Origin of the sequence: Pseudomonas kermanshahensis, from assembly GCF_014269205.2 — a bacterium.
Lineage (GTDB): Bacteria > Pseudomonadota > Gammaproteobacteria > Pseudomonadales > Pseudomonadaceae > Aquipseudomonas > Aquipseudomonas kermanshahensis.
In genome coordinates this window covers 3,773,398-3,999,957 of record NZ_JABWRY020000001.1, presented here as the reverse complement: position 1 = coordinate 3,999,957, position 226,560 = coordinate 3,773,398, and the positions used below count along the sequence as shown (strand labels likewise).

Annotated in this window: 195 protein-coding genes, 7 tRNA genes, 3 rRNA genes and 4 pseudogenes (2 of these 209 cut by a window edge); 125 read left to right on the top strand and 84 right to left on the bottom strand. The window is 62.6% G+C overall.

The window, feature by feature from the left end; translation table 11 throughout:
• Nucleotides 1–1,151, top strand: the 3' end of a protein-coding gene (locus tag HU764_RS18020) for a sensor domain-containing diguanylate cyclase (RefSeq protein ID WP_186682371.1). The gene continues 1,255 nt to the left of window position 1, outside the view; the window shows 1,151 of its 2,406 coding nt (coding positions 1,256–2,406); its start codon lies beyond the left edge, outside the window; its stop codon occupies nt 1,149–1,151.
• Between the two features lie 125 nt (nt 1,152–1,276).
• On the opposite strand, the gene dacB is transcribed toward HU764_RS18020, so the two are convergent.
• The 8 genes from dacB to HU764_RS17980 all read right to left on the bottom strand — a co-directional run bounded on the left by dacB (nt 1,277) and on the right by HU764_RS17980 (nt 10,413).
• The gene (gene dacB / locus HU764_RS18015; protein ID WP_186682369.1) at nt 1,277–2,734 is read right to left on the bottom strand and encodes a D-alanyl-D-alanine carboxypeptidase/D-alanyl-D-alanine endopeptidase; all 1,458 of its coding nucleotides are present in this window, start codon (nt 2,732–2,734) and stop codon (nt 1,277–1,279) included.
• Between the two features lie 197 nt (nt 2,735–2,931).
• Nucleotides 2,932–3,276: a YggL family protein gene (locus tag HU764_RS18010; protein WP_027596660.1), complete on the bottom strand. Its 345-nt coding sequence runs from the start codon at nt 3,274–3,276 to the stop codon at nt 2,932–2,934.
• Nucleotides 3,277–3,288: 12 nt separating this feature from the next.
• A complete protein-coding gene (locus HU764_RS18005) occupies nt 3,289–6,951 on the bottom strand; it encodes a transporter substrate-binding domain-containing protein (RefSeq protein ID WP_186704089.1) in 3,663 nt (1,220 codons plus the stop codon).
• 8 nt (nt 6,952–6,959) lie between these two features.
• Entirely contained in the window at nt 6,960–7,577 is a 618-nt protein-coding gene (locus HU764_RS18000; protein WP_186682365.1) for a response regulator transcription factor, read from the bottom strand.
• 282 nt (nt 7,578–7,859) lie between these two features.
• Complete coding sequence (locus HU764_RS17995; protein ID WP_027596658.1) at nt 7,860–9,191, bottom strand: deoxyguanosinetriphosphate triphosphohydrolase; 1,332 nt, start codon at nt 9,189–9,191, stop codon at nt 7,860–7,862.
• Nucleotides 9,192–9,390: 199 nt separating this feature from the next.
• A complete protein-coding gene (locus HU764_RS17990; protein WP_085274197.1) occupies nt 9,391–9,720 on the bottom strand; it encodes a hypothetical protein in 330 nt (109 codons plus the stop codon).
• On the bottom strand, nt 9,717–10,091 hold the full coding sequence (locus tag HU764_RS17985) for a phage holin family protein (protein WP_027596656.1): 375 nt from the start codon (nt 10,089–10,091) through the stop codon (nt 9,717–9,719). Before HU764_RS17985 ends, HU764_RS17990 begins: the two co-directional genes overlap by 4 nt.
• 10 nt (nt 10,092–10,101) lie before the next feature.
• On the bottom strand, nt 10,102–10,413 hold the full coding sequence (locus HU764_RS17980; protein WP_027596655.1) for an ElaB/YgaM/YqjD family protein: 312 nt from the start codon (nt 10,411–10,413) through the stop codon (nt 10,102–10,104).
• 313 nt (nt 10,414–10,726) lie between these two features.
• Between HU764_RS17980 and HU764_RS17975 the strand changes: the two genes are divergently transcribed.
• The 5 genes from HU764_RS17975 (at nt 10,727) to HU764_RS17955 (ending at nt 14,104) form a co-directional block, all read left to right on the top strand.
• Entirely contained in the window at nt 10,727–11,935 is a 1,209-nt protein-coding gene (locus tag HU764_RS17975) for an ammonium transporter (protein ID WP_027596654.1), read from the top strand.
• Nucleotides 11,936–12,007: 72 nt separating this feature from the next.
• On the top strand, nt 12,008–12,247 hold the full coding sequence (locus HU764_RS17970; protein WP_099430055.1) for a glutaredoxin family protein: 240 nt from the start codon (nt 12,008–12,010) through the stop codon (nt 12,245–12,247).
• Nucleotides 12,248–12,355: 108 nt separating this feature from the next.
• Nucleotides 12,356–12,787, top strand: a complete 432-nt coding sequence (locus tag HU764_RS17965; protein WP_186704090.1) for a D-Ala-D-Ala carboxypeptidase family metallohydrolase — start codon at nt 12,356–12,358, stop codon at nt 12,785–12,787.
• A gap of 72 nt (nt 12,788–12,859) precedes the next feature.
• On the top strand, nt 12,860–13,168 hold the full coding sequence (locus tag HU764_RS17960; protein WP_027596652.1) for a hypothetical protein: 309 nt from the start codon (nt 12,860–12,862) through the stop codon (nt 13,166–13,168).
• A 51-nt stretch (nt 13,169–13,219) separates the two neighbouring features.
• Nucleotides 13,220–14,104, top strand: coding sequence for a pseudouridine synthase (locus tag HU764_RS17955; protein ID WP_186704091.1), 885 nt, complete (start codon nt 13,220–13,222; stop codon nt 14,102–14,104).
• 135 nt (nt 14,105–14,239) lie between these two features.
• Here HU764_RS17955 and HU764_RS17950 read toward each other — a convergent pair whose 3' ends face one another.
• Both HU764_RS17950 and acnA read right to left on the bottom strand, forming a co-directional pair.
• Nucleotides 14,240–15,805: a methyl-accepting chemotaxis protein gene (locus HU764_RS17950; protein ID WP_027596650.1), complete on the bottom strand. Its 1,566-nt coding sequence runs from the start codon at nt 15,803–15,805 to the stop codon at nt 14,240–14,242.
• A 308-nt stretch (nt 15,806–16,113) separates the two neighbouring features.
• Entirely contained in the window at nt 16,114–18,858 is a 2,745-nt protein-coding gene (acnA, locus tag HU764_RS17945) for an aconitate hydratase AcnA (RefSeq protein WP_186704092.1), read from the bottom strand.
• A 222-nt stretch (nt 18,859–19,080) separates the two neighbouring features.
• On the opposite strand from acnA, the gene rlmM reads away from it, so the two are divergent.
• From rlmM to pdxB, 3 genes are all read left to right on the top strand, one after another.
• Nucleotides 19,081–20,145: a 23S rRNA (cytidine(2498)-2'-O)-methyltransferase RlmM gene (gene rlmM, locus HU764_RS17940; RefSeq protein WP_186704093.1), complete on the top strand. Its 1,065-nt coding sequence runs from the start codon at nt 19,081–19,083 to the stop codon at nt 20,143–20,145.
• Nucleotides 20,146–20,219: 74 nt separating this feature from the next.
• Nucleotides 20,220–20,462 (top strand): sulfurtransferase TusA, encoded by a 243-nt coding sequence (gene tusA / locus HU764_RS17935; RefSeq protein ID WP_027596647.1) that lies wholly within the window; start codon nt 20,220–20,222, stop codon nt 20,460–20,462.
• A 60-nt stretch (nt 20,463–20,522) separates the two neighbouring features.
• Entirely contained in the window at nt 20,523–21,665 is a 1,143-nt protein-coding gene (pdxB, locus tag HU764_RS17930; RefSeq protein ID WP_099430052.1) for a 4-phosphoerythronate dehydrogenase PdxB, read from the top strand.
• Nucleotides 21,666–21,718: 53 nt separating this feature from the next.
• Here pdxB and HU764_RS17925 read toward each other — a convergent pair whose 3' ends face one another.
• Nucleotides 21,719–21,892 (bottom strand): PA1571 family protein, encoded by a 174-nt coding sequence (locus HU764_RS17925; RefSeq protein ID WP_186682357.1) that lies wholly within the window; start codon nt 21,890–21,892, stop codon nt 21,719–21,721.
• 211 nt (nt 21,893–22,103) lie between these two features.
• Between HU764_RS17925 and HU764_RS17920 the strand changes: the two genes are divergently transcribed.
• From HU764_RS17920 to HU764_RS17905, 5 genes and pseudogenes are all read left to right on the top strand, one after another.
• Entirely contained in the window at nt 22,104–23,867 is a 1,764-nt protein-coding gene (locus HU764_RS17920) for an ABC transporter transmembrane domain-containing protein (protein ID WP_186704094.1), read from the top strand.
• 92 nt (nt 23,868–23,959) lie between these two features.
• Nucleotides 23,960–24,745, top strand: a pseudogene (locus HU764_RS28155) (methyl-accepting chemotaxis protein); the annotation flags it as partial.
• A 165-nt stretch (nt 24,746–24,910) separates the two neighbouring features.
• On the top strand, nt 24,911–25,678 hold the full coding sequence (locus tag HU764_RS28150) for a methyl-accepting chemotaxis protein (RefSeq protein WP_420876205.1): 768 nt from the start codon (nt 24,911–24,913) through the stop codon (nt 25,676–25,678).
• A 378-nt stretch (nt 25,679–26,056) separates the two neighbouring features.
• Entirely contained in the window at nt 26,057–27,625 is a 1,569-nt protein-coding gene (mqo, locus tag HU764_RS17910) for a malate dehydrogenase (quinone) (protein WP_186704096.1), read from the top strand.
• 149 nt (nt 27,626–27,774) lie between these two features.
• Nucleotides 27,775–28,833 (top strand): IS110 family RNA-guided transposase, encoded by a 1,059-nt coding sequence (locus HU764_RS17905; protein ID WP_186683367.1) that lies wholly within the window; start codon nt 27,775–27,777, stop codon nt 28,831–28,833.
• Between the two features lie 410 nt (nt 28,834–29,243).
• Here HU764_RS17905 and HU764_RS17900 read toward each other — a convergent pair.
• Both HU764_RS17900 and HU764_RS17895 read right to left on the bottom strand, forming a co-directional pair.
• A tRNA-Pro gene (locus tag HU764_RS17900) sits at nt 29,244–29,320 on the bottom strand.
• An 81-nt stretch (nt 29,321–29,401) separates the two neighbouring features.
• Nucleotides 29,402–29,623: a YgdI/YgdR family lipoprotein gene (locus HU764_RS17895; protein ID WP_027596642.1), complete on the bottom strand. Its 222-nt coding sequence runs from the start codon at nt 29,621–29,623 to the stop codon at nt 29,402–29,404.
• A 185-nt stretch (nt 29,624–29,808) separates the two neighbouring features.
• Here HU764_RS17895 and moaB point away from each other — a divergent pair, with 185 nt between their 5' ends.
• Nucleotides 29,809–30,348 carry a molybdenum cofactor biosynthesis protein B gene (gene moaB, locus HU764_RS17890; RefSeq protein WP_027596641.1) on the top strand — a complete coding sequence of 180 codons (540 nt, stop codon included), beginning with the start codon at nt 29,809–29,811 and terminating at the stop codon, nt 30,346–30,348.
• A gap of 22 nt (nt 30,349–30,370) precedes the next feature.
• Nucleotides 30,371–31,558 carry a molybdopterin molybdotransferase MoeA gene (locus tag HU764_RS17885; protein WP_186703873.1) on the top strand — a complete coding sequence of 396 codons (1,188 nt, stop codon included), beginning with the start codon at nt 30,371–30,373 and terminating at the stop codon, nt 31,556–31,558.
• On the opposite strand, the gene HU764_RS17880 is transcribed toward HU764_RS17885, so the two are convergent.
• Nucleotides 31,547–32,794: a glycosyltransferase family 4 protein gene (locus HU764_RS17880; RefSeq protein WP_186703869.1), complete on the bottom strand. Its 1,248-nt coding sequence runs from the start codon at nt 32,792–32,794 to the stop codon at nt 31,547–31,549. The genes HU764_RS17885 and HU764_RS17880 overlap by 12 nt on opposite strands.
• A 314-nt stretch (nt 32,795–33,108) precedes the next feature.
• Between HU764_RS17880 and yegS the strand changes: the two genes are divergently transcribed.
• The gene (gene yegS / locus HU764_RS17875; RefSeq protein ID WP_186703868.1) at nt 33,109–33,996 is read left to right on the top strand and encodes a lipid kinase YegS; all 888 of its coding nucleotides are present in this window, start codon (nt 33,109–33,111) and stop codon (nt 33,994–33,996) included.
• Here yegS and HU764_RS17870 read toward each other — a convergent pair.
• The 3 genes from HU764_RS17870 to HU764_RS17860 form a co-directional block, all read right to left on the bottom strand.
• Nucleotides 33,980–34,639, bottom strand: coding sequence for a response regulator (locus tag HU764_RS17870; RefSeq protein ID WP_099430045.1), 660 nt, complete (start codon nt 34,637–34,639; stop codon nt 33,980–33,982). The two genes, yegS and HU764_RS17870, sit on opposite strands and share 17 nt — an antisense overlap.
• Nucleotides 34,629–35,525 (bottom strand): sensor histidine kinase, encoded by an 897-nt coding sequence (locus HU764_RS17865; RefSeq protein WP_085274206.1) that lies wholly within the window; start codon nt 35,523–35,525, stop codon nt 34,629–34,631. Before HU764_RS17865 ends, HU764_RS17870 begins: the two co-directional genes overlap by 11 nt.
• 371 nt (nt 35,526–35,896) lie before the next feature.
• The gene (locus HU764_RS17860) at nt 35,897–36,403 is read right to left on the bottom strand and encodes a histidine kinase (RefSeq protein ID WP_186703867.1); all 507 of its coding nucleotides are present in this window, start codon (nt 36,401–36,403) and stop codon (nt 35,897–35,899) included.
• Nucleotides 36,404–36,753: 350 nt separating this feature from the next.
• On the opposite strand from HU764_RS17860, the gene HU764_RS17855 reads away from it, so the two are divergent.
• Both HU764_RS17855 and HU764_RS17850 read left to right on the top strand, forming a co-directional pair.
• Nucleotides 36,754–37,689 (top strand): chemotaxis protein CheV, encoded by a 936-nt coding sequence (locus HU764_RS17855; RefSeq protein WP_027596634.1) that lies wholly within the window; start codon nt 36,754–36,756, stop codon nt 37,687–37,689.
• 55 nt (nt 37,690–37,744) lie between these two features.
• Complete coding sequence (locus HU764_RS17850) at nt 37,745–38,545, top strand: MOSC domain-containing protein (RefSeq protein WP_186682350.1); 801 nt, start codon at nt 37,745–37,747, stop codon at nt 38,543–38,545.
• Nucleotides 38,546–38,645: 100 nt separating this feature from the next.
• Here HU764_RS17850 and HU764_RS17845 read toward each other — a convergent pair whose 3' ends face one another.
• Nucleotides 38,646–40,574, bottom strand: a complete 1,929-nt coding sequence (locus tag HU764_RS17845; protein WP_186682348.1) for a transglycosylase SLT domain-containing protein — start codon at nt 40,572–40,574, stop codon at nt 38,646–38,648.
• Nucleotides 40,575–40,794: 220 nt separating this feature from the next.
• On the opposite strand from HU764_RS17845, the gene HU764_RS17840 reads away from it, so the two are divergent.
• Nucleotides 40,795–42,723: an ATP-binding cassette domain-containing protein gene (locus HU764_RS17840; RefSeq protein WP_027596632.1), complete on the top strand. Its 1,929-nt coding sequence runs from the start codon at nt 40,795–40,797 to the stop codon at nt 42,721–42,723.
• A gap of 128 nt (nt 42,724–42,851) precedes the next feature.
• Here the strand turns inward: HU764_RS17840 and HU764_RS17835 are convergent, their stop codons facing one another.
• The gene (locus HU764_RS17835; RefSeq protein ID WP_099453382.1) at nt 42,852–43,292 is read right to left on the bottom strand and encodes a universal stress protein; all 441 of its coding nucleotides are present in this window, start codon (nt 43,290–43,292) and stop codon (nt 42,852–42,854) included.
• Between the two features lie 110 nt (nt 43,293–43,402).
• On the opposite strand from HU764_RS17835, the gene HU764_RS17830 reads away from it, so the two are divergent.
• The 7 genes from HU764_RS17830 to HU764_RS17800 all read left to right on the top strand — a co-directional run bounded on the left by HU764_RS17830 (nt 43,403) and on the right by HU764_RS17800 (nt 51,759).
• A complete protein-coding gene (locus HU764_RS17830; protein ID WP_027596630.1) occupies nt 43,403–43,840 on the top strand; it encodes a hypothetical protein in 438 nt (145 codons plus the stop codon).
• A gap of 514 nt (nt 43,841–44,354) precedes the next feature.
• On the top strand, nt 44,355–46,502 hold the full coding sequence (gene fadB / locus HU764_RS17825; RefSeq protein ID WP_186703866.1) for a fatty acid oxidation complex subunit alpha FadB: 2,148 nt from the start codon (nt 44,355–44,357) through the stop codon (nt 46,500–46,502).
• A gap of 21 nt (nt 46,503–46,523) precedes the next feature.
• Nucleotides 46,524–47,699: an acetyl-CoA C-acyltransferase FadA gene (gene fadA / locus HU764_RS17820; protein WP_027596628.1), complete on the top strand. Its 1,176-nt coding sequence runs from the start codon at nt 46,524–46,526 to the stop codon at nt 47,697–47,699.
• Nucleotides 47,700–47,776: 77 nt separating this feature from the next.
• The gene (locus tag HU764_RS17815; RefSeq protein ID WP_027596627.1) at nt 47,777–48,028 is read left to right on the top strand and encodes a DUF1653 domain-containing protein; all 252 of its coding nucleotides are present in this window, start codon (nt 47,777–47,779) and stop codon (nt 48,026–48,028) included.
• A gap of 100 nt (nt 48,029–48,128) precedes the next feature.
• On the top strand, nt 48,129–50,738 hold the full coding sequence (gene topA, locus HU764_RS17810) for a type I DNA topoisomerase (protein WP_186682343.1): 2,610 nt from the start codon (nt 48,129–48,131) through the stop codon (nt 50,736–50,738).
• Between the two features lie 221 nt (nt 50,739–50,959).
• Nucleotides 50,960–51,475 carry a DUF6586 family protein gene (locus HU764_RS17805; RefSeq protein ID WP_027596625.1) on the top strand — a complete coding sequence of 172 codons (516 nt, stop codon included), beginning with the start codon at nt 50,960–50,962 and terminating at the stop codon, nt 51,473–51,475.
• Between the two features lie 50 nt (nt 51,476–51,525).
• Nucleotides 51,526–51,759 carry a hypothetical protein gene (locus HU764_RS17800; RefSeq protein WP_004376430.1) on the top strand — a complete coding sequence of 78 codons (234 nt, stop codon included), beginning with the start codon at nt 51,526–51,528 and terminating at the stop codon, nt 51,757–51,759.
• Between the two features lie 50 nt (nt 51,760–51,809).
• Here HU764_RS17800 and sulA read toward each other — a convergent pair whose 3' ends face one another.
• Nucleotides 51,810–52,286: an SOS-induced cell division inhibitor SulA gene (sulA, locus tag HU764_RS17795; protein ID WP_027596624.1), complete on the bottom strand. Its 477-nt coding sequence runs from the start codon at nt 52,284–52,286 to the stop codon at nt 51,810–51,812.
• Nucleotides 52,287–52,299: 13 nt separating this feature from the next.
• Nucleotides 52,300–52,908 carry a transcriptional repressor LexA gene (gene lexA / locus HU764_RS17790; protein WP_027596623.1) on the bottom strand — a complete coding sequence of 203 codons (609 nt, stop codon included), beginning with the start codon at nt 52,906–52,908 and terminating at the stop codon, nt 52,300–52,302.
• Between the two features lie 206 nt (nt 52,909–53,114).
• On the opposite strand from lexA, the gene HU764_RS17785 reads away from it, so the two are divergent.
• The 3 genes from HU764_RS17785 to nagZ are packed head-to-tail and all read left to right on the top strand — an operon-like array spanning nt 53,115 to nt 55,411.
• Nucleotides 53,115–53,825, top strand: a complete 711-nt coding sequence (locus tag HU764_RS17785) for a TetR/AcrR family transcriptional regulator (RefSeq protein WP_027596622.1) — start codon at nt 53,115–53,117, stop codon at nt 53,823–53,825.
• 40 nt (nt 53,826–53,865) lie between these two features.
• Entirely contained in the window at nt 53,866–54,390 is a 525-nt protein-coding gene (locus HU764_RS17780; protein WP_186682341.1) for a L,D-transpeptidase, read from the top strand.
• Nucleotides 54,391–54,412: 22 nt separating this feature from the next.
• Nucleotides 54,413–55,411 carry a beta-N-acetylhexosaminidase gene (gene nagZ, locus HU764_RS17775; protein ID WP_186703872.1) on the top strand — a complete coding sequence of 333 codons (999 nt, stop codon included), beginning with the start codon at nt 54,413–54,415 and terminating at the stop codon, nt 55,409–55,411.
• A 179-nt stretch (nt 55,412–55,590) separates the two neighbouring features.
• Here the strand turns inward: nagZ and HU764_RS17770 are convergent, their stop codons facing one another.
• The 3 genes from HU764_RS17770 to mfd are packed head-to-tail and all read right to left on the bottom strand — an operon-like array spanning nt 55,591 to nt 62,971.
• Nucleotides 55,591–58,938: a DEAD/DEAH box helicase gene (locus tag HU764_RS17770; protein ID WP_186703865.1), complete on the bottom strand. Its 3,348-nt coding sequence runs from the start codon at nt 58,936–58,938 to the stop codon at nt 55,591–55,593.
• 1 nt (nt 58,939) lies between these two features.
• A complete protein-coding gene (locus HU764_RS17765) occupies nt 58,940–59,512 on the bottom strand; it encodes a CsiV family protein (RefSeq protein ID WP_099453388.1) in 573 nt (190 codons plus the stop codon).
• Between the two features lie 9 nt (nt 59,513–59,521).
• Nucleotides 59,522–62,971: a transcription-repair coupling factor gene (gene mfd, locus HU764_RS17760; protein ID WP_186682254.1), complete on the bottom strand. Its 3,450-nt coding sequence runs from the start codon at nt 62,969–62,971 to the stop codon at nt 59,522–59,524.
• Nucleotides 62,972–63,138: 167 nt separating this feature from the next.
• Between mfd and HU764_RS17755 the strand changes: the two genes are divergently transcribed.
• From HU764_RS17755 to sthA, 3 genes are all read left to right on the top strand, one after another.
• On the top strand, nt 63,139–64,602 hold the full coding sequence (locus HU764_RS17755; protein WP_027596617.1) for a glyceraldehyde-3-phosphate dehydrogenase: 1,464 nt from the start codon (nt 63,139–63,141) through the stop codon (nt 64,600–64,602).
• Between the two features lie 194 nt (nt 64,603–64,796).
• Nucleotides 64,797–65,795, top strand: coding sequence for an FAD:protein FMN transferase (locus HU764_RS17750; RefSeq protein ID WP_186682252.1), 999 nt, complete (start codon nt 64,797–64,799; stop codon nt 65,793–65,795).
• A gap of 201 nt (nt 65,796–65,996) precedes the next feature.
• Nucleotides 65,997–67,391, top strand: a complete 1,395-nt coding sequence (sthA, locus tag HU764_RS17745) for a Si-specific NAD(P)(+) transhydrogenase (RefSeq protein WP_027596615.1) — start codon at nt 65,997–65,999, stop codon at nt 67,389–67,391.
• Nucleotides 67,392–67,439: 48 nt separating this feature from the next.
• Here sthA and HU764_RS17740 read toward each other — a convergent pair whose 3' ends face one another.
• Both HU764_RS17740 and HU764_RS17735 read right to left on the bottom strand, forming a co-directional pair.
• Entirely contained in the window at nt 67,440–68,156 is a 717-nt protein-coding gene (locus tag HU764_RS17740; RefSeq protein WP_186682250.1) for a glycerophosphodiester phosphodiesterase, read from the bottom strand.
• Between the two features lie 30 nt (nt 68,157–68,186).
• Nucleotides 68,187–68,771, bottom strand: a complete 585-nt coding sequence (locus HU764_RS17735) for a PilZ domain-containing protein (protein WP_099430031.1) — start codon at nt 68,769–68,771, stop codon at nt 68,187–68,189.
• Nucleotides 68,772–68,864: 93 nt separating this feature from the next.
• On the opposite strand from HU764_RS17735, the gene HU764_RS17730 reads away from it, so the two are divergent.
• Genes HU764_RS17730 through HU764_RS17720 form a run of 3 tightly spaced genes read left to right on the top strand, consistent with a single transcriptional unit; the run spans nt 68,865 to nt 72,104 of the window.
• Nucleotides 68,865–70,115, top strand: a complete 1,251-nt coding sequence (locus tag HU764_RS17730) for a lipoprotein-releasing ABC transporter permease subunit (protein ID WP_027596612.1) — start codon at nt 68,865–68,867, stop codon at nt 70,113–70,115.
• A 7-nt stretch (nt 70,116–70,122) separates the two neighbouring features.
• A complete protein-coding gene (gene lolD, locus HU764_RS17725) occupies nt 70,123–70,806 on the top strand; it encodes a lipoprotein-releasing ABC transporter ATP-binding protein LolD (protein ID WP_172960376.1) in 684 nt (227 codons plus the stop codon).
• Nucleotides 70,807–70,862: 56 nt separating this feature from the next.
• On the top strand, nt 70,863–72,104 hold the full coding sequence (locus HU764_RS17720; RefSeq protein WP_027596610.1) for a lipoprotein-releasing ABC transporter permease subunit: 1,242 nt from the start codon (nt 70,863–70,865) through the stop codon (nt 72,102–72,104).
• A gap of 137 nt (nt 72,105–72,241) precedes the next feature.
• Here HU764_RS17720 and HU764_RS17715 read toward each other — a convergent pair whose 3' ends face one another.
• Together HU764_RS17715 and cinR are read right to left on the bottom strand one after the other, a co-directional pair.
• On the bottom strand, nt 72,242–73,594 hold the full coding sequence (locus HU764_RS17715) for a heavy metal sensor histidine kinase (RefSeq protein WP_202885428.1): 1,353 nt from the start codon (nt 73,592–73,594) through the stop codon (nt 72,242–72,244).
• The gene (gene cinR / locus HU764_RS17710) at nt 73,591–74,271 is read right to left on the bottom strand and encodes a two-component system response regulator CinR (protein WP_186682246.1); all 681 of its coding nucleotides are present in this window, start codon (nt 74,269–74,271) and stop codon (nt 73,591–73,593) included. The genes HU764_RS17715 and cinR overlap by 4 nt, the downstream gene beginning before the upstream one ends.
• A 161-nt stretch (nt 74,272–74,432) precedes the next feature.
• Here cinR and HU764_RS17705 point away from each other — a divergent pair, with 161 nt between their 5' ends.
• On the top strand, nt 74,433–74,954 hold the full coding sequence (locus HU764_RS17705) for a cupredoxin domain-containing protein (protein WP_186703863.1): 522 nt from the start codon (nt 74,433–74,435) through the stop codon (nt 74,952–74,954).
• A gap of 67 nt (nt 74,955–75,021) precedes the next feature.
• Nucleotides 75,022–75,852: an NADPH-dependent 7-cyano-7-deazaguanine reductase QueF gene (queF, locus tag HU764_RS17700; RefSeq protein ID WP_186703862.1), complete on the top strand. Its 831-nt coding sequence runs from the start codon at nt 75,022–75,024 to the stop codon at nt 75,850–75,852.
• Between the two features lie 107 nt (nt 75,853–75,959).
• Here the strand turns inward: queF and HU764_RS17695 are convergent, their stop codons facing one another.
• Both HU764_RS17695 and HU764_RS17690 read right to left on the bottom strand, forming a co-directional pair.
• Nucleotides 75,960–76,223, bottom strand: a complete 264-nt coding sequence (locus tag HU764_RS17695; protein WP_186703861.1) for a DUF4404 family protein — start codon at nt 76,221–76,223, stop codon at nt 75,960–75,962.
• Between the two features lie 122 nt (nt 76,224–76,345).
• On the bottom strand, nt 76,346–76,909 hold the full coding sequence (locus HU764_RS17690) for an HAD superfamily inactivated hydrolase PcrP (protein ID WP_186682238.1): 564 nt from the start codon (nt 76,907–76,909) through the stop codon (nt 76,346–76,348).
• A gap of 191 nt (nt 76,910–77,100) precedes the next feature.
• On the opposite strand from HU764_RS17690, the gene HU764_RS17685 reads away from it, so the two are divergent.
• Nucleotides 77,101–77,808: an MlaA family lipoprotein gene (locus HU764_RS17685; protein ID WP_186703860.1), complete on the top strand. Its 708-nt coding sequence runs from the start codon at nt 77,101–77,103 to the stop codon at nt 77,806–77,808.
• Nucleotides 77,809–77,851: 43 nt separating this feature from the next.
• On the opposite strand, the gene HU764_RS17680 is transcribed toward HU764_RS17685, so the two are convergent.
• A complete protein-coding gene (locus tag HU764_RS17680; RefSeq protein WP_027596603.1) occupies nt 77,852–78,151 on the bottom strand; it encodes a PilZ domain-containing protein in 300 nt (99 codons plus the stop codon).
• 270 nt (nt 78,152–78,421) lie between these two features.
• Between HU764_RS17680 and rssB the strand changes: the two genes are divergently transcribed.
• Together rssB and rssC are read left to right on the top strand one after the other, a co-directional pair.
• Nucleotides 78,422–79,606, top strand: coding sequence for a two-component system response regulator RssB (gene rssB / locus HU764_RS17675; RefSeq protein WP_027596602.1), 1,185 nt, complete (start codon nt 78,422–78,424; stop codon nt 79,604–79,606).
• A complete protein-coding gene (gene rssC, locus HU764_RS17670) occupies nt 79,603–80,085 on the top strand; it encodes an anti-sigma factor antagonist RssC (RefSeq protein ID WP_027596601.1) in 483 nt (160 codons plus the stop codon). Before rssB ends, rssC begins: the two co-directional genes overlap by 4 nt.
• Before the next feature lie 111 nt (nt 80,086–80,196).
• On the opposite strand, the gene HU764_RS17665 is transcribed toward rssC, so the two are convergent.
• The 4 genes from HU764_RS17665 to dusA all read right to left on the bottom strand — a co-directional run bounded on the left by HU764_RS17665 (nt 80,197) and on the right by dusA (nt 84,692).
• The gene (locus HU764_RS17665) at nt 80,197–82,062 is read right to left on the bottom strand and encodes an alkaline phosphatase D family protein (protein ID WP_186703859.1); all 1,866 of its coding nucleotides are present in this window, start codon (nt 82,060–82,062) and stop codon (nt 80,197–80,199) included.
• A 179-nt stretch (nt 82,063–82,241) separates the two neighbouring features.
• Entirely contained in the window at nt 82,242–83,168 is a 927-nt protein-coding gene (gene tal / locus HU764_RS17660; protein WP_186703858.1) for a transaldolase, read from the bottom strand.
• Nucleotides 83,169–83,395: 227 nt separating this feature from the next.
• Nucleotides 83,396–83,656 carry a hypothetical protein gene (locus HU764_RS17655; RefSeq protein WP_186703857.1) on the bottom strand — a complete coding sequence of 87 codons (261 nt, stop codon included), beginning with the start codon at nt 83,654–83,656 and terminating at the stop codon, nt 83,396–83,398.
• A gap of 25 nt (nt 83,657–83,681) precedes the next feature.
• On the bottom strand, nt 83,682–84,692 hold the full coding sequence (dusA, locus tag HU764_RS17650; RefSeq protein ID WP_186703856.1) for a tRNA dihydrouridine(20/20a) synthase DusA: 1,011 nt from the start codon (nt 84,690–84,692) through the stop codon (nt 83,682–83,684).
• A 358-nt stretch (nt 84,693–85,050) separates the two neighbouring features.
• Here dusA and HU764_RS17645 point away from each other — a divergent pair, with 358 nt between their 5' ends.
• Entirely contained in the window at nt 85,051–85,635 is a 585-nt protein-coding gene (locus HU764_RS17645) for an SEL1-like repeat protein (RefSeq protein WP_186703855.1), read from the top strand.
• 345 nt (nt 85,636–85,980) lie between these two features.
• On the opposite strand, the gene HU764_RS17640 is transcribed toward HU764_RS17645, so the two are convergent.
• The 4 genes from HU764_RS17640 to HU764_RS17625 all read right to left on the bottom strand — a co-directional run bounded on the left by HU764_RS17640 (nt 85,981) and on the right by HU764_RS17625 (nt 88,189).
• Entirely contained in the window at nt 85,981–86,418 is a 438-nt protein-coding gene (locus tag HU764_RS17640; protein ID WP_186703854.1) for an acetyltransferase, read from the bottom strand.
• 213 nt (nt 86,419–86,631) lie between these two features.
• Nucleotides 86,632–87,333, bottom strand: coding sequence for an arsenical resistance protein ArsH (gene arsH / locus HU764_RS17635; protein ID WP_186682226.1), 702 nt, complete (start codon nt 87,331–87,333; stop codon nt 86,632–86,634).
• A gap of 9 nt (nt 87,334–87,342) precedes the next feature.
• Nucleotides 87,343–87,813, bottom strand: a complete 471-nt coding sequence (locus tag HU764_RS17630) for an arsenate reductase ArsC (RefSeq protein WP_186703853.1) — start codon at nt 87,811–87,813, stop codon at nt 87,343–87,345.
• A gap of 28 nt (nt 87,814–87,841) precedes the next feature.
• Nucleotides 87,842–88,189, bottom strand: a complete 348-nt coding sequence (locus HU764_RS17625) for a metalloregulator ArsR/SmtB family transcription factor (protein ID WP_099453403.1) — start codon at nt 88,187–88,189, stop codon at nt 87,842–87,844.
• Nucleotides 88,190–88,777: 588 nt separating this feature from the next.
• Here HU764_RS17625 and HU764_RS17620 point away from each other — a divergent pair.
• From HU764_RS17620 to HU764_RS17575, 10 genes are all read left to right on the top strand, one after another.
• Nucleotides 88,778–89,065 (top strand): DUF3077 domain-containing protein, encoded by a 288-nt coding sequence (locus tag HU764_RS17620; protein ID WP_027596591.1) that lies wholly within the window; start codon nt 88,778–88,780, stop codon nt 89,063–89,065.
• A gap of 248 nt (nt 89,066–89,313) precedes the next feature.
• A complete protein-coding gene (gene sfnG, locus HU764_RS17615; RefSeq protein ID WP_186703852.1) occupies nt 89,314–90,408 on the top strand; it encodes a dimethylsulfone monooxygenase SfnG in 1,095 nt (364 codons plus the stop codon).
• 130 nt (nt 90,409–90,538) lie between these two features.
• Complete coding sequence (locus HU764_RS17610; protein ID WP_186703851.1) at nt 90,539–91,138, top strand: DUF2491 family protein; 600 nt, start codon at nt 90,539–90,541, stop codon at nt 91,136–91,138.
• A gap of 12 nt (nt 91,139–91,150) precedes the next feature.
• The gene (locus tag HU764_RS17605) at nt 91,151–91,576 is read left to right on the top strand and encodes a DUF350 domain-containing protein (protein WP_027596588.1); all 426 of its coding nucleotides are present in this window, start codon (nt 91,151–91,153) and stop codon (nt 91,574–91,576) included.
• A 16-nt stretch (nt 91,577–91,592) separates the two neighbouring features.
• Nucleotides 91,593–92,321 (top strand): DUF1190 domain-containing protein, encoded by a 729-nt coding sequence (locus tag HU764_RS17600; RefSeq protein ID WP_225935667.1) that lies wholly within the window; start codon nt 91,593–91,595, stop codon nt 92,319–92,321.
• A gap of 2 nt (nt 92,322–92,323) precedes the next feature.
• Nucleotides 92,324–93,481, top strand: coding sequence for a glutathionylspermidine synthase family protein (locus HU764_RS17595; RefSeq protein ID WP_186703850.1), 1,158 nt, complete (start codon nt 92,324–92,326; stop codon nt 93,479–93,481).
• A 264-nt stretch (nt 93,482–93,745) separates the two neighbouring features.
• Nucleotides 93,746–94,228, top strand: coding sequence for a formate dehydrogenase subunit gamma (locus tag HU764_RS17590; RefSeq protein WP_027596585.1), 483 nt, complete (start codon nt 93,746–93,748; stop codon nt 94,226–94,228).
• Nucleotides 94,222–95,781, top strand: coding sequence for a formate dehydrogenase beta subunit (locus HU764_RS17585; RefSeq protein ID WP_186703849.1), 1,560 nt, complete (start codon nt 94,222–94,224; stop codon nt 95,779–95,781). Before HU764_RS17590 ends, HU764_RS17585 begins: the two co-directional genes overlap by 7 nt.
• The gene (fdhF, locus tag HU764_RS17580) at nt 95,778–98,657 is read left to right on the top strand and encodes a formate dehydrogenase subunit alpha (RefSeq protein ID WP_186703848.1); all 2,880 of its coding nucleotides are present in this window, start codon (nt 95,778–95,780) and stop codon (nt 98,655–98,657) included. Before HU764_RS17585 ends, fdhF begins: the two co-directional genes overlap by 4 nt.
• On the top strand, nt 98,654–98,857 hold the full coding sequence (locus HU764_RS17575) for a formate dehydrogenase subunit delta (protein WP_186682214.1): 204 nt from the start codon (nt 98,654–98,656) through the stop codon (nt 98,855–98,857). Before fdhF ends, HU764_RS17575 begins: the two co-directional genes overlap by 4 nt.
• Before the next feature lie 130 nt (nt 98,858–98,987).
• Here HU764_RS17575 and HU764_RS17570 read toward each other — a convergent pair whose 3' ends face one another.
• Complete coding sequence (locus HU764_RS17570; protein ID WP_186682213.1) at nt 98,988–99,851, bottom strand: universal stress protein; 864 nt, start codon at nt 99,849–99,851, stop codon at nt 98,988–98,990.
• Nucleotides 99,852–100,005: 154 nt separating this feature from the next.
• Between HU764_RS17570 and HU764_RS17565 the strand changes: the two genes are divergently transcribed.
• On the top strand, nt 100,006–100,623 hold the full coding sequence (locus HU764_RS17565; protein ID WP_027596580.1) for a MiaE family protein: 618 nt from the start codon (nt 100,006–100,008) through the stop codon (nt 100,621–100,623).
• Nucleotides 100,624–100,657: 34 nt separating this feature from the next.
• On the opposite strand, the gene HU764_RS17560 is transcribed toward HU764_RS17565, so the two are convergent.
• Entirely contained in the window at nt 100,658–100,978 is a 321-nt protein-coding gene (locus HU764_RS17560) for an ElaB/YgaM/YqjD family protein (RefSeq protein WP_027596579.1), read from the bottom strand.
• Between the two features lie 127 nt (nt 100,979–101,105).
• On the opposite strand from HU764_RS17560, the gene HU764_RS17555 reads away from it, so the two are divergent.
• On the top strand, nt 101,106–101,369 hold the full coding sequence (locus HU764_RS17555) for a hypothetical protein (protein ID WP_027596578.1): 264 nt from the start codon (nt 101,106–101,108) through the stop codon (nt 101,367–101,369).
• A gap of 5 nt (nt 101,370–101,374) precedes the next feature.
• Here HU764_RS17555 and HU764_RS17550 read toward each other — a convergent pair whose 3' ends face one another.
• Nucleotides 101,375–101,854 (bottom strand): LEA/WHy family protein, encoded by a 480-nt coding sequence (locus HU764_RS17550; protein WP_027596577.1) that lies wholly within the window; start codon nt 101,852–101,854, stop codon nt 101,375–101,377.
• A 136-nt stretch (nt 101,855–101,990) separates the two neighbouring features.
• Here HU764_RS17550 and HU764_RS17545 point away from each other — a divergent pair.
• The 7 genes and pseudogenes from HU764_RS17545 to zapE form a co-directional block, all read left to right on the top strand.
• Nucleotides 101,991–102,497: pseudogene (locus tag HU764_RS17545) on the top strand (RNA polymerase sigma factor); the annotation flags it as partial.
• Nucleotides 102,498–102,501: 4 nt separating this feature from the next.
• Nucleotides 102,502–103,374, top strand: a complete 873-nt coding sequence (locus tag HU764_RS17540; protein WP_225935666.1) for a FecR family protein — start codon at nt 102,502–102,504, stop codon at nt 103,372–103,374.
• 174 nt (nt 103,375–103,548) lie between these two features.
• A complete protein-coding gene (locus tag HU764_RS17535) occupies nt 103,549–105,930 on the top strand; it encodes a TonB-dependent receptor (protein WP_186703847.1) in 2,382 nt (793 codons plus the stop codon).
• A 182-nt stretch (nt 105,931–106,112) separates the two neighbouring features.
• On the top strand, nt 106,113–107,192 hold the full coding sequence (locus tag HU764_RS17530; RefSeq protein ID WP_085274169.1) for an extracellular solute-binding protein: 1,080 nt from the start codon (nt 106,113–106,115) through the stop codon (nt 107,190–107,192).
• 147 nt (nt 107,193–107,339) lie between these two features.
• On the top strand, nt 107,340–107,657 hold the full coding sequence (locus tag HU764_RS17525) for a hypothetical protein (RefSeq protein WP_186703846.1): 318 nt from the start codon (nt 107,340–107,342) through the stop codon (nt 107,655–107,657).
• A gap of 22 nt (nt 107,658–107,679) precedes the next feature.
• Nucleotides 107,680–108,828 carry a PQQ-dependent sugar dehydrogenase gene (locus HU764_RS17520; protein WP_085274170.1) on the top strand — a complete coding sequence of 383 codons (1,149 nt, stop codon included), beginning with the start codon at nt 107,680–107,682 and terminating at the stop codon, nt 108,826–108,828.
• A 174-nt stretch (nt 108,829–109,002) separates the two neighbouring features.
• Entirely contained in the window at nt 109,003–110,109 is a 1,107-nt protein-coding gene (gene zapE / locus HU764_RS17515) for a cell division protein ZapE (protein ID WP_186682208.1), read from the top strand.
• Nucleotides 110,110–110,192: 83 nt separating this feature from the next.
• Here the strand turns inward: zapE and HU764_RS17510 are convergent, their stop codons facing one another.
• The 6 genes from HU764_RS17510 to trhP form a co-directional block, all read right to left on the bottom strand.
• On the bottom strand, nt 110,193–111,191 hold the full coding sequence (locus HU764_RS17510) for an alpha/beta fold hydrolase (protein ID WP_099453418.1): 999 nt from the start codon (nt 111,189–111,191) through the stop codon (nt 110,193–110,195).
• Nucleotides 111,192–111,266: 75 nt separating this feature from the next.
• Nucleotides 111,267–111,704, bottom strand: coding sequence for a YqaA family protein (locus HU764_RS17505; protein WP_186682207.1), 438 nt, complete (start codon nt 111,702–111,704; stop codon nt 111,267–111,269).
• Nucleotides 111,704–112,132: a DUF411 domain-containing protein gene (locus tag HU764_RS17500; protein WP_186703845.1), complete on the bottom strand. Its 429-nt coding sequence runs from the start codon at nt 112,130–112,132 to the stop codon at nt 111,704–111,706. The genes HU764_RS17505 and HU764_RS17500 overlap by 1 nt, the downstream gene beginning before the upstream one ends.
• Before the next feature lie 14 nt (nt 112,133–112,146).
• A complete protein-coding gene (locus HU764_RS17495; RefSeq protein ID WP_186703844.1) occupies nt 112,147–113,016 on the bottom strand; it encodes a copper resistance protein B in 870 nt (289 codons plus the stop codon).
• Nucleotides 113,009–114,700 (bottom strand): copper resistance system multicopper oxidase, encoded by a 1,692-nt coding sequence (locus HU764_RS17490; RefSeq protein WP_186703843.1) that lies wholly within the window; start codon nt 114,698–114,700, stop codon nt 113,009–113,011. Before HU764_RS17490 ends, HU764_RS17495 begins: the two co-directional genes overlap by 8 nt.
• A 78-nt stretch (nt 114,701–114,778) precedes the next feature.
• Nucleotides 114,779–116,113, bottom strand: a complete 1,335-nt coding sequence (trhP, locus tag HU764_RS17485) for a prephenate-dependent tRNA uridine(34) hydroxylase TrhP (protein ID WP_186682201.1) — start codon at nt 116,111–116,113, stop codon at nt 114,779–114,781.
• Nucleotides 116,114–116,243: 130 nt separating this feature from the next.
• On the opposite strand from trhP, the gene HU764_RS17480 reads away from it, so the two are divergent.
• Complete coding sequence (locus tag HU764_RS17480) at nt 116,244–117,308, top strand: AI-2E family transporter (RefSeq protein ID WP_027596563.1); 1,065 nt, start codon at nt 116,244–116,246, stop codon at nt 117,306–117,308.
• Between the two features lie 121 nt (nt 117,309–117,429).
• Here HU764_RS17480 and HU764_RS17475 read toward each other — a convergent pair.
• From HU764_RS17475 to HU764_RS17465, 3 genes and pseudogenes are all read right to left on the bottom strand, one after another.
• A pseudogene (locus tag HU764_RS17475) lies at nt 117,430–117,884 on the bottom strand (REP-associated tyrosine transposase).
• A 211-nt stretch (nt 117,885–118,095) separates the two neighbouring features.
• Nucleotides 118,096–118,923, bottom strand: a complete 828-nt coding sequence (phnX, locus tag HU764_RS17470; RefSeq protein WP_027596561.1) for a phosphonoacetaldehyde hydrolase — start codon at nt 118,921–118,923, stop codon at nt 118,096–118,098.
• A 34-nt stretch (nt 118,924–118,957) separates the two neighbouring features.
• On the bottom strand, nt 118,958–120,064 hold the full coding sequence (locus HU764_RS17465; RefSeq protein ID WP_186682199.1) for a 2-aminoethylphosphonate--pyruvate transaminase: 1,107 nt from the start codon (nt 120,062–120,064) through the stop codon (nt 118,958–118,960).
• A gap of 134 nt (nt 120,065–120,198) precedes the next feature.
• Here HU764_RS17465 and HU764_RS17460 point away from each other — a divergent pair, with 134 nt between their 5' ends.
• The 13 genes from HU764_RS17460 to HU764_RS17400 all read left to right on the top strand — a co-directional run bounded on the left by HU764_RS17460 (nt 120,199) and on the right by HU764_RS17400 (nt 139,514).
• Nucleotides 120,199–121,062 (top strand): LysR substrate-binding domain-containing protein, encoded by an 864-nt coding sequence (locus HU764_RS17460; protein ID WP_186682197.1) that lies wholly within the window; start codon nt 120,199–120,201, stop codon nt 121,060–121,062.
• A gap of 64 nt (nt 121,063–121,126) precedes the next feature.
• Nucleotides 121,127–122,161, top strand: coding sequence for an AraC family transcriptional regulator (locus HU764_RS17455; protein ID WP_186703842.1), 1,035 nt, complete (start codon nt 121,127–121,129; stop codon nt 122,159–122,161).
• Between the two features lie 72 nt (nt 122,162–122,233).
• Nucleotides 122,234–126,706, top strand: coding sequence for an NEL-type E3 ubiquitin ligase domain-containing protein (locus tag HU764_RS17450; protein WP_186703841.1), 4,473 nt, complete (start codon nt 122,234–122,236; stop codon nt 126,704–126,706).
• Between the two features lie 112 nt (nt 126,707–126,818).
• On the top strand, nt 126,819–131,375 hold the full coding sequence (locus tag HU764_RS17445; protein WP_186703840.1) for an NEL-type E3 ubiquitin ligase domain-containing protein: 4,557 nt from the start codon (nt 126,819–126,821) through the stop codon (nt 131,373–131,375).
• Nucleotides 131,376–131,464: 89 nt separating this feature from the next.
• Nucleotides 131,465–133,111 (top strand): acyl-CoA synthetase, encoded by a 1,647-nt coding sequence (locus HU764_RS17440; protein WP_186703870.1) that lies wholly within the window; start codon nt 131,465–131,467, stop codon nt 133,109–133,111.
• 12 nt (nt 133,112–133,123) lie between these two features.
• The gene (locus tag HU764_RS17435; protein WP_186703839.1) at nt 133,124–133,891 is read left to right on the top strand and encodes an SDR family NAD(P)-dependent oxidoreductase; all 768 of its coding nucleotides are present in this window, start codon (nt 133,124–133,126) and stop codon (nt 133,889–133,891) included.
• A gap of 12 nt (nt 133,892–133,903) precedes the next feature.
• Nucleotides 133,904–135,097 carry an acetyl-CoA C-acyltransferase gene (locus tag HU764_RS17430; RefSeq protein WP_186682185.1) on the top strand — a complete coding sequence of 398 codons (1,194 nt, stop codon included), beginning with the start codon at nt 133,904–133,906 and terminating at the stop codon, nt 135,095–135,097.
• 8 nt (nt 135,098–135,105) lie between these two features.
• Nucleotides 135,106–136,233 carry an acyl-CoA dehydrogenase gene (locus HU764_RS17425; protein WP_027596554.1) on the top strand — a complete coding sequence of 376 codons (1,128 nt, stop codon included), beginning with the start codon at nt 135,106–135,108 and terminating at the stop codon, nt 136,231–136,233.
• A 13-nt stretch (nt 136,234–136,246) separates the two neighbouring features.
• Entirely contained in the window at nt 136,247–137,020 is a 774-nt protein-coding gene (locus tag HU764_RS17420; RefSeq protein ID WP_099429973.1) for an enoyl-CoA hydratase, read from the top strand.
• 523 nt (nt 137,021–137,543) lie between these two features.
• Nucleotides 137,544–137,948 carry a TraR/DksA family transcriptional regulator gene (locus HU764_RS17415; protein WP_027596552.1) on the top strand — a complete coding sequence of 135 codons (405 nt, stop codon included), beginning with the start codon at nt 137,544–137,546 and terminating at the stop codon, nt 137,946–137,948.
• 181 nt (nt 137,949–138,129) lie between these two features.
• Nucleotides 138,130–138,324 carry a hypothetical protein gene (locus HU764_RS17410; protein ID WP_186682183.1) on the top strand — a complete coding sequence of 65 codons (195 nt, stop codon included), beginning with the start codon at nt 138,130–138,132 and terminating at the stop codon, nt 138,322–138,324.
• Between the two features lie 510 nt (nt 138,325–138,834).
• On the top strand, nt 138,835–139,305 hold the full coding sequence (locus HU764_RS17405; protein WP_027596550.1) for a hypothetical protein: 471 nt from the start codon (nt 138,835–138,837) through the stop codon (nt 139,303–139,305).
• Nucleotides 139,302–139,514 carry a hypothetical protein gene (locus HU764_RS17400; RefSeq protein WP_027596549.1) on the top strand — a complete coding sequence of 71 codons (213 nt, stop codon included), beginning with the start codon at nt 139,302–139,304 and terminating at the stop codon, nt 139,512–139,514. Before HU764_RS17405 ends, HU764_RS17400 begins: the two co-directional genes overlap by 4 nt.
• Before the next feature lie 12 nt (nt 139,515–139,526).
• On the opposite strand, the gene HU764_RS17395 is transcribed toward HU764_RS17400, so the two are convergent.
• From HU764_RS17395 to HU764_RS17365, 7 genes are all read right to left on the bottom strand, one after another.
• Nucleotides 139,527–139,892: a Na+/H+ antiporter subunit G gene (locus tag HU764_RS17395; RefSeq protein ID WP_186682180.1), complete on the bottom strand. Its 366-nt coding sequence runs from the start codon at nt 139,890–139,892 to the stop codon at nt 139,527–139,529.
• A complete protein-coding gene (locus HU764_RS17390) occupies nt 139,889–140,167 on the bottom strand; it encodes a K+/H+ antiporter subunit F (RefSeq protein WP_003259015.1) in 279 nt (92 codons plus the stop codon). The genes HU764_RS17395 and HU764_RS17390 overlap by 4 nt, the downstream gene beginning before the upstream one ends.
• Nucleotides 140,164–140,652 carry a Na+/H+ antiporter subunit E gene (locus HU764_RS17385; protein WP_027596547.1) on the bottom strand — a complete coding sequence of 163 codons (489 nt, stop codon included), beginning with the start codon at nt 140,650–140,652 and terminating at the stop codon, nt 140,164–140,166. The genes HU764_RS17390 and HU764_RS17385 overlap by 4 nt, the downstream gene beginning before the upstream one ends.
• Complete coding sequence (locus HU764_RS17380) at nt 140,649–142,328, bottom strand: monovalent cation/H+ antiporter subunit D (protein ID WP_186703837.1); 1,680 nt, start codon at nt 142,326–142,328, stop codon at nt 140,649–140,651. Before HU764_RS17380 ends, HU764_RS17385 begins: the two co-directional genes overlap by 4 nt.
• Nucleotides 142,325–142,669 (bottom strand): Na+/H+ antiporter subunit C, encoded by a 345-nt coding sequence (locus HU764_RS17375; protein WP_003250128.1) that lies wholly within the window; start codon nt 142,667–142,669, stop codon nt 142,325–142,327. Before HU764_RS17375 ends, HU764_RS17380 begins: the two co-directional genes overlap by 4 nt.
• Nucleotides 142,669–145,584: a monovalent cation/H+ antiporter subunit A gene (locus tag HU764_RS17370; RefSeq protein WP_027596545.1), complete on the bottom strand. Its 2,916-nt coding sequence runs from the start codon at nt 145,582–145,584 to the stop codon at nt 142,669–142,671. The genes HU764_RS17375 and HU764_RS17370 overlap by 1 nt, the downstream gene beginning before the upstream one ends.
• A gap of 150 nt (nt 145,585–145,734) precedes the next feature.
• Entirely contained in the window at nt 145,735–146,685 is a 951-nt protein-coding gene (locus tag HU764_RS17365) for a DMT family transporter (RefSeq protein WP_186682177.1), read from the bottom strand.
• An 83-nt stretch (nt 146,686–146,768) separates the two neighbouring features.
• Between HU764_RS17365 and HU764_RS17360 the strand changes: the two genes are divergently transcribed.
• Nucleotides 146,769–147,332: a helix-turn-helix domain-containing protein gene (locus HU764_RS17360; protein WP_099429969.1), complete on the top strand. Its 564-nt coding sequence runs from the start codon at nt 146,769–146,771 to the stop codon at nt 147,330–147,332.
• A gap of 25 nt (nt 147,333–147,357) precedes the next feature.
• Here HU764_RS17360 and HU764_RS17355 read toward each other — a convergent pair whose 3' ends face one another.
• The gene (locus HU764_RS17355; RefSeq protein WP_186682175.1) at nt 147,358–147,906 is read right to left on the bottom strand and encodes a cysteine hydrolase family protein; all 549 of its coding nucleotides are present in this window, start codon (nt 147,904–147,906) and stop codon (nt 147,358–147,360) included.
• Between the two features lie 82 nt (nt 147,907–147,988).
• Between HU764_RS17355 and HU764_RS17350 the strand changes: the two genes are divergently transcribed.
• Complete coding sequence (locus HU764_RS17350; protein ID WP_186703836.1) at nt 147,989–148,972, top strand: GlxA family transcriptional regulator; 984 nt, start codon at nt 147,989–147,991, stop codon at nt 148,970–148,972.
• Between the two features lie 107 nt (nt 148,973–149,079).
• A complete protein-coding gene (locus HU764_RS17345) occupies nt 149,080–149,442 on the top strand; it encodes an antibiotic biosynthesis monooxygenase (RefSeq protein WP_027596540.1) in 363 nt (120 codons plus the stop codon).
• On the opposite strand, the gene HU764_RS17340 is transcribed toward HU764_RS17345, so the two are convergent.
• Both HU764_RS17340 and HU764_RS17335 read right to left on the bottom strand, forming a co-directional pair.
• Nucleotides 149,439–150,209, bottom strand: a complete 771-nt coding sequence (locus HU764_RS17340) for an alpha/beta hydrolase family protein (RefSeq protein ID WP_186703835.1) — start codon at nt 150,207–150,209, stop codon at nt 149,439–149,441. The genes HU764_RS17345 and HU764_RS17340 overlap by 4 nt on opposite strands.
• Entirely contained in the window at nt 150,193–151,305 is a 1,113-nt protein-coding gene (locus tag HU764_RS17335; protein ID WP_186703834.1) for a DUF3182 family protein, read from the bottom strand. The genes HU764_RS17340 and HU764_RS17335 overlap by 17 nt, the downstream gene beginning before the upstream one ends.
• A gap of 227 nt (nt 151,306–151,532) precedes the next feature.
• Here HU764_RS17335 and HU764_RS17330 point away from each other — a divergent pair, with 227 nt between their 5' ends.
• The gene (locus tag HU764_RS17330; protein WP_186703833.1) at nt 151,533–153,341 is read left to right on the top strand and encodes an aminopeptidase P family protein; all 1,809 of its coding nucleotides are present in this window, start codon (nt 151,533–151,535) and stop codon (nt 153,339–153,341) included.
• A gap of 59 nt (nt 153,342–153,400) precedes the next feature.
• Here the strand turns inward: HU764_RS17330 and HU764_RS17325 are convergent, their stop codons facing one another.
• Together HU764_RS17325 and rhtA are read right to left on the bottom strand one after the other, a co-directional pair.
• A complete protein-coding gene (locus tag HU764_RS17325; protein ID WP_027596536.1) occupies nt 153,401–153,682 on the bottom strand; it encodes a hypothetical protein in 282 nt (93 codons plus the stop codon).
• Nucleotides 153,683–153,872: 190 nt separating this feature from the next.
• Nucleotides 153,873–154,760, bottom strand: coding sequence for a threonine/homoserine exporter RhtA (gene rhtA, locus HU764_RS17320; RefSeq protein WP_027596535.1), 888 nt, complete (start codon nt 154,758–154,760; stop codon nt 153,873–153,875).
• 573 nt (nt 154,761–155,333) lie between these two features.
• Here rhtA and HU764_RS17315 point away from each other — a divergent pair.
• The 6 genes from HU764_RS17315 to HU764_RS17290 all read left to right on the top strand — a co-directional run bounded on the left by HU764_RS17315 (nt 155,334) and on the right by HU764_RS17290 (nt 162,439).
• Nucleotides 155,334–156,870: ribosomal RNA gene (locus HU764_RS17315) — 16S ribosomal RNA — on the top strand.
• A 77-nt stretch (nt 156,871–156,947) separates the two neighbouring features.
• Nucleotides 156,948–157,024 (top strand) — tRNA-Ile (locus tag HU764_RS17310).
• Between the two features lie 6 nt (nt 157,025–157,030).
• Nucleotides 157,031–157,106 (top strand) — tRNA-Ala (locus HU764_RS17305).
• Between the two features lie 228 nt (nt 157,107–157,334).
• Nucleotides 157,335–160,227, top strand: a 23S ribosomal RNA gene (locus tag HU764_RS17300).
• A gap of 128 nt (nt 160,228–160,355) precedes the next feature.
• Nucleotides 160,356–160,471 (top strand): 5S ribosomal RNA (rrf, locus tag HU764_RS17295).
• The 16S, 23S and 5S rRNA genes sit together here with 2 tRNA genes alongside, the layout of an rRNA operon.
• 153 nt (nt 160,472–160,624) lie before the next feature.
• Nucleotides 160,625–162,439 carry an ABC transporter ATP-binding protein/permease gene (locus HU764_RS17290; RefSeq protein WP_186704210.1) on the top strand — a complete coding sequence of 605 codons (1,815 nt, stop codon included), beginning with the start codon at nt 160,625–160,627 and terminating at the stop codon, nt 162,437–162,439.
• 32 nt (nt 162,440–162,471) lie between these two features.
• On the opposite strand, the gene HU764_RS17285 is transcribed toward HU764_RS17290, so the two are convergent.
• Complete coding sequence (locus tag HU764_RS17285; protein WP_186704209.1) at nt 162,472–163,176, bottom strand: SOS response-associated peptidase family protein; 705 nt, start codon at nt 163,174–163,176, stop codon at nt 162,472–162,474.
• A 100-nt stretch (nt 163,177–163,276) separates the two neighbouring features.
• On the opposite strand from HU764_RS17285, the gene HU764_RS17280 reads away from it, so the two are divergent.
• Entirely contained in the window at nt 163,277–163,705 is a 429-nt protein-coding gene (locus HU764_RS17280) for a LexA family protein (RefSeq protein ID WP_027593988.1), read from the top strand.
• 7 nt (nt 163,706–163,712) lie between these two features.
• Here HU764_RS17280 and HU764_RS17275 read toward each other — a convergent pair whose 3' ends face one another.
• Complete coding sequence (locus HU764_RS17275) at nt 163,713–164,915, bottom strand: MFS transporter (protein ID WP_186683136.1); 1,203 nt, start codon at nt 164,913–164,915, stop codon at nt 163,713–163,715.
• A gap of 135 nt (nt 164,916–165,050) precedes the next feature.
• Between HU764_RS17275 and HU764_RS17270 the strand changes: the two genes are divergently transcribed.
• Nucleotides 165,051–166,325 carry a Y-family DNA polymerase gene (locus tag HU764_RS17270; RefSeq protein ID WP_186704208.1) on the top strand — a complete coding sequence of 425 codons (1,275 nt, stop codon included), beginning with the start codon at nt 165,051–165,053 and terminating at the stop codon, nt 166,323–166,325.
• 113 nt (nt 166,326–166,438) lie between these two features.
• Here the strand turns inward: HU764_RS17270 and HU764_RS17265 are convergent, their stop codons facing one another.
• A complete protein-coding gene (locus tag HU764_RS17265) occupies nt 166,439–167,722 on the bottom strand; it encodes an arsenic transporter (protein ID WP_027593985.1) in 1,284 nt (427 codons plus the stop codon).
• A 240-nt stretch (nt 167,723–167,962) separates the two neighbouring features.
• Between HU764_RS17265 and HU764_RS17260 the strand changes: the two genes are divergently transcribed.
• The 5 genes from HU764_RS17260 to HU764_RS17240 all read left to right on the top strand — a co-directional run bounded on the left by HU764_RS17260 (nt 167,963) and on the right by HU764_RS17240 (nt 173,137).
• Nucleotides 167,963–170,203, top strand: coding sequence for a TonB-dependent siderophore receptor (locus tag HU764_RS17260; protein WP_186704207.1), 2,241 nt, complete (start codon nt 167,963–167,965; stop codon nt 170,201–170,203).
• A gap of 173 nt (nt 170,204–170,376) precedes the next feature.
• Nucleotides 170,377–170,664: an iron transporter gene (locus tag HU764_RS17255; protein ID WP_186704206.1), complete on the top strand. Its 288-nt coding sequence runs from the start codon at nt 170,377–170,379 to the stop codon at nt 170,662–170,664.
• Nucleotides 170,661–172,181: a PepSY-associated TM helix domain-containing protein gene (locus HU764_RS17250; protein ID WP_186704205.1), complete on the top strand. Its 1,521-nt coding sequence runs from the start codon at nt 170,661–170,663 to the stop codon at nt 172,179–172,181. Before HU764_RS17255 ends, HU764_RS17250 begins: the two co-directional genes overlap by 4 nt.
• A complete protein-coding gene (locus tag HU764_RS17245) occupies nt 172,178–172,510 on the top strand; it encodes a DUF3325 domain-containing protein (protein WP_186683130.1) in 333 nt (110 codons plus the stop codon). The genes HU764_RS17250 and HU764_RS17245 overlap by 4 nt, the downstream gene beginning before the upstream one ends.
• Before the next feature lie 87 nt (nt 172,511–172,597).
• Entirely contained in the window at nt 172,598–173,137 is a 540-nt protein-coding gene (locus HU764_RS17240) for a histidine phosphatase family protein (protein WP_085273221.1), read from the top strand.
• 12 nt (nt 173,138–173,149) lie between these two features.
• Here HU764_RS17240 and HU764_RS17235 read toward each other — a convergent pair whose 3' ends face one another.
• Nucleotides 173,150–173,935, bottom strand: a complete 786-nt coding sequence (locus HU764_RS17235) for a sulfite exporter TauE/SafE family protein (RefSeq protein WP_027593979.1) — start codon at nt 173,933–173,935, stop codon at nt 173,150–173,152.
• 121 nt (nt 173,936–174,056) lie between these two features.
• Complete coding sequence (locus HU764_RS17230; RefSeq protein WP_085273222.1) at nt 174,057–174,662, bottom strand: helix-turn-helix domain-containing protein; 606 nt, start codon at nt 174,660–174,662, stop codon at nt 174,057–174,059.
• Nucleotides 174,663–174,777: 115 nt separating this feature from the next.
• Between HU764_RS17230 and HU764_RS17225 the strand changes: the two genes are divergently transcribed.
• The 3 genes from HU764_RS17225 to HU764_RS17215 all read left to right on the top strand — a co-directional run bounded on the left by HU764_RS17225 (nt 174,778) and on the right by HU764_RS17215 (nt 177,537).
• Nucleotides 174,778–175,914 carry an NAD(P)/FAD-dependent oxidoreductase gene (locus HU764_RS17225; protein WP_186704204.1) on the top strand — a complete coding sequence of 379 codons (1,137 nt, stop codon included), beginning with the start codon at nt 174,778–174,780 and terminating at the stop codon, nt 175,912–175,914.
• Nucleotides 175,915–175,926: 12 nt separating this feature from the next.
• Nucleotides 175,927–176,304 carry a RidA family protein gene (locus HU764_RS17220; RefSeq protein ID WP_027593976.1) on the top strand — a complete coding sequence of 126 codons (378 nt, stop codon included), beginning with the start codon at nt 175,927–175,929 and terminating at the stop codon, nt 176,302–176,304.
• A 168-nt stretch (nt 176,305–176,472) separates the two neighbouring features.
• Entirely contained in the window at nt 176,473–177,537 is a 1,065-nt protein-coding gene (locus tag HU764_RS17215; protein ID WP_099429949.1) for a YkvI family membrane protein, read from the top strand.
• A 77-nt stretch (nt 177,538–177,614) separates the two neighbouring features.
• Here HU764_RS17215 and mcpA read toward each other — a convergent pair whose 3' ends face one another.
• The gene (mcpA, locus tag HU764_RS17210) at nt 177,615–179,501 is read right to left on the bottom strand and encodes a methyl-accepting chemotaxis protein McpA (RefSeq protein ID WP_186683126.1); all 1,887 of its coding nucleotides are present in this window, start codon (nt 179,499–179,501) and stop codon (nt 177,615–177,617) included.
• A gap of 141 nt (nt 179,502–179,642) precedes the next feature.
• Nucleotides 179,643–180,521, bottom strand: coding sequence for a LysR family transcriptional regulator (locus HU764_RS17205; protein WP_186704203.1), 879 nt, complete (start codon nt 180,519–180,521; stop codon nt 179,643–179,645).
• Between the two features lie 102 nt (nt 180,522–180,623).
• Here HU764_RS17205 and HU764_RS17200 point away from each other — a divergent pair, with 102 nt between their 5' ends.
• Entirely contained in the window at nt 180,624–181,052 is a 429-nt protein-coding gene (locus tag HU764_RS17200; RefSeq protein WP_027593972.1) for a PACE efflux transporter, read from the top strand.
• A gap of 65 nt (nt 181,053–181,117) precedes the next feature.
• On the opposite strand, the gene HU764_RS17195 is transcribed toward HU764_RS17200, so the two are convergent.
• The 5 genes from HU764_RS17195 to HU764_RS17175 all read right to left on the bottom strand — a co-directional run bounded on the left by HU764_RS17195 (nt 181,118) and on the right by HU764_RS17175 (nt 185,688).
• Nucleotides 181,118–182,182 (bottom strand): hypothetical protein, encoded by a 1,065-nt coding sequence (locus HU764_RS17195; RefSeq protein ID WP_186704202.1) that lies wholly within the window; start codon nt 182,180–182,182, stop codon nt 181,118–181,120.
• 188 nt (nt 182,183–182,370) lie between these two features.
• Nucleotides 182,371–183,051, bottom strand: coding sequence for a GntR family transcriptional regulator (locus tag HU764_RS17190; protein ID WP_027593970.1), 681 nt, complete (start codon nt 183,049–183,051; stop codon nt 182,371–182,373).
• Nucleotides 183,052–183,066: 15 nt separating this feature from the next.
• Nucleotides 183,067–183,771, bottom strand: a complete 705-nt coding sequence (locus HU764_RS17185) for an FCD domain-containing protein (protein ID WP_186683123.1) — start codon at nt 183,769–183,771, stop codon at nt 183,067–183,069.
• 44 nt (nt 183,772–183,815) lie between these two features.
• Entirely contained in the window at nt 183,816–185,126 is a 1,311-nt protein-coding gene (locus HU764_RS17180; protein ID WP_027593968.1) for a C4-dicarboxylate transporter DctA, read from the bottom strand.
• 247 nt (nt 185,127–185,373) lie between these two features.
• Nucleotides 185,374–185,688, bottom strand: coding sequence for a helix-turn-helix domain-containing protein (locus HU764_RS17175; RefSeq protein WP_186683120.1), 315 nt, complete (start codon nt 185,686–185,688; stop codon nt 185,374–185,376).
• A gap of 164 nt (nt 185,689–185,852) precedes the next feature.
• Here HU764_RS17175 and HU764_RS28145 point away from each other — a divergent pair.
• The 3 genes and pseudogenes from HU764_RS28145 to HU764_RS17165 all read left to right on the top strand — a co-directional run.
• Nucleotides 185,853–186,284: pseudogene (locus HU764_RS28145) on the top strand (PAS domain-containing protein); the annotation flags it as partial.
• 126 nt (nt 186,285–186,410) lie between these two features.
• The gene (locus HU764_RS17170) at nt 186,411–187,520 is read left to right on the top strand and encodes a methyl-accepting chemotaxis protein (protein ID WP_371097562.1); all 1,110 of its coding nucleotides are present in this window, start codon (nt 186,411–186,413) and stop codon (nt 187,518–187,520) included.
• A gap of 12 nt (nt 187,521–187,532) precedes the next feature.
• Nucleotides 187,533–189,227, top strand: coding sequence for a putative bifunctional diguanylate cyclase/phosphodiesterase (locus HU764_RS17165; protein ID WP_186683118.1), 1,695 nt, complete (start codon nt 187,533–187,535; stop codon nt 189,225–189,227).
• A gap of 70 nt (nt 189,228–189,297) precedes the next feature.
• Here HU764_RS17165 and HU764_RS17160 read toward each other — a convergent pair whose 3' ends face one another.
• Together HU764_RS17160 and HU764_RS17155 are read right to left on the bottom strand one after the other, a co-directional pair.
• Nucleotides 189,298–194,124, bottom strand: coding sequence for a dermonecrotic toxin domain-containing protein (locus HU764_RS17160; protein WP_186704201.1), 4,827 nt, complete (start codon nt 194,122–194,124; stop codon nt 189,298–189,300).
• Between the two features lie 75 nt (nt 194,125–194,199).
• Entirely contained in the window at nt 194,200–195,987 is a 1,788-nt protein-coding gene (locus HU764_RS17155; protein WP_186704200.1) for a sigma-54-dependent Fis family transcriptional regulator, read from the bottom strand.
• Nucleotides 195,988–196,210: 223 nt separating this feature from the next.
• Between HU764_RS17155 and HU764_RS17150 the strand changes: the two genes are divergently transcribed.
• Genes HU764_RS17150 through HU764_RS17125 form a run of 6 tightly spaced genes read left to right on the top strand, consistent with a single transcriptional unit; the run spans nt 196,211 to nt 202,128 of the window.
• Nucleotides 196,211–197,305 carry an ABC transporter ATP-binding protein gene (locus HU764_RS17150; protein WP_186683112.1) on the top strand — a complete coding sequence of 365 codons (1,095 nt, stop codon included), beginning with the start codon at nt 196,211–196,213 and terminating at the stop codon, nt 197,303–197,305.
• A complete protein-coding gene (locus tag HU764_RS17145; RefSeq protein WP_186683110.1) occupies nt 197,305–198,402 on the top strand; it encodes an ABC transporter ATP-binding protein in 1,098 nt (365 codons plus the stop codon). The genes HU764_RS17150 and HU764_RS17145 overlap by 1 nt, the downstream gene beginning before the upstream one ends.
• On the top strand, nt 198,399–199,262 hold the full coding sequence (locus HU764_RS17140; protein WP_099453466.1) for a carbohydrate ABC transporter permease: 864 nt from the start codon (nt 198,399–198,401) through the stop codon (nt 199,260–199,262). The genes HU764_RS17145 and HU764_RS17140 overlap by 4 nt, the downstream gene beginning before the upstream one ends.
• Nucleotides 199,263–199,265: 3 nt before the next feature.
• On the top strand, nt 199,266–200,066 hold the full coding sequence (locus HU764_RS17135; RefSeq protein WP_027593960.1) for a carbohydrate ABC transporter permease: 801 nt from the start codon (nt 199,266–199,268) through the stop codon (nt 200,064–200,066).
• A gap of 12 nt (nt 200,067–200,078) precedes the next feature.
• Nucleotides 200,079–200,351 (top strand): DUF2160 domain-containing protein, encoded by a 273-nt coding sequence (locus tag HU764_RS17130; RefSeq protein ID WP_186704199.1) that lies wholly within the window; start codon nt 200,079–200,081, stop codon nt 200,349–200,351.
• Nucleotides 200,352–200,388: 37 nt separating this feature from the next.
• A complete protein-coding gene (locus tag HU764_RS17125; protein WP_027593958.1) occupies nt 200,389–202,128 on the top strand; it encodes an ABC transporter substrate-binding protein in 1,740 nt (579 codons plus the stop codon).
• Between the two features lie 188 nt (nt 202,129–202,316).
• On the opposite strand, the gene folD is transcribed toward HU764_RS17125, so the two are convergent.
• Entirely contained in the window at nt 202,317–203,171 is an 855-nt protein-coding gene (gene folD, locus HU764_RS17120) for a bifunctional methylenetetrahydrofolate dehydrogenase/methenyltetrahydrofolate cyclohydrolase FolD (RefSeq protein ID WP_027593957.1), read from the bottom strand.
• 270 nt (nt 203,172–203,441) lie between these two features.
• On the opposite strand from folD, the gene HU764_RS17115 reads away from it, so the two are divergent.
• The 11 genes from HU764_RS17115 (at nt 203,442) to HU764_RS17065 (ending at nt 213,118) form a co-directional block, all read left to right on the top strand.
• Nucleotides 203,442–203,518 (top strand) — tRNA-Arg (locus HU764_RS17115).
• Between the two features lie 40 nt (nt 203,519–203,558).
• A tRNA-His gene (locus tag HU764_RS17110) sits at nt 203,559–203,634 on the top strand.
• Between the two features lie 52 nt (nt 203,635–203,686).
• Nucleotides 203,687–203,771, top strand: a tRNA-Leu gene (locus tag HU764_RS17105).
• A 36-nt stretch (nt 203,772–203,807) separates the two neighbouring features.
• A tRNA-His gene (locus HU764_RS17100) sits at nt 203,808–203,883 on the top strand.
• 207 nt (nt 203,884–204,090) lie between these two features.
• Nucleotides 204,091–204,390: a DUF6388 family protein gene (locus HU764_RS17095; RefSeq protein ID WP_099453469.1), complete on the top strand. Its 300-nt coding sequence runs from the start codon at nt 204,091–204,093 to the stop codon at nt 204,388–204,390.
• A gap of 247 nt (nt 204,391–204,637) precedes the next feature.
• Nucleotides 204,638–205,951 (top strand): trigger factor, encoded by a 1,314-nt coding sequence (tig, locus tag HU764_RS17090; RefSeq protein WP_085273229.1) that lies wholly within the window; start codon nt 204,638–204,640, stop codon nt 205,949–205,951.
• A gap of 91 nt (nt 205,952–206,042) precedes the next feature.
• The gene (clpP, locus tag HU764_RS17085) at nt 206,043–206,684 is read left to right on the top strand and encodes an ATP-dependent Clp endopeptidase proteolytic subunit ClpP (RefSeq protein ID WP_027593952.1); all 642 of its coding nucleotides are present in this window, start codon (nt 206,043–206,045) and stop codon (nt 206,682–206,684) included.
• 108 nt (nt 206,685–206,792) lie between these two features.
• Nucleotides 206,793–208,076, top strand: a complete 1,284-nt coding sequence (gene clpX, locus HU764_RS17080) for an ATP-dependent Clp protease ATP-binding subunit ClpX (protein ID WP_033699106.1) — start codon at nt 206,793–206,795, stop codon at nt 208,074–208,076.
• A gap of 166 nt (nt 208,077–208,242) precedes the next feature.
• Nucleotides 208,243–210,639, top strand: a complete 2,397-nt coding sequence (lon, locus tag HU764_RS17075; protein WP_186679027.1) for an endopeptidase La — start codon at nt 208,243–208,245, stop codon at nt 210,637–210,639.
• Nucleotides 210,640–210,791: 152 nt separating this feature from the next.
• Nucleotides 210,792–211,064, top strand: a complete 273-nt coding sequence (locus HU764_RS17070; protein WP_027593949.1) for an HU family DNA-binding protein — start codon at nt 210,792–210,794, stop codon at nt 211,062–211,064.
• Between the two features lie 182 nt (nt 211,065–211,246).
• The gene (locus HU764_RS17065) at nt 211,247–213,118 is read left to right on the top strand and encodes a SurA N-terminal domain-containing protein (protein ID WP_186679025.1); all 1,872 of its coding nucleotides are present in this window, start codon (nt 211,247–211,249) and stop codon (nt 213,116–213,118) included.
• Between the two features lie 73 nt (nt 213,119–213,191).
• On the opposite strand, the gene HU764_RS17060 is transcribed toward HU764_RS17065, so the two are convergent.
• Nucleotides 213,192–214,232, bottom strand: a complete 1,041-nt coding sequence (locus HU764_RS17060) for a patatin-like phospholipase family protein (protein ID WP_099453473.1) — start codon at nt 214,230–214,232, stop codon at nt 213,192–213,194.
• 162 nt (nt 214,233–214,394) lie between these two features.
• On the opposite strand from HU764_RS17060, the gene HU764_RS17055 reads away from it, so the two are divergent.
• From HU764_RS17055 to HU764_RS17045, 3 genes are all read left to right on the top strand, one after another.
• Nucleotides 214,395–214,673 carry a hypothetical protein gene (locus tag HU764_RS17055; protein WP_027593946.1) on the top strand — a complete coding sequence of 93 codons (279 nt, stop codon included), beginning with the start codon at nt 214,395–214,397 and terminating at the stop codon, nt 214,671–214,673.
• Between the two features lie 14 nt (nt 214,674–214,687).
• Entirely contained in the window at nt 214,688–215,455 is a 768-nt protein-coding gene (locus HU764_RS17050; RefSeq protein ID WP_186703378.1) for a CHAD domain-containing protein, read from the top strand.
• Nucleotides 215,456–215,572: 117 nt separating this feature from the next.
• Nucleotides 215,573–216,370 carry an acyl-CoA thioesterase gene (locus tag HU764_RS17045; protein ID WP_027593944.1) on the top strand — a complete coding sequence of 266 codons (798 nt, stop codon included), beginning with the start codon at nt 215,573–215,575 and terminating at the stop codon, nt 216,368–216,370.
• A 16-nt stretch (nt 216,371–216,386) separates the two neighbouring features.
• Here HU764_RS17045 and HU764_RS17040 read toward each other — a convergent pair whose 3' ends face one another.
• The 3 genes from HU764_RS17040 to HU764_RS17030 all read right to left on the bottom strand — a co-directional run bounded on the left by HU764_RS17040 (nt 216,387) and on the right by HU764_RS17030 (nt 219,421).
• Complete coding sequence (locus HU764_RS17040) at nt 216,387–216,755, bottom strand: Mpo1-like protein (RefSeq protein ID WP_027593943.1); 369 nt, start codon at nt 216,753–216,755, stop codon at nt 216,387–216,389.
• 88 nt (nt 216,756–216,843) lie between these two features.
• Nucleotides 216,844–218,322, bottom strand: a complete 1,479-nt coding sequence (locus HU764_RS17035) for a methyl-accepting chemotaxis protein (RefSeq protein WP_186703377.1) — start codon at nt 218,320–218,322, stop codon at nt 216,844–216,846.
• 301 nt (nt 218,323–218,623) lie between these two features.
• Nucleotides 218,624–219,421: a TatD family hydrolase gene (locus HU764_RS17030; RefSeq protein WP_186703376.1), complete on the bottom strand. Its 798-nt coding sequence runs from the start codon at nt 219,419–219,421 to the stop codon at nt 218,624–218,626.
• A 158-nt stretch (nt 219,422–219,579) separates the two neighbouring features.
• Here HU764_RS17030 and HU764_RS17025 point away from each other — a divergent pair, with 158 nt between their 5' ends.
• The 4 genes from HU764_RS17025 to greB all read left to right on the top strand — a co-directional run bounded on the left by HU764_RS17025 (nt 219,580) and on the right by greB (nt 222,544).
• Nucleotides 219,580–220,986, top strand: a complete 1,407-nt coding sequence (locus HU764_RS17025; protein ID WP_186679000.1) for an MltF family protein — start codon at nt 219,580–219,582, stop codon at nt 220,984–220,986.
• Nucleotides 220,987–221,098: 112 nt separating this feature from the next.
• Nucleotides 221,099–221,536, top strand: a complete 438-nt coding sequence (locus HU764_RS17020; protein ID WP_027593939.1) for a DoxX family protein — start codon at nt 221,099–221,101, stop codon at nt 221,534–221,536.
• Nucleotides 221,537–221,744: 208 nt separating this feature from the next.
• The gene (locus HU764_RS17015; protein WP_027593938.1) at nt 221,745–222,062 is read left to right on the top strand and encodes a hypothetical protein; all 318 of its coding nucleotides are present in this window, start codon (nt 221,745–221,747) and stop codon (nt 222,060–222,062) included.
• An 11-nt stretch (nt 222,063–222,073) separates the two neighbouring features.
• Nucleotides 222,074–222,544: a transcription elongation factor GreB gene (greB, locus tag HU764_RS17010; protein WP_099429931.1), complete on the top strand. Its 471-nt coding sequence runs from the start codon at nt 222,074–222,076 to the stop codon at nt 222,542–222,544.
• 115 nt (nt 222,545–222,659) lie between these two features.
• Here greB and HU764_RS17005 read toward each other — a convergent pair whose 3' ends face one another.
• Both HU764_RS17005 and HU764_RS17000 read right to left on the bottom strand, forming a co-directional pair.
• Nucleotides 222,660–225,167, bottom strand: coding sequence for an ABC transporter permease (locus HU764_RS17005; RefSeq protein WP_186703375.1), 2,508 nt, complete (start codon nt 225,165–225,167; stop codon nt 222,660–222,662).
• Nucleotides 225,168–225,171: 4 nt separating this feature from the next.
• A complete protein-coding gene (locus HU764_RS17000) occupies nt 225,172–225,855 on the bottom strand; it encodes an ABC transporter ATP-binding protein (RefSeq protein ID WP_027593935.1) in 684 nt (227 codons plus the stop codon).
• A 10-nt stretch (nt 225,856–225,865) separates the two neighbouring features.
• Between HU764_RS17000 and HU764_RS16995 the strand changes: the two genes are divergently transcribed.
• Together HU764_RS16995 and HU764_RS16990 are read left to right on the top strand one after the other, a co-directional pair.
• Entirely contained in the window at nt 225,866–226,471 is a 606-nt protein-coding gene (locus HU764_RS16995) for an arylesterase (RefSeq protein WP_027593934.1), read from the top strand.
• A 58-nt stretch (nt 226,472–226,529) separates the two neighbouring features.
• Nucleotides 226,530–226,560 carry the start of a hypothetical protein gene (locus HU764_RS16990; protein WP_186678979.1) on the top strand. The gene runs 251 nt beyond the window's last position, so the window shows 31 of its 282 coding nt (coding positions 1–31); it begins with the start codon at nt 226,530–226,532; the stop codon falls past the right edge of the window.

Sequence of the window (226,560 nt, the reverse complement as noted above, 5' to 3'; positions counted from 1 at the left end):
TGGTGTTGCCCGACGAACTCAGCCAGCGCGCCCACGCCTTGAGCTTGCGCTACGGGCGCCACATTGCCGGCGGCCAGGCCATGTTTGCCGAAACGGTGCAGGAAAGGGGTGAAGAGCCTGGCGAGTGGACCTTGGTACGCACCGATGGCAGTCACCTTGTGGCCAACATGCTGGTCACCGCCATGCTCGATGAACAAGGGTTGTGGGTTGGCTACCTGGCCATCTGCATCGACGTCACCGAGCGGCGCCGGGTGCACGAGGCGCTGGCCGCGCGTGACCGGCTGCTGGAAAAACTCAGTGCCGAAGTGCCGGGCGGCATCTACCAGTACCGCCTGGATGCCAATGGCCATTCCTGCTTCCCGTATGCCAGCAAAGGCCTCTACGACATTTATGAGGTCGACCTGCAGCAGTTGCGTGAGGATGCCACGGTGGTGTTCGAGCGCATTCATCCCGATGACCTGGAGCGCGTGCGCCGTTCGGTGGGCTATTCCGCCGCCCACCTTACGCCGTGGCGCGAAGAATACCGGGTGTGCCTGCCGCAGGCGGGGTTGCGCTGGGTGCGTGGCGAGGCGACCCCGGAGGTGGGTGAGGCGGGATGTACCTTGTGGCATGGCTACCTGACCGACATCTCCGACCTCAAGGGGGTGGAGGAGGAGTTGCGTGCCCTGTCGGTGACCGATTCACTGACCGGTATCCATAACCGGCGCTATTTCCAGGAGCGGCTCAAGGCCGAGCTGGACCGCGCCCAGCGCGATGGCCTGGCGCTGGCGGTGATCATGCTCGATATCGATCACTTCAAGCGCATCAACGACCAGTTCGGCCATGCGGTGGGCGACCTGGTGCTGCGCAGCCTGTGCCAGCGCATCGGCCATCGCCTGCGGCGAACCGACGTGTTCTGCCGGTTGGGAGGGGAAGAGTTCATGGTGCTGTGCCCAGGCAGCGATGCCGAGCAGGCGCGGTTGCTGGCGCTTGAGCTGTGGCAAAGCGTGCGCAACGTCCCGATCGAGGGCGTGGGCGAGGTCACGGCGAGCTTTGGTGTGGCGGGCTGGCGGCCAGGGGAGGGGGCTGACGCGTTGCTGTTGCGGGCGGATGCCGGGGTGTATGCGGCCAAGCAGGCAGGACGGGACCGGGTCGAAGCGGAGTTGACCTGAGCGTCGTGTAGGAGCGGCCTTGCGTCGCGAAAGGGCCGCAACGCGGCCCCCGCACTTAATGTGTTAAGAGTGGGATCAAGGGGGCCGCTGCGCAGCCCTTTCGCGACCCAAGGCCGCTCCTACCCTCAGTTGGCCGCAGCGCTCGCACCCAGCTTCGGCTGGCGATACAGGTCCAATAGCACCTGGTCCAGCACCTGCGATGCCCCCCACGGTTTCGGGTCGTTCAAAATCGCCGCCACTGCCCAGGTATGCCCATTGCTATCACGGCTGAATCCCGCGATGGCGCGCACGGTGTTCAACGTGCCGGTCTTGATATGGCCTTCACCGGTCATTGCCGTACGTTTCAGGCGCTTGCGCATGGTGCCGTCCATGCCCACCAGCGGCATCGAACTGATGAACTCGGCGGAGTAGGGGCTCTTCCAAGCGGCCTGGAGCAGCGCCGCCATCTCGCGGGTGCTGACCCGCTCGGCGCGCGACAGGCCAGAGCCGTTTTCCATCACCAGGTGTGGCGCGGTGATGCCCTTTTTCGCCAACCACTGACGCACTACACGTTGCGCCGCGCGGGCGTCATCGCCATCGGCATCGGTACGGAACTGCGCGCCCAGGCTGAGGAACAGCTGCTGGGCCATGGTGTTGTTGCTGTATTTGTTGATGTCGCGGATCACTTCCACCAGATCAGGCGAGAAGGCCCGTGCCAGCAGGCGTGCGCTCTTCGGGACGTTCTCGACGCGGTCGCTGCCCTGAATGCTGCCACCCAGCTCGTTCCAGATCGCCCGCACGGCACCGGCGGCGTAGGCCGGGTGATCGAGCAGCGACAGATAGGTCTGCGAGTTGCAGCCATCACCCAGCTGGCCGCTGACCACCACGCTGACACCATCGGCCTGTTGCACAGGGTTGTAGCGCACGTCACCGGTGCACTGCTTGGACGCCACGGCTTTGACCTGGTTGTCGATGCGGATGTTGGCAATCGGCGGTTCGACCGCGATCGTCACCTTGCCACCATCGTTGCGGGCAACGAAGCGCAGTGCCTTGAGGTTGACCAGCAGTGAGTCGGGTTTGACCAGGAAGGGCTTGTTGACGTCACCGCCGTCATCGTTGAACTGCGGCAGGTTAGGCTGCACGAAGTGGCTACGGTCCAGCACCAGGTCACCGGTGATGGTGCGCACGCCGTTGGCGCGCAGGTCACGCATCAGCAGCCAAAGTTTTTCCATGTTCAGCTTCGGGTCGCCGCCACCTTTGAGGTACAGGTTGCCGTTGAGCACACCGTTGCTCAGGGTGCCGTCGGTGTAGAACTCGGTCTTCCACTGGAAGGTCGGCCCGAGCAGTTCCAGAGCCGCGTAGGTGGTGACCAGTTTCATGGTCGAGGCCGGGTTCACCGACACATCGGCATTGAACACCGTCGCCGTGCCAGGCCCATCCAGCGGCAGCATCACCAGCGACAGCGCGGTGTCCTGCAATTTGTTGGCTTTCAGCGCCTGCTGCACCTTGGGCGGCAGGCTGGTATTGACGGCGGCGGCCTGGCTAGGCAAGGCGAAGGGCAGCAGCAGGCCGGCTAGAACGAGGGGACGGAGCGTTTTGATCATATTCAGTAAATACCCTGCGGCGAGGGAAAAGGACATTGGGGCTGTAAGAGATGATGGCCCCAGAACGTAATAGAACGCGCATTATGCCCCAAGCGTAGCCACGATGGGCCACGTTCGACGGAAAACGCCACCCACAAAAAAGGCCACCGCAAAGGGTGGCCTTTTCAGCGTTCAAGCCGCTGGGTACCGCGCAGGTATCACTCAGCCGCGTTGATCGGCTTGTCCGGATACCAGGCGTCGAGCAGTGGGCTGACTTCGATCTTGGTCAGTTCGCCACGGCCTTTGAGCCAGGCTTCGACGGCAGCGCGTTGTTCTTCGCTGACCGAACCGCGTTTGGCCGAGCACACCAGGCCGAAATCGTCACCGCCTACGTAGTCGAGGCCATTGGCGTCCATGGCTTCTTCCAGGAAGGCATCGAGGAATGCATCGATTGCCTGGTCATCCAGATCTTCCTTGAAGTCCAGGTTCAGCTCGAAGCCCAATTCCTGAAACTCGTCGACACACAGCTTTTTGCGCAGGCGACGGGAGCGGTTAGTGGCCATGAAACAATCCTCTTAGGTAATATCGCCGCGCAGTCTACCAGCTTCGGCGTTTGGCTGCCTTCCTGATTGACGTTCGTCGGTGCCTGCAAGCTCTCCCGCCAAGGCCATGTCCACCCGGCGCATGTGCCGCGCCAGCGCCTGACGCCTTAGCTGCCGTTGCGGGGTTGTTAAACCCATGTTTTCCAGCGCCTCGCACGCCGCCATCAGCGGCGTGGCTTCCAGCAGGCGCGCGGCACTGAGAATCTTGTGCGCCTGGTCGGCAACGGCGGTCGCGTCTTCGGGGGGCAGGTCCATCAAGATCATCAGGTCGGTGCGCAGGCTCTGGTGCAGCGCCGTGAGAAAACGCTCGCGGTCCTTTGGGTCCGGCCCGACGATCGCGCCCAGGCCATTCAGATCAAAGGGTTTGCGTCGCCACGGCTGCCGGCTCTGCGGCTTGAGGCCGGCCAGGCGCTGGCTGAGCGTACTCAGGCTGATGGGTTTGAGCAGGCAGTCATCCATGCCGGCATCCAGGCACTTGCGCATGACCTCGGGTTGCGCGTTGGCGGTATAGCCGAGGATGGTGCAGCGCGGTCGCCCGCGTTGCCGTTCTTCAGCGCGTATCGCACTGGCCAGCTGATAGCCGTTCATGTGTGGCATGTTGCAGTCGAGCACCAGCACATCGAAGGTGCCGGCACGCCAGCTGCTCAGGCCTTCGCGGCCATCTCTGGCGCACGTATGGCCAAGGCCCAGGTAGCTCAGCTGCTGGGCCATCAACTGCAGGTTGGCGGGGTGGTCGTCGATCACCAGCACATTCAAGCGTGGATCGGGCACGTCGACGTTCTCGATAACCGGCAGCCCGACCGACACGGCGCTGACGGTTTGCAAAGGCATCTTAAGACGAACCTGGGTGCCAACATCCTCCAGGCTTTTGATCGTCAAGGTGCCGCCCATCATGTCGCAGAGGGTTCGGCAGATGGCCAGCCCAAGCCCGGTCCCTGCGCGGGCACCCGGGCTGTGCGGGTTGGCCTGGATGAAGGGGTTGAACAGGCGCTGCAGGTCATCGGCGTGAATGCCGATGCCGCTGTCACGCACCTCCAGTTCGAGCATCGGGGAGGAGGGCGTGCCTTCGTCATGCAAACAGACGCAGATGCGCACCTGGCCATGCTCGGTAAACTTGATGGCGTTGTTGACCAGGTTGCACAGCACCTGCTTGAAGCGCAGCGGGTCGAGCAATGCATGGCAGCGGGCCGATGGCTCGATGATCACTTCCAGCGCCAGGCCTTTCTGCCGTGCCTGGCCATCGAAAATGCGCCCCACCGACTCGACCAGTGCCGCCAGGTCGACCGGTTCTGGCGCGAGTGACAGGTGCCCGGATTCGATGCGCACGATGTCGAGGATGTCACCAATCAACCCCAACAGGTCCTTGGCCGAGTGATGGGCCAGCTCCAGCGCTGAGCGGTCCACCCGCCCTTGGTCGGCGCGTTTGACGGCCAGCTCCAGCATGCCGATGACCGCGTTCATCGGGGTGCGAATTTCATGGCTGATGGTGGCCAGGAACGTGCTCTTGGCACGGTTGGCATCCTCGGCTTGCTGCTTGGCCTGGCGCAGCTCCAGCACCAGTTGGCGACGGTCACTGATATCGATCCAGCCGCCGATGATGCCTTGTACCTCGCCCAGCGAGTCACGGTACGGCAGTATCCAGTGGTAGATGGTCATTTCCCGGCCTTTGACCCGCAAGGGGCGATCGATGATCAGCGGGGTGCCTGCCGCCATGACCTGCAGGTAGTCAGCGTGGATCTGGCGGGTCTGCTCGCGGTCAGCGAACAGGCTTTCTTCCAGGTGCTTGCCCATGACTTCCTCGTTACAGGCCTGTACAGCCTCCAGGTAACTGTCGTTGCAGCTTTGCAGGCAGCCCTCACGGTCACGCACATACATGGGGTGGGGGGTGCCGTTGAGCAGCGCGCGCATGAACGCCAGCTGGTCGTTCAATGCCCGCTCGGCGCTTTGCCGCTGCCTGATCTGCAGGCGCAGGCGGGCATTCCAGATCAGTGCCAGCAGCAACAGAAGCGCCGTGCCCAGCAGCACTTGCCAGGCAAGCCGGCGAAATTTCTGCCAGGTGCTGTCGTCATGCAAGCTGTAGCCACGCCAGCGGTTATTGATCACCCCCAGTTCTTCCGGCGAAATGCTCAACAGTGCTTTGTCCAGAATCGAGACGAGCGTCGGCGACTGGTCGCTGGCTGCCATGGCGTAGCTGGCAGGCTCGCTGCCGACCGTGGTGCGTATGACCAGGTCGGGGTTGGCGGCCACGGCATGGTTGGCATCGATCAAGGTGGTGATCATGGCATCGACAGCGCCGCTTTTGAGCAAGGCGATGGAATAGAAGGTGCTCTCGGTTTCGATCCGGCCAATGCGCGGATAGCGCGTGGAGAGCATCAGGTCCATCGCGCTGTATCGGGTAATCGCGACCCGTCGGTCCTTCAGCTGTTCCAGGGTGGCGAATTGCCCCTTGTCAGCGAGGCTGACCAGTACATAGACGCTGTCCAGGTAGGGGCGGCTGATTTGCAGGGTCTGCTTGGCTACGCCATCCGTGGTGAGCGCCGCAATCACATCCGCCCGGCCGTCCTTGAGTCGGGCGATCATGTCGGCGATACCGCTGGCACGCTGCACCTCGAAGCGCAGGCCGGTGCGCAGGCGGATGAGCTCCAGCAGGTCGGCAGTGATGCCCCTGAAATAGCCCGAACTGTCGAAGAAGGACACCGGGGCTGCCGTGTCGTCGATCGCCACGCGCATGACGGGGTGGCGTTGCAGCCAGAATTCTTCAGTCTCCGTCAACTGCAGCTTGCGGTCGGTCAACAGCAGGTCGCTGCCTGCACTCCAGCGTTTGAAGATGCTGGTGCGCAAGGTGGCCGGCTGGCTGTCGAGTATGGCGTTCACCAGCTCCATCAGCAGGGTGTCCTGCTGGCGCACGGCAAAGCTGAAACCGATGGCTTCGTGCTTGCTGAAATTGGCAATGCGCAGGCCAGGCAGGTGGCCGCGGTTGAGTTGATAGTGGGTGGAGATGGTGTCGCCGATGAACACGTCGGCCTGGCCAAATGCCACGGCATTCAAGGCTTGGGAAGACGAGCCGAACGCCAGCAGATGGGCTTTCGGGTAGGCGCTGCCAACCTCCTGCCTTGGCAGGTAGTGGTAGAGCATGCCCAGGCGCATGTCTTCCAGGCCCATGTCCAGTGCGCGGCCTTCATTTTCACGGGTAACCAGCACTGGCTGGTCAACGGCATAAGGGTGCGAAAGTGCCAAGCCGTCCGTGGTTGCCTCATAGCCATTGGCACTGCCGAGCAGGTCGATGTCGCCGCGTTTGAGTGCATCGACGGCAGCCTGCCGGTTTGAAAAGCGCAGCACGCGTACCGGCAACTGCAAGGCAAGGCCGATCAGGTTGGCATATTCGGCGGTGAGACCTTGATAGTCACGCCCGCCACTGGTGATGTCGAAAGGCGGGTAGTCGGGTGCTGAAGTGCCCAGCACCAGCTCGTGACGGCTTTCGAGCCACTGGTGTTGTTGGGGCGTGAGCGAAAGCGGAGCTGGTTTTGCCGGTGAGCGTGCCAGCAGCGCGTAGGCAGACGCGCTGTGGTGGTTGGCCTGGGCCCCAGCGCTGAACAGCACCAGGGCGAGTAACAGCCGGGCGAGAAGGCGCGCCATGAAAACCCTCAGACCAGCGCGTTGCGTTTGGCCATTTCGATCAGGTCCACCAAGGTGTCGACCTGGAGTTTGTGCATCAGGCGCTTCTTATAGGTGCTGACCGTCTTGTTGCTAAGGAACATGCCCTTGGCGATTTCCTTGTTGCTTCGGCCTTGAGCGAAAAGTTGCAACACCATCAATTCACGGTCATTGACTTGTCGGAAAAGTTGCAGGTCGTCATTGACCGTCTGATTGTGTTTGATGGCCTGGCTGGGGAAATAGTTATACCCGGCCAGCACGGCTTTGATTGCGCTGAGCAGTTCGCTCAGGTCTTCCTGTTTGCACACATAGCCTGCAGCGCCCGAGTGCATGCAGCGCACGGCAAACAGCGCCGGAGACTGGGCGGTCAATACCAGCACCTTCAGAGGCAGGGACATGGCCTGGAACCGGGAAAGTACCTCCAGCCCGTCTAGCTTGGGGATGCTGATGTCGAGGATGACCAGGTCGGGTGTGGTCTCGCGAATCATCTGCATGGCATCCACGCCATTGTCCGATTCGCCGACGATCTTGTAGTTCTGATTCTCCAGCAACATACGGACGGCCAGACGGATAACGGGATGGTCGTCGACTATAAATACGGAATGCATGTTCAACTTCCCTGCGGGCGAGTGAGGGTGACGGCTGGCACCTTATCCCAGTTGGAAGTCATCGGGCATGCGAGGAAGGGCTATTAGCCCTATATGGGAAATGGCTTACAAGATAAAACAAATCTGGCTACGCAATGAGCGCATGAAACTCGATGTCAAACCTTGTTTAGTAACTTTTCGTTGATTGTTAGTCGTGGTGTTTATCAGCGATGGGCATAGGTAGGAAGTTTCCTAGGTAGACAGGTGCAGCGAGCGCCTGAGCACAGGCTGCACCTGCCTGGCTCAGGTCGGGCTGGAGCGCCCGGTCATTTCGCGGGCCATTTCGCTGGCATAGCTGTCGGTCATCCCGGCGATGAAGTCGATCATGCGCAGGAACGCGCTGTGCAATGAGGCGTGTGGGTCCGGTGCATTGTTGCCAATCAGGTCGAGTACTCGGCGGCTCTTGAACGAGGGTGTGCGGCCACCGTGCTGTTCGAGGGCCGCGCCGCAGAAGGTGTTGAGGAGGATCTCGAGTGTGGTGTAGGCGCCGATCTCGTGCAGGGTCTTGCGTTTATCCTGGAAGATCTTGTTGCGCGCCATGTCCTTGGCTTGCAGCACGCAGTGCTTGGCCGGGCCGTGCATGTGCTCGACCAAGTCACCGCTCAGGTGCCCGCCAAGCAGTGCCGTTTGCTGCTCGACGAAGGCGCGGGCGGCGGCGTTGGTCAGGTGTTCGATGGCCTTGCCGCGCAAGATCGCCAGCTTGCGTCGGCGCGAGTCGCGCGGGCCGAGTTGGCGATAGGTCTCCGGCAGATCGTCGCCCACCAGGTCGAGCAGCAGCGCCTCGACTTCCGCATACTGCAGCAATTCCATTTCCACGCCGTCTTCCAGGTCGATCAGCGCGTAGCAGATGTCATCTGCGGCCTCCATCAGGTAGACCAGAGGGTGGCGTGCCCAGCGCTGGTCCTCCAATTGTGGCAGGCCCAGTTTGCGGGCGATCTGTTCGAGCAGTGGCAGTTCGCTCTGGTAGCTGCCGAACTTGTGTTTCTTGTAGCCTAGGGCGTCGGCATGACGGGCGCTCCAGGGGTACTTCAAGTAAGTACCCAGGGTGGCGTAGGTCAGCCGGGTGCCGCCGTCGAACTGGTGATACTCCAGTTGGGTGAGGACACGAAAGCCTTGGGCGTTGCCTTCGAAGTTGAGGAAATCGGCACGTTCGTCGTCGCTCATGTCGTCCAGCCAGCCACGCCCCGCTGCCTGCTGGAACCAGTGGCGGATGGCGTCTTCGCCGGAATGGCCGAACGGTGGGTTGCCAATGTCGTGGGCCAGGCAGGCCGATTGCACGATCATCCCCAGGTCACTGGGCTCGCACCAGTCAGGCAGGCTGTCACGCAAGGTTTCGCCCACCCGCATGCCGAGCGAGCGGCCGACGCAGCTGACTTCCAGTGAATGAGTCAGGCGCGTGTGGATATGGTCGTTGCTGGAGACGGGGTGTACTTGGGTCTTGCGTCCAAGCCGGCGGAAGGCGCCGGAGAAGATGATCCGGTCGTGGTCCTTGTGGAAGGGGCTGCGCCCGAGTTCTTCGGGGCTGTACAGGGCTTTGCCCAGGCGTTCGCGGGTCAGCAGGGTATGCCAGTCCAAGGCTCGATCTCCTGTCGTTCGATGGGCATAGCTTCCTGTGTCGAGAGGCACCATGCAAGCTGAAGGTTGACGCGGTTTTTTGCAGGAGCAGCCTTGTGCTGCGAAGAGGCCGGTGTGGGCAAAGCAGATATCTGCAGCCTACACCGGCCTCTTCGCAGCACAAGGCTGCCCCTACACGGGGCGCGTTGAGGGCTAAATGTCAGGGTCGCCGGCCATTTTGCAGGTACAGGCGGATCAGCGGCAGCAAGCTGCTGCTTAGGCGCACCAGCCGGGTGAGGTTGCCGCTGCGCACGCCCTTGCCGGTCAAAAAGCCCAAGGCGACCACGGCGCCAATGCCCCACAGCGGGGCGTGTTTGATGCCAAGCCCCCCGTGCAGCGAACTGCCCATGCCGCGTATGCGCTGCAGGGGTTCGAGCAGTTGCCCCGACTCGTGGCGGATTTCCTGGCGGTGCATCTCCATGCGCAGGCGCAGCAGCGCTTTGCGCAGTTCGCGTGGGTTACGGGTGTTGGGGAGTTCAGGCAGGCTCATGGCAACAGGCGCTCCCGGTCCTTGGCGAGTTCTTCGAGGGTCGCGCCGAAAGGCGATGACTCGTCGAACACTGCCGCTTTCAAACGCAACCCGCAGTACAGCGCGGCTAATCCATAGAACACGCACAGGCCGATGATGCCCGCCAGGCGATAACTGTCCCACAGCAGCACCAACAGCAACCCTGACAGCGCTGTCAGCAAGAGCAGGGCGAACACCAGTGCCAAGCCTGCGAACAGCAACAAGCTCAAGGTGCGGCCTTTCTGTTCCTGCAGCTCAATCCCGAACAGTTCGATGTGGCTGTGCAGCAGCCCGAGCATGGCCGCGCCCAGGCGCTTGCCGGAAGCGCTGGTGCCGATGGCGTCATTCTCCATGGGTGACCTCTCAGCGCCTGGCCAGCAAGCCGATCAACAGACCGACGCCTGCGGCGATACCGATGGCCTGCCAGGGGTTCTCCTGTACGTACTGCTCGGCGCTGCCGAGGGCCGCCTGGCCACGGTCGCGCACCGATTCCTGGGTCAATTGCAGGGTTTCGCGGGCCTGGGTCAGGCGGTCGTGGATCTGCTCGCGCAATTCATCCGCTTGGTCGCCGGCCAGGTTGGCCGTGTCGGCAAGCAGCTTCTCGGTATCGCGGACCAGGGCCTGGAAGTCAGCCATCAATATCTCTTGCGCAGTCTTTGCCGATTTGCTGGCCATGGGGTCTCTCCCTGTCAATGTGTGATGGTAGTTCGAGTGATAGCACGCGCGGAAGGTTCAAGTGCCTGTGCTGGTATGGGCTTTGCTAGGTCTTTGCCACGTTGCGGGGCGCCACCGGCGGGCATTGCGCCGATTCAGGGCACCCTGCGTGACGTGTACCGTTAAACCTTAACCCAATCCACGACAAACCCAAGAAAAAACCACGCAGGCCTCGCCCATGTCATCCAATAGGGCAGGGGGCTGGCACCGATTCGGTGCAGGGATGCAGGTTCTTGAACTGTCCTGGTGCCATTTCAGCAGGTCTGCCTATTTCATGGAACACATGCACAGCGCGATGGACTCTCTGGTCCACGGTTCGAATACCCTGTTCATCCTCATGGGCGCCATTCTGGTGCTGGCCATGCATGCTGGCTTCGCTTTTCTCGAAGTGGGTACCGTGCGGCACAAGAACCAGGTGAATGCTTTGTCGAAGATTCTCAGCGACTTTGCCATCTCGGCGTTGGTGTACTTCTTCATCGGCTACTGGATCGCCTATGGCGTGAACTTCTTCCAGCCGGCGACGGCACTGGCAGCCGACCATGGCTATGCGCTGGTCAAATGCTTCTTTCTGTTGACGTTCGCGGCGGCCATCCCGGCGATCATCTCTGGAGGGATTGCCGAGCGGGCGCGTTTTGTCCCGCAGCTGTGTGCCACGGCGTTGATCGTGGCGTTTGTCTACCCGTTCTTCGAAGGCGTGGTGTGGAACGGCAACCTGGGTGTGCAGGCTTGGCTGCAGGCACGCTTTGGCGCGCCGTTCCATGACTTTGCTGGTTCCGTCGTGGTGCATGCCATGGGCGGCTGGCTGGCACTGGCCGCTGTCGTGCTGCTGGGCGCCCGGCGCGGGCGGTACCGCGATGGGCGCCTGGTGGCCTTCGCACCGTCGAGCATTCCGTTCCTGGCGCTGGGGTCGTGGATCCTGATCATTGGCTGGTTCGGCTTCAATGTCATGAGCGCCCAGACCTTACAGGGGGTCAGCGGCCTGGTGGCGATCAACTCGTTACTGGCCATGGTCGGGGGCACCTTGGCGGCGCTGCTGGCCGGGCGTAATGACCCAGGGTTCTTGCATAACGGGCCGCTGGCCGGGCTGGTGGCGATTTGTGCTGGCTCCGACCTGATGCACCCGATTGGCGCGCTGGCCACCGGCCTGGTGGCCGGGGTGCTGTTCGTCTGGAGTTTTACCGCGGCGCAGAACCGCTGGAAAATCGACGACGTGCTGGGCGTGTGGCCGTTGCACGGCCTGTGTGGCGTGTGGGGTGGCATTGCCTGCGGCGTGTTCGGCCAGGCGGCGCTGGGTGGCATGGGTGGCGTGAGCCTGGTCAGCCAATTACTGGGCAGCTTGATGGGTGTGCTGGTGGCATTGCTGGGGGGCTTTACCATCTACGGTGCAATCCGCGCAGTGCACGGCTTGCGCTTGAGCCACGAGCAGGAGTTCCAGGGCGCGGACCTGTCGCTGCACCGCATCGGTGCAACCAGTCAGGATTGAGCGAGGTCAGGTGCGCGCAGGGCGGTACAGACCTAGAATAGGCTTTTCCAAAGCCAAACCGAGACCCGCCCCATGCTGCCTGAATGCCAACTGTTCGGCACCCTCGGCTGCCACCTGTGCGAAGTGGCCGAGGCCGTGCTGATGCCTTTCGTCGACCATGGCCTGTTGGTGGAACTGGTCGACATTGCCGATAACGAGGCCATGTTCGAACGCTACGGCCTGATCATTCCCGTGCTGCGGCGGTGTGACACCGGCGCTGAGCTGCACTGGCCGTTCGATGCCGAGCAAGTGGTGACGTTTCTCGCGCCGTGAAGGCATCAGGGGAATGATTGCCTCACGCCATGGTTGAGACTGCAGGTCGATGATCAGGTGCCGGCGCACTGCTGCCGGTGTCCTTACACTGTCATCGAGAATTCAACCATGTTCATTACCCCTCATTTCACCCTGGATGAGATGACCGTTTCACAAATTGCCGCAAGGGAAGGGCTCGACAACACCCCAACGCCCGAGGCACTGGCCAATTTGCAGGTGCTGTGTGGCGCGCTTGAAAGGATACGCGCGCTGTTCGGCACACCGGTTATCGTCAGCAGCGGTTACCGCAGCAGTGCACTCAACCGGCGTATCGGCGGTTCACCGACCAGTCAGCATGTGCTGGGGCTGGCGGCCGACTTCACAGTGATTAAAGTCAGCCCGCGGGATGCGGTACGCAAGATCTGCGACAGCGACGTGCCTTTCGACCAGTTGATCCTGGAGTTTGACCGGTGGGTGCATCTGTCCGTGGTCAATGGCACCCCACGGCGCCAAGTGCTGACCATTCGTAAGGGCACGGGGTACCTGCCGGGGCTGCAATGAGCCGAGGGTGAATTGACGACGACGAGGGCAAGTCCGTATGCTGTATATAAATACAGTATCCGAGGTAAAGCTATGCTCAACGTCGAGCAACTCAAGTACAGCGTCAACCGCATGCCTGTCGAGCGGGTGTGCGACGCCGTTCTGGAACTGCGCCTCGAGGGCCTGGTGACCGATGACCGTACACCGTTCGGCAAGGTCCACTTCAACACCTGTTTTGCCGAAATCGAGGCCTTGTTCCAGCGTGCCGGCTACCACCGTGGGCTGGATGTGGTGGGTTATCAGGGGTTGTTGTATGCCTTGTATGACCCCGGCCGCTGGGAGGCGGTGCAGGTGCTGCGCTGGTTGAAGGAGCGCAGCGAGGCGCGGGATCAGGCTGGTTGAGGTGGCGGGCTTGGGGGATAATGCGCGGCCTTGTACCTTTCGAGCGCTGCCATGACCCCGCCTTTCGACCCCGCCCGCCAGCAAGCCAGCACGGTGTGCCTGCCCCCCGGCAACTGGGCGACGGTGCTCGATTGCCTGTGTGACCATTTCAAGGCCATTGATCGTGCGCAGTGGCTTGACCGCTTTGCCCGTGGCCGGGTGCTGGATGCCCAGGGGCAGGCCATCCCTGCCGAACTGGCTTACCGACGTGGCATGCGCTTGCATTATTTTCGCGAGGTGCCGAACGAGCGGCCTATCCCTGTGCAGGAGGCCGTCCTGCACGTGGATGAGCATTTGGTGGTCGCTGATAAACCGCATTTTCTGCCGGTTACCCCCACCGGTGAATACGTCGAGCAGACCCTGTTGCGCCGGCTGATCCGGCGCCTGGACAATCCGCACCTGGTGCCATTGCACCGCATCGACCGGCATACCGCAGGGCTGGTCCTGTTCTCTGCCAATCCGCAGACTCGCAGTGCGTATCAGCGCTTGTTCCCCGAGCGACGGATCGATAAGCGCTACCAGGCCATCGCCGCAGCCATGCCGCAGCATGAGTTCCCGCTAGTGCATAAAAGCCGTCTGGTGCATGGCGAGCCGTTTTTTCGCATGCATGAGGTCGAGGGCGCGGACAACAGCGAAACCTTTGCCCAAGTGCTGGAAACGCAGGGCGATCTGTGGCGTTACGGTTTGTCGCCTGTAACCGGCAAGACCCATCAGTTGCGTGTACACATGGCGGCGTTGGGGGCGGCGATCTGCAACGACCCGTTCTACCCCGAACTGCTCCAGGTCGAAGACGATTACCAAAAGCCGTTGAAGCTGCTGGCGCAGAGCTTGCGTTTTGATGACCCGTTGACGGGGGAAGAGCGCTACTTTGAGACCCGGTTGCGCCTGGACTGGTAACGCCCCAATCTGCCATCCGCGGTCTCTGTAGGAGCAGCCTTGCGCTGCGAAGAGGCCGGTACAGGCAGGGCAGGTATCTGCAGCCCACACCGGCCTCTTCGCAGCACAAGGCTGCTCTTACAAAAGCGCAGCGTCTCAGCGGTTGAAGCGCTCCACCAGCGAGTACTGGCTCCCCGCCGTGCTGGTCAGCTCTTCGCTGAGCTGTGCCGAGTGCTGGGCCTGTTCGGCGGTCTGGTCGGCCAGGGTGGCGATGGTGCTGATGTTGCGGCTGATCTCGTCGGCCACAGCGGTCTGCTCTTCGGTAGCGGCGGCGATCTGGGTCGCCATGTCGGTGATGTTGGCCACCGCTTCGCTGATCCCGACCAAAGCCTCATCGGCCTGCATCACCCGGTCGACCCCTTCCTGCGCCTGGCGATGGCCGGTTTCCATGGTCAGCACCGCATTGCTGGCGGTCTGCTGCAGCTTGGCGATCAGGTTGTGGATCTGCCCGGTGGACTCGGCGGTGCGCTGGGCCAACTGGCGTACTTCATCGGCCACGACGGCAAAGCCACGGCCCATCTCACCGGCGCGGGCCGCTTCGATGGCAGCGTTCAGTGCCAGCAAGTTGGTCTGGTCGGCGATGCCTTTGATCACATCGACCACACCGCCGATTTCGTCACTGTCCTTGGCCAATTGCGTCACCGTCTGGCCAGTTTCACCCACGGCGGCCGACAAGCGCTCGATGGCTTCGCGGGTCTCACCGGCAATCTGCCGGCCCTGGCTGGTCAGGCGATTGGCTTCCTGGGTGGCGTCGGCGGTGCGCTGTACGTGGTTGGCCACTTCCTGGGTGGTGGCGGCCATTTGGTTGACGGCGGCTGCCACTTGTTCGGTTTCCACGCGTTGGCGCTCCAGCCCGGATGAGCTCTGGTGGGCCAGGGCGTCGGATTGCCGTGCCTGTTCGCTGAGGTGTTCGGCACTGTCCTGCAGCCGCGTCAGGCAGGTCTTCATGCGTGCATCCTGGCTGAGCATGGCCATTTCCAGGCGGGCCTGAACCCCACGGCTGTCGGTATACATCTGCGCGATCAGCGGGTCGGAGGTGGTTTGCTCGGCCAGCCGTAGCAGGCGCTTGAGGCCACGCTGTTGCCAGGTCAGCCCGAGCAGGCCGAGTGGTACCGACAGGGCGGCGGCCAGGCCAAAGCCCCAGGAGTGGCCCAGCCAGTTGCCGATCAGGAAGCCCACCTGGCTGACCAGGATGAACGGCAGCCAGTCCTGCAGAATCGGCAGCCACTGATCGCGACGTGGCACCGCCGACTTGCCCTGGTTGAGGCGCTGGTAAAGCGCTTCGGCACGGCGGATCTGTTCGGCGGTGGGCTTGACCCGCACCGACTCGAAGCCGACCACCTGGTTGTTGTCGAAAACCGGCGTGACATAAGCGTTGACCCAGTAGTGGTCACCGTTTTTGCAGCGGTTCTTGACGATGCCCATCCACGGCTGGCCTTGCTTGAGGGTCTGCCACATGTGGGCAAACACCGCGGCCGGCACGTCAGGGTGACGCACCAGGTTGTGCGGCGCGCCGGTCAGCTCCTCGCGGGTAAAGCCACTGATGTCGATGAACGCGTCATTGCAGTAGCTGATCACGCCCTTGGCGTTGGTGGTGGAGATCAACCGCTGCTGGGCAGGGAAAGTCCGTTCTCTCTGGGTAATCGGCTGGTTGTTACGCATGGGTGGGTAATCCGCAAGAATCCGCAAGGCTTTGGTGAGGTATCGGCAAGCCACTGGTTTTATTGAATGGATATTTAATCTGCTTGATTTGTGGCAATGAGCCATCTTCTGATTTGCGCTAGGGAGCGGCTGATTTCGATGAAGATAGCGGCATTATTGCTAATTTATGACGAGCGGGTCGGATGATGACTTAGTGGGCGGCAAAGAGCCAGCATCCTAGTGGTGCGTGATTGGGGAGGCGGTGTATTGTGTACGCCATTAGAGCGTTGTCGCTTGTGAGATCGAGCGCCGCAGAACCACCGTCATACCTACCCCTCAGCGATCAGCTGACGTAACACGTAATGCAAGATCCCCCCGGCCTTGAAGTACTCGACCTCATTCAAGGTATCGATCCGGCACAGCACGTCGATCTGCTCCTGTTGCCCGTCCTCACGAGTGATGCGCAGTTTCAGGCTCATGCCCGGTCGAATGTGCACGTCGTTCAGGCCCAGCACATCGATCTTCTCTTTTCCGGTCAACGCCAGTTGCTTACGATCGTGCCCGGTGTTGAACTGCAACGGCAGCACGCCCATGCCCACCAGGTTTGAACGGTGGATACGCTCGAAGCTTTCCGCCAGCACTGCTTTGACCCCCAGCAGGTTGGTCCCTTTGGCGGCCCAGTCGCGGCTGGAGCCGGTGCCGTATTCCTGGCCGGCGATCACCACCAGCGGCGTGCCTTCTGCCTGATAGCGCATGGCGGCATCGTAGATCGACAGTTTTTCACCCGTGGGCACGTACAAGGTGTTGCCGCCTTCCTCGCCCGAGAGCATCTCGTTGCGGATACGGATGTTGGCAAACGTGCCGCGCATCATCACCTCATGGTTACCCCGCCGCGAACCGTAGGAGTTGAAGTCCCGTGGCTCCACACCCTTGTCGCGCAGGTAGCGCCCGGCAGGGCTGTCGGCCTTGATGTTGCCGGCCGGGGAGATGTGGTCGGTGGTGACCGAGTCGCCCAGCAGGGCCAGGATGCGTGCCCCTTGGATGTCCTTGATCGCTGGCGGCGGCCCGCCGATGCCGTCGAAGAACGGCGGGTGCTGGATGTAGGTGGACGCGTCCTGCCAGACGTAGGTGGCCGCTTGCGGCACCTCGATGGCCTGCCACTGTGCATCGCCCTCGAAGACTTCGGCGTACTCCTTGTGGAACATCGCGGTGTCGACCTTGGCCACGGCGGCGGCGATTTCCTGTTGGCTGGGCCAGATGTCGCGCAGGTACACCGGCTTGCCGTCCTTGCCGGTACCCAGTGAATCGCGGGTAAGGTCCACGCGCACGCTACCGGCCAGGGCATAGGCCACCACCAGCGGCGGCGACGCCAACCAGTTGGTCTTGACCAGCGGGTGCACGCGGCCCTCGAAGTTACGGTTACCCGAGAGCACCGAGGCCACGGTCAGGTCGGCGCTGCCAATGGCTTTCTCGATCGCCTCATCCAGTGGGCCGGAGTTGCCGATGCAAGTGGTGCAGCCATAGCCCACCAGGTCAAAGCCCAACTCATTCAGGTACGGCGTCAGCCCGGCTGCCTCGAAGTAGTCGGTGACCACCTTGGAGCCAGGGGCCAGCGAGCTCTTGACCCAAGGTTTGCGCTGCAGGCCTTTTTCCAGGGCCTTTTTCGCCACCAGCCCGGCGGCCATCATCACGCTTGGGTTGGAGGTGTTGGTGCACGAGGTGATCGCGGCGATCACCACCGCGCCATCACGCAGGGTGTGGGTCTGGCCAGCGTGGCTGTAGTCGATTTCGCCCGCCTGGTCGGCGTTGCCCACCGCCACACCGCCGCCGCCTTCACTTTCCAGGCGGCCGACTTCCTTGGCCAGCGGCTTGGGCTGCAGTTCGATGAAGTGGTTGAACGCTTGGCTGACCTGGCCCAGGGCGACGCGGTCCTGAGGGCGCTTGGGCCCGGCCAGGCTGGCCTCGACCTCGTCCATGTCCAGCGCCAGCGTGTCGCTGAACAGCGGTTCCTGGCCTGGCAGGCGCCACAGGCCTTGTGCTTTGCAATACTGCTCGACCAGTTGCACCGTTGCCTTCGGGCGGCCAGAAAGCCGCAGGTAGTCGAGGGTCACCTCGTCGACCGGGAAGAAGCCGCAGGTGGCACCATACTCGGGGGCCATGTTGGCGATGGTGGCGCGGTCGGCCAGGGGCAGGTCGGCCAGGCCGTCGCCGTAGAATTCGACGAACTTGCCCACCACGCCCTTCTTGCGCAGCATTTGTGTCACGGTCAGCACCAGGTCGGTGGCGGTGATGCCTTCACGCAGCTTGCCGGTGAGTTTGAAGCCGATCACTTCCGGGATCAGCATCGACACCGGCTGGCCGAGCATGGCCGCCTCGGCCTCGATGCCGCCAACACCCCAGCCCAGCACGCCCAGGCCGTTGATCATGGTGGTGTGCGAATCGGTGCCGACCAGGGTGTCTGGGAAGGCGTAGGTGCGGCCGTCTTCGTCGCGGGTCCAGACGGTGCGGCCCAGGTATTCCAGGTTGACCTGGTGGCAGATGCCGGTGCCCGGCGGCACGACGCGGAAGTTGTCGAAGGCGTTCTGGCCCCAGCGCAAAAAGGCGTAGCGTTCGCCATTGCGCTGCATCTCGATGTCGACGTTCTGGGTGAAGGCCTCGGGGGTGGCGTAGCGGTCGACCATCACCGAGTGGTCGATCACCAGGTCGACCGGCGACAGCGGGTTGATCCGCTGCGGGTCGCCACCGGCCTTGGCCATGGCGGCACGCATGGCCGCCAGGTCGACCACGGCGGGCACGCCGGTGAAGTCCTGCATCAGCACCCTGGCCGGCCGGTACTGGATTTCCCGGTCGGAGCGGCGCGCCTCCAGCCATTGGGCGATGGCGCGCAGGTCATCGCCGGTGACGGTCTTGCCGTCCTCCCAGCGCAGCAGGTTTTCCAGCAACACTTTCAGCGACATGGGCAGGCGTTGCAGGTCGCCCAGCTGGCGGGCGGCCTCGGTAAGGCTGTAATAGTGATACGTAAGGTCATCGACCTTGAGGGTTTTGAGCGTGTTCAGGCTATCGAGCGAGGGCATTGCCAACTCCTTCTGCGCCGGTGCCCGGCAAATCGGGTGTTTGCCGGTGTCACCGCTCTGTTTCGATCCGCACGGTACGGACCTGGCTGAATGGTCAGGTTAGACCGGTTTGGCTTGGCTGACCCTTTTCTGGACCGGCGGGACGTGTCGCAGGTTCCGAACTTCCTTTATTATCGCCGCCCTGCCGGCGCCTGTTGCGCGCCCGCCGTAGTGGAGTGAGAGATGAGTACCCTGTTCATGCATTGCCGGCCCGGTTTCGAGGGCGAGGTCTGCGCCGAAATCAGCGAACACGCTGCCCGCCTGGGGGTTGCCGGCTATGCCAAAGGCAAACCGCAGAGCGCCAGCGCCGAGTTTGTCTGCACCGAGGCCAACGGCGCCGAGCGACTGATGGGGGAACTGCGCTTCGCTGAGCTGATTTTCCCACGTCAGTGGGCCCGTGGCGGTTATGTCGAATTGCCAGAGAGCGACCGCATCAGCGTGTTGCTGGAGCACCTGGCCGACCTGCCTGTCTTCGGCAGCCTGTGGCTGGAGGTGCTCGACAGCAACGACGGCAAGGAACTGTCGACGTTCTGCCGCAAATTCGAAGTGCCCCTGCGCAAGGCCCTGGAAAAGGCCGGCCGCCTGGTCGAAGACGCCAGCCGCCCGCGGCTGTTGCTGACCTTCATCACTGGCCGGCGCGTGTTTGTTGGCCTGGCAACAGGCAACAACAGCGCCCTCTGGCCGATGGGCATCCCGCGCCTGAAGTTTCCCCGTGAGGCGCCCAGCCGTTCAACCCTGAAGCTGGAAGAGGCCTGGCATCAGTTCATCCCCCGCGAGCAGTGGGAGCAGCGCCTGGGCGACGACATGACCGGCGTCGATCTCGGCGCCTCGCCGGGTGGCTGGACCTACCAGTTGGTGCGCCGCGGCATGCTGGTCACCGCCATCGACAACGGCCCGATGGCCGAAAGCCTGATGGACACCGGGCTGGTCCAGCACCTGATGGCAGATGGGTTTACCTGGCAGCCGAAACAGCCGGTGGACTGGATGGTTTGCGACATTGTCGAGAAGCCGGCGCGGACCACTTCGCTGATCGAGACCTGGCTGGGGGAAGGCCTGTGCCGCGAGGCGGTGGTCAACCTCAAGCTGCCGATGAAGCAGCGTTACGCCGAAGTGCGGCGCCTGCTCGACCGCATGGAAGCCACGTTCAAGGCGCGCAAGATCCGGGTTTCGATCGCCTGCAAGCAGCTGTATCACGACCGTGAGGAAGTGACCTGCCACCTGCGCAGGCTGGACCTGAAGCCGCGTTGAGTGCAGGTGCGGCGCGTGGCCCTTGGTCCGCGCCGCACGATGCGCGACAATGACGATCATTTTTGGAGCCACCCATGACTGACTTCACCCCCGACGCCGTCCTCGATGCCACCGGCCTGAACTGCCCGGAGCCTGTGATGATGCTGCACCAGCACGTCCGGGACCTGGCTGCTGGTGGCCTGCTCAAGGTCATCGCCACCGACCCGTCGACCCGCCGCGATATCCCCAAGTTCTGCAACTTCCTCGGCCACGAGCTGCTGCAGCAGCAAGAGGATGCGGGCACCTTCCTGTACTGGATCCGCAAGAAAGCCGACTGACCCGCTCTGGAACACGCCGCGCGTAGCGCCTACACTGCGTTCCCCTGACAGGAGAGCGCCATGCTGATAGTTGCCGACGAGAACATTCCGCTGCTCGATGCCTTCTTTGAAGGTTTCGGCGAGATCCGCCGCTATCCGGGCAGAAGCCTCGATGCCGCCAGCGTCAAGGACGCCGACGTACTGCTGGTGCGTTCGGTGACCAAGGTCGACCGCCAACTGCTCGAAGGCAGCCGGGTGCGTTTTGTCGGCACTTGCACCATCGGCACCGACCACCTCGACCTGGACTACTTTGCCGAAGCGGGTATCCACTGGAGCAGCGCGCCGGGCTGTAATGCCCGCGGTGTAGTGGACTACGTGCTGGGCAGCCTGCTGACCCTGGCCGAGCTGGACGGTGTGGCGCTGCCCGCGCGCACGTATGGCGTAGTGGGCGCAGGGGAGGTCGGTGGCCGCCTGGTGCGTGTACTGCATGGCCTGGGCTGGAAGGTGCTGGTGTGCGACCCGCTGCGTCAGGCCGCCGAAGGGGGCGATTACGTCAGCCTCGAGACGGTGCTGGAACAGTGCGATGTCATCAGCCTGCACACCCCCTTGCAGCGCGGCGGCGAGCACCCTACCTGGCACCTGCTGGGCCAGGCGCAACTGGCGCAGCTGCGCCCCGGCGCGTGGCTGATCAACGCCAGCCGTGGCCCGGTGGTAAACAACGCGGCCTTGCGTGAGCTGCTGCTGGACCGTGAAGACGTGCACGCCGTGCTCGATGTGTGGGAAGGCGAACCGCAGGTCGACCTGCAACTGGCCGACCTGTGCACGCTGGCGTCGCCGCACATCGCCGGCTACAGCCTCGATGGCCGGCAGCGTGGCACGGCGCAGATCTATCAGGCGCTGTGCCGCTTCCTCGGCCAAGCTGAGCGCGTGAACCTGGCCGACCTGCTGCCCAAGCCGCCGCTGGCGCAGATCGAGCTCGATGCCAGTACCGACCCGGCCTGGGCCTTGGCCACCCTGTGCCGCGCCGTGTACGACCCGCGCCGTGACGACGCGGACTTCCGCCGCAGCTTGAGCGACGACCCGGCCGAGCAGCGCGCGGCCTTCGATCAGTTGCGCAAGCAGTATCCGCCGCGACGTGAGGTCGAAGGGTTGGCGGTGCGGATTCGTGGCGAGTCGCCGCAACTGGCGCAGTTGGTCAGTGCGTTGGGTGGGGTGTTGGTCTGAGTGACGGGCAATAAAAACCCGGCGCACGCGCCGGGTTGTAATGAATTCGCCGATCAGCCCTTCTGGGCTTTTCCGACCCGGCTTTGTTCCAGTTTCTCGCAGGCTTTCTGGATCATCTGCTCGGTGATCGGAACCTCGCGCCCGTGGGCGTCGATGATCGAACCGCACGCCTGAGGTTGCGGGGTGTTCTGCGGTTTTGCGGTGTCGCTGCCATGTTGCAAGCTCATATCGGTCTCCTCATCAGGTTCAAACTCAGGGTAACCCTGTGCGATGACTGGCCAGTGACAGCCCCTTGGGCGTCACGGCAGAAACAGTCCAACAGAAACGGCGCTAAAGCTCCAGAGGCTGTTTAGATCGAAAAGCTATAGCCACCCTCGGGCGCTCCTCCCGTGCCGATGAGTGGTAGTCTGCTGCATCCTCGCCGTTTTGGTTGCCGCCATGCCCGAATCCGTTTCTGCAGGTCAACGTCGCGCTTTGCGCCTGAGTTGGCAATTCGTTCGCCCGTACCGCCGGCAGATGCTGCTGGCGTTGCTGGCCTTGGTGGTCACCGCTGCTATCACGCTGTCGATGGGGCAGGGCATTCGCCTGCTGGTGGACCAGGGTTTCATGACCCGTTCCGCGCACCAGCTCAACCAGACCATAGGCCTGTTCCTGCTGCTGGTGCTGGCACTGGCGGTAGGGACGTTCAGCCGCTTCTACCTGGTCTCGTGGATCGGCGAGCGCTGTGTGGCTGATATTCGCCGCGCGGTGTTCGATCATTTGGTCGGCCTGCACCCAGGCTTTTTCGAGGACAACCGCAGCTCCGAGATCCAGTCGCGGCTGACGGCCGACACCACGTTGCTGCAGTCAGTGATCGGCTCTTCGCTGTCGATGTTCCTGCGCAATGCCTTGATGGTGATCGGGGGTGTGGTGCTGCTGTTTATCACCAACCCCAAGCTGACCAGCATCGTGGTCGTAGCCTTGCCACTGGTGCTAGCACCGATCCTGTTGTTTGGCCGTCGTGTGCGCAGCCTGTCGCGGCAGAGCCAGGATCGCGTGGCAGATGTCGGCAGCTACGTGGCCGAGACCCTTGGGCAGATCAAGACCGTCCAGGCCTACAACCACCAACCGCTCGATCGCGAGCTGTTCGCGGGCACTGTCGAGGCGGCCTTCAACGTGGCCAGGCAGCGTATTGCCCAGCGCGCCTGGCTGATCACCCTGGTCATCGTGCTGGTACTGGGCGCTGTGGGCGTCATGCTCTGGGTGGGCGGCATGGACGTGATCGCCGGGCGTATTTCGGCAGGCGAACTGGCCGCCTTCGTGTTCTATAGCCTGATCGTCGGCAGCGCCTTCGGCACCCTCAGCGAGGTGATTGGCGAGCTGCAGCGTGCCGCAGGTGCGGCCGAGCGCATTGCCGAGCTGTTGGCGGCGCGCAGTGCGATTCTGCCGCCCCACGCAGCGGCCTCGCTGCCGCACGGCCGTGTGACTGGTCATATCGAGTTACAGCAGGTGCACTTTGCCTACCCGTCACGGCCCACAGTGGCTGCCATCGACGGCCTGAGCCTGACAATCGAGCCGGGGCAGACCGTGGCGCTGGTCGGGCCTTCGGGCGCTGGCAAATCCACCCTGTTCGACCTGCTGCTGCGGTTTTACGACCCTCAGCAGGGGCGCATCCTGCTCGACGGGCAGGCAATTACCCAACTCGACCCCGCCGAGCTGCGCCGGCAGTTCGCCTTGGTGGCGCAGAACCCTTCGTTGTTTCGTGGCACGGTAGAGGCCAACATTCGCTATGGCCGGCCAGAAGCAACGCTGGCGGAAGTCGAAGCAGCGGCCCGTGGTGCGCACGCCGACGGCTTTATCCAGCAGTTGCCGCAGGGTTACCAGACACAACTGGGGGAGGGCGGTATTGGCCTTTCTGGCGGGCAGCGGCAGCGCTTGGCAATTGCTCGTGCGTTGCTGGTAGATGCGCCGATCCTGTTGTTGGACGAGGCCACCAGCGCCCTCGACGCGCAAAGCGAACACCTGATCCAGCAAGCCCTTCCCAGCCTCATGGCCGGTCGCACCACGCTGGTAATCGCCCACCGCCTGGCCACGGTGCAGCACGCTGATCGCATCGCGGTGATCGACAAGGGGCGCGTGGTGGCAGTTGGCACACATCGCCAGCTGATCGAAGAAAGCCCGCTGTATGCCCGGCTGGCCTCGCTGCAGTTCACCACAGGCTAGCCTGTCTTGGTTATGTAACATTTCTGTAGGAATTGCCTGACACTATTGGCTTCAACTGTTGCGCAAGTGCTCAAGCTGGCTGCTATCGAACGATGGCAGCCTTTTTTTTGCACGCCAGCCTACGAGGACATGGAGTGTCTTTCCCAGCGCTGCCGTTGTGCGCTGTTCCTTCCCTACTGGTCTTGAGATCCGCGATGTTGCGTAAATCCCTCAGAGTGCAAATTCTCGCCCTGCTTGGCGGCAGCCTGGCAGCCATGCTGCTGATCGCCTTGGTGTGTTTCCAGTTTTTGTCTTCCAGCGTGCGCGGCTATGCCGAGTTGGTCGATGGCCCGCTGCGCGCTTCGCAATTGATCGATGAAGCCAACCTGCAGTTCAAGATCCAGGTGCAGGAATGGAAGAACGTGCTGTTACGCGGTCGCCAGCCCGCCGAGCTGGACAAGTATTGGCAGCAGTTTCAGGCCCGCGAGCAGCAGGTTCAGCAGTTGCTGGGGCAATTGATCGACAGCAGTGACACTAGGCTCAAAGCCCCCTTGCAGCAGCTGCGAGATAGCCATCGGCAATTGGGCCAGGCCTATGCGCAGGGCCGCCAGGCGTTTATCGCTGCAGGGGGCGACCCGGTAGCAGGCGACCTGGCGGTCAAGGGCGTGGACCGTGCCGCCAGCGAACAGATGAGCGAGCTGGTCGAACAACTGCGCGGCGATGCCCGTGAACGGGCTGCGGTCATCAATGCCAGCGCCGAGCGCACCGTGTGGCTGGGACTGCTGGTGATGCTGGCGTCGGCGGTACTGGTTGGCCTGTTCAGCCTGTGGCTGATCAACCGCAGCCTGATCGAACCGATCCGCCAGTTGATCGACTATGTCGCGCAATTGAGCCAGGGCCGCTTCGGCGCCCGCGTCGACAGCCGCCGCGAGGATGAGCTGGGGCGTTTGGCTCGGGCGGCCAATACCCTGCGTGACTTCTTGGCCGAGACCGTCGGCCGGCTGCAGGACAACGCCCAAGAGCTGGAAGGCGCCAGTGGCCAGTTGCGCAGCATCGCCGCCGACATGGCGCGCGGCACGCATGACCAGTTCCAGCGCACCGACCAAGTGGCGACGGCCATGCATGAGATGTCCGCCACTGCCCAGGAAGTGGCCCGCCACGCCGTCGACGCCGCCCGCGCTGCCGATGATGCCGACCACAGTGCACAGGCTGGTGAGCAGGTGATGCAGCAGACCATCGACATCATTGGCGTGGTCAACCGCGAAATCGCCGGCACGGCGGCGGTGATTCGCGACCTGGAACATGACAGTACGCGGATCGGCAAGGTGCTCGAAGTCATCCGTGGCATTGCCGAGCAGACCAACCTGCTGGCGCTCAACGCGGCCATCGAAGCAGCCCGCGCGGGCGAGGCCGGACGAGGCTTTGCGGTGGTGGCGGACGAGGTGCGCAGTTTGGCCCAGCGCACGGCCGCGTCGATTGCCGAGATCAACCAGATCATCGAGGCGGTGCAGTCGGGTGCGGTGGAGGCGGTCAAAGCCATCGAAAGTGGCCAGCAGCGCAGCGAAGAGGGGGCCGAGCAGGTCCAGCAGGCCGGGCAGATGTTGCAGCGCATCACCTTGGCGGTGGAGGCCATCCGCGACATGAACCGGCAGATCGCCACGGCGGCGGAGGAGCAGACCAGTGTGGCCGAGGATATTTCGCGCAACCTGATCGAGATCACCCGCATCGCCACCACTAACCAAGAAGCGGTGCAGCAGACCGAACAGGCTGGGCAGCGTTTGCATGGGTTGTCGGGGCAGTTGGGCGAAGTGACGTCGCGGCTGACGGCCTGACCTGCTGTTCAGGGCCGCTGCGCGGCCCATCGCCGGCAAGCCGGCTCCCACAGGGATGGCGCAAGTCTCAAGCAATCCAGTGCCGGTGTGGGAGCCGGCTTGCCGGCGATGGGGCGCGCAGCGGCCCCGGGGAAATCCGCCATCAACGTAGCGAACCTGGCGTAAGTGTGGCGGATTGTCGCCATGCGACCCGCTGTCTCACCCCTTAGCCATTGGTCTAAGACAGGTTGGCACATTCCCTGCTTAAGCGCGCCCGGGCCACGGCCCGAGGCGATCGTGCCCCGATCCCGCGAAACACCCAGCTAAAAAACAACAACATCCGGGCGTGCATGCCGGGGCCAACGACTGCCAATCCTTCACATCAATTGGATTGAGCTAATGAAAAAAATACTGCTGACGCTCCTTTGCCTGAGCGTCATCGGCTGCTCCAAACCCGCGGAGCCGGAAAAGACCGTCGACGTCCTGCTGATTGGCGGCGGCATCATGAGTGCAAGCCTGGGCACTTACCTCACGGAGCTTGAGCCGAACTGGAAGGTCGACGTCTACGAGCGCCTGGACCAGGTCGCCGAAGAAAGCTCCAACGCCTGGAACAACGCCGGCACCGGCCACTCCGCGTTTTGCGAGCTGAACTACACCAGTGTCGGTAAGGATGGCAGCATCGACATCAGCAAGGCCGTGGGGGTCAACGAGCAGTTCGAGGTGTCCAAGCAGTTCTGGGCCTACCAGGTCGAGCAAGGCGTGCTGAGCAACCCGAAGTCGTTCATCAACAACGTGCCGCACATGAGCTTCGTCTGGGGTGACGACAACATTGCCTTCCTCCACAAACGCGTCGCTGCCCTGCAGCACAGCTCGCTGTTCCGTGGCATGGAAATCAGCGAAGACCACGAGCAGATCCGCCACTGGGCACCGCTGGTGATGGAAGGCCGCGACCCTGCGCAGAAGGTCGCCGCCACGCGCATGGCAATCGGCACCGACGTGAATTTCGGCGAGATCACCCGTCAACTGTTCGCGTCGATGACCCGCAACCCCAACGTCACCCTGAACCTCAGCCACGAAGTGCGTGACATCGTGCGCAACGACGATGGCACCTGGCGTGTGGTGGTGGCCGACCTGGCCAAGGGCGGTCACGAGGTGGCGGTCAATGCCCGGTTCGTGTTCATCGGTGCCGGGGGCGGTGCGCTCAAGCTGCTGCAAAAATCGGGCATCCCCGAGGCCGAAGGCTATGCCGGCTTCCCGGTGGGCGGTCAATTCCTCATGACGGATAACCCGGACGTGGTTGCACGCCATCAGGCCAAGTTGTATGGCAAAGCCTCGGTCGGCGCACCGCCGATGTCGGTCCCGCACCTGGACACCCGGATGATCGACGGCAAGCAAGTGTTGCTGTTCGGGCCGTTCGCGACCTTCTCCACCAAGTACCTCAAGCAGGGCTCGCTGCTGGACATGTTCGCTTCGCTGAACAGCCATAACGTGCTGCCGATGGTCAACGCCGGCATCGACAACATCGACCTGAGCACTTACCTGATGGGGCAGTTGATGCTCAGCTTCGATGACCGCATGAATGCGTTGCGCGAGTACTTCCCCAATGCCAAGAACGCAGACTGGAAGCTGCTGCAGGCCGGTCAACGCGTGCAGGTAATCAAGAAGGACCCCGTGCTCGGTGGCGTGCTGCAGTTTGGTACTGAAGTGGTCGCCGCCCAGGATGGCAGCATTGCTGCACTGCTGGGGGCTTCTCCGGGCGCCTCGACCGCCGCGCCAATCATGCTGACCGTGCTGGAGAAGACCTTCAAGGACCGCCTCAAGACCCCTGAATGGCAGGCCAAGCTGAAGCAGATCGTGCCCAGCTATGGGCAAAAGCTGAACAACGACCTGGCGCTGACCAACCAGACCCGAGCGTGGAGCAGCGAGCGCCTGCAACTGCTGTATGTGCCGGTACAAGCCGAGCAATAACTAGCGTTGCAGGTCACTGACTGTAATCGATGGACTCGCCCCCGCCGAGGCATCACAGTGCCACGGTGGCGTTCAAAGAAGCCAACGGCAGCGAGGGCGAGACCATGAAGAAGCATAGTTCGAAGCACGATCCCCTGTCTTCCACTGATGTGGAGCTTTGCACAACCCTCTGCGTAGACCTGGCCAAACAGGTCTTCCAGTTAGCAGGCGAGGATGCTACCGGGCGGGTGATCTACGAAAATCGCATCAAATCCCGTCAAAATTTCCATGATTTTCTAATCAAGCTGCCAGTGACGGTGACTGTCTTAATGGAGTGCGGTCCTGGTGCTCAAGCCTGGGCCAGACTACTGCAGGCCAAGGGTAATCCGGTTCGGATCCTGCCTGCGCAACGCGTTGCCGAACACCGCAGCGGCGCGAAGAATGACCGTAACGACGCCCATGCCATTTTGCGTGCCGGTCGCGATACCAGTATTGCCTCAATCCCGATCAAGAGCACTACAGCACTGGCTATTCAAGCGCTGCACCGTGTCCGGCGCGGCAACATCAAGCGGCATACAGCGCTGGGTAATCAGATACGTGGCCTGCTGCTAGAGCATGGCGTCTCCATGCCTCAAGGCGATGCGGCGATCAATTCGCATGTGCCACGGGCTCTTGAAGATGCCTCTTTACCTCTGCCCGACTTGTTGCGCGAGTTGCTCGATGAGCTGCTGACTGACTGGCTCTCTCTGGGTGAACGCATTGCGACGCTGAGTAGGCGGCTTGAAGCGACAGCCCAGGAAGATAAGGTCGCACAGCGGTTGATCACCATTCGTGGCGTGGGCCCAATCATTGCCACGGCGATCGTGGCGAAACAGACCGAGCCTAGCCGCTTCGCCAGTGGCCGAATGTATGCCGCCTTCTTCGGTATCGTGCCCGACCAGCACAGCAGCGGAAACAAAATCAGGCTGGGCAGGATGAGCAAGCGAGGTGATGGCTACATACGCAGCCTGATGATCCAGGGGGCGCATGCTGTCTTGAGTCAGCTAAGGCCTGATTCCGATCAGCCAGACGATCACCGCCTTTTACGCTGGCTATCCCGCCTTGGACGCAAGGAGGCGGCGATCAGACTGGCTAATCGAAATCTGCGCATTATCTGGGCCTTGTTGCAGAGCGATCAGGTATATCAGCGCAAACCGAACAGCAACTCGGAGGCTGCTATGAGCCTCTGATCAACCGAGCAATGCCACCGGGGCGCCGAGCGCTCCAACCCCTGCTAGTGAACATTGACCCCTGGTAAGACCGTCGCAGACAGATGCCTCTGCTCCTACAGGCCTGATGAATGGCCTCAATGTAAACGGCACGCTGCGAGCTCACCACGATGTTGGCCAGAAGCAAAAAGCTTCCTCGAATAGGCCTGATACATAGATGCAACCGGGTTCCTAAGTTCAAAAGCAGCTAGACAGTGTGGGCGAGTCCATACATAGGAGCAGCCTTGTGCTGCGAAGAGGCCGGTACAGACGCCGACTGATGGGTAGGCCTGCGCCGGCCTCTTCGCAGCACAAGGCTGCTCCTATAAGTCAGGGGGATTTTCTCGCGCACAACAAAAAGCCCGCGCAAGGCGGGCTTTTTGAATAGGATTTGGTCGGAGAGACAGGATTCGAACCTGCGGCCTTCTCGTCCCGAACGAGACGCGCTACCTGGCTGCGCTACACTCCGATGAACGAAATCCTACTGCATCCCTTTTTGGCACGCAAGCCCTTGTTGTTAAAAGGGCGTTTGCCAAAAAGGGCGGCTGAATCACAGCTCTTTGACGGTACGAATCTGGTCTTTGTTCAGGCGCGTACGCTTGCCGTCGAGTTGCTCGAATTCGTAGAAACCAGAGTCCTCGTCAAAGGACGGGGTGTCCACTGCCTGGATCTCGCGGCCATCATTCAGGGTAATGACGGTCGGCGATGCGCAGCCGGCGAGGGCGCCCAGGCCCAAGGCAAGCAGGAAGGCGGGAAGGGTCCGTTGAATCATCGTGTTTCTCCAGTGCGACAGTGCTAGATGACTTTAAGACGCAGGGCGTCCACGCAAGTTCCTTTCCAGTGCAGCATAGCGGTAAAGCCAGGGTATTGACCAAGGGCAAGCCACAGGGGCACGAGGTTGTATCGGGGGGTGCTGTGTTATAAATGCGCCATCCCATCTTCTTGTGACGGACCCCCATGAAAGCCAAGGCAGATACCCCCTTCGTGCCCCTGAACATCGCCGTGTTGACGGTCAGCGACACGCGCACCTTCGACAATGACACCTCCGGTCAGCTGTTCGTCGATCGCCTGACTGCGGCCGGCCACCAGTTGGCATCGCGGGTATTGCTCAAGGACGACCTGTACAAGATCCGCGCCCAGGTCGCGACCTGGATCGCCGATGACGCAGTGCAAGTGGTATTGATCACCGGCGGTACTGGGTTCACCGGCCGCGACAGCACCCCGGAGGCCGTGGCTTGCCTGCTGGACAAACAGGTGGATGGTTTCGGTGAACTGTTCCGGCAGATTTCCGTGGCCGACATCGGCACCTCCACCGTGCAATCGCGGGCCCTCGCTGGCCTGGCCAATGGCACGCTGGTGTGCTGCTTACCGGGCTCGACCAATGCGGTACGCACCGGTTGGGACGGCATCCTGGCCGAGCAGCTCGATGCCCGCCATCGCCCGTGCAATTTCGTGCCCCACCTGAAGCAGGCAGCGGCCTGTGAAAGTCGTGGTTGAGTCTGCCCAAGCCCGGCCCCTGATGCCGGTGGAAGACGCACTGGCGCAGCTGCTGGCCTTGGCAGAAGCCGCACCCATCCAGGAAACCGAAAATGTGTCGCTGGCCGACGCCGAGGGGCGCGTGCTGGCGCGTGACCTGGTGGCTTCGCTCGACCTGCCGCCCTGGCCGAATAGCGCCATGGACGGCTATGCCCTGCGCCTGGCGGACTGGCAGGGTGAGCCCTTGCCGGTGAGCCAGCGCATCTTCGCCGGCCATGCGCCGCAGCCGCTGCAGCCGGGTACCTGTGCCCGCATCTTCACCGGCGCGCCGGTGCCGGCTGGCGCCGACTGCGTCGAAATGCAGGAAAACGCCGAAGTGGCTGACGATGGCCGGGTGCGCTTCCTCGAACCGCTGAAGGTCGACCAGAACATTCGCCCGCAAGGCCAGGAAACACGCCAGGGCGAGCAGGTAATGAGCGCCGGTACACGCTTGGGCCCGATCGAGCTGGGCTTGGCTGCGACCCTTGGCCAGGCCCGTCTGGATGTGGTGCGCAAGGTGCGCGTGGCAGTGCTGTCGACCGGTGACGAGCTGATCGAGCCTGGCCTGCCCCTGGGGCCAGGGCAAATCTACAACAGCAACCGCCGCTTGCTGGTCAGCTGGCTGCAACGCTTGGGTTGTGAGGTGCGGGATGCGGGGATTTTGCCCGATGACCTGGCGCGCACCCGTGAATGCCTGGCGGCATTGGGCGATGTCGACCTGATTCTGTCCACCGGTGGCGTTTCCGTGGGCGAGGCTGATTACCTGGGTGCCGCCCTGCGCGAGGCCGGCGAGCTGGCCTTGTGGAAGCTGGCGATCAAACCGGGCAAGCCGCTCACGTTCGGGCACTTTCGTGGCGTCCCGGTGATCGGTTTGCCGGGCAACCCGGCGTCCACGCTGGTCACGTTCGGGTTGCTGACCCGGCCGTATCTGTTGCGCCGTCAGGGCGTGGCTGATGTCACGCCGCTGCGCTTCGACATGCCAGCGGGCTTCGACTGGCCCAAGCCAGGTACGCGCCGCGAGTACCTGCGCGCACGCATCGAGCAGGGCCAGGTGCGCATCTACAAAAACCAGAGCTCTGGCGTACTGCGCAGCGCGGCCTGGGCCGAGGGCTTGGTCGAGGTACGTGAAGGCAGTACGCCGAAGCAGGGCGACAGTGTGCCGTTCATCCCCTTCAGCGAGCTACTTGGTTGAGCGCCCAAGCCAGCCGCCCGCCAGTGGCGTGGCGCTGGCGGGTTGCACCTGGTTGAGGCGCATGTGCACGTTTTCCAATTGCTGGGCGGCAATGCTCCAATCGTGACGCTGGCGGGCGAATTGCCGGCCGGCTTCGCTCAATTGGGCCATGCGCCAAGGCTGGTTGAGCAGTTGGGTGATCAGCAGGGCCAGTTGGTCACCATCGTCACTGCCCAAGTAGTGTTCGCCGTTGTTCACGGCCAGCCCTGATACCCCCTTGCTGGTGGTGATGACCGGCAGCCCCGCAGCCATCGCCTCGAGCAGCTTCACCTTGGACCCTCCGCCATACAGCAGTGGGGCGAAGAACAGTGCCGAGCGACGTTGCAGTTCACGCAGGTCGGGGCGGTAGCCGACCCACTCGATGCGTGGGTCGTTCCAATGCAGCTTCCAGCTGGCTGGTAGGGCGTGGCCGGCTATGGCCAGGCGCACGGCCGGGTTACTCATCCACACCTGCGGCATGATCTCTTCCAGCGCCCATTCGATGGCCTCAAGGTTCGAGCCATATTCGAAGTTGCCGACAAACAGCAGGCGCTGGCTGTGCAACGCCGGTTGCACGTGCTGGTAGAAATCGCAGTCCACGCCACTGACCACCACATTTACCGGGCGCCCACTGATCTGGGCGATCAGTTCGGCGTCGTGGCTGCTGACCGCCACCACTTCGCTGGGTTGGCGCAGCACCCGCTGCTCCCAGCGCCGATAGCGCCAGCGGTCGAATGCATTGAGCGGGCGCAGCCACAGCGGCAGGCGGTCATGGCAGGCGCCGCCCATCACCGATTCCAGGGTGTGCTCGCTGAGCATGAAGGGCAGCCCGCGTGCCTGCAGGGCTTTTTCGAACGGCTGGAAACTGTAGCTGTGCTCGATCTGGATGACGTCCCAGGGTTCGTCCAGCAGTTGCTCGAAGCGGTGCCTCAGGCAGGGCGCCAAGCCATTGATGATCGCCCGCATGGGATAGTCGATGATCGGTGACGCCAGCAGGTTGAGTGGGCTGTGCAGGGCGCGCCTGGGCAACACGATCAAGCGTTCGACCCAGGGTTCAAGGGCTTCACGGGCCGCATCGCTCAGGGGGATCTTGGACTGCACCAACAGGGTGATCCGGTGGCCACGCTGGGCAAGTTCGCGCAGCAGGTGGTATTGCCGAGTCTTGCCGCCGCTGGTGGTCGGCCAGGGTAAGTAGGGCAGTGTCCAGAGAATGCGCATGACCCGGAACCCTCGTTACAGATCGCGGATAAAAAGACGCGCCCGTCGGCAGTCAGCCGATCACTGCTGCCGGGGCGCGTCCATGGCTGTCGGTGAAGCAGAACTTAGGTGATGAAAAGTCAATAGTTTGACTTTTTGCTAGATATATTCACCTGGGTCAAATACTTGTCAAAGGTGGCTTTCCTGAGCATAGCCGCGCATTTGCGGGCGTGTAAAAAATGGGTGAAATCCAGTGTTATTGTGCGGGGCATGCAACGATCGGTGTGTGCCGGTGGTCGAGATCTGGGTTAGCTATTTTTTCCTGGAGAAGCGCGATGCAAGGGCGCAAGGCAATGTTGATCCTGCACGGCAAGCAGGCGATGAACGAAGCGCTGCGCAGTGCCGTGCTGGCGATGCGCGAGAGCGGCTGGGTGCTGGATGTGCGGGTCACCTGGGAAGCCGGGGACGCTCAGCGCTTGGTGGGCGAGGCGCTGGCCGCTGGCTACACCCATATTGTCGCGGGCGGCGGCGATGGTACGTTGCGCGATGTCGCTGAAGCCATGGGCTTGGCAGCGGCCCAGGCCAGCCTGGCGCTGTTGCCTTTGGGCACCGCCAATGATTTCGCCAAGGCTGCGGGCGTGCCACTGGAGCCGGACGCCGCACTGGCATTGCTGAATACTCCGGCGCGGCCTATCGACTTGGGCCAGGTCGGTGATCACCTGTTCCTCAACATGGCCACCGGCGGCTTCGGCAGCCAGGTTACGGCCAACACCTCGGAGGACCTGAAAAAGATCCTGGGGGCTGCGGCCTACCTGTTCACGGGGCTGTCGCGCTTCAGCGAGTTGCAGGCGGCCTCAGTGGAACTACAGGGCCCCGACTTCCATTGGCAGGGTGATCTGCTGGCGCTGGGCATTGGCAATGGCCGGCAGGCCGGCGGTGGGCAGGCACTGTGCCCGGAGGCGCTGGCAGACGATGGCCTGCTGGATGTCGCCATACTGCCAGCGCCGCAGGAAGTGGTGGGGGCGTTGCGCGACCTGCTGGCCGGGGATGGGTTGTTTGTCCGGGCCAGGCTGCCCTGGGTGGAGATCAAGAGCTCGCAGGGGCTGGACATCAACCTAGACGGTGAGCCGCTGCAGGTCGACAGCCTGCGCTTCGAGGCAAAGCCCGCCGCGTTGCAGGTGCACTTGCCGGTCGACTCGCCGTTGCTCAGTCGTCCAGGCTGATGATTTTTTCGCGTACCGCGTACAGCACCAGGCCCGCCACATCGTGAATCTGCAGGCGTTTCATGATTTGCGAACGGTGGGTTTCCACAGTCTTGATCGAGAGCCCCAGGCCACTGGCGATTTCCCGGGTGGATTTGCCGCGCACGATCAGGCGCAGGATTTCCAGCTGGCGTGCGGTCAGGTTGTGGCGGTCGCGGTTCGGTTGCTTGCGGTGCTGGGTATGCAGCAGCGCCTGGTTGATGACGGTGTGGGCGATCGCCGGGCTGAGGTAGCGCTCGCCGTTGCGCAGGGCACACAAGGCCTGCTCCAGCTCGGTCGCGCTGGTGTCTTTGAGCAGGTAGCCATGGGCGCCGCTTTCCAGGGCACGCATGATCAGGTCCGGGTCGGTGTGCATCGACAGGATCAGTACCTTACAGGTGCTGCCGCTGGCGCGCAGCTGTGTCAGGGCATCGAGGCCGCTGGTCGAGCGCATGGAAATGTCCAGCAGGACGATGTCGGGTGCCAGGTTGCGCACGTGCTCAAGCAGCTGGTTGCCGTCATCGGCTTCACCGGCCACGCAGTAGCCCGGGATGTCGGAGACCAGTGCGCGGACCCCGGCGCGGATCAGCGAGTGGTCGTCCACCAACAGCAGTCTACAGGTCATGGGCGGTAAAGCTCCTGGCGCGTTCCTGGGTGCGTGGCGGCCACGGGAACAGCGCTTCGATCTGCGTGCCCACGCCAAGCTGGCTGGTGATGTCGAGACGCCCCTGTAAGGCCGTCACCCGTTCCTGCATGCCGGCCAAACCGCGTTGCCCTGCTTCGGCCGGGTGCCTGGCGGGGACAAAGCCGCGGCCATCGTCCTGAATGATCAAGGCAAGCCCTGCGGGGCTGCGTTGCAGGCGGATCGACAGATTGCGCGCCTGGGCATGGCGCAGCATGTTGGTCACGGCTTCCTGGGTGATGCGAAACACCGCCATGGCGACGGCTTCGTCAATGCCGCCCAGGCGTTGATTGCAGACCAGGCTCCAGTGCACATCGGTTTTTTCCAGCGTGCGCAGCAGGTGCGCACGCAGGCTGGCCTCAAGGCCCAGGCTGGCCAGTTGCCGAGGGTTGAGCAGGGCACAGACATCGCGCACGTTGCTCAGCGCGTTGTCGAGCGTGGTGCGCAGGGTGTCGCAGTGGCTGTGCAACTCATCGGGCATACGCCGTTGCAGCCATTGCAACTGAAGCTTGGCTGCGGTGAGCAGTTGCCCGATGTCATCATGCAGTTCGCGACCCAGGTGCTGGCGCTCGCTTTCCTGCACCATCAGCATGCGCTTGGCCAGTTCTGCCGGGTGCAGGCGGATCGACCCGGCCCCCAGGCCCACGTGCAGGCCAACGCCAAGCATCGCCGCGACCTGCAGCATCAACAGGCTGGCCGGTATCGCTTGGCCGGCCATGTACAGCAGCAGGTTGGCGACCATGGAGGCCACGCACAGCACGATCGTCATCCAGCGCAGCAGGGCAGTGCGGGAGCAGCAGCGCAGAAGAGTCTTCAAGCGTGGGAGCATAGATAGAAAAGCCACTGAAGTATTGCTGATGGAGGCCTTGCACAAGTCTTAGCAGAGGCTTTGGCGCAGTACTTTATATGTTTTGCGGGGCACGTCCTCAATCAGCCTTGATGCCGGCTGAAGGCGGTCGCTGGCGAGCATGGTAACACTTCACACGGCGTTGGTCGCTGTTGGGCAATGCTTTGAAACCTCATGTTTACGGGCTGTTTCGGCACGTTCGTCCGACTCGAGTCAATAGCAAAGTGCCAGCCACTATTCGTCTGTCAATCATGCCGAGTGTAACTAGGGCAATAATCACGCGCGCAGTGCTGGCGACAGTTGGCGAAACTTCCAAGTTTGGCCAACAACGCCCTTAGTTGCTCTTTTGTTAGTTATTGTGAAACGCGGGGGTGCGTGCCTTGGGCGGCTGTTGTGGCTGTATGCGGGTGAGTGCAGTGGCTGCCGCGCTCATCGCAGGCGGCACAGGCTTGCGGTAATGGTTGATCGAGCACGCTGGCCAGTTCATTGAGCAATGTGATTTGTTCGCCGGTATCCAGGTTCAGCTGCCCGGTGCGCGGGTCGATCAGCTCGAGTTGCCAGGCCAGCAGGGTCAGGCAAGCGTCGGTTGCGGGCAGGGCTTCACGTTGCAGGCGCTGCTGCTGGCAGGCCGGTGCGAGCAATTGCTGCAGAACGGTGGCGTAGTGGGCAACTTCGAGCAGGTCCAGCCGGGTGGCGCGCCTCGCGAGCGTGTCGAGGGCGGTGTTCAGGCAACCGCAGGCGTCTCCGTCGTTGTCGATCAGTTCCAGGTGCTGCAGGCATTCCTGGGACTGGCTCAGCAAGACTTGCGCATCCAGCAGAAAGTCTTGCAACGCACCTTCAAACGATAAGGCACTGTCCATCAGGACGCTCGGGCGCGTTGGGCGCGGGCAAGGGGCGGGCACGGCGATACGATAGCGAACAAAAGCCTGACTCCATTCATGCAATGAGAATGGCGTCACATTAATGGCTAATGGATATCGCGAACATCAGGTTGCACCCGATTGCATCTAAGGGTTTCCCTGATGGGAGGCCAGGGTGCAACAAGGTGCTAACGGGCACTGGCCTGCCTCGATGTGCCCGCAGTAAAGCATGATGGTAAAGTGATATCAATTACCTTCTCGGCATTTTCCCGCAAGGGTCAAGGTGCGCGTGAACCCGCCGATACAGGGTGGATGAATACACTTTTTCGACTCAAGCCTGGGGGTTTCCAATGGCCGGCATTCTCGACACAGTAGACCAACGCACGCAATTGGTGGGCGAGAACCGCCTGGAAATTCTGATGTTCCGCCTGGCAGGTCGGCAGCTCTTCGCGATCAACGTGTTCAAGGTGCAGGAAGTGCTCCAACTGCCCAAGCTGACCCTGATGCCGCAGCGCCATGCCTTTGTCTGCGGCGTGGTCAACCTGCGTGGGCAGACCCTGCCGGTGATCGACCTGTCCCAGGCGATCGGCATGCGGCCCCTGCAACCCGGGCCGGACAGCACTATCATCGTCACGGAATACAACCGCTCGGTGCAGGCCTTCCTGGTGGGGGGCGTTGACCGCATCGTCAACATGAACTGGGAAGCGATCATGCCGCCGCCGACCAGTGCCGGGCGCCAGCACTACCTGACCGCCATCACCAAGGTCGACGAGAAACTGGTCGAAGTGATTGATGTGGAGAAGGTCCTGGCAGAAATCGTCCCGTACAACGCCAAGGTCTCCGGCGAACGGCTTGCCGACCCCGTGCTGGCCCGCGCCAGAGGCCGTGAAGTATTGCTGGTGGACGATTCCAGCGTTGCCTTGGCACAGCTGCGTGACACCCTGTCGCAACTGGGCATGAAGCTGCACGTGGCCAGTGATGGCTTGAAGGCGCTGCGCCTGCTCAAAAGCTGGGCTGACGCCGGTGAGAATGTGTGCGAGAAGCTGCTGATGGTGTTCACCGACGCCGAAATGCCGGAGATGGACGGTTACCGGTTGACCACCGAGATCCGTAGCGATGCCCGCTTGCGTCAGCTCTACGTGGTGCTGCACACCTCGTTGTCGGGCAGTTTCAACGAATCCATGGTCAAGAAGGTGGGCTGCGATAACTTCTTGTCCAAGTTCCAGCCGGATCGCCTGGTCGAGGTGGTCAAGCAGCGCCTGCTGCTGGATACGGCTACTGCGTGATCCCTGGCCCTGCCGGGTATAAGCTTGGCGTTTCGAATGACGCGAGGCGGCAGGGATGTTTCTGAGTGAGTTGTATCGATACCCGGTGAAGTCGGGGCAGGCGCAAAGCTTGCAGGCTTCGCCGGTCGGCCAGTTGGGGTTGTTGGGTGACCGTCGCTGGATGGTGGTGGAGGCGGAAAATGGCCGCTTCCTCACCCAGCGTGCCTGGCCACAGCTCGGCCAGCTCAGGGCGAGCGATGACGATGCTGGGCAGTTGCTGCTGGAGGCCCCAGGGCAGGTGCCATTGCGGGTGCCTGTACCGCTTACCGACGATGACTTGCGGGGCGTGACTATCTGGCGCGACACCCTGCGGGTGCCCGATGCTGGCGAGGTTGCGGCGCACTGGCTGTCGGCGTTGCTGGGCAAGGACGTGCGGCTGGTGTATTGCCCGGAGCAACGGGCGCGTTACCTGCCCAATGGTTATGGCTTGAACAGTGACCGTGCGGCGTTTCCGGATGGTTTTCCGCTGCTGTTGATCGGCCAGGGGTCGTTGGACGAGCTCAGTCGGCGCGTTGGCCGGCCCATGGAGATGCTACGGTTCAGGCCCAACCTGGTGGTACAAGGCGCAGAGCCGTTCGCCGAGGACGGCTGGAAGCGGGTTCGTATCGGCACCCTCGAGTTTCGCGTGCTCAAGCCCAGCGTGCGGTGCATTTTCACCACCATCGATCCACGGACCGGCGAACGCAGCCCGGACCGCGAGCCCATGACCACGCTCAAAACGTTCCGCGAGAGAGAAGGGGATGTGTTGTTCGGGCAGAACCTGGCGGCGGATGGCAGTGGCGTGCTGGAAGTGGGGATGAAGGTCGAAGTCCTGTAGGAGCAGCCTTGCGCTGCGAAGAGGCCGGTAACAACACCGAAGATCCAGGGTGTTTTTACCGGCCTCTTCGCAGCGCAAGGCTGCTCCTACAAGGGGTAGCTTACATATCGTCGAAGTAGCGCTCGTGCCAATCCACCAGCGGCTGCGGCGAGTTGAGCTTCTGCCCGTAGATCACCGAATACGACAGCACGTTCTGTACGTACTGGCGCGTCTCGTCGAACGGGATCGATTCCACCCACACATCGAAGCTCAGGTGTTTAGCGCCCTTGAGCCACTGGCGTACCCGCCCGGGGCCGGCGTTATAGGCCGCCGAAGCGAGTACCCGGTTGCCATTGAATTGGCTGTGCACCTGGCTCAGGTACGCGGCCCCCAGCTGAATGTTCTTGTCGGGGTTGAACACCTGCGCCGGCGAGGCCAGCGGGATGCTGAACTTGCGCGCGGTTTCCTTGGCGGTGGCCGGCATCAGCTGCATCAAGCCGCTGGCGCCCACGCTGGAGCGCGCATCCTCCATGAAGGCACTTTCCTGACGGGTAATGGCGAACACCCAGCTTGAATGCAGGCCGCGGACCTTGGCCTCGCGCACCAGGGTGTCGCGGTGGGCCATCGGGAAGCGGATGTCCAGGTCATCCCAGTACTGGGCCTGGCTGATGGTCCGAATGGCCGGGAAGTACCAGCGCAGTTCATAGGCCAGGCGTGCCTGGGCGACCATCTCGTCACGGGTGAAGTGGCGGCTGACGTGGTACCACTCGCGGCGCCCTTCGACGATCTGCCCGCGGGCATGGAATTCCAGTGCACGTTGAATGCCCGGGGTATTGCGCACCTTAGTGACCAACTGCTGGCTCAGCACCAGGGGCTTGTTGTTCAGCTGGTAGGGGGTTTGTGCACGGTCGGCAGCGAGGAAACCATAGAAGTCACGCTCGCGCGCCACGGTCTTGTACAGCAGTGGAATCTGCGGGTTGTTCGGTTGGGCCAGTTCGAGGCTGCGTGCCTGCCAGTACTTCCAGCGGTTGCTGCTGGCCAGGTCCTGGGGCAGGCGCTTGGTCAGCTCGTAGGCATCTTCCCAGCGGCCCAGGCGCAGCAACAGGCGCAGGCGCCATTCGCTGACGGTGTTGTCGCGCAGCTCGGGGTCGTAGCGGGTCATCAGGTCGAGCGCGCGTGGGTCGTAGCGGCGCGCCAGGGTCAGGCCGATCTCGCGGGCGATGGCCACCTTCTCGTCGCGGGAGAAGTGCATGCGCTGGGCATAGTCGTCGAGCAGGGCCATGGCCCGCTCCGGGTTCTGCCGGGCCAGTCGGCGCAAGCCGAGGCTGACCACGTCGGACATGGCCTCGTTGACCGGGGTGAAGCGCGACGGCTGGTTGAGCAGCTCGGGCTTCTGTGCCACATCGATCAGCAGGCGCCCTTGCGGGCCGAGGGTGGTCAGGGTTTTGACCAGGTTGTTGGCCAGGCCGTAGTTGCGCGCCTGGGCCGCCAGCTTGGTGCGGTTCCAGCGCTTGGCCTCGGTCAACTGGCCCTCGGCGGCCCACATGCCGAACAGCGTGTCACAGGCCGCCGGTTGCGACTTGCCGACATTCCACAGTTTATCGGCCGTGGCATAGCCTTCGGCGCGCAGGCCGTGGCTGAGCTGGTACTGGCCGTTGAGGCAGTCCAGTTCGGTGAAATTGAGCTTGGGGTCGTAGTACTTGACGAAGGTGTTCCATTCGCCGCGCTCGGCCAGCCAGCGCAACCAGCGCAGTTTCATCCAGTTGGCCTGGGGCAGGTCGCCGTGTTTGGCCAGGAACCCTTCGATTTCTTCGTTGCTGGCGCTCTTCAGGCGTGCGGTCAGCTCGTCGTAGGTCAGGTAGGGCGTCAGCGGGTAATCACGCAATTGCTGGGCATAGCGCAGGTACGGGCCTTTGTCGCCCTTGGCCAGGGCGCGCTTGGCCTCGTCGTAGTACTGGCGCTGTTGAGTGAGGTCGAGGGCCTGCGCCGCGCTGGCGGTGGCGGCGGTAAGCAGCAAGCAGGATGCAATCTGTAACAGGCGGCTGCGCATGATACGTCCGGGCAGTTGAACCATGGGGAAGTGACGGCGAAGCCAGCACTGTTGGAAGCTATGCCTTAGCTTAGCCGTTTGCCGGCGGCAGATGAAAGCACAGCGCTTGTATCAAGACATTATGTTCGACCAGATGTCGTAAAGCCCTCACCGGGTGGTCAACTTAATGCCGTGGGGGCCCAAGTCAGGTAGAATGCGCGCCCGATTTATGGAGACCAACATGACCCTGCTCAAATTCAGCGATGTGTCCCTCGCATTCGGCGCCATGCCGCTGCTGGACAAAGTGTCCTGGCAGATCGCTCGTGGCGAGCGGGTGTGCATCATCGGCCGCAACGGCACCGGCAAGTCGAGCATGCTGCGCCTGGTCAAAGGCGAGCAGAAGGGCGACGACGGCGAGATCTGGCGCGCTCCGGGCCTGAAGATCGGCGAGCTGCCGCAGGAATTGCCGCTGGCCGACGAGCGCAGCGTGTTCGATGTGGTGGCCGAGGGCCTCGATGGCGTTGGCGCGTTGCTGGCCGAGTTCCATCACCTGAGCCAGAACATCCAGGGCGACGAAGACCTGGAAAAACTCATGCACGTTCAGCACGAGCTCGAAGCCCGTGACGGCTGGCGCCTGCAGCAGGTGGTCGAAAGCACCCTGAGCCGTCTGCAACTGCCTGCCGACAAGACCCTGGCCGAGCTGTCCGGTGGCTGGCGCCGCCGCGTGCTGTTGGCCCAGGCGCTGGTGTCGGAGCCTGACCTGCTGCTGCTCGACGAGCCGACCAACCACTTGGACATCGGTGCGATCGCCTGGCTTGAAGAGGCGCTGCGCGGGTTCAATGGCGCGGTACTGTTCATCACCCACGACCGGTCCTTCCTGCAGAACCTGGCCACTCGCATCCTCGAACTGGACCGCGGTGGGCTGATCGACTGGAACGGTGATTACGCCAGCTTCCTGGTGCACAAAGAAGCGGCGCTGGCCGCCGAGGAAACCGCCAACGCGCTGTTCGACAAGCGCCTGGCCCAGGAAGAAGTGTGGATCCGCCAGGGCATCAAGGCCCGGCGTACCCGTAACGAAGGGCGCGTACGTGCCCTCAAGGCCTTGCGCGTCGAGCGCGGCGAGCGCCGTGAGCGTCAGGGCAAGGCGAACATCCAGATCGAGGCGGCGGACAAGTCCGGCAAGCAGGTCATGGTGCTGGAAAATATCAGCTTCGCCCATGCCGACGGCCCGATGCTGGTCAAGGACTTCTCCATGGTCCTGCAGCGTCAGGACCGTATTGGCCTGCTGGGTGCCAACGGTACCGGCAAGACCACCTTGCTCAAGATGATGCTCGGTGACCTGGAGCCTATCTCGGGCAAGGTCGAGCGTGGCACCAAGCTGGAAGTGGCCTACTTCGACCAGATGCGCCATCAGCTCGATCTGGAAAAGACCGTGATCGACAATCTGGCCGAAGGCCGCGATTTCATCGAGATCGATGGCCAGAACCGCCACGTGCTCAGCTACCTGGGCGACTTCCTGTTCAGCCCCCAGCGTGCCCGTACGCCGGTCAAGGCGCTGTCGGGTGGCGAGCGTGCGCGCCTGCTGTTGGCCAAGCTGTTCAGCAAGCCGGCCAACCTGCTGGTGCTCGACGAACCGACCAACGACCTCGATGTGGAAACCCTCGAGCTGCTCGAAGAGGTGCTGTCCAACTACAAGGGCACCGTGCTGATGGTCAGCCACGACCGGGCCTTCCTCGACAACGTCGTCACCAGCACCCTGGTGTTCGAAGGCGAGGGCAAGGTGCGCGAGTATGTCGGTGGCTATGAGGACTGGATCCGTCAGGGCGGCTCGCCCAAGCTGCTGGGCGTGACCGAAAGCAAGGGCGGCAAGTCCGAGCTCAACAGCGCGGTGGTGGAAAAGCAGGACGTGCAAGCCGCACCGGCGCCAGCGGCAGCCGTGGCCGACGCCTCGAAGAAGAAACTCAGCTACAAACTGCAGCGTGAGCTGGAGATGTTGCCTGGGCAGATCGATGCGATCGAACAGCGCATGGCTGAGGCGCAGGAAGAAGTGAATGCGGCGGGCTTCTATCAGCGGCCAATCGCCGAGACTTCGGCGGTGCTGGCGCAGATCGAGAAGCTGCAAGGCGAGCTGGATGTGCTGGTAGAGCGCTGGGCTGAGCTGGAAGGCTGATCAGCGGTTAACCTGAGCCGGCCCCTTCGCGGGGCAAGCCCGCTCCCACAGGATCGCCACATACCTCAAGGCCTGTGGCGTACCTGTGGGAGCGGGCTTGCCCCGCGAAGAGGCCAGTACAGGTTAAATCATTCCTTCTTCTGTAGCCGCACCGCTAGCACGTCGCATGGCGCGCCATGCAGCACGTCGTTGGCGGTGGAGCCCAGCAGCAAAGCCAGGCCATGTCGGCCATGGCTGCCGACCACGATCAGGTCGCACTTCTGGTCCTTGGCCAGTTGGTGGATTTCCTGGCGGGGCTGGCCGTAGGTCAGGTGGGAATCGCCGCGGTTGATGTCCGGGTATTTGTTGAACAAGCGCTCCATTCGCTCTTTGGCCTGATCGAACTGCTGCTGTTGCAGCTGTGAGAGGTCCATGGGCACGTCGCCGCCAAATGCCATGGCCATCGGTTCGACGATGTGTACCAGGGATACCTTGGCGCCTGAGGGTTCCGCGAGCTTCATGGCGCGCTTGATCACCGGGTCGCATTCTTCGGTCAGGTCGACGGCGACCAACAAATGTTCGTATTGCATGAGCGGTACTCCTGACAATCGCGATAGAAGAAGTATGGTCGCTTTCGGGCGGGTCTTCCGTGAAAAATGGCTAACCAGCTCATTTGCAACGCTTTATGGGGTCTACTGATATGACGGTATTGCTGGTGGTGTCAATCCTTGCGCTGATTCTCAGCCCGCTTTCCTGGTTGCGCACGTCGCGTAAGCAGGGCGAGCAGATGAACCTGCGCCTGGAAGCGCGTCGCATGGGTCTGGCCATGCAGCTGGCGCCTCAGCAATGGCCACATTGGCTGGAAAAGGAGCCGCCAAGCCCCTGCCCGCAGTACCACCGTGGGCGGCGCAAGGGGCGCGAGGACAGCTTCTGCTACTGGCAGGTCACGCCAGGCGTGTGGTGGAACCAATGGCGCGAGCCGTGTGAGGATCCGCGCCTTGCCGAGGCCTTTGCGCGCTTGCCGGCCAGTGTCTACAAGGTTGAGGCCGACCCCCGTATGATCGCTTTGTACTGGACCGAGCGGGGCGATAAATCTGTATTGCAGGATATTGCGCACGTCCTCGAAACCCTCGCCTGACCCCTCGCCAATTAAAAAGCGCGTTAAACGACAAAGCGGCGGCTTGGCAGAGCCCCTGAAGGGGTGGGGTGCCAAGTCGCCGCTTTGCGTTCTGCTGCGCAGAAAAGGCCAGGCAGGCCGGGAATGCTTGAAGCCATTGGCAGTGTAGTCGGCTGCCAGCGATCTGCTGAAAAAAATCTTCCCCTGGCAGGCACGGGCCTGTTTTCCCATGGTCAATTGCTGACATGAATGTGAAGCGATCACTGACGTCATGCTTTGTACCCAGACCCTACAAAATGACCGGAAAGTCGCGTTTTCACTCAGTGCGTGAGCATTTGACAACGCTGATCTTTTCGGAGAATGTGTGCACACCCAAATCAAACGGGCGTATGAATTGAGCGTTTGTATGTCACACGGCTCGTTCATAGTCCCGACTAGCGCGCTGACGGGTGTGCCTGGGGCAGGGCGGCATGGCCTGCCTGATGCAGCAGCGACCGGCGTGTACAGTTAGCTTCCATATCGTGGAGATCAGTTGATGATTTACGAAGGTAAAGCCATCACGGTTAAGGCTCTTGAAAGTGGCATCGTCGAACTCAAGTTCGATCTCAAGGGTGAGTCCGTCAACAAATTCAATCGCCTGACCCTGAACGAGCTTCGCGAAGCGGTCGATGCCATCAAGGCCGACGCTTCGGTCAAGGGCGTAATCGTCAGCAGCGGCAAGGACGTGTTCATCGTCGGCGCCGACATCACCGAGTTCGTCGACAACTTCAAGCTGCCCGAGGCCGAGCTGGTAGCCGGCAGCCTGGAAGCCAACCGCATCTTCAATGCCTTCGAAGACCTCGAAGTGCCAACCGTTGCCGCCATCAATGGCATCGCCCTGGGCGGTGGCCTGGAAATGTGCCTGGCGGCCGATTACCGGGTCATGGCCAGCACTGCCAAGATTGGCCTGCCTGAAGTCAAACTGGGCATCTACCCAGGCTTCGGCGGTACCGTGCGCCTGCCGCGACTGATCGGTTCGGACAACGCGGTCGAGTGGATTGCCGCCGGCAAGGAAAACCGTGCCGAAGACGCCCTCAAGGTCGGTGCCGTCGACGCCGTGGTCGCCCCTGAGCTGCTGCAAGCCGGTGCCCTGGACCTGATCAAGCGCGCCATCAGCGGCGAGCTGGACTACAAGGCCAAGCGCCAGCCGAAACTGGAAAAGCTCAAGCTCAATGCCATCGAGCAGATGATGGCGTTCGAGACGGCCAAAGGCTTTGTCGCAGGCCAGGCTGGGCCGAACTACCCAGCGCCGGTCGAAGCCATCAAGACCATTCAGAAGGCCGCCAACTTCGGCCGTGACAAGGCCCTGGAAATCGAAGCCGCAGGCTTTGCCAAGCTGGCCAAGACGTCGGTTGCCCAGAGCCTGATCGGCTTGTTCCTGAACGATCAGGAGCTCAAGCGCAAGGCCAAGGCCCATGACGAAATCGCCCGTGACGTGAAGCAGGCTGCCGTGCTCGGCGCTGGCATCATGGGTGGCGGCATCGCCTACCAGTCGGCGGTCAAGGGTACGCCGATCCTGATGAAGGACATCCGCGAAGACGCCATTCAGCTGGGCCTTAACGAAGCCTCCAAGCTGCTGGGCAATCGCGTTGAAAAAGGCCGCCTGACCCCCGCCAAGATGGCTGAAGCGCTCAACGCCATCCGCCCGACCCTGTCCTACGGCGATTTCGCCCACGTCGACATCGTCGTCGAGGCCGTGGTCGAGAACCCGAAGGTCAAGCAAGCCGTGTTGGCAGAAGTCGAAGGCCAGGTGAAAGAGGATGCCATCCTCGCCTCCAACACCTCGACCATCTCCATCAACCTGCTGGCCAAAGCGCTCAAGCGCCCAGAAAACTTCGTCGGCATGCACTTCTTCAACCCGGTGCACATGATGCCGCTGGTCGAAGTCATTCGCGGCGAGAAGTCCAGTGAAGTGGCGGTTGCCACCACCGTGGCGTATGCCAAGAAAATGGGCAAGAACCCGATCGTGGTCAACGACTGCCCGGGCTTCCTGGTCAACCGCGTGCTGTTCCCGTACTTCGGCGGTTTCGCCAAGCTGGTCAGCGCTGGCGTCGACTTCGTGCGCATCGACAAGGTCATGGAGAAGTTCGGCTGGCCCATGGGCCCCGCCTACCTGATGGACGTGGTCGGCATCGACACCGGCCACCATGGCCGCGACGTGATGGCCGAAGGCTTCCCGGACCGCATGAAGGACGAGCGCCGTTCGGCGGTAGACGCCCTGTACGAGGCCAACCGCCTGGGCCAGAAGAACGGCAAGGGCTTCTACGCCTACGAGACCGACAAGCGTGGCAAGCCGAAGAAGGTGTTCGACGCCGCCGTGCTCGACGTGCTCAAGCCGATCGTGTTCGAGCAGCGTGAAGTCACTGACGAAGACATCATCAACTGGATGATGGTCCCGCTGTGCCTGGAGACCGTGCGTTGCCTGGAAGACGGCATCGTCGAAACCGCCGCCGAAGCCGACATGGGCCTGGTCTACGGCATTGGTTTCCCTCCCTTCCGTGGCGGTGCATTGCGCTACATCGACGCGATCGGTGTCGCCGAATTCGTCGCCCTGGCCGATCAGTACGCTGACCTGGGGCCGCTGTACCACCCGACCGCGAAGCTGCGCGAAATGGCCAAAAATGGCCAGCGCTTCTTCAACTGAGCGTAGAGCGAGAGATTTGATATGAGCCTGAATCCAAGAGACGTGGTGATTGTCGACTTCGGTCGCACGCCAATGGGCCGCTCCAAGGGTGGCATGCACCGCAACACCCGCGCCGAAGACATGTCTGCGCACCTGATCACCAAACTGCTGGAACGCAACGGCAAGGTCGACCCAAAAGAAGTCGAGGACGTGATCTGGGGCTGCGTCAACCAGACCCTGGAGCAGGGCTGGAACATTGCCCGTATGGCGTCGCTGATGACACCGATCCCGCACACCTCGGCGGCGCAGACCGTCAGCCGCCTGTGCGGCTCGTCGATGAGTGCGCTGCACACCGCCGCCCAGGCGATCATGACCGGCAACGGCGATGTATTCGTGGTTGGCGGCGTCGAGCACATGGGCCACGTCAGCATGATGCATGGCGTCGACCCTAACCCGCACCTGTCCTTGCATGCTGCCAAGGCTTCCGGGATGATGGGCCTGACTGCAGAGATGCTCGGCAAAATGCACGGTATCAGCCGTGAACAGCAGGATCTCTTCGGCCTGCGTTCGCACCAGCTCGCTCACAAGGCGACGGTCGAAGGCAAGTTCAAGGACGAGATCATCCCGATGCAGGGCTATGACGAGAATGGCTTCCTGAAGGTCTTCGATTTTGACGAGACCATTCGCCCGGAAACCACCCTCGAAGGGCTGGCCTCGCTGAAGCCTGCGTTCAACCCGAAAGGTGGCACCGTCACCGCGGGTACTTCGTCACAGATCACCGACGGTGCTTCGTGCATGATCGTCATGTCTGGCCAGCGCGCCATGGACCTGGGCATCCAGCCATTGGCGGTAATTCGCGCCATGGCCGTGGCCGGTGTCGACCCGGCAATCATGGGCTACGGCCCGGTGCCATCGACCCAGAAAGCCCTCAAGCGTGCCGGCCTGAGCATGGCCGATATCGACTTCATCGAGCTCAACGAAGCCTTCGCCGCACAAGCCTTGCCTGTGTTGAAAGACTTGAAAGTGCTCGACAAGATGGATGAGAAGGTTAACCTGCACGGCGGCGCCATTGCTTTGGGCCACCCGTTCGGTTGCTCGGGTGCACGTATTTCCGGCACCCTGCTCAACGTCATGAAGCAGAATGGCGGTACTCTGGGGGTGGCGACCATGTGCGTCGGCCTCGGCCAGGGCATCACCACTGTCTTCGAACGCGTCTGATCGCGTCGCGGGACAGCAGCCGGGGCCTTGTGCCCCGGTTTTGTTTTTTACAGGTTTTATTAAAAAGGGTGAGCGACATGCAGATACAGCCAGGCGTATACCGGCACTACAAGGGGCCTGAGTACCGTGTCTTCAGTGTTGCGCAGCACTCCGAAACTGAAGAGTGGATGGTCTTCTACCAATGCCTGTATGGTGAATACGGGTTCTGGGTACGGCCTCTTTCGATGTTCCAGGAGTCCGTCGAGGTTGACGGCGAGCAGGTGCCACGCTTTGCTTTGGTCAAGGCCGAAGAAGGGTTGCCTGGGCTGTTGGCCAAGTCGCACGAGTGATCGACCGCGCTTGACCTCACTGTTTTGCCACTATATATAGCGGTGCCGCGTCTGGCACCTGACGCGTTTTTCATCTTCAGATTCAGGAATACTCCGATCCATGGGCAAATCGCTGGTCATTGTGGAATCCCCGGCCAAGGCCAAGACCATCAACAAGTACCTGGGCAACCAGTACGTGGTGAAGTCGAGTATCGGCCATATCCGAGACCTCCCCACCAGCGGTTCGGCCAGCGCTAGCAAAGAGCCGGCCGCCAAGCGTGGTAAGGCTGCGGGTGAGGCGCCGGCCCTTTCGCCGAAAGAAAAGGCACGCCGCCAGTTGGTGGCGCGCATGGGTGTCGACCCCGACCACGGCTGGAAGGCCAAGTACGAGATCCTGCCTGGCAAGGAAAAGGTGATCGAAGAGCTGCGCCGCCTGGCCAAGGATGCTGACACCATCTACCTCGCAACCGACTTGGACCGCGAAGGGGAGGCCATTGCATGGCACCTGCGCGAAGCCATCGGTGGTGACGACACCCGCTACAAGCGCGTGGTGTTCAACGAAATTACCAAGAAGGCCATTCAAGAGGCCTTCTCGCAACCGGGCGAGCTGGACATCGACCGCGTCAACGCCCAGCAGGCGCGGCGCTTCCTCGATCGCGTGGTGGGCTACATGGTTTCGCCACTGCTGTGGGCCAAGATCGCCCGTGGCCTGTCTGCAGGCCGTGTACAGTCGGTCGCGGTGAAGCTGGTGGTCGAGCGCGAGCGCGAGATCCGTGCCTTCATCCCCGAAGAGTACTGGGAGATCCACGCCGATTTGGGCACCGCCAAGAACGCCAAAGTGCGTTTCGAAGTGGCGCGCGAGAAAGGCGAGGCCTTCAAGCCGCTTAACGAAACACAGGCCATGGCAGCGCTGGAGAAGCTCAAGGCTTCCAGCTACAGCGTGGTCAAGCGTGAAGACCGCCCGACCAGCAGCAAGCCTTCGGCGCCGTTCATCACGTCCACCTTGCAGCAGGCCGCGAGCAACCGCCTGGGCTTTGGCGTGAAGAAAACCATGATGATGGCCCAGCGTCTGTACGAAGCGGGTTACATCACCTACATGCGTACCGACTCCACCAACCTGTCGGCCGATGCCCTGGACATGGCGCGCAGCTACATCGAGCGCGAGTTCGGCAAGCAGTACCTGCCGGAAAACCCGCTGGTGTATGGCAGCAAGGAAGGCGCCCAGGAGGCGCACGAAGCGATTCGTCCTTCTGACGTCAACACCCATCCGACCAAGCTCAGCGGCATGGAGCGCGATGCAGAGCGCCTGTACGAGCTGATCTGGCGCCAGTTCCTCGCCTGCCAGATGCCGCCGGCGCAGTACCTGTCCACCAGCGTCACGGTGGCGGCTGGCGACTTCGAGCTGCGTGCCAAGGGCCGTATCCTCAAGTTCGACGGTTACACCCGCGTGCTGCCGCAACAGAGCAAGCCTGGCGAAGACGATGTGCTGCCGGAAATGGTCCAGGGTGAAGCGCTCAAGCTGATCCAGATCGACCCGAGCCAGCACTTCACCAAGCCGCCAGCGCGCTTCACTGAAGCCAGCCTGGTCAAGGAAATGGAAAAGCGCGGCATCGGTCGCCCGTCGACCTACGCGGCGATCATCTCGACCATCCAGGACCGTGGCTATGTGACGTTGCACAACCGCCGCTTCTATTCCGAGAAGATGGGCGACATCGTCACCGAGCGCCTGTCCGAGAGCTTCTCCAATCTGATGGACTACGGCTTCACCGCCGGCATGGAAGAGAACCTCGACGACGTGGCCCAGGGCGAGCGTGACTGGAAGAACGTGCTCGACGAGTTCTACGGCGACTTCAGCAAAAAGCTGCAGACGGCCGAGTCGGCCGAAAACGGCATGCGTGCCAACCAGCCGACCATGACCAACATTCCGTGCAAGGAATGTGGCCGCCCGATGATGATTCGCACCGCCTCCACCGGCGTGTTCCTCGGTTGCTCGGGCTACAGCCTGCCGCCCAAGGAGCGTTGCAAGGCAACCGTCAACCTGGTGCCAGGTGACGAGATTGCCGCGGATGACGAGGGTGAATCGGAATCCCGCGTGCTGTTGGGCAAGCACCGTTGCCCGATCTGCGCCACGGCGATGGACGCCTACCTGCTGGACGAGAAGCACAAGCTGCACATCTGTGGTAACAACCCGGATTGTGCGGGCTACGAGATCGAAGAGGGCAGCTACCGCATCAAGGGCTACGAAGGGCCGAGCCTGGAGTGCGACAAGTGTGGCAGCGAGATGCAGCTCAAGACTGGCCGTTTCGGCAAGTTCTTCGGTTGCACCAACCCTGCCTGCAAGAACACCCGCAAGCTGCTCAAAAGCGGTGAGGCGGCGCCACCAAAGATGGACAAGGTGGAAATGCCAGAGCTGAAGTGCGAGAAGGTCGATGACACCTATGTGTTGCGCGACGGTGCTTCGGGGTTGTTCCTGGCGGCCAGCCAGTTCCCGAAAAACCGCGAGACCCGTGCGCCGCTGGTGCTGGAGATCGTCCCGCACAAGCATGAGATCGATCCGAAGTACCACTTCCTCTGCGATGCCCCGCAGAAGGACCCGGAAGGCCGCCCAGCGGTGATTCGCTACAGCCGCAAGACCAAGGAGCAGTACGTGCAGTCCGAGGTCGATGGCAAGCCGACGGGGTGGAAGGCGTTCTACGACGGCAATACGTGGAAGGTTGAAGACAAGCGCTGATTGGCGTTGAACGGGGGCCGCTTTGCGCCCCATCGCCGGCAAGCCGGCTCCCACAGGTGCAGCGCCATTTCAACGGTGGCGCTCCCCCTGTAGGAGCCTGCTTGACGGCGATGGGGCGCAAAGCGGCCCCAGTTGTTTATGCGACATTCAGCTTGCGGCCAGCCAGGCCATCCCTGAAACTGATCCTAATCGCTTACCAGCCTTTAGGGAGGTCACTCGAGATGGCCCAGGAACTCTACACCCGCACCAACCAGAAACTGTTCTTCGCCGGCCTCGCGCTCGAGTCCATGGCCAAAGCCGAACAGGGCCAGGCCATGAACGCTCAGGGCTTGGTCCAGGCCGAACGCGAATCGGCGCTGTTCCACTTGTACGGCGCGCTTCTGGGCCTGTGCCATGAAATTGGTGGCTACTACCGCCTACCAACGGCGTCGAGTGTCGAGCAACTGCTTGAAGGCGATGCGCTGAATGGCATCGCTATCCCCGAGGTGGCCGAGCTGCTGGAATTGGCCCGTCAGCGTGAAACCTGGCTGGCGCAAATGCTGAGTGCTTATGCCGATTTGTTCCGACCACCGGTCGCGAAAAAAACGCCTAAAACCGATGTCACCCAGCCGCTGATTCAGGCCGTCAATCTCGATGAGCCCGAGCAGCCTGCGCTGTCGCGTGAAGAGCTGGAAAGCTGGCGCAGCAACCTTAAAAGCTTGGTGAGACGTTTCCGTGACGCGTTGAGTGAGTGCTGATAGCCGCTGCGGCTGATACAATGTTGGCCTTTCGTGGAGAACAGCCTTTTATGTCTACGTCTTTTCTGGAAATTGTCGAGTTGCCTGATGGCCGGATCGAACTGCGTCGTGCGGAGGATGAGGGCTCTCTGGTAACCCTGGATTTCTCGGAAGACGCCAAGGCGTTCCTGCAGGGTCAGCATGTAGAAGTGGCCAAGGCCATGCTCAGTGTCGGCGTGCAGATGGCCGGTCGCCTGATGGATGGCGAGCTCGAACGCGACGAAGGTCCTCGCGTTCTGCATTGATCGCGTTGCTTGGTATCAGTGCTTTTGAAGTAACAGGCAAAGCCTGAACATCAGCCGAGGCGGATGTTCAGGCTTTGTGCGTTTCCGGTGCTGGCTGAGCGCAGCAGCAGTTGACGCGCACTGGCATTGACGCTGCCAAGCCAGCTGACCACGGTGTGGCTGCGGCCAAGGCGCAGCGCTTCGCAGGTTAGTTGCAGCGGGCTCTGATTGCCACGAGGGTGCAGCAGCAGGATGCGTTCGCGGTTGAGGCCAGCATCGCGCAACCAGGCCTGGGTCAAGCTCGAGGGTGGGGCGATCAGGGTCAGCCAGCGGGCGTCTTCCTCTTCGCTCAGTTCGCGCAGGACCGGGGCCAACAGGCTCTGGCAATGCTCGGCAGCGCCGCGCAGTGACAGCTCGCTGAACAGCTCGGGGTGGCTGCTCTTGCGCGTCTGCTCGCTGGCCTTCAGGCCCGGCAGAATGGGCTGGGCAAGGAATGCTTCGAACAATGGCAACTGGGCTTGCTCGGGTGCGTGAATGAACTGCTGCATGGCGCCTCCTGGATCAGCGGCGTATGACGCCGACGCTCAAGCCCTCGATCACCAGCTCCTGTTCTTTCAGGTCGACTTCGATGGGGGCGAATTCGGGGTTTTCGGCAACCAGCCAGACCTTGGTGCCTTCGCGCTTGAAGCGCTTGACGGTCACTTCGTCACCGATGCGGGCGACGACGATCTGGCCATTGCGGGCTTCGCGGCAGGTGTGCACTGCCAGCAGGTCACCGTCGAAGATGCCGACATCCTTCATGCTCATGCCGTGCACGCGGAGCAGATAGTCGGCGCGAGGGTGGAAGAAGGCAGGGTTGATGTTGCAGGATTGCTCGATGTGCTGCTCAGCGAGGATCGGTGCGCCCGCTGCGACCCGGCCGATGATCGGCAGGCCGCTTTCGTCGGCCTTGGCCTCGAACCCGGGGATACGGATGCCGCGGGATGCGCCGGGGGTCATCTCGATGGCGCCTTTGCGAGCAAGGGCCTTCAGGTGCTCTTCGGCGGCGTTGGGCGATTTGAAGCCCAGCTCCTGAGCGATTTCAGCGCGTGTCGGTGGAAAGCCGTTGTCTTCAAGGCAACGTTTGATGAACGCGAGAATTTCAGCTTGGCGTGGCGTCAGTTTCAACATGGTGAGCGCTCTGTCTTTTTATACAGTGACTGGGATTATATACAGTACTGGATGAGCTGCAAGCACCCTGTACGAAGAAACAGCGAGAATGGCGCTTGCAGCGCGATGATTGGCGTTTTTAAATGGCGACCACCCAGTCACCGAGCCTTGACAGACGCAGGCCTGAAACGTATGTTTCAAACACCTGTTTGTCTGGCGGAATAATCATGGCCCAATCGGAAACCGTTGAACGCATTCTCGATGCTGCCGAGCAGCTGTTCGCGGAAAGAGGCTTCGCTGAAACCTCGTTGCGGTTGATCACCAGCAAGGCCGGGGTGAACCTGGCGGCGGTCAACTACCACTTCGGTTCCAAAAAGGCCCTTATCCAGGCGGTCTTCTCGCGTTTCCTCGGCCCTTTCTGTGCCAGCCTCGAACGTGAACTCGAGCGTCGCCAGGCGCGCCCGGAGCAAAAGCCCAGCCTCGAGGAGCTGCTCGAAATGCTCGTCGAGCAGGCCCTGGCCGTGCAGCCGCGCAGCAACAATGACCTGTCTATCTTCATGCGCCTGCTGGGGCTGGCTTTCAGCCAGAGCCAGGGGCACCTGCGGCGTTACCTGGAAGACATGTACGGCAAGGTGTTCCGCCGCTACATGCTGCTGGTCAACGAAGCCGCGCCACGGGTTCCGCCGCTGGAGCTGTTCTGGCGCGTGCACTTCATGCTCGGCGCCGCAGCGTTCAGCATGTCCGGCATCAAGGCGTTGCGCGCCATCGCCGAAACCGATTTTGGCATCAATACCTCGATCGAACAGGTCATGCGCCTGATGGTGCCGTTCCTGGCAGCAGGCATGCGTGCCGACAGCGGGGTCACCGACGAAGCCATGGCAGCCGCCCAACTGCGCCCGCGCAGCAAGACCAGCAGCACAGCCACCGCCAAGGCCTGAAGGCTGGGCGGGGCAGGGCGCTTCGGCTAAGCTAGCGCCCATGCCCGATCTCGATCTATTGCACATCTCCCTTGCCGACCAATGCCTCTATGGGTTCGCCCAGGGCCGCTTGTGCCTGCGCCTGGCGGTGTCCACGGCGCGTAACGGCGCCGGCGAGCGCAAGGGTTCGGGCTGCACGCCGCGTGGCCTGCATCAGGTACGGGCGAAGATTGGCGCGGGCCTGCCGCTGAACGCAGTGTTGCGTGGGCGGCGCTGGACCGGTGAGGTCTGGTCGCCTGAGCTGCAGGCGCGGTTTCCCGGGCGGGACTGGGTCCTCACCCGCATACTCTGGCTCAGCGGCTGCGAGCCGGGCGTCAACCGCCTCGGCGCCGTCGACACGTTCCGCCGCTATATCTACTTGCATGGCACACCTGAGACCGAACCTTTGGGCGTGCCGCTGTCCCATGGCTGCATACGCCTGCACAACACCGATTTGCTTGGCCTGTTCGACCGCGTGCCGGCCCATTGCCGGGTGCGCATCGAAGAGGCGGCTTGCCCCCAGTGGGCTTCTTTAAGTCTTCAATGAAGGATTTCCCATGACCGTCAGCCTGCAAGGCTCCTTGATGGTGGACATCGCCGGTAAATGGCTGACCGCCGAAGACCGTCACCTGCTGCGCCAACCTGAAGTGGCCGGCTTGATCATCTTTGCCCGCAATATCGACAGCCCGCGCCAGGTGCGCGAACTGTGCGCGTCCATTCGCGCGATTCGCCCGGACTTGATCCTGGCCGTCGACCAAGAGGGCGGGCGTGTGCAGCGGCTGCGCCAAGGCTTCGTGCGCCTGCCGGCCATGCGTGCATTGGCCGACAACGACAACGCCGATTACCTGGCGGAGCAGTGCGGCTGGTTGATGGCCACCGAGGTGCTGGCGGTAGGCCTGGACCTGAGCTTCGCCCCGGTGCTCGACCTGGACCACCAGCGCAGTGCGGTGGTCGGCAGCCGCGCCTTCGAGGGTGAACCACAGCGCGCCACGCAGCTGGCGGCGGCCTTCATTCGCGGTATGAACGCTGCGGGCATGGCGGCCTGCGGCAAGCACTTCCCGGGGCACGGCTGGGCCGAGGCCGACTCGCACGTGGCCATTCCCACGGACGAGCGCAGCCTTGAACAGTTGCGTCAGGCGGACCTGGTGCCCTTCACCCGGCTCAGCGGCCAGCTGGCAGCGGTGATGCCGGCCCACGTGATCTACCCGCAGGTCGATAACCAGCCGGCCGGCTTCTCGCGGCGTTGGTTGCAGGACATCCTGCGAGGTGAGCTGGGCTTTGACGGGGTGATTTTCAGTGACGACCTGTCCATGGCCGGTGCGCACGTGGTCGGGGATGCGGCCAACCGCATCGAAGCAGCGTTGAGTGCTGGCTGCGACATGGGCCTGGTGTGCAACGACCGGGCGGCGGCAGAGCTGGCATTGAGTGCGGCGCAGCGGCTGAAGGTCAAGCCTTCGCCGCGCATTGCACGGATGCGCGGGCAGGGCTTTGCGCGCACCGATTATCGCCAGCAGCCGCGTTGGCTGGAGGCGTTGGGGGCGTTGCGCGAGGCGCAGCTGGTCGATTGACTGATCTGGCCTCTTCGCGGGGCAAGCCCGCTCCCACAGGACTGCACCGCTCTTGAGGGCTGTACACCACAGGACTGCACCGCTCTTGAGGGCTGTACACCACAGGACTGCACCGCTCTTGAGGGCTGTACATTTTCTGTGGGAGCGGGCTTGCCCCGCGAAGAGGTCGGCACTGGCTGCTAGCGGCCGCGCTTCCCGGGCAAGGGGGCAAACAGCGCCTCGATCTCATCATCCCCCAGCCGCCACTGCCCGGCCTGCCCGCCATCGAGCAGGCTTGCCGCCAGGGCCGCCTTCTCTTGCTGCAACAGCTGAATCTTCTCTTCCACCGTGCCGCGGGTAATCAGCTTGAACACGAACACCGGTTTGTCCTGGCCGATGCGGTAGGCGCGGTCGGTGGCCTGGTTTTCGCTGGCCGGGTTCCACCAGGGGTCAAAGTGGATCACCGTGTCCGCAGCCGTCAGGTTCAACCCGGTGCCACCCGCCTTGAGGCTGATCAGGAACACTTCGCTGTCACCCTGCTGGAACGCTTGCACCGGCGTGCGGCGGTCGCGGGTGTCGCCGGTCAGCAGGCTGTAACGCACCTTGCGCTTTTGCAGTTCTTGCTCGATCAATGCCAGCATCGAGGTGAACTGGGAGAACAGCAGTACCCGCCGGCCTTCACTGAGCAGCTCTTCGAGCATCTCCAGCAGGGCGCCGAGCTTGCCTTTATCGGCCTGGTTGCCCTTGGTCTCGACGCCCTTCACCAGGCGCAGGTCGCAGCACACCTGGCGTAACTTGAGCAGGGCATCAAGGATGACAATCTGGCTGCGCGAGGCGCCGTTTCGGGCGATTTCGTCGCGCACTTTCTTGTCCATCGCCACCCGCACCGCCTCGTAGGTATCGCGCTGAGCATCGCTGAGCTCGACCCAGTGCACCATCTCGGTCTTGGCGGGCAGTTCGGTGGCCACCTGTTCCTTGGTGCGGCGCAGCAGGAACGGGCGGATGCGGCTGACCAGGTGGGTCATGCGTTCGGCGTCGCCGCGGCGTTCGATCGGGGTGCGGTAATCCTGGTTGAAGCGCTTGAGGTCGCCCAGCCAGCCCGGCATCAGGAAGTGGAAGATCGACCACAGCTCGCCGAGGTTGTTTTCCATCGGCGTACCGGTCAGGCACAGGCGCTGCTCGGCCTGCAGCTCGCAGACGGCGAGGGCGGCTTTGCTGGTGCTGCTTTTGATGTTCTGCGCCTCGTCGAGTACCAGCACGTGCCAGTGCTGCGTGCGCAAGTGTTCGAGGTCGCGGGGCACGAGGGCATAGGTGGTGAGCACCAGGTCGTAGTCATGCAGCGTGGCGAAATGCTTGCTGCGCCCTGGGCCCTGCGGTGCCACCACGCGCAGGTCGGGGGCAAAGCGTTTGGCCTCGTCGAGCCAGTTGGGTATCAGGCTGGTCGGCATCACCGCCAGGGCGGGAGTGGTCAGGCGGCCGGACTGTTTCTCCAGCAACAGGTGAGCCAGGGTTTGCAGGGTCTTGCCCAGGCCCATGTCATCGCCGAGGATGCCGCCCGTGCCCATTTCGCGCAGGGCTTGTAACCAGTTCAGGCCTTGTTGCTGATAAGGGCGCAGGGCCGCGTTCAGTTGCGCGGGCGGTTCGACCTGCAGGTCGCGTGCGTCACGCAGGCGCTTGCCCAGGTCGCGCACGTGCGCGCCGCCTTCCCAGTGCAGCGGCAGGTGATCGAGCTCGTTCAAGCGCGCGGCATCGGCCCGGTCCAGGCGCAGTGAAGGGCCGGCGGCGTCTTCATGCAGGTAGAGCTCGCCAAGGGTGCCCATCACCGCCTTGATCCGGCCGTAGGGCAGGGCGACGCGCAGCGCGGGGCTGTCGAGGCGGCCGCGGTTAAGGTCGATCAGCAAGTGTTCGTCGTCACTGCGCCGGGCCAGTTCGCTGGGGCGCAGCAGTTCCGGGTTGCTGCGCAGCAACTGCAGCACGATCGGCAGCAGGCTGTGGCGCTGGCCATCGACCACGATGCCCAGTTCCAGGTCGAACCATTCATGCCCGGGGGCTTCGTCGATGCTGGCGTACCAGTCGTCCACCTCGTGCAGGTTGAAGGAAAAATCGCGGTGGATGTCGATCACCCAGCCGGCTTCACGCAGGCGTGCCAGGCCGTTGCGGGCGAAGTGCAGCCAGGCCTCGTCATCCGGCAGTTGGTGCATCTCGCCCGCACTGTCGGGCAGCGCCTTGCTCTGCCGGGTGGCGGCCTTGAAGCCGAGGTCGCGTAGCGTCTTGCGCAGCGCCTGTTCGGCCTTGGGCTGGCGGCGAATGCGCTGGCTGGTGGCATCCACCAGGCGGGTCAACGGTTTGTCGTCGTTGCCGCTGGCGCGCAGGCCGTCGTAGTCGAACGACAGCGCGGCGCGGTGCTGCATCTGGCGCTGCATGCGTCCGGTCTTGGGCATGTACGCGCTGTACTCGAGGCTGCCGAGGGTCAGGTGAGGGCGAGGCTCGATCGTGTCGATCTGTTCGCTGCGGACCTTGGTGGGCGTCGGAACCTGGCGGTTCAATGCGTTCAAGCGATGGCTCAGGGGGATGATCAGGTGCTCGGGGACCGTCGGGGCGCTGGCCAGTTGGCTGGCAATGAACGGGTCAAGGTCATGCAGCAGCTTGCCGGTCTGTCCGCCTTGTGGGTCGACGTAATAGAGTGGGTCGACCGGCAGTGCCAGCATGTGGGTATTTTCAGCATGGTGCCAGGCGCCGCGGTAGCTGCCGTTGTCCAGCCGAACCCAACGAAATTCGGCGTGCAGGTCGGGGCCTTGGGCCAGGGGTTTCTGCTGTTGGCCATACAGTAAGCGGCCGGTGGCGAGGGCATACTCGTAGAGTTCGGCGCCCTTTTTGCCTTCCAGGCGTGCGACGGGCAGGCTGTAATCCTTACTGAGGGCATCGATCAGCCGCAGCGCACGCAAGTCTTCATCGGTCACGTACTTGGGTGTGTAGTAGATGAGCTCGGGCATCGAACTGGGCCGGCTCAGCTTCAAGCTGTCATCGGGCTGCCGGGTACCTTTGAACACGCTGAGCATGCACTGGCCATGGTTGTTGCTCACCACATAGTAGAGTGCAGGGCCTTTGCGCTTGGCGGGTTGTGTGGCAAGGCTTGCCGGTACTTCCAGGGCCTCGACCCAGTGTGCCAGTTCGGGGGGCAATTCTAGGGACTGCTGCGCTGCTGGCGTAACGGCAAGGGGGTCGTCAGGTGTGCCTTCGACCCAGTCCGGGCCCCGTTCCAGCAAATAGAGCGCCGCTGCGCAGTGTTTGCAATTGTCACCGACCGGGCACGAGCAGGTGCCCTCGCATTCAAGGCCGTCCTCGGTCATGTCCAGCGTGATGCGCTGGTAATAGGCGCGGCCGCCAGAGCCTGCGCACTGAGCGCGGATGGTCAGGTCCAGGATCGATACGATTTCGCTCCTGCCTTCCTCTGCATAGTCGAGGCCGCGTTGCAGCGTAGTGCGGTCAAACGCGAACCTCCAGGTGTCAAGGCCCCGGATAAAGAACTGCGCATCGGTCTCGCTCACATCACTGCTCCATCATCTCCGGGTCCATCTCTGGTAGCTTGCGCATCCCGGCCGGCGTCACTTTCAGCAGCACCGCCAGGTGCCCGCCATCAAGGAAGGTCAATTGGCCGCCCTTGACGTTGCTGTTGCTCTGCTTGAATTGCTCGCTGCGCAGCACGCTGCCGTTGCCGTCGAGCTGGTTGACCCAGAAGTTGGCCTCCACCGCGATGAAGCGGCCTTCGGCGATGCTCAGGTTGCCTTCGATGGGGAAGTGGCCGAACTGCTCTTCGCCCTCGCCCAGGGCGATGCGGCTGGGTTCGCTGCCGACCTGCTGCTGCCAGGCCTTGTGCATCAGCACGGTGTAGTCGGCGGTGGCTTGCAGGCGGGTGGTTTCATCGTCCAGCCCCAGTGGGCGCTCGGCGGCCTTGTCCAGGCGCGGCGCACCGGCGCTCCAGTCTTCGGGGGCGAACGGGCTGGTGAAAGCGGGGACGCTGTTTTGCCGCACCAGGATCATTTCTACCTGATACAGGCCTTCAGCGAAGGCGGCTGGCGCGAACAGCGCCAGCAGCAGGGTCAGGCAACGGATGGCACGCATGGATCTTCCTTAGGCAGACTGTGGGGTCAGGCGCTCGAACAGCGCCTCAAGGGTGTTGAAACGTTCGTCGGGGCGTTCCATCGGTACCAGGAAGCGGAACTGGGTGGCGCCTTCGAACTTGTAGCGTTTGGGCTGGCCCTGGATCAGCTTGATCAGGGTCAGCGGGTCGACCGGTGTCTCGGCCTCGAACTCAAGCTTGCCGCCGTTGGGGCCGGCATCGACTTTCTTGATGCCGAGCTTTTCCGCCTGCAGCTTGAGCGAGGTCAGGCGCATCAAGTTTTTGGTTGGCTCCGGCAGCAGGCCGAAGCGGTCGATCATCTCGACTTGCAAGTCTTTGAGGCCTTCTTCGTCGGCGGCCGAGGCGATGCGCTTGTAAAGGATCAGGCGTGCATGCACATCGGGCAGGTAGCCCTCGGGGATCAGGGCCGGTAGGCGCAGGTTGATCTCCGGGCCGCCACCCAGTGGCTGTTCGAGGTTTGGCTGGGCACCTTTGCGGATGGCCTTGACCGCGCGCTCGAGCATTTCCATGTAGAGGGTGAAACCGACTGCCTGGATCTGCCCGCTTTGGCCTTCGCCCAGCAGTTCACCAGCGCCGCGGATTTCCAGGTCGTTGGTGGCCAGCACGAAGCCTGCCCCCAGGTCCTGGGTATTGGCGATGGCTTCCAGGCGCTTCTCGGCGTCGCTGCTGACCTTTTGACGTGCTGGCGTCAGCAGGTAGGCGTAGGCCTGGTGGTGGCTGCGGCCGACCCGGCCACGCAACTGGTGCAACTGGGCCAGGCCGAACTTGTCGGCGCGCTCGATGACAATGGTGTTGGCGCTTGGCACGTCGATGCCGGTCTCGATGATGGTCGAGGCGATCAGCACATTGAAGCGCTTGTGGTAGAAGTCGCTCATCACCTGTTCCAGCTCGCGCTCGCGCATCTGGCCGTGGCCGATGCCGATACGCGCTTCCGGGACCAGTTCGGCAAGGTCTGCAGCGCACTTCTCGATGGTTTTCACGTCGTTGTGCAGGTAATACACCTGGCCACCGCGCAGCAGTTCACGCAGCAGGGCTTCTTTGACCGTGCTGTTGTTGTGTTCCATGACGAAGGTGCGCACCGACAGGCGTCGGGCGGGCGGTGTGGCGATGATCGACAGGTCGCGCATGCCGGCCACGGCCATGTTCAGGGTGCGCGGAATCGGCGTGGCGGTCAGGGTGAGAATGTCTACCTCGCTGCGCAGGGCTTTGAGCTGTTCCTTCTGGCGTACGCCAAAGCGGTGCTCTTCGTCGATCACTACCAGGCCCAGGTCCTTGAAGCGCACATCGTCCTGCAGCAGCTTGTGGGTGCCGATGAGGATGTCGATCTTGCCCTCGGCCAGGTCCGCCGCCGCGCTGGCGACTTCCTTGGCCGATTTGAAACGGCTCATCACTTCGACGGTTACCGGCCAGTCGGCGAAGCGGTCGCGGAAGCTGTTGTAGTGCTGTTGGGCCAGCAGGGTAGTCGGCACCAGCACCGCCACTTGGCGGCCGCTGTGCACGGCGATGAAGGCCGCGCGCATGGCCACTTCGGTCTTGCCGAAGCCTACGTCGCCGCACACCAGGCGGTCCATCGGCTTGGCCGCCAGCATGTCGGCGCGCACGGCTTCGATGGCGTTCTGCTGGTCGGGGGTTTCTTCGAAGGGGAACCCGGCACTGAAAGTGGCGTAGTCGGCAGCGGGGTCGGCAAAGGCGTAGCCCTTGCGCGCGGCGCGGCGGGCATAGATGTCGAGCAGCTCAGCGGCGACATCACGCACCTGCTCGGCGGCCTTGCGCTTGGCCTTCTGCCAGGCCTCGGAGCCGAGCCGGTGCAGCGGCGCCAGGGCGTCATCGCTGCCGGTGTAGCGGGCGATCAGGTGCAGGTTGGCCACCGGCACGTACAGCTTGGCGCCCTCGGCGTATTCCAGGGTGAGGAACTCGGCGGCCTGGCCGTCGATCTCCAGGGTAGCGAGGCCCAGGTAGCGGCCCACGCCATGGTCGATGTGCACCACCGGTGCGCCTTCGCGCAGTTCGGTGAGGTTCTTGATTACCGCATCATTGGCGGTCTCGCCGCGCTTGTCGCGCCGCCGGCGCTGCATCACGCGCTGGCCGAACAGCGGGCTCTCGGCGATCAGGGCCAGGGCCGGGTCGTCCAGCACCAGGCCTTCGTCGAGCGGGGCAATGGTGATCGCCAGCCGCTCGGAGCCGGTGATGAAGTCGGCCCAGCCTTCGACGGTGTGCGGGCGCAGTTTCAGGCGTTCGAGCAGTTCCAGCAGCACTTCGCGACGGCCCGCAGACTCGGCGGTAAACAGTACGCGGCCAGGGAACTGGTCAAGGAAGCTGGACAGCGCCGCCAGTGGCTGGTTGGCCTTGGCCTCGATGGCAAGTTCGGGCAGGGGGCGTGCTGGGAAGCGTTCACGGCCGGCACCTGCCTCGACGTCATCGGCGCTGACTACTACCCGCGGCCATTGCTTGAGCCGGGCGAAACAGTCTTCCACCGGCAGGAACAGCTCGGCAGGCGGCAGCAGCGGGCGGCTCAGGTCGCCACGGCGGTCTTCGTAGCGCCCGCGCACGTCGTTCCAGAAGTGCTCGGCGGCCTGCTCGACGCCCGGCAGGGAAAACACCTGGGTGTCGCTGGGCAGGTAGTCGAACAGCGTCGAGGTGTCTTCGAAGAACAGCGGCAGGTAGTACTCGATGCCGGCGGGAATGATGCCGCTGGCCAGGTCCTGGAAGATCGCGCTGCGGCGGAAGTCGACGTCAAAGCGTTCGCGGAAGCGCGCCTTGAAGCGGGTCACTTCCTCTTTTTGCATCGGAAATTCGCGCGCCGGCAGCAGGCGCACCGAGTCGACCTTGTCGATCGAGCGCTGGGTCTCGGGGTCGAAGGTGCGCAGCGTCTCGATTTCGTCATCGAACAGGTCGATGCGGTAGGGCAGCTTGCTGCCCATGGGGTACAGGTCGATCAGCGCGCCGCGCACGGCGAATTCGCCATGTTCATAAACGGTGTCGACGCAGCGGTAGCCGCTGGCTTCAAGGCGCGTGCGCATTTGCTCGACGTCGATGGTCTGGCCGATGTCCAGCACCAGGCTGCTGCCCAGCAGGAAGCGGGTCGGCGCCAGGCGGTGCAGGGCGGTGGTGATCGGCACGACGAGAATGCCGTGGCTCAGCTCCGGCAGCCGGTACAGGCTGGCAATGCGCTGGGAGATGATGTCCTGGTGCGGCGAGAACAGGTCGTAGGGCAGGGTTTCCCAGTCGGGGAAGGGCAGCACCGGCAGGTCTGGGGCAAAGAAGCGCAGCTCCTGTTCCAGACGGTCGGCGGCCTGGCTGTCGGCGGTCAGCAGCAGGGTAAAGCGGCCAGCGCTGCTGGCGGCTTCGGCAATGGCAAGGCTGAGGGCGGCACCGGGCAGGTTGCCCCAGGTTTGTTTGCCGGCCGTGGCCGACAGTTGCGGTAGGCGCAGAACTGACACGGGAGATTGCACTCCAAGCGTTGCGGCAAAGACACCGATTGTACCGGTGCCGGTGCCTGCTGTCAGGCTCCAAAGGCCATGAACACTGGCTCTGGCTGCCGCGACAGGCGCTCATTGCCCGTTCCGCGTTGGGGCGTCATAATGTAGCCCCTTTTTTCTGTCCCTACATGTGGAAGGTTCCCGTGACTCAGAAGCCCGACCAGTGTCTTGGTGAGTGGATTGATCGTGAAGCATTGGCTGAAGCGATGATCCCGCTTATCGGTCAGCTCTACCGCAACAACAACGTGGTGAGCTCGATTTATGGCCGCAGCCTGATCAACCGTTCGGTTATCTCGATCCTCAAAGCCCACCGCTTTGCGCGTCATCGTCAGACCGACGAGACCGAACTGTCTGTCCACGAGACGTTCCCTCTGCTCAAGGCCATGAGCGAGCTGAAACTGGGCGCCGCTTCGGTTGACCTGGGCAAGCTGGCCAACAAGTTCAAGCAGGAAGGCAACGGCCGCAGCGCCGAGCAGTTCGTGCGTGAAGAGCTGGCTGACGTAGTTGGCCAACAGAACGCTTCGGCCCGTAAAGGCACCGACGTCGTCCTGTACGGTTTCGGCCGCATCGGCCGCCTGCTGGCGCGCATCCTGATTGAGAAGACCGGTGGTGGCGACGGCCTGCGCCTGCGTGCCATCGTCGTGCGCAAAGGCGCCGAGAACGACTTGGTCAAGCGTGCCAGCCTGCTGCGCCGTGACTCGGTGCACGGCCCGTTCGATGGCACCATCACCATCGACGAAGCCAACAACACCATCACCGCCAACGGCAACCTGATCCAGGTTATCTACGCCAAGAACCCGAGCGAAGTCGACTACACCCAGTACGGCATCGACAACGCGCTGATCGTCGACAACACCGGTGTATGGCGTGATGCCGACGGCCTGGGTCAGCACCTGGCCTGCCCGGGCGCTGCCCGCGTGATCCTCACCGCACCTGGCAAGGGCGCGCTGAAGAACATCGTGCACGGCATCAACCACGGTGACATCACCGCCGATGACAAGATCATCTCGGCCGCTTCCTGCACCACCAACGCCATCGTGCCGGTGCTGAAGGCTGTCAACGACAAGTACGGCATCGTCAACGGCCACGTCGAAACCGTTCACTCGTTCACCAACGACCAGAACCTGATCGACAACTTCCACAAGGGCAGCCGCCGTGGCCGTGCCGCGCCGCTGAACATGGTTATCACCGAGACCGGTGCCGCCACTGCAGCCGCCAAGGCACTGCCCGTGCTGAAGGGCAAGCTGACCGGCAACGCGATTCGCGTACCGACGCCGAACGTCTCGATGGCTATCCTGAACCTGAACCTGGAAAAGCCCACCACCCGCGAAGAGATCAACGAGTACCTGCGCCAGACGGCCATGCACTCGGAGCTGCACAAGCAGATCGACTTCGTCAGCTCGCAGGAAGTGGTTTCGACCGACTTCGTCGGCTCGCGCCACGCCGGTGTGGTTGACGCAGAGGCGACCATCGCCAACGACAACCGCGTTGTGCTGTACGTTTGGTACGACAACGAATTCGGTTACAGCTGCCAGGTGGTTCGTGTGATGGAAGACATGGCTGGTGTGAACCCGCCAGCGTTTCCACGCTGATTCGCTTGTAAGGCAATGAAAAAACGGGAACCTTCGGGTTCCCGTTTTTTTTGCCTAGCATTTATGTTGTCTCTACTGGCCTCTTCGCGGGTAAACCCCCCACAGGTTCGTCTGCGTTCTTGAGGGCGGTGCAATACCTTGTGGGGGCGGGTTTACCCGCGAAGAGGCCAGTGTCGGCGACCGAGAGTCCGAATTTGCGCGCAGCCCTCCTGTTCATCCTGATGCTCCTCACCGCCTGCAACCAGGGCCCGACCCTTGAGCGCCTGGGCGGCCCGACCATGGGCAGCAGCTACAGCATCCAGTACGTCCGCGCCCCCGGTGGCCCGGCCCCAGCCCAGGTGCAGGCTGAAGTCGAAGCCATCCTCCAGGACATCGACCAGCACTATTCCACCTACCGCAGCGATTCCACTGTCAGCCAGTTCAACCAGCTGCCGGCCAATCAATGCCTGGCATTGCCATCAGACATGCTCGACCTGGTCCGCTTCGGCCAGCAGTTGGCGGCGCAAAGTGCCGGCGCCTTCGACCTCACTGTCGAGCCGCTACTCGACCTCTGGGGCTTCGGCCCCCAGGCCCGCCACGAGCAGGTGCCCGACCCGCGAGCCCTGGCCCAGGCGCGCCTGCGCGTGGGCTACCAGCACCTGCGCATCGAAGGCCAGGCATTGTGCAAGGATGCCCCGGTGGAACTGGATTTCAACAGCATCGCCGCCGGCCACGCCGTCGACCTGATCGCCCAGCGCCTGCAGGCCATGGGCATCAGCAGTTTCATCGCCGAAGCCACCGGCGAGCTCAAGGCGGTTGGCCGCAAACCCGACGGCAGCCCGTGGCGCATCGCCCTCGAGCTGCCCCGTGAAGACCGCCAGATCGCCCGCCAGGTCATCCCGGTGGATGGCCTTTCGGTATCGACCTCGGGTGACTATCGCCACTATTTCGAGCAGAATGGCCGGCGCTATTCGCACACCTTCGATGCCCGTCTCGGGCGCCCGGTCGCGCACGACCTGGCTGCGGCCACTGTGCTCGACGCCTCGGCGCTGAAGGCTGACGGGTTCTCGACCCTGCTGCTGATTCTCGGCCCCGAGCGCGGCTGGGATTTCGCCGTCAGCCATAACCTTGCCGCCGTATTGGTGACTCGGGCCGAGGGTGGCTTCGTCTCCCGAGCGACCCCAGCGTTTGCACGGGCAATGAAAGGCGAGTGAAAGCGCAAGGATGGATGATCGCCAGGGAATCGGTGAACCACATGTAGTGCAGGCAAAATTGGCCTACGACGCGACCAAGGGTTAATGTGCGCGGCGTTCACGCTTGATTAGACTGCAACCGAATTTTCTCATGGCGCCCCGGCGACATGATCGCGCCCCGCGAGCCACCGTGACTCGCGGGCCAGTTCTGAAGGAGTACGCATGGCTGTCTACAACTACGACGTAGTGGTGCTGGGTTCCGGCCCGGCCGGAGAAGGCGCGGCAATGAACGCCGCCAAAGCAGGGCGCAAGGTGGCGATGGTCGACAGCCGTCGCCAGGTCGGCGGCAACTGCACCCACTTGGGCACCATCCCGTCCAAGGCACTGCGTCACTCGGTGCGGCAGATCATGCAGTTCAACACCAACCCGATGTTCCGTGCCATCGGCGAGCCGCGCTGGTTCTCCTTCCCGGACGTGCTCAAGAGCGCCGAAAAGGTCATTGCCAAGCAGGTCGCTTCGCGCACCGGCTACTACGCTCGCAACCGTGTCGACCTGTTCTTCGGCACCGGCAGCTTCGCCGACGAGCAGACCATCGAAGTGGTCTGCCCCAACGGTGTGGTCGAAAAGCTCAACGCCAAGCAGATCATCATCGCCACCGGCTCGCGCCCATATCGCCCGGCCGACATCGACTTCCACCACCCACGCGTCTATGACAGCGACACCATCCTCAGCCTCAGCCACACCCCGCGCAAACTGATCGTCTACGGCGCCGGCGTGATCGGTTGCGAATACGCCTCGATCTTCAGCGGCCTGGGTGTGCTGGTCGAGCTGGTCGATAACCGTGGCCAGCTGCTGAGCTTCCTGGATTCGGAAATTTCCCAGGCGCTGAGCTACCACTTCAGCAACAACAACATCACCGTGCGCCACAACGAGGAGTACGACCGGGTCGAAGGCTTGGACAACGGTGTGATCCTGCACTTGAAGTCGGGCAAGAAGATCAAGGCCGACGCCTTGCTGTGGTGCAACGGCCGTACCGGCAACACCGACAAGCTGGGCCTGGAAAACATCGGCATCAAGGTTAACAGCCGTGGCCAGATCGAGGTCGATGAGGCCTACCGTACCACCGTGTCGAACATCTACGGTGCCGGTGACGTGATCGGCTGGCCGAGCCTGGCCAGTGCCGCCCATGACCAGGGCCGTTCGGCAGCGGGCAGCATCGTCGACAATGGCAGCTGGCGCTTCGTCAATGACGTGCCGACCGGTATCTACACCATTCCGGAGATCAGCTCGATCGGCAAGAACGAGCAGGAACTGACCCAGGCCAAGGTACCGTACGAAGTGGGCAAGGCCTTCTTCAAGGGCATGGCCCGCGCGCAGATCGCCGGCGAACCACAGGGCATGCTGAAAATCCTGTTCCACCGCGAAACTCTGGAAATCCTCGGCGTGCACTGCTTCGGCTACCAGGCTTCGGAAATCGTCCACATCGGCCAGGCGATCATGAACCAGCCGGGCGAGCTGAATAACCTGAAGTACTTCGTCAACACCACGTTCAACTACCCGACCATGGCCGAAGCCTATCGGGTAGCTGCCTACGACGGCCTGAACCGGCTTTTTTAAGCGGCTCCGACCGGTGGCCTGAGCCGGTCGGGGATACCGATTTCAGCCCTACCCGAGGGTGGTCTTGGCCAAACCGGGAAAGTCTGTAATCAGGCTGTCCACGCCAAAATCAGCGAGCCGGCGCATCAGTGCCGGTTCGTTGACTGTCCACACCGACACATGCAACCCCTGGCCCTGGGCTTTGAGCAGGCGCTCTGGGGTGCACAGTGTCCAGTTCAAGGCCAGCAACTCGCAGCCGTAGTTTTGCGCGACCTTCAGTGGGTCGAGCCAGGCGTATTCGGCCACCAGCCCGCGAGACACGTCGGGTACCAGCTCTTGTGCGGCGCCCAGCACTTCGCGTGAGCTCGAGGTGATGGTGACCTTGTCCAGCAGGCCGTATTGCTGGGCCAGTTCACGAATGGCCAGCACCGTGGTGGCGGCGCGGGTGCGCGAGGCACTCTTGACCTCCAGCTGCCAATGCTCGAAGGCGCATTTTTCGAAGAGTTCTTCCAGTTTCGGGATAGGGCAGGGCTGCACATGGCCCGGGCCGCCTTTGCGTGCGTCATAGGTGACCAGGTCGGCTGCCGGGTGCTCGACCACCTTACCGCGCCTGCCGGTGGTGCGCTTGAGCGTCGAGTCGTGGATCACCATCAGTTCGTTGTCGGCCGACAGGTGCAGGTCCAGTTCACAGCGATTGACGCCGTGGGACAGGCACTGGCGGAAGCTGTTCAGGGTATTCTCGGGCGCTTCGCCCTTGGCGCCGCGATGGCCGTAGATCAGGGTCACGTTCGTTCCTTCAATTCAAGGGGAAGAGGCTCAGGAGGCAGGGTCATTCTGCTCCAGCTGCTGGCGCCGTTGTTGTTGCTGGCGCTGCAGGATGTATCGGGCCAGCAGTTGGCGCTGGGCGTCGGTCATGTCGATGAATTCGGTGCCGACCTCAAAGCCGCCGTCAGGGCGTGGGTCGCAGTGGGTGACCTTGCCGCGCAGCAGCAGGCCGTGGGCGCGGGGCATCAGCACCATCTTCACCTTCACGCGGGTGTCGGGGGCGATGGCCTGGGCCTGGGTGAACTCGATGCCGCCTTCGGAGATGACCACTGCCTGCGGCTGGCCGACCTCACCGATGAGGGTTTGCGCGACCACGGCGCTGAGCAGGTCGAGGCGTTTGCTTTGCGCGCGCAAAAACGCCGCCAGGGTGCGGTCCTTGTCACTCAGCTGGCGCAGCAGGTGCTGGGCTTCGAAGTCGGACAGGTGCAGCTCGCTGAGCAGGTTGAACAGCGGCGAATCATCCTGCAACACTTCTGGGTCAAGGGCTTCAGCCGCGCTCAAGGGGTTGATTTGAAGTGCGATCCGATCTGCGATGCGGTAGTATTCGCGGCGATCTTCTTCGTCTAATGTCGTCATGGCGAACCCATGGTAGCGGCGGTGGTCCGAGTGTAAAGCCGCCGTAAGCGCCCCGCCACAAGGACGTTCCCTTTCATCCGAACAAGCCCCGACATGTTCAGACCTCTTTTCGCATTCATCGGCACGCGTTATACCCGTGCCAAACGTCGCAATCACTTCGTCTCGTTCATTTCCCTGACCTCGATGATCGGCCTCGCCCTGGGCGTGGTGGTCATGATCGTGGTGCTCTCGGTCATGAACGGTTTCGACCACGAGATGCGTACCCGCGTGCTCGGCATGATTCCCCATGCCACGCTCGAGAGCGGCCAGCCGCTTGACGACTGGCCTGCGCTTGCCCAACAAGTAAAGCAGAATCCGCAGGTGGTGGCGGTAGCGCCCTTCACCCAGATGCAGGGCCTGCTGACCCATGAAGGCAAGGTGCAGAAGGTGCTGCTCAATGGCATCGACCCGGCCCGCGAGCGCGAGGTGTCGATCATCGACAACTTCGTCCAGCAAGGCCGTCTCGACCAGTTGGCACCGGGCGAGTGGGGCATCATGATCGGCGACAAGGCTGCCGCCAAGCTGGGTGTGGCCATCGGCGACAAGCTGACCTTCGTCGCCCCCGAGGTCAGCGTGACCCCGGCCGGCATGTTCCCGCGCATGAAGCGCTTTACCGTGGTCGGTACCTTCCACGTGGGCGCCGGCGAAATCGACGGTTACCTGGGCTTGACCAACATCAGCGACCTGTCCCGCCTGCACCGCTGGAAACCGAACCAGGTGCAAGGCCTGCGGCTGAAGTTCGACGACCTGTTCCAGGCGCCGCGCGTGGCCTGGTCTATCGCCCAGCAGCTGGGCGAGCAGGAGTTCTACAGCCGTGACTGGACCCGCACCCATGGCAACCTTTACCAGGCGATCCGCATGGAAAAGGCCATGATCGGCCTGCTGTTGCTGCTGATCGTGGCGGTGGCGGCGTTCAACATCATTTCTACCCTGGTGATGGTGGTTAATGACAAGCGCGGCGACATCGCGATCCTGCGCACCCTCGGCGCCACGCCTGGGCAGATCATGGCCATCTTCATGGTGCAAGGTACGGTGATCGGGGTGATTGGCACCTTGATCGGCGCCGGCGTCGGCATTCTTGCCGCGCTCAACGTGAGTGCGGCGATTGCCGGCATCGAGAAGCTGATCGGGCACAAGTTCCTCAACGCCGACGTGTATTTCATTGATTACCTGCCGTCGCAGATCATGGCCAATGACGTGTACATGGTCTGTGCCGCGGCACTGGTCCTGAGTTTCTTCGCCACCCTGTATCCGGCCTGGCGTGCGGCCCGCACCCAGCCTGCAGAGGCGCTACGTTATGAGTGAGTCGCGCATGAGTGATAAAGCCGTTCTGAGTTGCCGCAACCTGGGCAAGTCCTACGACGAGGGCCCGGAGTCGGTGCAGGTGCTGTCTGGCTTGCAGCTGGAGCTGCACCCGGGTGAACGCGTGGCCATCGTCGGCAGCTCGGGCTCTGGCAAGAGCACCTTGCTCAACCTGCTTGGCGGCCTCGACACGCCTACCCAGGGCAGTGTCTGGCTGGCGGGCGAGGAGCTGTCGGCCCTGGGTGAGCGCGCGCGTGGCCTGTTGCGCAACCGGGCACTGGGCTTCGTTTACCAGTTTCACCACCTGCTGCCCGAGTTCACCGCCATGGAGAACGTGTGCATGCCGCTGTTGATCGGCCGCACCGCCATCCCTGAGGCGCGTGAGCGCGCCGAGGCCCTGCTCAAGCGCGTCGGCCTTGGCCACCGCCTGCACCACAAGCCTGCCGAGTTGTCCGGCGGTGAGCGCCAGCGTGTGGCGATCGCCCGCGCCTTGGTCAACCGCCCGGGCCTGGTGATGCTCGACGAACCGACTGGCAACCTCGACCACCACACCGCCCAAGGCATTCAGGAACTGATGCAGGAGCTGTCTAGCGCTTCGCGTACCGCGTTCCTGGTGGTGACCCACGACCTCAACCTGGCGCGCCAGATGGACCGTGTGTTGAAACTCGACGACGGTCACCTGGTGGCGATCTGAGCCGCTTGCACGGGGTGGCCTGAGCCGCCCCGCAACTCTTTCATTGGGTGTTTTACATGTTCAGACCCTTGCCCTTGTTCATTGGTGCTCGCTACACCCGTGCCAAGCGCCGCAACCATTTCATCTCGTTCATCTCGATGACCTCGATGATCGGCCTGTCGCTGGGCGTGCTGGCGATGATCGTGGTGCTGTCGGTAATGAACGGCTTCCAGCGCGAGATGAGCTCGCGCATCCTCGGCCTGGTGCCCCATGCCAGCATCCTTGGCGTGCAGCCGCTGGATGACTGGCGCACCGTCGCCGATGCCGCGCTGAAGGACCCGGCGGTGATGGCCGCGGCGCCAATCACCGAAATGGAAGGCATGCTCTCTTACAAGGGCGCGATGCAGCCGATCCAGGTCAGCGGCATCGACCCGGCAGAGGAAGGCAAGGTTTCCATTGTCGGCCAGCATATTGTCCAGGGCCGCCTGCAGGACCTTAAGCCAGGTGAGTTTGGCGTGGTGCTCGGTGAACTGAGCGCGCGGCGTTTTCGTTTGAACACGGGCGACAAGCTGACCCTGATCGTGCCGGAAATCAGCAAGGCGCCGGGTGGCATCACCCCGCGCATGCAGCGCCTGACCGTGGTCGGTATCTTCAAAGTCGGCGCAGAGCTGGATGGCTCGCAGGCGTACATTCACGTCGCCGATGCGGGCGAAATGCAGCGTTGGGCGCCGGGCCAGGTACAAGGCGTGCGGCTCAAGCTGCATGACCTGTATGCGGCGCCGCAGGTGTCCAAAGCCATCGCGGCCGGCCTGGGCGATGCCTACCGTGCTGATGACTGGTCGCACACCCAGGGCAGCCTGTTCAGCGCCATGAAGATGGAAAAGACCATGATCGGCCTGCTGCTGATGATGATCATCGCGGTGGCGGCGTTCAACATCATTGCCACGCTGGTGATGGTGGTGAACGACAAAGGGCCGGATATCGCCATCCTGCGTACCCTGGGTGCCACGCCTGCGCAGATCATGGGTACGTTCATGGTCCAGGGCAGCTTGATCGGTATTGTCGGGACCTTGATCGGCGGTGTGCTGGGGGTGATTGCCGCGTTCAATGTCAGCCAGATCGTTGGCTGGCTGGAGCGGGTCAGCGGCCAGCATATCTTCACCTCGGACGTGTATTTCATCAGCAGCCTGCCGTCGGAACTGCAGTGGGGCGATGTGGTGATCATCTGTGCGGCGGGGTTGGTGATGAGCTTCTTGGCGACCATTTACCCGGCGTACCGGGCATCGCAGGTGCAGCCGGCGATTGGCCTGGCGGTTTGAAGCGCTGATCCGCGTTCATTGTTGGAGCAGCCTCGTGCTGCGAAGAGGCCGGTGCAGGCAAAGCAGATTGCTGCAGCCTGCACCGGCCTCTTCGCAGCACAAGGCTGCTCCTACACGCCGATGCAGGAGCTGCGGTTCTATTGATTGCCAGGTAACTCGATCACAAACCGCGTCCAGCCACCCTCGCACTCTGCACGAATACGCCCACCATGCGCCTGCACGATCGACCGGGTAATCGCCAGCCCTAACCCGGCGTGCTCCGTGCTGCCTTCGCGCCGCGCCGGGTCCACACGGTAGAACCGGTCAAACAAGCGGGGCAATGCAGCCGGTGCGATTGCCTCCCCGGTATTGGCCACGCAAACCCGCAAGCCAGGCTCCAGCGTCACGCGTACCTGCCCACCGGGTGGGGTGAAGCGCAAGGCATTGTCGAGCAGGTTCGACAACGCGCGGCGCAGCATGGGCCGATCCCCCTGCAACAGCAGCTGGCCTTGGCGCAGCAGCGTCACGTCGCGGTCCTCGGCCAGCGGCGCGTAGTACTCCAGCAATGCATCGACATCTTCATGCAGCGCCAGCGTGGCTTGGCCAGGCACCAGAAGGCCATGGTCGGCCTTGGCCAGGTACAGCATGTCGTTGATCATCTGCGCCATCCACTGCAGCTCCTCCAGGTTGCCATGCAAGGCCTCGCGGTATTCCTCAAGGCTGCGCGGGCGGGTGAGGGTGACCTGTGTGTGGGTCAGCAGGTTGGACAGTGGTGTGCGCAGTTCGTGGGCGATGTCGGCGGAGAATGCCGACAAGCGCTGGAAGGCATCGTCCAGGCGCTGCAGCATGGCGTTCACGGTGGTGGCCAGTTCGGCCAGTTCTTCCGGCATCTGCGCCACTGGCAGGCGGGTAGTCAGCGAGCGGGCCGACACGCTGGCCGCAACCTGGCCCATCTGCCGCAGCGGCCTCAGCCCCCGGCGTACGGCCCAGGCACCGAGCAAGGCGGTGGCCAGGGCCGAGAGGCCGACCGTTAGCCAGATCAGGCGCTGCATGCCCTGCAGGAAGTGCTGATGGTGGGTGATGTCGAGGTACAAGGTCAGCTGCGCAGACTGCGGATCGGACGGGTTCAGGGGCATGGCCAGGCTGCGGTAGTCGGCGCCGTCGGTGTGCAGAGTGGCAAGCCCAGAGGGCGGCGTGGTGTTGGGCAATTGCGTGCGGCTGTCGAACCACGGCCTACCGTCATGGCCGCTGATGCGCAGGGCCAAGTCGGCCTGGTGGCTGAGCTCATCGCGCAGGGCGGGGAGGCGGGCGCCCAGTTCGGCGGGCCCGACGACGCCGGCCAGCTGCGTGCGAAACAGCGACAGGCGAGATTCCAGCAACTGTTGGTCGAGTTCGATGAAGTGCTGCTCGCTGGCGCGGCTGAACAGCACGCCAGCCCCCAGCGAAACGGCAGCGGTGCAGGCCGCGAACAGCAGCGCCAGGCGGCTGCCGAGGGAAAGTCGGCGCATCAATCCTGACGCTCCTCCAGCACATAGCCCATGCCCCGCACGGTGTGGATCAGCTTGCTGGTGTGCGGGTCGTCGATTTTCAGGCGCAGGCGGCGGATGGCCACTTCGATGACGTTGGTGTCACTGTCGAAATTCATGTCCCAGACCTGCGAGGCAATCAGCGATTTGGGCAGCACCTCGCCCTGGCGCCGCAGCAGTAATTCGAGCAGGGCGAACTCTTTGGCGGTCAGGTCGATGCGCTGGCCGGCGCGCTCGGCGCGGCGGCGGATCAGGTCCAGGCGCAGGTCGGCCAGGCTCAAGGTGGTGTCCTGGCTCGGGCTGGCGCCACGGCGCAGCAGGCTGCGTACACGGGCCAGCAGTTCGGAAAAGGCAAACGGCTTGACCAGGTAATCGTCGGCGCCCAGCTCCAGGCCGTGCACACGGTCTTCTACCGCATCGCGGGCGGTCAGGAACAGCACGGGGGTGTCCAGGCCGGCCTGGCGCACTGCTTGCAAAATCTGCCAGCCATCGCGGCCTGGCAGCATCACGTCGAGGATCAGCAAGTCATGGTCGCCGGTCAGTGCCAGGTGTTGGCCTGTTTCGCCATCGGCTGCCAGTTCGGTGGCGAAGCCCGCCTCGCTCAGGCCCTGGCTCAGGTACTGGCCGGTGCGGGCCTGGTCTTCAACGATCAACAGTTTCATGCAGTGTCCATAGTTCTGGAGGGGGCGCGGCGGTTACCGGAAATGATACGTGACGATGTCGGCGCTCGCCCAAACTGACAAAGTTGTAATCTTCCCGTCAGGTAGCCGCCAGCCCCGCCTGATTAAGGTGCTCTCATCACGTTGTGTATTTTGGAGTCATCATGAAACGCCTGTTCATCGCTGCCGCCCTTGCCGTGGCAAGCCTGCCCAGTTTTGCGGGCAGTGCCGACAGTTTCGCCTTTGGCGAGCCTGCCCCGGTTGGCAAGGCCACCCGTACGGTCGAGGTGGTGCTCAAGGACATTGCCTTCGAACCAAAAAGCCTGGAGGTCAAGGCGGGCGAGACGGTGCGCTTCGTGTTGATCAATGAAGGCAAGTTGCCCCACGAATTCAACCTGGGCGACAAGGCCATGCATGCCGAGCACCAGAAAGAAATGATTGCGATGCAAGGCAAGCTGTTCACCGCAGGCATGAACCATGAAGGCATGAACCATGAAGGCATGGACCACAGCCAGATGAACCACGGCGAAGGCCACGGCCACGGCGGGGGCAACACCGTACTGGTGCAGCCTGGCCAGCGTGCCGAACTGACCTGGACGTTCCGCAAGTCGGCACCCATCGAGTTTGCCTGCAACGTACCTGGGCATTACCAGGCAGGGATGGTCGGGCCATTGACCATCGAGTGACATCAGGCCCAAGGCGGGGCGCAAAAACGGTAGACTAGGGGCATTTCGAACCTTCAGGTCAGTTTCCATGCATCCCGCCGCCGAACACTCCCCGCTGGGCAAGTCCAGCGAATACATCGCTACCTACTCCCCTGAGCTGCTGTTCCCGATCCCGCGTACCGCCAAGTGGGCCGAGTTGGGCGTTACTGCCCAAACCCTGCCGTGGCAGGGCGTGGATTATTGGAACTGCTTCGAGCTGTCGTGGCTGCTGCCGTCGGGCAAGCCGGTGGTGGCGATCGGCGAGTTCGCCATTCCTGCAGACTCGCCGAATATCATCGAGTCCAAGTCGTTCAAGTTGTACCTGAACTCGCTGAACCAAACGGTTTTTGCCTCGATTGGCGAGCTGCAGGCCTGCCTGGAGAAGGACTTGTCTGCGGCGGCTGGCAAGCCGGTCGGCGTCAAGGTTCGCACGTTGGCCGAGGTGGAGGCTCAGGGCGTTGTGGCATTGCCGGGGCAGTGCATCGACGCGCTGGATGTGACCATCAGCAACTATGAGCAGCCGCAGCCGGAGTTGCTGCGTTGCGATGCGCAGCGTGTAGTTGAAGAGACCCTGCACAGCCATTTGCTCAAGTCCAACTGCCCCGTCACCGGCCAGCCGGATTGGGGCAGTGTGGTGGTCGAGTACAAGGGCAGGGCGCTGGACCCTGCCAGCCTGCTGACTTACCTGATCAGCTTCCGGCAGCATGCCGACTTCCATGAGCAGTGCGTGGAGCGGATTTACCTGGACTTGAAGAACCTGCTGCAGCCGGAGCATTTGACGGTGTATGCGCGGTATGTGCGCCGGGGTGGGCTGGATATCAACCCGTACCGTAGCATGGAGGGGATCAGCCCAGTGAATGGGCGGCTGGTTCGGCAGTAAGATCACGGCCGTTCGCGGGCAAGCCCGCTCCCACAGGTTTTAGCGCAGCGCGCTGTCCTGTAGGAGCGGGCTTGCCCGCGAATGGGGTGCGAAGCGCCCCCAGCTATTCAGATACCCATGCTGTGCAATGAGTTGAAAACATTGCGCAGGGTAGCGGCTAAATCTGGGTGGTCGAGCTCAAAACGATCGATCGCCAGATTGACCCCGTCCACCAGGTTGTTGTCAGGCGTGGCTTCCTCAAGCTTCAGTTGCGCTTCGATCTGGCGCGCTTCTTCGTGCATTTCGGTCAGCTCTTCTTTCGAAAGCGGCACGTTACGGTCCAGTTGCTCGCGCAAGCTGTTCAGTCGCTCTTGCAATTCGCGGGCAGGCATTGGCTTTTCTCCATCAATGGCTTGGCAAGCCATGGACCTCAGCGAAGCGGCAAAGGTTCTGGCCTGCTTTTAATGTAATCCACTCGCAGCCGCTTTGCATGATCCGCGTCAAAGGTGCTGTATCAGGGTTTTTCGCCCTTGCGCCGACGCTGGGCGATGTCCTGCAGGCAGGTGTCCAGGGCTTCGAGGTGATCGATCACCGAGTGCACGCCCAGGCTGAACAGCGCGAGGGTGGCCTTGCCACGGGCCAGGTCTTGTTCCTGTTGGCTCATGGCTTGCCAATGCCGGGAGCTGAGGTCGCAGTACGGGCTGCAGGCGGCCAGGCCCACGGTCCACAAGCCGGCGTTCAGGCCCGATTGCAGCAGTGCAGGGTCACCGCTGACCAGTACGCAGCCATCCAGGCGCGCGCTGTCCAGTGCCATCAGCGCCTGCCAGCAAGCGTTTGGCGCGGGCCAGCGCACGCCGTTGACCGCGTGCCCCGGCAGCCAGTCGGGCAGCACGTTGGCCAGGCGTTTGCCTTGTGTGGCAGTCAGGTCGTCCAGCCAGATGCAGGGCACCTGGCGCTGGCGCAGGCTGGTGAGCGTTGCCAGGGCGCCGGGCGCGGGCAAGGGGTTGCCGTTCGCACCCTGGACCAGGCAGCCACGCAGGCCAAACAGCACAGCAGTGAAGGTGGACGCATCGTGCATGGCAACTTCCCTGAAATAGTCCGCAGGCTAGGCCGCTATTGTTACCAGCCGATGACGAGGCAACATACGTTCACAAAATCTTGAGCAAAAATGTGTAATGCTGGTGATCAGCCCGCAAGCCCTTATACTTGCGCCTTATCAGCAGCACGCCCGGTGCGGCTGCGGCCAAGAAATTCGATGGAGAGACATCTATGCGTAGGATCGGTGCCGGTGTGATCGAGCGAGTCACCCAGGCCTGTGTCTGCGCCAGCTTGTTGCTGGCGCCCGTGGCGGCCACCCAAGCGGCCACCGAGGAAGACCCTTGGGAGGCGGTCAACCGCCCGATCTTCAGGTTCAACGATACGGTCGACACCTATGCCCTCAAGCCATTGGCCAAGGGCTACCAGGCAGTGACGCCGCAGTTCCTCGAAGATGGCCTCCATAACATCTTCCGCAACCTGGGCGATGTCACCAACCTGGCCAACGACATTCTGCAGCTTAAACCGCATGCGGCGGGCGTGGACACGGCGCGGCTGATCGTCAACACCACCTTTGGCCTGGGTGGCTTCTTCGACGTCGGCACCAAGATGGGCCTGCAGCGCAACGACGAAGATTTCGGCCAGACCTTGGGTTACTGGGGCGTGGGCAGCGGCCCTTACGTGGTTATCCCGTTGCTGGGCCCAAGCACCGTGCGTGACGGCCTGGCCAAGTACCCGGACAGCTACACCGAACCCTACCGCTACATCAACCACGTACCGACGCGTAACACGAGCCTTGCGGTTGACGTCGTCGATACCCGTGCCAGCCTGTTGTCGGCTGAGAAGCTGATGCAGGGTGACAAGTACATCTTCATTCGTAACGCCTACCTGCAGAACCGTGAGTTCAAGGTAAAGGACGGCGAAGTCGAAGATGATTTCTGATTGTTTCTAATTTAAGCCACGGGGCTGCCAAGCAGCCCCAGCGTCAATGCATCGCCAGGATGCGCAGGCCGAATTTCTGCTGCCCGTCGGGCTGGTCGGCGATCCACACCACCTCGGTGCTGGCATGCAGGCCTTTCAGCGCCTTGTGATCGGAATCGATCCTCACCTCAAGCGTATCCCCTACCTGAAACCGCTGCGGCGCCTGCACTTGCATGCCCCCGCTGGACAGGTCCAGGCACACGGCTGCAATCACCTGGCCTTGGTGCAACAGGCTGATGTCGGTGTCGATGCGCATGCGGATGAAATCGCGTTTTTCGCTGTGGTTAGAGGGTGTCTGGGGCATGCTGCATCCTTCCCTTTAGGTTGCGCGGGTCGGCTTTCTTATAACTCTCGGTGATTTGCCCTGTAAAGAGCAGCGAGGTCGACCCTTGCACGCTTGAAACGCCTGGCGGATGGGAGTACCGTCTGCGCCTTACAGGGTACCTCTGACAGTTGCCGGGCGGGTCTTCTTGTCCTACAACTCAAGTAGAGTGTTACCACAGAGTATTCCCGTAGCTGGCCGTCAGCCTTGCCGACACCGCTGCACCAACCTAAATCGGCGCCGTTCGCCCACATGCAGAAAACCAGTGCAACGCTGCTGATCATCGATGACGACGACGTGGTCCGTGCGAGCCTCGCCGCCTATCTTGAAGACAGTGGTTTCAGCGTCCTCCAGGCCGGTAATGGCCAGCAGGGGCTTCAGGTCTTCGAAGAACACCAGCCCGACCTCGTGATCTGCGATCTGCGCATGCCGCAGATGGGCGGGCTCGAACTGATCCGCCAGATCAGCGAGCGCGCGCCGCAGCTGCCGGTGATCGTGGTGTCGGGTGCGGGCGTGATGAGCGATGCGGTCGAGGCCTTGCGCCTGGGCGCCGCCGACTACCTGATCAAGCCGCTGGAAGACCTTGCCGTGCTCGAGCACTCGGTGCGCCGGGCCCTTGACCGTTCGCGCCTGGTGCTGGAAAACCAGCGCTACCGCGACAAGCTCGAAGCCGCCAACCGCGAGCTGGAGGCCAGCCTGCACCTGTTGCAGGAAGACCAGACCGCCGGCCGGCAGGTGCAGATGAACATGCTCCCGGAAAGCCCCTGGGTGGCCGGCGAGTTTGCCTTCGAGCACCAGATCATCCCGTCGCTGTACCTGTCGGGTGATTTTGCCGACTACTTCCGCGTGGATGATCGGCGCATTGCCTTCTACCTCGCCGATGTCTCCGGGCACGGCGCCTCGTCGGCGTTCGTCACGGTGTTGCTGAAGTTCATGACCACGCGCCTGTTGTTCGAATTCAAGCGCGGGAGCAAGATGCGTGAGTTCAAGCCCTCGCAAGTGCTCAGCCACATCAACCGCGGGTTGATCAACTGCAAGTTGGGCAAGCATGTGACCATGGTGGGCGGCGTGATCGACGAAGACACTGGGCTGTTGACCTATGCCGTGGGCGGCCACCTGCCGCTGCCGGTGCTGTACACCCCGGGCAATACCCGCTACCTGGAAGGTCGCGGCCTGCCGGTGGGGTTGTTCGACGAGGCCAGTTATCAGGACCTGGTGGTGGAACTGCCGCCAGTGTTCAGCCTCAGCTTGATGTCCGATGGCATTCTGGACCTTTTGCCAGGCGACACGCTCAAAGATAAAGAAGCCGCCTTGCCAGAAATCGTCAAGGCAGCGGGTGGCAGCCTGGATGGGCTGCGGCAACGATTTGGATTGGCTACGCTTGGGGAGATGCCGGATGATATCGCCCTATTGGTGTTGAGCAGGAACCTTCAATGAGTACCGGTAGAATTCAGTTCGCCGAGCAAAGCGGTACCTTTGTACTGAAATTCGTCGGTGAAGTGCGCCTGACCCTGTGTTCGGCGCTGGATGCGACGATCGAGAAGATTTTCACCGCGCTGAACTTCTCGGCCATCGTCATCGATTTGACTGAAACCGAGAGCATCGACAGCACCACCTTGGGCCTGCTGGCCAAGTTGTCGATCCTGTCGCGCCAGAAAGTGGGGCTGCTGCCGACCGTGGTCACCACCAACCCGGACATTTCTCGGTTGTTGCAGTCCATGGGCTTCGATCAAGTGTTCAACATCGTCGATCGCCCAATACCGTGCCCAGAGTGCCTGACCGACTTGCCGTCGCAGGACCAGAACGAAGAAGTGGTGCGCTCCAAGGTGCTGGAGGCGCACAAGATCCTCATGGGGCTCAATGACTCCAACCGCGAAGCGTTTCATGACCTGGTGAATGCGCTGGAGCGGTCTTGAGTACGCTTTAAACCTGTGCCGGCCTCTTCGCGGGGCAAGCCCGCTCCCACAGGTATCTCAACTGTGTGCGGGCTTGCCCCGCGAAGAGGCCGGTACAGGCTAAAAACTCCCTCATTCCGGCCCAACAAACTCCGTCACATCCCGCCCACCGGCATCCAGCTGAAACACCCGTGCCGGCCGCCCCTGCTCATCAAAAAACACCTGCCCCAACCCCGCACCATTCCACAACCGCTCACCCGCCTTGCTACCGCTGGGCGTACGCGGCACCACTTCCATCTCCCGCCGCTTGGTAAACCAGTTCAGCGGCGAGCGCGGTGAATACAGCCAGCGGTTAAGCCGGTCGAGCACATCCAGCAAACGCCTGGGGAATTCGTTCTTGATCCCGCTGCTGGTGATCTGCCACAAGTGCGGGCTGCGTTGGCGGTGTCGAATCAGTACTTCATAGACGAACGAATAATGCACATCCCCTGAGAGCACCACGTAATGCCCGGGCGTGCGTGAGTGGCGGAAGATATTCAGAATCACCTGGGCCGCGCCCCGATGGGCCATCCAGTTCTCGGCATCCACCAGCAACGGGTAGCCCATCCAGCTGAATACCTTTTGCACGGTTTCTATCAGCTTTACCCCGAAGATCGGTGCCGGCGACACGATAATCGCCGAGGGATGATCGAGCAGCGCCTGCTGTAATTCGCTCAATGCTTCCCAGTCGAGCAGGCCCGAAGGCTTGGCCAAGCTATTTTCGCTGCGCCAACGCCGGGTGCGGGTATCGAGTACCCGCAAGGGTGGGTTGCTGGGCAGGCTGAACTGCCAGCCTTGGAAGCGCAGCAGCTCGCCGATCAGTTCATCCTGTGCCTGGCTGGCCAGTGGCGCACCCGTCAGCGCCTGGCAGCGTTCGACCAATGGCCCGCAGCCATCCGGGTCGTTGCCCCAGGCCTGGCACAGCAGGTAGCCCAGCAGCGCATTGCCGATGATTCGCCGCGAGAACGGGTGGCCATAGGCGGTTTCTTCCCACTGCGCCGAGAGGTTCCAGTCGTCGGTGATGTCGTGGTCGTCGAAGATCATCAGGCACGGCAGGTGTGCCATCACCCGCGCCACCTGGCCGAGGTTGTCGGCGAAGGCCTCGATCAGAGGCACCTCCTGCCGATAACGCGCCTGGCGTTCATCGGTGAGGCCTGCGGGCATGTCCAGGTTGACCAGCCGCCAGGGTTCGGGTGACCACACCAGCAGGTACATAGCCATGACCTCGGCGAAGGTCACCAAGTGGTTGTCGGCGTTGCTGGACGAGAAGATCGGCTTGCGCTTACCCCCGAAAAAGCGCTCGCGCAGGCTGTCGTTACGTTCCTGCGCGGGCAGCAAGTCGGCGCGGTGGTAGTAACTGGCCGGGTGGCGATAGAGCGCCGCGCTGTCGGCGACGACTGCACCGTCCAACTGTTCGTCGAACAGCCCCAAGCGTTCGATCAGCACGTGGATCGCGCGCAGCATGGGCCCGGCGACATCATCGGCATACACCTGGTCGCCGGTCATCAGCAGCACCGCAGGGCGTTGTTCGGGGTGCTGGCACTGTTGCAGCAAACGGTCGGCGCAGAGCAGGCCGTCGGCGGCGGGGTGGTGCGGCTTTCGGCAAGAACCGTGCAGCAAATGATCGAGGCGATCACGCAACACGAAGTGTGGGCGCGTTTCACCGGGGTAGAGCATGTGGGGTGCCCAGTCTGCGATGCCCTGGCCATTGATGCGCAGGTCGTAGCCCAGCCTCTGGTTGCAGGGGAGCGGCTGGGCAACGTGGATGTCCAGCAAATGAATAAACGCGTGCTGGCCTATCGTGATCACCTGGCAAGTGACCTTGGCCGAGTGTTCTACGCCATCAAGGGCAAATTCAGGTTGCAAGGGTTGCGTTGCGACCAGCCAAATGGCCAGGCGCTGTGGCTCCAGGCGGCGCAGTACCGGGCCGGCGAGAACAAGGGGTAGGGAAGAGGTCATCAACAGCTCTGGTGGCTAGACAGCCCATTCACGCAGCACGGTACCGGTGGGAGCGGGCTTGCCCGCGAATAGGCCATCGAATTCAAAATACCTCGGAAGCCTGGCGCAGCTTAGCGCCAAACCAAAAACGGGCGGAAAATGCTGAACATTTCCCGCCCGTCAGGCAAACCCAAAATGTATCAGGCCTTTTCAGCCATCAACTTCTCCAGCTTCTCTTGATCCCGCGCGAACTGGCGAATACCCTCGGCCAGCTTCTCGGTGCCCATGGCATCTTCGTTCATCGCCCAGCGGAACTGGCTCTCGCTCAATACCTGCTTGGCCTCGCCCGTGTTGCCCGGCTTGAGCACGCGCGGCAGGTCGCCCTGGTCATCGCTCAACTGCTGCAGCAGTTCGGGGCTGATGGTCAGGCGGTCGCAGCCTGCCAGTTGCTCGATTTGGCCGATGTTGCGGAAGCTGGCACCCATGACCACCGTGTTGTAGCCATTGGTCTTGTAGTAGTCGTAGATGCGCGTGACCGACTGCACACCCGGGTCCTCGGCACCGACGTATTCCTTGCCGGTGCTCTTCTTGTACCAGTCGTAGATACGGCCCACGAACGGCGAGATCAGGAACACCCCAGCATCGGCGCAGGCTTGGGCCTGGGCGAAGGAGAACAGCAGGGTCAGGTTGGTCTGGATGCCTTCCTTCTCCAGCTTCTCGGCGGCGCGGATACCTTCCCAGGTCGAGGCCAGCTTGATCAGCACGCGGTCTTTGCCGACCCCGGCTTTATCGTACAGGGCGATCAACTGACGGGCCTTGGCCAGCAGGGCCTGCTCATCGAACGACAGGCGCGCATCCACTTCAGTGGAGATACGGCCAGGGATGACCTTAAGGATCCCGGAGCCGACCGCGACCGCAAACTCGTCGCAGGCCAGGTCCACATCGCCCTTGGCTTTACTTTTTACCTGCTTTAGCAGGTCGGCATAGCCGGGGATGGCGGCGGCTTTGAGCAGCAGCGACGGGTTGGTGGTGGCATCGACCGGTTTCAGGCGGGTGATGGCGTCCAGGTCCCCGGTGTCGGCGACCACGGTGGTGAACTGCTTGAGTTGTTCCAGCTTGGAGGTCATGGGCGTGCTCTGTCCTGTGCAATGACTCGACATTACCCGAGCCCCGGCGGCCGCTCAAGGCCCGTCGAAGCCGCTCGGGCAAACCGCATGTGGGCGCGGCGTTGCGTCGCGAATGGGTTGCGCAACAGCCCCAAGGTCTCAGCCCAAAACGGCAGGCAAGCCCCTGAAGTTCTACGCAAGGTGATGATTCGATTCACCCACAGCCCCGAGGTTCCCAAGGCTGCCGACTACCTGCTGTTCAGGGCTTCGCCCAAGGTGCCCGATTGCCCTTCCTGGAGCCGTTGGCCGTCGGGCATGATGATTTCCAGCGTGGTCCCCGCAGGGCGAGGCGCCGGCTGTGCCGCACGCGCCTGCGCCTTTCTCGCTTCAACCCTGCGCTCGATCATCGTCGGGTATTGCGAGGCGACCGCCAGAATGATGCCCACCGGGGCAAAGATCGCCACTGCCACGCCCAAGCTGCCCTGCGAACGCGTGCGCCTTTTCTTCATTGCCAATCCATCCCTGGTTCATTCATCAATGACCCTGCATCAACTCCGCTGCCTGATCAAACACCACCAACGGCTCTGGCGCCTTGTGAATATCCGCTGACAACAGCTGCCGGAACCGCCGCGCCCCCTTGAAGCCCTGAGCCAGCCCCAGAATATGCCGGGTGACGTGATGCATGGCCCCACCGCTCTCGATGTGCGCCACGATATAAGGCCGCAACAACGCCAGCGCCTCACTGCGGCTGATCACCGGCGCCTCGCTGCCAAACAACTGCTGGTCCACCTCGGCCAGCAGGTAAGGGTTGTGATACGCCTCACGCCCCAGCATCACCCCATCGAACGTTTCAAGGTGCGCCTGGCATTCCGCCAGCGTCTTGATCCCGCCGTTAAGCACGATCTCAAGGTCCGGGAAGTCCGCTTTCAGCTGCGCCGCCACGTCGTAGCGCAAAGGCGGCACCTCACGGTTCTCCTTGGGCGACAGCCCTTCAAGAATCGCAATCCGCGCATGCACGGTAAAACTCCGGCACCCAGCCTCGCGCACCTGGCCGACGAAATCGCACAGCTCGGCATAGCTGTCACGGCCATTGATGCCGATACGGTGCTTGACCGTCACCGGCGTCGACACCGCATCGCGCATTGCCTTGACGCAATCAGCCACCAACGTCGGGTGGGCCATCAGGCACGCACCGATCATGTTGTTCTGCACCCGGTCGCTCGGGCAGCCAACGTTAAGGTTGACCTCGTCGTAGCCCGCCTCCTCGGCCAGGCGCGCGCAGGCCGCCAGGTCGGCCGGCACGCTGCCGCCCAGTTGCAGGGCCAGCGGGTGCTCGGACACGTCGTGGCGCAGGAAACGGTGGGCGTCGTTGTGGAGTAGGGCGCCGGTGGTGACCATTTCGGTGTAGAGCAGGGTGTGCTTGGAGAGCAGGCGCAGGAAGAAGCGGCAGTGGCGGTCTGTCCAGTCCATCATCGGTGCAACGGAGAACCGGCGCGACGGCTCAGGCCTTGTCGCAACTGGGTTAGAGCCTGATTTTGCAGTCATTTCGTTCAACGTGTTTCGTACCGGATTCGGGGTTTTCAGGGCGATTTCAGCAAGCGGTGGCTGCGATTTAGCAACCGGGCGGCGACGTATAGCAAATTCCCGTGGCAACAGCACACGCAGAGGCGGATTGCTAAGCCCGCTACATCGGCCATGTTCGCGTGAGTGTGGAAGACGGCTAGTTTACCAAGAGAAATCGCGGTTCGTCTGGAAACACGTCCTTCGGATGCTGTTGGCGCGACATTAGGCCTCTATAACCGAAGTCCCACAGGCCGCGCCCCTGCCCGGTACCGCTACCTTGTTGGCAGGCACAATTTCCGATAACGTCCCGCCCCGACCGACACATGGCAAGGATTCCATCGTGCATCAGAACCTCAGGACTGCGTTCATCGTTAGCGTATTGATGATGACCTCCTGCACATCCTCCATCCCTTCAACCCCTGCCACCGATCAAACGCGCATCGGATCACGAGGCGACTCGGCCTATGGCCTGGGTGTCGATGCATACAAGCGCGAAGACTATCCTGAAGCGGTGGTGCAGTGGCGTCAGGCCGTGGCGCAAGGGAATCGGCTTGCGCTCAACAACTTGGGCTACCTGGCCTACTATGGCCTTGGCATGCAGGCCGACCCATCCTTGGCTGTCGATCTGTGGCACAAAGGCGCAGCGCTGGGTGTCTCGGAGGCTCAGTGGCATCTGGGCATCGCTTACCAGGAAGGCAAAGGGGTTAGGCCAGATCCCGTCGAGTCTTACGCATGGGTGCGCTGTGCCATTGATACCGCCACACGCAATGCTGCAGCTGCGGATGCGCATGCGGACACCGAGCTGAAGATTGCGAGCGACGCCCGCAAAAGCCTGGTGGAGATCGTTGAAAAGTTGCCGGTAGAGAAGCTGGCTGATGCCCGCCAGCGCGCCTCGGCCTGTATGAACGCCTACAAAGCGCGATGAGCCTGTTTTCTCGGCCCTGTAACCCTCAGGGCTGATTGAAGGAAGGGCAGTTCGGGCTCGCGTACGTTAGTCGCGGGTGTCCCTGAGGCAGATCTTCGAGAGACGGGCTAAATCCTAATGCCAGCCACTTAGGGCCAAGGGGGCCGCTGCGCGACCCATCGCAGGCAAGCCAGCGCCTACAGGTGAGCGAGACTTACACGAAATACGCTACTCCTGTAGGAGCTGGCTTGTCGGGGCGCCGGACCGCTGCGATGGGCTGTTAAAAAGCGCTCAGCGTAAACGCTCCATGGAAAGCCCGCGGGTGCTTTAGCTCCGCGAGCCCAACTGCCCATCAAGCTCGACCGTTTAACTCGGCAAACTCATATGCAACAACGGAAACGGCCGCCCCTCACCATCCACCTCAGAGCGCCCCGTCTGCACAAACCCATAATGCAGATAAAACCCCACAGCCTCAGGGTTCTGCTCGTTCACATCCACACTCAGCGTGTGCCGCGAACCGCGTGCGTAATCCAGCAGCGCACGCCCAATCCCACGCCCACGCAGGTCGGGGTCGATGAAGAGCATTTCCACATGCTCCTGATTCAGCCCGATGAAGCCTAACGGGCAATCTTCAGCATCGACCGCGACCCACAACTCGACAGCGGGAAGGTAAACATCGCGCAACTGCGGCAGCAGCGCGTCTATGTCGGATGCCTGCAAAAAATGGTGAGTGGCGCGAACGGCGCGCAGCCAGATGTCGAGCAGCAGTGGATGGTCTGCGGCGTTGGCCTGACGAATGATCATGTAATCAACCTTGTTCACTTGATAACGGAGTAGCGGCACGCCATTAGGCGACCGTATAAGTGTCGGCATCTTGAATGCCCGCTTCGCGAATTAACGCCTGGGCGGTGCACTGCAGAGGGGGCCGAAAAGGAAGGGGCTGAAAACGTACTGATACCCGCAGGTTGCGTCAAGGGCCGGGGACGGCTTCAAAGCCGCGCCGTCCCCGGTAATCACTCAGATCGAACGTTGGTTAACCCGCGCCGTAAGCTGCTCGGCGCTTTCTTTGCGCTCGGAATAGCGGTCCACCAAAAACTCGGTGCGGTCGCGCAGCAACAGGGTGAACTTCACCAGCTCTTCCATCACGTCGACCACCCGGTCGTAGTAGGGCGATGGTTTCATGCGGCCGGCATCGTCGAATTCCAGGTACGCCTTGGGCACCGAGGACTGGTTGGGGATGGTGAACATGCGCATCCAGCGGCCCAGTACGCGCAGTTGGTTGACCACGTTGAACGACTGCGAACCCCCGCACACTTGCATCACGGCCAGGGTCTTGCCTTGGGTGGGGCGTACGGCGCCGAGGGCCAGGGGGACCCAGTCGATCTGCGCCTTGAACACGGCCGACAGGGCGCCGTGGCGTTCGGGCGAGCACCAGACCTGGCCTTCGGACCACAGCACCAGGTCACGCAGTTCTTGCACTTTGGGGTGCTCTACCGGCACGTCGTCAGGCAACGGCAGGCCGGAGGGATCGAAGATGCGCGTCTCGGCACCGAAATGCTGCAGAAGGCGGGCGGCCTCTTCGGTCAGCAAGCGGCTAAAGGAGCGTTCGCGGGTCGACCCGTACAACAGCAGGATGCGCGGTTTGTGCTCGCTGGCACGGGGCGCGGCTGGGGCTGCGTCGAACAGGGACAGGTCGAGGTTGGGCAGTTGCTCGGGCATGGGGCCTCCTTAAAGCGTGCCGATGCGGTCCAGCTCGCGCTGGAGCTCGTCGTGGCCGAGGGTATTGAAGGGGAGGGCGAAGAGGGCGTTGCAGCGTCGCTCGATGATGGCCAGCGTGGCGTTGAACGCGGCGTCAATCGCGGCCTCGTCACCCTCGACCTCGGAAGGGTCTTCCAGGCCCCAGTGGGCTTTTAGGGCTGGGCCGAAGTACACGGGGCAGGGTTCACCGGCGGCTTTGTCGCAGACGGTGATGACGATGTCTGGCGGGTTGGCGGCGAAGGCATCGTTACCTTTGCTGCGCAGGCCGTCTGTGCAAATGCCGGCCTGCTGCAGGGTGGTGAGGCTGCGCGGCAGCACCTGGCCTTTGGGAAAACTGCCGGCACTGACGGCTGCGAAGCCTGGCGGTGCCAGGTGATTGAACAGCGCTTCGCTGAGGATGCTGCGGCAGCTGTTGGCGGTGCACATGAACAGGACTTGCATTGGAAGGCTCTCTCGCGGGGTGGCGGCTTCAGCAGCAGGCGGCTGCGCGGACGGGGCGGTCGGCCATGTGCTGCAGGCGTGCTGTGTTCGCCTGCAGCCAGGTGGCGTTGGCCTGCAACGTCACCTGCAGCATGTCGTGCACCCACGTGGGCAGGTTCGGGTTGAGGCGGTAATACACCCATTGGCCTTGGCGGCGATCCAGCAACAGGCCGCTGCTTCGCAGTTGGGCGAGATGGCGGCTGATTTTCGGCTGGCTGTCGTCGAGCGCGCACATCAGCTCGCAAACGCAGAGCTCGCCTAGGTTGGCGATGAGCAGGGTGGCACGAGCGCGGGTCTCGTCGGCCAGGTTCTTGAAGACCTCGGGTGGGGTGATCATGGAGGTGCTCTTTACATATGGATAATCGAATATACGGATTTCCATATGTATTAGGCAAGCGGGAAAAATGTGGCACGAAATTGATACAGAGCTACCGGAAATGATCAGATTTTGGCTCTTTTTTGCAGGCCATTGCGTCATTGCGATGGAAAGCTGAGCCCCCTAGTCTCGCTGGGTCGTTGCATATTCAACGACCGGGTCTGCAAGCCCGTAGCTTGGATTGGTCTCAGTTTGCTGTTGGCTTTGTTCAATGGTGGCTGCGTGCGGGTGGCCTTCGGGCCAGCCGGGCAATTGACCTCCAAGTCCGGTCTTGCAGGCCCGCACGTAGCCGCCACCACGCCGTCTCCACGCTTCCCAAGTCGCCTGTCTCCATCATGACCCTGGCCGTCATGCACGAAATGGAAGCTGTGCGCACATTGCTGGACTCGGCGGTTGCGCAGGTGCAACTCACGGTCACGCCACACATGCAGACGCTGCATTGACATTCACCGATGCTTTGCAGCCCTTCGCGGGCAAGCCCGCTCCTACAGGGGGCGTCGACGCGCTTGCGAACGTTGTTTTCAGCGCGACAGCGCAGGGGGATAGGCAATGGACAAGGTATTACCAGAACGCACCGGCACGCTGGGTTTGACCATAGGCTCCGCGTCGTGCCTGGACGGCGTGATACAGGGCAAGCGCCTGTTTCGCGTAGAACCCGGCAACTGCTGCGACCATGCCATCGAGCAGGCGTCGGTGCTGATGGACTGCTCAAGACGAGCCTCGTTCATCGGCGTAATGGACGACGAACCTGTGCTGGTCTGGGCCTCGCACTTTCTTTGCGAAATGGCCAAGGCGCTGATGGACGATGCGCACATGGGCATGCGCAAGCACCGCTGATGCGTCAGCGCTCAACAGTGAGGGTGTAAACAATGAAGATCTTTTCCGAAGGTGGTATTGGCAAGAACACTCCCAGTCGCTGCTAGCCGTGTTGGCCCCGCAACAGTGTTTCGACAGTCTGCTGCCTAGAGGGCACCGCGCCCCGTCTGCGCTGTTGGCTATCCCATTGAGGCGCAACGCTATTTTCGTTTGGCACGGTTGCTGCGTTGTCTCCTTCAACCCTTCGAGGACAGCCAAGGAGCCTCCCCATGAGCCAAGCCCCAATCAAGTTCGCCTACTGGGTCCCCAACGTCAGCGGTGGCCTGGTGGTGAGCACCATCGAGCAGCGCACCAGCTGGGACATCGACTACAACCGTAAACTGGCGCAGATCGCCGAAAAGGCGGGCTTTGACTACGCCCTGTCGCAAATCCGTTTCACTGCCGGTTATGGTGCCGACAACCAGCACGAGTCGGTCACCATCAGCCATGCGCTGCTGGCCGCCACCGAGAAGCTCAAGGTCATCGCGGCCATCCTTCCAGGCCCATGGAACCCGGCGCTGGCGGCCAAGCAACTGGCAACCATCGACCAGTTCACCCAGGGCCGGATCGCCATCAACCTGGTGTCGGGCTGGTTCAAGGGCGAGTTCCACGCCATCGGCGAACCGTGGCTGGACCATGACGAGCGCTACCGCCGTTCAGAGGCGTTCATCCGTGCGCTGAAGGGCATCTGGACCCAAGACAATTTCACCTTCAACGGCGATTTCTATCGCTTCCGGGACTACACCCTCAAGCCCAAACCCCTGCAGCAGCCGCACCCGGAAATCTTCCAGGGTGGCAGTTCGCGAGCAGCGCGGGACATGGCGGCGCGGGTGTCGGACTGGTACTTCACCAATGGCAATACCGTGGAGGGGATCAAGGCCCAGGTCGACGATCTGCGTGCCAAGGCCGCCGCCAACGGCCATGCGATCAAGGTGGGGGTGAATGCCTTCATCATTGCCCGCGACACCGAGGAAGAGGCACGGGCGGTGTTGCAGGAGATCATCGACAAGGCCAACCCCGAGGCGGTAAAGGCGTTTGGGCATGAGGTCAAGAACGCCGGGGCGGCCAGCCCGGAAGGCGAGGGCAACTGGGCTACTTCCAGCTTCGAGGACCTGGTGCAGTACAACGATGGGTTCAAGACCAACCTGATCGGCACACCGCTGCAGATTGCCGAGCGCATTGTTGCGCTGAAGGCGGTGGGGGTGGATTTGATCCTTTCAGGGTTCCTGCATTTCCAGGAGGAGGTGGCGTACTTCGGTGAGCATGTGTTGCCGCTGGTGCGCGAGCTGGAGGCCGGGCGCCGGGTGGAAAAAGCGGTGGCGTGAGGCCTGCCAGGCACGGCCCTACAAGGGCCGCGCCTGACATCAATGCAAACAGTGCTTGGATTGGCTCAATCGGCCAAACCCGTTAAGGTATCGCCCCTCGCAAGGATTGCCCCGCTTCAGGAAAGGTTCGATGCCGCTTTCGCCCAGTACCAACCCGCCCTTCGGCCTGCTCAACGGCCGCCGGTTCATACCCGACGCATCACTCAAGCCACTGCTCGAGGGTTATTCAGCGTTGCAGGTTCCCGGCCCGGAAACGGTCTGGGCCACCGGCGAGGTCGACCTCGGCGATTCGGTGCACCTGCTGCGGTATTACCTGGACAACGAAGACTACTGGCTGCAAGTGCTGATGAACGGCGACAAGGTGGGCGATAGCGTGCTGTTCGGTTATCACAGCGCCGTACCGATCCACGACGAAGCGCACCTTCAGCGCCTTGTCGGTAGCCAGTCCAAGGTCGGCCTGCCGATCTACGAACACGACGGCTGTCTGTATTCCCGCCAGTGGGGCCGTGAGCCGGGTCAGGCCAGGTTGGTGCCGTTGTATGAGCGGGTGGTCAGCCCCGACGCCCGTTATGGCATCCAGCACCTCTCAATGCTCTACGCCCGCGACACCGGCCTGCCTGAGCGCCGCGAATTTCTGCTGTTGTCGGCGGAGGAAGACGAGGCGGGCAAGGCCACCCTCACCACCTCACTCGGCATCACCCTGTTCCCCACGGACTTTCACGTAACCTGACAAGGACTCACCATGCTCGACGCGCTACGCCTGTCGCTCAATGCCTCTGCAGTGACTGGCTTCATCCTCTATATCAGCGTGGCACTGTTGCTGTTCTGGCTGTTCCAGTTCATCTACACCCGCCTTACCCCGCACCGGGAGTTCGCGCTCATTCGTGAGAACAACCCGGCCGCGGCCATTGCCTTGGGCGGCTCGCTGATCGGCTTCTCGCTGCCGGCCAGCAATATCATTGCCTACAGCGTTGGCATCCTGGATTTCGTGGCCTGGGTCGTGATCGCCGCTGTGGTTCAATTGATTGCCTTTGGCATTACCAGCCTGGTGCTGCGCGACCTGTCCAGGCGTATCGCCGCGGGCGAGTTGGCCGCGGCCATCTACGCTGCCAGCGTGGCGATCAGCGTCGGCTTCCTCAATTCGGCCTGCATGACCCCGTCGGCCTGACGCCCAAGGAGCTCCCATGAAACCCCCAATGAGACGCAGCTCCGTCAAGCTGGTACTGGCCAGCTCGCTGCCCTTGGCCCTGACCGCGTGCAGCCCGCAAGAGGAGATTTACACCGTCAGCCAGCAGGTGAACTACGACAGTGTCGAAGCCTGTGTCAGCGACAAGGTGCCGGAGAAGGCCTGCAACGATGCCTACAAACAGGCGCTGGCCGAGTACCGGCGTACCACGCCGACCTATGTGTCCAAGCCCGCCTGTGAAGCAGAATTTTCCCCCGATGGCTGCCAGATCAGCGTCGGTGGCCGGTACATGCCGCGCATGAGTGGGTTCGCGTTGGAGACCACCGGCGAGGTGACCCAGGCCCAGGTCGATGCGGCGCACGCCCAGGGCGGCGGTTATGGCCATGTCGCTACCGCCGTAGTGGCTGGCATGCTACTGGGGCAGATGGCCAGCAGCGCCGACCGCCGTTACCGCGCGCAGCCGCTGTATGCGTATCGCGAGGGTGCCGGGCAGCGCAATGGCCTGCTTGGGCAGCGCTACGGCACGGCCGGGGGCATTCAGCGCAGCAACAAAGACGAACAGAGCAGCAGCGGCGGTGGCTCCGGCGGCGGCGGTAGCTATGGCGCCTCAGGCCGCAGCGCGTCGCGCTCGGCGGTGTCTGCGTCCATCTCGCGGGGTGGGTTTGGCAGCCAGGCGACGGCTCGAAGCGGCTGGGGCGGCAAGTCCGGTAGCTTCTTCGGGGGGTGATCATGCGCAAGGTCGCACTCGCAGAGCGCCCAGGCTGGCGCAAGACAGCCCAGCAAGAAGGCTTTGCCTTCCACACCCTCGACGGCGAGCGTTACTGGGATGAACGGGGTTACTACCAGTTCAGCCAGGCCCAGGTCGAGCGGGACCTGCAGGCCCCGACCGAGGCGCTGCACGCGATGTGCCTGGAGGCTGTCGGGCGCATCGTCGACAGTGAGGTGCTGATGGCACGCCTGGCGATTCCACCGGCATTCTTCGACCTGGTGCGGCAATCGTGGCTGGCGCGGCAGCCGCACCTCTATGGGCGTTTCGATTTCAGCTATGACGGCCATGGCCCGGCGAAACTGATCGAGGCCAACTACGACACGCCGACTTCGTTGTACGAAGCCGCGGCGTTTCAGCTGATCTGGCTGGAAGAACAGATCCAGCGCGGCGTTCTGCCCGCGCAGGCCAGCCAGTTCAATACCCTGGCCGAAGACCTGGTGCAGGCGTTTGCCGCGCAGCCGGGGCAGGGCACGTTCTACTTCTCGACCATCTCGGGCTCGGTGGAAGACCGTGGCACCACGGATTTTCTGCGCAAGATGGCCGCCCACGCAGGTATTCATACCCGGCACATCGACCTGGAGGACATCGGCCTGAATGGCGAGGGGCGTTTCGTCGACCTGGAGGGGCGGCCGATCCCGCGGCTGTTCAAGCTGCATGCCTGGGAGCATATCTTCCGCGAAGACTTCGGCAGGGCTATCCCGGGGTGCGACACGCAGTTCGTCGAGCCGCCCTGGAAGGCGCTGATCTCCAACAAGGGCATCTTGCCGTTGCTGTGGGAGTGGTACCCAGGGCACCCCAATCTGTTGCCAACCTTCGTCGATGACAACCCTTCGCGGCCAGTGCCTAGAGGGTGGGTGCGCAAGCCGTATTTCTCGCGGGAAGGGGCCAACGTCGATATCCGCACCGGCACGGGGCAGCGGGTCTTCGAAGACGGCCCTTATGACGACGCACCGTACATCTTGCAAGGGTTTGCGCCGCTGCCCAGGTTTGGCGACAGCTACACGCTGATCGGTTCGTGGGTGGTCGGCGACAAGGCGGCAGGGATGGGGATTCGTGAGGATGATTCGCTGATTACCAAAGACAGTTCGCGGTTTGTGCCGCATGTGGTGCTGGGCTGACGGACTGCAAAGCGGGGCAACCGAAACAGCCTGAACCTCACGTCGGTTTCAGGATGCGCCTGGTCGTTCGCATGCAACCCTCCGGCGCCACAAGTGCCATGCTTGCAGGATGCTCCTGGACCAGTGCGCGCAGACGCACGGCCGTGGGCAAGGAGGCTGCCGACACCCCGCAACCGTGACGTGGCCGGCACGCCGCAGCAGAACACGCCGGACACCTGCCCCTACAACAACACAGGCAGGGTCCGTGATGCCGAGGTCCGCTGTATGCCTGATGAACTGCTCCACCTGCCTTTGATCCACAGCATCCTGGCCCGTGAAAAGGACACCCCCGGCGCCCTGTTGCCGATCCTTCACGCCATTCAGCAAGACATCGGCTTCGTGCCGGATGCGGCCGTCCCTGAAATTGCCCATGCCCTGAACCTCAGCCTGGCCGAGGTGCGCGGGGTGATCAGCTTCTACCACGATTTCCGCACCACCGCGCCGGCACGCCATACCCTGCGCCTGTGCCGGGCCGAGTCGTGCCAGAGCCGTGGCGCCGAGGCCCTGGCCGCGCAACTGCGCGACCAACTGGCACTGGACGACCATGGCACCAGCGCCGACGGCGCTATCAGCCTGCGTCCGGTGTATTGCCTGGGCGCCTGCGCTTGCTCGCCCGCGCTGGAACTGGACGGCCAACTGCACGCGCGGCTCACGCCTGAGCGCCTGCGTGCCCTGGTGAACGGTTGCCTGGAGGGCGAAACATGCTGAAGGTGTACATCCCCTGCGATTCGGTGGCCCGTGCCGTGGGTGCCGACCAGGTTGCCGAGGCCCTGCAACGCGAGGCCGAGCGCCGGCAGTTGGCGGTCGATATCCAGCGCACCAGTTCGCGTGGGCTGTATTGGCTGGAGCCGCTGGTCGAATGCGACAGCGCCCAAGGGCGCCAGGGTTTCGGCCCGGTGACTGCGGACGATGTGCCGGCGCTACTCGATGCCTTGGCCGGCCAGCCCCAGGCCCATGGCCTGGCCTTGGGGCTGGTTGAAGACATCGCTTATCTGAAATCCCAGCAACGCCTGCTGTTCGCCCGTGCCGGCGTGACCCGGCCGCTGTCGCTGGACGACTACCGCGCCCATGGCGGTTTTGCCGGGCTGGAGCGCGCCGTGGCCTTGGACGGTGCCGAGGTGGTCGCTGCCGTACTTGATTCTGGCCTGCGTGGCCGGGGTGGCGCCGCCTTCCCGGCGGGTATCAAGTGGCGCACCGTGCGTGATGCCGGGGCTGGGCAAAAGTATGTGGTTTGCAACGCCGACGAAGGCGACTCCGGTACCTTCGCCGACCGCATGCTGATGGAAGGCGACCCGTTCCTGCTGATCGAAGGCATGATCATCGCTGGCCTCGCCGTGGGTGCCGACAAAGGCTACATCTACGTGCGCTCGGAATACCCGGACGCCATTCGCGTGCTCGACCAGGCCTTTGCCATAGCCCGCGACGCCGGTTACCTGGGCAACGACGTGGCCGGCAGCGGCCAGGCCTTCGACCTGGAAGTCCGGGTCGGTGCTGGCGCTTATATCTGCGGCGAAGAAACCGCGTTGCTGGAATCGCTCGAAGGCAAACGCGGGATCGTCCGGGCCAAGCCGCCCCTGCCGGCCCTGCAGGGCCTGTTCGGCTTGCCGACGCTGGTGCACAACGTGCTCACCCTGGCGTCTGTGCCAATCATTTTGGCCAAGGGCGCGGCGTTTTACCGCGATTTCGGCATGGGCCGTTCGTTGGGCACCATGCCGTTCCAGCTGGCGGGCAACATCCGCCACGGTGGCCTGGTGGAGCGCGCGTTTGGCCTGACCCTGCGCGAGCTGGTGGAAGGCTACGGGGGTGGTACCGCCAGCGGCCGGCCATTGAAGGCCGCACAAGTCGGCGGCCCGCTCGGGGCCTGGGTGCCGCCCAGCCACTTCGACACGCCGCTGGACTATGAGGCCTTCGCTGCCATGGGCGCGATGCTCGGCCACGGCGGTGTGGTGGTGGCGGACGACACCCTGAACATGGCCAGCATGGCCCGCTTCGCCCTGCAGTTCTGCGCCGAAGAATCGTGCGGCAAGTGCACACCGTGCCGCATCGGCTCGACCCGTGGCATGGAGGTGGTGGACCGGCTGATCGCCACCACCGATTTCACCGAACGCCACGACCAGGCCCTGCTGCTGCGCGACCTGTGCGACACGATGCAGTACGGCTCGCTGTGCGCCATGGGCGGGATGACCGCTTACCCGGTGGCCAGCGCGCTCAAGTACTTCCCCGCCGATTTCGGGCTGACCCACACGGAGGCCGCGCAGTGATCAATTTCTTCGACCCCGAGACCGACCTTGGCACCCCAGCACGCGACAGCGAGGTGCAGGTCAGCCTGAACATCGACGGCTGTGCCATCAGCGTGCCTGCTGGCACCTCGGTCATGCGCGCCGCCGCCATGCTTGGCACCAGCATCCCCAAACTGTGCGCCACCGACAGCCTCGAGGCGTTCGGTTCGTGCCGCATGTGCATGGTGGAAATCGAAGGCATGCGCGGTTACCCGGCGTCGTGCACCACCCCGGTCAGCGAAGGCATGGTGGTGCGCACCGAAACCCCGCGCCTGGCGGGGTTGCGGCGCAATGTGATGGAGCTGTACATCTCCGATCACCCGCTCGACTGCCTGACCTGCTCGGCCAACGGCAACTGCGAACTGCAGACCGTCGCCGGCCAGGTCGGCCTGCGCGAGGTCCGCTACGGCTATGACGGCGCCAATCACCTGGCCGAAAAAAAGGACGTTTCCAACCCGTACTTCGACTATGAACCGAGCAAGTGCATCGTCTGCAGCCGCTGCGTGCGCGCCTGTGAAGACATCCAGGGCACCTTCGCCCTGACCATCACTGGCCGCGGCTTCGACTCGCGGGTAGCGGCCGCTGGCGGGGACAACTTCCTGGCCTCGGAGTGCGTGTCGTGCGGCGCCTGCGTACAGGCCTGCCCGACCGCGACCTTGACCGAAAAAAGCCTGGTGCAGCTCGGCCAGCCTGAGCGTGCGGTGATTACCACCTGCGCCTATTGCGGTGTCGGTTGTTCGTTCCGTGCCGAGATGAAGGGCGACCAGCTGGTGCGCATGGTCCCGGACAAGAACGGCGGCGCCAACCATGGCCACGCTTGCGTCAAAGGCCGCTTCGCCTGGGGGTATGCCACCCACCCGGACCGCATCACCACACCAATGATCCGCAAGCGCCTCGAAGACCCGTGGCAAGAAGTCAGCTGGGACGAGGCGGTAACCTACGCCGCCAGCGAGTTCCGCCGCATCCAGCTCAAGTACGGGCGTGATTCCATCGGCGGCATCACCTCCAGCCGCTGCACCAACGAAGAAGCCTACCTGGTACAGAAGTTGGTGCGTGCGGCGTTTGGCAACAACAACGTCGACACCTGCGCGCGGGTGTGCCATTCGCCCACGGGCTATGGCCTCAAGCAGACCCTCGGTGAATCGGCGGGCACGCAGAGCTTCGATTCGGTGATGCAGGCCGACGTGGTGCTGGTGATCGGCGCCAACCCCACCGATGCCCACCCGGTGTTTGGCTCGCAGCTTAAACGCCGCCTGCGCCAGGGCGCGCGGCTGATCGTCATCGACCCACGGCGTATCGACCTGGTCGACTCGCCCCACGCCCGCGCCGAGCTGCACCTGCAACTGCGCCCCGGTACCAACGTGGCCATGCTCAACGCCCTGGCCCATGTGATCGTCAACGAAGGCTTGCTGGCCCAGCGCTTTATCGACGCCCGCTGCGAGACCGAGGACTTCGCCCGCTGGCGCGACTTCGTCAGCCAGCCAGAGAACGCGCCAGAACTACTCGGCCCGGTCTGTGGCGTGCCTGCCGAGCAGATCCGCGCCGCCGCACGGCTGTACGCCACCGGTGGCAACGCGGCCATCTACTACGGCCTGGGGGTCACCGAGCACAGCCAGGGCAGCACCGCCGTGATGGGCATCGCCAACCTGGCCATGGCCACCGGCAACATCGGCCGCGAAGGGGTAGGGGTGAACCCGCTCCGCGGGCAGAACAACGTGCAGGGCTCGTGCGATATGGGCTCGTTCCCGCATGAACTGCCTGGCTACCGGCATATTTCCAACGAAGGTGTGCGTGCCGAGTTCGAGCAGGCCTGGGGGGTAACGTTGCAGCCAGACCCAGGCCTGCGCATCCCCAACATGTTCGAGGCGGCCCTGGATGGCAGCTTCAAGGCGCTGTACTGCCAGGGTGAGGACATCGCCCAGAGCGACCCCAACACCCAGCACGTCACGGCCGCCTTGCTGGCCATGGAATGTGTAGTGGTGCAGGACATCTTCCTCAACGAGACGGCCAAGTTCGCCCACGTGTTCCTGCCGGGCAGTTCGTTCCTTGAAAAGGACGGCACCTTTACCAACGCCGAACGCCGTATCTCGCGGGTGCGCAAGGTCATGGAACCCCTGGCCGGCAAAGCTGACTGGGAAGCGACCGTGGCCCTGGCCAACGCCTTGGGCTACCCGATGCAGTACCTCCACCCGGCCGAGATCATGGACGAGATCGCGCGCCTGACGCCGACCTTCCACCGCGTCAGCTACGCCGAGCTCGACCGCCATGGCAGCCTGCAGTGGCCGTGCAACGATGCCGCGCCCGATGGCACGCCGACCATGCATATCGACCAGTTCGTGCGGGGCAAAGGGCGCTTCATGCTCACTGGCTATGTGCCGACCGACGAGAAGGTCAATAGCCGCTACCCGCTGTTGCTGACCACCGGGCGTATCCTCAGTCAGTACAACGTCGGTGCCCAGACCCGCCGCACTGGCAACGTCGCCTGGCATGACGCCGACCGCCTTGAGCTGCACCCCACCGACGCCGAAAGCCGTGGCATCCGCGATGGCGATTGGGTCGGTATCGGCAGCCGCGCCGGGCAGACGGTGCTGCGCGCCAAGGTCAGTGCGCGGGTGGCGCCGGGGGTGGTGTACACCACGTTCCACTTCCCTGAGTCGGGGGCCAACGTGATTACCACCGACAACTCCGACTGGGCCACCAACTGCCCTGAATACAAAGTCACGGCGGTGGAGGTGGTGAAAGTGTTCCACCCGTCTGAATGGCAGAAGCGTTACCAGGACTTCAGCGACGAACAGCGCCGCCTGCTCAAAGAGCGCCGTACTGCCGAGCAGCAAGAGAAAGCCGAGGTGCGCCGATGAGCAATGACAACCTGGTCAAGATGGCCAACCAAATTGCCCATTATTTTGACAGCGAACCGAACCGGCAGCTGGCGGTGCAAGGGGTGAGGCAGCACATCCAGAGCTTCTGGACGCCGGCGATGCGCCGGCAGTTGCTGGCGTGGAGCGAGGCCCATCCGGGGGAAGGGCTGGACCCGAAAGTGCGCGAGGCGCTGGTGTAAACGCGCCGCCCTTTGTATTTGTAGGAGCAGCCTTGTGCTGCGAAGAGGCCGGTGACAGCTCAGTGAATCTATGCTGCTGTCACCGGCCTCTTCGCAGCACAAGGCTGCTCCTACAAGGGCCACGCATGCATTAACCGCGGGCCAGCTCTGTCAGGTGGGCAATCGCTTCTTCGCTCTTGAGCACCAGCACATCCCCTTCGAGCGAATCGAGCACCACCTCGGAGGTATTCCCGATCAATGCCCCGGAAATACCCGTCCGGGCCACCGTGCCGATCACCGTCACCACGGCATTGTATTGTTTCTCGGTGTAGGGAATCAGCACATCCGCCGGGCCTTCGGCGACATGCAGGCGGTCATCGCTGATGTCGAACTCGGCCTGAAACGCGCGGCAGGCTTCCCGGTAGCGTTCGGCGATGGTCTCGCTGAGCTGGTAGGTCGGGTCCGAGGCGGACAGCATGGGGGAGGGGTGTGCGCTGATGACGTGTAAATCGCCTTTGGCCAGGCCGGCAATCGCATAGCCATGGTCGATGATACTCGCGTGCAACAGGCGGTGGTCCTCATCCTGGTTACCGACATCCACCGCCGCCAGAACCACCCCGCCGGTCCACGGCCGCTCGCTTTTTACCATCAGCACCGCGCTGGGGCACAGGCGCAGCAGCTTCCAGTCGGTGGGGGTCAGCAGTGCCTTTTTCAGCGGGTTGTCCGGCCGATGCTCCTTGATGACCAGCTCGCAGCCCTCGGCTTGCTGCACATAGATGATGGTGTCGTGCAGGTTGTCACGCCAGGCCGCCTCATGGGTGACGTTGTCGTATCCGTCATCGTGCAACTGGCTGCTCAGCAGGCTGAGCAACGCACTGTGATCCTGCTTTTTGTCGCACATCAACAGGTGCAGGCGCGCGCCGGTTACGCCTGCGATCAGCTTGGCACGGGTCAAGGCCCGGCTGTGGGCATGCGCGGGGTCGAGGACGACGAGGATGCTGCGGACGGCTTGCATGGGCGTGAGCTCCCTTCAAAGATGGCGACCAGTGCCTGACTATAGTCGGCGCCTCACCCGTCGCCGCTTGATGTACATCAAGCATAGTCACTGGCGCTGCCGGTTGCCGCCGGTATAATCGCCGGCCCTGCCTGTTCTGTCTGGTTGCACGCTTATGTCCTTGATCCCCGAAATCGACGCCTTTCTTGGCTGCCCGACCCCAGATGCCTGGATCGAAGCGGCGCTTGCCGACCAGGAAACCCTGCTGATCGACCACAAGAACTGCGAGTTCAAGGCCGCCAGCACTGCCCTGAGCCTGATCGCCAAGTACAACACGCACCTGGATCTGATCAACATGATGTCGCGCCTGGCCCGTGAAGAGCTGGTGCACCACGAGCAGGTGCTGCGCCTGATGAAGCGCCGGGGCGTGCCCTTGCGGCCAGTGTCGGCCGGGCGTTATGCCTCCGGCTTGCGCCGCTTGGTACGTGCCCACGAGCCGGTCAAACTGGTCGATACCTTGGTGGTGGGGGCTTTTATCGAAGCACGCAGTTGCGAGCGCTTTGCCGCGCTGGTGCCGCACCTGGATGAAGAACTGGGCACGTTCTACCACGGCCTGTTGAAGAGTGAAGCGCGCCATTACCAGGGCTACCTGAAGCTGGCCCATCAGTATGGCGAAGAAGCGGACATCGCCCGCAGGGTTGAGCTGGTACGTGAGGCAGAAGCCGAGCTGATCCAGTCACCGGACCAGGAACTGCGCTTTCATAGCGGCATCCCAATGGCGCAGGCCGCCTGAAGCCGTTCAGGCGGCACTGCGTTCATAAAAGGGCTTAGTAGCGGCGACCCAATAGCAGGCCGACCACCAGGCCGAAGCCTGCGGACACCGCGACGGTCTGCCAAGGGTGGCCGCCGATGTAGTCCTGGGTGGCATCCACCACCGGTTGAGCCTTGTCACGTACGTTGCTCGCGGCCTGGCGAGCCTGGCGCAGTTTGAGGCTGACTTGCGCGCGCAGGGTTTCGGCCTCCTCGCCAACCAGGGCAGCGCTGTCGTTGAGCAGCTTTTCGGATTCTTCGATCAGTGACTGCAGTTCGCTGAAGACCTGATCCTTGATCTGATCGCTGGCGGCTTGTACGGCGTTTTTTCGGGCCATGAACTCATCCTCGTCAATGGGGGGGTGAACAATGGATGCCGGTGCGTCGGGAAAGTTGCGCCGGCTTTCCGATGACGCGCCGCTACGGTGTAAGATAGCGGCCATTTTCAGCAGGCAGGTACCTTCAATGAGTTTCAATCTGGCCAACAAGAGCTTCGAGGAACGGGCGCAGATCGAGGCAGAGAAGGCGCGGTTGTTCGAACTGTGGCAGAGCAACCTGGGCAAGGCCAAGGGCGAGGCCGCCCGGCTTATCTCCGAAAAGCCACGGCGTAAGGGTAAATGGGCGGAATGGGTGCGGGCTGAACTTGAGGCCATGTCGCCGCCCGAATACGCCAGCATGGTGCGCAGCGAAGTCAACAAGATGATGGCCGCCGCCAACAGCAATCGCTGAGTGGTCTACCAGTAGGTGCCGGCTGCCTTGGGCAGGTCCAGCGTGCCCTCATCGGTGAAGCGGACGGTGCCCAGCAGCCCACCGGCCAATTTGCCGCGCAGTACATAGGGTAGCCCTTGCAGCGAACTCCGCTGGCCCAGGCCATAGGCCTGGCGCAGGAAGGAGAACGCGGTCACGCTCACCGGCACCACGATGACCGCCTCGTCGAAACGGCCTATGTGGCCCTGCTGGTCACTGACACCGGCGGCCAGCGGCTGGCCGTTCACCTGCAGGTCGAGCGCGATACCGTTGTAATCGATCGCGGTTTCGTTGGGGTTCTGCACACGTATCTTCACCGCCATGCGCAGTTCCAGCTCCTGCCCGGGCAGCGGTTCGATGCCAATCACGTTGATATTCAGTGGGTCACGCGCCTGGAACAAGGCGCAGGCACTGAGGCCGTAAGCCATCAGCAGTATCAGCAACCAGCGGTGCAATCGGGCAGTCATGGGTTGCAACCTTGCCTGAAAAATTCAACCGCCAGTGTGGCAAATGCGCGTTGACGTTGAAAGTAGCGCGTCTAATGAAAGATACTGTTTCTCATTAACGCCCGACAATCCCTCTTACTGGCCTTTCTCCTACCCCATGCTGACGTCTCCCGTGTCTGGTCTGCTGGCGAGTTTCCAGGAGCACTACGACGACCTCTTGCTGTTCCTGACTCGGCGCATGAGCGACCGGCAGCGTGCTGCCGACGTCGCGCAGGAGACGTACCTGAAGCTGGTGAAGATCGACGAGCAGGCGGTGCCGGTGCTGCATGCACGCAGCTTCATCTTCCGGGTGGCGGGCAACCTGGCGATCGATGCCTTGCGCCGTGAACAGCGTATCGCCGCCCGCCACGAAGATACCGATGGCACTGGCGAGGTGGCCTGCCCGGCGCCTGCGCCCGAGGCCACGCTGCTCGCCCGCGAGCGCTTGCAGATACTCGATGAGGCGCTGTTGCAACTGTCCAGCAATGCCCGCCAGGCCCTGTTGCTCAACCGCGTCGAAGGCCTGACCCAGGCGCAGATTGCACAACGGTTGGGCGTTTCCGAGAGCATGGTGGCAAAATACATTGGCCAGGCGCTGCGCCATTGCCGTGACTGGCTCAAACACAACCATGACTGAGCCTTACGCCATGCCAGCCGCCCAACCGCTCAGCGACCTCTCTGACGATGCCCTCGATTGGCAGGTGTTGTTGCATTCGGGCAACGCCAGTGCGGCGGACCACGCGCGCTACCAGCGCTGGTGCGCACTGAGCCCGGCGCATGCCGAGGCCGCGCGCGAGGCAGAGGCACTGTGGCTGGACATCGGCCACACCCCAACCGCTCAGGTTGTCGCGGCACCGCATGCCCGACGCAAACGACACTGGGCCGCAGGCCTGGCGGCATCGCTGGCGCTGTTGGTCGCGGGTTATACCGGTTGGCAGCAGGCGCCTATCTGGCTGGCGGACTACCACACAGGCCTCGGGCAACGGCAGGCGGTGACCCTGGCCGATGGCTCGCGGGTACTGCTGAACAGTGGCAGTGCGTTGACCGTCGCGTTCACCGACCGCGAGCGCCGCGTAGTGATCAATGCGGGCGAAGCCTTGTTCGAGACGGCCAGTGACCCACGGCCCTTTGTGGTCGATAGTGCAGGCGAGGCGGTGCGCGGCACGGGCGCGACGTTCAGCGTGCGCCGCGATGGCCGCGTGGTACTGGCCCAGGGCGAGGCCACGGTGGGTGAGCGCAGCGTACCGGTGTCGCCTGACGCCAGTGCACAGACCGCCTGGCAGCGCGGCAAGCTGATCTTCAACGGCAAGCCGCTGGGGCAAGTGCTGGCAGAACTCGAGCGCTACCAACAGGGGCGCATTCTGCTGTCTGACACCAAGCTGGCGGCCCTGGAAGTCAGCGGTGTATTCGACCTCGATGAACCCCAGGCGCTGCTGCGCACCCTTGAGCAACGTTATGGCCTGCAGGTCACCTATTTGCCGTGGTTGGCCGTGGTGCACTGAGCCGGTAAAAAATAATCTAAATATTTTTCATCTGCCGCTGCAAGTTCAGCCAGGCCAGATCGTCGTAGTGGGACTGATCAGCAACCCATTCTCATTTACGACTTGTCTGGAAGCTCATTCGTGGCCCTTACGCTCAAGCCTGTTCACCGCCGCAGCGGTCCCCTTCATCACGCCATGTTGTCTTGCACTGCCTTGGCCATGCTGGCTGGCCCCTTGCAGGCGATGGCCTCAAGTGTTGCGCAACAGGCCCCGGTGGAAGCCCGCCAAGTGCAACTGGACCTGCCTGCCCAGGCGCTGGACCAGGCACTGACGGCCTTCGCCGACCAGGCCGGGTTGCACCTGCTGTACACCACCCACGATGTCGCGGGCCTGAATAGCGCGGCGTTGCAGGGCAGCTACAGCATCGAGCAGGCACTGCAGCAGTTGCTGGCGGGCAGTGGCATGAGCTGGCAGTTCAGCGATGCCCGCACGGTCACCCTGCGCAAGGCGGACGCCGCGCCGCAGGCCGTCAACCTCAAGCCCATCGAGGTCAGTGTGGCCTCGCGCACCAGCACGGCGATCAGCGAAATCCCTGGCACCGTTTGGGTGGTCGACCAGCAGCAGCTGCGTGAGCAGATCGACAGCGGCGTGAGCCTCAAGGAAGCCATCGGCAAGTTGGTGCCTGGCCTGGACCTGGCGCCAGAAGGGCGCACCAACTATGGCCAGAACATGCGCGGGCGCAATGTGCTGGTGATGATCGACGGGGTCAGCCAGAACAGCTCGCGCGGCCTGTCGCGCCAGTTCGACAGCATCTCGCCGTTCAACGTCGAGCGTGTCGAAGTGCTGTCGGGGGCCAGCGCCCTTTACGGCGGCGGCGCCACCGGCGGCATCATCAATATCGTGACCAAGAAGGGTGAGCCCGGCCCGGCCCGCTTCGAGACCCAGCTGGGTGCCAGCAGCGGCTTCAACAACAGTGATGACCTGGCCACCCGCATCGCCCAGTCGATCAGCGGCGGCAACGAGCGGGTCAGTGCCCGCCTTGGTATTTCCGGCGAACAGAACGAAGCCTTCTATGACGGCGCTGGCGATCAGATCTTCATCGACAACACCCAGACCGACCTGCAATACAACCGCACCCTTGACGTGCTCGGCACCCTGGGGCTGAAGCTGACCGATGAGCAGAGCCTGGACTTGCTGGCCCAGTACTACGACTCGGGCAACCACGGCAGCACCGGCATCTACTTCCCCAACCTCAACTACAACGCCCCCTCGGACCTGGAAGACGCCGAGCTGCGCAGTGGCTATTCCTCTGACCTGGAGCCACGTACCCGGCGCCTGTTGCTCAACGCCAACTACCATCACACCGATGTGCTGGGCCAAGACTTCTACCTGCAGGCCTCGTACCGCAAGGAAGACGACAACTTCTACCCGTTCCCGTACTACAACCGCGCCACACCCACCGGTTCGCGCGGGGTGTACTTCGCCGCATCACAACAGAACTTTGAGGTCACCAGCCTCAAAGGCCTGTTCGCCAAGCAGTGGGAGACGCTCAAGCTGACCTACGGCGTCGACCTGGACCGCGAGCGTTTCAACGCCGAACAGACCACCTTCGACGCCCTGACCTCATCCGAAAGCGGTGGGCTGGACATGGAAAAGGCCAGCAAGGCCGCGCGCTACCCCAGCTACCGGGTTGACGGTGTGTCGGTGTACGCCCAGCTCGATTGGCATGCCACCGACAACCTGACCTTGTCCGGCGGCGCCCGGCGCCAGCAGATGGACGTGGATGTCAGCGAATTCAAAGGCGTACCCGGCGGCAGCAACGATTACCAAGTCAACCTGTACAACGTCGGCGCCATCTACGACTTCAAGAATGGCCATCAGGTGTGGACCAATTACGGTGAAGGTTTCGACCTGCCGGACCCGGCCAAGTATTACGGCAAGCCGGGTTTGAGCGTCGCCGACAACCCGCTGGCCGGCATCAAGAGCCGCCAGGTCGAGCTGGGCTGGCGCTATGCCGACGTGGATTGGGACGCTCAGGCGGCGCTGTACTACATCTGGTCGGACAAGATCATCAATGTCGATTCGCAAACGCTGACCATCAACGTCGAAGAGCAGAAGAGCCGTGACTTTGGTTTCGAAGGTGCGTTGACCCGCCACTTCCAGAGCGGTTGGGAAGCCGGGGGTACGCTGCACCTGACCCGCTCCGAGGAAGAAGACGTCGACGGTGGCTGGATGAAACGCGATGCCCGTTATGCGTCGCTGTCCAAGTCCACGGCGTTTGTTGGCTGGAAGGGCGATGGCCGCAGTGCCCGCCTGCAGGCCAACCATGCGTTCACCCTCAAGGACGATGCCGACCACGAGATCGACGGTTACACCACCTTCGACCTGTTGGGCAGCCAGGAAACCGGCTTCGGCACCTTCAGCGCAGGTATCCAGAATTTGCTGGACAAGCAGTACAGCACGGTCTGGGGGCAGCGGGCGACGTTGTTCTACGCACCGACCTATGGCCCGGCGTACCTGTATGACTACCAGGGCCGTGGGCGCACCTACACCCTGACCTGGAGCATGGCTTACTGACAGCTATGGCGGGTTTCAGGTAGGAGCAGCCTTGCGCTGCGAAGAGGCCGGTGCAAGCAGCGGAAATCTATGCTGTTGCCACTGGCCTCTTCGCAGCGCAAGGCTGCTCCTACCCGAATCGTGCAGGGTGCGAGTGGTGTGGACTACAGTGACGGACAGCTCCCTTTGCCGAGGTGTCCGTCATGCGTCGATCGCTGTGCCTGCTGTCCCTGTGCCTGGCCCTGCCGCTGCAAGCCCAGGAGAAGGTCGTCAACCTCTACAGCTGGGCCGACTATGTCGCCCCGCAAACCCTCCAGCGCTTCGAGCGCGAAACGGGCTACAAGGTACGCTACGACACCTTTGACACCACCGAGGTGCTGGAGACCAAGCTGCTGACCGGTGGCAGCGGCTATGACGTGGTGGTGCCGTCATCCACCGTGCTGGCCCGGGCGCTCAAGGCCAAGGCCCTGCAGCCGCTCGATGCCCAGGCCATGCCCGGGTATGCCAACCTCGACAAGGACTTGCTGGCCAAACTGGCCGAGGCCGACCCCGGCAACCGCTACGCGGTGCCTTACACCTGGGGCACGCTGGGCCTGGGGGTGAATGTCGAGGCCGTGCGCCAGCGCCTGGGCGATGTACCGCTGGACAGCCTCGACCTGTTGTTCAAACCGGAGTACGCCAGCCGCCTGAAGGATTGCGGCATCGCCATGCCTGATTCGCCGCAGGAAGTGATCGGCCTGACCTTGAACTACCTGGGCAAGGACCCTTACAGCCAGAACAAGGCCGACTTGGACGCCGCGCAGGCACTGCTGAACCAGCTGCAGCCCTCTGTGCGCTATGTTGCCAACGGCCGGCAGATCAGCGACCTGGCCAATGGCAGCGTGTGCCTGGCGCTCACCTACAACGGTGATGCGGCGATGGCCGCCGACCAGGCACGCCGTGCTGGCAAACCGTTCGAGCTGATCTACCGCATCCCCCAGGAAGGCACCTTGGTCTGGCAGGACAACCTGGTCATCCCCAAGGACGCGCCACACCCCGAGGCAGCCCGCGCGTTCATCGCCTTCATGCTCAAGCCGGACTCGGTCGCCGCGCTGACCAACACGCTGTTCTTCGCCAATGCCAACCAAGCAGCCACCCCCTTGGTCGACGCTGCCGTGCGTAACGACCCGGACATCTACCCGCCAGCCCAGGTGCGTCAACGGCTGTACGCCGACCGCAGCATGGCGCTGTCCGACTTGCGCCAGCGTAACCGCCTGTGGATGGCCTTCCGCAGCGGCCAATGAGCCCGGCGGGGCTGCGCTGCAGCCCCTTGGTGTCCATACTGAAACATAAGGAATTATCTCTAGCCGCTTTCACACTTTTGCCGCGAACCCCTCGCGCCTTAGGCTATCCAACGCACAAGGCGCGGCATTTCGTACAGGAGGTGAAGCATGAACCTAGCACTGCCAATCCTGGTCATTGGCCTGGCGTTGTGCCTGCCCGCGCGCGCAGCGCCGGTTGCGCCCTTGCAACTCGCGGCCAGCAACAACAACCCCTACAACAGCCCGATCCAGCGCGCCAACCCCAATAGCCGCCAGGGCAGCATGCCGGCCACACCGCCCGTGCGTGGCCCGTCCACCGACCCCTACCAGCGCACGCCCTCGCTGGACAACCGCGGCATTGGCAACGGCGACAACCTGCGCCGCCAGCAGCAAGCGCCCAATCTGGAACCCACCCGGCCCCCGCGCGATAACCCACGCGCGCCGTAAGCCCCGTCGAAAGGAATTCTGCATGACCCGAGCTACCTGGCTGACCACCTTGACCGCTGCCGCGCTGCTGCCGCTGTTGGCGCACGCGGCTTCCGAGCAGCAGTTCCCCAGCGAAGAAGGGCCATTGACCGTCAGCACTGTCGCTGATGGCCTGCGCAACCCTTGGGCATTGGCTTTCTTGCCGGGCGGCAAGGACATGCTGGTGACCGAGCGCCCCGGCAACCTGCGGGTAGTCAACGCTGAAGGCAAGGTCGGCCCGCCCATCAGTGGCGTGCCTCAGGTCTGGGCCGAAGGGCAGGGCGGGTTGCTGGACGTGGTGTTGTCGCCGGAGTTCGGCAAGGACCGCACCGTTTACCTGTCTTATGCCGAAGCGGGCAATGATGGCAAGGCAGGGACGGCGGTCGGCCGCGGTCAGCTGTCCGAAGACCGCGCACGGCTAGAAAACTTCACGGTGATCTTCCGCCAGCAGCCCAAGCTGTCGGTGGGCAACCATTTCGGTTCGCGCCTGGTGTTCGACCGAGACGGTTACCTGTTCATTGCCCTGGGCGAGAACAACCAACGGCCGACTGCCCAGGACCTCGACAAGCTGCAAGGCAAGGTCGTGCGGATCTTGCCTGACGGCGAAGTGCCCAAAGACAACCCCTTCGTCGGCAAAGACAACGTGCGCTCCGAGATCTGGTCGTTCGGCCATCGCAATCAGCAGGGCGCAGCACTCAACCCTTGGACTGGCAAGCTCTGGACTCACGAACACGGCCCGCGGGGCGGCGACGAAATCAACATTCCCCAGCCCGGCAAGAACTACGGCTGGCCGGTTGCCACCCACGGCATCAATTACTCGCTGTTGCCGATCCCGGAGGCCAAGGGTAAGCACGTCGATGGCATGGTCGACCCGCACCATGTCTGGGAAAAGTCCCCTGGCATCAGCGGCATGGCGTTCTACGACAGCCCGACGTTCAAAGCGTGGGACCACAACCTGTTCATTGGGGCGCTGGCTACTCAGCAATTGATCCGTCTGCAGCTCGAGGGCGACAAGGTGGTGCACGAAGAGCGTTTGCTGGGGGACCTCAAGGCGCGTATCCGTGATGTGCGGGTAGGCCCGGATGGGTATCTGTACGTGTTGACCGATGACAAGGACGGGGCGCTGTTGAAAGTGGGGCTGGGCGAGGGCTGAAGCGCTGGCTTCTGCCATGCACGGTTCGTGTAGGAGCAGCCTTGCGCTGCGAAGAGGCCGGTGTTGACACTTAAGATAGTTGTGGCCTGCACTGGCCTCTTCGCAGCACAAGGCTGCTCCCACACAGGAGCGGCGTTGGCTTGCTGACGATGGGGCCAGTACCGATAATGCGGCATGACCGCCCAACCGCAGACCCTCTACCAACAAGCCCTGACCGACCACGGCTATGTCCATGACCCCGCCCAGGCCCACGCAGTCGATGCGTTGCAGGCCTGTTTCGAGGCGATCGAACAGGGCCGCCTGACCCAGGGTGTCTACCTCTGGGGCCCTGTCGGCCGGGGCAAGACCTGGCTGATGGACCAGTTTCACCGTTGCCTGCAACACCCCAGCCGGCGCCAGCACTTTCACCATTTCATGGCCTGGGTGCACCAGCGGTTGTTCCAGCTCAACGGCACCGCCGACCCGCTGCTGGCCCTGGCCCGTGAACTGGCCCGGGAGATTCGCGTACTGTGCTTCGACGAGTTGTTCGTCAATGACATCGGTGACGCGATTATCCTCGGCCGCCTGTTCCAGGTGTTGTTCGACCAGGGCGTGGTGATTGTCGCCACCTCTAACCAACCGCCCGACCAACTCTACCGTGATGGCTTCAACCGTGACCGCTTCCTACCCGCGATTGCCGCCATTGAACGGCACATGCGGGTGTTGTCGGTGGCCGGCGAGCAGGACCATCGCCTGCATCCGGGCGCTGTGCGGCAACGTTACTGGGTCACTGAGGCCGGCGAGCGCGGCGTGCTGGGTGAAGTGTTCCACCAACTCAGCCCGGCTGACCCCGGCAGCGAGCAGCCGCTGGCCATTGGCTCAAGGCAGATAAACGTCATCCGGCGCAGCGAGCACGCCATCTGGTGCCGCTTCACCGACCTCTGCGAGCAGCCCTTGGCGGCGATGGAGTTCATGGCCCTGTGCGACCGTTTCCCGTCGATTCTGCTGGAAGGCGTACCAGCGTTAGGTGGCGAGCAACGGGCCGGGCGGATTGCCCGCGGTACCGAGGATGGCGCGGCGCGGGTCGCGGCAGGAGACCGGGAGCTGCCGGCGCTGTCGCCCAAGGACGATGCGGTGCGCCGGTTCATTGCCCTGGTCGACGAATGCTACGACCGCCGGGTGGCGTTGTACCTGGAGGCGCAGGTGCCGCTTGACGCGCTTTATACCCAAGGGTACTTGGCGTTCCCGTATCAACGCACCTTGAGCCGCTTACGCGAGATGCAGTTGCAACGCTTCGGCTAAGCCCGCTCCCACAGTGATCGCGCATAAGTTTAGATTTTGCCCAAGGCAGTTGCGCCCGCTCAGTAGGTTGGGGGCTAGCCGACTCAGCGCCCCAACCACTCGATCAGCGTTCGGTTGAACCGCACCGGCTCTTCGATCTGCGGCGCGTGGCCCATACCCTCGAACGTCACCAGTTCACCCTGGGGGATCAGCTTGGCCACTTGCGGCCCCAGCACCTGGTATTTGCCCAAACGTGCCTTGACCTCTGGCGGCGCGATGTCGCTGCCGATGGCCGTGGTGTCCTGATCACCGATCAGCAACAGGGTCGGCATCTTCAGGTCCTTGAACTCGTGGTACACCGGCTGGGTGAAAATCATGTCGTAGATCAACGCCGAGTTCCACGCCACTGCTTCATGCCCCGGCCCTTGGTTGAGGCCCACCAGCATCTGTACCCAGCGCTCATACTCCGGCTTCCAGCGCCCGGCGTAATAGGTCTTGCGCTCATACTCACGCACCCCGGCGGCATCGAGCTTGAGCTCCCGTGCATACCACTGGTCCACCGTACGGTAGGGGACGCCCAGGGCCTTCCAGTCTTCCAGGCCAATCGGGTTGACCATCGCCAGGCGTTCGACTTGCTGCGGGTACATCAGCGCATAGCGGGTCGCGAGCATGCCGCCGGTGGAGTGGCCAAGCACAATGGCCTGCTTTACGCCCAGCTGGTCGAGCAAGGCGTGGGTGTTATGCGCCAATTGCTGGAAGCTGTACTGGTAATACGCAGGTTTGCTTGAGGTGCAGAAGCCGATCTGGTCCGGGGCGATGACCCGGTAGCCGGCTTTGCTCAGGGCATTGATGGTGGTTTCCCAGGTCGCGGCGCAGAAGTTCTTGCCATGCATCAGCACCACGCTGTGGCCATTGGCCTGGCCTTGGGCGGGTACGTCCATGTAGCCCATCTGCAGGGCTTGGCCCTGGGAGCTGAAGTCGAAATGCTTGAGCGGATGAGGGTAGCTGAACCCTTCGAGTTGTTTGCCGTAGGTGGGCGACTCGGCAGCAAGGGCCGGGCCGCCGACAAGGCAGGCAAGGGCCAGGGCGGTTGCGCGCAGCATGGGGGCACTCCGTGTAGGGCCGTGTAGGAATAGGCGACTGTATCAGCCAGTTGACCGCCTGAAGCGGCAAAGGTGTTACCAGGCGTGAAACCAGCCCAGGGTGATCATCGCCACCACGGCGTAACGGCCGGCCTTGGCCAGGGTCACCAGCAGCATAAAGCGCCAGAAGGGCTCACGCATGATCCCCGCGATCAGGGTCAGCGGGTCGCCGATCACTGGCATCCAGCTCAGCAGCAGCGACCACTGCCCCCAGCGCTGGTAGCGTTGTTGCGCGCGTTCGAGCTGGCGGGCGCTGAACGGGAACCACCGCTTGTCACGCAGGTGCTCGATGGCCCGGCCCAATACCCAGTTGACCACTGAGCCAAGCACATTGCCCAAGGTGGCCACCAGCAACAAGGTCGGCCAAGCGTCGGGCTGGCGCAGCAGCAAACCAACCAGCACGGCCTCCGATTGCAACGGCAACAGGGTGGCGGCGCCGAAGGCGCTGAAGAACAGCGCCCACTCGCTGAGCATCAGTAGTTGGCGACCACGGTGTCCTGGCCATCCTGGGTCACACCGATGACCTGGTAAGCGTCTTTGTGGTCACCCATTTCCATGCCCGGCGAGCCCATGGGCATGCCGGGGACGGCCAGGCCCTTGAGGTCGCTGCGTTTGGCCAGCAAGCGGACCTGTTCGGCTGGCACATGGCCTTCGACGAACTTGCCGTCGATCACCCCGGTATGGCATGACGCCAGGCGCGGTGCCACGCCCAGGCGTTGCTTGACTGCGCTCATGTTCGGTTCGACGTGGTCGTTGACGGTGAAGCCGTTGTCGCGCAGGTGGCTGATCCAGGCCTTGCAGCAGCCGCAGTTGGGGTCGCGGTAGACATCGATGGCCTCGGCGGCCTGGGCCAGGCCAGTGATAGCCAGCAGACCGAGGGTCAGCAGGTGTTTGTGCAGCATGGTGAAACACTCCTTTAGAAACGCAGGCGGATACCGGCCACCAGGCGGGTCTGGCCGGTGTCTTCGCCGTCTTCGCGGGCCTGGTCGGCGCGGTCGCCGTGCAAGCGATTGAAACTGACCCCGACGTACGGCGCGAAACCACGGCTGATTTCATAGCGCAGGCGCAGGCCGATTTCGCTGTCGGCCAGCCCCGTGCCTTGCTCGCGGCGCCTATCGTCGCGGCCAAAAACGTTCGCTTCCAGGGTGGGTTCGAGTACCCAGCGGTTGGTCAGCAGCATAGCGTAAGCGGCTTCCAGGCGCAGCGCGGTCTGTTGCCGCTCGCCGACGTAGGCAGTGGCCTCCAGCTCAACGCCATACAGCGGCGTCCCCTGGATACCGAAGGCGGCCCAGGCCTGGCCGCTGGCGGGCTTGAAGTCTTGGCGCAGGCCGCCGACCAGTTCCCACCAAGGGCTGATGGCGTGGCCCCAGAGCGCCTGCAGTTCGGCCTTGTGGGTTTTGCCCTGCTCGCGTTCGCCTTCGCTGCGCAGCCACAGGCGGTCGATGTCGCCGCCGACCCAGGCGTTTGCGTTCCAGTTCAACGCGCCGCTGCTGTCGAAGTGCTGGTATTCAAGCTGGTCGACGATCACCGCCCCGTTCAGCGCCCGGTCATGCACCTGGTGCCCTGGAAGCGGCGGAAAGGCTGCGCGACGGTCGGCGTCACTGAGCACCGGCAGCGGCGTACGCGGTGGTTGCGCAGGCGGCGTTGCGTGGTTCATCTGGCTGTGGTCCATGGGCATGGCGCCGTGGCCCCTGTGCTGCAGGCCGGCGGCCATGGCGCGTTCACTGGCGAGCAGCGCCACCAGGGCCACACCGGTGACGATGCGACGGCTATTGAGCTCATTCATCGACGCGTACCTCGCGGAACATGCCGGTCTCCATGTGGTAGAGCAAATGGCAGTGGTAGGCCCAGCGGCCCAGGGCGTCGGCAGTAACTCGGTAGCTGCGGCGGCTGCCAGGCGGGATGTCGACGGTGTGCTTGCGCACCAGAAAGCGCCCCTGTTCGTCTTCCAGGTCGCTCCACATGCCATGCAGGTGGATGGGGTGGGTCATCATGGTGTCGTTGACCAAGGTGATGCGCACCCGCTCGCCATAGGCCAGGCGCAACGGTTCGGCATCGCTGAACTTGACCCCGTCGAACGACCAGGCAAAGCGCTCCATGTGGCCGGTCAGGTGCAGCTCGATGTCGCGTGAGGGTTCGCGGCCATCCGGGTCGGGGTAAGGGCTGCGCAGGTCGGCGTAGGTCAGCACGCGCCTGCCGTTGCCGCGCAGGCCGATGCCTGGGTCGGCGAGGTTGGGCTGTGGGGCCATGGTCTGCATGTCCACCAGTGGGTTGCCGGTTTCGCTGGGTGGGTGTTGCTGCAGGGTGGCCATGCTGGAATGGTCCATGCCTGCCATGTTGCTGTGGTCCATGCCTGCCATGGCGCTGTGGCCCATGTCGGCCATGCTCAGTACGGGGCGCGGGTCGGGTTGCGGCACGGGGGCCTGCAGGCCGTTGGCGCGGGCCAGGGTGCCGCGCGCGTAGCCACTGCGGTCCATGCTCTGGGCATACAGTGTGTAGGCGGGCAGGTCGCCGACGGTCACCAGCACGTCGTAGGTTTCGGCCACGGCGATGCGCAGTTCGTCCACGCTCACGGGTGTCACCGGCAGGCCGTCGGCGGCGATCACCGTCAGTGTCAGGCCGGGGATACGGAAGTCGAAATAGGTCATGGCCGAGGCGTTGATTAGCCTCAGGCGCACGGTTTCGCCCGGCTGGAACAGGCAGGTGAAGTTGCCATTCGGTGGTTGGCCATTGAGCAAGTAGCTGTAGGTGGCTGCGCTGACATCGGCCAGGTCCGTGGGGCTCATGCGCATGCGGGCCCAGCTCATGCGCTCGGCGACGGTGGTGCTCCAGCCATGGTCGGCCACGTCATTGATGAAATCGCCGAGCGTACGTTTGTGGTAGTTGAAAGCGTCGGACTGTTTTTTCAGGGTCGCCAAGAGCTGTTCAGGGGGCTGGTCCGACCAGTCGCTGAACAGCAGCACATGGTCACGCTGGTACTGATGCGCCTCGGGTTCGCGGGGTTCGATCACGATCGCCCCATACACCCCGGCCTGCTCCTGCAGCCCGGAATGGCTGTGGTACCAGTAGGTGCCGCTTTGGCGCAGGGTGAACTGGTAAAGGTAGTCGCCGCCGGGCTCGATACCGGCAAAGCTCAGGCCTGGCACACCGTCCATGTTGGCCGGCAGGAGGATGCCATGCCAATGGATCGAGGTGCTTTGGGCGAGGCGGTTACGCACGCGCAGGCTGACGGTGTCACCTTCGCGCCAGCGCAGCAGCGGGCCGGGTAGGCTGTCGTTGACGGTCAGGGCGGTGCGCGGGCGGCCGGTGATGTTGACTGCGGTCTGGCCGACCGACAGCTCGAAGTGCTGGCCGGCCAGGTCGCGGCCGTCGGCGGCCTGGGCCAGTGGCCGCCAAAGCCCCAGGCCCGCCAGCGTAGTGGCGGCGCCCAGGCCTTTGACGAAGGTACGGCGGGAGGGGTTGCGCAACATGGCGTGGCCTCATGCGAGAGAGCCTTGATGTTGGCCGTTGCTGGCTGTCAGCCAGCTGAGCTGCGCATTACAGCGTTGTCAGGCGGCGGCCTCGTCGTGGCGCAGGTCACGCATCAGCAGGCCGTACTCCAGCGGGACCTGCTCCGGAATCGGCAGGTACACCACATGGCCGTCACCCGGAGCTACCTCGATGGCCTGCTGCTGGCGGTCGCACAGGCGGTGCAGGTCGAAATGGTAGTTGCCGCGCGGGGTCATCAGCTCCAAGTGGTCGCCCACGGCGAAGCGGTTCTTGACCTTGATCTCAGCCAGGCCGTCCACACGCGCGCCGGTCAGTTCGCCGACGAACTGCTGGCGGTCAGACACCGAGTTGCCACGCTGGTAGTTCTGGTACTCATCGTGCACATGCCGGCGCAGGAAGCCTTCGGTGTAGCCGCGCTGCGCCAGGGATTCGAGGTTGCCCATCAGGGCGCGGTCGAAAGGCCGGCCTGCCACGGCGTCGTCGATGGCCTGGCGGTAGGACTGCACCGCGCGGGCGCAGTAGAAGTGCGACTTGGTGCGGCCTTCGATTTTCAGCGAGTGCACGCCCATGCTGGCCAGCCGTTCGACGTGCTGGATGGCGCGCAGGTCCTTGGCGTTCATGATGTAGGTGCCGTGCTCGTCCTCGAACGCCGGCATCGCTTCCTCTGGGCGGTTGCTTTCCTGCAGCAGGAAGACCTGATCGGTTGGGGCACCGAGCCCCAGGGTCGGTTGCACTTCGCGCACGATGTCGCCGGTAGCATCCTCGCTGGCCGGCGTGGCGTCGTACTTCCAGCGGCAAGCATTGGTGCAGGTGCCTTGGTTGGCGTCACGCTTGTTGAGGTAGCCCGACAGCAGGCAGCGGCCAGAGTAGGCCATGCACAGGGCACCGTGGACGAACACTTCCAGTTCCATGTCCGGCACGTGGTGGCGGATGTCTTCAATCTCTTCGAGCGACAGCTCTCGCGACAGGATCACCCGGCTCAGCCCCAGCTGTTGCCAGAACTGCACGCTCGCCCAGTTGACGGTGTTGGCCTGCACCGACAAATGCACCGGCATCTGTGGGTAGTGCTGGCGCACCAGCATGATCAGGCCGGGGTCGGACATGATCAGCGCATCCGGCGCCATCGCGATCACCGGTGCGAGGTCCTTGAGGAAGGTTTTCAGCTTGGCATTGTGCGGGGCGATGTTGATTACCACGTAGAAACGCTTGCCCAGGGCATGAGCCTCCTGGATGCCCAGCGCCAGGTTGGCGTGGTCGAATTCGTTGTTGCGCACCCGCAGGCTGTAGCGTGGTTGGCCGGCATAGACGGCGTCGGCGCCGTAGGCGAAGGCGTAGCGCATTGTCTTGAGGGTGCCAGCGGGGGCCAGCAGTTCGGGCTTGGCGGGAGGGGTCATGTGCGCACCGGGGCAAAAGGCCTGGATGCTAAGGTTTGGCGGTTTTGCTGGCATTGACCTGAATCAACGGCGCGACGGCACTTTTACCCCTGTGCCGCGCACTAACGTTCAGGACACTTGAGGATCCTTCATGAACGAAACCGCTTTGCAGAACAGAGCCTTGGCCGTGCTCCTGGCACTGGTGACCATCGCCTTCGTGTGGATCTTGCTGCCTTACTACGGGGCCATCTTCTGGGCGGTGATTCTCGGCATCCTGTTCGCGCCGCTGCAGCGTAGCCTGCTGATACGGTTTGGCAGACGGCGCAACCTTGCCGCCGCCACGACGCTGTTGATTTGCCTGGTGGTGGCTGTATTACCTGTGATCATCACCAGTGCCTTGTTGGTGCAGGAGGGGGCGACGTTGTACCAGCGCATCGAGAGTGGGCAATTGGACATTGCCGGCTACGTCGAGCATGGCATGAACATGCTGCCGGGGTTCGTGCAGCACGGCCTGGACAGCTTGGGCATCGGCAACCTGGAAGGGCTGCGCGAGAAGATCACCAAATGGGCCACCCAAGGCAGCCAGGCGTTGGCCAGCCAGGCCTACAGCTTTGGGCAGGGCACGTTCGAGTTTCTGGTGAGCTTCGGCATCATGGTTTACCTGCTGTTCTTTTTCCTGCGCGAGGGTGCGGAAGTCGCGCGCCGCGTACGCCTTGCGGTGCCCCTGCCCGAACACCAGAAGCGCCGCTTGCAGCTGAAGTTCAACCGCGTGGTGCGAGCAACGGTCAAGGGCAACGTGTTGGTTGCCATTACCCAGGGCGCGCTTGGCGGCTTCATATTCTGGGTGCTGGATATCCCCAGTGCGTTGGTGTGGGCGGTGATGATGGCGTTTCTGTCGCTGCTGCCAGCGGTGGGGGCGGGGATCGTGTGGGCGCCGGTGGCGGCGTATTTCCTATTGAGCGGGGCGATTCTGCCGGGGGTGATCCTCACGGCATTTGGGGTGCTGGTGATCGGCCTGGTGGACAACGTGCTGCGCCCGATTCTGGTGGGCAAGGACACGCGCATGCCGGATTACCTGATTCTGGTGTCCACATTGGGTGGGTTGGCGGTGTTCGGGCTCAACGGGTTTGTGATCGGGCCCTTGATCGCCGCCTTGTTCGTGTCGAGCTGGGCGATTTTTGTAGCCACCAAGCCGCAGGTGCAGTTGCCGCAGTAGGGCTGCTTTGCAGCCCATCGCCGGCAAGCCGGCTCCCACAGGTGCGGCGCTAACCTTGGCGTCTGCACAGATCCTGTGGCTTGCCGGCGATGAGGCCTGAACAGGCTGCAACTTGGGTTGATTACAGCCAGATCGCATCCCAGTGTGAGTAATCCCCAATTCGCTCTACCAAACCCGCCCGCTTAGGGTTCAAGACGATGTAACGTGCACTGCCTGCACATTCTCCTCCCTTCGCAAGGCTCGATCATGAAAGCCTTTCTGCCAGAGCCGCCCACTGCGTCCTTGCAGTCTGTTGATCGCCAGCGTGCTACGTGACTTCACCCGGCGCATCAGGGTTTTCAGGCTCACCGGCCCCAGCTCAACCAGCCAATGAAAATGGTCAGGCATCACCACCCATGCCAGAGATTGAGCTGCGCCTTCGTCCTGCGCCTGGCGCAACTGAGCGACCAGCAAGCGGGCAGACTGAAGCTCATTCAGAAGCGGGGCTCTGTGTAGCGTTGTGCTGGTTAGTAGGTATAACCGGTTGGGCTCTGAAAACCGACCGAGTCTCAATTGGCTAGAGCGAGGACTGTCCATGTTGCCTATTCCTGATGGTTTGCTCATCAGGCTAGTGACAGTGGGCTGTTGGTGCGGGCTGAATTGAGACCCAGTATTTCACATTTAATGGACGCCGCTCCCATCGCCGGCAAGCCCCCACAGGGATAGCGCTGGCCTTGAGCACTGAGCATTTTTTGTGGGAGCCGGCTTGCCGGCGATTGGGCTGCAAGGCAGCCCCGTTTGGGTCGGGTCAGGATGCTTGCGGCATCTCGCCCTTGGCCAGGCGCCGGTTGATGTCGGCAATCACTTCGGGCAGCTCATTGATGGTGTCGATCAGGTAGTGCGGGCGGGAGCTGGCGAACAGCGCGTGAATGCGCGTGCGCTCGCGCTCCAGTTTCTCGGCACTCAACGCGCGGTAGCCTTCCCAGGTCAGCCCCAGGGCGTTGCCGGAGCACACCAGTGCCACCGTCCACATGCCTGCACGGCGGCCTTCGAGGATGCCCGGTACGGTGTCATCGACCTTCACGCAGGCGGCCACGTCATCGATGCCCAGGGCAATCACGTTGGCCAGGGCCTGGGCCGGCCAGGGGCGGCCGTTCGGGGTTTCGTCGGTGGCCACCACATGGTCGGCGACATAGCCGTTTTGGGCGGCAAGTTCCACCACTTTATCCATCACCACCTTCGGGTAGCCCGAGCACGAGCCGATCTTCAGGCCGTCCTGGCGCAGGCCGGTGAGGGTGTCCAGGGCGCCGGGGATAAGCGCCGAGTGCACGGCGATCTTCTCGATCTGCAGCGGCATGAAGCGGTTGTAGATGGCCGTGACGTCATCGTCGGTGGGTGTGCGGCCGAACACCTTGCGGTAGCGTTCGGCGATTTCCGGCACGTTACACAGGGTGCGGATGTGGTCCCACTTGCCCATGCCCATCGGGCCTCGGGCTTCTTCGATGGACACCTGGACGTCGAACTCGGCAAAGGCTTCGACGAAGATCTGGGTGGGGGCGAACGAGCCGAAGTCGACCACGGTGCCGGCCCAGTCGAGGATGGCGGCTTGCAGCTGGGTAGGGTTGCTGTAGTTCATGTGCGCTATTTCCTGAATTGGGGTGGGCAAAGGGTCAGATGTCCAGCACTTCCATTTCCCGCAGCACTTCGGCCACGGCGTTGACTGCAGCCTGCATGCCATCAGGCCCGACCACGCCGATGCAGCCGACGCGGAAGGTCTCGACCTGGGTCAGCTTGCCGGGGTAAAGGATGAAGCCCTTGGCCTTGACTCGCTCGTAGAAGTCTTTGAACTGGTAGCGGGCATCGTTCGGGGCATGGAAGGTGACGATGATCGGCGCCTGGATATCGGCCGGCAGGAAGCTGCGCAGGCCGAGGGCGGCCATGCCGTCGAGCAGGGCCTTGCAGTTGTCGGCGTAGCGCTGGTGGCGCGCGGGCAGGCCGCCTTCTTCGTTGTACTGCTGCAGCGCTTCATGCAGCGCCGCGACCACGTGGGTAGGTGGGGTGAAGCGCCACTGGCCGGTCTTGGCCATGTAGGCGTGCTGGTCATGCAGGTCCATGGCCAGCGAGTGGGCATTGCCTTCGGCGGCGGCCAGGGCGGTTTTTTCGGCGAAGACGAAGCCCATCCCCGGCACGCCTTCCAGGCACTTGCCCGAGGCCGCGATCAGTGCGTCGAAGGGGACCTCGCGGGCATCGATCGGCAGTGCGCCGAACGAGCTCATGGCGTCGATGATCAGGCGCTTGCCGTGGCGCTTGATCACCTGGGCGATCTCGGCCAGTGGGTTGAGGATGCCGGTGCTGGTTTCGCAGTGGATCAACGCCACGTGGGTGACGGCTGGGTCGGCGGCCAGCAGGCGGTCGACATCGGCGGCGGTGGTCGGTTGGTCTTCGGCGGTTTCGAAGGTGCTGTAGGTGCGGCCCAGCACCTTGCAGATTTTCGCCAGGCGTTGCCCATAGGCGCCGTTGATCAGCACCAGCACCTTGCCATTGCGGGGTACCAAGGTGCCGATGGCGGCTTCCACGGCGAAGGTACCGCTGCCTTGCAGGGGGACGCAGTGGTGGCTGACGCTGCCGTCGATGATCGCCAGCAGTTGCTCGCAGACGCTGGCGGTGAGTTGGTTGAAGTCGTTGTCCCAGGAGCCCCAGTCCACCAGCATGGCTTGGCGGGTGCGCAGCGACGTGGTCAGGGGGCCGGGGGTCAGCAGGATGGGTGCGTTGCTCATTCCGTGGTTCCTCACAAGCGGCGGGTGGTCAGCCGAAAAATCTGGCGCTGAAACTACGGGGGCTAGGTTGCAATTGGCTAAGCTATCAATCAAATTGTTTGTTGTTATGCCAGCCATAAGTCAGGCCGATAAACATGAACCTGTTCCAGCTCCGCGCTTTCGATGCCGTCGCCCGTGAGGGCAGCTTTACCCGTGCCGCCGCGCGGCTGTTCATCAGCCAGCCGGCTGTGACCGGGCACGTCAAGGCGCTGGAGGAGCACTACCAGATCACCCTGCTCAGGCGCACGGCACGGCGGGTGGAACTGACCGAGGAGGGCACGCGGCTGGCGGCCATCACCCGGGCGATGTTCGGCCTGGCCGAAGAAGCCCAGGCGATGCTCGAGGCCAACCGGCAGTTGCTGACGGGGCGCCTGGAGGTGGCGGCGGACGGCCCGCACCGCGTGATGCCGATGCTCGCCCAATTGCGCGAGCGCTACCCGGGCATCACCGTCAACCTGCGCTTGGGCAATGCCCAGGAAACCTTGGCCGCGCTGTTGTCCGAGCACGCCGATGTCGCGGTGCTGACCGAAATCGAACCGCGCAAGGGCCTGTACCTGCAAAGCCTGTGCGAGTCGCGGCTGTGCGCGTTGCTGCCAGCGGGGCATGCGTGGGCGAACGGTGAAGGCGACTTGCCGTTGACCGCGCTGAATCAGCAGATCATGGTGCTGCGCGAGCCCAGTTCGACCACCCGCCGTACGTTCGACAAGGCCTGTGCCGCTGCCGGGGTGCAGCCCCGTGTGCTGCTGGAGCTCGACAGCCGTGAAGCGGTGACCGAGGCGGTGGCGTCGGAACTGGGGGTTGGCGTGGTGTCGTCGACCGAGGTGGCCCATGACCCGCGCGTGGTGGCGCGGCCGCTGGCGGGAGACGGCCTGGTCAATCAACACATGATCGGCTGCCTGGAGCGGCGCCGCGAACTGCGGTTGATCCAGGCGTTTCTGGGGTTGGCGGCCAACCTGTGAGGCGACGCTGGCGTTTTTCCTGCCCCGGCCTAAGATGGCCGGCATAGACCCACCTGGATGGCCGATGAGCGATAAAGACACCATCTCCATGCAACTGGTGCGTGAAGCCCTGTTGCAGACCTGCCCGGCCGGGCAGCCCGATGTCGGCGTGCTGCAGCGTGCCGGTATCGACCCGACGCAGCTCGAGTTGCCCCAGGCACGCGTCTCTGCCGATGCCTATGCGCGGCTGTGGCGGCTGCTGGCGCGCCGCTGCAACGACGAGTTTTTCGCCATGGACCCACGCGGGCTGCCGGTGGGCAGCCTGGCGTTTCTGACGCGTGCGGCCATGGCGCAGCCTACGCTCGGGGCTGGCCTTGAAATTGCCATGGGGTTTCTGTCGCTGATGCTCGAAGACTTGCAGCCAAGCCTGGTGCGCCAGCAAAGCCTGGCCGAAATCGTCATCAACGAGCCGCGTGAGCAACCGCGCCGGGCCTTTACCTATTTTACCTTCTGGATGATCGTGCACGGCGTCGCGTGTTGGCTGGCGGGGCGGCGCATTCCGATCCTGACCATCGACCTGCGCTGCGCCGAGCCGCCGTTCTGTGACGATTACCGGGTAATGTTCTCGGAGAACCTGCAGTTCGAACGCCCGCGCTCGCGCATCATCATTGCGGCCGACTGCCTGGACCTGCCGCTTAAGCGCACACCGCAGGAATTGCAGCGTTTTCTGGCCGAGGCGCCGGGCAACATCCTGGTCAAGTACCGCGACCCGGCCAGCCTGGCCCGGCGTATCCGTGGCCAACTGCTGGCCCTTGACCCGGCGCAATGGCCGGATGCCGAAAGCCTTGCCCACGACTTGTGCCTGTCTGGCGCGACCCTGCGGCGTCGCTTGGCCGACGAGGGCCAGACTTATCAGCGGCTCAAGGACAGCGCCCGCCGTGAGTTGGCCATCGCCTGGCTGGCGCAAACGGAGCCGGCCCTGGGCGAGATCGCCGAGCGGCTGGGGTTTGCCGACAGCAGTTCGTTCTACAAGGCCTTTCGCAAATGGTTTGGTTGTAATCCGGGGCACTACCGGGCGCTGATCCAGGCAGAAGGCCTTGGCGGAGCTCGGGGCGATTGAAGCGTTTCCAGCTGATGGGAAGGGCATGCAGGCACAAGCATGTACGGCCCATCGCCTACCACTGGAACCGCCATGCCCACGCCAACTGCCACTCAGCAATTGCCTGCCGTGCAAGCGAAGCTGTCGACTGCAACGGATGACTTCATCAAGGGCCAGTTACCCGACTGGCTAAAGCGCGCCACACCCTCGCAGATCAATGCGCTGCGCAGCCTTTTCAGTGAGCACAAGAAAAGCCAGCAGTTACTGCACGACGCAATCGGTGGCTTGCCCCCGCTGCGGCAATTTGCCGAAACGCATTTTCAAACGCTGCTGCCGGACACCTTGCCCCCAGGTGTGCGATTGGCAGATTTGTTTTGGATCAAAGTGACCAACGCAGCCCAGCCGGATTTGAACAGGTTTGCCTACCCCCGCAAGTACACCTACGAACCCGCGTTGGCCCGCCTGATGCAGGGCTTGCAAACCGGCGCTGATTTTCTGTTGAGCAAGGGCCTTGGCTTTGAAGGGAGCACCTCCCTGCTGGTGGAGGCCGATGACGCGTTTATTGACCGCTGTCGGCAACTGGACGTGGGCAGGCGCTATCAGGATGAACTAGACCAGGTCTATAACCCGCAAAACCTGAACCTGCTTGCCGCGGACAAACGCAACGGCTTCAGCCTGGCTGTCGAGCTTGCTGCGCTAAAAGGGCACCTCACCGCGTGGGAGCATGCAGCCCTGCGCGATGTTGCGGCGTTTGCCCCGAATACCTATGGGCAGCCCAAACCTCACTTTGTCAGCACGCTCGAGATGCTCGGGCAGACACTTTCCAATACCTTGCTGATTGAGCTACGTACACCCGCCAACGTCAGCCAGGGCGTGCTGCTGTACCTGCCTGGCGATTCGCATAACGCCTTGCGCCGCTACGTGTCGATGGCCGAGATGCAGCAGACGCTTGCCGTCGAGTTGCAGCAAGCGGGCTTTCGCCAGGCGCTGGCGCAACAAGTGAGCCTGAAGCAGCGTCCTGGGTTTACGCAGACACTCGGCTTGCGCTTGCAGGACACGCAACCGGACCTGTCGCTGACACGGGGTGAAATGGTCGAGGACGCCTTTCTGACGTTGGCCAGGCTGCAGGTGCTACAGGCGAAGGCCGATGCCCGGTTGCTGCTGGTGCCCACCGTCGACGTCGACAAAGCGGCCACCGAGCATAGCTTGCAGATGTGGAAGGCGCTGGGCATCGGCGTGGTCAACTTGGCCGGGCTGTTCGTGCCAGCAGTGGGGGCGTTGCTGTTGGGGCAACTGGTGGTACAGACCTTGTCTGAGGTGTTCGAGGGCGTCAGGGATTGGTCGCGGGGCCATCAGCATGAGGCGCTGCAGCATTTTCTCAGCGTCGCCGAAGTGGTGGCGCTCACCGGCGCGACGGTCGCCGGGGTGGCGGTGGTGCGCAGTGTGTTCGTTGACAAGCTCGAACCCGTCGCCTTGGGCACGCAGCAGGTGCGGCTGTGGAACAACGACCTGGCCCCTTATGAAACAACCCCTGAAGACCGAAGCCTGCAGCCTGATGGCCTGTATGGCGCGGGCAAGCGCCGCTGGCTGCGTTTGCAGGCCCGTTATTACGAAGTGCATCGCCCTGTGGCCAACGGCTCTTGGCGCTTGCGCCATCCGCTGGACGACAGTGCCTATGGGCCGGCGCTGGTGCACAACGGCGAGCGCGGCTGGCGCTTGCAGCTCGACCAGCCACTGGCGTGGGACGACAGCGCCCGCATGCTCGATTGCCTGTGGCCACAGGATCCGCCCGTCGACAGGCAGACGGCCGAGCAGATCCTGAAGGTGGCCGGTATCGACCAGGATGAATTACGCGGTGTGCTGGTGGAGAACCGTGCGGCCCCCATCACCCTCGCCGACACGCTGCGCCGTTTTGCTGCGGACGCACGCATCGAGGCTTTCGTCCGCCACTTAGGCAACGAAACGCACCTGCCCCGCGATGAAGAGCTGCTGACTTGGCTAAGCGCGCAGCGTGAAGTCGCAGGCCCTTCGGCTGGCCTGCGCGACAGGTTGCTGCTACAGCTGCCGGCCATGCGCTGGCGGGCGTTCGAACATTTGGCCTACGCCCCGCGCTCCGCCGCCTCAGTGGCCGGCCTGGTGTTGCGCGAGTTCCCAGGATTGCCGAAGGGTTACATCCCTGAGGTGCTGAAAGATTGCAGTGCAGTCGAATACGCCATTGCCCGTCGCGAGCAGCGGTTACCACTGCCACTGGCCAGCAAAGCGCGAGCGCTGCTGCGCGCCGCACGCCTGACCCGAGCCATCGAAGGTTTCTACCTGGCCAGTGCCAGTTGCAGCGAAACCGATGAGCTTGCCGTCGCCTTGCTGCGCAAGCTGCCAGCGTGGCCCGCTGGCCTCGCGCTCGAGGTGCGCGAGGCGACGCCGCAGGGTCGGCTGGTGGCCAGCTTTGTTCCCGAGGGCCAGGGAACGGCGCGTGTTCAGTTGGTTCGCATCAATCGGTATTTCCAGCTGTACGATGCGCAAGGGCAAGCCCTGCCTCAGCCCCACCCGGTGCCTGCCACGGTTTTCGAAGCCCTGGTCGCGGCGTTGTCGCCAGCCCAATTGCAAGCACTCGGCATTGAAGGGGATGACCCGGCCCTGGCCTTGAGAGAAAAGCTGCGAGCACAGTTGCCAGCCTCACACCAGGATTGTGTGGCACTGCTTGGATGGACGCCGCAACAGCGCTGGTTCAATCCGGGCCAGCGCCTGGCCGATGGCCGCGTGGGCTATTTGCTCAGCGGCCGGGGTGCGGTGGTACAGACTCCGCGGCAAACCTTGCTCACCGGCTTGCGCCGGCTTTTCCCGGGTCTGGACGACAACCAGCTGAACCAGGAACTGGAGCACCTGCTGCAGGGCGAGGACATGCCGTTTGCACGGCTGGCAGGTTTGCAGGATGACCATGAGCAATTGAATCGGGCGGTCAACCATTGGGTATCCGCAGAGTTCAGCAATAGCAGGCGGGCCAGTCGGCAGTTGATCGCCGATCGGGTGCTCCGTGCCTGGCGTGGACAAGGGGAGCGCTTGTCACTGGGCTTCGGCGAACTGGCCAGCCTGCCGGCACTGCCAGGGCACGTGCACTTTCGCTTCGTGACGTCGCTGGTCATTAACGACACCGCCATCAGTAGTGTGCCGAGTGACTTTTTGCACAGCTTCACCCACGTGCACTACCTGAACCTCAGTGGTAACCGGTTGTTGAGTATTCCGCCCGGGCTCAGCTACCTGCCTCAGTTGCGGACACTGCGGCTGGCGCGCAACGTGATCCGTCTGAATGCGTCGGCTGTCGAGACACTTGCCGGGCTGGCCGAACTGACACGGCTGGACCTGAGCTACAACCCGCTGGGGGCGCTGCACTTGCGCTTCAATCGGCTGCAGCAACTGATGCATCTGAACCTGCGCCACTGCCGGTTGGGTATCTGGCCGCAGTACATCGAGCTGTGCCAGAACCTGCAGGTGGTGGACCTGCGTGACAATCAGCTCAGCGCGGTGGCTGATGAAACACTGCAGATGCCGCAAGCCTTCCGCCAGGTGTTCCTGGTGGGGCGCAACCGCTTGAGCAACCGCCAAGTCATGGCCCTTTACGCCCCCGAAACGATACCCGAGGTGCTGGAGGCCACTGTGGACCCCGCGTACGTGCGCGACTTATGGCTTCAGGCCTCGCCTGAGCCACTGCAGGACGAGCGAGCCTTGGCATGGGCAGCCATGGCCATGCATCGCAACAGCGACGCTTTCGTTCAATTGCTGGGGCAATTGGAACATGCCTCTGATTATGAGCTGGCACGCCCGCACATAGCCGGGCAGGTGTGGGCGCTGCTGGAGGAGATGCGCCTCAATGACACGCTGCGCAATGCAGTATTCGAGCAGGCTGTCGACACGCCGTCTGGCGAGAGACGGGCAGTGGATGTGTTCACACGGATGCAACTGCACAGCTTGCAGGCGCGCGCTCAGGCAAATGCCCATCGTCTCGAGCGGGTCAATGAGCATATCGGTTTGGGGCTCAGCCTGTTCCGTTTGGACTTCCTGAGCCTGTTTGCACGGCAGACGGCCGCTCAAGTGAATGAGGCACGGGAAAACGCCCGGCTGGCTGACCCTGCGTTAATGGGCTTGGCCGATGTCGATGTCCGGGACATCGACTTGCTCTATCGCGTCAGGCTGAGGGAGGCCCTGAGCCTGCCTGGCCAACCCCAAACCCTGCGTAATGCCGAGGCGCTGGGTGTCAGTGAGGCGTCGATAGAGGATGCCAGGCAACGTATCGAACGGGTGGGCGATATCGAGACGTTTGCCGAAGACTTGAGCCAACGCGGCTTCTGGCAGCGCTACTTGCGTAGCCAGCACGCGGAAGATTTTCTCGCCTTGGAGCATGCTCATGGTGAGCGGGTCCGCCGGTTTCATGCCGAGCAGCCAGACGCACCTGCGCCAGTGCGTGCGCAGGCCTTGGAGAACCTGGAGATCGAGCATGAGTCTGCCATGCAGCGTCACAGCGTGGCACTGACGCGCTTCGAGTTGAGGACCAGCCTGGCCCGCCAGGGCTAACGCGAGTTGCGCTATCAACCCTTGAACCTGCCTGCAGGGGCGGTTTTCCGGGTTCAGGCAGGCGGTGGTGGGCCGCAGAGTTAGCGGCTCATCCACCACTGTGATCGACACCATGACCGATACGACCCCAGACCTCCCACGGCAACAGGCAACCGACGCGTTCATCGCGCAAACGCTGCCTGATTGGCTGAAAAACGCTGATCACGAACAGTTGCTGGCCCTGCGCAGCAGCTTTGATGAGCACATGCAGAGCCAACAGAAGATTCAGCAGACGTTTGCCCGGCTGCAGCCGATCGACACGTTCGCCACCGCGTTGCTGGAAGAGCGGTTGCGCGTCGCCATGGCAGTGGATATCGCGCTGGCCAAGGCGCAATGGCGAGAGCAGCGTTTCAAGAAAGTCAACGATCTGCCAGCCCAGCAGTTCGAACCCTACTTCGTGCGCCTGCCGGCATTGCAGAGACTTATGCAGAACTTCAAGGCCGGTGAGTCGTTTTATCCAGATACTGGGCTGGTGTACCCATACGATTCTGCGACGGGCGAGGCGGAGGAAGTGTTGACCACCTCGGGTGAGATGCTGGTCGAGACCTGTCGAGCGCTGGATATTGGCAAGCAGTACCAGGAGCACCTCGACACGCTGCTTGATGCCGACTGTATGGCCCTGATTGCCGATGACAAGCGCTTGCAGCTAGTCCTGGCTATCGAAATCGCGACGTTGAAAGCGCAGTTGCCGGACGATGACTTGGCGATGCTGCGGCGGATCGTGCAAGGCAAGCCGCCGACTCATGCTCGCAGCAACCGCGCCTATGTAGGCGCGTTGACTGTGCTGGATTGCCGAGTAGAGGGTGCCATGGCATTCGAGCGGCTGGATGTGGCCCCGTTGTACGGCTCAAAGTCTTCCCGCGTCGTGACGGGTGTCATCTTGTATCTGCCAGACGATCATGAGCAGTCGCTGCGTGCCTATGGCACGTGGCGCGAGGCTAGCCTGGACCTTGGCAGGCGTTTGCGTGAGCCCGGCTATCAGCGGGCATTTAGCCAGCGCATCGCGTTAGCCGACCGCCCTGAATACCTCAATACCTTGGGCAAGCGTCTGGCCGATGCGCACACCGATGCCCAGTGTGCTTGCGAGGAGATCCATGAGGCGCTGTTCGCGACCTTGGCTGCACAGCAGGTGCAGCGGATCCGTGACGACGCACGGTTTATCGCGGTGCCCACTGCCCAGGTCGATGCCCGCGTCAGTGCCCAACGCTTGCGAACGCTGGAGGCGATAGGCATGGGCCTGCTCAACCTGGCCGGCCTGTTCGTACCCGTGATCGGTGAGGTGCTGGCGGCCGACATGATTGGCCAAACGCTGAAGGATGTGTGTGAGGGGGTCGAGGACTGGCATCAAGGGCATCGCCATGAAGCCATCGAGCACCTGCTGGGCGTCGCCGAAACGGTGGTGGTCAGCGCTGCCTTGGTTGGCGGCACTGCCGTGGTCGCCCGAGGCTTCACCCGCAGCGCGCAGGTCGATCAATTGCTGCCGATACTCAACGATGGGGGAGCGCCGCGGTTATGGGACGGGGATATCAGCCATTATGAGGACAAGGCGCCGCCCACCGACCTGCTGGCGCTGGAGAACGGTTTGCTCGCCAAAGGGGAAGGGCGCTGGTGGCGTAACGGCGATACCTACTACCAGGTCAGGCCCGTGCTTGGCCGCAGTGGCTGGCAACTCTGTCACCCGCAACGCCAGGCAAGCTTCGGCCCTATACTCGAGTTTAACGGCGAGCGCAGCTGGCGCTTACCGAGCGAGCGACCACTGGCGTGGCAAGGGGAAGGCCTGCTGTTGGGTCGCCTTTGGCCGCCAGCGGCAGCGCTGAGCGAGCAACGTATCGGGCAGATCCTCAAGGTGGCCGATGTCGACCAGGAGCATCTGCGCGGGCTGTTGGTGGAGGCACGGCCGTTACCGGTGGCATTGCGTGACACGGTCGAACGGTTCGCCGTGGAGGCTAGAATCGAGGCGTTCTTCACGCAATTGGCCGAAGGTCAGCCGGCAGACGCCCCGCTGTGGCAGTGGTGCATGGACAGCTTGCGCATCGAGACGTTGTCATTGGAAGAGCAGCGCCTGGAACTGCTGGATAGAGCGGCAGAGCTCAGGGAGCAACTGCTGGAGCATCTCTCGCGCCAATACCTGGCGACAGACCCTTTGTTGCAGTTGATCCAGAGGGACTTCAGCGGTCTGCCCGACGCCTATGCGCTCGATGTGCTCAGGTCGGCAACTGACACCGAGCGCGCGTGGATGCTCAGGGAAGACCGCATCCCCTTACCTGTTGCTGAAAGGGCCCGTGAGCATTTGCAAATGGCGCGGCTGACGCGCATGCGTGAAGGCCTTTACCTCAAAGGCAGTTATCACCCCGATACGGTCAAACTGGTGTTTGCGCTATTGCGCCAGCAGGCCAACCTGAGCGGGGCGGTCGACCTGGAATTGCGTGAAGGCTCAGATGTCGGTCGGTTGTTGGCGCAGTTGCACCCGGGCAAGAGCTCGGCATATGTCAGCACCGTGCTGGTGAAGCGCCCAGGTGGCTTCAAGTGCTATGACGCGCAGGGGCGTGAACGGGATATCCACCTGCGCGACCCTGTCGATATCGCCGACGTGTTGGCCAGGCACCTGGCCCCTCGTGATCTTGCTCGCCTGACCTGGGATGGCAGCCAGGCCCCTGAGCAAATCCGCAATGCGCTGCGTAGCTGGCTACCTCGCGAGCGTCAGGCGCAGGCCGAACTCATAGGGTTGCGCGACATCAAACCTGGGCGCAGTCCTTTGCGAAGGCTTGCCGATGGGCGCATCGGGTACCTGCTCAATGGGCGTGATGAACTGCCTGATTCGCTCCGGCAAGACCTAGTCGGCGCGGTGGGGGATTTGTTCCCGTCTTTCCGCACACTGGAAGTGGACCGCTACGTGTCGGTATTGCTCGAATCGCCGGAGACCGCCTATGCCGCGATGATCCGGCTATATAGGGAATATATGGGAATGGACCGGGCTCTGCATGCCTGGGTGTTGGACGTGCCGCCCGGCAACGTGCGTGGCGCGCGTCATCATGTGGCCAGCATGTTGCGCCGCAGTTGGCGTCTGGAAGGGCTGCGCATCGATGCCCAAGGCGCGAGTCGGGAGTATCGGCGCTTGAGCCTGGTCGGGATTGAGGTCGGGAGCTTGCCCACATTGCCTGTCGGCACGCAGTTCGGGCATGTCACCGACCTGAGTTTGATCGGCCTGCGCCTGCAGACGCTACCCCAAGGTTTTCTGCGCTGCTTCAGGGGGCTGCGATTACTCAACCTCAGCAACAATGCCCTGACTACGCTGCCAGCGGAGATCGCCGAGTTGAACCAGTTGACCAGCCTGCGTGTGTCACACAACCGCATCCGCATGACCGAGGCGTTAGCGACCAGCCTGAGCGAGTTGTCGCAGTTGGACACGCTGGACCTGAGCTTCAACCGCTTGGGCGGCGTCAGCCTGCAATTGGGTGAGTTAGCACACCTCAGGGTGCTGAACGTGCGGCGGACCAACCTGCAGACCGTACCCGTCGGGCTTGAGCGTTGTGTACAGCTGGAGTCGGCCAACCTGCGTGACAACCACATCGCCCACGTGCGGCAAAGCCTGTTCGCCATGCCCTTGCAGCGTCGTCGCGCGGTATTGCTGGAGAACAACCCGCTGGCACTGGCCGAGCGTGAACGTTTTCATGCCGTCAACCCATTGCCGGCCCTACCGCCTGAGCCTGCCGAGAACTTTGCGCAAGCCCGGGCGCAATGGCTGGGGCAGTTGGATGGGCCCGCCAGGGCTGGCCGTGAACTGCAATGGGATGCATTGCAGGCCCTCGATGAAAGCTCTGAGTTTTTCAGTTTGCTGAGGGCGTTGACCCTGACCAGCGACTTCCGGCGCGAACCACAGGACCTGGCGCGCCGGGTATGGACGGTGATCGCGGCGGCCAGCGAGGATGCTGCCCTGCGTGATGAACTGTTTGAAACGGCCTCTTCACGTGGCTGTGTGGACAGCGTGATCTCGTGTTTCAGTGCGCAGGAGGTGGGGGTGATGGTGGCGCAGGCGATGCGCGCCGAAGGGGAACCAGCACAGCAAAGCGCCTTGCTTGAACTGGCCACAGGCTTGTTCCGACTGGATCAAGTCGAGGCACAGGCACGCTTGGACATCGAGCGGCGCGTGGCGCTGGAGGAGGACAGGTTGCGCGGCGCCGGGTTGGCAGAGGCTGATGCGGCACAGCGCGCCCGTGACAGCGTGGATGAGATTGAGGTCAGCTTGGCTTACCGCATTGGCCTGGCGCGTGTGTTGAGCCTGCCGGGTCAGCCAAAAACCATGCAGTTCGAGGCACTGGGCGGCGTCAACCAGCAGCAGCTCGACAGTGCCGCGGCTTCAGTGCGCTGGGCGGAAAGTACCGATGCACTGGTGAATTACATCAGTGATCGGGATTTCTGGGTCAAATACCTGCGTGCACGCCATGACGATGAGTTCGTCCAGATCAGACAACCGTTCGATGAGCAAATGGAGGCAGAAAGCCCGCTGGACGAGGCGCGTGGGAGGCAGATCCAGCATGCATACGATGAGGCTGAACGACGGCTGATCCTGCGCCTGACGCGCAAGGCCTTGAGCGAACAGCCCTCAGGCCAAACCGCTCATCACGATTGAGCAATTAGGCCATTGCCGAGCGGCAGGTGTAGCGACACCATCGTCAGATAACGGGTGCACTCCAACAATAAAAAGCCAGGAGTCTGATGATGCGTAACTACGCCGAGGCCGCTCGTGCTTTCGACCATGCCCAGGCCGCCGCTGATGCCCTGCAGGGCGATCTGTCTGCGCTCAACGCCTGCGTCGAATGCTGCGACCGCCATGTGGGCAGCGACAAGCTCGCCCTGCTGTGGGTGAACCGCGACGGCGAAAGCCAGCCGTTCACATTCGATACGCTGTGCGAGCAGGCCGCGCGTTTTGCCAACGTGCTCAAGGCGCAGGGTGTAAAAGCGGGAGACCGCGTTGCCGGCCTGATGCCGCGTACTCCACAGCTGCTGGTGACCATCCTTGCCACGTGGCGCCTGGGTGCTGTCTATCAGCCGCTGTTTACTGCGTTCGGGCCCAAGGCCATCGAGCATCGACTGGAGCAGTCCGGGGCCAAGGTGGTGGTCACCGACAGCCAGAACCGCGCCAAGCTGGATGAGGTGCACGGTTGCCCGACGATCATCAGTGTGCACGCCCGCGCCGGCGAGCTGGACTTCCAGCAGAGCCTGGACGGCGCCGCTGAGCACTGCCCGCCGGTCATGCGCACGGGCGATGACCCTTTCCTGTTGATGTTCACTTCCGGCACCACTGGCCCGGCTAAACCCCTCGAAGTGCCGCTGCGCGCGATCGTCGCCTTCCAGGGTTACATGCGCGACGCCATCGACCTGCGGCCGAAAGACAACTTCTGGAACCTAGCCGACCCGGGCTGGGCCTATGGGCTTTACTACGCCGTCACCGGCCCGCTGGCGCTGGGCCATGCCACGACGTTCTACGATGGCCCGTTCAGCGTGGAAAGCTGCGCGCGGATCATCGACAAGTTCGGCATTACCAACCTGGCCGGTTCGCCAACCGCGTACCGCCTGTTGATCGCGGCAGGCAGCGAATTTTCGGCACCGATCAAAGGCCGCCTGCGGGTGGTCAGCAGCGCCGGCGAGCCGCTCAACCCAGAGGTGATCCGCTGGTTCGCCGACGAGCTTGGGGTAACCATCCACGACCATTATGGGCAGACCGAACTGGGCATGGTGTTGTGCAATCACCATGGCCTGGAGCACCCGGTGCACCTGGGGTCTGCCGGCTTCGCCATCCCCGGGCACCGCATCGTGGTGCTGGACGAGCAGGGCGCGGAGCTGCCGCCTGGCCAGCCCGGCATCCTGGCCGTGGACCGCGAGCAGTCGCCGTTGTGCTGGTTTGGTGGCTACCACGGCGTGCCGACCAAAGCCTTCGTCGGCAAGTATTACCTCAGCGGCGACACGGTCGAACTCAATGCCGATGGCAGCATCAGCTTTGTGGGCCGCAGCGACGACGTGATCACCACCTCCGGCTACCGGGTTGGCCCTTTCGACGTGGAGAGCGCGCTGATCGAGCACCCGGCGGTGGTCGAGGCGGCGGTGGTCGGCAAGCCCGACCCTGAACGCACCGAGCTGATCAAAGCGTTCGTCGTCCTGGCCAAAGGCGTGGAAGGCACCCCCGAGCTGGAAGAAACCCTGCGCCAGCACGTGCGCAAGCGCTTGTACGCCCACGCCTACCCCCGCGAAATCGAATTCGTCAGCGAGCTGCCCAAGACCCCGAGCGGCAAGCTGCAACGCTTCATCCTGCGCAACCAGGAAATCGCCAAACAACAGGCCCAACTGGCCGCTCACGCCAGTGCCTAAAGGAACGACACCATGCAAATAGCCAACAAACACTTTATCGTCAGTGGCGCCGCATCCGGGCTGGGTGCCGCCACCGCACAGATGCTGATCGAGGCCGGTGCCAAGGTCATGCTGGTCGACCTCAATGCTCAGGCGGTCGAAGCCAAGGCGTGTGAACTGGGCGACAACGCCCGCTTTTCGGTCGCCGACATCAGCGACGAGCAGGCCGCCAAGGCTGCGGTCGACGCCGCCGTCAGCGCTTTTGGCAGCCTGCATGGGCAGGTCAACTGCGCCGGTATCGTCGGCGCCGAGAAAGTCCTGGGCAAACAAGGCCCGCATGGCCTGGCCAGTTTCGCCAAGGTCATCAACGTCAACCTGATTGGCAGCTTCAACCTGCTGCGCTTGACTGCAGCAGCGATGGCCGAGGGGCCGGCGGATGAGAGTGGCGAGCGCGGGGTGATCATCAATACCGCCTCTATCGCTGCTTATGACGGGCAGATCGGCCAAGCTGCGTACGCGGCATCCAAGGGTGCCATCGCCAGCCTCACCCTGCCAACGGCCCGTGAGCTGGCGCGTTTCGGCATCCGCGTGATGACCATCGCCCCGGGCATTTTCGAAACCCCGATGATGGCCGGCATGACCCAGGAAGTGCGTGACTCGCTGGCCGCCGGGGTGCCGTTCCCGCCGCGCCTGGGCCGCCCTCAGGAATACGCTGCACTGGCCCGCCACATCATCGAGAACAGCATGCTCAACGGCGAGGTGATCCGCCTCGACGGCGCGCTGCGCATGGCTGCCAAGTAAGGAGTAATGAACATGACCCTCGCCAACGACCCGATTGTCATCGTCAGCGCCGTGCGCACGCCCATGGGCGGCCTGCAGGGCGACCTCAAGAGCCTCACCGCACCGCAGCTGGGGGCCGCGGCGATCCGCGCCGCCGTCGAGCGCGCCGGCATCGAGGCCACCAGCGTCGAACAGGTACTGTTCGGTTGCGTGCTGCCGGCAGGCCTGGGCCAGGCCCCCGCGCGCCAGGCAGCGCTGGGCGCCGGCTTGGACAAACACACCACCTGCACCACCTTGAACAAGATGTGTGGTTCGGGCATGCAGGCCGCGATCATGGCCCATGACCTGCTGCTGGCCGGCAGCGCCGATGTGGTGGTGGCGGGTGGCATGGAGAGCATGACCAACGCGCCCTACCTGCTGGACAAGGCCCGGGGTGGATACCGCATGGGCCATGGCAAGATCATCGACCATATGTTCATGGATGGCCTCGAAGACGCCTACGACAAGGGCCGTTTGATGGGCACTTTCGCCGAGGATTGCGCCCAGGCTGGCGCTTTCAGCCGCGAAGCCCAGGATGCCTTTGCCATCAGCTCGCTGACCCGCGCCCAGGACGCGATCAAGCAGGGCCGTTTCAGCGCCGAGATCGTTCCGGTGGAAGTCACCGAGGGCAAAGAAAAACGCGTCATCACGGATGACGAGCAACCGCCCAAGGCGCGCCTGGACAAGATCCCGCAGCTTAAACCGGCCTTCCGTGAAGGCGGTACGGTGACGGCCGCCAACGCCAGTTCGATTTCCGACGGCGCTGCTGCGCTGGTGCTGATGCGCCGCAGCGAAGCCGAAAAGCGCGGCTTGAAACCTTTGGCCGTGATCCATGGCCATGCGGCCTTTGCCGATGCGCCCGCGCTGTTCCCCACCGCGCCGATCGGGGCCATCGACAAACTGATGAAACGCACCGGCTGGAACCTGGCCGAGGTGGACCTGTTCGAGATCAACGAAGCGTTTGCCGTGGTCACCCTGGCGGCCATGAAACACCTCGACCTGCCACACGACAAAGTCAATATCCATGGCGGTGCTTGCGCCTTGGGCCACCCGATCGGCGCCTCAGGCGCGCGCATCCTGGTGACCTTGCTGTCGGCCCTGCGCCAGAACAACCTGCGCCGTGGCGTGGCGGCCATCTGCATCGGCGGTGGCGAGGCCACGGCCATGGCCGTCGAATGCCTGTATTGAGGTGAACCATGTTGGTAACTGACGAGCAACAACAGATCGCCGACGCCGTGCGTGACTTTGCCCAGGAGCGCCTGCGGCCGTTTGCTGAGCAATGGGATAAGGCCCACCGCTTCCCGCGGGAAGCCATCGACGAGATGGCCGCCCTGGGCCTGTTCGGCATGCTGGTGCCGGAGCAGTACGGCGGCAGTGACACAGGGTATGTGGCGTACGCCATGGCCCTGGAAGAAATCGCCGCAGGCGATGGTGCCTGTTCGACCATCATGAGCGTGCACAACTCGGTGGGTTGCGTGCCCATCCTGAAATTCGGCACCGAGCAGCAGAAGCAGCAGTTTCTGGCGCCGCTGGCCAGCGGCGCGATGATCGGCGCCTTCGCGCTCACCGAGCCCCAGGCCGGCTCCGATGCCAGCAGCCTGAAGACCCGCGCACGCCTGGACGGCGACCACTACGTGCTCAACGGCAGCAAGCAGTTCATCACCTCCGGGCAAAACGCCGGCGTGGTCATCGTTTTCGCGGTCACCGACCCAGAGGCGGGCAAGCGTGGCATCACGGCGTTTATCGTGCCGACCGATTCGCCGGGCTACCAGGTTGCCAGGGTCGAGGACAAACTCGGCCAGCATGCCTCGGACACCTGCCAGATTGTTTTCGACAATGTGCGGGTGCCGGTCGCCAATCGCCTGGGTGAAGAGGGGCAGGGCTACAAGATCGCCCTGGCCAACCTTGAAGGGGGCCGTATCGGCATTGCGTCGCAGTCGGTCGGCATGGCTCGGGCAGCGTTCGAGGTGGCCCGCGACTATGCCAAGGAGCGGCAGAGCTTCGGCAAGCCGTTGATCGAGCACCAGGCCGTGGCCTTCCGCCTGGCCGACATGGCCACGCGCATTGCCGTGGCCAGGCAGATGGTGCTGCACGCCGCGGCCTTGCGTGATGCCGGGCGGCCGGCTTTGACGGAGGCGTCGATGGCCAAGCTGTTTGCCTCGGAAATGGCCGAAAAGGTCTGTTCGGACGCCTTGCAGACCCTGGGCGGTTATGGCTATCTGAGTGACTTCCCGCTGGAGCGGATCTACCGCGACGTTCGGGTCTGCCAGATTTACGAAGGCACCAGCGACATTCAGCGCATGGTCATTGCGCGCAATCTTTGAAGGAGCAGTCTGCATGGCATTCGAAACCATCCTGTTGGACATCCACGGCAAGGTCGGCCTGATCACCCTCAACCGGCCGCAGGCGCTCAATGCGCTCAATGCGCAGATCGTCGGCGAGATCAACCAGGCCCTGGACCAGCTCGAGCGTGACCCGAACATCGGCTGCGTGGTTCTGACCGGCTCGGCCAAGGCCTTTGCCGCAGGTGCCGATATCAAGGAAATGGCCGACCTCCAATACCCTCAGATCTACGTCGACGACCTGTTCAGTGACGCAGACCGAATTGCCAATCGGCGCAAACCGATCATTGCGGCGGTGTCCGGGTTTGCCCTGGGCGGCGGGTGTGAGCTGGCGATGATGTGCGACTTCATTCTGGCAGCGGACAATGCCCGGTTCGGCCAGCCTGAGATCAACCTTGGGGTGTTGCCGGGCATGGGCGGCACCCAGCGGCTGACCCGCGCGGTGGGCAAGGCCAAGGCCATGGAACTGTGCCTGACAGGGCGCTTGATGGGCGCCGAGGAGGCCGAACGTGCGGGGCTGGTGGCGCGCGTGGTGCCGCAGGCTGAGCTGGTCGAAGAAGCCTTGAAGGTGGCGGCGACCATCGCCAGCAAGTCGATCCCGGTGAGCATGATGGTCAAGGAAAGTGTCAACCGGGCCTTTGAAGTGACCCTGAGTGAGGGGGTGCGTTTCGAGCGTCGGGTGTTCCATGCGGCCTTTGCCACTGAAGACCAGAAGGAAGGCATGAGCGCTTTTATCGCCAAGCGCGAGGCACAGTTCAAGGATCGTTGAACCTGGCTGTAGGGTATGGCGTGAGGTGGGTGGCGTCTGGGAGATCGAGCGCCGCCCGCGCGGCGCATCGCGAGCAACGCTCGCTCCTACGTTTGTTTCGGGCCAATTATTTCTGGGGCATTGGCGCGCGTCCCCTTGGTGCACGCCTCAACACTGAGCCGTACAAACAAGGCGGTCGCGCGCGCTGGCACAGGCGTCACTGGCCCTAAACAAACGTAGGAGCGAGCGTTGCTCGCGATGCGCCGCGCGGGCGGCGCTCGATCTCATGGGCTATGCATAACCCAAGGCAGGCGCCCATCAGCCCAGACGCGCCTGTACCGCCTGCCACCCGAGCACCGACCAGCGGATTCTGGTCAATCGAATCAAATTCGCCTCCGATTGCAGTTGCTCCACGCGACGTGGCGCCTTAGACTGCCGCCCCCTGTAAAAGAGTGCCGGTTGGCGCTTGAAGAATTCCGCTGCTGATGCACTGGCGTCGGCGGCACCCGAATCGCCCAAATGCACATTTTTCATAGAGAAATCGATGACCAAGGAACAGTTGCTGGCCATGTCGGCCGATGACTACATGAACGCTGATCAGCTCGCCTTCTTCACTGGCCTGCTGCAGTCGATGAAAGTCGAAACCCATGAGCGCATCGAGTTGAGCCGTGCCACCATCGAGGGCCTGGACACTCCGTCGGACCCTGCTGACGTGGCTTCGGTAGAAGAAGAGCGTAGCTGGTTGGTCAATGCCATCGACCGCGACCAGCGTTTGCTGCCACAGCTTGAAATGGCGCTGGACCGTATCGCTGACGAGAGCTTCGGCTGGTGCGATGACAGTGGTGAGCCGATTGGCCTGAAGCGTTTGCTGATCAGCCCGACCACCAAGTACTGCATCGAAGCCCAGGAACGCCACGAGCAGCTCGACCGCCACCAGCGCCAGGTCTGATCGCGCGCAGTGCGTGAAGCCCCACGGAGCAATCCCTGGGGCTTTTTGCGTTTGTGCGTGATATGCCCGGATTTGTTGCCTGTGGCGTAACACTGCTGTACCGAGATGCGCTGTTTCCTCCGTGCAGGCAGGCGTATCATGGCTTTATCGTTAGGGTGCTAATTAAATTCCGGAGGGGATGATGAATAGCCGTGTCGATGTAGCCGTGATGATTGGCTCGGGGGTACCTGCCACCCTGCAGGCGCTGGGCAAGCGTATTTGTTGGGTGGTGCTGGTCAATGGCGAGCGCCGTGGTACGGCGTTCGCCACCCGTGACGAGGCGCTGGAATGCCAGTCGGCCTGGATGCAGCAACTCAAAAAAGGCCTGGCCGCCTGACGGCCGTCATTGTTCCAGATGGCGTGCCAGCTCACACGCGTCCTGATGCCGGCAGCGAAACCCCTTGACCCTGCCCGTGGCGCTTTCGGTGACATGAAAGAAGCGGACACCAGCGGGTATGACAACGTAGCGTGGCGCTGCATGAGTGCTGGCGATGTAAGAAATGTTCTTTGCCTCTCGACGGATTTCGGTGTTTTCGTGCATATTCCTTCCCCAGTAATGCGCTGATGGATTTCAGAGCCCGTTCTGTCGAGCGCTCTGCAACTACCTATCGCATCTTTTCTGGCGGGTTTGTTGTCAGGCATTACGCTTCCCACGTGGGGAATTTGCCGAAAACCTGCACTTAGGCCATATCTGGCAAGCCAGAGTAAAGATTCCTGCAGGCTACAGTGCCAGCGGATACAGACATCAGCGCATCGCTTTATTACTCTTTTCGCCTATCGATATGTAATGGCCGTGCCTCACTGAGCGTGTGTGGGGGCGGGATGTAACCGATTGAGGATCACTTCATTGGCAGTCAGCACACTTGATACTCACGCCTTGTTCGCCTTGGGCGATTTGCGCGGTAAATTGGCCCAGCTGTTCCAGGGCCGCTTTGTTTATGTCACCGAACAAAGTCCTGAAGGCCTGTACATGGCCGAAATCGACACCGAAAGCGCATTGGTGGTCGATGACAAACAGCGTCTGGAGCTGAAGGTTGGCGATCACTTCCGCGCTGCGGTATTGCCCAGCCGCGAGGGTGGCAAGCTGGAAATGCGCTTTCGAGACATCAAGTTCAATGTCTACGGTGTTGGCGACTACGCCTTTGTTTCCGTGCCTGAAGGCGAGGGCGTCGTGTTGCGCGAAGGCAATGGCGTGATGCTGGTCTTTGCCGCGCAACAGCAAGTGCAGGAAGGGCTGGGTAAGCTGCTCAAGGCAGTGACTGGCAAAGTCGCGAAGTGGCGCAAGGGTGAGCTGACCACATTCAAGGCCAGTGAATGACCGAGCGCGACAACGCGCCTGTGTCGCGTGCCGAGTTTCATCACCAGCACCAGGCGGATGCGCTGGCGCAAGCCGAACGGCTGTTGGCCCAGCGTGAAGCGCTGCAAGGCGCTTGGCTGAACTGGGTGGCAGGCGAGCTCTATCGACTCAGCCCGCCACCGTATGCCGCCATGGTGCGGCGTGAGTTGCAGCGCCTCAGCCAGGGGTGAGGCTGCAACCGGTCAATGGCCACGGTCGCTGCCGCTACTGACTTCTTCAGGTACCGCCTCTTTGGACATCCGCTTGCGAAACAGGGCAGCCCTGGCCAGCAAGAGCGTGGTGACCGGCACCGTGATCGACAACAGAATCGGGATCAGCCAGGCGTGCAGAACGGGCCCTTCTTTAAGCCACGAAAAGTAGATGATCGAGGCCAGGGCAACACACCATGCGCCAATGGTGGAGGCTAGAGCGGGTGGGTGCATGCGCTGAAAGTAATCCTTCATGCGCACCAGGCCCACGGCACCGATCAGGGCGAACAGGCTGCCGATCAGCAGCAGCGCAGCGGTGACCAGTTCAAGCCAGAAGGGCAGTTGTAGCGCTTCGGTCATTCGATCACCTCACCACGTAGCAGGAACTTGGCCAGGGCGAACGAGCCGACAAAGCCGAACAGTGCAATCAGCAGGGCACCTTCGAAGTAGGTGTCGCTGGCATAACGGATCCCTAGCACCAGCATCGTCAGCATGGCCAGGATGTACAGGTAGTCCAGTGCCAGCACCCGGTCCTGGGCGGACGGGCCGCGGAACAGCCGGATCAGTGCCAGGGCCATGGCCAGGGCAAAGATGAACAGGCTGGCGAGTACAGCGTTGGCGAGCAGGCCTGTCATTGGAAAATCTCCATCAGCGGGCGTTCGTAGGTGTGCTTGAAATGCTCGATGAAGGCGGCTTCATCCTCAAGGTCGAACACATGCAGCAACAGCACGCTGCGGTCCAGCGCCAGTTCGGACCAGACCGTGCCAGGTACCACCGTGGTGATCATTGACAGGGCAGCCAAGCCATGGGCATCGCGCAAGGCCAGCGGAATGTGCACGAATGCCGAGCGCGGCGGCTGCTTGCCCGCACGCAGAACGCCACGGGCCACCAGCAGGTTGGACACGATCACATCCAGGCCGACCCGGCCAATCAACTTGGCAATCACCCAAGGCCGCTGCACATGGGCGTGCTGAGGGCGTAGGGGGGCCATCAACAGTGGCGCAAAAATGCCGAGGATGGCACCCAGCAGCAGGTTGCCGGCGCTGACGGACAGGTTCAGCAGCAACCACAGGCCGAATAGCGAGACCGACAGCAGTGGGGCGGGAAACAGGCGCTTCATGGCAGTACCTCCACGTCGAGGGAGGTCGGGCCGGGGATTGGCCGAGCGGCCATCACCGCTTTGATGTAGGTATCGGGTGCCTGCAGGCTGGCCGCTGTGTCCTGGGTGTAGCGCAGCAGCGGCTCGGCCTTGAGGCTGAGGATGATGCACAGGCCCAGCAGGATGACGATTGGCAGGCATTCATAACGACGCAGCAGCGGCGAGGGGCGCTCTTCGGGCTTCCAGAAACGTTGGATGCCCACGCGGCCGAAGGCGATCAACGACGCCATGCCGGACAGCACCAGCAGTGCCACCAGGCACCAACCTGCCGCTGTCAGCGGTTGCTCCGGCGCTATACCCAGCCCCAGCGGGTTGAACAGCGCGTTGATCAGGTTGAGTTTGCCGACGAAGCCCGACAGTGGTGGCATGCCGATGATCAGCAGCGCGCAGGCGATGAAGCTTAGGCCGAGGAAGGCCATGGTCCAGGGGATGATCTGGCCGATCACCACCTTTTGTTCGTCATCGAGGTTGATGCCCTTGGGTGGGTGCAGCGACTCCAGGGGCGAAGGCATGGCATCTTCTTCGTCATCCAGCGGCGCTTCATTGGCTGAACGCGAGCGCTCGACCAGTTCGGCGAGCAGGAACAACGCGCACAACGCCAGGGTCGAGTTGACCAGGTAGAACAAGGCCGCACCCGTTAACGCCGGCTGAGCAAAGCCAACGGCCGCGAGCAGGGTGCCGGCGGACACCAGGATGCTCAGGGCAGCCATGCGTTCCAGGCGCTGTGCGGCCAGTATCGAGACCGCGGCCACAGCCAGTGTGACCAGCCCCCCGTACACCAGCCACTGGCCGCCAAACTGCGCGGAGGCGCCGGCCTGCCCGGAGAAGAGCAGCGTCCACAGGCGCAGCACGGCATACAGGCCGACCTTGGTCATGATCGCGAACAGCGCGGCAACCGGTGCGCTGGCCGAAGCGTAGGCCGGCACCAGCCAGAAATTCAGCGGCCAGATACCGGCCTTGGCCAGAAACGCCATGGCGAGGATTGCGGCGCCCGCATGCAGCAGGCCTCGGTCGGCCTCTGGCACCAGCGGGATCTTCAGCGCAAGGTCGGCCATGTTCAGGGTGCCTGTCACGCCATAGAGCATCGCCGCGCCCACCAGGAACAACGACGAAGCGAACAGGTTGATGGCGATATAGTGCAGGCCCGCCTTGACCCTGGCACGCCCCGAGCCATGCAGCAGCAAACCGTAGGATGCGGCCAGCAGCACCTCGAAGAACACGAACAGGTTGAACAGGTCGGCGGTCAGGAAGGCACCGTACAGCCCCATCAGCTGGATTTGGAACAGCGCGTGGAAGCTGGCGCCGGCACTGTCCCAGCGGGCCCGGGCAAACAGCAGGGCGCTGAAGCCGATGATGCCGGTCAGGGTCAGCAGCAAGGCAGACAGGTGGTCCACCACCAGCACGATGCCAAACGGTGCAGGCCAGTTGCCCGGCAGGTAGACACCGATCGATTCGGCTTGACCCTGGGTACGGACCCACAGCAGCAGGCTGACCGCGATGGCCAGGCCCGCGAAGGTGGACAGCAGGTTAAGCCGCGCCTTGATGCGCCGGTGTTTCTCGCCCAACAACAGCATGATCGCCGCCGTGATGAGGGGCAGCAGGATGGGCGCGACGATCAGTTGACTCATACCACTCATTCGTCACGCTCCCGGCCATCGACGTGGTCGGTACCGGTCAAGCCGCGCGAGGCCAGCAGCACGACCAGAAACAGCGCGGTCATGGCGAAGCTGATGACGATGGCAGTCAGCACCAACGCCTGCGGGAGCGGGTCGGTGTAGTGCAGCAAGTCTTGAGTGACGCCGTCCTTGATGATCGGTTCCTTGCCGATGAACAGGCTGCCCATGCTGAAGATGAACAGGTTGACCCCGTACGACAACAGGCACAGGCCCATGATCACCTGGTAGGTCCGTGGGCGCAGGATCAACCACACCCCGGAGGCGGCCAGTACACCGATGGCGACTGCAATGACTTCTTCCATCAGGCGGCTCCTGCTTGGCTGGATTTCGACGGGTTGCCCGGGCGGTAGGCGCGCACCGATTGGTGCGCCAGGGCAGTGAGGATCAGCAGGGTCGAGCCGACCACCACGGTGTACACGCCGACGTCGAAGAACAGCGCGCTGGCCACATGCACATCACCCAGCACAGGCAGGTGCAAGTGGGCGGTGTGCGTGGTCAGGAAGGGGTAGCCGAGCAGCATGGCGCCTACCCCGGTCAGGGTCGCGCAGAGCAGGCCAGTGCCCATCCAGCGCAGTGGGCGTAGGCTCATCTGCGCTTCGACCCACTGGGTACCGGCGACCATGTACTGCAGGATGAACGCCACCGACATCACCAGGCCTGCGACAAAGCCGCCGCCCGGCTGGTTGTGGCCGCGCATGAACAGGTACATCGATACCAGCAGGGCGATCGGCAGCAACAGCCGCACCAGCACCGCGGGCACCATCATGAAGCCCAGCGCGGTGTCCGTAGCGTGGCGCGGGTTGATCAGGTCAGTGACCACGTCGGGCGCCAGCTGGCGTTGCTGGGCGGGCAGCTGCATGCTCTCTTTGGGTGGGCGGAAGCGTCGCAGCAGGGCGAATACGGTCAGGGCCACGGCGACCAGCACGGTGATTTCACCGAGGGTGTCGAAGCCACGGAAATCGACCAGCATCACATTGACCACATTGGTGCCGCCGCCCTGGGGCAGGGCGCGGCTCAGGTAGAACGAAGAAATGTCGTTGGGGGTCGGCCGGGTCAGCATGGCATAGGACAGAACCGCCATGCCGCCGCCCACCAGCACTGCCAGCAACAGGTCGCGCAGGCGACGCATGCGGGCGCGTTCCAGGCTGCCGGGCAGCGGCGAAACGCCCTCGATACGGCGCGGCAGCCAGCGCAAGCCGAGCAGGATCAGCACGGTGGTGACCACTTCCACAACCAGTTGAGTCAGGGCCAGGTCGGGCGCCGAGAACCAGACGAAGGTGATGCAGGTCATCAGGCCGCAGACACTGACCATGATCAAGGCGGCCAGGCGGTGATACTTGGCTTGGTAGGCGGCGCCGATGGCGCAGGCGATGGCGATCAGCCAGAGTGCGACGAATACACCGGAGCCCGGGATTTTCGGGCGCTCGCCCCAGGTCAGGCCGCTGTAGAGCATGGGCGTGAGGCCGGCCAGAAACGCCGCCAGCACCAGCATGAACAACTGCGATTGCAGGCGGCGCGTGGTCAGCAGGTTTTCGATTCGCCGGGCCAGCAGCATCAGGTGGACCTGGCCATGCTCGAACAGGCGCTTGCCATTGAAGCGCTCGATCAGCGGCGGATAAGGGAAGCGCCCCAGGCGCAACTGCTTGCGCAGCAGCAGGTACAGCACGATCCCGCCGCTCATGGCGATCAGGCTCATGATCAAGGGTGCATTCCAGCCGTGCCAGATGGCCAGGCTGTATTCCGGTAACGTACCGCCCACCACCGGCAGGGCTGCCGCCGCCAGCAGCGGGCCTACTGACTGCGCGGGGAAAATACCGACCACCAGGCAGGTGAGCACCAGCAACTCGACCGGCGCACGCATCCAGCGCGGCGGTTCGTGGGGGGTATGGGGCAGGTCTTGGGCGGGTGGCCCGAAGAACACATCGACCGTGAAGCGCAGGGCGTAGGCCACGCTGAATGTACCGGCCAGGGTGGCGATTACCGGCAGGGCGGTTTCGACCCAGGCGGTGGAGCTGATGAATACCGTTTCGGCGAAGAACATCTCTTTGGACAGGAAACCGTTCATCAGCGGCACGCCGGCCATCGAAGCGCTGGCTACCATGGCCAGGGTCGCAGTGTAGGGCACCAGGCGGATCAGGCCGCTAAGCCGTCGGATATCGCGTGTGCCGCTCTCGTGGTCGATGATGCCGGCGGCCATGAACAACGAGGCCTTGAAGGTGGCATGGTTGAGAATATGGAACACCGCGGCGACCGCTGCCAGCGGGCTGTTGAGGCCCAGCAGCAGGGTGATCAGGCCCAAGTGGCTGATGGTGGAGTAAGCCAGCAGGCCCTTGAGGTCGTTCTGGAACATCGCGGCGAAGGCGCCGAGCAGCAACGTGATGGCGCCGGCGCCGCCGACGATCCAGAACCACTCCTCGCTGCCTGACAGCACAGGCCAAAGCCGCGCCAGCAGGAACACCCCGGCCTTGACCATGGTTGCCGAATGCAGATAGGCCGAGACCGGCGTGGGTGCTGCCATCGCGTGGGGCAGCCAGAACTGGAAGGGGAACTGCGCACTCTTGCTCAAGGCGCCAATCAGGATCAAAGGCAGCAGCACCGGGTACAGCGCGTGCTGGCGGATGAGGTCGCCGGCAGCCAGGACCTTGTCCAGGTCGTAGCTGCCGACCACATGGCCCAGTAGTAGCGCCCCGACCAGCAAGCACAGGCCGCCGGCACCGGTGACCATCAGCGCCATGTAGGCGCCGCGGCGGGCGTCGGCGCGGTGGTGCCAATAGCCGATCAGCAGGAACGAGAACAGGCTGGTCAGCTCCCAGAAGAACACCAGCTGGATCAGGTTGCCGGAGATCACCAGGCCCAGCATGGCGCCCATGAACGCGAGGAAGAAGGCGAAGAAGCGCGGTACCGGATCCTGCGGCGACATGTAGTAGCGGGCGTACAGCGACACCAGTGTGCCGATGCCCAGTACCAGCAGCGAGAACAGCCAGGCGAAGCCGTCCATGCGCAATACAAGGTTCAACCCCAGGCTGGGCAGCCAGAGGAATTCCTCGCGAATCACGCCACCGTGGGCAACTTGGGGGTACAGCAGTGCTACCTGGACCGTACCGACCAAGGCGACAAGCCCGGCGAGTATGGACTCGGCGTTTCGTGCGTTGTGCGGCAGCACGGCTGCCAGGCAACTGCCCACGAACGGCAGAAGCAATAGCACTATCAAGGACATAGCGTTCTATTCTGGAGAGGTTTGCCAAGGATCATACGTGCCGAGCAGTTGATCACCAACACGCAAGCTGTCGCAGAATCGTACAAATACGGTGTTACAAGGTATTTTTTTATAACAGTTTTTTACAAAGCATAGCTGGAGTTGGCCGGTTTACAGGCCTGTTTGGTGCTCGGCTTCATCCTGCGCTTCGCGCGTTGTGGCGCTTTCGCGGGGGCGGCGCACCTTCAGTTCACTGACCACCACGGCGATCACGATCAGCAGCCCGCCAATCAACGCCACACCGGGCAGACGCTCGCCGGCGATGCGCCCAACGATCCCGGCCCACACAGGCTCGCCCGCATAGATCAGCGTGGCGCGGGTGGGTGAAACCGACTTTTGTGCCCAGTTCATGGCCAGCTGGATCACTGCGCTCATGGCGCCGAGCCCCACCGCACTCATCACCAGCAGCCAGGAAAAGTCCGGTAGGCGCTCCTGGGTCGGCACGATCATCAGAAATGACAGCAACGACGCGGTAGCCAGCTGCACCACGGTCACGCGGCGCACATCGACCTGGCCGGCATAGCGGCTGATCAGGATGATCTCGCCGGCGATGGCGATGGCGCTGACCAGGGTCACCATCTCGCCTTCGCTGAAGTGCAAGCTGCCGCCTTCCGGCCCTGCCAGCAGCATCAGGCCAAGGAATGCCAGGCAGATGCCGAGGCTTGGCATCAGGCCGGGGCGACGGCCAAGCACCAGCCATTGCAACAACGGCACGAAGGGCACATACAGCGCGGTGATGAATGCGGACTGGCTGCTGCTGATGGTTTGCAGGCCCATGGTCTGCAAGCCGTAGCCGAGCATGATCGAGACGCCGATCAGTACGCCCGCCTTGAGTTCGGTAAAGGTCAGCCCCGACAGCGCGCGCGCCGAGATCGCGCCAACGAACAACGCCGCCGCAGCAAAGCGCAGGCCGACGAAGAACATCGGGCCGCTGACCGTCATCACGTTATGCACCAGCAAGAAGGTGCCACCCCACAGCATGGTGATGAATACCAGCATCAGTTCGGCTTTGCTCAGGCGCAAAGAAACGCGTGTATAGGGCTTGCAGGTGGGTTGGTTCATGGTCTTGCGCACTCGGAGGGGGCGGCGCACAATCTGCGCCAAGTGGGCAGTATACTGCGCAGTCACGATCAGCGAGCAATACAGTGCACAAAAATTCCACGCACCGGGCATCGGTGTTACAGCATGTTAGCCTCAACGTACGCAGCCTGCGTCACGCAGCGGGTATGAGCCAGTCTGCCTTGGCCGAGCGTTCTGGCGTCAGCCGACGAATGCTGGTGGCGATCGAGGCGGGTGAGAAGAATGTCAGCCTTACTACGCTCGATTTGATCGCCGAGGCCTTGGGGGTGGCGTTCAGTACGTTGATCCAGGCGCCCGAGCGGCGCGACCCCAGCCGCATCGACGAACTGGCCTGGGCCGGTGAGCATCCGCAAAGCAAGGCAGTGCTGCTGGGTAGCAGCACCGCCCGGCGTGAGGTCGAACTCTGGGAGTGGACCCTGGCACCGGGCGAGTGCTATGTCAGCGAGGCCGATGCCGATGGCTGGAGCGAGCAGATCTACGTGGCCGAAGGGCAGCTCACATTAGTCATCGAGCAGGCCGAGTATTGCCTGCAGGTTGGCCAGTTTCATGTCTTCCCTAGCAACTGCCGCTACGCCTACCGCAACGATGGCGCCGTGGCGGTGCGCTTTGTGCGAAATGTGGTGATCTGACACTCGCTTTAAAGGCAAGGCGCGATCATTTGCCGAGCAGCTCATCGGTCTTCACCACCTTGGCGTAGGCAAACGCCAGGGCCGCCATTGCCGAGTCGTGTACATGGGCCGCCGGCACCTGTTTGCCATCGAACTCCAGCGGCAAGGTCGCGCAGGCGTCGTGAGCCACAGTCACGTCGTAGCCATAATCGGCGGCGGCGCGGGTCGCTGCATCGATGCACATGTGGCTCATGCTGCCGACGATGGTCAGTGCCTCGATCCCTTGCTGGTCCAGCGTGTGCTTGAGGTCGGTACCGAGAAACGCATTGACCTTGTGCTTGAGCACCACCGGCTCGCCCGCCTTGGGTTGCACCTTGGCGTGGATGGCCGCGCCGGGGGAGCCCGGTGCGAAGAACGGCGCATCGGCACTTTCGAACTCATGCCGCACATGCACCACCAGGTCGCCCCGCTCACGCGCGGCTGCCAACAGCCGGGCGGCGTTGTCGGCTGCCTGGTCTGCGCCGTCGAGGGCCCATTTGCCACCGGGGAAATAGTCGTTCTGGATGTCGATGATGATCAGTGCTTGCTTGCTCATGTTGCCTCCTGCGGCAGTGGTCGTTGGATGACGATAGTTATAGGCTGTGCGCTTCGACCTGAGGATTGGCACGACCGACACAATGAGGGCAAAAACTGACAACCCTGCGCGCCTGGACATCGGCCTGCTGCTTTACCCAGGGGCGCAGCGTGCGGCCGTGCATGGCCTGACCGACCTGTTCACGGTGGCCAACCGAGTTGCCGCCGAGTTGGGCGCTGTCGAGCTGCCGCAGATCCGCGTCAGCCACTGGCAGGTCGATGAAGCGGGGTTGTTGCAGTGGGTTGAGGATAGTGGCTCTGAGGCGGCCACGGCGCTGAGGGTGATGATCATTCCGCCAAGCCTGGACTCGGCGCCACACGCTGAGCTGCTTGCGCGCCATCGCCTGCCCTTGAATCAGCTCCACGGGCGCGGCACGGTGCTGGCGTCGGTGTGCATCGGCGTGTTTTTCATCGCGGCCAGTGGGCTGCTCGACGGGCGCCCGGCCTGTACCCACTGGAACTACGTGCAAGCGCTTGCACAGCGTTTTCCCCTGGTGCAGGTGGAGGCGAACCAGCCGCTGCTGGACGACGGTGACATCATGACGTCGGCCGGGCTGATGGCCTGGACCGAGCTGGGCTTGCGCCTGCTGGAGCGGTTCATGGGGGCGACGGTGGCGCGCGAGACGGCTCGCTACCTGGCTGTCGAGCCCGTGGCGGCGCCGTTGCCGGGGGCATTGTTCAACCCCCGCCTGGACCATGGCGATGAGGCAGTGCTCAAAGTGCAGCACTGGTTACAGGGCAATGGTGGACAGGATGCCGACCTGGCCGCCATGGCCGCTTGTGCAGGCCTTGAGGAGCGGACCTTTCTGCGGCGCTTTCGGGCTGCCACCGGTTTACGCCCGACCGAGTATTGCCAGCAAGTACGGGTTGGGCGCGCCTGTCGGTTGCTGGAATTTACCCGGCGCAATGTCGAACAAATCGCCTGGGGTGTGGGTTATCAGGACCCCGGCGCTTTTCGCAAAGTGTTTCAGCGCATCACCGGTTTGACGCCCAGTGAATATCGACGACGCTTTGCGGTTTCAGGTTGAACCAGCGACCGCTCGTGCGGCAGCAAAAAACACTTGACCTTGACTTAACTTGAGGTTTTACCCTGCTCACCATCACGCCATTGGCGTCCGGAGCAAGGAGACTTTTCATGACGGCAACGCCTCATTCTCTGTGGTTTACCCAGATGATCGAATACGAAGTGCCTGCGCTGCAGCAAGTGGCGTTGGCCCAGGCCTTGGTGGTGCGCAGCGAAGCGTTGGCCGCAGGTTGTGAGGGCTTGCAGGGCGTGAGCATCCAGGCCAGTGACGATGGCAGCCGGGTTCTCCAGTACCTGCAGTGGCAATCGCGCCAGGCATGGGCCGCGGCCGCCGACCATTTCGTTGAAGAACCCTTTCTCGACCTGCTGTGCCAGCATCAGGCGCGGGGCGTCAACTTCGCGGCCTACCAGACATTGCGCAGCCTGGTCCGCAATGCCGACGGTGGCCTGCACTGCCAGGTCGGTGAGCCTTAGGCATACCAGGGCGCGTAGTGTGGGTAGCGGTCCAGGCGTGCGCCAATGACCATCTCGCTGATCCACGACGCAAGAATCGAGCTGTAGGCTTTCTGGCTTTCTTCGCTGGACAAGGCGTGGTCGGCACCGTCGACGATGCGGTGGGTCAGCGAATGAGCGCTGATGAATGCCGAGCGATAGCTCATCAGTGTGCTGTGGGGTACATAGTCATCATGCTCGGACTCCACCAGTAACACATCGCCGCCGAATTCGGCGCACGCGGCCAGTGCGCGATTGTCCGCCGGGCCAAGCTGGCGCTGGCGGTAGGCGTTCAGCCGCTGCCGATCAAGGGTTTGCTTGGGGGTGTCCCACTCATCGTCCCAGTACAGGGCAGGCACCCGCATTGCCAGCCACCGTACTGGCCGCAACCGCGTCAACAAGGTGGCCAGGTAACCGCCATAGCTGCTGCCAATGATGGCGATGGAATTGCTGTCCACGCTGGGGTGACCGACCAGGCGGTCGTAGGCTGCCAGCAGGTCGTTGAGGTTCTGTTCGCGGCTGACGGTCAGGCGTTGGCTTTCGGTCTTTTCGTGCCCGCGCAAGTCGAAGGTCATGCACACGCACCCCAGCCCGGTAATGTGTCGGGCGCGGGCCAGGTCGCGTTGCTGGCTACCGCCCCAGCCGTGGACGAAGAGTATGCCGGGCATCTTGCTGCCAGGGCTGACCAGGGTGCCGACGATGCTGTCATTCTCGACGTGCAGCTCAATGGTCTCACTCTGAATGCTCATGTTCGCGGATCCGCGCAAATTTGCTGAGTTGTCCGAGTTCACTGTCGATTCCTTGGTAGAAGAGAGTGGCGTCAGTGGGCAGGTCGGGCGTGCCGAACACTTCATGGGTCGAAGCACGCACCCGCTGCAGTGTCGGCTCAGCAGCGAAGGCCTGCAGGGCCAGCAGTTCTGCACTGCTGGCACCGCCCAGACGCCAGGATTGTTCAAGCACGCCGCTGCGTACATGGCCTTGGGCGTTGGTGCCGCGGGCAATGTCGTAGTTACGTCTTGACGCCACGAAGCCTGGGAAGTGCTGCTCCGCGGCACGTTCGTAGACCATGGCCTGGTTGATCGCCAGGCGCAGGTGGTCTTCCAACGGCAGTTGCAGCAACGCCTGGTAGTCACCGCGCACCACGAGTAGATCAGAGCCGCCATAGACCTCTGTGCCTTGGTGGTCGTGCGTCAGTTGCTGAGTGCCGTGGTAGCTACAGGTCAGGCCGGCGACACGCACTTGGCCAACACTGAAGGTCTGCACCTCGCTCAGGTCTTCTTCGAGCACTAACCCCCAGACGGCCAGGTCTTGGTCGTCCATGTCGGCCAGTAACGGCTCCAGCGCATCCAGTGTGTCGATGACCTGCTGCCCCCGCCCGGCACAGGCCAGTACTGGCTTGATCCGTAGCGGGCCATCGAGCAGGAGCAAGCGTGCGGCATTGCGAGCGTCGGCCTTGCTGAATACGGTATAGCCACGCAACAGCGCATCACTGGCCTGAAGGGCGAAGGCGTCGGTCCAGCCTGGGGGGAAGCTGGCGGCGGCCGGCAGCGGGTGGGAAATCGCCTTGGTCGCCATATAAGGAAAAGCGACCAGCCCGCCGAACAGGTCCTGTTCGGTGCGGATACCCAAGGCTGCCTGGCGCTGCGGGTCGATCAGCGTTTCGGTCGGCAGGTAGTAGTAGCGGTCGCTGGGCGTGGAGGGCGGGTCGAGATACACGTGTGCGCAACCCAACAGTTGCGCCAGGCCATCGGCAAGCTTGAGGTGTACAGCATGTTCATGGTCAGGCGTGTGCTGGCGGGTGTCGAGCAGCACAACGGCGGTTTTCGCGTCACCGGCAGCGGGCATAGGGGGTGGCCTGTCTGCAATGAATGTACTTGGTGTGAAGCCGTGGTTTTTGGGAAGTTCAGCAGGATGTGATCGGTGGTCCTGGTTCTGCTGTAGGAAATGTCCTGATTGCTGAGGGCGTGATGGGCAATGCATGCCGCAGGCCGGTCGCAGTGATTGCAGGGTAGGGGTGGCTGTACCATTATCGATGGTCTGAAATCAGTAGAGATGTTTTCGCAGGAGTGCGCATGAACGTTCAGACCACGATAGAGCAAGCTGTGCCGGAGCGCCTGGCGCGGGTGCGTCAGGCCATGGCCGCAGAGGGGGTCGATGCGCTGCTGGTGCCCTCGGCCGACCCTCATCTTTCCGAGTACCTGCCTGGTTTCTGGCAGGGGCGTCAATGGCTGTCCGGTTTCCAAGGGTCGGTCGGCACGCTGGTGGTCACGGCGGGGTTTGCCGGGCTCTGGGTTGACAGCCGCTATTGGGAGCAGGCCGAGCACGAGCTGGCAGGCAGCGGCATCGAGTTGATGAAGCTGCTGCCAGGCAAGCCGGGCGCGCTGGAATGGCTGGGTGAGCATGTCGAGCCACAGGGTGTCGTGGCAGTGGACGGTGCTGTCATGGCCTTGGCGTCGGCGCGTTTGCTGAGCGAGCGTCTGAAGGCCCGGGATGTGCGGCTGGTCACGGACAAGGACGTGCTTGGCAAGGTTTGGGAGGGGCGCCCGTCGCTGCCGAGCAACCCGGTCTACCAACACTTGCCGCCGCATGCCTCGCAGAACCGGGCAGACAAACTCGCTCAGTTGCGTGAGACCTTGAAGGCCAAGGGCGCTGACTGGCATTTCATCGCCACCCTGGATGATATCGCCTGGCTCTTCAATCTGCGTGGCAGCGATGTGTCCTACAACCCAGTCTTTGTTTCCTTTGCCCTGATCAGTCAGCAGCAGGCGACGGTGTTCGTTGGCCACGAAAAGGTCGATGATCATCTGCGCCATGTGTTGTCGGTTGATGGCATTGAGGTGCGTGACTATGCCGAAATCGGTCAGGCCCTGGGCGCCGTGCCTTCAGGCAGTCGCCTGTTGGTCGACCCGGCGCGGGTCACCTGCGGTTTGCTGGAAAACCTGGCCTCAGGCGTTGAGCTGGTCGAGGGGGTCAACCCCACCACGCTGAGCAAGTCGTGCAAGGGTGAGGATGATCTTGTGCATATTCGCCGGGCCATGGAGCAGGACGGCGCCGCCTTGTGCGAATTTTTCGCCTGGTTCGAGGCGTCTCTGGGCCATGAGGTCATTACCGAGCTGACGGTCGATGAGCGATTGAGCGCCGCCCGTGCTCGCCGTCCAGACTTCGTGTCGTTGAGTTTCTCGACCATTGCCGCCTTTAATGGCAATGGCGCGATGCCTCATTACCGCGCCACCGAGCAGTCGCATGCCATCATCGAAGGTGACGGTTTGCTGCTGATCGATTCCGGGGGGCAGTACCTGGGGGGGACCACCGACATTACCCGGATGGTGCCGGTGGGTAATCCTACGCTTGAGCAGAAGCAGGATTGCACGCGTGTGCTCAAGGGCATGATTGCGCTATCGCGCGCCACCTTCCCCCGCGGGATCCTCTCGCCGCTGCTCGATGCCATTGCCCGGGCACCGATCTGGGCCGATCAGGTGGACTATGGCCACGGTACCGGCCATGGCGTGGGTTACTTCATGAACGTCCACGAAGGGCCGCAGGTGATTGCCTATCAGGCGGCGCCTACGCCACAGACGGCCATGCAGGCGGGCATGATCAGTTCGATCGAGCCGGGTACTTACCGGCCGCGTGAGTGGGGCGTACGCATTGAGAACCTGGTGGTTAGCCGGGAAGCGGGCAAGAGTGTGTTCGGCGATTTCCTGAACTTCGAGACCTTGACGCTTTGCCCGATCGACACGCGCTGCCTGTTGCCCGAGCTGCTTGCCAAGGAAGAGTTGGCGTGGCTGAACCGTTACCACGCGACGGTGCATGAGCGTCTTGCGCCGCTGTTGAAGGGCGAGGCCCTGGCATGGCTGCAGGCGCGTACCGCGCCGCTGTGATGGCAAATAAACAAGGGGCAGCGCTCGCGCTGCCCTTTGAACTCAATGCCTGGTGGTCATCACTTGCAGATGACGATCATGCTGCGGCTGGTATAGCCAGCTGGATTGATACCGAACAGGTAATCGCCTTGCTCTTCGTCGGTATCGCCGGAGCGAGCAATGACTTTGTAACCGCGGGTGCTGCAGGAGGTGGCGGCCTTGCTGTAGCAGTTATCCCACGATGAGGAGAGGCCGGAGCAATTGATATGCAGGCCTTTCTTCCCCTTTTTGACCTCAGTCTTGGCCGTGGCGGCACATCCAGCAATAGCCAAAATGGCCAGAATGAGCAAAATACGTTTCATTCCCTTCCTTAAATGCAGGGCGGATCATTTGTCGGGCCCTGTCGTTGTCACTGCTGTCTTCCTGAAAATCCCCAGCGTCCGTCTTCGGTCCACCAGATCGCGTAAAGTGATTGATTCTGTGTGACAGCTTAATCAGCGAGACGGGCCGCTACAATCACTAATCCCGTCTTAAATGAAAATAGTTCTCATATCAGTCGGCGGCGACGGGTGGGGTTGGCGTCTGGCGCATCGACAACGTGGTGCCTACCGACGCGACGATGATGGCGAGAATCGCGAGCCATTGGGTGGTGCTCAGCACCTCGCCGAGGAACAGAAGGCCTGAAAGTGCGCCAAACGCCGGCTCGATGCTCATCAAGGTGCCGAACGTTCGCGCAGGCATGCGGGTCAGGGCAACCATTTCCAGGCTATAGGGCAGGGCGGTGGACAGTATCGCGACACCCAGTGCCATCGGGATGACCGCTGGGGTGAGCAGTGCGCTGCCGGCATGAATTACCCCGATGGGGGCAACGAACAGGGCGGCGACCACGACGCCGAGGGCGGCGCTCTGGATGCCGTGCTCGGCACCGGCGCGTTGCCCGAACAGAATGTAAAGCGCCCAGCACACCCCTGCACCCAAGGCATACGCAGCGCCTACCGGGTCCAAAGCCTGGCCGCCATCGCCTGCGGGCAGCAACAGTAGAAGCCCGGCGATCGCCATCGCGATCCAGAGAAAGTCGATAGGACGGCGCGAGGAGAAGATCGCCACCGCCAGTGGCCCCGTGAACTCCAGTGCCACGGCGATACCGATAGGTACTGTTTGCAGCGCCATATAGAAGAGGAAGTTCATGCCCCCAAGTGCCATGCCATAGATGATGACATTGCGCAGAGTGGTGGCGGTCATGCGGACGCGCCATGGGCGTAATATGAGCAGCATGATGATACTGGCGAAGATCAGGCGCAGGGCTGTGGTGCCTTGGGCGCCGATGATTGGGAACATGCTTTTGGCCAGTGAGGCACCGGACTGTATGGATGCCATGGCGATCAGCAGCAGGCCGATAGGGAAGAGAGTAGCGGCCAGGCTGCGGGGTTGGGTGTTCATCTCTGCGCGGCGATCCTTGGGCGGGTAGGGTGTGCACTATAGTGCGCACTTACATGGGCAGAGGGCAAGATGTCACGCTTTTGAAATTAAAGGTTGACGGGGTTTCGAATCCCCTTATAATGCGCCCCACTTCCAGCGTGATTGGAACGAGAAACTCCTTGAGTATCAACGAGTTAATCGATTCAGGTAGTGTTGTAAGGGCTTCGATCGAAAGATCGTCAGCGGTTGAAATGGTGGTTGACAGCGCTTCTAAACGCTGTATGATTCGCCTCCCGCTACGAGAGATCGCAGCGAGTCAAGTGTTTGAAGCTAAACGAGTTTCTCGCGAAAAACTTCAAAATAAACGCTTGACAGCAAATGAGGAAAGCGTAGAATGCGCGCCTCGGTTGAGATGAAAAGCTCTTAACCAAACGCTCTTTAACAAATTGAATCAAGCAATTCGTGTGGGTGCTTGTGAGTACGGACTGATAGTCACAAAGATTATCAGCATCACAAGTGGCCATGCGAGAAATCACATAGTCATTTGAGATTGCTGAGCCAAGTTTAGGGTTTCTTAAAAACCCAAGCAGTATTGAACTGAAGAGTTTGATCATGGCTCAGATTGAACGCTGGCGGCAGGCCTAACACATGCAAGTCGAGCGGATGAGAAGAGCTTGCTCTTCGATTCAGCGGCGGACGGGTGAGTAATGCCTAGGAATCTGCCTGGTAGTGGGGGACAACGTTTCGAAAGGAGCGCTAATACCGCATACGTCCTACGGGAGAAAGCAGGGGACCTTCGGGCCTTGCGCTATCAGATGAGCCTAGGTCGGATTAGCTAGTTGGTGAGGTAATGGCTCACCAAGGCGACGATCCGTAACTGGTCTGAGAGGATGATCAGTCACACTGGAACTGAGACACGGTCCAGACTCCTACGGGAGGCAGCAGTGGGGAATATTGGACAATGGGCGAAAGCCTGATCCAGCCATGCCGCGTGTGTGAAGAAGGTCTTCGGATTGTAAAGCACTTTAAGTTGGGAGGAAGGGCAGTAAGCGAATACCTTGCTGTTTTGACGTTACCGACAGAATAAGCACCGGCTAACTCTGTGCCAGCAGCCGCGGTAATACAGAGGGTGCAAGCGTTAATCGGAATTACTGGGCGTAAAGCGCGCGTAGGTGGTTTGTTAAGTTGGATGTGAAAGCCCCGGGCTCAACCTGGGAACTGCATCCAAAACTGGCAAGCTAGAGTACGGTAGAGGGTGGTGGAATTTCCTGTGTAGCGGTGAAATGCGTAGATATAGGAAGGAACACCAGTGGCGAAGGCGACCACCTGGACTGATACTGACACTGAGGTGCGAAAGCGTGGGGAGCAAACAGGATTAGATACCCTGGTAGTCCACGCCGTAAACGATGTCAACTAGCCGTTGGAATCCTTGAGATTTTAGTGGCGCAGCTAACGCATTAAGTTGACCGCCTGGGGAGTACGGCCGCAAGGTTAAAACTCAAATGAATTGACGGGGGCCCGCACAAGCGGTGGAGCATGTGGTTTAATTCGAAGCAACGCGAAGAACCTTACCAGGCCTTGACATGCAGAGAACTTTCCAGAGATGGATTGGTGCCTTCGGGAACTCTGACACAGGTGCTGCATGGCTGTCGTCAGCTCGTGTCGTGAGATGTTGGGTTAAGTCCCGTAACGAGCGCAACCCTTGTCCTTAGTTACCAGCACGTTATGGTGGGCACTCTAAGGAGACTGCCGGTGACAAACCGGAGGAAGGTGGGGATGACGTCAAGTCATCATGGCCCTTACGGCCTGGGCTACACACGTGCTACAATGGTCGGTACAGAGGGTTGCCAAGCCGCGAGGTGGAGCTAATCTCACAAAACCGATCGTAGTCCGGATCGCAGTCTGCAACTCGACTGCGTGAAGTCGGAATCGCTAGTAATCGCGAATCAGAATGTCGCGGTGAATACGTTCCCGGGCCTTGTACACACCGCCCGTCACACCATGGGAGTGGGTTGCACCAGAAGTAGCTAGTCTAACCTTCGGGAGGACGGTTACCACGGTGTGATTCATGACTGGGGTGAAGTCGTAACAAGGTAGCCGTAGGGGAACCTGCGGCTGGATCACCTCCTTAATCGACGACATCAGCCTGCTGATGAGCTCCCACACGAATTGCTTGATTCATTGTCGAAGACGATCAAGACCCTATATAGGTCTGTAGCTCAGTTGGTTAGAGCGCACCCCTGATAAGGGTGAGGTCGGCAGTTCAAATCTGCCCAGACCTACCAGTATTTGGGGCCATAGCTCAGCTGGGAGAGCGCCTGCCTTGCACGCAGGAGGTCAGCGGTTCGATCCCGCTTGGCTCCACCACTCTTGCAGTACGTGATCAAACTCAGAAATGAGCATTCGCTTCGAATGTTGATTTCTGGCTTTTGTCAGATCGTTCTTTAAAAATTCGGATATGTGATAGAAATAGACTGAACACTACTTTCACTGGTAGTGGATCAGGCTAAGGTAAAATTTGTGGGCTCGAAAGAGCAAAACGAATTTTCGGCGAATGTCGTCTTCACAGTATAACCAGATTGCTTGGGGTTATATGGTCAAGTGAAGAAGCGCATACGGTGGATGCCTTGGCAGTCAGAGGCGATGAAAGACGTGGTAGCCTGCGATAAGCTTTGGGGAGTCGGCAAACAGACTGTGATCCAGAGATCTCTGAATGGGGGAACCCACTCAGCATAAGCTGAGTATCTTGTACTGAATACATAGGTGCAAGAGGCGAACCAGGGGAACTGAAACATCTAAGTACCCTGAGGAAAAGAAATCAACCGAGATTCCCTTAGTAGTGGCGAGCGAACGGGGACCAGCCCTTAAGTTGGTTTGAGATTAGTGGAACGCTCTGGAAAGTGCGGCCATAGTGGGTGATAGCCCCGTACACGAAAATCTCTTATCAATGAAATCGAGTAGGACGGAGCACGAGAAACTTTGTCTGAATATGGGGGGACCATCCTCCAAGGCTAAATACTACTGACTGACCGATAGTGAACTAGTACCGTGAGGGAAAGGCGAAAAGAACCCCGGAGAGGGGAGTGAAATAGATCCTGAAACCGTATGCGTACAAGCAGTGGGAGCCTACTTTGTTAGGTGACTGCGTACCTTTTGTATAATGGGTCAGCGACTTATATTCAGTGGCGAGCTTAACCGAATAGGGGAGGCGTAGCGAAAGCGAGTCTTAATAGGGCGTTTAGTCGCTGGGTATAGACCCGAAACCGGGCGATCTATCCATGGGCAGGTTGAAGGTTAGGTAACACTGACTGGAGGACCGAACCGACTACCGTTGAAAAGTTAGCGGATGACCTGTGGATCGGAGTGAAAGGCTAATCAAGCTCGGAGATAGCTGGTTCTCCTCGAAAGCTATTTAGGTAGCGCCTCATGTATCACTGTAGGGGGTAGAGCACTGTTTCGGCTAGGGGGTCATCCCGACTTACCAAACCGATGCAAACTCCGAATACCTACAAGTGCCGAGCATGGGAGACACACGGCGGGTGCTAACGTCCGTCGTGAAAAGGGAAACAACCCAGACCGTCAGCTAAGGTCCCAAAGTCATGGTTAAGTGGGAAACGATGTGGGAAGGCTTAGACAGCTAGGAGGTTGGCTTAGAAGCAGCCACCCTTTAAAGAAAGCGTAATAGCTCACTAGTCGAGTCGGCCTGCGCGGAAGATGTAACGGGGCTCAAACCATGCACCGAAGCTACGGGTATCACCTTTTGGTGATGCGGTAGAGGAGCGTTCTGTAAGCCTGTGAAGGTGAGTTGAGAAGCTTGCTGGAGGTATCAGAAGTGCGAATGCTGACATGAGTAACGACAATGGGAGTGAAAAACTCCCACGCCGAAAGACCAAGGTTTCCTGCGCAACGTTAATCGACGCAGGGTTAGTCGGTCCCTAAGGCGAGGCTGAAAAGCGTAGTCGATGGAAAACAGGTTAATATTCCTGTACTTCCAGTTATTGCGATGGAGGGACGGAGAAGGCTAGGCCAGCTTGGCGTTGGTTGTCCAAGTTTAAGGTGGTAGGCTGAGATCTTAGGCAAATCCGGGATCTCAAGGCCGAGAGCTGATGACGAGTTGCCTTTAGGCGACGAAGTGGTTGATGCCATGCTTCCAAGAAAAGCTCCTAAGCTTCAGATAACTGGGAACCGTACCCCAAACCGACACAGGTGGTTAGGTAGAGAATACCAAGGCGCTTGAGAGAACTCGGGTGAAGGAACTAGGCAAAATGGCACCGTAACTTCGGGAGAAGGTGCGCCGGCGAGGGTTAAGGACTTGCTCCGTAAGCCCATGCCGGTCGAAGATACCAGGCCGCTGCGACTGTTTATTAAAAACACAGCACTCTGCAAACACGAAAGTGGACGTATAGGGTGTGACGCCTGCCCGGTGCCGGAAGGTTAATTGATGGGGTTAGCGCAAGCGAAGCTCTTGATCGAAGCCCCGGTAAACGGCGGCCGTAACTATAACGGTCCTAAGGTAGCGAAATTCCTTGTCGGGTAAGTTCCGACCTGCACGAATGGCGTAACGATGGCGGCGCTGTCTCCACCCGAGACTCAGTGAAATTGAAATCGCTGTGAAGATGCAGTGTATCCGCGGCTAGACGGAAAGACCCCGTGAACCTTTACTATAGCTTTGCACTGGACTTTGAATTTGCTTGTGTAGGATAGGTGGGAGGCTTTGAAGTGGGGACGCCAGTTCTCATGGAGCCATCCTTGAAATACCACCCTGGCAACTTTGAGGTTCTAACTCAGGTCCGTTATCCGGATCGAGGACAGTGTATGGTGGGTAGTTTGACTGGGGCGGTCTCCTCCCAAAGAGTAACGGAGGAGTACGAAGGTGCGCTCAGACCGGTCGGAAATCGGTCGTAGAGTATAAAGGCAAAAGCGCGCTTGACTGCGAGACAAACACGTCGAGCAGGTACGAAAGTAGGTCTTAGTGATCCGGTGGTTCTGTATGGAAGGGCCATCGCTCAACGGATAAAAGGTACTCCGGGGATAACAGGCTGATACCGCCCAAGAGTTCATATCGACGGCGGTGTTTGGCACCTCGATGTCGGCTCATCACATCCTGGGGCTGAAGCCGGTCCCAAGGGTATGGCTGTTCGCCATTTAAAGTGGTACGCGAGCTGGGTTTAGAACGTCGTGAGACAGTTCGGTCCCTATCTGCCGTGGACGTTTGAGATTTGAGAGGGGCTGCTCCTAGTACGAGAGGACCGGAGTGGACGAACCTCTGGTGTTCCGGTTGTCACGCCAGTGGCATTGCCGGGTAGCTATGTTCGGAAGAGATAACCGCTGAAAGCATCTAAGCGGGAAACTTGCCTCAAGATGAGATCTCACTGGGATCTTGAATCCCCTAAAGGGCCGTCGAAGACTACGACGTTGATAGGTTGGGTGTGTAAGCGCTGTGAGGCGTTGAGCTAACCAATACTAATTGCCCGTGAGGCTTGACCATATAACACCCAAGCAATTTGCTAGCGCGAATTGCGGTGGTGAAGACGAAACAACCGAAAGTTCGTAACCACAAAATCGCATATCCGAATTCGCTGGGCTGTCCATCTGGACATTCTGGCTACAGAATTTCTTGACGACCATAGAGCATTGGAACCACCTGATCCCATCCCGAACTCAGTAGTGAAACGATGCATCGCCGATGGTAGTGTGGGGTTTCCCCATGTGAGAGTAGGTCATCGTCAAGATTCATTTCGCAAAACCCCTATCTGCGCGAGCAGGTAGGGGTTTTGTCTTTTCCGGCTGGCAACTGGCCGTGATGATGAAACATGCGTCATCCATGCCTGATAAAACCTGAGGTAATGCTACCCTCGCGGAAATACTCAGCATGGATACCCATCATGGAAATGAACTGGCACCAGGCCTTGCAAGAGAGCCTGAGCTGGCTGGCAATCGCCTCGTTCATCACCCTGGTCTGCTTCACCGCAGCGGCGACACTCGCAGTGCGCTTCACACGCTGGGGCAGCCAATTCTGGCAGCTCGCCGGGTCGTATTTCAGCTTCAGGCGCAGCTGGCGGCCGCTGTTGGTGTTTGCCCTGTTATTGGTGATGACGCTGTTCTCGGTGCGCCTGAACGTGCTGTTCTCGTTCTGGTACAACGGTTTCTACAGCGCCCTGCAAGGCCTGGATCAGAGCGCCTTCTGGTACCTGCTAGGCGTATTTGCGGTGCTCGCCACCATCCACGTGCTGCGCTCGCTGTTCACGTTCTACGTGACCCAGGCCTTCAGCATTCACTGGCGAGTCTGGCTCACCAAGCGCCTGACGCGCGACTGGATGCACGGCGATGCTTACTACCGCGGCCAGTTCCTCGCCGAGCCCGTAGACAACCCCGACCAGCGTATCGAGCTGGACGTCAATGCTTTCGTCACCAACTCCGTGTCGCTTGCCCTGGGCGCAGTCAGTGCGCTGGTGTCGTTGGTGGCATTCACGGGCATCCTCTGGGGCTTGTCGGCACCGCTGGCAGTGGCGGGGGTCGAGATCCCACGGGCGATGGTCTTTGCCGTGTACCTGTACGTGATCGTTGCCACTTGGATTGCCTTTCGCCTTGGGCGCCCGTTGATTCGTCTGAACTTCCTCAACGAGAAACTCACCGCTAACTTCCGTTACGCGCTGATGCGCCTGCGTGAAAATGCCGAGAACATCGCCTTCTATCAAGGCGCACGGGTAGAGCGGGGCACATTGTTGGGCCGCTTTGGCGCATTGATTGTCAACGCTTGGGCATTGGTCTTCCGAAACTTGAAGTTCAGCGGCTTCAACCTGGGTATCAGCCAGGTTGCCGTGGTGTTCCCCTTCATCCTTCAGGCGCCGCGTTTCTTCAGTGGCGCTATAAAGCTTGGCGACGTAATGCAGACCTCACAGGCCTTTGGCCAGGTGCAGGATTCGTTGTCGTTCTTCCGCGAATCCTACGACGCATTCGCCCAGTACCGCGCCACCCTCGATCGTTTGACAGGCTTTCTCGATGCCAATGAACAGGCCAGTTCGCTGCCGCGCGTCACTACCGAGGAACAGGCGCATGCCCTGGATATTGCCGGTTTGCAGGTATTGCGCCCCGATGGCCATGCCCTTATTGCCGACCTCAATCTGAGTCTGCGCGCTGGCCAGGCGCTGTTGATCAAAGGGCCTTCAGGGAGTGGTAAAACCACCTTGTTGCGTGCACTGGCTGGGCTCTGGCCTTACGCTGAGGGTGAGGTCAGGCGCCCCGTGGGGCACCGGGCGTTGTTCCTGTCTCAGCGCCCGTACCTGCCGCTAGGCGACCTGCGCACCGTTATCGCCTACCCATCGGCCAGCGCAGCCGAGCATGAAGTGCGCATGCAGCAAGCCCTGCGCCAGGTCAACCTGGCCCACCTTGTCGAACGCCTGGACGTCAGTTGCGACTGGTCGCACATCCTCTCGGTGGGTGAGCAACAGCGCTTGGCGTTTGCCCGGGTGCTGTTCAACCAGCCCCAAGTAGTGTTTCTCGACGAGTCCACCTCGGCCATGGACGAAGGGCTGGAGCATACGTTGTATGGGCTACTGCGCAGCGAGATGCCGCAGGCCCTGTTGGTGAGTGTTGGCCACCGCAGTACGTTGGCGGCGTTCCACACACATCGGCTCGAGGTGGATGGGCATGGGGGCTGGTCGGTCATGGAGCAGCAACCGGCGCACGTTCCGGTTTAGCGGAGGGGTAGGAGGGTAATGACAGCGCAGCGTCAGGGTTGATGCTCGGCATCCTGCATCACGATCAACTCGGCCCCGTCGTTGCGCACATTTCCGACAGCCTTGCTCACCGGGAACCACTCGAACGCCTCGACCGGCAGGCACCGCTCTCGTGCCAGGCGCTCGGCCTCCTCGGCGGGTACGTCAGCGTCAATCCATATGCGCGCATCTGCCGGCTCAAGCACCAGTGGCCGGCGGTCATGGATGTCGACCATGCCCTCGTCACTGGCAGCGGTGATGATCACGAAGCCATCGCCTTCGTTAGGCGCCATCCCCGAGTGCACTTCGGCCAACGCGGCCATGAACATCGGTGCCTGGCTTTTCAGGCGGATGTAGTACGGCTGCTTGCGTTTGGCGTCATGCGGGTCGGCCACCCATTCGTACCAACCATCCGCCATCACCAACGCCCGCCCCTGCGGCCACAGGGCTTTGAAAAACTTGCCGGTGGTAACCGTCTCTACCCGGGCGTTGATTGGGGCGGGGCGTTTGCCGGTGGCCCAGAACGGTGCCCAGCCCCAGTGGCAGGGGTCGACGCGCAGCCCGTCATCGACACGGTGCAGGATCAGCACCCGGCTGCCGGGGGCGACGTTGTAGCGACCGATCGGCAGGTTGTCATAGCCGCTGATCACGTCCTGTTCGGCGTTCAGTTCACGCAGGTAATCGGCCAAGCCTTGATACTGGGCGAAGCGTCCACACATGGCATGTACCCCCACTTGTCGAAATGTCCTACGCCGAAATTGACCTGATGCTCGGTAGATCGATACTGTATCTATATACAGTTAAATTCAAGGCCGTGCCATGACCTCCATCTTGGGTCCCATCACCTGCGGTAGCGGTGCTGTTTCTCGTTATCTGTTCCGCATCCCGGCTGGCTTTCCGTCGCCGGCGGCGGACCACATGGAGCAGCCCATCTCGCTCGATGAACTGTTCAACCTGCGTGCCCCGCATATGTATCTGGTCAGGATAGACGGCGACAGCATGCAGGGCGCCGGGATCTTCGACGGCGACCTGGTGCTGGTCGACCGCTCTCTCGAAGCGCGGCATGGCCAGATCGTGATCGCAGCGGTCAATGGCGAACCGCTGTGCAAGCGGCTGCATAAGGTGGGTGGGCAGGTGGTGCTGCGCTCGGAGAATCCACGTTACCCCCCACGTTACATCCTTGAAGGCGATGAGTTGACGATCTGGGGTGTAGTGACCTTCAGCGTGCGCAGCCACGATCCGAAATAGCGGCCGTTCAGCGCAGCAAGCCAACCCCAGTCAGGGTAATCCCAGCGAACACTGCGCCCAGCAGAAAGGTGGCCTGGAACCCGACCCCATCCCACATCAGCCCGGCCACCACGCTGGCGACCAGCAGCGCAACGCCGGTCAGCAGGTGGAACAGGCCGAACGCGGTACCGCGCAGGTTGGCCGGGGCGCTGTCGGCGATCAGCGCGGCAAAGACGCCTTGGGTGAAACCCAGGTGCAGCCCCCAGGCCACTACCCCCAGCGCCAGCCCGGCCCAGCCGGGCCAAAACGCCAGCATCACGTCAGCCAGCAGCAGCAGCCCCAGCCCTGCCATCAGTACACCACGGCGGCCAAGCCTGTCCGACAGCACTCCGGCGGGGTAGGCCGACAGCGAATAGGCCAAGGCCATTACCACCAGAACCGCCGGTGCCCATAACGCGGCCAGGCCCATGTCCTGGGCGCGCAGCAACAAAAAGGCCTCACTGAAGCGTGCCAAGGTAAACACCATGGCCAATGCGATCAGTCGCCAGTAGCCGGCGCCAAGCCGCCTCAGTTGGTGCAGGGCCAGCGGCGAACGTACCGGTCGCGACGTGGCCGTGGCCTCGGGCTCGTGCACGAACACCACAAGCGTGCCGACCGCCACAAGCGCAGGGATCACCGCCACCCAGAACACCGTCTGGAAATGACTGGCCGTGAGCCACATCAGTAGAATTGCCAGCAACGGCCCAAGGAAGGCGCCGACAGTGTCCAGTGCCTGGCGCAGGCCGAAGGCGGCGCCGCGCAATTCGGGGGGCGTCACGTCGGCCACCAATGCATCCCGCGGCGCCCCGCGGATGCCCTTGCCGATACGGTCGACAAAGCGTGCCGCGATCAACCAGTCCAGGCCCGAAGCCAAGGGGAACACGGGCTTGGTCAGCGCGCCCAGGCCGTAGCCCACGACCGTGAGTAGCTTGCGCTTGCCCAGCCGGTCGCTCAGTGCGCCGGAAAACACCTTGGTGATCGATGCGGTCGCCTCGGCGATGCCTTCGATAAAGCCGACCGCGACCACCGAGGTGCCGAGCACGGTCACCATGTAAAGCGGCAGCAGGGCGTGGATCATCTCCGAGGAAATGTCCATGAACATCGACACGAAGCCCAGCGCCCAGACACTGCGCGGGATCTTTGGCAGGCCCTTGGCGGCAATCGTATGGCCGGTTTTTTCGGTGGTGCGCATTGGCCGTCTCGCGGGGGTTGCTACGTTCAGAACTGTAGGAGCCAGCGCGCAGGATGCAAATCGGATGAATGGAGGAGGCGATAGCGCGCTTATAAGGTGTACTGTATAAATATACAGTCAACGTAAGCCTTCGAAATGAACCCACAGCCCGTTTATGCCCTGATCGACTGCAACAGTTTCTACGCCAGCTGCGAGCGCGTGTTCCGCCCCGATCTGCTGCGCACGCCCATCGTCGTGCTCAGCAACAACGATGGGTGCATCATCGCCCGCAGTGCCGAGGCCAAGCAGTGGGTGAAGATGGGCCAGCCGTATTACCAGGTGAAGGACCTGTTGCGCCGCCATGGCGTGGTGGCTTTTTCATCCAACTATGCGTTGTACGGTGACATGAGCCAGCGGGTGATGGCGGTAATCGAAGGCATGGTCCCGGCACTGGAGGTGTATTCCATCGACGAAGCCTTCGCCGACCTGACCGGCGTACCCGGAGACCTCGACTACCTGGGCCGCTGCATACGCGAGCGGGTGCTCAAGCACACCGGCATCCCCGTCGGCGTCGGCATCGCGGGTACCAAGACCCTGGCCAAGCTGGCCAACCACGCGGCCAAACGCTGGGCCGTTCACAGCGGTGGGGTGGTCGACCTGCGCATCGCTTCGCAGTGTGAGTGGGTGTTGAAGAAGTGCGACGTGTCCGAGGTCTGGGGCATCGGCAAACGCCTCACCGCGCACCTGCAGGGCATGGGAATCCGCTCCGCCTGGGACTTATCACGCGCCGATCCAGGCCTGCTGCGCAAGACCTTCAGCGTGGTGGTGGAAAAGACCGCGCGCGAACTGGGGGGCACGCCGTGCCTGCAACTGCAGGACATCGACCCGCCACGCCAGGAAATCTGTTGCAGCCGCATGTTCGGCAAGCGCCTGACCGAGCTGGCACCCATCAAGGAAGCGGTGGCCACCTACGTGATGCGCGCCTCGGAGAAGTTGCGTAGCCAGCGCTCCCTGGCGAGCAAGATGCGCGTCAGCATCCGTACCGGTATGTTCAACCCGGACGAGGCCAAGTACGCCAACGGCGTGGTGGTGCAGTTGCCGTATCCGACAGATGACGTGCGGCTGCTCACACGCATGGCCCTGGAGGCGGTGGGGCGTATCTATCGGCAGGGCTTTCGCTACAGCAAGGCAGAAGTGTTGTTGCTGGAGCTGTGCCAGCGTGGGCAATTCACCGGCGACTTGTTTGCCCCGTCGCAGACGGTACAGGCGGAGCGGGTAATGGGTGTGATCGACGGTGTAAACGCACGTTGGGGCAGGGGCACGCTACGCAGTGCAGCGGTACCGGCGGCAGCGGAATGGGCAATGCGGCGCGAGTTGATGAGCGCAGGCTTCACGACGCAGATGGCCGGGTTATGGCGGGTTAATCGCTGAGCACGGATTACAACGTACCTCCTGTAGGAGCGGGTTCACCCGCGAACCAGGGCGTAGCCCTGGCCAGGCACCCTGTCCAAATTATCGCAGGTCAACCCCACAGGCCTGGGCGCCTAGATACTCAACCGCACCGCCAAAGCCGCCAATGTCACCAGCAACACCGGCACCGTCAGCAACACCCCGACCTTGAAGTAATACCCCCAGCCGATGCTGACCCCTTTGCGCGCCAGCACATGCAGCCACAGCAGCGTGGCCAGGCTGCCAATCGGGGTGATCTTTGGCCCCAGGTCACAGCCAATGACGTTGGCGTAGATCATCGCTTCGCGCACCACGCCTTGGGCCTCGCTGGCATGGATCGACAGCGCACCGATCAGCACGCTGGGCAGGTTGTTCATCACCGACGACAACAGCGCGGCAATCAGCCCGGTACCGAGCGAAGCCGCCCACACCCCATGGCCGGCCAGCCAGTTCAGCACGCTGCCCAGCGAGTCGGTCAGGCCGGCATTGCGCAACCCGTAGACCACCAGGTACATCCCCAGCGAAAACACCACGATCTGCCACGGTGCTTCGCGCAGTACGCGGCGTGTGGAAATCACGTGACCACGGGCAGCGACCGCGAACAGTACGGCCGCGCAGGCCGCGGCCACGGCACTGACCGGAATACCCAACGGCTCGAGCACGAACAGGCTGGCCAGCAGCGCCAGCAGCACCACCCAACCGACACGAAACGTTGCGCGATCGCGGATGGCCATGGCTGGCAGCTTGAGCTCATCGGTGGCATAGCGCAGCGGGATGTCGCGGCCAAAGTAAACCCTCAGCACCAACAAGGTGGCTGCCACGGCCACCAGGTTCACCGGCACCATGACCGAGGCATAGGCGTTGAAACCCAGGCCGAAATAATCCGCCGAGACAATGTTTACCAGGTTCGACACCACCAGTGGCAGGCTCGCAGTGTCGGCGATAAAGCCCGCACCCATGACGAAGGCCAGGGTGGCGGCTGGCGAGAAGCGCAGCGCCAGCAGCATCGACATGACGATGGGGGTAAGGATCAACGCCGCGCCGTCATTGGCGAACAGCGCCGAAACAGCGGCGCCCAGCAGCACCATGAAGGCGAACAGGCGGCGCCCGTCACCTCCCGCCCACCGCGCCACGTGCAGCGCCGCCCACTCGAAGAAGCCAGCTTCGTCCAGCAGCAGGCTGATGATGATGAGGGCGATGAACGTCGCCGTGGCGTTCCAGATGATGGCCCAGACCGTGGGGATGTCGTGCAGCGACACCACCCCGCACACCAGCGCGAGCACGGCGCCCAAGGTGGCGCTCCAGCCGACGCCCAGGCCTTTGGGCTGCCAGATAACCAGGGTCAGGGTGAACAGGAAAATCAACGCGGCTGGGAGCATGAACACAAGGTCTCGAAGGGCCAAAGAAGCCGCCACAGAGTAGGGCAAGCACGGGCGTTTCCGCAAAGTTCCGTTACAAACATGTAAGTTTCGTAAATAAGATTTAAACTCATTTGAGAATCACTATATTTACCACCCCTGTTGGCCTCCACTTTGTCGTTGCGAGGCCGGTGGGCGAGGGCTCGCCGGCTTCCTGGCAGGGATGCGCCTTTTCGCTCATGAATCGCAGGAGATGTACCGATGCAATCCAGACCTTCACCCAACAGCCTGGCCTTGGCGTTCGTTGCGTTGGCCTCGCCGGCCATGGTCGCGACTGCCGCCCAGGCCGACGAGCAGCGCGCCGGTGAAGTGCTGGAGGTGCCTGCTGCGCAAAGCGCGCTGGTCATTCAGGACACCCTGGTCACCGCCGAACGCGAAGCGCGGCAGGCACTGGGTTCGTCGATCATCACCGAAGAGGACATCAAGCGTCATCCCCCGGCCAATGACCTGTCCGAACTGATCCGCCGCGAACCTGGGGTCAACCTGACCGGCAACAGTGACAGCGGTGCGCGCGGCAACAACCGGCAGATCGACCTGCGCGGCATGGGGCCGGAAAACACCTTGATCCTCATCGATGGCAAGCCTTCCAGCGCTCGCAATGCGGTGCGCTATGGCTGGAACGGCGACCGCGATACCCGTGGCGAAACCAACTGGGTGCCGGCCGAAGCGGTCGAGCGCATCGAGATCCTGCGGGGGCCGGCGGCGGCGCGTTACGGCTCTGGCGCCATGGGCGGGGTGGTCAACATCATCACCAAGCGCCCGACCGATGAGCTCAAAGGCAGCGTCAGCCTGTACACGCAGATGCCCGAAGACAGCGCCGAGGGGGCCAGCCGCCGTACCAACTTCAACCTGGGGGGTGGCCTCACCGAAAACTTGGGTTTCCGCCTATACGGTGGCCTGGCCAAGACCGACGCCGACGACCTGGACATCAACGCCAGCCATGCCAACAGTGCGCTGTCGGCCGGCCGCGAAGGCGTGCGCAACAAAGACATCAACGGGATGCTGAGCTGGAAACTCAACGACGAGCACCGCTTTGAAACCAGCGCCGGCTACAGCCGACAAGGCAACATTTATGCTGGCGACACCATGAACAGCAACGGCGGCAGCAATGTCGATCTGATCTCCAGCCTGTATGGCCACGAGACCAACGTGATGCAGCGCAACACCTACGACCTGACCCACCTGGGCGATTTCGCCTGGGGCACCAGCAAGACCACGCTGGCCTACGAGTACGTGCGCAACTGGCGCCTCAACGAAGGCCTGGCCGGGGGCCCGGAAGGCGCGATCAACGACAGCGGCGCCGCCATGTCGCGGCTGCGCAATACTCGTCTGAGCAGCGAAGTTAACCTGCCATTCGCCATGGGCAGCACCGAGCATGTACTGACCCTGGGTGGCGAATACCTGTACGAGTCGCTCAACGATCAGGGCTCGTTCCGCCCGCAGAGTTTTGACCCCAGTGGCGGTGGCAACGACGCGATCAGCGGCTTCGACCGCAGCAACTCGAAGATGACCGCCAAGAGCTACGCGCTGTTCGTCGAAGACAACATCATTGTCGGCGACACCACCGTCACCCCAGGCCTGCGCTTTGACCACCACGAGACCTTCGGCGACAACTTCAGCCCCAGCCTTAACCTGTCGCACAAGCTGACCGAGGCGCTGTCGGTCAAGGGCGGTATCGCCCGCGCCTACAAGGTGCCGAACCTGTACCAGTCCAACCCCAACTACCTGCTCTACAGCCGTGGTAACGGTTGCAGCGTGCAGCAGACCAACTCGGGTGGTTGCTACCTACAGGGCAACGCCGACCTCAAGCCTGAGATCAGCGTCAACAAAGAGATCGGCCTGCTGTACGACCGTGGCACCTGGCGTACCAGCGCGACCTACTTCCGCAACGATTACAAGAACAAGATCATCGGCGACACCGATGTGCTCTACACCATCAACAGCGGCCGCCGCGTGACGCAGTGGGAGAACGCCGGCGAAGCGCGCGTGGAAGGGATCGAGGGCAACTTCTTCATCGCGCTGAGCCCGACCCTGGACTGGAACACCAACCTGACCTGGATGCTCGACAATGACAACCGCGAGACGGGCGAGCCGCTGTCTGTGATCCCGGAGTACACGGTCAATACCACCCTCGATTGGCGCGCCACCGACAAACTGTCGTTCCAGGTGGCAGGCACTTACTTCGGCAAACAGAAGTCGCCGACCTACAACTACCGCACCCAGGAAAGCTACGACCAGGAGGCGCAGCAGGATGTCGAAGCCTACGGCCTGGTGGACGTGAGCACAGGGTACAAGTTCAACGCCAACTATGACGTGCGGGTGGGGGTGAACAACGTGTTCGATAAGCAGATCCTGCGCGGTGGCAATGCCAGCAGCTCGGGGGCCAACACTTACAATCAGCCGGGTCGGGCGGTGTTTGCTTCGTTGAATATCACCTTCTGATCCCGGGGCCGCAGTGCGGCCCAATCCCCTGTAGGAGCAGCCTTGTGCTGCGAAGAGGCCGGTATTAGCAGCGAAGACTCTCGGGCTATCACCGGCCTCTTCGCAGCACAAGGCTGCTCCTACAGGGCGATTGGGTTGCGCAGCTCCCACCCAAGACCCTCGAGGAGCTTCCGATGATCCAAGCCCCCGCCTGGCTGCAGATCTTCTCCCGCAGCACCGCGGCGTTGCTGGGCGGTTATGCGTTCAGCTACGCCGCCAGTGCCTGCCTGGCCCGGTTGCTGCCGCTGTCGTCCGCCGACGCGGTCATTGTCGCGACCCTGCCAGCCTTCGTCTTCTACACCGGCGCAATCCTCTGGTCCTTTGCCAGCCGTGATGCCGTGCGTGCCTGGGCGCCGCTGGTGCTTGCTGCACCGCTGGCACTGATCGGCTTCTGGCCGCAGGCACTGAGGTGGCTGGCATGAAGAATACCTTCACTCAATCGATGGCCTGGTTGCACACCTGGGCCGGGCTGATTTTCGGCTGGCTGCTGTTTACCATCTTCGTCACCGGCACCCTGGCGGTGTTCGACAAGGAGCTCGATCACTGGATGCAGCCGGAGGTCCCGGCAACCGAGGTGTCCCAGGCCGACGCCGCGCGGCGGGCCGTTGCCTATCTGCAAGCCCACGAACCGAAGGCCGGCAACTGGGGCATCAGCCTGCCCACCGAGCGTTCGCCCGGGTTGCGGGTATCAACCGGCGAGCGTCGCCATGGCGGTGGCGTGCAGCTCGACCCGCGTACCGGCGAGGCCATCGAGGTGCGTGACAGTGTTGGCGGCAACTTCTTTTTCCGCTTCCATTTCACCCTCGACTTGCCGCGCAACTGGGGCATCTTCGTGGTCGGTGCGCTGGCGTTGGTGATGCTGGCGGCACTGGTCACGGGCATCGTGATCCACAAGAAGATCTTCAAGGAGTTCTTCACCTTCCGGCCCAACAAGGGCCAGCGCTCATGGCTGGACTTTCACAATGCCAGCGCCGTGCTGTTGCTGCCGTTCCACCTGATGATCACCTACACCGGTTTGGTGATCTTCATGCTCATCTACATCCCGGCAGGGATTGATGCATTGTTCGAAGGCAACAGTCGCGCGTATTTCCAGGCGCAGGGCAATGCCCGCCTGGAGCAGCCACGGCAACTGGCCAGGCAGCCGGGCGAGCTGGTCGATGTGGCGCCGTTGCTGGCCCAGGCTGAGGCGCGGCTGGGGCCGATTGGCGGTTTGAACATCCGCAACCCCAACACCGCAGGCGCGCGTATTGAAATCCGCCCTGAGCTAGGCAACCGGATCGCCCTCGCCAAAGGCCAAGCGATGGTCTTCGATGGCGTCAGCGGCGAGCTGCTTAGCGATGTGCCTGAGTGGCGTGCGGCCCCGCTGACCCAGCGGGTGATGGTCGGTTTGCACTTTGCCCAGTTCGGCGGCTACCCGATGCGTTGGCTGTACTTCATTTGCGGGGTGGTCAGTTGCGTAATGATCGCCAGTGGGCTGGTGCTGTTCTGCGTCAAGCGTGGGCGCAAATATGCCAGCGCCACGGCGCAGCCTTCGGCGCGGCGCTGGTACCGGGTAGCCGAAGTGTGCAATGTCGGCTTCGTCAGCGGGTTGTTACTGGCCTGCGTGGCCCTGCTGTGGGCCAGCCGCTTGTTGCCGGTTGAGCTCGTGCAACGGGAAAGCTGGGAGGTGCGCGCGTTCTTTGGCACGTGGCTGCTGGCGCTGCTGCACGCGGGGGTGAGGCCGGCACGGCGCGCCTGGGTCGAGCAATTGCTGTTGGTGGCGCTGCTGTGCATCAGCTTGGCCGCGTTGGGTGGCATGGCTGACGCGATGCGCCTGGGTGTGGTGGCGTGTGCGATGGTGTTGGGCGTGTTGCTGGGGCTGGTGGCTTGGCGGGTACGTCAGGCTGCGTCGGCGCCGCAGAAGATCAGGGCAGGGCGAAGCGTGGAGGCGGGCGCATGATGATGTGGGTTACAGGCGGTATGTTGTTTGCCTACGTCGGGATGCTCGGGTTGTGCCAGGGCTTGGAGCGGCATTACAAGCATGTCTGGAATCGGCCCTGCCCACGTGGCCTACGCCTGGGGTTGCGAGGGGCAGGGTGGCTGGCGCTGCTGGTCAGCCTGCTGCTGTGCGCCCAGGCCTGGGGTTGGGCCATGGGGCCGGTGGCGTGGTTCGGGGCGCTGTCGCTGGCAGGGATGCTGCTGGTGATGCTATTGCCCTACTGGCCGCGGCTGGCCGTCGGCTTGTCGGCGGCAGTGCCGGTGTGGGGTGTGATGTTGCTGCTGGCTTGATCTGCACAGGCCAGGCGCATTTCGTCGCGCAAAAAAAGTGACGGCATGCTAAACCATCCGCTCCCGCCTGCCATGAAGAGAGCACCGGTGAAAGCCGTTCGCCTGACCCTCGTTTGCCATGCCCTGACCCACGCGCAGAAGACCGGCTGCCTGCCCCGGCCGGAGGACGGCATCCTGGCGCTTGAGCAACCGCCCGTGTCAGCTGGGCCTGCCGTGCAGGTGCTGAGTGCGCCGGAGCGGCGGGCCTGCGAGACTGCGGCATTTTTATCGGCGCAAGCACGGGTCGAACCGGCATTGGCGGATTGCGACCTGGGGTGTTGGCAAGGCTTGTCGCTCAAGCAGTTGCAGGCAGCCCATCCACAGGCGTTGTCCGAATGGCTGGAAAACCCCGACAGCACACCGCATGGCGGCGAATCGTTCGCCCAGCTGTGCCAGCGCGTAGCGGTTTGGCTGGCGGCGTTCGACACGCCGGGTGAATGGCTGGCGGTGACTCACCCCATGGTCATCCGCGCCGTACTGGTCCAGCTATTGGGGTGTCCGATGAGCGCCCATCAGCGCATTGATGTGCTGCCGCTATCGCGCCTTGAACTCAGCTTCGCCGGGCAGTGGCGTCTGCGTCTGGGTTGATAGCGGTGGCAGTCAGAAGGCCAGTTTGTAGCCGATCAGCAACAGCATCGCGGCCAGGCACGGGCGCAGCACGCGGTCGGAAATCCGCCCGGTAAGGTGGCTGCCCATGTAGATACCCGGCAGCGAACCGAGCAGCAGGTAACCCAACAGCGACCAGTCCATGTTGCCCATGCCGGCGTGGCCCAGGCCCGCGACCAAGGTCAGCGGTACCGCGTGGGCGATTTCGGTGCCGACCAGGCGGCGGGTCACCAGGAACGGGTAAAGCAGGAACAAGGCCACGGTGCCCAATGCGCCAGCGCCGATGGAAGTCAGGGTGACCATGACGCCCAGCACGACGCCGGTGAGCACGGTCAGCGTGTTCAGGCTGCGGTCGCTGAGGTGATAGTGGTCACCGGCATGACGGCTGGCGAATGCCTGCAGGCGCGATTTGAACAGAATGGCCAGTGCGGTGAGGATCAACACCACGGCCAGGCCTTGTTTGATGATGGCGTTGAGCGCCGAGGTGTCGGTATGCAGGGTGCTGAGGAACCACAGGGTGAGTGCGGCGGCGGGCACGCTGCCCAGGCTCAGCAGGCCGGTGATTTTCCAGTCGATGTTCTTGTTGCGGGCATGCACCCAGACGCCACTGGCCTTGGTGATGGCGGCATAGAGCAGGTCGGTGCCGACAGCAGTGGCCGGGTTGATGCCAAACCACAAAAGAATAGGGGTCATCAGCGAGCCGCCACCTACGCCGGTCATACCGACGATGAAACCCACGACCAGCCCGGCAAGGGTGAAACCGAAAGAACCTACATCCATACGCTACTCGACTGCCCAACTTTGCCCGTTATCGGATGGAAGCCAGCATATAGAATTTTTAATAGCCAAATAGACTAGTTCGTTATTAGGTTATAACTGCGTGTTGCCTGTACGGCACCGCTCAGCGGTCCGTCATGACCACCATCACCTGCGCATCAGCGCCGTCTTCGCTTTCCGACAGGTAGATATGCCCCACCTGGCTATTGAAGTAGGCCGTCTCTTGCGGGCCGATGCTGACGGCTTCACCCGTCTCGAACTCGATGCGCACACGCCCGCTGAGCACCAGTGCGAACTCTTGGCCTGGGTGGCGGATAAAGTCGTCGAACTGCCCGCGCTCGCGGGCGATGATGCGGGCATAGGCGGGTGTCATGCGCCGCTCGGGGAATGCACCGGCGATCGGGTGGTAGTCGTAGGTACCCGTCGCGTAGCCTGCCACCGCGGCCAGTGAGTCCACCACCACGGTGACCGGCACCGGCGTATCGGCCGTGCCGCTGGCACGGAACAGCTGCGCGATATCGACATTCAGCGCGCGGGCAGCGGCGGCCAGTTTTTCATAACTTACCGAGACCTGGGCAAGCTCCATTTTCGACAAGGTCGACACCGGCACGCCGCTGGCTTCGGACAATTGCTTGAGGGTCAGCTGGCGCGCCTTGCGCACTTGGCGCAGGCGCCTGCCGACGGCGGCGCGGTCTAGCAAGGGCAGTGCATCGGGACGGTCATCGGGCATTCGGGGCACTCGGCATACGGCGTTGGTCGGGCATATTACCTTGGACACTTGTGCAGTTCTAAATTCTCATATATTAGAATTCTCATAAATGATAATTATCGAAGCAGGAGCGTGCATGACCCCGATCTACGACACCCTGATCATCGGCGCAGGCATTGCCGGCGCCTCCTTGGGTTATCGCCTGGCTGGCCAGCAACGGGTGCTGCTGCTCGAGCGCGAGTCACAGCCGGGCTATCACTCGACCGGGCGCTCGGCTGCCATGTTCATGGAGGCCTACGGCACGCCGCAGATTCAGGCACTGACCCGTGCCAGCCGAGCGTTTTACGAAGCGCCGCCCGCAGGCTTCTGCGAACACCCTTTGCTTGAGCCGCGCGGCTGCCTCTATGTCGCCAGCCATGAACAACAGCAACTGCTCGAACAGACCCATGCACAGAACCTGGCCAATGGCACCGAAGTCAGCCTGCTCGACCGCGACGCGGCGCTGGCGCTGGTGCCGAGCCTGCGGCCCGAGGTCGTAGCCGGCGCGGTGCTGGAGCCAGGCGCCATGGACTTGGACGTACACGCGCTGCACCAAGGGTTTTTGCGCGGCTATCGGGCTGCCGGGGGTGAACTGCGCTGCAACGCGGAATTGGCCAAGGCCCGCTTGCTCGATGGCGTGTGGCAGGTGGAATTGAGCGATGGCAGCTGTGTCCAGGCTCATCAACTGGTCAATGCGGCAGGTGCCTGGGCCGACCGCGTCGCCGAGCAATGCGGCGTGGCGCCCATCGGCCTGCAGCCGTGCCGCCGCAGCGCGTTTACTTTCCCCGGCCCCGCCGAGCAGGACTTCGCCCGCTGGCCAGCGGTTATAGGCGTTGACGAGAGCTTCTATTTCAAGCCCGACGCCGGGCAACTGCTCGGCTCGCCCGCCAACGCCGACCCGGTCGAACCCCAGGACGCCGCGCCCGAAGAGCTCGATGTGGCGGTGGGCATCTACAACATCGAAGCCATGACCACGATGACTATCCGCCGCCCAAGCCACAGTTGGGCCGGTTTGCGTTCGTTTGTTGCCGATGGCGACCTGGTGATTGGTTTTGATGCACGCATGCCTGCGTTTTTCTGGCTGGCGGCGCAAGGTGGCTATGGCATCCAGTCGGCAGCAGGTGCTTCGCGCCTGGCAGCTGACCTGCTGCTTGGCCAGCCGCTGTGCCCTAGCCTTGTCAGCCAGGGGGTGGCGCCTGAACGCCTGTCCCCGGCACGTTTCCAGCAACCGTGAATGGAGCTTTTTATGAGCAATGATATCCAGCGTTTTCCCAGCAGCCTGCCATTTCCGTTTTCCCGTGGCGTAAAAGCCGGCGGCTTCCTGTTTCTGTCTGGCCAAGTACCGATGAGTGCCGGCGGCGAAGTGGTGCGGGGTGATATCCAGACCCAGACCCGCGCGGCCTGCGAACGCATCGCCGAGAGCCTGGAGGCGTGCGGGGCACGCTTCGATCAAGTGGTGAAAGCCACGGTGTGGCTGTCGGACATGAGCCACTTCGCCGGCTTCAACGAGGTTTACAAGGAATTCTTCGGCGCCGCCTTGCCGGTTCGTTCGACGGTGGCCTCGGCGTTGGCGCTGGGGGTGGATGTAGAGATCGAGGTGCAGGCGTTTATCGGCCAAGCGTAACCGTTCACTGATCCAGCAGGAAATTGTAGGCGCAGCCTTGTGCTGCGTAAGGGCCCGGATTGCCCATGGCATTGCTGTGGTGCTGCTGGCCTCTTCGCAGCACAAGGCTGCTCCTACAGGGGTTCTTTGCCGCAGTGACACACAACAACAATAAAACCAGAGGTTCACATGCAAGAGCAGCTGAAAATCGCCGGGGCCTTCGTTGGCGTGATCGTGGGGGCGGGCTTTGCTTCGGGGCGGGAACTGTTGTTGTTCTTTGTCGATTTCGGGGTGTGGGGGCTGGTCGGCGCGCTGGTCAGTGCCGCCTTGTTCACCTTCCTCGGCATGGCCCTGGCGGGCTTGGGCAACCGGCTGCGGGCCACATCGCACAAGGATGTGATACAGGCCATCTGTGGCCGTCACCTGGGCCTGTTCGTCGACTGGCTGATCACCTTCTTCATGTTCGCCGTCACCGTGGTCATGCTGGCCGGTGGGGGGGCACTGCTGGAGCAGCAGTTCGGTATCCCGGCGTTGACCGGCAGCGTGCTGATGACGGTCGTAGTGGTCGGCATCGTGTGCCTGGACGTGCGCAAGGTGATCCTGGCCATCGGCGCGATCACCCCGTTGTTGATCCTGGTGGCGTCGGCGATTGCACTGTACGCAGTGTTTACCCGCGAGCAGAGCTTTGCCGACCTCGATCACCTGGCGAGCCAGCAGCAGGCCGGTACCCGTCATTGGCTGTTGGGCGCTTTCTTGTATGTGTCCTACAACATCGTTGCCGGTGCGCCGATCCTGGCCATTCTGGGGGGCTCGGCCAAGGGCGAGAAGACTGCGGTGTGGGGCGGGTTGCTGGGCGGTGCAGCGCTCGGTGGCTTGATGTTGGTGATGAGCGCCGGGCTGTTGTCGCGCCTGGACAGTGTTGCCGATCTGCCGATGCCGATGCTGTCGATTGCCAATGAGGTGTCGCCGCTGTTGGGGCTGGTGATGTGCCTGATTATTTTCGGCATGATCGTGAACACGGCGGTGGGCACTATGTTCTCGTTCCTTTCGCGGCTGTTGCCGGCGGGCACGGCGACGTTTCGCTGGGGCTCGGTGGTGACCGGGGTGGTGGCGTTTGGCTGTAGCCTGGTGGGGTTCATCAGCCTGGTGGGCGAGGTGTATCCGCTGTTTGGCTACCTGGGTTTTGTGCTGATGGCGGCGGTGTTGCTGGCCTGGGTGCGGCGGGGTAAGGCGGTAAAAGCGGTGGTGGTTTAGGGGGGGGCTGTTGCGCAGCCCATTCGCCAGCAAGCCCGCTCCCACAGGGGGAGAGGGCTTGCTGGCGAACGTGACACTTAGATTCTGAAGCTGCCCACCAGCTGCTTCAATCGGCCAGCCTGTTGGGCCAACTGATCGCAGTGCAGCAGTGTCTCGTTCAGGTTCTCGACGCCTTGCTGGTTGAGGGCGTTGATCTGGGTGATGTCCAGGTTGAGGCTCTCGACCACGGCAGTCTGCTCTTCAGTGGCAGTGGCCACCGACTGGTTCATGCCATCGATCTCGCCAATGCGCTGGGTCACGCTGGCCAGGCGCACACCGGCCTGGTTGGCCACTTGCACGGTCTGTTCGCTGGAGACCTGGCTGGTGTTCATGGTGTGCACCGCCTCGCGCGAGCCCACTTGCAGGCTGGTGATCATGCGATGGATCTCTTCGGCCGACTCCTGGGTGCGGTGCGCCAGGTTGCGCACCTCGTCGGCGACCACGGCGAAGCCACGGCCGGCTTCACCGGCACGCGCGGCTTCGATGGCGGCGTTGAGCGCCAGCAGGTTGGTCTGCTGGGAAATGCCTTTGATCACATCGAGAATCTTGCCGATTTCGTCGGTGCTGGCGTTGAGCGTTTCAATCTGCGCGCACGATTCGCTGATGCGCTGCGACAGGGCGGTCATGGCACTGATCGCTTCCTCGACCACTTCGCGGCCACCGTGGGCCTGCTCGCTGGCGCCGCTGGCATGCTGCGAGGCGTCGGCGGCGTTGCGCGCGATCTCCTGGGTGGCAGCGCCCAGCTCGTTGATGGCTGCCGCCACACTGTTGGTGCGCATGCTCTGTTCTTCGGAGCCGATGATCGAAGCGTTGGAGGCGTTGACGACCTTTTCCGACAGGTCATGCACCAGCCGCGTAGCCGACGACACTTCACTGATCGAGGCATGGATGCGTTCAACGAACCGGTTGAACGACATCGCCAGTTCGCCGAACTCGTCCTTGTTCTGCACGGCCAGGCGGCGGGTGAGGTCACCTTCACCTTCAGCGATGTCGCGCATGGCACGGCCCATGGTGGTCAGCGGTTGCATCAGCACCGGGATCAACAAGCCCAGCAGGCCGGCGATGGCGGCCACGGCGATGAGCATGGCGATGATCGCCGAGGTGCGGAATTGGCTAAGGGCGGCGTAGGCCTTGTCCTTGTCGATCGACAGGCCGATGTACCACTGGGCCGACGGCAGGCCGTTGACCGGGGCAAAGGAGATCAGGCGGTCCTGGCCATTGAGGGTGACATCCTGCATGCCCGAGGCGACGCGCAGGCCACTGCCGGGGTAGATGTCCTTGAGGTTTTTCATCACCTGGTCTTTGTCCGGGCTGACGATGACCTGGCCATTGCTGTCAGCAAGGAAGGCATGGCCGATGCCGCCGAAATCGACCGAGTTGATGATTTCGACCAAGGTGTCGAGGGTCACGTCGCCGCCGACCACACCGATCAGTTCACCGTTGCCTTTGCCCTTCACGGGGGTGGCGATGGTGACCATCAGGCCGCCGACGGCGCCTTGGTAAGGTGCGGTCAAAACGGTCTGCCCGGCGCTTGCCGCGGTGCTGTACCACGGGCGTTGGCGGGGGTCGTAACCAGCGGGCATCTGCGCGTCTGGGCGCTGGGTGAATGCACCGTTGGCCTGGCCCAGGTAGGTGAACAGGAAATTGCGCGTATAGGACGGCTGCTCGACCAGGCCGTTCAGGGTATCACCGGCGCCTTGCTGGCCAATGTCCTGGGCCAGGTTTTCCAGCACCAGGATGCGCCCGCTCATCCAGTTCTGCACACTGCTGGCGGTCAGTGCGCCGGATTGCTGCACCGAGGACTCGATATTCTGGCGAATGGTGTTGCGTTGCAGGTAGTCGTTGTAGAGGGTGAACAGGGCAAAAGCCAGGACCACGACGCCGCACGCGCTGAGCAGGATCTTGTGGCGAAATTTCAGGTTCATGTTTCGAGACCTTGAGCCAATCAGGGGGGAGGGCACAGCGCACTCATGACGCGCTGCGCCCTGTCGTCTGGCTATCGGCTTGAGGGGTAAAAAATTGAAACACTTAGCGAAATTTCTTTAGGCCGTTTCGACGAACGGCATTCAGCGTTTACACAGCTGCTCGATCAACAGCCGCGCTGCCTGGCGCAGCGGGTGCTGCTTGCGCCACAGGATGTGCACGGGCAACTGCAGTTCATTACGGGTATTGCGAAACTCTAGCCGCACCAGCCGCCCGGCCGCCAACAGCGGTGCAATGCGCGAAAGCGGCAGGTCACCCCAGCCCAGGCCGGCCTCGACCATCTGCAGGGCGACGTCGAAGCTGTCGGTGGACCAGTGCGTGGCCCCGATCAGGGCGCGCGGGTCGGTCAGCGGCAGGTCGCGGCTGCGCACCAGGATCTGGCGCACATTGATCAGGTCTTCAAGGTAGTGAATGCGTGCGTCGAGCAGCGCCGGATGGGTGGGTGACAGGGTAGCCACCAGCGACTCCATGCCGATGTACTGAAAGCCGCGACGGGCATCGACCTGCAGGCCGGCGAAGGCCACGCAGAGGTCGGCGCGGCCACTGTCGAGCAAGTGCAGGGCTTCTTCCTGGGGGGCGCTGAGCAGCGCGATGTCCAGCAGCGGGTAGCGCTCACCGAGCTGGGCGATGGCGCCTAACAGCGGGCGATGGTCGACGTCGGGGACCACTGCGATGGTCAGGCTGCTCTCAAGCCCCTGGGACAACTCCAGGGCATGCACCTGCAGCAGCCCGAGTTGTTCGGCGATCAACCTGGCGTGGGGTTCCAGGGCCAAGGCCTGGGCCGTCGCCCGCACTTCGCGCGGGCCGCGTTCGAACAGGCTGTAGCCAAGCTCTGCCTCAAGGTTACCGATGGCCATGCTCACGGCCGACGGCACCCGGTGCAGGGCGCGTGCGGCAGCGGAGAACGAACCGCGGTCGAGCACGGCGAGAAACAGCTGAATATTGTCGCTGGAAAAGTTCATGGCAGCCTCCTGTCAGTTGATCTGACAGCTGCCGACTTTTACTGTCAAGAAGATTGAAGCATGCTCGCCCCATCGTTTTTTTGACTTTGGAGGTAAACCCAGGTGCAGGGGCTCAAACGCAAACTGGTCTATGTGACTTTCTATGAACTGATCGGGTTGTGCATGTCCACCCTCGGGCTGGCGTATCTGTCAGACACCCAGGCTTCCCACACCGGGCCATTGGCCGTGATGATCACCACCATCGCGATGCTCTGGAACTTGATTTACAACACCCTGTTCGAGCGCTGGGAGGCCCGCCAGGCCAAACGCGGGCGCAGCGTGGCCCGGCGCGTGGCGCATGCCATCGGTTTTCAACTGACGTTGGTGGTGTACCTGATTCCGCTGATTGCCTGGTGGCTGGACATGAGCCTGGTCGAGGCGTTTCTGGTGGACCTGGCGTTCATCATCCTGGTGCCGTGCTACACCTTTGCCTACAACTGGGCATTCGACAGGCTCTTCGGCTTGCCCACCTCGGCGCTGGCCACTGCCTGACAGGTTGCTGAAACGCCCCTTGTAGGAGCAGCCTTGTGCTGCGAAGAGGCCCGCACAAGCAACCCCTAAGGCGGCAGGCGTATCAACAAAGGCGCCTGCCGCTGTTCCGCCTGCGGCGCTATCGGCTGCTCCACCGGCCGCGGCGCACTGGCCAGCAAACTGTCCTCGACCTGCCCCGACAGGTAATACACCCCCGCCATCGCCCCGCTCTGGCGGTTCTCCATCAACTCCTGCCATTCCTGGTTCAGCGCCACGTTGAGGATCACCCGCAACTGTTCGACCATCTGCGGTTGTTCACGGCCGTGGGTGATCATGCCGTACCCGGTTGCCGCCACCGAGATCATCGCCCCAGCCACCTTGCCCACCGCAGAGGCCACGGCACTGGCGATGCCGCGTGGGGCCAGGGTGGCGCCGAGCTTCTCGCTGGCGCGGGTGGCCACCGACGACAGGCCCACGTCGGTCTGCCCCGGGCCTTTGCTGGCTTGTTGGTGCAAATGCTCACGCATGGCTTGCCAGGCCGGTTGTTGGTCCAGCGACTTGGCCCGCAGCAGTTGGTAGAGGCTGGCGTTGCGTGCAGCGGGCGGGCCCAGAGCGATGGCAGGTATCCGGTTGAGGCGCTGGCTGAATTGCTCAGCCGGTGCGTTGTAGCGGGCGATGATGCCAGGCAGTTGCTGGCCGAACAGTTGCACGTACAGTTCACAGGCCCGGTCGCGAATGCCCTCGGGGTTGATCTGCTCGGCCACGGGCTCGATCACCCGTTCGTGGTACTGCTCCTGCAGGTATAGCGCCAGGCGTTTTTCTGCAGGCTCACGGCCCTCGCCACTGTCGATCTTGTACCAGGCGACCTTGAGGGTCAGCCATTGTTGGGTCCAGTAGCCGGTGAACCAGGGGATGAAGTCGCTCTCGGTGCGTTGCTGCACCTGCTCCTTCCACACCCGCATCGAGCGGCGGGCGTAGTCGTTGGCCGACCCGGCGGCACCGACCGAGGCCTCGATCAGGTCCTGGTCGATGCGCTGCCAGGCAGCGGGGGTGAGCACGGCGGGCGGTGGCGGGGCGGGCGGGCGCTTGCTCGCACAGCCGCCGAGGGCCAGCAACAGGCACAGTAGCAGTAAGGGGATACGCGAGCTCACGCGGCCGCCTCCCTGGGTAGAGGCTGGGGTGGTTTCTCGAGTATAGAGAGAAGGCTGCCAGTAGGAGCGGCCTTGCGTCGCGAAAGGGCTGCGAAGCAGCCCCAGGATTTCAGCCTCACCGAAACATTGCAGGGGGCCGCTTTGCAGCCCATTCGCGACGCAAGGCCGCTCCTACAACGACAAAAAACTCAGCCCAGGTCGAGCTTGTCTTGCAGCCGGTCCAGGTGCTCGTGCATCAACGCCAACGCTGCGGGGGCATCACCTGCCTCGACCGCATCGATGATCGCCGCATGTTCTTCCCAGGCACAGTGGTCGCAGCAGGGCGACTCATAGCGGGCGATGATCAGCGAGGTCATCGGCACCAAACCGTTGAGAAACCGCGCCAGCGGGGCGTTGGCGGCGACCTGCGCGAGCTTCAGGTGAAACTCGCCGCCCAGGCGGATGGCCGCGCAGCGCTCACCGTTTTCGTGGTGTTGGCGCTCCCGCTCGACCAGCAGGCGCAGCTGGCGGATCTGCGCCGGCCGGGCGCGTTGCGCGGCGAGGGTGATCAAGGTGGTTTCGGCCAGGCGCCTGGCACTGAGCACCTGGCGCGCCTGGTCGGGGTCGGGTGCGGCCAGGTGCGCGGTGTGGCTGGGGCGCTGAACCACCACCTGTTGGTCCGACAGGCGGCCGAGCACCCGGCGTATCACCGTGCGGCTGACACCAAAGGCATGGCCCAAGGCCTGCTCGGGCAGCAGCGCACCTGGCGGCAAGCGCTGTTCAAGGATTGCGTCGAACAGCCGTGGGTAGATCTGGTCGGCCGACAGGCGAGTTTCGCCGGCGGCGAGCAAGGCAGGCAGGCGGGGGGCGGCGTGGGCGCAGGCAGTCATGGTCGCTCTCCTGGGTCAAGGGCGGGGGTGTTCGTCCGGGATGTTGAGTTGGATGCCCATGCGCTGGCCTTCGGCAAGGATGTGCTGGCGCATCTGGGCGCTGGCCTCGGCGCTGTTGCGTTCGCGGATGGCGCGCACCACGGCATCGTTTTCCTTCAGCCGTGCGGCCAGGTGTTCGGGCGAGTTGCGCAGCATGTCGGCGCTCTGCTTGAGGGCGTTGCTGGTCTGCTGCACCACGCTCTGGAAGATCGGATTGGTGGTCAGGGCGAACAGCGCCTCATGCAAGGCGATGTAGGCTCTGACCCCGGCTTCGCTGTCATCGGCCTCCAGCGCTTCGCGCATGTCCATCAGCGTCAGGCGCAATTGGCCGATGTCGTGGCTGTTGGCCGATTGCGCGACCAGGCCGACGATGAAGGGCTCGAGGGTGTAGCGCAGCTCCAGTACATCGGCCAGGCTGGCCGACGCGCTGGTGTCGATGCTCGGCTCCTGCATGGCAGCATCGGCATCCAGCACCAGCACGCCTTTACCGGGCAGCGCGCGCACCAGGCCCAGGGTTTCCAGCACGGTGACGGCTTCGCGCAGGCTGGGGCGGCTGATGCCCAGTTGTTCGGCCAGTTCGCGCTGGCCAGGCAGCATATCGCCGGAGCGCCACTGGCCTCGGGCCAGGGCTTGGCGGAGTTTTTCCACCACTGAGTTGACGACGGTCGATGAGCTGATCACGGTTCGCTCCTGGAAGGGCCGGCGTCATCGCCGGCCGCGTTCGATCAGAATTCCTGTTGATGGATGTTGGGCTGCTTGCGGGGCGTGTGGGCAAAACCGGGTTTGCCAGCGAGTACGTTCTGCGCGCGCTCCAGGTCGATGTCCTTCTCCCAGCGCGCGATGGCCACGGTGGCCACGCAGTTGCCGATCAGGTTGGTCAGTGCCCGGCCGATACCCATGAACCAGTCCACCGCCAACACCAGCACCAAGCCCACCACCGGAATCGCCGGCACGGCGGTCAAGGTGGCAGCGAGGATCACCAGCGCCGAGCCTGGGATGCCATGAGCGCCCTTGGAAGTCACCAGCGAGACCAGCAGGATGGTCAACAGGTCGGTCATCTCCAGTGGCGTGCCGGTGGCGTTGGCGATGAACACGATGGCCAGGGTCAGGTAGATGGAGAAACCGTCGAGGTTGAACGAGTAGCCGGTCGGGATCACCAGGCCGACGGTGGAGGTACCGATGCCCAGGTGCTCGAGCTTGCGCATGATCTGCGGCAGCACGGCGTCGGAAGAGGCGGTGCCGAGGACGATGGTCAGCTCTTCACGCAGGTATTTGATCAGGGGCAGCAGTTTCAGCCCCGACAGGCGCATGACGGTACCGAGGACAATCAGCACGAAGCCGGCGCAGGTCAGGTAGAACAGTGCCACCAGGCCACCCAGGTGCTGCAGCGACTCGAGGCCATATTTGCTGGTGGTGAAGGCGATTGCGCCGAACACACCAATGGGCGCCAGGCGCACGATCATGCCCATGATACGGAAGATCACGTGGCTAAGTTCGTTGATCAGCCGCGAAATACCTGCCGCCGAGTCGCCCACCAGGTTCAGCGCGCTGCCGAACAGCACCGAGAACAGCAGCACCTGCAGGATGTTGTTGTCAGCAAAGGCGCCGATCACCGACGTCGGGATCAGGTCCATGAAGAATGCGGTGGCGCCATGGATGTGCTGGCCGCGCTCGGCCAGGCTGCTGGCGTCGGCGCTGGACAACTGGTCCAGGTGGATGTTGGCACCGCTGCCAATGCCGCTGGTGAAGGCGAACACCAGGCCGATCACCAAGGCGATGGTGGTCAGTACTTCGAAGTAGATGACTGATTTCAGGCCGATCCGCCCGACCTTTTTCAAGTCGCCAGCACCGGAGATACCGCTGACCACCACACAGAAGACGATCAAGCCGATGAGCATCTTGATCAGCTTGATAAAGCCGTCACCGAGGGGTTTGAGTTGCAGGGAGACTTCGGGGAAGCTGAGGCCGCAGGCAATGCCGAGGGCAAGGCCCAGCACGACTTGCAGGAAGATCGAACGCGAGCACCATTTGAGCATGGGAGTGATCTCTGGTCGGTGTCCTTGCTTCGATGCCGAGAGGGTCAAAGAGCGCAGGACTTAATTATTGTGGTCTTACCGGTTTGTTCAGCGCGAGGCCATAAAAGCGCGAAAAATCCTACATTGCAAGTGATTTTGGCCTTACCGGTCTGACCAGTTGTGGGGCAATTGGCCCTGCCAGGCTCTAATTCGGTGCATGCCATTTATCGGGGCTGAACAGCGCCCCCAGGTAAACCGATGAATCAGGTCAGGGCTTGGCCAACGCCTGGTCCACTGCTGCAATCAGCTTGCCAAGATCTTTGGGCGGGGCGTTGTGGATGACACCGAACAGATAGGCGCGCTGCTCCTCTTCGTCGTCCGGTTCGGCGAAGAAGTCCTTGGGTTTGATACCCAGTACGCCTGCGAAGGCCATGAGCGCATCGACGCTGGGGGTGTAGGCGCCGGTCTCGAAACGGCTGATGGTCTTGGGGTCGAAGCCGGTTCGCTCGGCGAATTGTGCCTGGGTCAGACCCGCCAGCTTGCGGTAGCGGCGCAGGGCAAAACCCAGAGCTGATCTCGTCATCACTTAATTCCCATTTAGAATCAAGAACTTAACGATATCTATCCGCATGGCGCAACGCCATGATCGATCACCTTTATTTGATTTATGTGATGAATTTCGTAGAATTCGCGGCTTGACCGGACAGTCATCGTCGAGTTTCCAGTGTCATTCGGCCTCATGCCGGTATGGCTGGAAGCGCATGTGCACATTGGAGCGGATCGCTGCGTATCGGTTCCGATGGTCGTCGATGGGCAGGGTGCCGGTTCGTCAGTGAATGGAGTCTCATCGTGCGTCTCAATCTCCCGGTAACCCCGGTCGAGCAACGTTTCCCCTCGGGTCAGCGGCTGATTTCCGCCACCGACACCGCCAGCCACATTACCTACTGCAACCCCGAATTTGCCGCCATCAGCGGTTACAGCGAGGCCGAGCTGATCGGCAGCCCGCACAACCTGGTGCGCCACCCCGACATGCCGCCAGCGGTGTACGCATTGATGTGGCGCTACCTCAAAGCCGGCAAAAGCTGGATGGGCATCGTCAAGAACCGCTGCCGCAATGGCGACTTCTACTGGGTCAATGCCTACGTCACGCCGATCCTTGAAGACGGCCGGGTGATCGGCTACGAATCGGTACGGGTCTGCCCGACTCGCGAACAAGTCAGCCGTGCCGAGGCCCTGTATGCGCGACTGCGTCAGGGCCAGGCGCCGCTGTCGTACGGCCGCCGCCTGGCGTTGCTGGGCCAGGCCATGGCCTTGCCGCTGCTGGGTGGGGTGTTGGCGGTGAGCGCCAACCAGTTCTGGCCAGGCTGGCCCGGGCAGGGCCTAACCCTTGCGTTGTTCGCGGCCTATGGCCTGTGGATGCGCAACGACTTGGGCCGCCAGTTGCGGCGGGTCATCCAGGGCGCCGAAGGCACCTTCGCCGACCCCACCGCGGCGTTGACCTACAGCGACCTGCCGGGCGCCGCCGGGCAACTGCAGCTAATTTTGATTGGTGAAGAGGCGCGCCTGAAAACCGCGTTGACCCGGCTCAGCGACCTGGCCACGCAGATGGCAGTAGCCGCGCACGATGCTGGGCGTCTGTCGCGCGGTACCGAAACGGCCCTGCTGGAGCAGCGCGCCGAAACCGACCTGAGCGCAACCGCGATGGCCGAGATGACCGCCTCGATCGGCGAGGTGGTCAACCATGTGCAACTCACCGCCGCCGAGGCGCATACCGCGCACCTGCTGGCCGAGCAGGGCAGCCGCGTGGCCGATGCCAGCGGCACGGCGATCCGCGCCCTGGCCGGCACCGTGGACCAGATCAACCAGGCGGTCACCCACCTGGCTGGTCAGACCGGCGCCATCGCCGAGGCGACGGGGATGATCCGGGGCATTGCCGAGCAAACCAACCTGCTGGCGCTCAATGCCGCTATCGAGGCCGCCCGTGCCGGTGAGCAGGGCCGTGGCTTTGCCGTGGTGGCCGACGAGGTGCGGGCGTTGGCCGACAAGACCCGGCAGTCGACGTTGCATATCCAGGCCATTATCGATGGCCTGCGCAGCGGTGCTGAAGAAGCCGTGGCCATTGCCAGCCAAGGCATTCAGGGCGCCGAGCAGGGCGTTGCCCAGGTGCAGGAGGCCCAACAGGCGCTGCACGGTATTCGTGAAGCGGTGCAACGCATCAGCGGCATGAGCCAGCAGATGGCCACAGCCTCGCAGCAGCAGTCTGCCGTGGCTGAAGAGGTGTCGCGGCAGATCAACGGTGTGGCGGGCATTGCCCAGCACAGCGCCCATAGCGCCAACGCTGCCGCCTCGCGCGGTGCCGAGCTGGAAGAGGTGTGCGCCGGATTGCGCGCCCTCGTGGAGCGCTTCAACCGTTAGGGCAGGATGCTTATGGACGATAACTATCGCGCGGCCGTGGACGCGGCCGCGATCTTTTCCGAAACCGACCTGCGTGGCTGCATCACTTACGTCAACCAGCAGTTCTGCAGCATCTCCGGTTACAGCCGCGACGAACTGCTGGGCGCCAACCACCGCATTCTGAATTCCGGCCTGCACGAGCCGGAATTCTTCCTCGGCATGTGGCGGGCGCTAACGGCGGGCAAGGTGTGGAAGGGCGAGATCTGCAACCGCGCCAAGGACGGTTCGTTGTACTGGGTCGACAGCACCATGGTGCCGCTGGTCGACCCGCTGACCGGCAAGGTGCGCAAGTATGTGTCGATCCGCTTCGACGTCACCGAGAAGCGCCAATTGCTGCACACCTTGCAATGGCGGGTGGGGCACGATGTGCTGACCGGGCTGCCCAACCGCGCCTACCTGTCCGACCTGCTCAATCAGGCACTGGCGTTCTCGCGCCGTGAAGACATCCCGCTGGCGGTGTGCATGCTCGACCTGGATGGCTTCAAGGCGGTCAACGATGGCTACGGGCATGCCACTGGCGACCTGTTGCTGGTCGAAGTGGCGCAGCGCTTGAAGGGCATCTTGCGCGGGGGGGATGCCGTGGCCCGGTTGTCGGGTGACGAGTTTGTGCTGATCCTGCGCAATGTCAGCGACGACCGCCAGTTGCATGCGGCCCTGTGCCGGGTGCTGCGGGCGCTGGCGGCCACCTATGTGGTGCGCGAGCACACCCTCTCGTTGAGCGCCAGTATTGGCGTCACGCTGTACCCGCTCGACGATGAGGACGCCGATACCCTGGTGCGTCACGCCGACCAGGCCATGTATGTGGCCAAGCAGCGTGGGCGCAACCGTTACCACGTGTTCGATGTGTCCCAGGAGCAGGAACTCAAGGCCACCCACCAGACTGTGACACGGGTGCGTCGGGCACTGCGCAATCGCGAGCTGTGCCTTTACTACCAGCCCAAGGTCAACCTGCGCAGCGGTGAGGTGCTGGGTTTCGAGGCGTTGCTGCGCTGGCAACGGCCGGGCCGTGGCCTGGTGCCGCCGGGCGAGTTCCTGCCGTTGGTGGAACAGACCGACCTGATCATCGAAATTGGCGAATGGGTGATCCACCAGGCGCTGAGCCAGTTGCAGACCTGGCAAGGGCAGGGGCAGCCGTGGTCGGTGAGTGTCAACATTGCTGCGCGGCATTTGCAGCGCAGTGATTTCGTCGAACGCCTGGAACAGTTGCTGGCGGAGCACCCCGGGGTTGACCCGGCCCGGCTGGACTTGGAAATCGTCGAGTCGGTGGCCATCGACAACCTGCAGCATGTCAGCCGGTGCCTGGATGCCTGCCGGGCCTTGGGCGTGCGCTTTTCGCTGGACGATTTCGGCACCGGCTATTCGTCGCTGAGCTACCTCAAGCGCTTGCCGACCCAGACCATCAAGATTGACAAATCGTTCGTGCGCGACATTCTCCATGACCAGGATGACCTGGCCCTGACCGGGGCGGTGATCGGGCTGGCGCGTGCGTTTGGCCGCGAGGTGGTTGCCGAAGGCCTGGAGAGTGTCGAGCATGGGCGGGTGCTGATGGCACTGGGTTGCGAGCTGGCGCAGGGGTATTTCATCGCCAGGCCGATGCCGGCGAGTGAAGTTCTGGCCTGGGCGCAGGGGTATCGGCAGCCTGAGCAATGGCGCAGCGTTAAAGGCTGAAGTCCAAGCGCTTGCAGCCGAATCGGCTGCGGGCGACACGCCCTGCAGGGGGCCTGCCACCCGCTGTACGTCAGGCGGCCTGGAACAGAGCCTGGGTCAACTGCCGGTAGAGCTGGTCTCGCGCCTGCTGGCGGGTGCTGAGCAGCAGGCGGCCAGCCAGCGCGTAAAGCTCGTCTTCGCCACTGTAGCGCCCCGACACCAGGTCGATGCGCTGCAAGGTGCCCTCCACCCGCCATGCCAGCCCCGGTACGGTGTGGGTCTCGCGCTCCAGCGCGGTGATGAACGCCAACGGAACAGCGGGCCCGCGGTAGGCACCGGGCGCGGTGGTGGGTTCACTCAACTCGGTGTAGTACTCCGAAGCAGCCTCCCAGTCACGTGCGAGCGTTTCGAATGGCTCAGGCCGTAGCCGCCGAACCCAGGCGCGCCAGAAGGGTTGCTCACTCGTCCAGCGTGCCAGGAAGGCAGCATCCGCCTCAGTTTCGACTGCCAGGGCCAGGCGTTGCAGGGTGGCCTCGCTCAGTTGCGCCAGGTAGCCAAAGGCGATCTGCCCAGGTTGTTCGGGCAGGCCCAGGCGTTCGCGCAGGGCGATGCGTGCGACCAGGGCGATTTCAATTTCGTCGGGCGGTGTTTGTGGGTCGCTCAGGTGTGCATCGCTCAAATCGTCTTCCGCCACCAGGGCTGGTGCGGCCTGGCGTTCGCTGTCGTTTTGCGCATCGCTCAAGGCCTGCCGGCGTGCCCGGCGAGCGTTGTACAGGGCGCCTATGCGTTCATCCAGGCGGCCCTGGCGGGCCAGGCCAGTGGCGACGGACACAGCGACCGCTTCGTCGGTGGCGCCGGGGTGTGCGGCAGCCACGCTACGCCACACCGACACCTGCGTTTCGACCCGCTGGAACAGCAGGCTGGCCTGGTCCACGCAGGCCTCGGCTGCGTCGTTGATCTCGGTGAGTACTTGCTCACGCAGTTCGGCGAGGCCCCAGCCCGCGTCACCGACGTCTTCGCGGGTGAGCGTGCGCAGTACATGCACGATGCGCTCACGCGTGCGCACCGGGTTAGCCAGGTACTCCGGCGTTTGCGCCATGCGTTCGGTCAGGCGGTACACGGGCGCCCACTCAGCGTCTTCGGCATTGGCCTCGCGGTGTGCCTCAAGCTCGGGGGGCAATTCGATCACCCAGGCCTCGTCCTCCAGGGCTTCTATGTCCGGGATGGCCGTCAGCCCTGCGCCGAACAGGCTGCGTTGAGCCTGCTCACTGAAGGGGTTGTCGTCGAAGTCGTAATAGGTGCCTTCATCCCCGCTACGTATCGCTTCAGCGAACGCCGTGTCGTGCAATTCGGGTGCATCGACCAACCGGTTGCCACTGAGGTCGAGCGAGCGCAGCACGAGTGGGCGTTGATTCATCAAGCCTGGCAGGCCTTCGGGCCATTGGGTGATACCGGCGCGGTCGAGGTCTAGGGTTTGCAGGTGCTGCCAGCCGGTCACGTCGGGTGCCAACTGCAGTGGGTTTTCCCCTAGGCGCAGCGAGTGCAGCTGGTTGAGGCGGCCCAGCGCCGCGCGGCTTTCTGCGGTGAGGGTGATTTCGCACGAGCCCAGGCTCAATTCGGCCAGCGCGGGCCAGCCTTGCAACGCCTCGAAGTGTTCGGTTTGCAGTGCGAGCCTGTTCAAGTCGGCCCTCAGCGCGTACAGGTGCTGCAACTGGCCGAGCCGCTGCAGAGCGGCGACCGGCAGGCTCTCCAGGCCGCCAGAGAGGTTGAGCCGCTGCAGGCGGGGCAGGCGCGTCAGTAGATCGATATTGTGTGCCTCCTGCAAAGCCACGACGTTGCACTGCAGGTCCAGGGTTTCCAGTTCCGCCATCTGGGCCAGGGCGCCGGGCAGCAAACGCAGCCTGTTGCTGGCCAGGTCCAGGTTACGCACGCCAGGGAAGGCCTGCAGGAAGCCATCGAGGTTGATCGCTTCGCCATGGGGTGAGTCGACGACCGTCAGCCACCGGACGTGCTCCAGGCGCGTGGGTAAGGTCGGCAATGCGCCCAGGTCCTGGGCTTCCAGTGCCAGTTCCAGCTGATCGGCCTCCACGCCTTCCCTGCGCCAGGCCTGGCGTATGCGCCGTGCGGCCTCCGTCCGCGCAGCGGTGCGTTGTTCGAGGGTGTCCATCGCCAGGCCTTCTGTGTCATTTACCCAGCCATCCAGTGTGGTGTTCAGGCGCTGGTACTCTTCGCGCAACTGTTCGAGCAGCCGGGTAAAGGCGCCTGGGCTTTCACCGGCCTCCAGGCGCAAGCGCTGGCGCAGCCACTCGCGGTCACCGGGGTGGCGGCTTGGGTACAGCGTGTCGAACAGCTCGTCGTCATTCAGCCAGCCCCGGCCACGGCCGCTGAGGGGGTAGCCGACACGGCCGCCCGGCGCGAGCCGTGTGGGCCGCCGATACAGGGTGCGCACAGGCGCCATACCTAATTGCTTGGCGGCGTACGTGCGGTTGCCGGCGGCCTGTTCGAACAGGGCGTCACGCAAGGGCAGCGGGTCATGTATCTGCAAGCCAAGGGCGATGCGCTCGCTGTCAGGCAGGGCGTTGAGAATGGCCTGGTAGAGCGTCGTGTGGCCGGCCAGCGGTTGGCCGTGTTCGTCGTAGGGTTGGTAGCCCCGATCATCGCGCACCACGGTTTTGCCGGCTCGTCCCTGGGCGTCAGTGCCCTGCAGTCGTGGGCCTTGCAGGTTGCCCTCTCGCAATTCGAGGTACACCTCGCCCGTCCAACCCGCTAGCCGTCGCAGAAAACCCACGGCCAGGGCATCACGGTCCTGCACCGGGCCGCTGTGCTGATAGAAGCGCAGCAGCGCACGGTCCAGACGGGCTTCGTGCTGGTAGGCACGGGCTGTTTCGGCTACCGAGAGCGGCAATCGGCCCCTTCGTTGGCCAAGGGCCAAATCCTTGGTACGGGTGTTGGCAAGGATCTCGGCCTTGGCTCTGCGGCTAAGGGACGGGAAGTCCCGGCCAAGCAGCAAGGTGGCGGCGTCAGTGCTGGCTGCCGAGGGGGTATCGGTGGCGCCCAGTGCTTGCAAACAGTCGAGCAGCAGGGCGGGGGCGGCTTCCTGATCGACCACCACGCGGCGCACGGCTGCTTCGCTGAAACCACTGCAGTGCAGTGCGCGCAGCAGGGTTTCATCACTCACCGCTGGGCCGCTGTTGGCGATGCGCCGCACCAGTTTGGCCGCGTCCCACGCCAAGGGCTGTTCGTGCTCCAGCAACCACGGCACCTGGCCATTGCCGAGCAGGCGAGGGGCGCGTTGATGGCCTTTCGCGTGTGCCAGCTGCCAGCGACTGTCGGGGGCTTTTTCCAGCGGCATGGCCTTGCCCTCCAGGTTGATCCACGGTTGGCCCTGCCAGTGGTGCAAGCCATCCGCTCCAGGGGTGCCTGGCGGCCAGGGCGCCTCGCGGGTGAAGGGGCGCAGGTCGCCGTGCCACAGGCGCTGGCCTGTTCTGCCGGGGAGGCGTGTCCAGTTTTCAAGGGGGCCTGCCAGCTGGACCGCGCTGTGCACGGCACCCAGTGCCGCAACCTGCAGCAGGCTGTTGAGCACACCGAACAGATGGCTGATGGCGGCCTCGGTTTCGCCTTCGTTCAGCGCATGGACGCCTTCGAGGAACTCGCCCACGATTTGCGCCCCGCCGACCACTAGCATCACCTCGCCCAAGGCAGGCACGAAGAAGCTGGCCACATTCAGTACAGTCAGCCCCACACCCAGCCAACCGAGCAGCCGGGCAGTTTGCGCCGCCGCGTCGAACTGCGCCGTGGGCACAGCCAGTGTCACGGCATCTGCCAAGGTGGTTTGCACCTGGTTGCTGGCCCTGGCGGTGAAGCATTCGCCGGGCCACGGCGTGAAGTCCAGTGGTAGGCGGGCGTTCTTATCCAGGGTTTCTTGCCACAGGTCGTGGGGCGAGGGGAACAGCCGGTTGATCCAGTTGAATGACTCACCTTTCTCCAGTGTAGGCGGGGTCGGGTACAGCGCTGCGTAGGGGTAGCGCGGGTAGAGTATGTGCCGCAAGCGGGCGGCGAAGGCGGGTTGCTGCGCGTGGCTGACAAAGCGTTTGAAATACACACGAAAAGGCTCCTCCCATAGCCGCTTCGTGAGTGCTGTGCCGACGGCCTGCAAGGACGAGTACTGGTGCAGGGCGCCTTGGGTGTCCCCGGGCAGGTAAAGCAGGCACGGTTCGGTCTGCCCGTGTGGCTCGAGTCGCAGCAGCAGGGCGCCACTCAGCGGGAAACCGAGCAGGCTCAGGTAGCCACATTGCAGGCGTCTCGCCCCGCCGAGCGTCTGTACCTCGCGCGCGCCAGCAAGCGCGGCCTCGCCCAAGGCTTCGCCGCGGCTGTCGATGTGCCCTTGCAGTTGCGCTGATAACAATTCGGCCGCGAAGGCGGCGCGGTCCTGCTCACGCAGCAACGCGCGAAAATCAGCGGTGTCGACGTGCTCGCGCAGGTGGTCCAGGTAGCGCTGGCCAAGGTCGAGGCGCCGTACGCCTTTCACGAATCGCACGGTGTCGAGCTGTTCCAGTTCAGGCGCATCCTGATTGGCATAGAGGCGTACCGGCGTGTCCGCTTGCAGGTTCTGCAGGGCGGCTTCCAGCCAGGACCGACTGCGCAGATGGCCCGTGGTGCGCTCGGTCAACACGGTGGTATCGAGTGGGGGCAGCGACACGCCGGGGTACCAGTGAGCGAGTGCGTCCTTCAACAACGGTCGGCAGAACGCCTCTACCGATTGCAGCGGGGCAAGGGCCTTCTGCAGTGCGCGTGTGGCGCGGTGGCTGTGCAGCAAGTGGGTTTTCAGGGCCTCGCGCTGATGCGGGGAAGTCTGGCGAAGCCAGCCGGGCAGGCGCTGTTGAATCAGGCCTACGTGATGGGGGTGCAAGTGGCTCATGGGCTGCTCCTGACAGGTTGGAGCAGCGAGGGTAATGACCCGCATTAGCCCGGCTTCAGTATGCTGATAGCACCTTCAGCGCCCACCCTGCAGGTGGGCGGGTTCGAGCCCCTGTTCACGCAAGCGTTTGTACAGGGTGGTGCGGCTGATGCCGAGCAGGCGTGCCAGCGATGAGATATTGCCGCCACAGCTGTGCAGCAGGTTGGCCAGGTCCGTGGCAGGGGCGGGTGGCGGGCAAGCGCGAGGTGTGCCAGCCTGGGCAAGGAAACACGCTGAAAAGTGTTCGGTGCCGATGGGCTGGCTGCCAGCGAGGGCCAGCGCCACCTGCACTACGCTGTTGAGCTGGCGCAGGTTACCTGGCCAGGGGTGGTGCAACAGCAGGTCGAGTATGTGCGGGGGCAGTTGCCGGGGTTGCCCGGGGGCGAGGTGCCGGGCGTGCACCTGCTCAATCAGCGCGCGCCGATCACTGCGTTCGCGCAAGGCGGGCAACACCAGGGTCAACCCGGCCACGCGGTAGTAGAGGTCCTCGCGAAACTGCCCGTTGCGCACGGCTTCGGCCAGGTCGCGGTTGCTGGCCGAAACCACGCGGATGTCCACGGTCACCGGCTCACCGCTGCCCAATGGCTGGATGCTGCGCGATTGCAGCACACGCAGCAGCCGGGCTTGGGTCGGCAGCGGCATGTCGCCGATTTCGTCGAGAAACAAGATGCCGTGGTCGGCCTTGCGGATCAGCCCGGGGTTGCCCTTGTGGTGGGCGCCGGTAAAGGCCCCTTTGTCATAGCCGAACAGCTCCGACTCGACCAGCTCGGCGGGGATCGCCGCGCAGTTGACTGCAATCAGCGGCTGCCCGGCGCGGCGGCTGGCGCGGTGCAGGGCCTCGACGAAGACTTCCTTGCCAACCCCGGTTTCGCCCTGGATCAACACCGGAATGTCTTTTTCCAGTAACAGGCTGGCCTGGGCCAGGGCGTTGTCCATACGTGGGTCGACAGGGCCAGGGGCCGGGCGCTTGGGGCTGTGGCGCGGCGCTTGCCACTGGCAGTGGAAGCGGTGGCGCCCGGCGGCCTGCAAGGCGAAGGGTTGTTGCGGCGGCTGGGCTAGCAACTGCTGCAACGGGACTTGGAACAGTTGCTCGAGGTTTTGCCGCAGCGGGTTGTCGCCGAGCAGGCTGTCGGCCCGGTGATTGGCCGCAATGACCTGGCCGCGCTCATCGAACACCAACAAGCCCGCCCAGGGGCTGTCGAGGTTGTCGGAGGCGCTGTTGAACAGCAGTTGGGCGTGGTGGTCGGCATGCTGCGCCAGTATCAAACGGTTCTCCAGGCTCTGGCCCATCATCCGTACCAGGCCGAGCGTCTGGCTGGCAGGCAAGTACCCGTCGCTGGCCACATCGAGCGCGCCGACCAGCTGCCGTTCGCCATCGAACACCGGCGCCGCAGCGCTGCACAGGTAGCGGTTCTGGCGCAGGAAGTGTTCATCCTGGCCCACATGAATTGCCTCGGCGCAGACCAGCGCCGTGCCGAGTGCGTTGGTGCCCACACCGCGCTCGTGCCAGTGCGCGCCGGCACTGAAGCCGTGGCGCTGGCGCGGGTCGACGAAGCGCCGCGAACCCCAGCTGTCGAGCAGGCAGCCACCGGCGTCGGCCAGCATCACCAGGTAGCTGGCGTTGCCCAGCAGGTGTGCGTACTGCGGCAGCACCTCTTCGCGTGTCAGGCGCAGCAGGGCCTGGCGGCGCTCCAGCAGGGCGCTCAGTTCGGCCGGCGGCAGGCAATCGAAATCGGGTGGGCTTTGCGGTTGCAGGCCGTGGTCGCGACAACGCGCCCAGGATGCCTGGATCAGTTGGGCATGCGGCGAAGCGGATGCGGCCATGGGCCTGTCCTGTGTGATTGTTGTTATCAGCCGACCGCTGTTCAGTGTTGTCCACCGTTGTTCATTGTCAAACCTTCGCGTGTTCAGTTGTGCAGCGAATGTGTTCAGCTGTGAACAGGCCATGGCTGACCTTGCGCGGTGAAGGCGCGCGGCAGAGCGTTCAGGCCGGGCTGGCACGAAACTCGCTCTGCCCAGCGGACAACAATCCTAAAAAGGCCACGCCATGTCCTTGGTGCTGGAGCAGGTCAGCCGCAGTGTCGATAACCAGGCCTGCATCGTCGATGCGTCCCTGCGTTTCGAGCCGGGTTCGTTCAACGTTTTGCTCGGCCGCACCCTGGCCGGCAAGACCAGCCTGATGCGCCTGATGGCCGGGCTCGACCGCCCGGACCTAGGCCGTGTGCTGCTGGACGGCAACGATGTCACCGGGGTGCCGGTGCGCCTGCGTAACGTATCGATGGTGTATCAGCAGTTCATCAACTACCCGACCTTGAGCGTGTACGAAAACATCGCCTCCCCCCTGCGCCAGGCGCGCCTGGCCGAAGCGGAAATTCGCCGGCGGGTGCAGGAAACCGCCGAGATGCTGCGCATCGAAGCCTACCTGCAGCGGTTGCCGCTGGAGCTGTCCGGCGGCCAGCAGCAACGCACGGCGATGGCCCGGGCGCTGGTCAAGGACGCCTCGCTGATCCTGTTCGATGAGCCCTTGGTCAACCTCGATTACAAGCTGCGCGAAGGCCTGCGCCAAGAGCTGCGGGCGTTGTTTGCGGCGCGTAATTGCATTGCCGTGTACGCCACCACCGAGCCCAACGAAGCGCTGGCGCTGGGCGGCACCACGACGATCCTGCATGAGGGGCGCATCGTGCAGAGCGGCCCGACCGCTGCGGTCTATCAGCAACCCAGCAGCGTGCTGGCCGCCGAGCTGTTTTCCGAGCCGCCGATCAACCTGGTGCCTGGGCGCATCGCCGGCAACGAGGTGAGCCTGGCGCAGGCGGTACACTTTGCCCGCAATGCCGACCTGCAGCGCCTGGGCGATGGCGACTACCGCTTTGGCGTGCGGCCCAGCCACATCACCCTGGTGCCGACCCATGATGATGACCTGGAGCTGGCGGTGCTGGTGGAGCTGGCCGAGATCAGTGGCTCGGAAACCTTCCTCCACGTGCGCAATGAACACTGGCGGATGACCCTGCACCTGCCGGGTGTGCACGAGTACCAGGTGGACACCCCGATCCGCGTGTTCATCCCCACGCACAAGCTGTTTGTCTTCGACGCTGCCGGAGCCTTGGTGCAGGCTCCAGGCGTGCGTCAGGCGAGGAGTCGCTGATGGCCGAGATCCGCCTGCGCCAGCTGGCGCACAGTTACAGCCGTCAACCGACCTCGGAGGCGGACTACGCCCTGCACGCGCTGGAGCATGTGTGGGAGCAAGGCGGCGCCTATGCCTTGCTCGGGCCTTCCGGGTGCGGCAAGTCGACCTTGCTCAATATCATTTCGGGGCTGCTTACGCCCTCCCATGGCGACGTGCTGTTCGACGGCAAGCCCGTGAACGCGCTGTCGCCGCAGGCGCGCAACATCGCCCAGGTGTTTCAGTTTCCGGTGGTGTACGACACCATGACGGTGTTCGACAACCTGGCCTTCCCCCTGCGAAACCAGGGCGTGGACGAGGGCAGGGTGCGTGCCCGGGTCGAAGAGATCGCCGAGGTACTCGACCTGTCCGCTGTGCTGAAAAAGAAGGCGCGCAACCTCAGCGCCGACGAGAAGCAGAAGGTTTCGATGGGCCGTGGCCTGGTGCGCGATGACGTGTCTGCGATCCTCTTCGACGAGCCGTTGACGGTGATCGATCCGCACCTGAAGTGGAAGCTGCGGCGCAAGCTCAAGCAGATCCATGAGCAGTTCAACATCACCATGATCTACGTCACCCACGACCAGTTGGAGGCTTCGACCTTCGCTGACAAGATCGCGGTGATGCACGGCGGGCGCATCGTCCAGTTCGGCACCCCGCGCGAGTTGTTCGAGCGCCCGCGGCACACCTTTGTCGGCTACTTCATTGGCAGCCCCGGCATGAACTTCATCGACGTGCGTGCCGAGGCCGATGGCGTCAGCTTTGATGGCTTGCACCTGACGCTGCCCGAGGGCCTGCGCGAACGCATGGCGGCAACCGCCGGCGGGCGCCTGCAAGTGGGCATCCGGCCGGAGTTCGTGCAGCTTTGGGACGGCCCGCTCGACAACGCGTTTGCCGTGCAGGTGCTGGATATCGAAGACCTGGGCACCTACCGCATCGTCACCTTCCAGCTCGGCAGCGCCACGCTCAAGGCGCGCCTGGGCGAGGATCGCCCGCTGCCGGCGGGGCAGGCCTGGGTCACCCTGCCGAGCCAGTGGCTGATGCTGTATGTCGACGATGTACTGCTGGAGGCCGGACCATGAACAAGGTGCGCAACAACAAGGCGTGGTGGCTGGTACTGCCGGTGTTCGTGCTGGTGGCGTTCAGCGCCGTGGTGCCGATGATGACCGTGGTCAACTATTCGGTGCAGGACATCTTCGACCAGTCCAACCGCTATTTCGTCGGTGCCGACTGGTACCGCCAGGTGTTGCGCGACCCGGCCTTGCACGATGCCTTGCTGCGCCAGTTCATCTATTCCGGTTGCGTGCTGTTGATCGAAATTCCACTGGGCATCGCCATCGCCCTGACAATGCCGACCAAGGGGCGCATGGCCTCGGTCTGCCTGATCGTGATGGCTATTCCGCTGCTCATTCCCTGGAACGTGGTCGGCACCATCTGGCAAATCTTCGGCCGCGCCGACATCGGCCTGCTCGGTGCCACGCTGGCCAAGCTTGGGGTCAACTACAACTATGCCGGCGACCCGTTCGATGCTTGGCTCACGGTGCTGGTGATGGACGTCTGGCACTGGACGTCGCTGGTGGCGCTGCTGTGTTATTCGGGCCTGCGCGCCATCCCGGATGTCTATTACCAGGCTGCCCGCATCGACCGAGCTTCGGCCTGGGCAGTGTTCCGCCATATCCAGCTGCCAAAGCTGAAGAACGTGCTGCTGATTGCAGTGATGCTGCGTTTCATGGACAGCTTCATGATCTACACCGAGCCGTTCGTGCTGACCGGTGGTGGGCCTGGCAACGCCACCACCTTCCTCAGCCAGACCCTCACGCGCATGGCGGTAGGGCAGTTCGACCTGGGGCCGGCCGCGGCGTTTTCGCTGGTGTACTTCCTGATCATCCTGCTGGTGTCGTGGCTGTTCTATACCGCCATGACGCACGCCGACAAGGACTAGGCCATGAGCGCGCGCAAAGCAGTGCCACTGTTGCTGTACTTCTTCTTCCTGCTGGTGCCGATCTACTGGCTGCTGAACATGTCGTTCAAGAGCAACACCGAAATCCTTGGCGGCCTGACCTTGTGGCCGCAGGCATTCACGCTGGACAACTACCGGGTGATCTTTACCGATGCGAGCTGGTACAGCGGCTATATCAACTCCCTGTACTACGTGTGCCTGAACACAGTCATTTCGCTGGCGGTGGCGTTGCCGGCGGCCTATGCCTTCTCGCGCTATCGCTTCCTCGGCGACCGTCATCTGTTTTTCTGGTTGCTGACCAACCGCATGGCACCGCCGGCGGTGTTCCTGCTGCCGTTTTTCCAGCTGTATTCCTCGATTGGCCTGTTCGACACGCACATTGCCGTGGCGCTGGCCCACTGCCTGTTCAACGTGCCGCTGGCGGTGTGGATTCTTGAAGGCTTCATGTCGGGGGTGCCGAAAGAGATCGACGAAACGGCCTACATCGACGGGTACAGCTTCCCGCGCTTCTTCGTGAAGATCTTCATCCCGCTGATCGGCTCCGGCATCGGTGTGACGGCGTTTTTCTGCTTCATGTTTTCCTGGGTCGAACTGCTGCTGGCGCGCACCCTGACTTCGGTGAACGCCAAACCTATCGCAGCGGTGATGACCCGAACCGTGTCCGCTTCGGGGATCGACTGGGGCGTGCTGGCGGCGGCCGGGGTGTTGACCATCCTGCCCGGCATGCTGGTGATCTGGTTTGTCCGCAACCATGTCGCCAAGGGCTTTGCCCTCGGCCGAGTGTGAGGAGGGGAGCACATGGAATGGATGGCCTGGACCTTGCCCACGGCGCTGTTCTTCGCGGCCGTCGGCGTGCTGCTGTTGTGCATGACCCTGCTTGAACTGCGCCGCCCCTGCGTGGAGCGGCGCGGCTTCCTGCCGATCGTCACCAGCCGTGGCGACCGGTTGTTCATCGGCCTGCTGGCCAGCGCCTACCTGCACTTGCTGGTAGTCGGGGTCAGCGACTGGCCTTTGTGGGTGGCCTCGCTGCTGTCGCTGGGCTGGCTCGTGGTGGTGTTGCGCTGGGGCTGAGCGACGGCTCCGGGAATAACTCAATCGGGAGATCACAATGTTCCACAACAATCACAAACGGCGACATTTGACCCTGGCCGCGTTGCTGGTGCTGGCCAGCGTGCACGGGATGGCGTGGGCCGACCAGTACGAAGACGCGGCGAACAAGTGGATCGGCAGTGAGTTCAAACCGTCGACCCTGACCCCAGAGCAGCAGTTGGCCGAACTCAAGTGGTTCATCAAGGCTGCCGAACCGTTTCGTGGGATGAAGATCAACGTGGTGTCGGAAACCATCACCACCCATGAATACGAGTCCAAGGTGCTGGCCAAGGCATTCAGCGAGATCACCGGCATCCAGCTGACCCACGACCTGCTGCAGGAAGGCGACGTGGTGGAGAAGCTGCAGACACAGATGCAGTCGGACAAGAACATTTATGACGGCTGGGTCAACGATTCGGACCTGATCGGCACGCACTTTCGTTATGGCAAGGTCGAGTCGATCACCGACCTGATGGCCAACGAGGGCAAGGCCTACACGTCGCCGACGCTGGACTTGAAAGACTTCATCGGCATCTCCTTCACCACCGCGCCGGATGGCAAGGTCTACCAACTGCCTGACCAGCAGTTCGCCAACCTTTACTGGTTCCGTGCCGACTGGTTCGAGCGGCCTGAGCTAAAAGCCAAGTTCAAGGAAAAGTACGGCTATGAACTGGGCGTGCCGGTGAACTGGTCAGCCTACGAGGACATCGCCCAGTTCTTCACCGAAGACGTCAAGGAAATCGACGGCAAGCGCGTGTACGGCCACATGGACTACGGCAAGAAAGACCCCTCGCTGGGGTGGCGCTTCACCGATGCCTGGTTCTCGATGGCCGGTGGTGGCGACAAAGGCCTGCCCAATGGTTTGCCAGTGGACGAGTGGGGGATTCGCGTCGAGGACTGCCACCCGGTGGGCTCGAGCGTTACCCGAGGCGGTGACACAAACGGCCCCGCGGCGGTCTATGCGACGCAGAAGTACGTGGACTGGATGCGTGCCTACGCGCCCAAGGAAGCCCAGGGCATGACCTTCTCTGAGGCGGGCCCGGTGCCGGCCCAAGGCAACATTGCCCAGCAGATCTTCTGGTACACGGCTTTTACCGCCGACATGACCAAACCCGGCTTGCCGGTGGTCAATGCCGACGGCACGCCGAAGTGGCGCATGGCGCCGTCGCCGAAAGGGCCGTATTGGGAGGAGGGGATGAAGTTGGGCTATCAGGACACGGGGTCGTGGACCTTCTTCAAATCCACCCCGGAGAAGCAACGCCTGGCCGCCTGGTTGTATGCGCAGTTCGTAACTTCCAAGACCGTTTCGCTGAAAAAGACCATCGTCGGCCTGACGCCGATTCGTGAGTCGGACATCAACTCCCAGGCCATGACGGACCTGGCGCCCAAGCTGGGTGGGTTGGTGGAGTTCTACCGCAGCCCGGCGCGGGTGCAATGGACGCCCACCGGCACCAATGTGCCTGACTACCCGCGGCTGGCGCAGTTGTGGTGGAGCCATATCGCCGAAGTGGCCAGTGGCGAAAAGACCCCGCAGGAGGCGCTGGATGGCCTGGCCCGCGATCAGGACCGCATGATGGAACGGCTGCAGCGTTCCAACGCACAGGCGACCTGTGCACCGAAGCTCAATCCGGAAAAGGATGCCCAGTATTGGTATGACCAGCCGGGTGCGCCGAAGCCGAAGCTGGCCAACGAGAAGCCCAAGGGCGAGACGGTGAGCTACACCGAGTTGCTGAAGTCGTGGGAGGCAGCGCGCAAGTAATCGGCTGATGACCGCGTTGGCCTTTTCGCGGGGCAAGCCCGCTCCCACAGGTTCATCGCTGTCTTGAAGCCAGGTGCCGAACTTGTGGGAGCGGGCTTGCCCCGCGAAGAGGCCGGTGCAGCAAGCCGAAAACCTTCAGGCAAAAAAAACGGCACCTGCAGAAGGTGCCGTTTTTATTTCACGCCTTGTTACTTATGCAGCTCTTCTGCCGCATACAGCGTGTTTTCCAGCAAGCACGCCCGGGTCATCGGCCCGACACCACCGGGCACCGGGGTGATCCAGCCCGCGCGCGGCAGGGCGGTCTCGTAGACCACATCGCCGACCAGCTTGCCGTCTTCCTGGCGGTTGATGCCCACGTCGATGACGATGGCGCCTTCCTTGACCCACTCACCCTTGACCAGCCCCGGCTTGCCGGCGGCCACGACCACCAAGTCGGCACGGCCAACGTGGCCGGCCAGGTCCTTGGTGAAGCGGTGGCAGACAGTGACGGTGCAGCCGGCCAGCAGCAGTTCCATGGCCATGGGGCGGCCGACGATGTTGGACGCGCCGACGATCACTGCGTTCATGCCGTACAGGTCCTGACCGGTGCTTTCGAGCAGGGTCATGATGCCTTTGGGCGTGCACGGGCGCAGCAGCGGGATGCGCTGGGCCAGGCGACCGATGTTGTAAGGGTGGAAGCCATCGACATCCTTGTCCGGACGAATACGCTCGAGCAGCAGCGAGGCGTCCAGGTGCGCGGGCAGCGGCAGCTGCAGCAGGATACCGTCGACAGCCGGGTCATCATTGAGGCGGTCGATCAGGTCGGTCAGGGTTTGCTGCGTGGTTTCGCTGGGCAGGTCGAACGCCTGGGAAATGAAGCCGACCTCTTCACAGTCCTTGCGTTTGTGCGAGACATAGACTTGGGAGGCGGGGTCGGTGCCGACCAGGATCACAGCCAGGCCTGGGGTGCGCAGGCCTTGCTGGCGACGCTCCACGACACGTTGAGCGATCTGCTGGCGCAGGCTGGCGGCGATCGCCTTGCCATCGATTAGGTGTGCAGTCATAGACGCGTGATTAACCATCGAGAAGGAAACAATAAAGAGGGCACATTCTCGCACGACACGGCCCGAGGGCAAAGGCGGGTGGTCGGGCAAATCCCCTAACCCCTTAAATAATTTAAATTTTTTTGAGAAAGATGTTGACGACCCTGCGCCTCGACTATAACATTCGCCGCACTTGTCGGGCACTGCCTAGCACTGGTTGGCAAAGTCGGGCAGAATGAATGGTTTAGCGGTTCTCTGCTAAAGCATCGTTCGGTTAGGCTGATCGCTTATGCGCCCGTAGCTCAGCTGGATAGAGCATCCGCCTTCTAAGCGGATGGTCGCAGGTTCGAGTCCTGCCGGGTGCGCCATCAGGCAGCTTAGGCAAGCAAGTAGATGTACCGCAATATGGTGGGCGTAGCTCAGTTGGTAGAGCGCCGGATTGTGATTCCGGTTGTCGTGGGTTCGATTCCCATCGTCCACCCCATATTTTACAGAGGCGCCTTGATAGTATCTGGCGCCTTTGTTTTAAGCGTTACGCGGACGTGGTGAAATTGGTAGACACACTGGATTTAGGTTCCAGCGGCGCAAGCTGTAAGAGTTCGAGTCTCTTCGTCCGCACCATGCTTCTGTAAGGTTGTACCGCAACACCGCAATATGGTGGGCGTAGCTCAGTTGGTAGAGCGCCGGATTGTGATTCCGGTTGTCGTGGGTTCGATTCCCATCGTCCACCCCATATTTTTTCAAAGGCGCCTTGATCGTAAGATCGGGCGCCTTTGTTTTTTTTGTGTTGCGAAAAAGCCGCTGATTGCGGCTTTTTTTGTGGGTTTTTGGGGTGAAGTGTTCAATTTGGGCCTTGCAATCCTCTGGTGACACCCCAATAAAAGCTGATAGATTTCAGCCGGTTGAAGCACCGGCCAAGAGGTCGGCAGAGGATAACCCCATGATTGCAAAAGAAGCCCGTCAGGCCCTGGCGCTGCAGCGCTTCGCCGAAGCCAATCCGCAACTGCTCGAAGAAATCCGCGAGTTGGATGCGCGTGAGCAAGCTCAGCAGATCGAGTGGGCGTTCGAAGATGCGGCGCAGGAGCAGGGCATCGAGCCTTGGGAGCTGGCGCTGCAACTGATCGCCGAAAGCCCTGAGCAACTGCAGGCCATGCGCCTGGAGACCCATCGCGAGGTCGCTGAGGCGCTGGGCATGGCGTGGGAAGAGTACTGCCAGTTCAACGAGATCGACCCTCAATAAAGGAAGCGATTTCGTAGGCTGCAGTTGTTTGACAAGTTATTACGGTTGCGCGTCGCCAAAGGCGCTACGCAGCCTCAATTGAAAGGGGCTCGGCGGTAAGCCGTGCGGGCCTTGCAAGTTAATCGACCGGCGTGGTTTCCCGTCGTCCCGAGTGGGGTGACTTCTGCTGCGCGACTCACTAGAATGCTTGCCCTTGATTCTGGAGTCGGGCTAACGCCGGCTAACGTCTGTGCAACGAGGAATATCCATGCAAGTTTCTGTTGAAAACACTTCCGCTCTCGAGCGCCGCATGACCATCGCCGTCCCGGCCGAGCGCGTCGAGACCGAAGTCAACAAGCGTCTGCAACAGACTGCCCGTCGTGCCAAGGTTGCAGGCTTCCGTCCTGGCAAGGTACCGATGAGCGTGATCCGTCAGCGTTTCGAAGCTGACGCCCGTCAGGAAGTGTTCGGTGATCTGGTCCAGTCTTCGTTCTACGAAGCCGTGGTCGAGCAGAAGCTGAACCCGGCCGGCGCTCCAGCCGTCGAGCCGAAGTCCTTCGAAAAGGGCAAGGACCTGGAATTTGTCGCAATCTTCGAAGTGTTCCCAGAGTTCACCGTTGCTGGCCTGGAGTCGATCAACGTCGAGCGCCTGAGCGCCGAAGTGGCTGATGCCGACCTGGACAACATGCTGGAAGTCCTGCGCAAGCAGAACACCCGCTTCGAAGAAGTTGATCGCGCCGCGCAGAACGACGACCAGGTCAACATCGACTTCGTCGGCAAGGTCGACGGTGAAGTGTTCGCTGGCGGTTCGGCCAAGGGCACCCAACTGGTTCTGGGCTCCGGCCGCATGATCCCAGGCTTCGAAGAAGGCCTGGTTGGCGCCAAGGCTGGCGAAGAGCGCGTTGTCAACGTGACCTTCCCAGAGGACTATCAGAACCTGGACCTGGCCGGCAAGGCCGCTGAGTTCACCATCACTGTCAACAGCGTTTCGGCCCCTGCGCTGCCTGAGCTGAACGAAGCCTTCTTCGCTCAGTTCGGCATCAAGGAATCGACCCTGGAAGGCTTCCGCGCCGAAGTTCGCAAGAACATGGAGCGTGAACTGCGTCAGGCAATCAAGGCCAAGGTCAAGAACCAGGTCATGGACGGTCTGCTGGCTGCCAACCCGATCGAAGTGCCAAAAGCCCTGCTGGAAAACGAAGTCAACCGTCTGCGCGTGCAGGCTGTTCAGCAGTTCGGTGGCAACATCAAGCCTGAGCAACTGCCAGCTGAGCTGTTCGAAGAGCAAGCCAAGCGCCGTGTGGTCCTGGGCCTGATCGTCGCTGAAGTGGTCAAGCAGTTCGAACTGAAGCCAGACGAAGGCAAGGTTCGCGAAATGATCGAAGAAATGGCTTCGGCTTACCAAGAGCCTGAGCAGGTCATCTCCTGGTACTACAAGAACGACCAGCAACTGAACGAAGTCCGTTCGGTTGTGCTGGAAGAACAAGTTGTAGATACTGTTCTGCAGAAAGCGACTGTGACCGACAAGTCGGTCTCGTACGAAGAAGCCGTAAAACCAGCCCAGGCACCTGCCGAAGCCGAGTAATACGCTACTCTCGTAGGAAACCCCCACAAGCCAGCCTTCGCGCTGGCTTGTGCGTATTCAAGCCATGACTATTTGGGAGTGAGCGCAGGACATGTCCCGCAATTCTTATATTCAGCAGAGCTCTGACATCCAGGCCGCAGGCGGCCTGGTCCCGATGGTTATCGAGCAGTCCGCCCGTGGCGAACGCGCTTACGACATCTACTCGCGCCTGTTGAAGGAGCGTGTGATTTTCCTGGTTGGCCCGGTAGAGGATTACATGGCCAACCTCGTCGTTGCGCAGATGCTGTTCCTCGAAGCGGAAAACCCGGACAAGGATATCCATCTGTACATCAACTCGCCCGGTGGCTCGGTCACCGCTGGCATGTCGATCTACGACACCATGCAGTTCATCAAGCCGGATGTTTCGACCATCTGCATCGGCCAGGCCTGCAGCATGGGCGCGTTCCTGCTGACTGCCGGTGCCAAAGGCAAGCGTCACTGCCTGCCGAACTCGCGCGTTATGATTCACCAGCCGCTGGGCGGCTTCCAGGGCCAGGCTACCGATATCGAGATCCATGCCCAGGAAATCCTCAATATCAAGGCGCGTCTGAACGAGCTGCTGGCCTACCACACTGGCCAGGATCTGGAGACCATCAAGCGCGACACCGAGCGTGACAACTTCATGAGCGCCTCGCGCGCGGCCGAGTACGGCCTGATCGACTCGGTATACGACAAGCGGCAACTGGCCTCCTGATCCCAGGGGCCAGAGCAGGTGGGTGCCGAAAGCGCCTACCTGCGGACTTGAAAAAGCCCGCAATTGCCTTCATCTTGTGTTGCAAGCCTACCGGATTGGATCGATCGAATGACTGACACCCGTAACGGCGAGGACAGCGGCAAATTGCTCTATTGCTCCTTCTGCGGCAAAAGCCAGCACGAAGTGCGCAAATTGATTGCCGGGCCCTCGGTATTTATCTGCGACGAGTGCGTCGACCTGTGCAACGACATCATCCGTGAGGAGGTGCAGGAAGCCCAGGCCGAGAGCAGCGCGCACAAATTGCCTTCGCCGAAAGAAATCAGCGGCATCCTGGACCAGTACGTGATTGGTCAGGAGCGCGCTAAGAAGGTGCTGGCCGTAGCGGTATACAACCACTACAAGCGCCTTAACCAGCGTGACAAGAAGGGCGACGAAGTCGAACTCGGCAAGAGTAACATCCTGCTCATCGGGCCTACTGGCTCGGGCAAGACCCTGCTCGCCGAAACCCTTGCACGCCTGTTGAACGTACCGTTCACCATTGCCGATGCCACCACCCTGACCGAAGCCGGTTATGTGGGTGAGGACGTCGAGAACATCATTCAGAAACTGCTGCAGAAGTGCGACTACGACGTGGAAAAGGCCCAGATGGGCATTGTCTACATCGACGAAATCGACAAGATTTCGCGCAAGTCGGATAACCCGTCCATCACCCGTGACGTCTCGGGCGAAGGCGTGCAGCAGGCGCTGTTGAAGCTGATCGAAGGCACCGTTGCTTCGGTTCCACCGCAAGGTGGGCGCAAGCACCCGCAACAGGAATTCCTGCAGGTTGATACCCGCAACATCCTGTTCATTTGCGGTGGCGCGTTCTCTGGCCTGGAAAAGGTCATCCAGAACCGCTCCACCAAGGGTGGCATCGGCTTCAGTGCAGAAGTACGTAGCAAGGAAGAAGGCAAGAAAGTTGGCGAGTCCTTGCGTGAAGTCGAGCCGGACGATCTGGTCAAGTTTGGCCTGATCCCAGAGTTCGTTGGCCGTTTGCCAGTACTGGCGACGCTCGATGAGCTGGACGAGGCTGCGTTGATGCAGATCCTCACCGAGCCGAAAAACGCACTGACCAAGCAGTATGCCAAGCTGTTCGAGATGGAAAGCGTCGACCTCGAGTTCCGCAGCGATGCGCTCAAGGCCGTTGCTCGCAAGGCTCTGGAGCGCAAGACGGGCGCCCGTGGCCTGCGTTCCATCCTCGAAGGCGTGCTGCTCGACACCATGTACGAGATTCCTTCGCAGAAGGATGTCAGCAAGGTGGTGATCGATGAGAGCGTCATCGAAGGGACTTCGCAGCCGCTGATGATCTACGAGAACAGCGAGCCGCAAGCCAAGGCCGCACCCGACGCCTGATTCAGGTGATGCTTGGGTGATGGTTGCAAGCAAGAAAGGGGCCTACGGGCCCCTTTCTGCTTTTCCTGCGCAAGCGCTTGTAATTTCCCAAGCGTGCCCCCACATTAGGTCCAAGCATCATTTCCACCGGTTTCCGGCCATCAAGGCCGCTGTTAGAGGCGAAATCATGAAGACCACCCTCGACTTGCCTCTTTTGCCATTGCGCGATGTCGTTGTTTACCCGCACATGGTCATCCCGCTGTTTGTGGGGCGCGAAAAATCCATTGAAGCCCTAGAGGCCGCGATGACGGGCGAGAAGCAGATTCTGCTGCTGGCCCAGAAAAACCCAGCCGATGACGATCCAGGCGAAGATGCCTTGTACCGCGTCGGCACCGTTGCCACCGTACTGCAATTGCTGAAGCTGCCTGATGGCACCGTCAAGGTGCTGGTAGAGGGCGAGCAGCGTGGCGCGGTAGAGCGCTTCACGGAAGAGGAAGGGCACATCCGTGCCGAAGTCTCCCTGATCGACGAAGTCGACGCCGCCGAGCGCGAGTCGGAGGTCTTCGTGCGCACGTTGCTGTCGCAGTTCGAGCAGTACGTGCAGCTGGGCAAAAAAGTCCCTGCTGAAGTGCTGTCCTCGTTGAACAGCATCGAAGAGCCTGGGCGCCTGGTCGATACCATGGCCGCGCACATGGCGCTGAAAATCGAGCAGAAGCAGGAAATCCTCGAGATTGTCGACCTGGCGACCCGCGTCGAGCACGTGTTGGCGTTGCTGGATGCCGAGATCGACCTGTTGCAGGTCGAGAAGCGCATCCGTGGTCGGGTCAAGAAGCAGATGGAGCGCAGCCAGCGCGAGTACTACCTGAATGAGCAGATGAAGGCCATTCAGAAAGAGCTCGGCGATGGCGACGAAGGCCACAACGAAGTCGAAGAGCTGAAAAAGCGCATCGAAGCCGCTGGCCTGCCCAAAGATGCCCTGACCAAGGCCCAGGCCGAGCTGAACAAGCTCAAGCAGATGTCGCCGATGTCGGCCGAGGCTACGGTGGTTCGCTCCTACCTCGACTGGCTCGTGCAGGTGCCGTGGAAGGCCCAGAGCAAGGTGCGCCTGGACCTGACCAAGGCCGAGGAAATCCTCGATGCCGACCACTATGGCCTGGAAGAGGTCAAGGAACGCATTCTCGAATACCTTGCCGTGCAAAAGCGCGTCAAGAAAATCCGCGGCCCGGTGCTGTGCCTGGTCGGCCCGCCTGGCGTCGGTAAAACCTCGCTGGCCGAGTCGATTGCCGCTGCTACCAACCGCAAGTTCGTGCGCATGGCCCTCGGCGGTGTGCGTGACGAGGCCGAGATTCGTGGCCACCGTCGTACCTACATTGGCTCCATGCCAGGTCGTCTGATCCAGAAGATGACAAAGGTTGGCGTGCGTAACCCGCTGTTCCTGCTCGACGAAATCGACAAGATGGGCAGCGACATGCGCGGCGACCCTGCCTCGGCGCTGCTCGAAGTGCTCGACCCTGAGCAGAACCACAACTTCAACGACCACTACCTGGAAGTCGACTACGACCTCTCGGACGTGATGTTCCTGTGCACCTCCAACTCGATGAACATCCCCCCAGCGCTGCTGGACCGGATGGAAGTCATCCGTCTGCCGGGCTACACCGAAGACGAGAAGATCAACATCGCAGTCAAGTACCTGGTGCCCAAGCAGGTCAAAGCAAACGGCTTGAAAAAGGAAGAGCTCGAGGTCGACATCTCGGCGATCCGCGACATTATTCGCTACTACACCCGCGAAGCCGGTGTGCGGGGCCTGGAGCGGCAAATTGCCAAGGTCTGCCGCAAGGTGGTCAAGGAACATACCGGCCAGAAGCAGGTCAAGGTCAAGGTGTCCAGCGAGCAGCTCGAGCACTTGCTGGGCGTGCGCAAGTTCCGCTACGGCCTCGCCGAGCAGCAGGACCAGATCGGCCAGGTGACCGGCTTGGCATGGACCCAGGTGGGCGGCGAGTTGTTGACCATCGAGGCCGTGGTCATCCCTGGCAAGGGCCAACTGATCAAGACAGGGTCCCTGGGCGATGTCATGGTCGAGTCGATCACTGCCGCGCAGACCGTGGTACGCAGCCGCGCCCGCAGCCTGGGCATCGCAGCCGACTTCCACGAGAAGCACGATGTGCACATCCACATGCCTGAAGGCGCTACGCCGAAGGATGGCCCGAGTGCCGGTGTTGGCATGTGCACCGCGCTGGTGTCGGCGCTGACGCAGATTCCGGTGCGTGCCGATGTGGCCATGACCGGCGAGATCACCCTGCGTGGCCAGGTGCTGGCCATTGGTGGGCTGAAGGAAAAACTGCTGGCGGCACACCGTGGTGGTATCAAGACGGTGATCATTCCCGAGGAGAATGTTCGCGATTTGAAGGAGATTCCGGAAAATATCAAACAGGATCTTCAGATCAAACCGGTCAAATGGATTGACGAAGTCCTGCAAATTGCGCTGCAATACGCCCCGGAGCCCTTGCCAGATGTGGCTCCGGAGATTGTCGCGAAGGAAGAGAAGCGCGACAGCGACGCGAAGGAAAGAATCAGCACGCATTAGTAGTTTTTGGCTGGGGGGCTTTCCTTGACAGTTTTTTCGGGGCCTTGCTATAAAGCGGCACGCTATTGTTATCAGGCCACCCAGCACTCGTTTGATACGCTTTTCATTACATACTTAGAAACAAACTCAATAGAGAAATAAGGGGACTTAGAGTGAACAAGTCGGAACTGATTGACGCTATCGCTGCATCGGCTGACATTTCCAAAGCTACCGCAGGTAAGGCTCTGGACGCTGTGATCGACTCCGTAACGGGTGCCCTGAAAGCAGGCGACGACGTCGTTCTGGTTGGCTTCGGCACCTTCTCGGTCAAGGAGCGCGCCGAGCGCACCGGCCGCAACCCGCAAACCGGCAACGCCATCAAAATCGCTGCTGCCAAGGTTCCAGGTTTCAAGGCTGGCAAAGGCCTGAAAGACGCCGTCAACTAAGTCGTCTCTTTCAGCCGGGCCCGGCTTCGCCAGGTCCGAGCACGTTAAGGCGGGTCGCAAACGTTCCCGCCTGACACGTTTGCTAAGAAAAGGCGCATCCTCGGATGCGCCTTTCTTTTATCAGGATTCTACCCACGCTCCGCGGTTGTCGACGCAGTGGTACAGCCGTTTCTGGGGGACGCATGCTGCAAAATATCAGGGACAATTCACAAGGTTGGATTGCCAAGACCATCATCGGCCTAATCGTCGTGTTGATGGCGTTGACCGGCTTCGAGGCCATTTTCCAAGCTGCCAGCCATAGCCAGGACGCCGCCAAGGTGAACGGCCAGACCATCAGCCAGAACGAGCTGAGCCAAGCGGCCGACATGCAGCGCCGCCAGCTGATGCAACAGCTGGGCAAGGATTTCGACCCTGCACTGCTGGATGACAAGCTGCTGCGTGATGAGGCGCTCAAAGGCCTGATCACCCGCAAGCTGTTGTTGCAAGGTGCTGAAGATGCCAAGTTCGCCTTCTCCGAGGCCGCGCTGGATCAAGTGATCCTGCAAACCCCGGAATTCCAGGTTGACGGCAAGTTCAACGCCGATCGTTTCGACCAGGTCATTCGCCAGATGGGCTACGGCCGCCTGCAATTCCGCGACATGCTCGCCGAAGAAATGCTCATTGGCCAATTGCGTACCGGCCTTGCCGGCAGCAGCTTCGTCACTGACAAGCAGGTCGAGGCGTTTGCACGCCTTGAGAAGCAGACCCGTGATTTCGCCTCCCTGACCTTCAAGGCCGACCCGGCCGCGGTCAAGGTCAGCGAAGAAGAGGTCAAGGCGCACTACGAGAAGCATGCCAAGGAATTCATGTCGCCCGACCAGGTGGTCATCGATTACATCGAGCTGAAAAAGTCGGTGTTCTTCGACCAGGTCAAGGTCAGCGACGACGAACTCAAGGCCCAGTACGAGAAAGAAATCGCCAACCTCGCCGAGCAGCGCCATGCGGCGCACATTCTCATCGAGGTCAACGACAAGGTCACCGACGCCCAGGCCAAGGCCCGTGCCGAAGAGATCGAGCAGCGCCTGGCCAAGGGTGAAAACTTCGCCGCACTGGCCAAGGAGTTCTCCCAGGACCCAGGTTCGGCCAACAGTGGTGGTGACCTTGGCTTCGCCGGCCCGGGCGTGTACGACCCAGCCTTCGAAGATGCCTTGTACAAGCTGAAGGATGGCCAGGTATCGGCCCCGGTTCGCACCGAGTTCGGTTACCACCTGATCAAGCTGCTGGGTGTCGAGGCGCCGGAAGTACCGAGCTTTGCCAGCCTGAAAGACAAGCTCACCCGTGACCTGAAGATCCCGCTGGTGGAACAGCGCTACGTCGACGCCAGCAAGCAGTTGCAGGATGCCGCGTACGAGGCGTCTGACCTGGCTCAGCCGGCACAGGACCTGAACCTGAAGGTGCACACCTCCGCAGCCTTCGGCCGTGAGGGTGGCGAAGGTATCACCGCCAACCGTGCGGTGGTCCAGGCGGCGTTCTCGGAAGAAGTGCTGGAAGAGGGTGCCAACAGCACCGCCATCGAGCTCGATCCGGAAACCACCGTGGTGCTGCGCGTCAAGGAGCACCGCAAGCCAGAACAACTGCCGCTCGAAGCCGTGGCCAAGAACATCAGCGAACACCTGGCCAAGGAGAAGGCGACTGCCGAGCTCAAGACCAAGGCGGACAAGCTGATTGCCGGCCTGCGTGATGGTTCTGTTGCCGCTGGCAGCGTCCATGAAGGGCAGGGCTGGAAAGCCTACGAGGCGGTGACCCGTGGTGAGGAGGGTATCGACCCGGCCGAACTGCAGGCCGTGTTCCGCCTTGGCAAGCCGCAAGCCAAGGACAAGCCGGTATACAGCAGCGTGGTCCTGGGCGATGGTAGCCTGGTTGTCTTGCAGCTCAAAGGTGTCAACGAAGGCGCCGCCGCCACCGACGAAGAGAAACAGCAGATTCGCCGCTACCTCGCGTCACGTGCCGGCCAGCAAGACTTTGCGGCTTACCGCAAGCAGCTCGAAGCCAATGCTGATATCACCCGTTACTGAGTGATCACTGCATGACAAGACAGGCCGCGTAATGCGGCCTGTCTTGTTTCTGGCCTTTTGTAGGGGCGGCCTTCTAGCGCTTCACCCCTTCGTAGTTGTCCAGCGTGTCCCGCGCAATCTCCCGCCCCAGGGCGATCAGCTCGGGTGCCTTGTAGAACTCGAAGAACCGGCACACCCGCTTCGGTACGTTGATCAACACATCTGGCGGGTAACCGGCGATCTTGTACTGCGCCAACGACGTCTGCATCACCTCGAAGCTCTGGTTGATCAGGTCCAGCAGCGAAGCCGGCCCCACGTTATCGATGATGAACGAGCCGGTGGCCGACTTGGGTGCGCCTTCGTGCTCGGGCGCGGCCGCGGGCTGCTGGCCTTCCGGGTCGGCGACATCCGCCAGCCATGGGCTGGGTGGCGCCAGGCCTTCGGCAACGATTTCCTGTTCGATACGTATCAGTTCTTCCGCCGGCTTGCGCCGGAACGGCAGGCGCGAACCCAGTGAGCTAAGCAGCGAATCGAAGCGCATCTTGAAGGCTGCCGGGCGTTCGATCACCGGCAACTGGTACTGCTTCTGGTTGGTGGCGTTGAGGTTGACCGCAATGATCAGGTCGCAGTGGCTGGACACCACCGGCACGATCGGCAGCGGGTTGAGAATGCCGCCATCGACCAGCATGCGGTTGCCCTGCATCACGGGGGTGAACAGGCTGGGGATCGCCGCCGAAGCGCGCATGGCCTGGTGCAGGCAACCTTCCTGAAACCAGATCTCCTGCTGGTGGGTGAGGTCGGTGGCCACGGCGGTGTAGGGAATGCGCAACTGTTCGATGTTGATGTCGCCGACGATTTTGCGGATTTGTCCGAAAACCTTGTCACCGCGGATCGCACCGAGGCGAAAGCTGACGTCGACCAGGCGCAGTACATCCAGATAGTCGAGGCTTTCGATCCAGTTGCGATACTCATCGAGTTTGCCGGCGGCGTAGATGCCGCCAATTACCGCCCCCATGGAGCAGCCGGCAACGCAGGCAATGTCGTAGCCACGCCGCTCTATTTCTTCGATCACTCCGATGTGTGCATACCCTCGTGCACCCCCCGACCCCAACACCAGCGCCACGCGTTTACTCATGATTTTCCCTCAGCCTGTGCAACCATGGTTTAACAATGCACCCATTGCTGCCTGTGCTTCAATGTAGACCGCGCTGATCTACGCTAAGCAAAGCCCACCCGCGGGCACTTTTTGCTTGCCCATGCGTCGAACAGCCACTCTTTTGACTTTGAGGAATTACCGATGAAAGCCTGGATCTGCCTTCCACTGATTGCCCTGGCCCTTGCTGGCTGTGCGGGCAAGACGGCCTACCGTGACAGCTGCGCGACCCAGCTGGATGCCGCCTGGAAGGAGCTCGACCTGGCCAAGGCCGAAGGGTTTGCCGGTACTGTCAGTTATTCGAAGGCGTTGTCGCTGCTGACGGGGGCCAAGACCCAGCAGCAGTTCGAAGGTTTTGAAGGGTGCACCAAGAAGGCCGAGAAGGCGCGTTTCTACATTCGTGAGTCGCGCGCTGGCCGCTGACCGAGGAGCGTCCCATGTCTGCCATGCTCGATCATGTCGTTTCACAAATCCTGGCCTTGCAAGTGCGCCTGCTGGCCTGCCGCGAGCGGCTTGCCGCGGATACCGACAGCGAGGCACTGCACGACCTGCGCATCGCTGTACGGCGCTTGCGCAGCCTGCTGCGGCCGCTGCGAGGGTTGCCGGGTGTCGAACAGCTGGAGGCCGCTGCCAAGTCCCTGGGCACATTGACGACGCCGTTGCGTGACCGTGAGGTGCTGGCGGCCGAGCTGGTCGGGCGAGGCCTGGTCGAGGTCGGGCAGCGGCGGCTGGCAGGGCGGGGCAAGGCCTTTGCCAGTGTCGCTGGCAGCCCGCAACTGACCCGTCTGCTGGCGATCGTGGATGCGTTTCCGTTGTTCCTGCGTGCGGCGGATCGCGAGGGCCTGGCGGATGCGCTGGAAAAACGCGTCGACAAACGCTTGGTTCAGCAATGGCGCAAGCTGCGCAAGGCACTGGCAGACCCGGCCCACGATCGGCATCGGCTGCGGCTGTTGATCAAGCGTGCACGCTACGGTGATGAGGCCTATCCGCAACTCGAGCATGCCGGAAAAAAACTGCAGCGCCTGCTGAAAAAGGCCCAGGGTGACCTGGGCACTTGGCATGACCGCCTGCAATGGTTGCTGCAAGCGCGCGAGCACGCCGACCTGGCGCCGTGCAAGGTCGACTGGGAGCAAGAGCTGCATGAGGCGGAGCGTCAATCCGACCTCACGTTGGAGGCTTTGCAGGTGGCGTTGAAGCAGCGATAGCCCGGCATATGACCGATTTAGGGCCTGATCGGTGCAGGCGGGCTGGTTAGTATGTTTCGATGCAGGGCGCGTGCACTACGTGCCCACGGATCGATACGCTGCAGGAGCCTACGTGCGATGAACTTCACTGAACTGCTCGACGCCGTGCGAGCGAATGCTGAATCGGTAACCGTCCCCCCGACCTGGGCCCAGGGCCGCGCGGCCTTCGGCGGGTTGATGGCCGCCATGGTCTATGAAGCAATGCGCCTGAAGCTGACCGATGACCGCCCTGTGCGCTCCTTGGCCATCAGCTTCGTGGCGCCTGCGGCGGCGGATGTACCGATTCGTTTCGAGGTCGACGTGCTGCGTGAAGGCAAGGCTGTCACTACCTTGCTTGGCCGAGCGGTGCAGGAAGGGCAGGTGGTGACGCTGGTACAGGGTAATTTCGGTGCAGGCCGCCCCTCGGTGGTCGACATCCCGGCGCAACCGGCGTTTGCCATGAAACCGCTGGAGCAAGCCGCCCCAGAACTCCCTTACATCAAAGGCGTGACCCCGGAATTCATGCGCCATGTAGCCCTTCGCTGGGCGGTGGGCGGGCTGCCATTCAGTGGCAACGATTCGCGGCAGATGGGCGGCTGGGTACGCTTGCGCGACATCGCCGACGAAGCGTTGAACGTGTCTCACCTGCTGGCTTTGGTAGATGCTTGGCCACCGAGCCTGTTGCCGCACCTGAAACAGCCGGCAGCCGGCAGTACGCTGACCTGGACCATCGAATTCATCCAGCCCACGCCGACGCTGTCGACACTGGACTGGTGCCGCTATTGCGTCGAGACCGAATACGCGCGTGATGGTTATGGGCATGCCGCCGCCGCGCTCTGGTCGGCTGAGGGCGAGTTACTGGCGCTAAGCCGTCAAACGGTTACGGTTTTCGCCTAGAGGTCCGCTTCAGCCTTTAGTGGCGATGCTTGTGCCGTTCGCGCCAAGCCCGCCACCAGGCCCCGCTCAATACAAAGCGCGGAAAAGTGATGAACTGTTCGGTCAGCAGGCGCTGTACGGCGTCCTTGCGGTTGGCGAACGGCTCGGGTTGTTGGGCTTCCAGTCGATGCCCGTGACGTTGCAGGCCCAGGCCAGCGATCAGAGAAATGATGCCAACGGCAAGCTGACCCAAGTCCAGGGCAAAAAGGCCGGACAACACCAGCAGCACGCCGAGAATGAACAGAGGTACGGCAATCAGGTGCAGCGCCAGGTTGGTCGGGTGGCGATGATTGTGGTGATAGCCACGCCATTGCCAGGCGGGCAGATTGGGCAGGCGTTTGCTCATGGGTATTTCCTCTCGGTCATGCCCAAAGCTTAGTGCGGCCCCCGGGAGGGGGCCAATCGAGCCTGGCTATCGTGACACGCTAAGGTGACTATAGCTTGAGCTGGCCTATGGCCTTGTTCAGCTCGCCAGCAAGGGTCGCTAATTCGTTGCTGGTGGTGGCCGAGCCGACGGTCTGTTGCACGGTGTGTTCAGTGACATCACGGATGCTCACCACCGCCCGGTTCATTTCTTCGGCCACCTGGCTTTGCTCTTCGGCAGCTACGGCGATTTGCGTATTGCTTTCGCGCATCTGCGCCACTGCACCGGTAATCTCGGCCAGCGCTTCACCGGCTGCCTGGGCCTGTTTAACGCAATCGTCGGCCTTGTACGAGCTTTCCTGCATGAACTCCACCGCATCGCGGGTGCCGGACTGAAGCGCGGAGACCATGGTGGTGATCTCGTCGGTCGAGGTCTGCACGCGTTTGGCCAGGTTGCGTACTTCATCGGCGACCACCGCGAAGCCGCGGCCCAGGTCACCCGCGCGTGCTGCTTCGATGGCGGCGTTCAGTGCCAGCAGGTTGGTTTGCTCGGCAATGCTATGGATCACCCCCACCACGCCGTTGATCTTCTGGCTGTCCTCGGCCAGCTGACGGATCATCTCGGCGGTCTGCTGCACGCCGCTGGATAGCCCAGCGATCGAATCCTGTACGCGGCTGACCACTTCCTGGCCACTGCCGGCGAGCGTATCGGCCGTCTGCGACAGGTCGCGGGTAGCGCCGGCATGCTGGGCAATGTGGTGCACCGTGGCCGACATCTCGTTGATGGCCGTGGCGGCCTGGTCGGTTTCGCTTTGCTGGCCGAGCATGCCGTGGCGCACGTCGTTCATGCTAGACGCCAGGCGCGCTGCGCCGGCGTCGAGTTGCGCGGCGGTGAGGGCCACGGTGCTGACCACACGGTGGTAGGTCGACTGCATGGCATTGAAAGCCCCCGCCATCTGGCCGACTTCGTCGCCACATGCCAGCGGCACCCGTGCCGACAGGTCGCCGGTCTTCTCCACGTGCAGCATGACGTCTTTGAGGGTGTTGAGTTGGCTGAGCAGGAAGCGGATAAGCAACTGCGAAGCACCGAGCATAGCCAGCATCAGGATCAGTACGCACACGGCGTAGTTGGTGAAGCGTTCGAAGAACACCTGGCGCACGCTTGGCGACTGGGCCAGTACGGCAACCTGCTGGTCGCCGTGTTGCAGCACCTGGGCGCCGCGCAGCGGGTTGTCGCCCAGCAGCCACGCGGCGGGCAGGTCGACCCAGCCCTGGGCGTTGCGCAGGGCTTCGATCGGTTCGCCAGCAAAACTTGGCGTCTGGCCCGGCAACCAGCTGATGACATTGGCATGCCGGGGCAGCGCTTGCCCGGCAGGCCAGGCGGACAACAGCTGGGCTTGTGCCGCAGCTTGCGCCTGGGCCGCGTCGGCGCGGGCGCGTTGCTCCAGGTGCACGGCGTAGAGCACCAGCAACAAGGTCGTGACAAAGGCCACCGCGTTGACGGCCCAGAACTTGTACTTCAGGGAAACATTGCTAAGCCAGGCACCCATGGGCAGGTCTTCTCTGAGTTGAGCGAAAACAATATTGGCAAGGTGCCATCATTGTGCCTGCGCCCGACAGAGGCATTCTTGATATGTATCAAGAAAAAACAGGGTAGGGGTTAATGCCAGTCAGTTAAGCTTCATCCGCCTTAATTGGGGCTGCTGTGCAGCTCATCGCAGGCAAGCCAGCTCTTACAGGTGAGCGAGATTCTCAAGAAATACGCTACATCTGTAGGAGCTGGCTTGCCTGCGATGGGCCGCGCAGCGGCCCCCTAGGCCCTAATTGACTGGCTTTAGGGCTGGGGCCAGCTTAGGCTAGCCGAAAGAATGCCCGTGCAGCCGCCGTCGTATGGGCTGCCGTGTGCTCCACGGGCTCGCCCCGGTGCAACGCCACTTCCCTCAGCACCTCCGGTAGAAACGCCGGTTCGTTACGGCCGTTTTTGGGCTTGGGCCTCAGGCTGCGCGGCAGCAGGTAGGGCGCATCGCTCTCGAGCATCAGGCGGCCTCCCGGGATGTTGCCGACCAGGGGATGCAGGTGCGTTCCGCGGCGTTCATCGCAGATCCACCCGGTTATGCCGATGTGCAGGTCCATGTCCAGATAAGCGAACAATGCTTCACGCTCGCCGGTAAAGCAGTGCACCACGGCACCGCTCAGGTGGTCGCGGTAGCCCTTGAGGATGGCCAGTAAGCGCTCGCTGGCATCACGTTCGTGCAGAAACACCGGCAAGCCCAGTTCGGCAGCCAGCGCCAGTTGAGCTTCTAAGGCCTTTTCCTGCAGCGGGCGAGGGGAGAAGTCGCGGTTGAAGTCCAAGCCGCATTCGCCCACTGCCCGTACCCGCCGCTCATTCAGCAATTGGCGCAGCTGACGCTCGCTGTTGGCATCCCAGGATTTGGCATCGTGAGGGTGCACGCCAGCGGTGGCGAACAGGTGTTCAGCGCTTGCATCCAGCTGCTGGCACAGCTCCAGCGCCTGCTCGCTGACCGCCAGGCTGGTGCCCGTCAGGACCATCTGCGCCACGCCTGCCTCGATGGCGCGCTCAACGATGGCCGCCTGTTGATCGTGGAAACTGCTGTTGGTCAGGTTGACGCCGATATCGATCAGTTGCATGGTGCTCTCTCGTGCCGCGGGGCGGCCAGCATAGCAAAATCCGCGTTTCTCGGAAAAAACCAAGAACTTCATGCTGTTGCCGTGGTCTTCTGCCGTCATTTATCACGAAGCGGCGATGCCACATGAACGCCGCCCACCGACCTCGGACACGCTTTCGCATGCTGCGATACCTGCTGACCTTCTTGCTGATGCTTGGGCTGACCACTGCCGGTGCTGCCCACGCACGCCTGCCAGGGCCGCAGCAAAATATCCCGCCCAGCAAGCTGCGTGACCTGCAGCAGATCCGTAGCAGCAAGGTGCTGCGGGTGTTGGTTAATCAAAGCCGCAACAGCTCTGGCGAGGTCAAGGGCGAGCCGGTCGGCATCGAATACTATCGCCTGCGCGCGCTTGAGCATTACCTGAATGCCCGGGCTGGCGATGGGCAGCAGATTCAGTTGAAACTCATCCCCCGCGCCAAAGAGCAGTTGCTGGGCGCCCTGCAGCGCGGCGAAGGGGACCTGGCTGCCCCGGGCGAACTGCTCGACCCGGTGGTGGTACGGGGCGTCAGCAGTAGCGCGCCGGTGCTCGACCAAGTGCCGCTGTTGCTGGTCGGGCGCAAAGGCGAGCGCAGTTTCAGCCATGTCGAACAGTTGTCGGGACGTACGGTCGCCTTGACCAGTGCCAGTGCCGCTGGGCCTTTGATCCAGCAGGTAAACCAGCAATTGGCCTTGCGCAAGCGTGCGCCGATCAAGGTGGAGTGGGTCGACTCGACCCTGGCGGTGGAAGACGTGCTGGAAATGGTCCAGGCCGGTATCTATCACCTGACGGTGGTCGAACGCCCGATTGCCCTGCGTTGGGCCAGGGTGATGCCGCGTCTGCGCCTGGACAGCCGTGTGCACCTGGGGGCGCCGCAAGCCATGCGCTGGTACGTGGGGCGCGACGCGCCACAGCTACTGGCCAGCGTCGATCGCTTTCTGCAGGGTTACCGCGCACCGGATAACCAGGATGCCGCGTTCGAGCGCATCTACCGTCGCCAGTACCGCGTACACAACCCCTTGGCGAGCAAGGATCGGCAGCGGCTGAGTGCAGTGCGTGCGGTGCTGCAGAAGCATGGCGAGGCGCAGCAGATCGACTGGCTCAACCTGGCCGCCCTGGCCTTCAAGGAATCGACACTCAACCCATCGGCCCGCGGCACGGGCGGCGCCCATGGCCTGATGCAGATTACCCCGTCGGCCGCGCAACGGGTCGGGGTGAGCAATACCGCCACGGTCGATGGCAACGTCCAAGCCAGTGCCCGCTACCTGGCGCTGATCCGGCGAAAGTTCTTTGCCAGTGCCCAGATCAACGAGCGAGAGCGCATGGCGTTTGTGCTGGCGGCCTATAACCTGGGGCCTGAACGGGTCCAGGCGATGCGTGCCGAAGCCCGCCGTCGCGGGCTCAACGGCAACCAGTGGTTCTTCCAGACCGAGCGCATTGCAATGGAGCAGGTGGGCATGGGGCCAGTCAACTTCGTCAACAGTGTCAACAAGTACTTCCTGGCGTTCAACCGTGAGCGTGCCGTACTGGAGCGGGTAGCCAAGCGCTGACAAATCGATTTTGTCGATTGTTATGTTGGGTTTTTTGCGATTTTCATATTCATTGAGTTGATTATGATGGCGCCATTCCAACACAACTTCCCGGATTCAAGGACACCACATCATGAACACCACCTCCCTCAACGCAGTGATCGCAACCCGTGCAGGCGCTGGCCTCAGCGTGATCCGTATCCTGGTCGGCATCATCTTCATGGCGCATGGCGCGCAGAAGCTGTTCGGCCTGTTTGGCGGCTATGGCCTGGAGGGCACCGGCCAGTGGATGGAAAGCATCGGGCTGGCACCGGGTTACCTGATGGCCTTGCTGTCTGGCAGCGCCGAGTTCTTCGGCGGCCTGGCCCTGGTGATCGGCTTGTTGGCGCGGCCAGCGGCCCTGGCGCTGACGGTGACCCTGGTGGTGGCGATCTTCTCGGTGCACATCGGCAACGGCCTGTTCATGTCCAACAATGGTTATGAATTCGCCCTGGCGCTGCTGGCCGGCACCTTGGCGGTGATGATTGAAGGTGCAGGTCGCTTCTCCCTCGACCGCCTGATCGCCCGCTGACAGGCCCCGGGCCTCAAGCTGCATCGTGCAGCTTGAGGCTTGAATCTTTGCGCTTCTAGCTCTAGCATACCGCCTGCGCCGATTTAAACAGCTACTTGCGGGGCGCAGGAGAGGCCCCCTCCGGGTCGTCCGAAATACCGCTAAAGCGCTGGTTCGGTGACGCCTCCCACCGCTGCCCAGCGGGATTCGCGAGGCGGAGAGAAGCACCATGAGTTGCCCACGTAGCCCACGTACCAGTGTCTGTTTGAGCCCGTTGCCTGCAAACGAGGCCTCCCGCACACCGCGCATTCTGCTCGGTGGCCAGCATCAGCCTACCCTTTTGCGTCATCTCGAAGGCCTTTCACGTCGCAAGGGCCAGGCGCGTGCCTTTCTTATCCAGTTCACCGAAACCTGCTGCCATCTCGCGCAGTACGGCAACGACCGTTTCGACTTGGCGGTCATTCAGGCCCCGGCCTCTGCCGAGGCCGCCGAAGTCATTGGCCATCTCACCCGCATCGCTCGTCAAGGCCTGATCACCCGCCGTTGAGGAGAACGCTGTTGAGCACCAACATCATCACCACCGAAGGCCATGAGGCCCTGAAAAAAGAGCTGGATCACCTGTGGCGTGTCTACCGCCCCGAGATCACCCAGAAGGTGACCTGGGCGGCATCGCTGGGTGATCGCAGCGAGAATGCCGATTACCAGTACAACAAGAAGCTGTTGCGCGAGATCGATCGCCGGGTCCGATACCTGCGCAAGCGCCTTGAAGATGTAAAGGTTGTGGCGTATTCGCCAGAGCAGGAAGGGAAGGTGTTTTTCGGTGCCTGGGTCGAGATCGAGAACGACGAGGGCGAGACCAAGAAGTTTCGCATTGTCGGGTATGACGAGATCTATGGGCGTAACGACTACATCTCGATCGACTCACCCATGGCCCGTGCCTTGCTCAAAAAGGAGGAGGGCGACGAGGTGGTGGTGCAGACCCCGACCGGCGACGCGGCCTGGTACGTCAACAGCATCAGCTACGTGTAGGAACGGCCCTAGGGGTATAACGCGGTCGGTGTGGTAGCGGCCTTGTGCCGCGATGGGGCGCAGAGCGGCCCCAGCATTCTTGAGTGAACAGCATTACGCGCCTGTAGCGGTTTTTTCACCCCTCCCGCAACACCGTCAACGGGCTGGCATTGAGCGCCCGCCGCGTGCCGAGCACCCCAGCACCCCCCACCAGCACTGCCCCCGCCAGGGGTAACACGAGCAGCCACGGGTGCGGGTTCCATTGCAGGTCGAAGGCATAGCGGTACAGCACCAGCGTGATCAACTCGCAACCCAGTGCAGCCAGCAACCCGCTGGCTGCGCCCAGCAGGCCAAACTCGATACGTCTTGCCTTGACCAGCAATGGCCGTGCCGCGCCCAGTGCCCGCAGCAGGGCGCCTTGGCGAATGCGTTCGTCCAGTGTTGCCTGCAAGCCGGCGAACAGCACCGCCAAGCCTGCCGCCAAGACGAACAGCAGCACGTACTCGACCGCCAGGGTGACCTGGGCAAGGATACTGCGCAGCTGATCAAGCAGCGCGTCAACCTGCAGGATGGTCACCGCCGGGAAAACCCGTGACAGCGCGACCACATCCAGGTCATGGCCTGGGGCCAGATAGAAGCTGGTGAGGTAAGTCGTGGGCAACCCCTGCAGCGTGCCAGGCTGGAAGATCATGTAGAAGTTCGGCTGGAAGCTGTCCCAGTGCACGCTACGCAGGCTGCTGACCCGGGCCTGGCGTTGCTGGCCCCCGATGTCGAAGGTCAGCAGGTCACCCAGTTGCAGCTTCAGGCTCGTGGCCAGTTCGGCCTCCACCGATACGCCCGGTATCTCATCGCCCGACGGCAGTGCCTGCCACCATTCGCCTGCCGTCAGTGCATTGCCATTGGGCAATTCGGCGGCCCACGTCAGGCTGAGGTCGCGTTGCACGGCGCGCTCGCCTGCGGAGTCCTTGCTGACGATCTGCTGCACCGGTTGCTGGTTGATCTGGATCAGACGGCCGGGCGTTACCGGGTACAGCGGTGCCGAGGCTGCATTGACCTGCTGCAGCTGTTGAGCGAAGGGCTCACGATCATCCGGCAGGATGTTCAGGGCAAAGTGGTTGGGGGCATCCTTGGGCAATTGTGCCTGCCAGGTGTCGAGCAGCTCGGCACGCAGCAATGCGACCAGTGCCATGGCCAGCAGAATCAGGCCAAAAGCCAGGGCCTGGCCAGCGGCAGCCAACGGATGGCGCAACAATTGTCCGAGCCCAAGGCGCCAGGCCAGCGGGGCACCGACCAACAGTTGGCGCAAGCTGCGCAGGCCCAGTAGCAGCAGGCCGCCGAGCACCACCGCCGCGACCAGGCCACCGCCCAGCAGTGCGAAGGTCAGCAGCAGGTCTAGGCTCAGGCGCCACATGATCAGGCCTAGGGCCAATAAGGCGGCGCCATACACCAGCCAACTGCTGGGTGGCACTGGCAGCAGGTCACGGCGCAGCACGCGCAGCGGGGGGACCTGGCCGAGGGCGGCGATGGGCGGCAGGGCGAAGCCAGCCAGGGCGACCAGCCCGGTGCCGATGCCGGCCAGCGCGGGTACGACACCGCCAGGCGGAACCACGCTCGGCAGCAGGCCGTGCAGCAGCCGGAACAGGCCCAGTTGTGCCAGCCAGCCGAGCAGGGCGCCTGCCACGGCAGCTACCAGGCCAAGCATGGCCAGCTGCACACAGTACAGGCCCAGGGCCTGCCGACGGGAAAGGCCCAGGCAGCGAAGCAGCGCACTGGCATCCAGGCGCCGGGCGGCGTAGCGGCTGGCCGACATGGCCACGGCGACGCCGGCCAGCAATACCGCCACCAGGCTTGCCATGTTCAAGTAGCGCTCGGCTTTGCTCAGGGCGCCCCCGATCTGGCGGTTGCCATCGCGGGTGTCGAGCAGGCGCTGGTTGGCCGCGAGGTCTTTCTCCACGGCCTGGCGGTACTGGGCCAGCGCTTCGACGTCGCCGCGCCACAGGTCGCGGTAGGACACCCGGCTGCCCGGCTGGATCACCCCGGTCGCGGCCAGGTCCGCCAGGTTCATCATTACCCGCGGGGTCAGGCTATAGAAGTTGTTGGCGCGGTCCGGCTCGTAGGTCAGTACGCGGCTCATGCGCAGGGTTTTCATGCCCACGTCGATGCTGTCACCGATCGCGAGCCCCAGCGCGGCCAGCAGCCTTGGTTCGACCCATGCCTCCCCAGGCGCCGGGCCACCCCCGGGGGTTTCCTCGGCATAGGGGGCGGCGGCACTGCGGACTTGCCCGCGCAGGGGGTAGGCGTCGTCGGCGGCCTTGACGCTAGACAGCTGGATGCCGCTGTCACCGCCCACCACGCTGGTGAACTCGACCACTTGGGCGTGGCGCAAGCCGAGGGCCTTGCCTGCGCTGATCTGTTCGTCCCGGGCAGGTGCGCTGCCTTGCAGCACCAGGTCGGCACCGAGGAATTCGCTGGCACGTAATTGCATGGCGCCGTTGAGGCGGGCACCGAAGTAACCAATCGCCGTACTGGCCGCAACGGCCACCAGCAGGGCAAAGAACAGCACGCGCACTTCGCTGGCGCGGATGTCGCGTAGCAACTGGCGCAACGCCAGGCCGCACAATCGGGAGAAGGGCATGCTGGTCATGGGCTCAGACCTCCACCGGGGCCACCAGGCGGCCGGCGTCCAGGCGGATAAGGCGCCGGCAGCGTCTGGCCAGGCGTTCGTCATGGGTGACCAGTACCAAGGTGGTGCCGCGCTCCTTGTTCAATTCGAACAGCAGGTCGCTGATGCGCTCGCCGGTGTGGCTGTCGAGGTTGCCGGTGGGCTCGTCGGCGAACAGCACGGCAGGTTGTGCCGCGAAAGCGCGGGCAATTGCTACCCGTTGTTGCTCGCCACCGGACAGCTGGCGCGGCGTGTGGCTCAGGCGCTTGCCCAGGCCAACCCGTTCGAGCAAGGTGCGCGCGTGTTCGCGGGCATCACGGCGGCCGTCCAACTCCAGGGGTAGCATGACGTTCTCCAAGGCGTTGAGGCTGTCCAGCAACTGGAATGACTGGAATACGAAGCCGACATGCTCGGCGCGCACACGGGCGCGCTGGTCTTCGTCCAGTGGGCCCAGGTCATGGCCGGCGAGGATGACCTTGCCGGCGCTGGGCTGGTCGAGGCCGGCGAGCAAGCCGAGCAACGTCGACTTGCCAGAACCCGAAGCACCGACAATGGCCAGGCTGTCGCCTTGGGCGAGATCGAGGGAGAGGGCGTGGAGGATGGTCAGATCGCCTTCCGCGCTGGGGACCACTTTGCTAAGGTTCTGCGCAACGAGAATGCTGGGGCCCATGGAGAATCCAATGCGAATGTGGTGGTTGAGTGCCGGTCTGGCCTTGTGTTGCCTTGCCCAGAGCGCCACGGCGGGAACGGTGCTGGTGGTTGGCGATAGTATCAGCGCCGGTTTTGGCCTGGATAGCCGCCAGGGGTGGGTCTCTTTGTTGCAGACCCGGCTCAAGGACGAAGGTTTCGATGATCAGGTGGTCAACGCGTCGATCAGCGGCGACACCAGTGCAGGAGGCCAGGCGCGGCTGCCGGCGCTGCTTGCAGCGCACAAGCCGGCGGTGGTGGTGCTGGAGCTGGGTGGCAATGACGGGCTGCGCGGGCAGCCGCCGCAGCAATTGCAACAAAATCTTGCTTCGATGATCGAGAGCGCTCGGCAAGCAGGTGCCAAGGTGCTGCTGTTGGGGATGCGCCTGCCGCCCAACTATGGTGTGCGTTACACCACGGCGTTTGCCCAGGTGTATGAACAGTTGGCTGCGGAAAAACAGGTGCCGTTGGTGCCGTTTTTCCTGGAGGGTGTGGGCGGTGTGCCGGCGCTGATGCAAGCTGATGGCATCCATCCTGCGCAAGGTGCCCAGCAGCGCCTGCTGGAAAATGCCTGGCCGGCGATAAAACCCTTGCTGTGACGCTTTAAACGGGGCCGGCTTTCGGCTAAGGTTGCGCCCCCCGTTTCGAGAGCCCCCGATGCCGCGCCCTGCCTGGTCCCTTTATGCCT

What these genes read in the sequence shown, in the direction of transcription:
- dacB (WP_186682369.1), bottom strand. Translation starts at nt 2,734, where the DNA reads ATGATCAAAACGCTCCGTCCCCTCGTTCTAGCCGGCCTGCTGCTGCCC.
- HU764_RS18010 (WP_027596660.1), bottom strand. Translation starts at nt 3,276, where the DNA reads ATGGCCACTAACCGCTCCCGTCGCCTGCGCAAAAAGCTGTGTGTCGAC.
- HU764_RS18005 (WP_186704089.1), bottom strand. Translation starts at nt 6,951, where the DNA reads ATGGCGCGCCTTCTCGCCCGGCTGTTACTCGCCCTGGTGCTGTTCAGC.
- HU764_RS18000 (WP_186682365.1), bottom strand. Translation starts at nt 7,577, where the DNA reads ATGCATTCCGTATTTATAGTCGACGACCATCCCGTTATCCGTCTGGCC.
- HU764_RS17990 (WP_085274197.1), bottom strand. Translation starts at nt 9,720, where the DNA reads ATGAGCCTGCCTGAACTCCCCAACACCCGTAACCCACGCGAACTGCGC.
- HU764_RS17985 (WP_027596656.1), bottom strand. Translation starts at nt 10,091, where the DNA reads ATGGAGAATGACGCCATCGGCACCAGCGCTTCCGGCAAGCGCCTGGGC.
- HU764_RS17980 (WP_027596655.1), bottom strand. Translation starts at nt 10,413, where the DNA reads ATGGCCAGCAAATCGGCAAAGACTGCGCAAGAGATATTGATGGCTGAC.
- HU764_RS17975 (WP_027596654.1), top strand. Translation starts at nt 10,727, where the DNA reads ATGGAACACATGCACAGCGCGATGGACTCTCTGGTCCACGGTTCGAAT.
- HU764_RS17970 (WP_099430055.1), top strand. Translation starts at nt 12,008, where the DNA reads ATGCTGCCTGAATGCCAACTGTTCGGCACCCTCGGCTGCCACCTGTGC.
- HU764_RS17965 (WP_186704090.1), top strand. Translation starts at nt 12,356, where the DNA reads ATGTTCATTACCCCTCATTTCACCCTGGATGAGATGACCGTTTCACAA.
- HU764_RS17960 (WP_027596652.1), top strand. Translation starts at nt 12,860, where the DNA reads ATGCTCAACGTCGAGCAACTCAAGTACAGCGTCAACCGCATGCCTGTC.
- HU764_RS17955 (WP_186704091.1), top strand. Translation starts at nt 13,220, where the DNA reads ATGACCCCGCCTTTCGACCCCGCCCGCCAGCAAGCCAGCACGGTGTGC.
- HU764_RS17950 (WP_027596650.1), bottom strand. Translation starts at nt 15,805, where the DNA reads ATGCGTAACAACCAGCCGATTACCCAGAGAGAACGGACTTTCCCTGCC.
- acnA (WP_186704092.1), bottom strand. Translation starts at nt 18,858, where the DNA reads ATGCCCTCGCTCGATAGCCTGAACACGCTCAAAACCCTCAAGGTCGAT.
- rlmM (WP_186704093.1), top strand. Translation starts at nt 19,081, where the DNA reads ATGAGTACCCTGTTCATGCATTGCCGGCCCGGTTTCGAGGGCGAGGTC.
- tusA (WP_027596647.1), top strand. Translation starts at nt 20,220, where the DNA reads ATGACTGACTTCACCCCCGACGCCGTCCTCGATGCCACCGGCCTGAAC.
- pdxB (WP_099430052.1), top strand. Translation starts at nt 20,523, where the DNA reads ATGCTGATAGTTGCCGACGAGAACATTCCGCTGCTCGATGCCTTCTTT.
- HU764_RS17925 (WP_186682357.1), bottom strand. Translation starts at nt 21,892, where the DNA reads ATGAGCTTGCAACATGGCAGCGACACCGCAAAACCGCAGAACACCCCG.
- HU764_RS17920 (WP_186704094.1), top strand. Translation starts at nt 22,104, where the DNA reads ATGCCCGAATCCGTTTCTGCAGGTCAACGTCGCGCTTTGCGCCTGAGT.
- HU764_RS28150 (WP_420876205.1), top strand. Translation starts at nt 24,911, where the DNA reads ATGGCGCGCGGCACGCATGACCAGTTCCAGCGCACCGACCAAGTGGCG.
- mqo (WP_186704096.1), top strand. Translation starts at nt 26,057, where the DNA reads ATGAAAAAAATACTGCTGACGCTCCTTTGCCTGAGCGTCATCGGCTGC.
- HU764_RS17895 (WP_027596642.1), bottom strand. Translation starts at nt 29,623, where the DNA reads ATGATTCAACGGACCCTTCCCGCCTTCCTGCTTGCCTTGGGCCTGGGC.
- moaB (WP_027596641.1), top strand. Translation starts at nt 29,809, where the DNA reads ATGAAAGCCAAGGCAGATACCCCCTTCGTGCCCCTGAACATCGCCGTG.
- HU764_RS17885 (WP_186703873.1), top strand. Translation starts at nt 30,371, where the DNA reads ATGCCGGTGGAAGACGCACTGGCGCAGCTGCTGGCCTTGGCAGAAGCC.
- HU764_RS17880 (WP_186703869.1), bottom strand. Translation starts at nt 32,794, where the DNA reads ATGCGCATTCTCTGGACACTGCCCTACTTACCCTGGCCGACCACCAGC.
- yegS (WP_186703868.1), top strand. Translation starts at nt 33,109, where the DNA reads ATGCAAGGGCGCAAGGCAATGTTGATCCTGCACGGCAAGCAGGCGATG.
- HU764_RS17870 (WP_099430045.1), bottom strand. Translation starts at nt 34,639, where the DNA reads ATGACCTGTAGACTGCTGTTGGTGGACGACCACTCGCTGATCCGCGCC.
- HU764_RS17865 (WP_085274206.1), bottom strand. Translation starts at nt 35,525, where the DNA reads ATGCTCCCACGCTTGAAGACTCTTCTGCGCTGCTGCTCCCGCACTGCC.
- HU764_RS17860 (WP_186703867.1), bottom strand. Translation starts at nt 36,403, where the DNA reads ATGGACAGTGCCTTATCGTTTGAAGGTGCGTTGCAAGACTTTCTGCTG.
- HU764_RS17855 (WP_027596634.1), top strand. Translation starts at nt 36,754, where the DNA reads ATGGCCGGCATTCTCGACACAGTAGACCAACGCACGCAATTGGTGGGC.
- HU764_RS17850 (WP_186682350.1), top strand. Translation starts at nt 37,745, where the DNA reads ATGTTTCTGAGTGAGTTGTATCGATACCCGGTGAAGTCGGGGCAGGCG.
- HU764_RS17845 (WP_186682348.1), bottom strand. Translation starts at nt 40,574, where the DNA reads ATGCGCAGCCGCCTGTTACAGATTGCATCCTGCTTGCTGCTTACCGCC.
- HU764_RS17840 (WP_027596632.1), top strand. Translation starts at nt 40,795, where the DNA reads ATGACCCTGCTCAAATTCAGCGATGTGTCCCTCGCATTCGGCGCCATG.
- HU764_RS17835 (WP_099453382.1), bottom strand. Translation starts at nt 43,292, where the DNA reads ATGCAATACGAACATTTGTTGGTCGCCGTCGACCTGACCGAAGAATGC.
- HU764_RS17830 (WP_027596630.1), top strand. Translation starts at nt 43,403, where the DNA reads ATGACGGTATTGCTGGTGGTGTCAATCCTTGCGCTGATTCTCAGCCCG.
- fadB (WP_186703866.1), top strand. Translation starts at nt 44,355, where the DNA reads ATGATTTACGAAGGTAAAGCCATCACGGTTAAGGCTCTTGAAAGTGGC.
- fadA (WP_027596628.1), top strand. Translation starts at nt 46,524, where the DNA reads ATGAGCCTGAATCCAAGAGACGTGGTGATTGTCGACTTCGGTCGCACG.
- HU764_RS17815 (WP_027596627.1), top strand. Translation starts at nt 47,777, where the DNA reads ATGCAGATACAGCCAGGCGTATACCGGCACTACAAGGGGCCTGAGTAC.
- topA (WP_186682343.1), top strand. Translation starts at nt 48,129, where the DNA reads ATGGGCAAATCGCTGGTCATTGTGGAATCCCCGGCCAAGGCCAAGACC.
- HU764_RS17805 (WP_027596625.1), top strand. Translation starts at nt 50,960, where the DNA reads ATGGCCCAGGAACTCTACACCCGCACCAACCAGAAACTGTTCTTCGCC.
- HU764_RS17800 (WP_004376430.1), top strand. Translation starts at nt 51,526, where the DNA reads ATGTCTACGTCTTTTCTGGAAATTGTCGAGTTGCCTGATGGCCGGATC.
- sulA (WP_027596624.1), bottom strand. Translation starts at nt 52,286, where the DNA reads ATGCAGCAGTTCATTCACGCACCCGAGCAAGCCCAGTTGCCATTGTTC.
- lexA (WP_027596623.1), bottom strand. Translation starts at nt 52,908, where the DNA reads ATGTTGAAACTGACGCCACGCCAAGCTGAAATTCTCGCGTTCATCAAA.
- HU764_RS17785 (WP_027596622.1), top strand. Translation starts at nt 53,115, where the DNA reads ATGGCCCAATCGGAAACCGTTGAACGCATTCTCGATGCTGCCGAGCAG.
- HU764_RS17780 (WP_186682341.1), top strand. Translation starts at nt 53,866, where the DNA reads ATGCCCGATCTCGATCTATTGCACATCTCCCTTGCCGACCAATGCCTC.
- HU764_RS17765 (WP_099453388.1), bottom strand. Translation starts at nt 59,512, where the DNA reads ATGCGTGCCATCCGTTGCCTGACCCTGCTGCTGGCGCTGTTCGCGCCA.
- HU764_RS17755 (WP_027596617.1), top strand. Translation starts at nt 63,139, where the DNA reads ATGTGGAAGGTTCCCGTGACTCAGAAGCCCGACCAGTGTCTTGGTGAG.
- sthA (WP_027596615.1), top strand. Translation starts at nt 65,997, where the DNA reads ATGGCTGTCTACAACTACGACGTAGTGGTGCTGGGTTCCGGCCCGGCC.
- HU764_RS17735 (WP_099430031.1), bottom strand. Translation starts at nt 68,771, where the DNA reads ATGACGACATTAGACGAAGAAGATCGCCGCGAATACTACCGCATCGCA.
- HU764_RS17730 (WP_027596612.1), top strand. Translation starts at nt 68,865, where the DNA reads ATGTTCAGACCTCTTTTCGCATTCATCGGCACGCGTTATACCCGTGCC.
- lolD (WP_172960376.1), top strand. Translation starts at nt 70,123, where the DNA reads ATGAGTGATAAAGCCGTTCTGAGTTGCCGCAACCTGGGCAAGTCCTAC.
- HU764_RS17720 (WP_027596610.1), top strand. Translation starts at nt 70,863, where the DNA reads ATGTTCAGACCCTTGCCCTTGTTCATTGGTGCTCGCTACACCCGTGCC.
- cinR (WP_186682246.1), bottom strand. Translation starts at nt 74,271, where the DNA reads ATGAAACTGTTGATCGTTGAAGACCAGGCCCGCACCGGCCAGTACCTG.
- HU764_RS17705 (WP_186703863.1), top strand. Translation starts at nt 74,433, where the DNA reads ATGAAACGCCTGTTCATCGCTGCCGCCCTTGCCGTGGCAAGCCTGCCC.
- queF (WP_186703862.1), top strand. Translation starts at nt 75,022, where the DNA reads ATGCATCCCGCCGCCGAACACTCCCCGCTGGGCAAGTCCAGCGAATAC.
- HU764_RS17695 (WP_186703861.1), bottom strand. Translation starts at nt 76,223, where the DNA reads ATGCCTGCCCGCGAATTGCAAGAGCGACTGAACAGCTTGCGCGAGCAA.
- HU764_RS17690 (WP_186682238.1), bottom strand. Translation starts at nt 76,909, where the DNA reads ATGCACGATGCGTCCACCTTCACTGCTGTGCTGTTTGGCCTGCGTGGC.
- HU764_RS17685 (WP_186703860.1), top strand. Translation starts at nt 77,101, where the DNA reads ATGCGTAGGATCGGTGCCGGTGTGATCGAGCGAGTCACCCAGGCCTGT.
- HU764_RS17680 (WP_027596603.1), bottom strand. Translation starts at nt 78,151, where the DNA reads ATGCCCCAGACACCCTCTAACCACAGCGAAAAACGCGATTTCATCCGC.
- rssB (WP_027596602.1), top strand. Translation starts at nt 78,422, where the DNA reads ATGCAGAAAACCAGTGCAACGCTGCTGATCATCGATGACGACGACGTG.
- rssC (WP_027596601.1), top strand. Translation starts at nt 79,603, where the DNA reads ATGAGTACCGGTAGAATTCAGTTCGCCGAGCAAAGCGGTACCTTTGTA.
- HU764_RS17665 (WP_186703859.1), bottom strand. Translation starts at nt 82,062, where the DNA reads ATGACCTCTTCCCTACCCCTTGTTCTCGCCGGCCCGGTACTGCGCCGC.
- tal (WP_186703858.1), bottom strand. Translation starts at nt 83,168, where the DNA reads ATGACCTCCAAGCTGGAACAACTCAAGCAGTTCACCACCGTGGTCGCC.
- HU764_RS17655 (WP_186703857.1), bottom strand. Translation starts at nt 83,656, where the DNA reads ATGAAGAAAAGGCGCACGCGTTCGCAGGGCAGCTTGGGCGTGGCAGTG.
- dusA (WP_186703856.1), bottom strand. Translation starts at nt 84,692, where the DNA reads ATGACTGCAAAATCAGGCTCTAACCCAGTTGCGACAAGGCCTGAGCCG.
- HU764_RS17640 (WP_186703854.1), bottom strand. Translation starts at nt 86,418, where the DNA reads ATGATCATTCGTCAGGCCAACGCCGCAGACCATCCACTGCTGCTCGAC.
- arsH (WP_186682226.1), bottom strand. Translation starts at nt 87,333, where the DNA reads ATGCCCGAGCAACTGCCCAACCTCGACCTGTCCCTGTTCGACGCAGCC.
- HU764_RS17630 (WP_186703853.1), bottom strand. Translation starts at nt 87,813, where the DNA reads ATGCAAGTCCTGTTCATGTGCACCGCCAACAGCTGCCGCAGCATCCTC.
- HU764_RS17625 (WP_099453403.1), bottom strand. Translation starts at nt 88,189, where the DNA reads ATGATCACCCCACCCGAGGTCTTCAAGAACCTGGCCGACGAGACCCGC.
- HU764_RS17620 (WP_027596591.1), top strand. Translation starts at nt 88,778, where the DNA reads ATGGACAAGGTATTACCAGAACGCACCGGCACGCTGGGTTTGACCATA.
- sfnG (WP_186703852.1), top strand. Translation starts at nt 89,314, where the DNA reads ATGAGCCAAGCCCCAATCAAGTTCGCCTACTGGGTCCCCAACGTCAGC.
- HU764_RS17610 (WP_186703851.1), top strand. Translation starts at nt 90,539, where the DNA reads ATGCCGCTTTCGCCCAGTACCAACCCGCCCTTCGGCCTGCTCAACGGC.
- HU764_RS17605 (WP_027596588.1), top strand. Translation starts at nt 91,151, where the DNA reads ATGCTCGACGCGCTACGCCTGTCGCTCAATGCCTCTGCAGTGACTGGC.
- HU764_RS17600 (WP_225935667.1), top strand. Translation starts at nt 91,593, where the DNA reads ATGAAACCCCCAATGAGACGCAGCTCCGTCAAGCTGGTACTGGCCAGC.
- HU764_RS17595 (WP_186703850.1), top strand. Translation starts at nt 92,324, where the DNA reads ATGCGCAAGGTCGCACTCGCAGAGCGCCCAGGCTGGCGCAAGACAGCC.
- HU764_RS17590 (WP_027596585.1), top strand. Translation starts at nt 93,746, where the DNA reads ATGCCTGATGAACTGCTCCACCTGCCTTTGATCCACAGCATCCTGGCC.
- HU764_RS17585 (WP_186703849.1), top strand. Translation starts at nt 94,222, where the DNA reads ATGCTGAAGGTGTACATCCCCTGCGATTCGGTGGCCCGTGCCGTGGGT.
- HU764_RS17575 (WP_186682214.1), top strand. Translation starts at nt 98,654, where the DNA reads ATGAGCAATGACAACCTGGTCAAGATGGCCAACCAAATTGCCCATTAT.
- HU764_RS17570 (WP_186682213.1), bottom strand. Translation starts at nt 99,851, where the DNA reads ATGCAAGCCGTCCGCAGCATCCTCGTCGTCCTCGACCCCGCGCATGCC.
- HU764_RS17565 (WP_027596580.1), top strand. Translation starts at nt 100,006, where the DNA reads ATGTCCTTGATCCCCGAAATCGACGCCTTTCTTGGCTGCCCGACCCCA.
- HU764_RS17560 (WP_027596579.1), bottom strand. Translation starts at nt 100,978, where the DNA reads ATGGCCCGAAAAAACGCCGTACAAGCCGCCAGCGATCAGATCAAGGAT.
- HU764_RS17555 (WP_027596578.1), top strand. Translation starts at nt 101,106, where the DNA reads ATGAGTTTCAATCTGGCCAACAAGAGCTTCGAGGAACGGGCGCAGATC.
- HU764_RS17550 (WP_027596577.1), bottom strand. Translation starts at nt 101,854, where the DNA reads ATGACTGCCCGATTGCACCGCTGGTTGCTGATACTGCTGATGGCTTAC.
- HU764_RS17540 (WP_225935666.1), top strand. Translation starts at nt 102,502, where the DNA reads ATGACTGAGCCTTACGCCATGCCAGCCGCCCAACCGCTCAGCGACCTC.
- HU764_RS17535 (WP_186703847.1), top strand. Translation starts at nt 103,549, where the DNA reads ATGTTGTCTTGCACTGCCTTGGCCATGCTGGCTGGCCCCTTGCAGGCG.
- HU764_RS17530 (WP_085274169.1), top strand. Translation starts at nt 106,113, where the DNA reads ATGCGTCGATCGCTGTGCCTGCTGTCCCTGTGCCTGGCCCTGCCGCTG.
- HU764_RS17525 (WP_186703846.1), top strand. Translation starts at nt 107,340, where the DNA reads ATGAACCTAGCACTGCCAATCCTGGTCATTGGCCTGGCGTTGTGCCTG.
- HU764_RS17520 (WP_085274170.1), top strand. Translation starts at nt 107,680, where the DNA reads ATGACCCGAGCTACCTGGCTGACCACCTTGACCGCTGCCGCGCTGCTG.
- zapE (WP_186682208.1), top strand. Translation starts at nt 109,003, where the DNA reads ATGACCGCCCAACCGCAGACCCTCTACCAACAAGCCCTGACCGACCAC.
- HU764_RS17510 (WP_099453418.1), bottom strand. Translation starts at nt 111,191, where the DNA reads ATGCTGCGCGCAACCGCCCTGGCCCTTGCCTGCCTTGTCGGCGGCCCG.
- HU764_RS17505 (WP_186682207.1), bottom strand. Translation starts at nt 111,704, where the DNA reads ATGCTCAGCGAGTGGGCGCTGTTCTTCAGCGCCTTCGGCGCCGCCACC.
- HU764_RS17500 (WP_186703845.1), bottom strand. Translation starts at nt 112,132, where the DNA reads ATGCTGCACAAACACCTGCTGACCCTCGGTCTGCTGGCTATCACTGGC.
- HU764_RS17495 (WP_186703844.1), bottom strand. Translation starts at nt 113,016, where the DNA reads ATGAATGAGCTCAATAGCCGTCGCATCGTCACCGGTGTGGCCCTGGTG.
- HU764_RS17490 (WP_186703843.1), bottom strand. Translation starts at nt 114,700, where the DNA reads ATGTTGCGCAACCCCTCCCGCCGTACCTTCGTCAAAGGCCTGGGCGCC.
- trhP (WP_186682201.1), bottom strand. Translation starts at nt 116,113, where the DNA reads ATGACCCCTCCCGCCAAGCCCGAACTGCTGGCCCCCGCTGGCACCCTC.
- HU764_RS17480 (WP_027596563.1), top strand. Translation starts at nt 116,244, where the DNA reads ATGAACGAAACCGCTTTGCAGAACAGAGCCTTGGCCGTGCTCCTGGCA.
- phnX (WP_027596561.1), bottom strand. Translation starts at nt 118,923, where the DNA reads ATGAACTACAGCAACCCTACCCAGCTGCAAGCCGCCATCCTCGACTGG.
- HU764_RS17465 (WP_186682199.1), bottom strand. Translation starts at nt 120,064, where the DNA reads ATGAGCAACGCACCCATCCTGCTGACCCCCGGCCCCCTGACCACGTCG.
- HU764_RS17460 (WP_186682197.1), top strand. Translation starts at nt 120,199, where the DNA reads ATGAACCTGTTCCAGCTCCGCGCTTTCGATGCCGTCGCCCGTGAGGGC.
- HU764_RS17455 (WP_186703842.1), top strand. Translation starts at nt 121,127, where the DNA reads ATGAGCGATAAAGACACCATCTCCATGCAACTGGTGCGTGAAGCCCTG.
- HU764_RS17450 (WP_186703841.1), top strand. Translation starts at nt 122,234, where the DNA reads ATGCCCACGCCAACTGCCACTCAGCAATTGCCTGCCGTGCAAGCGAAG.
- HU764_RS17445 (WP_186703840.1), top strand. Translation starts at nt 126,819, where the DNA reads ATGACCGATACGACCCCAGACCTCCCACGGCAACAGGCAACCGACGCG.
- HU764_RS17440 (WP_186703870.1), top strand. Translation starts at nt 131,465, where the DNA reads ATGCGTAACTACGCCGAGGCCGCTCGTGCTTTCGACCATGCCCAGGCC.
- HU764_RS17435 (WP_186703839.1), top strand. Translation starts at nt 133,124, where the DNA reads ATGCAAATAGCCAACAAACACTTTATCGTCAGTGGCGCCGCATCCGGG.
- HU764_RS17430 (WP_186682185.1), top strand. Translation starts at nt 133,904, where the DNA reads ATGACCCTCGCCAACGACCCGATTGTCATCGTCAGCGCCGTGCGCACG.
- HU764_RS17425 (WP_027596554.1), top strand. Translation starts at nt 135,106, where the DNA reads ATGTTGGTAACTGACGAGCAACAACAGATCGCCGACGCCGTGCGTGAC.
- HU764_RS17420 (WP_099429973.1), top strand. Translation starts at nt 136,247, where the DNA reads ATGGCATTCGAAACCATCCTGTTGGACATCCACGGCAAGGTCGGCCTG.
- HU764_RS17415 (WP_027596552.1), top strand. Translation starts at nt 137,544, where the DNA reads ATGACCAAGGAACAGTTGCTGGCCATGTCGGCCGATGACTACATGAAC.
- HU764_RS17410 (WP_186682183.1), top strand. Translation starts at nt 138,130, where the DNA reads ATGAATAGCCGTGTCGATGTAGCCGTGATGATTGGCTCGGGGGTACCT.
- HU764_RS17400 (WP_027596549.1), top strand. Translation starts at nt 139,302, where the DNA reads ATGACCGAGCGCGACAACGCGCCTGTGTCGCGTGCCGAGTTTCATCAC.
- HU764_RS17395 (WP_186682180.1), bottom strand. Translation starts at nt 139,892, where the DNA reads ATGACCGAAGCGCTACAACTGCCCTTCTGGCTTGAACTGGTCACCGCT.
- HU764_RS17390 (WP_003259015.1), bottom strand. Translation starts at nt 140,167, where the DNA reads ATGACAGGCCTGCTCGCCAACGCTGTACTCGCCAGCCTGTTCATCTTT.
- HU764_RS17385 (WP_027596547.1), bottom strand. Translation starts at nt 140,652, where the DNA reads ATGAAGCGCCTGTTTCCCGCCCCACTGCTGTCGGTCTCGCTATTCGGC.
- HU764_RS17380 (WP_186703837.1), bottom strand. Translation starts at nt 142,328, where the DNA reads ATGAGTGGTATGAGTCAACTGATCGTCGCGCCCATCCTGCTGCCCCTC.
- HU764_RS17375 (WP_003250128.1), bottom strand. Translation starts at nt 142,669, where the DNA reads ATGGAAGAAGTCATTGCAGTCGCCATCGGTGTACTGGCCGCCTCCGGG.
- HU764_RS17370 (WP_027596545.1), bottom strand. Translation starts at nt 145,584, where the DNA reads ATGTCCTTGATAGTGCTATTGCTTCTGCCGTTCGTGGGCAGTTGCCTG.
- HU764_RS17365 (WP_186682177.1), bottom strand. Translation starts at nt 146,685, where the DNA reads ATGAACCAACCCACCTGCAAGCCCTATACACGCGTTTCTTTGCGCCTG.
- HU764_RS17355 (WP_186682175.1), bottom strand. Translation starts at nt 147,906, where the DNA reads ATGAGCAAGCAAGCACTGATCATCATCGACATCCAGAACGACTATTTC.
- HU764_RS17350 (WP_186703836.1), top strand. Translation starts at nt 147,989, where the DNA reads ATGAGGGCAAAAACTGACAACCCTGCGCGCCTGGACATCGGCCTGCTG.
- HU764_RS17345 (WP_027596540.1), top strand. Translation starts at nt 149,080, where the DNA reads ATGACGGCAACGCCTCATTCTCTGTGGTTTACCCAGATGATCGAATAC.
- HU764_RS17340 (WP_186703835.1), bottom strand. Translation starts at nt 150,209, where the DNA reads ATGAGCATTCAGAGTGAGACCATTGAGCTGCACGTCGAGAATGACAGC.
- HU764_RS17335 (WP_186703834.1), bottom strand. Translation starts at nt 151,305, where the DNA reads ATGCCCGCTGCCGGTGACGCGAAAACCGCCGTTGTGCTGCTCGACACC.
- HU764_RS17330 (WP_186703833.1), top strand. Translation starts at nt 151,533, where the DNA reads ATGAACGTTCAGACCACGATAGAGCAAGCTGTGCCGGAGCGCCTGGCG.
- HU764_RS17325 (WP_027596536.1), bottom strand. Translation starts at nt 153,682, where the DNA reads ATGAAACGTATTTTGCTCATTCTGGCCATTTTGGCTATTGCTGGATGT.
- rhtA (WP_027596535.1), bottom strand. Translation starts at nt 154,760, where the DNA reads ATGAACACCCAACCCCGCAGCCTGGCCGCTACTCTCTTCCCTATCGGC.
- HU764_RS17290 (WP_186704210.1), top strand. Translation starts at nt 160,625, where the DNA reads ATGGAAATGAACTGGCACCAGGCCTTGCAAGAGAGCCTGAGCTGGCTG.
- HU764_RS17285 (WP_186704209.1), bottom strand. Translation starts at nt 163,176, where the DNA reads ATGTGTGGACGCTTCGCCCAGTATCAAGGCTTGGCCGATTACCTGCGT.
- HU764_RS17280 (WP_027593988.1), top strand. Translation starts at nt 163,277, where the DNA reads ATGACCTCCATCTTGGGTCCCATCACCTGCGGTAGCGGTGCTGTTTCT.
- HU764_RS17275 (WP_186683136.1), bottom strand. Translation starts at nt 164,915, where the DNA reads ATGCGCACCACCGAAAAAACCGGCCATACGATTGCCGCCAAGGGCCTG.
- HU764_RS17270 (WP_186704208.1), top strand. Translation starts at nt 165,051, where the DNA reads ATGAACCCACAGCCCGTTTATGCCCTGATCGACTGCAACAGTTTCTAC.
- HU764_RS17265 (WP_027593985.1), bottom strand. Translation starts at nt 167,722, where the DNA reads ATGCTCCCAGCCGCGTTGATTTTCCTGTTCACCCTGACCCTGGTTATC.
- HU764_RS17260 (WP_186704207.1), top strand. Translation starts at nt 167,963, where the DNA reads ATGCAATCCAGACCTTCACCCAACAGCCTGGCCTTGGCGTTCGTTGCG.
- HU764_RS17255 (WP_186704206.1), top strand. Translation starts at nt 170,377, where the DNA reads ATGATCCAAGCCCCCGCCTGGCTGCAGATCTTCTCCCGCAGCACCGCG.
- HU764_RS17250 (WP_186704205.1), top strand. Translation starts at nt 170,661, where the DNA reads ATGAAGAATACCTTCACTCAATCGATGGCCTGGTTGCACACCTGGGCC.
- HU764_RS17245 (WP_186683130.1), top strand. Translation starts at nt 172,178, where the DNA reads ATGATGATGTGGGTTACAGGCGGTATGTTGTTTGCCTACGTCGGGATG.
- HU764_RS17235 (WP_027593979.1), bottom strand. Translation starts at nt 173,935, where the DNA reads ATGGATGTAGGTTCTTTCGGTTTCACCCTTGCCGGGCTGGTCGTGGGT.
- HU764_RS17230 (WP_085273222.1), bottom strand. Translation starts at nt 174,662, where the DNA reads ATGCCCGATGACCGTCCCGATGCACTGCCCTTGCTAGACCGCGCCGCC.
- HU764_RS17225 (WP_186704204.1), top strand. Translation starts at nt 174,778, where the DNA reads ATGACCCCGATCTACGACACCCTGATCATCGGCGCAGGCATTGCCGGC.
- HU764_RS17220 (WP_027593976.1), top strand. Translation starts at nt 175,927, where the DNA reads ATGAGCAATGATATCCAGCGTTTTCCCAGCAGCCTGCCATTTCCGTTT.
- HU764_RS17215 (WP_099429949.1), top strand. Translation starts at nt 176,473, where the DNA reads ATGCAAGAGCAGCTGAAAATCGCCGGGGCCTTCGTTGGCGTGATCGTG.
- mcpA (WP_186683126.1), bottom strand. Translation starts at nt 179,501, where the DNA reads ATGAACCTGAAATTTCGCCACAAGATCCTGCTCAGCGCGTGCGGCGTC.
- HU764_RS17205 (WP_186704203.1), bottom strand. Translation starts at nt 180,521, where the DNA reads ATGAACTTTTCCAGCGACAATATTCAGCTGTTTCTCGCCGTGCTCGAC.
- HU764_RS17190 (WP_027593970.1), bottom strand. Translation starts at nt 183,051, where the DNA reads ATGACTGCCTGCGCCCACGCCGCCCCCCGCCTGCCTGCCTTGCTCGCC.
- HU764_RS17180 (WP_027593968.1), bottom strand. Translation starts at nt 185,126, where the DNA reads ATGCTCAAATGGTGCTCGCGTTCGATCTTCCTGCAAGTCGTGCTGGGC.
- HU764_RS17175 (WP_186683120.1), bottom strand. Translation starts at nt 185,688, where the DNA reads ATGACGAGATCAGCTCTGGGTTTTGCCCTGCGCCGCTACCGCAAGCTG.
- HU764_RS17170 (WP_371097562.1), top strand. Translation starts at nt 186,411, where the DNA reads ATGGCCTTGCCGCTGCTGGGTGGGGTGTTGGCGGTGAGCGCCAACCAG.
- HU764_RS17165 (WP_186683118.1), top strand. Translation starts at nt 187,533, where the DNA reads ATGGACGATAACTATCGCGCGGCCGTGGACGCGGCCGCGATCTTTTCC.
- HU764_RS17160 (WP_186704201.1), bottom strand. Translation starts at nt 194,124, where the DNA reads ATGAGCCACTTGCACCCCCATCACGTAGGCCTGATTCAACAGCGCCTG.
- HU764_RS17155 (WP_186704200.1), bottom strand. Translation starts at nt 195,987, where the DNA reads ATGGCCGCATCCGCTTCGCCGCATGCCCAACTGATCCAGGCATCCTGG.
- HU764_RS17150 (WP_186683112.1), top strand. Translation starts at nt 196,211, where the DNA reads ATGTCCTTGGTGCTGGAGCAGGTCAGCCGCAGTGTCGATAACCAGGCC.
- HU764_RS17145 (WP_186683110.1), top strand. Translation starts at nt 197,305, where the DNA reads ATGGCCGAGATCCGCCTGCGCCAGCTGGCGCACAGTTACAGCCGTCAA.
- HU764_RS17140 (WP_099453466.1), top strand. Translation starts at nt 198,399, where the DNA reads ATGAACAAGGTGCGCAACAACAAGGCGTGGTGGCTGGTACTGCCGGTG.
- HU764_RS17135 (WP_027593960.1), top strand. Translation starts at nt 199,266, where the DNA reads ATGAGCGCGCGCAAAGCAGTGCCACTGTTGCTGTACTTCTTCTTCCTG.
- HU764_RS17130 (WP_186704199.1), top strand. Translation starts at nt 200,079, where the DNA reads ATGGAATGGATGGCCTGGACCTTGCCCACGGCGCTGTTCTTCGCGGCC.
- HU764_RS17125 (WP_027593958.1), top strand. Translation starts at nt 200,389, where the DNA reads ATGTTCCACAACAATCACAAACGGCGACATTTGACCCTGGCCGCGTTG.
- folD (WP_027593957.1), bottom strand. Translation starts at nt 203,171, where the DNA reads ATGACTGCACACCTAATCGATGGCAAGGCGATCGCCGCCAGCCTGCGC.
- HU764_RS17095 (WP_099453469.1), top strand. Translation starts at nt 204,091, where the DNA reads ATGATTGCAAAAGAAGCCCGTCAGGCCCTGGCGCTGCAGCGCTTCGCC.
- tig (WP_085273229.1), top strand. Translation starts at nt 204,638, where the DNA reads ATGCAAGTTTCTGTTGAAAACACTTCCGCTCTCGAGCGCCGCATGACC.
- clpP (WP_027593952.1), top strand. Translation starts at nt 206,043, where the DNA reads ATGTCCCGCAATTCTTATATTCAGCAGAGCTCTGACATCCAGGCCGCA.
- clpX (WP_033699106.1), top strand. Translation starts at nt 206,793, where the DNA reads ATGACTGACACCCGTAACGGCGAGGACAGCGGCAAATTGCTCTATTGC.
- lon (WP_186679027.1), top strand. Translation starts at nt 208,243, where the DNA reads ATGAAGACCACCCTCGACTTGCCTCTTTTGCCATTGCGCGATGTCGTT.
- HU764_RS17065 (WP_186679025.1), top strand. Translation starts at nt 211,247, where the DNA reads ATGCTGCAAAATATCAGGGACAATTCACAAGGTTGGATTGCCAAGACC.
- HU764_RS17060 (WP_099453473.1), bottom strand. Translation starts at nt 214,232, where the DNA reads ATGAGTAAACGCGTGGCGCTGGTGTTGGGGTCGGGGGGTGCACGAGGG.
- HU764_RS17055 (WP_027593946.1), top strand. Translation starts at nt 214,395, where the DNA reads ATGAAAGCCTGGATCTGCCTTCCACTGATTGCCCTGGCCCTTGCTGGC.
- HU764_RS17050 (WP_186703378.1), top strand. Translation starts at nt 214,688, where the DNA reads ATGTCTGCCATGCTCGATCATGTCGTTTCACAAATCCTGGCCTTGCAA.
- HU764_RS17045 (WP_027593944.1), top strand. Translation starts at nt 215,573, where the DNA reads ATGAACTTCACTGAACTGCTCGACGCCGTGCGAGCGAATGCTGAATCG.
- HU764_RS17040 (WP_027593943.1), bottom strand. Translation starts at nt 216,755, where the DNA reads ATGAGCAAACGCCTGCCCAATCTGCCCGCCTGGCAATGGCGTGGCTAT.
- HU764_RS17035 (WP_186703377.1), bottom strand. Translation starts at nt 218,322, where the DNA reads ATGGGTGCCTGGCTTAGCAATGTTTCCCTGAAGTACAAGTTCTGGGCC.
- HU764_RS17030 (WP_186703376.1), bottom strand. Translation starts at nt 219,421, where the DNA reads ATGCAACTGATCGATATCGGCGTCAACCTGACCAACAGCAGTTTCCAC.
- HU764_RS17025 (WP_186679000.1), top strand. Translation starts at nt 219,580, where the DNA reads ATGCTGCGATACCTGCTGACCTTCTTGCTGATGCTTGGGCTGACCACT.
- HU764_RS17020 (WP_027593939.1), top strand. Translation starts at nt 221,099, where the DNA reads ATGAACACCACCTCCCTCAACGCAGTGATCGCAACCCGTGCAGGCGCT.
- HU764_RS17015 (WP_027593938.1), top strand. Translation starts at nt 221,745, where the DNA reads ATGAGTTGCCCACGTAGCCCACGTACCAGTGTCTGTTTGAGCCCGTTG.
- HU764_RS17005 (WP_186703375.1), bottom strand. Translation starts at nt 225,167, where the DNA reads ATGACCAGCATGCCCTTCTCCCGATTGTGCGGCCTGGCGTTGCGCCAG.
- HU764_RS17000 (WP_027593935.1), bottom strand. Translation starts at nt 225,855, where the DNA reads ATGGGCCCCAGCATTCTCGTTGCGCAGAACCTTAGCAAAGTGGTCCCC.
- HU764_RS16995 (WP_027593934.1), top strand. Translation starts at nt 225,866, where the DNA reads ATGCGAATGTGGTGGTTGAGTGCCGGTCTGGCCTTGTGTTGCCTTGCC.